The sequence below is a fragment of the Shinella sp. GW835-FHT14H05 genome, from assembly GCF_058793575.1.
In genome coordinates this window covers 721,340-941,550 of sequence record NZ_JBXAFY010000001.1, presented here as the reverse complement: position 1 = coordinate 941,550, position 220,211 = coordinate 721,340, and the positions used below count along the sequence as shown (strand labels likewise).

222 protein-coding genes and 1 tRNA gene (2 of these 223 running past the window's edge) are annotated in these 220,211 nt (G+C 64.5%); 96 read left to right on the top strand and 127 right to left on the bottom strand.

The window, feature by feature from the left end:
- Positions 1-1,995 carry the 5' portion of a GcvT family protein gene (locus AC1Q6Z_RS04700; RefSeq protein WP_492646897.1) on the bottom strand. The gene continues 456 nt to the left of window position 1, outside the view, so only the first 1,995 of its 2,451 coding nucleotides appear in the window; the start codon lies at positions 1,993-1,995; its stop codon lies beyond the left edge, outside the window.
- 128 nt (positions 1,996-2,123) lie between these two features.
- Here AC1Q6Z_RS04700 and AC1Q6Z_RS04695 point away from each other — a divergent pair, with 128 nt between their 5' ends.
- Together AC1Q6Z_RS04695 and AC1Q6Z_RS04690 are read left to right on the top strand one after the other, a co-directional pair.
- Positions 2,124-2,972, top strand: coding sequence for a LysR family transcriptional regulator (locus AC1Q6Z_RS04695; protein WP_492646896.1), 849 nt, complete (start codon positions 2,124-2,126; stop codon positions 2,970-2,972).
- A gap of 78 nt (positions 2,973-3,050) precedes the next feature.
- Complete coding sequence (locus AC1Q6Z_RS04690; protein WP_256117283.1) at positions 3,051-3,308, top strand: hypothetical protein; 258 nt, start codon at positions 3,051-3,053, stop codon at positions 3,306-3,308.
- Between the two features lie 4 nt (positions 3,309-3,312).
- On the opposite strand, the gene AC1Q6Z_RS04685 is transcribed toward AC1Q6Z_RS04690, so the two are convergent.
- The 8 genes from AC1Q6Z_RS04685 to AC1Q6Z_RS04650 form a co-directional block, all read right to left on the bottom strand.
- Positions 3,313-4,089 carry an SDR family oxidoreductase gene (locus AC1Q6Z_RS04685; protein WP_492646895.1) on the bottom strand — a complete coding sequence of 259 codons (777 nt, stop codon included), beginning with the start codon at positions 4,087-4,089 and terminating at the stop codon, positions 3,313-3,315.
- Positions 4,090-4,207: 118 nt separating this feature from the next.
- The gene (locus tag AC1Q6Z_RS04680) at positions 4,208-5,857 is read right to left on the bottom strand and encodes an OFA family MFS transporter (RefSeq protein WP_492646894.1); all 1,650 of its coding nucleotides are present in this window, start codon (positions 5,855-5,857) and stop codon (positions 4,208-4,210) included.
- A gap of 240 nt (positions 5,858-6,097) precedes the next feature.
- Positions 6,098-8,107 (bottom strand): sensor histidine kinase, encoded by a 2,010-nt coding sequence (locus AC1Q6Z_RS04675; protein WP_492646893.1) that lies wholly within the window; start codon positions 8,105-8,107, stop codon positions 6,098-6,100.
- Positions 8,100-9,491 carry a sigma-54-dependent transcriptional regulator gene (locus tag AC1Q6Z_RS04670; protein ID WP_435267879.1) on the bottom strand — a complete coding sequence of 464 codons (1,392 nt, stop codon included), beginning with the start codon at positions 9,489-9,491 and terminating at the stop codon, positions 8,100-8,102. Before AC1Q6Z_RS04670 ends, AC1Q6Z_RS04675 begins: the two co-directional genes overlap by 8 nt.
- A 151-nt stretch (positions 9,492-9,642) precedes the next feature.
- On the bottom strand, positions 9,643-9,864 hold the full coding sequence (locus AC1Q6Z_RS04665) for a hypothetical protein (RefSeq protein WP_435267878.1): 222 nt from the start codon (positions 9,862-9,864) through the stop codon (positions 9,643-9,645).
- Positions 9,865-10,040: 176 nt separating this feature from the next.
- Positions 10,041-11,399: a histidine kinase dimerization/phospho-acceptor domain-containing protein gene (locus AC1Q6Z_RS04660; RefSeq protein WP_492646892.1), complete on the bottom strand. Its 1,359-nt coding sequence runs from the start codon at positions 11,397-11,399 to the stop codon at positions 10,041-10,043.
- Positions 11,396-12,052, bottom strand: a complete 657-nt coding sequence (locus tag AC1Q6Z_RS04655) for a response regulator transcription factor (protein WP_256117293.1) — start codon at positions 12,050-12,052, stop codon at positions 11,396-11,398. The genes AC1Q6Z_RS04660 and AC1Q6Z_RS04655 overlap by 4 nt, the downstream gene beginning before the upstream one ends.
- 113 nt (positions 12,053-12,165) lie before the next feature.
- Positions 12,166-13,812 (bottom strand): phosphoethanolamine transferase, encoded by a 1,647-nt coding sequence (locus AC1Q6Z_RS04650; RefSeq protein WP_492646891.1) that lies wholly within the window; start codon positions 13,810-13,812, stop codon positions 12,166-12,168.
- A 128-nt stretch (positions 13,813-13,940) separates the two neighbouring features.
- Between AC1Q6Z_RS04650 and AC1Q6Z_RS04645 the strand changes: the two genes are divergently transcribed.
- A complete protein-coding gene (locus tag AC1Q6Z_RS04645; protein WP_256117295.1) occupies positions 13,941-14,084 on the top strand; it encodes a hypothetical protein in 144 nt (47 codons plus the stop codon).
- A 66-nt stretch (positions 14,085-14,150) separates the two neighbouring features.
- Entirely contained in the window at positions 14,151-14,810 is a 660-nt protein-coding gene (locus tag AC1Q6Z_RS04640; protein WP_492646890.1) for a glutathione S-transferase family protein, read from the top strand.
- Here the strand turns inward: AC1Q6Z_RS04640 and AC1Q6Z_RS04635 are convergent.
- The 12 genes from AC1Q6Z_RS04635 to AC1Q6Z_RS04580 all read right to left on the bottom strand — a co-directional run bounded on the left by AC1Q6Z_RS04635 (position 14,807) and on the right by AC1Q6Z_RS04580 (position 30,853).
- On the bottom strand, positions 14,807-15,175 hold the full coding sequence (locus tag AC1Q6Z_RS04635) for a hypothetical protein (protein WP_492646889.1): 369 nt from the start codon (positions 15,173-15,175) through the stop codon (positions 14,807-14,809). The genes AC1Q6Z_RS04640 and AC1Q6Z_RS04635 overlap by 4 nt on opposite strands.
- A 37-nt stretch (positions 15,176-15,212) precedes the next feature.
- Entirely contained in the window at positions 15,213-17,381 is a 2,169-nt protein-coding gene (locus tag AC1Q6Z_RS04630; protein ID WP_492646888.1) for a cellulose synthase, read from the bottom strand.
- A 157-nt stretch (positions 17,382-17,538) separates the two neighbouring features.
- On the bottom strand, positions 17,539-19,893 hold the full coding sequence (locus AC1Q6Z_RS04625; protein ID WP_492646887.1) for a cellulose biosynthesis cyclic di-GMP-binding regulatory protein BcsB: 2,355 nt from the start codon (positions 19,891-19,893) through the stop codon (positions 17,539-17,541).
- On the bottom strand, positions 19,890-22,058 hold the full coding sequence (bcsA, locus tag AC1Q6Z_RS04620; RefSeq protein ID WP_435267871.1) for a UDP-forming cellulose synthase catalytic subunit: 2,169 nt from the start codon (positions 22,056-22,058) through the stop codon (positions 19,890-19,892). The genes AC1Q6Z_RS04625 and bcsA overlap by 4 nt, the downstream gene beginning before the upstream one ends.
- An 84-nt stretch (positions 22,059-22,142) precedes the next feature.
- Positions 22,143-23,099, bottom strand: coding sequence for a cellulose biosynthesis protein BcsN (gene bcsN, locus AC1Q6Z_RS04615; protein ID WP_492646886.1), 957 nt, complete (start codon positions 23,097-23,099; stop codon positions 22,143-22,145).
- Positions 23,100-23,242: 143 nt separating this feature from the next.
- On the bottom strand, positions 23,243-23,728 hold the full coding sequence (locus tag AC1Q6Z_RS04610; RefSeq protein WP_492646885.1) for a GlcG/HbpS family heme-binding protein: 486 nt from the start codon (positions 23,726-23,728) through the stop codon (positions 23,243-23,245).
- Positions 23,729-23,836: 108 nt separating this feature from the next.
- A complete protein-coding gene (locus tag AC1Q6Z_RS04605; protein WP_435267869.1) occupies positions 23,837-24,433 on the bottom strand; it encodes a response regulator transcription factor in 597 nt (198 codons plus the stop codon).
- A complete protein-coding gene (locus AC1Q6Z_RS04600) occupies positions 24,430-26,049 on the bottom strand; it encodes a sensor histidine kinase (RefSeq protein ID WP_492646884.1) in 1,620 nt (539 codons plus the stop codon). Before AC1Q6Z_RS04600 ends, AC1Q6Z_RS04605 begins: the two co-directional genes overlap by 4 nt.
- Positions 26,050-26,082: 33 nt before the next feature.
- Positions 26,083-27,525 carry an amidohydrolase family protein gene (locus tag AC1Q6Z_RS04595; protein WP_492646883.1) on the bottom strand — a complete coding sequence of 481 codons (1,443 nt, stop codon included), beginning with the start codon at positions 27,523-27,525 and terminating at the stop codon, positions 26,083-26,085.
- Complete coding sequence (locus AC1Q6Z_RS04590) at positions 27,518-28,612, bottom strand: amino acid ABC transporter permease (RefSeq protein ID WP_492646882.1); 1,095 nt, start codon at positions 28,610-28,612, stop codon at positions 27,518-27,520. The genes AC1Q6Z_RS04595 and AC1Q6Z_RS04590 overlap by 8 nt, the downstream gene beginning before the upstream one ends.
- Before the next feature lies 1 nt (position 28,613).
- Positions 28,614-29,762, bottom strand: a complete 1,149-nt coding sequence (locus tag AC1Q6Z_RS04585) for an amino acid ABC transporter permease (RefSeq protein WP_492646881.1) — start codon at positions 29,760-29,762, stop codon at positions 28,614-28,616.
- A 71-nt stretch (positions 29,763-29,833) separates the two neighbouring features.
- Positions 29,834-30,853, bottom strand: coding sequence for an amino acid ABC transporter substrate-binding protein (locus tag AC1Q6Z_RS04580; protein ID WP_439616411.1), 1,020 nt, complete (start codon positions 30,851-30,853; stop codon positions 29,834-29,836).
- A gap of 571 nt (positions 30,854-31,424) precedes the next feature.
- Between AC1Q6Z_RS04580 and AC1Q6Z_RS04575 the strand changes: the two genes are divergently transcribed.
- Both AC1Q6Z_RS04575 and AC1Q6Z_RS04570 read left to right on the top strand, forming a co-directional pair.
- A complete protein-coding gene (locus tag AC1Q6Z_RS04575; RefSeq protein ID WP_256117311.1) occupies positions 31,425-31,622 on the top strand; it encodes a hypothetical protein in 198 nt (65 codons plus the stop codon).
- 11 nt (positions 31,623-31,633) lie between these two features.
- Entirely contained in the window at positions 31,634-31,792 is a 159-nt protein-coding gene (locus AC1Q6Z_RS04570) for a hypothetical protein (protein WP_492646880.1), read from the top strand.
- A gap of 60 nt (positions 31,793-31,852) precedes the next feature.
- On the opposite strand, the gene AC1Q6Z_RS04565 is transcribed toward AC1Q6Z_RS04570, so the two are convergent.
- Together AC1Q6Z_RS04565 and AC1Q6Z_RS04560 are read right to left on the bottom strand one after the other, a co-directional pair.
- Complete coding sequence (locus AC1Q6Z_RS04565; protein ID WP_492646879.1) at positions 31,853-33,067, bottom strand: MFS transporter; 1,215 nt, start codon at positions 33,065-33,067, stop codon at positions 31,853-31,855.
- Positions 33,068-33,117: 50 nt separating this feature from the next.
- Positions 33,118-33,816: a DUF899 domain-containing protein gene (locus tag AC1Q6Z_RS04560; RefSeq protein ID WP_492646878.1), complete on the bottom strand. Its 699-nt coding sequence runs from the start codon at positions 33,814-33,816 to the stop codon at positions 33,118-33,120.
- Between the two features lie 86 nt (positions 33,817-33,902).
- On the opposite strand from AC1Q6Z_RS04560, the gene AC1Q6Z_RS04555 reads away from it, so the two are divergent.
- A complete protein-coding gene (locus AC1Q6Z_RS04555; protein ID WP_492646877.1) occupies positions 33,903-35,123 on the top strand; it encodes a helix-turn-helix domain-containing protein in 1,221 nt (406 codons plus the stop codon).
- Positions 35,124-35,158: 35 nt separating this feature from the next.
- Positions 35,159-35,791: a Vgb family protein gene (locus AC1Q6Z_RS04550; protein WP_492646876.1), complete on the top strand. Its 633-nt coding sequence runs from the start codon at positions 35,159-35,161 to the stop codon at positions 35,789-35,791.
- A 3-nt stretch (positions 35,792-35,794) separates the two neighbouring features.
- Here the strand turns inward: AC1Q6Z_RS04550 and AC1Q6Z_RS04545 are convergent, their stop codons facing one another.
- A complete protein-coding gene (locus AC1Q6Z_RS04545; protein ID WP_492646875.1) occupies positions 35,795-36,655 on the bottom strand; it encodes an urea carboxylase-associated family protein in 861 nt (286 codons plus the stop codon).
- 315 nt (positions 36,656-36,970) lie between these two features.
- On the opposite strand from AC1Q6Z_RS04545, the gene AC1Q6Z_RS04540 reads away from it, so the two are divergent.
- Complete coding sequence (locus AC1Q6Z_RS04540) at positions 36,971-37,558, top strand: hypothetical protein (RefSeq protein ID WP_256117323.1); 588 nt, start codon at positions 36,971-36,973, stop codon at positions 37,556-37,558.
- Between the two features lie 27 nt (positions 37,559-37,585).
- On the opposite strand, the gene AC1Q6Z_RS04535 is transcribed toward AC1Q6Z_RS04540, so the two are convergent.
- Positions 37,586-38,485 (bottom strand): LysR family transcriptional regulator, encoded by a 900-nt coding sequence (locus tag AC1Q6Z_RS04535; protein WP_492646874.1) that lies wholly within the window; start codon positions 38,483-38,485, stop codon positions 37,586-37,588.
- Between the two features lie 67 nt (positions 38,486-38,552).
- Between AC1Q6Z_RS04535 and AC1Q6Z_RS04530 the strand changes: the two genes are divergently transcribed.
- The gene (locus tag AC1Q6Z_RS04530) at positions 38,553-38,885 is read left to right on the top strand and encodes a cupin domain-containing protein (RefSeq protein WP_492646873.1); all 333 of its coding nucleotides are present in this window, start codon (positions 38,553-38,555) and stop codon (positions 38,883-38,885) included.
- Between the two features lie 69 nt (positions 38,886-38,954).
- A complete protein-coding gene (locus AC1Q6Z_RS04525; RefSeq protein ID WP_492646872.1) occupies positions 38,955-39,374 on the top strand; it encodes a VOC family protein in 420 nt (139 codons plus the stop codon).
- Positions 39,375-39,519: 145 nt separating this feature from the next.
- Here AC1Q6Z_RS04525 and AC1Q6Z_RS04520 read toward each other — a convergent pair.
- A tRNA-Ile gene (locus AC1Q6Z_RS04520) sits at positions 39,520-39,595 on the bottom strand.
- 154 nt (positions 39,596-39,749) lie between these two features.
- On the opposite strand from AC1Q6Z_RS04520, the gene AC1Q6Z_RS04515 reads away from it, so the two are divergent.
- Positions 39,750-40,505: an SIMPL domain-containing protein gene (locus AC1Q6Z_RS04515; protein ID WP_435267685.1), complete on the top strand. Its 756-nt coding sequence runs from the start codon at positions 39,750-39,752 to the stop codon at positions 40,503-40,505.
- A 172-nt stretch (positions 40,506-40,677) separates the two neighbouring features.
- Here AC1Q6Z_RS04515 and AC1Q6Z_RS04510 read toward each other — a convergent pair whose 3' ends face one another.
- The 7 genes from AC1Q6Z_RS04510 to AC1Q6Z_RS04480 all read right to left on the bottom strand — a co-directional run bounded on the left by AC1Q6Z_RS04510 (position 40,678) and on the right by AC1Q6Z_RS04480 (position 43,735).
- Positions 40,678-41,064: a hypothetical protein gene (locus tag AC1Q6Z_RS04510; protein WP_256117397.1), complete on the bottom strand. Its 387-nt coding sequence runs from the start codon at positions 41,062-41,064 to the stop codon at positions 40,678-40,680.
- A 109-nt stretch (positions 41,065-41,173) separates the two neighbouring features.
- Positions 41,174-41,524, bottom strand: coding sequence for a nuclear transport factor 2 family protein (locus AC1Q6Z_RS04505; protein WP_256117399.1), 351 nt, complete (start codon positions 41,522-41,524; stop codon positions 41,174-41,176).
- 56 nt (positions 41,525-41,580) lie between these two features.
- On the bottom strand, positions 41,581-42,003 hold the full coding sequence (locus tag AC1Q6Z_RS04500; protein WP_492646871.1) for a secondary thiamine-phosphate synthase enzyme YjbQ: 423 nt from the start codon (positions 42,001-42,003) through the stop codon (positions 41,581-41,583).
- 10 nt (positions 42,004-42,013) lie between these two features.
- Positions 42,014-42,142 carry a hypothetical protein gene (locus AC1Q6Z_RS04495; RefSeq protein WP_256117405.1) on the bottom strand — a complete coding sequence of 43 codons (129 nt, stop codon included), beginning with the start codon at positions 42,140-42,142 and terminating at the stop codon, positions 42,014-42,016.
- 52 nt (positions 42,143-42,194) lie between these two features.
- Positions 42,195-42,548 (bottom strand): DUF1428 domain-containing protein, encoded by a 354-nt coding sequence (locus AC1Q6Z_RS04490; RefSeq protein WP_492646870.1) that lies wholly within the window; start codon positions 42,546-42,548, stop codon positions 42,195-42,197.
- A gap of 77 nt (positions 42,549-42,625) precedes the next feature.
- A complete protein-coding gene (locus tag AC1Q6Z_RS04485; RefSeq protein ID WP_492646869.1) occupies positions 42,626-43,135 on the bottom strand; it encodes a GrpB family protein in 510 nt (169 codons plus the stop codon).
- Between the two features lie 27 nt (positions 43,136-43,162).
- Entirely contained in the window at positions 43,163-43,735 is a 573-nt protein-coding gene (locus AC1Q6Z_RS04480) for a transglycosylase SLT domain-containing protein (RefSeq protein WP_256117409.1), read from the bottom strand.
- 301 nt (positions 43,736-44,036) lie between these two features.
- Between AC1Q6Z_RS04480 and AC1Q6Z_RS04475 the strand changes: the two genes are divergently transcribed.
- On the top strand, positions 44,037-45,143 hold the full coding sequence (locus AC1Q6Z_RS04475) for a branched-chain amino acid ABC transporter substrate-binding protein (protein ID WP_492646868.1): 1,107 nt from the start codon (positions 44,037-44,039) through the stop codon (positions 45,141-45,143).
- A gap of 72 nt (positions 45,144-45,215) precedes the next feature.
- On the opposite strand, the gene AC1Q6Z_RS04470 is transcribed toward AC1Q6Z_RS04475, so the two are convergent.
- Positions 45,216-46,892, bottom strand: a complete 1,677-nt coding sequence (locus tag AC1Q6Z_RS04470) for an alpha/beta hydrolase (protein WP_492646867.1) — start codon at positions 46,890-46,892, stop codon at positions 45,216-45,218.
- Between the two features lie 91 nt (positions 46,893-46,983).
- On the opposite strand from AC1Q6Z_RS04470, the gene AC1Q6Z_RS04465 reads away from it, so the two are divergent.
- Complete coding sequence (locus tag AC1Q6Z_RS04465) at positions 46,984-47,370, top strand: DUF1801 domain-containing protein (RefSeq protein WP_492646866.1); 387 nt, start codon at positions 46,984-46,986, stop codon at positions 47,368-47,370.
- Positions 47,371-47,427: 57 nt separating this feature from the next.
- Here the strand turns inward: AC1Q6Z_RS04465 and rpoD are convergent, their stop codons facing one another.
- The 6 genes from rpoD to AC1Q6Z_RS04435 form a co-directional block, all read right to left on the bottom strand.
- On the bottom strand, positions 47,428-49,482 hold the full coding sequence (gene rpoD / locus AC1Q6Z_RS04460) for an RNA polymerase sigma factor RpoD (protein WP_492646865.1): 2,055 nt from the start codon (positions 49,480-49,482) through the stop codon (positions 47,428-47,430).
- A gap of 423 nt (positions 49,483-49,905) precedes the next feature.
- Positions 49,906-50,253 carry a GFA family protein gene (locus tag AC1Q6Z_RS04455; RefSeq protein ID WP_492646864.1) on the bottom strand — a complete coding sequence of 116 codons (348 nt, stop codon included), beginning with the start codon at positions 50,251-50,253 and terminating at the stop codon, positions 49,906-49,908.
- 57 nt (positions 50,254-50,310) lie between these two features.
- Positions 50,311-51,348 (bottom strand): L-threonine 3-dehydrogenase, encoded by a 1,038-nt coding sequence (gene tdh / locus AC1Q6Z_RS04450; RefSeq protein WP_439616189.1) that lies wholly within the window; start codon positions 51,346-51,348, stop codon positions 50,311-50,313.
- 33 nt (positions 51,349-51,381) lie between these two features.
- Positions 51,382-52,569: a glycine C-acetyltransferase gene (locus AC1Q6Z_RS04445; RefSeq protein ID WP_492646863.1), complete on the bottom strand. Its 1,188-nt coding sequence runs from the start codon at positions 52,567-52,569 to the stop codon at positions 51,382-51,384.
- Between the two features lie 35 nt (positions 52,570-52,604).
- Positions 52,605-53,060, bottom strand: a complete 456-nt coding sequence (locus tag AC1Q6Z_RS04440) for a GFA family protein (protein WP_492646862.1) — start codon at positions 53,058-53,060, stop codon at positions 52,605-52,607.
- Between the two features lie 125 nt (positions 53,061-53,185).
- On the bottom strand, positions 53,186-53,914 hold the full coding sequence (locus AC1Q6Z_RS04435) for a class I SAM-dependent methyltransferase (RefSeq protein WP_492646861.1): 729 nt from the start codon (positions 53,912-53,914) through the stop codon (positions 53,186-53,188).
- A 129-nt stretch (positions 53,915-54,043) separates the two neighbouring features.
- Here AC1Q6Z_RS04435 and AC1Q6Z_RS04430 point away from each other — a divergent pair, with 129 nt between their 5' ends.
- Positions 54,044-54,814 (top strand): SDR family oxidoreductase, encoded by a 771-nt coding sequence (locus tag AC1Q6Z_RS04430; protein ID WP_492646860.1) that lies wholly within the window; start codon positions 54,044-54,046, stop codon positions 54,812-54,814.
- A 35-nt stretch (positions 54,815-54,849) separates the two neighbouring features.
- Here AC1Q6Z_RS04430 and AC1Q6Z_RS04425 read toward each other — a convergent pair whose 3' ends face one another.
- The 5 genes from AC1Q6Z_RS04425 to AC1Q6Z_RS04405 form a co-directional block, all read right to left on the bottom strand.
- Positions 54,850-55,323: a VOC family protein gene (locus tag AC1Q6Z_RS04425; protein ID WP_256117423.1), complete on the bottom strand. Its 474-nt coding sequence runs from the start codon at positions 55,321-55,323 to the stop codon at positions 54,850-54,852.
- A 71-nt stretch (positions 55,324-55,394) separates the two neighbouring features.
- A complete protein-coding gene (gene recQ / locus AC1Q6Z_RS04420) occupies positions 55,395-57,254 on the bottom strand; it encodes a DNA helicase RecQ (RefSeq protein WP_492646859.1) in 1,860 nt (619 codons plus the stop codon).
- Between the two features lie 244 nt (positions 57,255-57,498).
- Positions 57,499-59,466: a DNA primase gene (gene dnaG / locus AC1Q6Z_RS04415; RefSeq protein ID WP_492646858.1), complete on the bottom strand. Its 1,968-nt coding sequence runs from the start codon at positions 59,464-59,466 to the stop codon at positions 57,499-57,501.
- 87 nt (positions 59,467-59,553) lie between these two features.
- On the bottom strand, positions 59,554-59,895 hold the full coding sequence (locus AC1Q6Z_RS04410; RefSeq protein ID WP_492646857.1) for a hypothetical protein: 342 nt from the start codon (positions 59,893-59,895) through the stop codon (positions 59,554-59,556).
- A 252-nt stretch (positions 59,896-60,147) separates the two neighbouring features.
- Positions 60,148-60,597 carry a GatB/YqeY domain-containing protein gene (locus AC1Q6Z_RS04405; RefSeq protein ID WP_256117427.1) on the bottom strand — a complete coding sequence of 150 codons (450 nt, stop codon included), beginning with the start codon at positions 60,595-60,597 and terminating at the stop codon, positions 60,148-60,150.
- A 322-nt stretch (positions 60,598-60,919) separates the two neighbouring features.
- Here AC1Q6Z_RS04405 and carA point away from each other — a divergent pair, with 322 nt between their 5' ends.
- On the top strand, positions 60,920-62,128 hold the full coding sequence (carA, locus tag AC1Q6Z_RS04400; protein WP_492646856.1) for a glutamine-hydrolyzing carbamoyl-phosphate synthase small subunit: 1,209 nt from the start codon (positions 60,920-60,922) through the stop codon (positions 62,126-62,128).
- A 56-nt stretch (positions 62,129-62,184) separates the two neighbouring features.
- Here the strand turns inward: carA and AC1Q6Z_RS04395 are convergent, their stop codons facing one another.
- The 3 genes from AC1Q6Z_RS04395 to AC1Q6Z_RS04385 form a co-directional block, all read right to left on the bottom strand.
- A complete protein-coding gene (locus AC1Q6Z_RS04395; RefSeq protein WP_492646855.1) occupies positions 62,185-63,570 on the bottom strand; it encodes an MATE family efflux transporter in 1,386 nt (461 codons plus the stop codon).
- Between the two features lie 148 nt (positions 63,571-63,718).
- Positions 63,719-64,972, bottom strand: a complete 1,254-nt coding sequence (locus tag AC1Q6Z_RS04390) for a TCR/Tet family MFS transporter (protein ID WP_492646854.1) — start codon at positions 64,970-64,972, stop codon at positions 63,719-63,721.
- Positions 64,973-65,114: 142 nt separating this feature from the next.
- Complete coding sequence (locus tag AC1Q6Z_RS04385) at positions 65,115-66,017, bottom strand: LysR family transcriptional regulator (RefSeq protein ID WP_492646853.1); 903 nt, start codon at positions 66,015-66,017, stop codon at positions 65,115-65,117.
- Positions 66,018-66,121: 104 nt separating this feature from the next.
- On the opposite strand from AC1Q6Z_RS04385, the gene AC1Q6Z_RS04380 reads away from it, so the two are divergent.
- Complete coding sequence (locus tag AC1Q6Z_RS04380) at positions 66,122-67,120, top strand: aldo/keto reductase (RefSeq protein ID WP_492646852.1); 999 nt, start codon at positions 66,122-66,124, stop codon at positions 67,118-67,120.
- A gap of 152 nt (positions 67,121-67,272) precedes the next feature.
- Positions 67,273-67,965, top strand: a complete 693-nt coding sequence (locus AC1Q6Z_RS04375) for a phosphoethanolamine transferase domain-containing protein (protein ID WP_492646851.1) — start codon at positions 67,273-67,275, stop codon at positions 67,963-67,965.
- Here AC1Q6Z_RS04375 and ypfJ read toward each other — a convergent pair.
- Both ypfJ and AC1Q6Z_RS04365 read right to left on the bottom strand, forming a co-directional pair.
- Positions 67,848-68,774 carry a KPN_02809 family neutral zinc metallopeptidase gene (gene ypfJ / locus AC1Q6Z_RS04370; protein ID WP_256117435.1) on the bottom strand — a complete coding sequence of 309 codons (927 nt, stop codon included), beginning with the start codon at positions 68,772-68,774 and terminating at the stop codon, positions 67,848-67,850. The genes AC1Q6Z_RS04375 and ypfJ overlap by 118 nt on opposite strands.
- A 107-nt stretch (positions 68,775-68,881) precedes the next feature.
- The gene (locus AC1Q6Z_RS04365) at positions 68,882-69,403 is read right to left on the bottom strand and encodes a DUF2306 domain-containing protein (RefSeq protein WP_492646850.1); all 522 of its coding nucleotides are present in this window, start codon (positions 69,401-69,403) and stop codon (positions 68,882-68,884) included.
- 91 nt (positions 69,404-69,494) lie between these two features.
- On the opposite strand from AC1Q6Z_RS04365, the gene AC1Q6Z_RS04360 reads away from it, so the two are divergent.
- The 3 genes from AC1Q6Z_RS04360 to AC1Q6Z_RS04350 all read left to right on the top strand — a co-directional run bounded on the left by AC1Q6Z_RS04360 (position 69,495) and on the right by AC1Q6Z_RS04350 (position 72,109).
- Positions 69,495-70,286 carry a LytTR family DNA-binding domain-containing protein gene (locus AC1Q6Z_RS04360; RefSeq protein ID WP_492646849.1) on the top strand — a complete coding sequence of 264 codons (792 nt, stop codon included), beginning with the start codon at positions 69,495-69,497 and terminating at the stop codon, positions 70,284-70,286.
- Positions 70,287-70,368: 82 nt separating this feature from the next.
- On the top strand, positions 70,369-71,028 hold the full coding sequence (locus AC1Q6Z_RS04355) for a dihydrofolate reductase family protein (RefSeq protein ID WP_492646848.1): 660 nt from the start codon (positions 70,369-70,371) through the stop codon (positions 71,026-71,028).
- Positions 71,029-71,080: 52 nt separating this feature from the next.
- Complete coding sequence (locus AC1Q6Z_RS04350; RefSeq protein ID WP_492646847.1) at positions 71,081-72,109, top strand: zinc-dependent alcohol dehydrogenase family protein; 1,029 nt, start codon at positions 71,081-71,083, stop codon at positions 72,107-72,109.
- A 13-nt stretch (positions 72,110-72,122) separates the two neighbouring features.
- On the opposite strand, the gene AC1Q6Z_RS04345 is transcribed toward AC1Q6Z_RS04350, so the two are convergent.
- Positions 72,123-73,010 (bottom strand): LysR family transcriptional regulator, encoded by an 888-nt coding sequence (locus AC1Q6Z_RS04345; RefSeq protein WP_492647242.1) that lies wholly within the window; start codon positions 73,008-73,010, stop codon positions 72,123-72,125.
- Positions 73,011-73,120: 110 nt separating this feature from the next.
- On the opposite strand from AC1Q6Z_RS04345, the gene blaOXA reads away from it, so the two are divergent.
- A complete protein-coding gene (gene blaOXA, locus AC1Q6Z_RS04340) occupies positions 73,121-73,927 on the top strand; it encodes a class D beta-lactamase (RefSeq protein ID WP_492646846.1) in 807 nt (268 codons plus the stop codon).
- Positions 73,928-73,934: 7 nt separating this feature from the next.
- Here the strand turns inward: blaOXA and AC1Q6Z_RS04335 are convergent, their stop codons facing one another.
- Positions 73,935-75,116: an FAD-dependent monooxygenase gene (locus AC1Q6Z_RS04335; RefSeq protein WP_492646845.1), complete on the bottom strand. Its 1,182-nt coding sequence runs from the start codon at positions 75,114-75,116 to the stop codon at positions 73,935-73,937.
- An 81-nt stretch (positions 75,117-75,197) separates the two neighbouring features.
- Between AC1Q6Z_RS04335 and AC1Q6Z_RS04330 the strand changes: the two genes are divergently transcribed.
- The 4 genes from AC1Q6Z_RS04330 (at position 75,198) to AC1Q6Z_RS04315 (ending at position 79,869) form a co-directional block, all read left to right on the top strand.
- Positions 75,198-75,773 carry a TetR/AcrR family transcriptional regulator gene (locus AC1Q6Z_RS04330; protein WP_435267712.1) on the top strand — a complete coding sequence of 192 codons (576 nt, stop codon included), beginning with the start codon at positions 75,198-75,200 and terminating at the stop codon, positions 75,771-75,773.
- A 154-nt stretch (positions 75,774-75,927) separates the two neighbouring features.
- Positions 75,928-79,410, top strand: coding sequence for a carbamoyl-phosphate synthase large subunit (carB, locus tag AC1Q6Z_RS04325; RefSeq protein ID WP_439616168.1), 3,483 nt, complete (start codon positions 75,928-75,930; stop codon positions 79,408-79,410).
- Positions 79,411-79,420: 10 nt separating this feature from the next.
- The gene (locus AC1Q6Z_RS04320) at positions 79,421-79,678 is read left to right on the top strand and encodes a DUF4258 domain-containing protein (RefSeq protein ID WP_256117450.1); all 258 of its coding nucleotides are present in this window, start codon (positions 79,421-79,423) and stop codon (positions 79,676-79,678) included.
- Complete coding sequence (locus tag AC1Q6Z_RS04315; protein ID WP_256117451.1) at positions 79,675-79,869, top strand: DUF2283 domain-containing protein; 195 nt, start codon at positions 79,675-79,677, stop codon at positions 79,867-79,869. Before AC1Q6Z_RS04320 ends, AC1Q6Z_RS04315 begins: the two co-directional genes overlap by 4 nt.
- Before the next feature lies 1 nt (position 79,870).
- Here AC1Q6Z_RS04315 and AC1Q6Z_RS04310 read toward each other — a convergent pair whose 3' ends face one another.
- From AC1Q6Z_RS04310 to AC1Q6Z_RS04295, 4 genes are read right to left on the bottom strand one after another with little or no spacing between them, the layout of a single operon-like run.
- Complete coding sequence (locus AC1Q6Z_RS04310; RefSeq protein ID WP_492646844.1) at positions 79,871-81,328, bottom strand: UdgX family uracil-DNA binding protein; 1,458 nt, start codon at positions 81,326-81,328, stop codon at positions 79,871-79,873.
- A complete protein-coding gene (locus AC1Q6Z_RS04305; RefSeq protein WP_492646843.1) occupies positions 81,328-82,557 on the bottom strand; it encodes a putative DNA modification/repair radical SAM protein in 1,230 nt (409 codons plus the stop codon). Before AC1Q6Z_RS04305 ends, AC1Q6Z_RS04310 begins: the two co-directional genes overlap by 1 nt.
- Positions 82,558-82,617: 60 nt before the next feature.
- Positions 82,618-83,583 (bottom strand): SDR family oxidoreductase, encoded by a 966-nt coding sequence (locus tag AC1Q6Z_RS04300; protein WP_492646842.1) that lies wholly within the window; start codon positions 83,581-83,583, stop codon positions 82,618-82,620.
- A gap of 10 nt (positions 83,584-83,593) precedes the next feature.
- The gene (locus AC1Q6Z_RS04295; protein WP_492647241.1) at positions 83,594-83,911 is read right to left on the bottom strand and encodes a hypothetical protein; all 318 of its coding nucleotides are present in this window, start codon (positions 83,909-83,911) and stop codon (positions 83,594-83,596) included.
- Positions 83,912-84,612: 701 nt separating this feature from the next.
- On the opposite strand from AC1Q6Z_RS04295, the gene greA reads away from it, so the two are divergent.
- The 4 genes from greA (at position 84,613) to fcl (ending at position 88,293) form a co-directional block, all read left to right on the top strand.
- The gene (greA, locus tag AC1Q6Z_RS04290) at positions 84,613-85,089 is read left to right on the top strand and encodes a transcription elongation factor GreA (RefSeq protein ID WP_256117457.1); all 477 of its coding nucleotides are present in this window, start codon (positions 84,613-84,615) and stop codon (positions 85,087-85,089) included.
- Between the two features lie 81 nt (positions 85,090-85,170).
- Complete coding sequence (locus AC1Q6Z_RS04285) at positions 85,171-86,211, top strand: glycosyltransferase family 10 domain-containing protein (protein WP_492646841.1); 1,041 nt, start codon at positions 85,171-85,173, stop codon at positions 86,209-86,211.
- A gap of 80 nt (positions 86,212-86,291) precedes the next feature.
- A complete protein-coding gene (gmd, locus tag AC1Q6Z_RS04280; protein ID WP_492646840.1) occupies positions 86,292-87,362 on the top strand; it encodes a GDP-mannose 4,6-dehydratase in 1,071 nt (356 codons plus the stop codon).
- A gap of 1 nt (position 87,363) precedes the next feature.
- Positions 87,364-88,293, top strand: a complete 930-nt coding sequence (gene fcl / locus AC1Q6Z_RS04275; RefSeq protein ID WP_492646839.1) for a GDP-L-fucose synthase — start codon at positions 87,364-87,366, stop codon at positions 88,291-88,293.
- Position 88,294: 1 nt separating this feature from the next.
- On the opposite strand, the gene AC1Q6Z_RS04270 is transcribed toward fcl, so the two are convergent.
- Positions 88,295-89,026, bottom strand: a complete 732-nt coding sequence (locus AC1Q6Z_RS04270; RefSeq protein WP_492646838.1) for a hypothetical protein — start codon at positions 89,024-89,026, stop codon at positions 88,295-88,297.
- 129 nt (positions 89,027-89,155) lie between these two features.
- Here AC1Q6Z_RS04270 and AC1Q6Z_RS04265 point away from each other — a divergent pair, with 129 nt between their 5' ends.
- Positions 89,156-91,378: a glycosyltransferase gene (locus AC1Q6Z_RS04265; protein WP_492646837.1), complete on the top strand. Its 2,223-nt coding sequence runs from the start codon at positions 89,156-89,158 to the stop codon at positions 91,376-91,378.
- A gap of 1 nt (position 91,379) precedes the next feature.
- Positions 91,380-92,363: a mitochondrial fission ELM1 family protein gene (locus AC1Q6Z_RS04260; RefSeq protein ID WP_492646836.1), complete on the top strand. Its 984-nt coding sequence runs from the start codon at positions 91,380-91,382 to the stop codon at positions 92,361-92,363.
- Here the strand turns inward: AC1Q6Z_RS04260 and AC1Q6Z_RS04255 are convergent.
- Positions 92,335-92,802: an Lrp/AsnC family transcriptional regulator gene (locus tag AC1Q6Z_RS04255; protein ID WP_256117464.1), complete on the bottom strand. Its 468-nt coding sequence runs from the start codon at positions 92,800-92,802 to the stop codon at positions 92,335-92,337. The genes AC1Q6Z_RS04260 and AC1Q6Z_RS04255 overlap by 29 nt on opposite strands.
- Before the next feature lie 248 nt (positions 92,803-93,050).
- On the opposite strand from AC1Q6Z_RS04255, the gene trxB reads away from it, so the two are divergent.
- The gene (trxB, locus tag AC1Q6Z_RS04250) at positions 93,051-94,040 is read left to right on the top strand and encodes a thioredoxin-disulfide reductase (RefSeq protein WP_439624523.1); all 990 of its coding nucleotides are present in this window, start codon (positions 93,051-93,053) and stop codon (positions 94,038-94,040) included.
- 114 nt (positions 94,041-94,154) lie between these two features.
- The gene (locus tag AC1Q6Z_RS04245) at positions 94,155-95,051 is read left to right on the top strand and encodes a LysR family transcriptional regulator VtlR (protein ID WP_256117466.1); all 897 of its coding nucleotides are present in this window, start codon (positions 94,155-94,157) and stop codon (positions 95,049-95,051) included.
- On the opposite strand, the gene AC1Q6Z_RS04240 is transcribed toward AC1Q6Z_RS04245, so the two are convergent.
- Positions 95,048-95,548, bottom strand: coding sequence for a hypothetical protein (locus tag AC1Q6Z_RS04240; protein WP_492646835.1), 501 nt, complete (start codon positions 95,546-95,548; stop codon positions 95,048-95,050). The genes AC1Q6Z_RS04245 and AC1Q6Z_RS04240 overlap by 4 nt on opposite strands.
- Before the next feature lie 31 nt (positions 95,549-95,579).
- Here AC1Q6Z_RS04240 and AC1Q6Z_RS04235 point away from each other — a divergent pair, with 31 nt between their 5' ends.
- The 3 genes from AC1Q6Z_RS04235 (at position 95,580) to AC1Q6Z_RS04225 (ending at position 98,293) form a co-directional block, all read left to right on the top strand.
- Positions 95,580-95,891, top strand: coding sequence for an ArsR/SmtB family transcription factor (locus AC1Q6Z_RS04235; protein ID WP_435267725.1), 312 nt, complete (start codon positions 95,580-95,582; stop codon positions 95,889-95,891).
- A gap of 29 nt (positions 95,892-95,920) precedes the next feature.
- Positions 95,921-97,042, top strand: a complete 1,122-nt coding sequence (locus AC1Q6Z_RS04230; RefSeq protein ID WP_492646834.1) for an alkene reductase — start codon at positions 95,921-95,923, stop codon at positions 97,040-97,042.
- A 156-nt stretch (positions 97,043-97,198) separates the two neighbouring features.
- Positions 97,199-98,293, top strand: a complete 1,095-nt coding sequence (locus AC1Q6Z_RS04225; protein ID WP_492646833.1) for a calcium:cation antiporter — start codon at positions 97,199-97,201, stop codon at positions 98,291-98,293.
- 18 nt (positions 98,294-98,311) lie between these two features.
- Here AC1Q6Z_RS04225 and AC1Q6Z_RS04220 read toward each other — a convergent pair whose 3' ends face one another.
- Together AC1Q6Z_RS04220 and AC1Q6Z_RS04215 are read right to left on the bottom strand one after the other, a co-directional pair.
- Entirely contained in the window at positions 98,312-98,560 is a 249-nt protein-coding gene (locus tag AC1Q6Z_RS04220) for a hypothetical protein (protein WP_256117471.1), read from the bottom strand.
- 118 nt (positions 98,561-98,678) lie between these two features.
- A complete protein-coding gene (locus AC1Q6Z_RS04215; protein ID WP_256117472.1) occupies positions 98,679-99,881 on the bottom strand; it encodes a pyridoxal phosphate-dependent aminotransferase in 1,203 nt (400 codons plus the stop codon).
- Positions 99,882-100,206: 325 nt separating this feature from the next.
- On the opposite strand from AC1Q6Z_RS04215, the gene AC1Q6Z_RS04210 reads away from it, so the two are divergent.
- The 5 genes from AC1Q6Z_RS04210 to AC1Q6Z_RS04190 all read left to right on the top strand — a co-directional run bounded on the left by AC1Q6Z_RS04210 (position 100,207) and on the right by AC1Q6Z_RS04190 (position 103,988).
- Positions 100,207-101,115, top strand: coding sequence for an EAL domain-containing protein (locus AC1Q6Z_RS04210; protein ID WP_492646832.1), 909 nt, complete (start codon positions 100,207-100,209; stop codon positions 101,113-101,115).
- A gap of 173 nt (positions 101,116-101,288) precedes the next feature.
- The gene (locus tag AC1Q6Z_RS04205) at positions 101,289-101,489 is read left to right on the top strand and encodes a hypothetical protein (RefSeq protein ID WP_256117474.1); all 201 of its coding nucleotides are present in this window, start codon (positions 101,289-101,291) and stop codon (positions 101,487-101,489) included.
- A 74-nt stretch (positions 101,490-101,563) separates the two neighbouring features.
- Positions 101,564-102,733 (top strand): PQQ-dependent sugar dehydrogenase, encoded by a 1,170-nt coding sequence (locus AC1Q6Z_RS04200; protein ID WP_492646831.1) that lies wholly within the window; start codon positions 101,564-101,566, stop codon positions 102,731-102,733.
- A 416-nt stretch (positions 102,734-103,149) separates the two neighbouring features.
- Positions 103,150-103,365 (top strand): cold-shock protein, encoded by a 216-nt coding sequence (locus AC1Q6Z_RS04195; RefSeq protein WP_064330734.1) that lies wholly within the window; start codon positions 103,150-103,152, stop codon positions 103,363-103,365.
- A gap of 137 nt (positions 103,366-103,502) precedes the next feature.
- Positions 103,503-103,988: a BA14K family protein gene (locus tag AC1Q6Z_RS04190; RefSeq protein WP_256117476.1), complete on the top strand. Its 486-nt coding sequence runs from the start codon at positions 103,503-103,505 to the stop codon at positions 103,986-103,988.
- Between the two features lie 57 nt (positions 103,989-104,045).
- On the opposite strand, the gene AC1Q6Z_RS04185 is transcribed toward AC1Q6Z_RS04190, so the two are convergent.
- The 3 genes from AC1Q6Z_RS04185 to AC1Q6Z_RS04175 all read right to left on the bottom strand — a co-directional run bounded on the left by AC1Q6Z_RS04185 (position 104,046) and on the right by AC1Q6Z_RS04175 (position 105,504).
- Positions 104,046-104,687: an MBL fold metallo-hydrolase gene (locus tag AC1Q6Z_RS04185; protein ID WP_256117782.1), complete on the bottom strand. Its 642-nt coding sequence runs from the start codon at positions 104,685-104,687 to the stop codon at positions 104,046-104,048.
- A gap of 75 nt (positions 104,688-104,762) precedes the next feature.
- Positions 104,763-104,927, bottom strand: coding sequence for a hypothetical protein (locus AC1Q6Z_RS04180; protein ID WP_492646830.1), 165 nt, complete (start codon positions 104,925-104,927; stop codon positions 104,763-104,765).
- A gap of 118 nt (positions 104,928-105,045) precedes the next feature.
- Complete coding sequence (locus tag AC1Q6Z_RS04175) at positions 105,046-105,504, bottom strand: Lrp/AsnC family transcriptional regulator (protein ID WP_256117478.1); 459 nt, start codon at positions 105,502-105,504, stop codon at positions 105,046-105,048.
- Positions 105,505-105,633: 129 nt separating this feature from the next.
- On the opposite strand from AC1Q6Z_RS04175, the gene hppD reads away from it, so the two are divergent.
- Both hppD and AC1Q6Z_RS04165 read left to right on the top strand, forming a co-directional pair.
- The gene (gene hppD, locus AC1Q6Z_RS04170; protein WP_492646829.1) at positions 105,634-106,740 is read left to right on the top strand and encodes a 4-hydroxyphenylpyruvate dioxygenase; all 1,107 of its coding nucleotides are present in this window, start codon (positions 105,634-105,636) and stop codon (positions 106,738-106,740) included.
- 255 nt (positions 106,741-106,995) lie between these two features.
- On the top strand, positions 106,996-107,259 hold the full coding sequence (locus AC1Q6Z_RS04165) for a hypothetical protein (protein WP_256117482.1): 264 nt from the start codon (positions 106,996-106,998) through the stop codon (positions 107,257-107,259).
- A 149-nt stretch (positions 107,260-107,408) separates the two neighbouring features.
- On the opposite strand, the gene AC1Q6Z_RS04160 is transcribed toward AC1Q6Z_RS04165, so the two are convergent.
- A complete protein-coding gene (locus AC1Q6Z_RS04160; RefSeq protein ID WP_435267732.1) occupies positions 107,409-108,296 on the bottom strand; it encodes a branched-chain amino acid aminotransferase in 888 nt (295 codons plus the stop codon).
- Between the two features lie 310 nt (positions 108,297-108,606).
- On the opposite strand from AC1Q6Z_RS04160, the gene AC1Q6Z_RS04155 reads away from it, so the two are divergent.
- The 4 genes from AC1Q6Z_RS04155 to AC1Q6Z_RS04140 all read left to right on the top strand — a co-directional run bounded on the left by AC1Q6Z_RS04155 (position 108,607) and on the right by AC1Q6Z_RS04140 (position 111,886).
- A complete protein-coding gene (locus tag AC1Q6Z_RS04155) occupies positions 108,607-109,041 on the top strand; it encodes a MarR family winged helix-turn-helix transcriptional regulator (protein ID WP_256117783.1) in 435 nt (144 codons plus the stop codon).
- Positions 109,042-109,061: 20 nt separating this feature from the next.
- Positions 109,062-109,769 (top strand): response regulator, encoded by a 708-nt coding sequence (locus tag AC1Q6Z_RS04150; protein WP_256117484.1) that lies wholly within the window; start codon positions 109,062-109,064, stop codon positions 109,767-109,769.
- A 133-nt stretch (positions 109,770-109,902) separates the two neighbouring features.
- A complete protein-coding gene (locus AC1Q6Z_RS04145; protein WP_492646828.1) occupies positions 109,903-111,285 on the top strand; it encodes an ATP-binding protein in 1,383 nt (460 codons plus the stop codon).
- 16 nt (positions 111,286-111,301) lie between these two features.
- Entirely contained in the window at positions 111,302-111,886 is a 585-nt protein-coding gene (locus tag AC1Q6Z_RS04140; RefSeq protein WP_492646827.1) for a DUF1349 domain-containing protein, read from the top strand.
- On the opposite strand, the gene AC1Q6Z_RS04135 is transcribed toward AC1Q6Z_RS04140, so the two are convergent.
- From AC1Q6Z_RS04135 to AC1Q6Z_RS04120, 4 genes are all read right to left on the bottom strand, one after another.
- Positions 111,887-112,228, bottom strand: coding sequence for a tRNA-binding protein (locus AC1Q6Z_RS04135; RefSeq protein WP_435267735.1), 342 nt, complete (start codon positions 112,226-112,228; stop codon positions 111,887-111,889).
- Positions 112,229-112,302: 74 nt separating this feature from the next.
- The gene (proC, locus tag AC1Q6Z_RS04130) at positions 112,303-113,121 is read right to left on the bottom strand and encodes a pyrroline-5-carboxylate reductase (protein WP_439624498.1); all 819 of its coding nucleotides are present in this window, start codon (positions 113,119-113,121) and stop codon (positions 112,303-112,305) included.
- Between the two features lie 2 nt (positions 113,122-113,123).
- Positions 113,124-113,624 carry a type III secretion system chaperone family protein gene (locus tag AC1Q6Z_RS04125; protein ID WP_256117491.1) on the bottom strand — a complete coding sequence of 167 codons (501 nt, stop codon included), beginning with the start codon at positions 113,622-113,624 and terminating at the stop codon, positions 113,124-113,126.
- A 391-nt stretch (positions 113,625-114,015) separates the two neighbouring features.
- On the bottom strand, positions 114,016-114,273 hold the full coding sequence (locus AC1Q6Z_RS04120) for an accessory factor UbiK family protein (RefSeq protein WP_117366739.1): 258 nt from the start codon (positions 114,271-114,273) through the stop codon (positions 114,016-114,018).
- A gap of 242 nt (positions 114,274-114,515) precedes the next feature.
- Here AC1Q6Z_RS04120 and lgt point away from each other — a divergent pair, with 242 nt between their 5' ends.
- From lgt to AC1Q6Z_RS04085, 7 genes are all read left to right on the top strand, one after another.
- Positions 114,516-115,328: a prolipoprotein diacylglyceryl transferase gene (gene lgt, locus AC1Q6Z_RS04115; protein WP_492647240.1), complete on the top strand. Its 813-nt coding sequence runs from the start codon at positions 114,516-114,518 to the stop codon at positions 115,326-115,328.
- An 8-nt stretch (positions 115,329-115,336) separates the two neighbouring features.
- Complete coding sequence (locus AC1Q6Z_RS04110) at positions 115,337-116,437, top strand: class I SAM-dependent methyltransferase (RefSeq protein ID WP_492646826.1); 1,101 nt, start codon at positions 115,337-115,339, stop codon at positions 116,435-116,437.
- A 101-nt stretch (positions 116,438-116,538) separates the two neighbouring features.
- A complete protein-coding gene (gene pgeF, locus AC1Q6Z_RS04105) occupies positions 116,539-117,330 on the top strand; it encodes a peptidoglycan editing factor PgeF (RefSeq protein ID WP_492646825.1) in 792 nt (263 codons plus the stop codon).
- 37 nt (positions 117,331-117,367) lie between these two features.
- Entirely contained in the window at positions 117,368-118,519 is a 1,152-nt protein-coding gene (locus AC1Q6Z_RS04100) for a M24 family metallopeptidase (RefSeq protein ID WP_492646824.1), read from the top strand.
- 115 nt (positions 118,520-118,634) lie between these two features.
- Positions 118,635-119,411 carry a hypothetical protein gene (locus tag AC1Q6Z_RS04095; protein ID WP_439624492.1) on the top strand — a complete coding sequence of 259 codons (777 nt, stop codon included), beginning with the start codon at positions 118,635-118,637 and terminating at the stop codon, positions 119,409-119,411.
- A gap of 124 nt (positions 119,412-119,535) precedes the next feature.
- Positions 119,536-120,468, top strand: coding sequence for a ribose-phosphate pyrophosphokinase (locus AC1Q6Z_RS04090; protein ID WP_256117499.1), 933 nt, complete (start codon positions 119,536-119,538; stop codon positions 120,466-120,468).
- A gap of 88 nt (positions 120,469-120,556) precedes the next feature.
- On the top strand, positions 120,557-121,120 hold the full coding sequence (locus AC1Q6Z_RS04085; RefSeq protein ID WP_492646823.1) for a Kazal-type serine protease inhibitor family protein: 564 nt from the start codon (positions 120,557-120,559) through the stop codon (positions 121,118-121,120).
- Between the two features lie 62 nt (positions 121,121-121,182).
- Here AC1Q6Z_RS04085 and AC1Q6Z_RS04080 read toward each other — a convergent pair whose 3' ends face one another.
- From AC1Q6Z_RS04080 to AC1Q6Z_RS04070, 3 genes are all read right to left on the bottom strand, one after another.
- Entirely contained in the window at positions 121,183-121,557 is a 375-nt protein-coding gene (locus AC1Q6Z_RS04080; protein WP_256117501.1) for a DUF779 domain-containing protein, read from the bottom strand.
- Positions 121,558-121,690: 133 nt separating this feature from the next.
- Positions 121,691-123,199 (bottom strand): aldehyde dehydrogenase, encoded by a 1,509-nt coding sequence (gene adh / locus AC1Q6Z_RS04075; protein ID WP_435267741.1) that lies wholly within the window; start codon positions 123,197-123,199, stop codon positions 121,691-121,693.
- Positions 123,200-123,352: 153 nt separating this feature from the next.
- Positions 123,353-124,312 carry a helix-turn-helix domain-containing protein gene (locus AC1Q6Z_RS04070; RefSeq protein WP_256117504.1) on the bottom strand — a complete coding sequence of 320 codons (960 nt, stop codon included), beginning with the start codon at positions 124,310-124,312 and terminating at the stop codon, positions 123,353-123,355.
- A gap of 203 nt (positions 124,313-124,515) precedes the next feature.
- Between AC1Q6Z_RS04070 and AC1Q6Z_RS04065 the strand changes: the two genes are divergently transcribed.
- Positions 124,516-125,700, top strand: a complete 1,185-nt coding sequence (locus AC1Q6Z_RS04065) for a benzoate/H(+) symporter BenE family transporter (RefSeq protein ID WP_492647239.1) — start codon at positions 124,516-124,518, stop codon at positions 125,698-125,700.
- A 4-nt stretch (positions 125,701-125,704) separates the two neighbouring features.
- Here AC1Q6Z_RS04065 and AC1Q6Z_RS04060 read toward each other — a convergent pair whose 3' ends face one another.
- On the bottom strand, positions 125,705-127,159 hold the full coding sequence (locus tag AC1Q6Z_RS04060; RefSeq protein ID WP_492646822.1) for a hypothetical protein: 1,455 nt from the start codon (positions 127,157-127,159) through the stop codon (positions 125,705-125,707).
- Between the two features lie 243 nt (positions 127,160-127,402).
- Here AC1Q6Z_RS04060 and AC1Q6Z_RS04055 point away from each other — a divergent pair, with 243 nt between their 5' ends.
- The 4 genes from AC1Q6Z_RS04055 (at position 127,403) to pth (ending at position 132,201) form a co-directional block, all read left to right on the top strand.
- Entirely contained in the window at positions 127,403-128,014 is a 612-nt protein-coding gene (locus AC1Q6Z_RS04055) for a 50S ribosomal protein L25/general stress protein Ctc (RefSeq protein WP_256117508.1), read from the top strand.
- 237 nt (positions 128,015-128,251) lie between these two features.
- A complete protein-coding gene (locus tag AC1Q6Z_RS04050) occupies positions 128,252-130,642 on the top strand; it encodes a putative bifunctional diguanylate cyclase/phosphodiesterase (RefSeq protein ID WP_492647238.1) in 2,391 nt (796 codons plus the stop codon).
- A 20-nt stretch (positions 130,643-130,662) separates the two neighbouring features.
- Positions 130,663-131,412 carry a substrate-binding periplasmic protein gene (locus AC1Q6Z_RS04045; protein ID WP_435267746.1) on the top strand — a complete coding sequence of 250 codons (750 nt, stop codon included), beginning with the start codon at positions 130,663-130,665 and terminating at the stop codon, positions 131,410-131,412.
- 72 nt (positions 131,413-131,484) lie between these two features.
- Positions 131,485-132,201 carry an aminoacyl-tRNA hydrolase gene (gene pth, locus AC1Q6Z_RS04040; protein ID WP_492646821.1) on the top strand — a complete coding sequence of 239 codons (717 nt, stop codon included), beginning with the start codon at positions 131,485-131,487 and terminating at the stop codon, positions 132,199-132,201.
- Between the two features lie 3 nt (positions 132,202-132,204).
- Here pth and AC1Q6Z_RS04035 read toward each other — a convergent pair whose 3' ends face one another.
- Both AC1Q6Z_RS04035 and clpS read right to left on the bottom strand, forming a co-directional pair.
- Positions 132,205-132,588 carry a hypothetical protein gene (locus AC1Q6Z_RS04035; protein WP_439616143.1) on the bottom strand — a complete coding sequence of 128 codons (384 nt, stop codon included), beginning with the start codon at positions 132,586-132,588 and terminating at the stop codon, positions 132,205-132,207.
- A gap of 39 nt (positions 132,589-132,627) precedes the next feature.
- Positions 132,628-132,939, bottom strand: a complete 312-nt coding sequence (clpS, locus tag AC1Q6Z_RS04030) for an ATP-dependent Clp protease adapter ClpS (protein ID WP_256117514.1) — start codon at positions 132,937-132,939, stop codon at positions 132,628-132,630.
- Positions 132,940-133,098: 159 nt separating this feature from the next.
- Here clpS and ychF point away from each other — a divergent pair, with 159 nt between their 5' ends.
- Entirely contained in the window at positions 133,099-134,202 is a 1,104-nt protein-coding gene (gene ychF / locus AC1Q6Z_RS04025; RefSeq protein WP_435267749.1) for a redox-regulated ATPase YchF, read from the top strand.
- 43 nt (positions 134,203-134,245) lie between these two features.
- Here ychF and AC1Q6Z_RS04020 read toward each other — a convergent pair whose 3' ends face one another.
- Positions 134,246-135,364, bottom strand: coding sequence for a hypothetical protein (locus AC1Q6Z_RS04020; protein WP_492646820.1), 1,119 nt, complete (start codon positions 135,362-135,364; stop codon positions 134,246-134,248).
- Between the two features lie 131 nt (positions 135,365-135,495).
- Here AC1Q6Z_RS04020 and AC1Q6Z_RS04015 point away from each other — a divergent pair, with 131 nt between their 5' ends.
- Positions 135,496-135,975, top strand: coding sequence for a MaoC family dehydratase (locus AC1Q6Z_RS04015; protein ID WP_492647237.1), 480 nt, complete (start codon positions 135,496-135,498; stop codon positions 135,973-135,975).
- Positions 135,962-136,429, top strand: a complete 468-nt coding sequence (locus tag AC1Q6Z_RS04010; RefSeq protein WP_492646819.1) for a MaoC family dehydratase — start codon at positions 135,962-135,964, stop codon at positions 136,427-136,429. Before AC1Q6Z_RS04015 ends, AC1Q6Z_RS04010 begins: the two co-directional genes overlap by 14 nt.
- A 12-nt stretch (positions 136,430-136,441) precedes the next feature.
- Here AC1Q6Z_RS04010 and AC1Q6Z_RS04005 read toward each other — a convergent pair whose 3' ends face one another.
- The 8 genes from AC1Q6Z_RS04005 to AC1Q6Z_RS03970 all read right to left on the bottom strand — a co-directional run bounded on the left by AC1Q6Z_RS04005 (position 136,442) and on the right by AC1Q6Z_RS03970 (position 144,726).
- Complete coding sequence (locus tag AC1Q6Z_RS04005; protein WP_256117518.1) at positions 136,442-136,984, bottom strand: adenine phosphoribosyltransferase; 543 nt, start codon at positions 136,982-136,984, stop codon at positions 136,442-136,444.
- A gap of 110 nt (positions 136,985-137,094) precedes the next feature.
- Positions 137,095-137,973 (bottom strand): cytochrome c1, encoded by an 879-nt coding sequence (locus tag AC1Q6Z_RS04000; RefSeq protein WP_492646818.1) that lies wholly within the window; start codon positions 137,971-137,973, stop codon positions 137,095-137,097.
- A 24-nt stretch (positions 137,974-137,997) separates the two neighbouring features.
- Positions 137,998-139,266, bottom strand: coding sequence for a cytochrome b (locus AC1Q6Z_RS03995; RefSeq protein ID WP_256117521.1), 1,269 nt, complete (start codon positions 139,264-139,266; stop codon positions 137,998-138,000).
- 14 nt (positions 139,267-139,280) lie between these two features.
- On the bottom strand, positions 139,281-139,859 hold the full coding sequence (gene petA / locus AC1Q6Z_RS03990) for a ubiquinol-cytochrome c reductase iron-sulfur subunit (RefSeq protein ID WP_256117523.1): 579 nt from the start codon (positions 139,857-139,859) through the stop codon (positions 139,281-139,283).
- A gap of 263 nt (positions 139,860-140,122) precedes the next feature.
- A complete protein-coding gene (locus tag AC1Q6Z_RS03985; RefSeq protein WP_492646817.1) occupies positions 140,123-141,991 on the bottom strand; it encodes an ABC transporter ATP-binding protein in 1,869 nt (622 codons plus the stop codon).
- Between the two features lie 226 nt (positions 141,992-142,217).
- Entirely contained in the window at positions 142,218-142,574 is a 357-nt protein-coding gene (locus AC1Q6Z_RS03980) for a hypothetical protein (RefSeq protein ID WP_492646816.1), read from the bottom strand.
- Complete coding sequence (locus AC1Q6Z_RS03975) at positions 142,571-142,768, bottom strand: ribbon-helix-helix domain-containing protein (protein WP_492646815.1); 198 nt, start codon at positions 142,766-142,768, stop codon at positions 142,571-142,573. The genes AC1Q6Z_RS03980 and AC1Q6Z_RS03975 overlap by 4 nt, the downstream gene beginning before the upstream one ends.
- Positions 142,769-142,872: 104 nt before the next feature.
- A complete protein-coding gene (locus AC1Q6Z_RS03970; protein WP_492646814.1) occupies positions 142,873-144,726 on the bottom strand; it encodes an ABC transporter ATP-binding protein in 1,854 nt (617 codons plus the stop codon).
- 351 nt (positions 144,727-145,077) lie between these two features.
- On the opposite strand from AC1Q6Z_RS03970, the gene AC1Q6Z_RS03965 reads away from it, so the two are divergent.
- Positions 145,078-145,539: a tRNA (cytidine(34)-2'-O)-methyltransferase gene (locus AC1Q6Z_RS03965; protein WP_492646813.1), complete on the top strand. Its 462-nt coding sequence runs from the start codon at positions 145,078-145,080 to the stop codon at positions 145,537-145,539.
- Between the two features lies 1 nt (position 145,540).
- Here the strand turns inward: AC1Q6Z_RS03965 and AC1Q6Z_RS03960 are convergent, their stop codons facing one another.
- Positions 145,541-146,749 (bottom strand): MFS transporter, encoded by a 1,209-nt coding sequence (locus AC1Q6Z_RS03960; RefSeq protein ID WP_492646812.1) that lies wholly within the window; start codon positions 146,747-146,749, stop codon positions 145,541-145,543.
- Positions 146,746-147,318, bottom strand: a complete 573-nt coding sequence (locus AC1Q6Z_RS03955; RefSeq protein ID WP_492646811.1) for an NADPH-dependent FMN reductase — start codon at positions 147,316-147,318, stop codon at positions 146,746-146,748. Before AC1Q6Z_RS03955 ends, AC1Q6Z_RS03960 begins: the two co-directional genes overlap by 4 nt.
- 73 nt (positions 147,319-147,391) lie before the next feature.
- Between AC1Q6Z_RS03955 and soxR the strand changes: the two genes are divergently transcribed.
- A complete protein-coding gene (soxR, locus tag AC1Q6Z_RS03950) occupies positions 147,392-147,862 on the top strand; it encodes a redox-sensitive transcriptional activator SoxR (RefSeq protein ID WP_492646810.1) in 471 nt (156 codons plus the stop codon).
- Here the strand turns inward: soxR and AC1Q6Z_RS03945 are convergent.
- Both AC1Q6Z_RS03945 and AC1Q6Z_RS03940 read right to left on the bottom strand, forming a co-directional pair.
- Entirely contained in the window at positions 147,859-149,139 is a 1,281-nt protein-coding gene (locus AC1Q6Z_RS03945) for a hemolysin family protein (RefSeq protein WP_435267760.1), read from the bottom strand. The two genes, soxR and AC1Q6Z_RS03945, sit on opposite strands and share 4 nt — an antisense overlap.
- A 112-nt stretch (positions 149,140-149,251) precedes the next feature.
- Positions 149,252-150,124 carry a LysR substrate-binding domain-containing protein gene (locus AC1Q6Z_RS03940; RefSeq protein ID WP_492646809.1) on the bottom strand — a complete coding sequence of 291 codons (873 nt, stop codon included), beginning with the start codon at positions 150,122-150,124 and terminating at the stop codon, positions 149,252-149,254.
- A gap of 94 nt (positions 150,125-150,218) precedes the next feature.
- Between AC1Q6Z_RS03940 and AC1Q6Z_RS03935 the strand changes: the two genes are divergently transcribed.
- The gene (locus AC1Q6Z_RS03935) at positions 150,219-150,611 is read left to right on the top strand and encodes a tautomerase family protein (protein WP_435267762.1); all 393 of its coding nucleotides are present in this window, start codon (positions 150,219-150,221) and stop codon (positions 150,609-150,611) included.
- 148 nt (positions 150,612-150,759) lie between these two features.
- Here the strand turns inward: AC1Q6Z_RS03935 and AC1Q6Z_RS03930 are convergent, their stop codons facing one another.
- Positions 150,760-151,017 carry a hypothetical protein gene (locus AC1Q6Z_RS03930; protein WP_256117534.1) on the bottom strand — a complete coding sequence of 86 codons (258 nt, stop codon included), beginning with the start codon at positions 151,015-151,017 and terminating at the stop codon, positions 150,760-150,762.
- Positions 151,018-151,187: 170 nt separating this feature from the next.
- On the opposite strand from AC1Q6Z_RS03930, the gene hemF reads away from it, so the two are divergent.
- From hemF to AC1Q6Z_RS03915, 3 genes are all read left to right on the top strand, one after another.
- The gene (gene hemF, locus AC1Q6Z_RS03925; protein WP_492646808.1) at positions 151,188-152,099 is read left to right on the top strand and encodes an oxygen-dependent coproporphyrinogen oxidase; all 912 of its coding nucleotides are present in this window, start codon (positions 151,188-151,190) and stop codon (positions 152,097-152,099) included.
- 89 nt (positions 152,100-152,188) lie between these two features.
- The gene (locus tag AC1Q6Z_RS03920) at positions 152,189-152,440 is read left to right on the top strand and encodes a hypothetical protein (RefSeq protein WP_256117536.1); all 252 of its coding nucleotides are present in this window, start codon (positions 152,189-152,191) and stop codon (positions 152,438-152,440) included.
- A gap of 161 nt (positions 152,441-152,601) precedes the next feature.
- Positions 152,602-152,793, top strand: a complete 192-nt coding sequence (locus AC1Q6Z_RS03915) for a DUF1059 domain-containing protein (RefSeq protein ID WP_069058059.1) — start codon at positions 152,602-152,604, stop codon at positions 152,791-152,793.
- A gap of 6 nt (positions 152,794-152,799) precedes the next feature.
- Here the strand turns inward: AC1Q6Z_RS03915 and AC1Q6Z_RS03910 are convergent, their stop codons facing one another.
- From AC1Q6Z_RS03910 to AC1Q6Z_RS03900, 3 genes are read right to left on the bottom strand one after another with little or no spacing between them, the layout of a single operon-like run.
- Positions 152,800-154,059, bottom strand: coding sequence for a CCA tRNA nucleotidyltransferase (locus AC1Q6Z_RS03910; RefSeq protein ID WP_492646807.1), 1,260 nt, complete (start codon positions 154,057-154,059; stop codon positions 152,800-152,802).
- Positions 154,056-154,688, bottom strand: coding sequence for a CoA pyrophosphatase (locus tag AC1Q6Z_RS03905; RefSeq protein WP_256117540.1), 633 nt, complete (start codon positions 154,686-154,688; stop codon positions 154,056-154,058). Before AC1Q6Z_RS03905 ends, AC1Q6Z_RS03910 begins: the two co-directional genes overlap by 4 nt.
- Positions 154,685-155,302: a DUF1285 domain-containing protein gene (locus AC1Q6Z_RS03900; RefSeq protein ID WP_256117541.1), complete on the bottom strand. Its 618-nt coding sequence runs from the start codon at positions 155,300-155,302 to the stop codon at positions 154,685-154,687. Before AC1Q6Z_RS03900 ends, AC1Q6Z_RS03905 begins: the two co-directional genes overlap by 4 nt.
- Before the next feature lie 212 nt (positions 155,303-155,514).
- Between AC1Q6Z_RS03900 and AC1Q6Z_RS03895 the strand changes: the two genes are divergently transcribed.
- From AC1Q6Z_RS03895 to AC1Q6Z_RS03875, 5 genes are all read left to right on the top strand, one after another.
- Positions 155,515-156,528: an AAA family ATPase gene (locus tag AC1Q6Z_RS03895; protein ID WP_435267766.1), complete on the top strand. Its 1,014-nt coding sequence runs from the start codon at positions 155,515-155,517 to the stop codon at positions 156,526-156,528.
- 14 nt (positions 156,529-156,542) lie between these two features.
- Entirely contained in the window at positions 156,543-157,463 is a 921-nt protein-coding gene (locus tag AC1Q6Z_RS03890) for a DUF58 domain-containing protein (RefSeq protein WP_492646806.1), read from the top strand.
- A complete protein-coding gene (locus AC1Q6Z_RS03885; RefSeq protein WP_492646805.1) occupies positions 157,460-160,270 on the top strand; it encodes a DUF4159 domain-containing protein in 2,811 nt (936 codons plus the stop codon). The genes AC1Q6Z_RS03890 and AC1Q6Z_RS03885 overlap by 4 nt, the downstream gene beginning before the upstream one ends.
- Position 160,271: 1 nt before the next feature.
- Positions 160,272-162,344 carry a hypothetical protein gene (locus AC1Q6Z_RS03880; RefSeq protein WP_492646804.1) on the top strand — a complete coding sequence of 691 codons (2,073 nt, stop codon included), beginning with the start codon at positions 160,272-160,274 and terminating at the stop codon, positions 162,342-162,344.
- 191 nt (positions 162,345-162,535) lie between these two features.
- Complete coding sequence (locus AC1Q6Z_RS03875) at positions 162,536-163,072, top strand: glyoxalase superfamily protein (protein WP_492646803.1); 537 nt, start codon at positions 162,536-162,538, stop codon at positions 163,070-163,072.
- On the opposite strand, the gene AC1Q6Z_RS03870 is transcribed toward AC1Q6Z_RS03875, so the two are convergent.
- A complete protein-coding gene (locus AC1Q6Z_RS03870; RefSeq protein ID WP_492647236.1) occupies positions 163,073-163,600 on the bottom strand; it encodes a GNAT family N-acetyltransferase in 528 nt (175 codons plus the stop codon).
- A gap of 276 nt (positions 163,601-163,876) precedes the next feature.
- Here AC1Q6Z_RS03870 and AC1Q6Z_RS03865 point away from each other — a divergent pair, with 276 nt between their 5' ends.
- A complete protein-coding gene (locus AC1Q6Z_RS03865; RefSeq protein ID WP_492646802.1) occupies positions 163,877-164,863 on the top strand; it encodes a glutathione S-transferase family protein in 987 nt (328 codons plus the stop codon).
- A gap of 2 nt (positions 164,864-164,865) precedes the next feature.
- Here AC1Q6Z_RS03865 and AC1Q6Z_RS03860 read toward each other — a convergent pair whose 3' ends face one another.
- Positions 164,866-165,369, bottom strand: coding sequence for an NUDIX domain-containing protein (locus AC1Q6Z_RS03860; RefSeq protein ID WP_492646801.1), 504 nt, complete (start codon positions 165,367-165,369; stop codon positions 164,866-164,868).
- A gap of 110 nt (positions 165,370-165,479) precedes the next feature.
- Here AC1Q6Z_RS03860 and AC1Q6Z_RS03855 point away from each other — a divergent pair, with 110 nt between their 5' ends.
- From AC1Q6Z_RS03855 to AC1Q6Z_RS03840, 4 genes are all read left to right on the top strand, one after another.
- The gene (locus tag AC1Q6Z_RS03855; RefSeq protein WP_492646800.1) at positions 165,480-166,382 is read left to right on the top strand and encodes a metallophosphoesterase family protein; all 903 of its coding nucleotides are present in this window, start codon (positions 165,480-165,482) and stop codon (positions 166,380-166,382) included.
- A gap of 130 nt (positions 166,383-166,512) precedes the next feature.
- Entirely contained in the window at positions 166,513-167,145 is a 633-nt protein-coding gene (locus tag AC1Q6Z_RS03850; RefSeq protein WP_492646799.1) for a tetratricopeptide repeat protein, read from the top strand.
- Between the two features lie 194 nt (positions 167,146-167,339).
- Complete coding sequence (locus AC1Q6Z_RS03845; RefSeq protein WP_256117553.1) at positions 167,340-167,858, top strand: RNA polymerase sigma factor; 519 nt, start codon at positions 167,340-167,342, stop codon at positions 167,856-167,858.
- A 2-nt stretch (positions 167,859-167,860) separates the two neighbouring features.
- Positions 167,861-168,715: an anti-sigma factor family protein gene (locus tag AC1Q6Z_RS03840; RefSeq protein ID WP_492646798.1), complete on the top strand. Its 855-nt coding sequence runs from the start codon at positions 167,861-167,863 to the stop codon at positions 168,713-168,715.
- Between the two features lie 63 nt (positions 168,716-168,778).
- Here the strand turns inward: AC1Q6Z_RS03840 and AC1Q6Z_RS03835 are convergent, their stop codons facing one another.
- From AC1Q6Z_RS03835 to AC1Q6Z_RS03825, 3 genes are all read right to left on the bottom strand, one after another.
- Positions 168,779-170,698 (bottom strand): methyl-accepting chemotaxis protein, encoded by a 1,920-nt coding sequence (locus AC1Q6Z_RS03835; protein WP_492646797.1) that lies wholly within the window; start codon positions 170,696-170,698, stop codon positions 168,779-168,781.
- A 297-nt stretch (positions 170,699-170,995) separates the two neighbouring features.
- A complete protein-coding gene (leuA, locus tag AC1Q6Z_RS03830) occupies positions 170,996-172,705 on the bottom strand; it encodes a 2-isopropylmalate synthase (RefSeq protein WP_492646796.1) in 1,710 nt (569 codons plus the stop codon).
- 389 nt (positions 172,706-173,094) lie between these two features.
- On the bottom strand, positions 173,095-173,673 hold the full coding sequence (locus AC1Q6Z_RS03825) for an ATP-dependent Clp protease proteolytic subunit (protein ID WP_256117556.1): 579 nt from the start codon (positions 173,671-173,673) through the stop codon (positions 173,095-173,097).
- Between the two features lie 243 nt (positions 173,674-173,916).
- On the opposite strand from AC1Q6Z_RS03825, the gene AC1Q6Z_RS03820 reads away from it, so the two are divergent.
- Complete coding sequence (locus tag AC1Q6Z_RS03820; RefSeq protein WP_492646795.1) at positions 173,917-174,495, top strand: HupE/UreJ family protein; 579 nt, start codon at positions 173,917-173,919, stop codon at positions 174,493-174,495.
- A gap of 32 nt (positions 174,496-174,527) precedes the next feature.
- Here AC1Q6Z_RS03820 and queF read toward each other — a convergent pair whose 3' ends face one another.
- From queF to AC1Q6Z_RS03805, 3 genes are all read right to left on the bottom strand, one after another.
- The gene (gene queF, locus AC1Q6Z_RS03815; RefSeq protein ID WP_319322794.1) at positions 174,528-174,992 is read right to left on the bottom strand and encodes a preQ(1) synthase; all 465 of its coding nucleotides are present in this window, start codon (positions 174,990-174,992) and stop codon (positions 174,528-174,530) included.
- Between the two features lie 2 nt (positions 174,993-174,994).
- The gene (locus tag AC1Q6Z_RS03810) at positions 174,995-175,906 is read right to left on the bottom strand and encodes a cation diffusion facilitator family transporter (protein ID WP_435267780.1); all 912 of its coding nucleotides are present in this window, start codon (positions 175,904-175,906) and stop codon (positions 174,995-174,997) included.
- Between the two features lie 133 nt (positions 175,907-176,039).
- Complete coding sequence (locus AC1Q6Z_RS03805) at positions 176,040-178,229, bottom strand: anthranilate synthase (RefSeq protein ID WP_492646794.1); 2,190 nt, start codon at positions 178,227-178,229, stop codon at positions 176,040-176,042.
- Between the two features lie 397 nt (positions 178,230-178,626).
- Here AC1Q6Z_RS03805 and AC1Q6Z_RS03800 point away from each other — a divergent pair, with 397 nt between their 5' ends.
- From AC1Q6Z_RS03800 to AC1Q6Z_RS03790, 3 genes are all read left to right on the top strand, one after another.
- Complete coding sequence (locus AC1Q6Z_RS03800; protein ID WP_256117563.1) at positions 178,627-178,935, top strand: hypothetical protein; 309 nt, start codon at positions 178,627-178,629, stop codon at positions 178,933-178,935.
- A 132-nt stretch (positions 178,936-179,067) separates the two neighbouring features.
- Positions 179,068-179,823, top strand: coding sequence for an extensin-like domain-containing protein (locus AC1Q6Z_RS03795; protein WP_492646793.1), 756 nt, complete (start codon positions 179,068-179,070; stop codon positions 179,821-179,823).
- A 155-nt stretch (positions 179,824-179,978) separates the two neighbouring features.
- The gene (locus tag AC1Q6Z_RS03790; RefSeq protein WP_492646792.1) at positions 179,979-180,431 is read left to right on the top strand and encodes a DUF1993 domain-containing protein; all 453 of its coding nucleotides are present in this window, start codon (positions 179,979-179,981) and stop codon (positions 180,429-180,431) included.
- Positions 180,432-180,469: 38 nt separating this feature from the next.
- Here the strand turns inward: AC1Q6Z_RS03790 and AC1Q6Z_RS03785 are convergent, their stop codons facing one another.
- From AC1Q6Z_RS03785 to AC1Q6Z_RS03740, 10 genes are all read right to left on the bottom strand, one after another.
- Positions 180,470-182,149, bottom strand: coding sequence for a formate--tetrahydrofolate ligase (locus AC1Q6Z_RS03785; RefSeq protein ID WP_492646791.1), 1,680 nt, complete (start codon positions 182,147-182,149; stop codon positions 180,470-180,472).
- Between the two features lie 247 nt (positions 182,150-182,396).
- On the bottom strand, positions 182,397-183,548 hold the full coding sequence (locus AC1Q6Z_RS03780; RefSeq protein ID WP_256117569.1) for a DUF2333 family protein: 1,152 nt from the start codon (positions 183,546-183,548) through the stop codon (positions 182,397-182,399).
- Positions 183,541-184,842 (bottom strand): DUF6638 family protein, encoded by a 1,302-nt coding sequence (locus AC1Q6Z_RS03775; RefSeq protein WP_492646790.1) that lies wholly within the window; start codon positions 184,840-184,842, stop codon positions 183,541-183,543. Before AC1Q6Z_RS03775 ends, AC1Q6Z_RS03780 begins: the two co-directional genes overlap by 8 nt.
- Before the next feature lie 24 nt (positions 184,843-184,866).
- Positions 184,867-185,136: a type II toxin-antitoxin system RelE family toxin gene (locus tag AC1Q6Z_RS03770; RefSeq protein WP_492646789.1), complete on the bottom strand. Its 270-nt coding sequence runs from the start codon at positions 185,134-185,136 to the stop codon at positions 184,867-184,869.
- The gene (gene relB / locus AC1Q6Z_RS03765) at positions 185,120-185,353 is read right to left on the bottom strand and encodes a type II toxin-antitoxin system RelB family antitoxin (protein WP_492646788.1); all 234 of its coding nucleotides are present in this window, start codon (positions 185,351-185,353) and stop codon (positions 185,120-185,122) included. Before relB ends, AC1Q6Z_RS03770 begins: the two co-directional genes overlap by 17 nt.
- Positions 185,354-185,436: 83 nt before the next feature.
- Positions 185,437-187,347 carry an AAA family ATPase gene (locus AC1Q6Z_RS03760; RefSeq protein WP_492646787.1) on the bottom strand — a complete coding sequence of 637 codons (1,911 nt, stop codon included), beginning with the start codon at positions 187,345-187,347 and terminating at the stop codon, positions 185,437-185,439.
- Positions 187,348-187,383: 36 nt separating this feature from the next.
- A complete protein-coding gene (locus tag AC1Q6Z_RS03755; protein WP_492646786.1) occupies positions 187,384-188,532 on the bottom strand; it encodes a hypothetical protein in 1,149 nt (382 codons plus the stop codon).
- 223 nt (positions 188,533-188,755) lie between these two features.
- Positions 188,756-189,844, bottom strand: a complete 1,089-nt coding sequence (locus AC1Q6Z_RS03750) for a hypothetical protein (RefSeq protein WP_256117576.1) — start codon at positions 189,842-189,844, stop codon at positions 188,756-188,758.
- Positions 189,845-190,019: 175 nt separating this feature from the next.
- Positions 190,020-190,397 carry a c-type cytochrome gene (locus tag AC1Q6Z_RS03745; protein ID WP_439624415.1) on the bottom strand — a complete coding sequence of 126 codons (378 nt, stop codon included), beginning with the start codon at positions 190,395-190,397 and terminating at the stop codon, positions 190,020-190,022.
- Positions 190,398-190,423: 26 nt separating this feature from the next.
- Positions 190,424-191,011, bottom strand: coding sequence for a thymidine kinase (locus tag AC1Q6Z_RS03740; protein ID WP_435267790.1), 588 nt, complete (start codon positions 191,009-191,011; stop codon positions 190,424-190,426).
- Positions 191,012-191,239: 228 nt separating this feature from the next.
- Here AC1Q6Z_RS03740 and AC1Q6Z_RS03735 point away from each other — a divergent pair, with 228 nt between their 5' ends.
- From AC1Q6Z_RS03735 to aptA, 6 genes are all read left to right on the top strand, one after another.
- On the top strand, positions 191,240-192,199 hold the full coding sequence (locus AC1Q6Z_RS03735; protein ID WP_492646785.1) for a choline ABC transporter substrate-binding protein: 960 nt from the start codon (positions 191,240-191,242) through the stop codon (positions 192,197-192,199).
- 146 nt (positions 192,200-192,345) lie between these two features.
- Positions 192,346-193,221: a choline ABC transporter permease subunit gene (gene choW, locus AC1Q6Z_RS03730; protein WP_435267791.1), complete on the top strand. Its 876-nt coding sequence runs from the start codon at positions 192,346-192,348 to the stop codon at positions 193,219-193,221.
- The gene (choV, locus tag AC1Q6Z_RS03725) at positions 193,218-194,258 is read left to right on the top strand and encodes a choline ABC transporter ATP-binding protein (protein WP_435267792.1); all 1,041 of its coding nucleotides are present in this window, start codon (positions 193,218-193,220) and stop codon (positions 194,256-194,258) included. The genes choW and choV overlap by 4 nt, the downstream gene beginning before the upstream one ends.
- A gap of 82 nt (positions 194,259-194,340) precedes the next feature.
- Positions 194,341-195,105, top strand: coding sequence for a HugZ family pyridoxamine 5'-phosphate oxidase (locus AC1Q6Z_RS03720; protein ID WP_492646784.1), 765 nt, complete (start codon positions 194,341-194,343; stop codon positions 195,103-195,105).
- A gap of 182 nt (positions 195,106-195,287) precedes the next feature.
- Complete coding sequence (locus AC1Q6Z_RS03715; RefSeq protein ID WP_256117585.1) at positions 195,288-195,626, top strand: ArsR/SmtB family transcription factor; 339 nt, start codon at positions 195,288-195,290, stop codon at positions 195,624-195,626.
- A 167-nt stretch (positions 195,627-195,793) separates the two neighbouring features.
- Positions 195,794-197,119: an omega-aminotransferase AptA gene (aptA, locus tag AC1Q6Z_RS03710; RefSeq protein WP_256117586.1), complete on the top strand. Its 1,326-nt coding sequence runs from the start codon at positions 195,794-195,796 to the stop codon at positions 197,117-197,119.
- Positions 197,120-197,177: 58 nt separating this feature from the next.
- On the opposite strand, the gene AC1Q6Z_RS03705 is transcribed toward aptA, so the two are convergent.
- From AC1Q6Z_RS03705 to AC1Q6Z_RS03695, 3 genes are read right to left on the bottom strand one after another with little or no spacing between them, the layout of a single operon-like run.
- Positions 197,178-198,800 carry a saccharopine dehydrogenase family protein gene (locus AC1Q6Z_RS03705; RefSeq protein WP_492646783.1) on the bottom strand — a complete coding sequence of 541 codons (1,623 nt, stop codon included), beginning with the start codon at positions 198,798-198,800 and terminating at the stop codon, positions 197,178-197,180.
- A complete protein-coding gene (locus AC1Q6Z_RS03700; RefSeq protein WP_492646782.1) occupies positions 198,797-199,207 on the bottom strand; it encodes a thiol-disulfide oxidoreductase DCC family protein in 411 nt (136 codons plus the stop codon). Before AC1Q6Z_RS03700 ends, AC1Q6Z_RS03705 begins: the two co-directional genes overlap by 4 nt.
- Before the next feature lie 38 nt (positions 199,208-199,245).
- On the bottom strand, positions 199,246-199,740 hold the full coding sequence (locus AC1Q6Z_RS03695; RefSeq protein ID WP_492646781.1) for a GNAT family N-acetyltransferase: 495 nt from the start codon (positions 199,738-199,740) through the stop codon (positions 199,246-199,248).
- Between the two features lie 105 nt (positions 199,741-199,845).
- On the opposite strand from AC1Q6Z_RS03695, the gene AC1Q6Z_RS03690 reads away from it, so the two are divergent.
- Together AC1Q6Z_RS03690 and ade are read left to right on the top strand one after the other, a co-directional pair.
- Positions 199,846-200,715, top strand: a complete 870-nt coding sequence (locus tag AC1Q6Z_RS03690; protein ID WP_492646780.1) for an aldose 1-epimerase family protein — start codon at positions 199,846-199,848, stop codon at positions 200,713-200,715.
- Between the two features lie 75 nt (positions 200,716-200,790).
- Complete coding sequence (gene ade, locus AC1Q6Z_RS03685) at positions 200,791-202,485, top strand: adenine deaminase (RefSeq protein ID WP_492646779.1); 1,695 nt, start codon at positions 200,791-200,793, stop codon at positions 202,483-202,485.
- Positions 202,486-202,487: 2 nt separating this feature from the next.
- On the opposite strand, the gene AC1Q6Z_RS03680 is transcribed toward ade, so the two are convergent.
- The 3 genes from AC1Q6Z_RS03680 to bglA are packed head-to-tail and all read right to left on the bottom strand — an operon-like array spanning position 202,488 to position 204,741.
- Positions 202,488-202,787 carry a type II toxin-antitoxin system RelE/ParE family toxin gene (locus AC1Q6Z_RS03680; RefSeq protein WP_492646778.1) on the bottom strand — a complete coding sequence of 100 codons (300 nt, stop codon included), beginning with the start codon at positions 202,785-202,787 and terminating at the stop codon, positions 202,488-202,490.
- Positions 202,745-203,044: a type II toxin-antitoxin system ParD family antitoxin gene (locus AC1Q6Z_RS03675; RefSeq protein ID WP_492646777.1), complete on the bottom strand. Its 300-nt coding sequence runs from the start codon at positions 203,042-203,044 to the stop codon at positions 202,745-202,747. Before AC1Q6Z_RS03675 ends, AC1Q6Z_RS03680 begins: the two co-directional genes overlap by 43 nt.
- Positions 203,045-203,097: 53 nt before the next feature.
- Complete coding sequence (bglA, locus tag AC1Q6Z_RS03670) at positions 203,098-204,741, bottom strand: beta-galactosidase BglA (protein WP_492646776.1); 1,644 nt, start codon at positions 204,739-204,741, stop codon at positions 203,098-203,100.
- A 150-nt stretch (positions 204,742-204,891) separates the two neighbouring features.
- Here bglA and AC1Q6Z_RS03665 point away from each other — a divergent pair, with 150 nt between their 5' ends.
- From AC1Q6Z_RS03665 to AC1Q6Z_RS03650, 4 genes are all read left to right on the top strand, one after another.
- The gene (locus tag AC1Q6Z_RS03665) at positions 204,892-205,896 is read left to right on the top strand and encodes an Ldh family oxidoreductase (protein WP_492646775.1); all 1,005 of its coding nucleotides are present in this window, start codon (positions 204,892-204,894) and stop codon (positions 205,894-205,896) included.
- A gap of 16 nt (positions 205,897-205,912) precedes the next feature.
- Positions 205,913-206,827, top strand: a complete 915-nt coding sequence (locus tag AC1Q6Z_RS03660; RefSeq protein WP_492646774.1) for a sugar kinase — start codon at positions 205,913-205,915, stop codon at positions 206,825-206,827.
- Positions 206,828-206,924: 97 nt separating this feature from the next.
- Positions 206,925-207,476: a YbhB/YbcL family Raf kinase inhibitor-like protein gene (locus AC1Q6Z_RS03655; protein WP_492646773.1), complete on the top strand. Its 552-nt coding sequence runs from the start codon at positions 206,925-206,927 to the stop codon at positions 207,474-207,476.
- A gap of 161 nt (positions 207,477-207,637) precedes the next feature.
- A complete protein-coding gene (locus AC1Q6Z_RS03650) occupies positions 207,638-208,495 on the top strand; it encodes an AraC family transcriptional regulator (RefSeq protein WP_492646772.1) in 858 nt (285 codons plus the stop codon).
- Here the strand turns inward: AC1Q6Z_RS03650 and der are convergent.
- The 3 genes from der to AC1Q6Z_RS03635 all read right to left on the bottom strand — a co-directional run bounded on the left by der (position 208,446) and on the right by AC1Q6Z_RS03635 (position 211,274).
- The gene (gene der / locus AC1Q6Z_RS03645; protein ID WP_492646771.1) at positions 208,446-209,879 is read right to left on the bottom strand and encodes a ribosome biogenesis GTPase Der; all 1,434 of its coding nucleotides are present in this window, start codon (positions 209,877-209,879) and stop codon (positions 208,446-208,448) included. The genes AC1Q6Z_RS03650 and der overlap by 50 nt on opposite strands.
- Positions 209,880-209,915: 36 nt before the next feature.
- A complete protein-coding gene (locus AC1Q6Z_RS03640; protein WP_256117602.1) occupies positions 209,916-210,587 on the bottom strand; it encodes a tetratricopeptide repeat protein in 672 nt (223 codons plus the stop codon).
- 102 nt (positions 210,588-210,689) lie between these two features.
- Positions 210,690-211,274 carry an NnrU family protein gene (locus AC1Q6Z_RS03635; RefSeq protein ID WP_492646770.1) on the bottom strand — a complete coding sequence of 195 codons (585 nt, stop codon included), beginning with the start codon at positions 211,272-211,274 and terminating at the stop codon, positions 210,690-210,692.
- A gap of 139 nt (positions 211,275-211,413) precedes the next feature.
- Between AC1Q6Z_RS03635 and AC1Q6Z_RS03630 the strand changes: the two genes are divergently transcribed.
- Positions 211,414-212,427 (top strand): polysaccharide deacetylase family protein, encoded by a 1,014-nt coding sequence (locus AC1Q6Z_RS03630; protein WP_492646769.1) that lies wholly within the window; start codon positions 211,414-211,416, stop codon positions 212,425-212,427.
- Between the two features lie 26 nt (positions 212,428-212,453).
- On the opposite strand, the gene sbmA is transcribed toward AC1Q6Z_RS03630, so the two are convergent.
- From sbmA to AC1Q6Z_RS03590, 8 genes are all read right to left on the bottom strand, one after another.
- Complete coding sequence (gene sbmA, locus AC1Q6Z_RS03625) at positions 212,454-213,722, bottom strand: peptide antibiotic transporter SbmA (RefSeq protein WP_439616089.1); 1,269 nt, start codon at positions 213,720-213,722, stop codon at positions 212,454-212,456.
- Between the two features lie 95 nt (positions 213,723-213,817).
- Entirely contained in the window at positions 213,818-215,005 is a 1,188-nt protein-coding gene (locus AC1Q6Z_RS03620; RefSeq protein ID WP_492647235.1) for a YbfB/YjiJ family MFS transporter, read from the bottom strand.
- A gap of 83 nt (positions 215,006-215,088) precedes the next feature.
- Positions 215,089-215,841 (bottom strand): type I methionyl aminopeptidase, encoded by a 753-nt coding sequence (gene map / locus AC1Q6Z_RS03615; protein WP_256117608.1) that lies wholly within the window; start codon positions 215,839-215,841, stop codon positions 215,089-215,091.
- A 46-nt stretch (positions 215,842-215,887) separates the two neighbouring features.
- Positions 215,888-216,940 carry an LLM class flavin-dependent oxidoreductase gene (locus tag AC1Q6Z_RS03610; protein WP_492646768.1) on the bottom strand — a complete coding sequence of 351 codons (1,053 nt, stop codon included), beginning with the start codon at positions 216,938-216,940 and terminating at the stop codon, positions 215,888-215,890.
- A gap of 125 nt (positions 216,941-217,065) precedes the next feature.
- On the bottom strand, positions 217,066-217,551 hold the full coding sequence (locus AC1Q6Z_RS03605; protein WP_435267810.1) for an SRPBCC family protein: 486 nt from the start codon (positions 217,549-217,551) through the stop codon (positions 217,066-217,068).
- Between the two features lie 80 nt (positions 217,552-217,631).
- Positions 217,632-218,888: an RNA polymerase sigma factor gene (locus tag AC1Q6Z_RS03600; protein WP_435267811.1), complete on the bottom strand. Its 1,257-nt coding sequence runs from the start codon at positions 218,886-218,888 to the stop codon at positions 217,632-217,634.
- Positions 218,885-219,259 (bottom strand): YciI family protein, encoded by a 375-nt coding sequence (locus tag AC1Q6Z_RS03595; protein WP_256117613.1) that lies wholly within the window; start codon positions 219,257-219,259, stop codon positions 218,885-218,887. Before AC1Q6Z_RS03595 ends, AC1Q6Z_RS03600 begins: the two co-directional genes overlap by 4 nt.
- A 119-nt stretch (positions 219,260-219,378) precedes the next feature.
- Positions 219,379-220,211 carry the 3' portion of a sensor domain-containing diguanylate cyclase gene (locus AC1Q6Z_RS03590; protein WP_492646767.1) on the bottom strand. Its footprint extends 157 nt past the window's final position, so 833 of the gene's 990 nt are visible here — the last part of the coding sequence; the start codon falls outside the window, past its right edge; its stop codon occupies positions 219,379-219,381.

The following is a 220,211-nucleotide window of genomic DNA, read 5'->3' as shown; positions in this document are numbered from 1 at the left end:
CCCGTGCTTCTGCCCCGCCTCCCAGACGGCATCGAAGATCGTGGCCGTGTCCTCGACCTTGGTGTGGATTTCCCAGCCGAGTTCCCCGGCAAACGAGACGCGCACGAGCTGGCACCAGCGGCCGGCGATCTGGCAGCTCTGGTGGGTGAGCCAGCCCTTCTGGAGGTCCGCATCCGTCACTTCCGCGAGGATGGCGCGGGAGTTCGGGCCGGAAAGGATCTGGCAGGAAAAACTCTCCGTCACATCGTCGATAGTGAAGGCGGCGTCCTTGGGCAGGTGCTTTTGCAGCCATTCGAAATCGTGCCACTGCGCGGCCGCGGCCGTGATCAGGAAGAAGAAATCCTCGCCCAGCATCATCACCGACATTTCCGTGACGATGCGGCCCTTGTCGTCGGAGAAATAGGCAAGGCCGATGCGGCCCGGTTTCGGCAGCTTGCCGGTGGTGAGCGTCGAGAGCCACGCCGTCGCCCCCTCGCCCTTCACGCGGAAGCGCGAGAAACCCGGCAGGTCGAGAATGCCGGCGGCCTCGGTGACGGCGCGGCACTCCGCCTCGATGTACGCCCGCCAGGGGCCTTCGCGGTTCCAGGTCTGGGTCGATTCTTCCGAAAGATCGTCGCCGGGCTCAGCATACCAGTTGGCGCGTTCCCAGCCGTTATAGGGCTTGAACTGCGCGCCGAGCGCCTTGGTGCGATCGTGGATCGGCGAGAGTTTCTGGTCGCGCCCGGCCGGCCAGGCGTGTTTCGGGAAATGCATGGCATATTCGTGGCCGTAGATTTCCATGCCCTTGGCGACACAATAATCCTTGTCGGCGGCGAAGTTTGTGTAGCGGCGTGGATCGCAGGACCACATGTCCCACTCCGTCTCGCCTTCGGTCACCCATTCCGCCAGCACCTTGCCCGCACCACCCGCCTGGCAGATGCCGAAGGTGAAGACGCAGGCTTCAAAAGCGTTCGGCACGCCCGGCATCGGCCCCAGCAGCGGGTTGCCGTCCGGCGCATAGGGGATCGGCCCGTTGATCATGCGCGACAGGCCGGCCGTGCCGAGAATCGGCACGCGCTCGACGGCGTCGTTCAGATACCATTCGAGCCGGTCGAGATCGTCCGGAAAAAGCTGGAACGAAAAATCGTCCGGCATCGGATCGTCAGGCGTGATCCAGTGCGCCTTGCAATTGCGCTCGTAGGGGCCGAGGTTCATGCCGGTCTTTTCCTGGCGCAGATAGTAGGAACTATCGACGTCGCGCAGCAGCGGCAGCTTGTGGCCGGCTTCGCGCGACCAGGCGGCGAGTTCCGGAATTTCCTCGAACAGCATGTACTGATGGCTCATCACCATCATCGGCACGTCGCGGCCGAACCATTTGCCGACCTCGCGGGCATAATAGCCGGCGGCGTTGACGGCCTTCTCGCAGCGAATTTCCCCCTGCGGCGTCGAAATCACCCATTCATCCCCCTCCCGGCGTGCGCCGGTGGCGGGACAGAAGCGGAAGATTTTCGCGCCCATGTCGCGCGCGCCCTTCGCCAGCGCCTGCGTCAGCTGCGCCGGGTCGATATCGCCGTCATAAGGGTCGTAGAGCGCGCCGGTCAGGTCATGCGTTTCGAGGAACGGATATTTCCCGCGCATCTCGTCGGGCGAAAGGATGTCGAGATCCATGCCCTGGTAGCGGCCCATGCCGACGACGCGCTTGAACTCCTGCAAGCGCTCCTTCGAATGGCCGAGGCGGATCGAGCCGGTGACGTGGTAGTTCATCGGGTAATCGGTAAGCCGGCCCAGCTCCCGGTAGAGCGAGGCCGAATAGCGCTGCATGTTCATGATCGACCAAGAGGACGAAAAGGTCGGCACGTTGCCGGCGGCATGCCAGGTGGAGCCGGCGGTCAACTCGTTCTTTTCCAGCAGCACGCAATCCGTCCACCCGGCCTTGGCCAGATGATAGAGTGCCGACGCGCCGACGGCGCCTCCGCCGATGATGACGACACGGGCATGGGATGGCAGTGCGGACATTCTCGTTCCCCTTCTTTGCACCGGATTTGTGGCAACCAAAGTGCTGCGCAGCAAGCCGCGGAATTCCCTTTATTAATCGATACCTTCGATTAGACTTGCGCCAAACACTGGGAAAAAATGGCGCATCCATGCAGATTATCCTGATCGAGACATTCCTGGACCTCATGGAAACCCGGAATTTCAACCGCACGGCGGAGCGCCTGAACATCACGCAATCGACTGTCACTCACCGCATCAATGCGCTGGAAGCCACGTTCGCGCGAAAACTCTTCGCGCGCAACAAGGGCGGCACGCAGCCGACCGCCGCGGGCCTGCGCTTTCTCGACCATGCCAAGGCGCTGCAACACCAGTGGCACGAGGCAGCGCGTGCGGTGGAAACGGCCGGCGCCTACGAGCGCTCCATGCGCATCGGCCTGCAGCACGACCTCGCCGCCCACTATGCCGGCGACTGGCTTTCGGCGGTGCGCAAGGAACTGCCGGGCACGTCGATCTATCTGGAGGTCGACTATTCGAACCAGATGAACCGTGACCTCGACGCCGGCGACCTCGACCTCGCCATCCTCTTCACGCCGCACTATCTGCCGGACCTGCATTATGAGCGCATCGGCGACGTGATCTACGAGATGGTGAGCAACAGGGTGGCCGACATCGCGGAGGTGAAGCCGGAGGACTATATCCAGGCCGTCTATTCGCCCGCTTTCGACCGGCTGCACCGCCAGGCCCATCCGGGGCTCTCCACCGCGCCCATCGCCAGCGGGGAAACGACCGCCATCCTGGCGCTGATGCAGAAGCTCGGCGGCTCCGCCTACGTGCCGGCCGCCGATGCCCGGCGGCTCATCGGCACCGGCGCGGCAAGCCGGGTCGTGGGCGCCGAGCCGATCGCGCAGGCCGTCTATGCCGCCGTGAACGTGCGCACGCGCCACGCCCACCAGCACCGGCGCGTCATCGCCATTCTTCAGGCGCTGCTTGCGCCCTGAGCCATTGAAACCACCGGGCACCATGCCTATTAACGGCGAACCAGCATCTGACGCCAGAATCTCACAAAGGAGTCGTCCATGGCCGCCCGTGACCGCTACTCGCGCAAGCTCGAATGCGCCATGTGCGGCAATTCCGGCTATGCCGAAGTCTCCGAAGACGACATGCCGAGCCGGAAGAACCCGGATTTCGCCGTCGATTCGCTGCCGCGCGGCTTCCTTACGGAACGCCCGTCGAAATATCCAGACAAACACATGATCCGCTGCCGCTGCGGCCACGTCTTCAAGTTCCAGCAGAAGACCGTCTACGCCGAAGGTGGCGAGCCGCGGCGGCGGTAGCGCCCTACCCGCGCCCAACAAACGGCATCGCCGTCGCCATCACCGTCATCGTCAGCACATTGGCCTCGAGCGGCAGGCTTGCCATGTAGATCACGGCATCGGCGACGTGCTTGACCGACATGGTCGGCTCGCTTGCGATCTCGCCATTGGCCTGGAGCACGCCGGTGCTCATCCGCGCCGTCATGTCGGTCGCGGCGTTGCCGATGTCGATCTGGCCGCAGGCGATGTCGTATTTGCGGCCGTCGAGCGCGGTCGACTTGGTGAGGCCGGTGATGGCGTGTTTCGTCGCGGTGTAGGGCGCCGAATTCGGCCGCGGCGCGGTGGCGGAAATCGAGCCGTTGTTGATGATACGCCCGCCGCGCGGATTCTGGTCCTTCATCAGCTTGAAGGCCTGCTGCGTGCAAAGGAAGGCGCCCGTCAGGTTGGCCGCAAGGATGTTGCTCCACTCCGCGAAGGGAATGTCTTCCAGGAGCGCCGGCGAGACGTTGGAGCCGGCATTGTTGACCAGCACATCGAGCCGGCTGAACTCCTGCTTCACCTGTTCGAAGGCCGCCGCGACCTGCTCCGGGTCGCCGACGTCGCAGGCGATGGCGCGCACCGGATTGCCCGTTTCAGCGGAAATCTCCGCCGCCGCCGTCTCCAGCACCGCGGCCCGGCGGCCGGTGATGATGACGGCATAACCCTCGGCGCTGAGGCCGCGCGCGACCGCCAGCCCGATGCCCGTGCCGCCCCCTGTGACGAGCGCGATCCTGTCCTTGCCGGTCCTGCCCCATTCGGTCATGCCATCCTCCTCGTGTCTGCAACCCCTCTTCGTTTGGTCGAAATGCAGGACCGTCGCAAGGGCAAAAAAGAAAGCCCCCGGCGCGAACCGGGGGCCTCGAAGCGTTCCTTAAAGGCTCTTAGAACAGCGCCGCGGTGTTCTTGACCGTCACCCAGATGCCCCAGATGAGCGGGATGCCGACAACGGCCCAGGCGAGCGCCGCCTTGCCATCGAAGCCGCCCTTGCCGATGCCGAAGGAGCCGGTCGGACCGGCATTCGCCGCGGCCGTCTTCGCCTGCAACGACGCGACTTCCTCGTCCGACATGAACCATTTCTCCGCAAGCGGCCGCACCAGGGAGTTGGCGACGAGCCCCACCGCCAGCATGCCGGCGAGGATATACATCGTGCCGGTGTAGAGCGACGGCCCCGGCTCGACGCCGGCGGCGATCTGCGCCTCGCGGATATAGTTGACCACGACGGGGCCGACGATGCCGGCCGTCGCCCAGGCCGTCAGCAGGCGGCCGTGGATCGCGCCCACGAACTGCGTGCCGAAGATGTCGGCGAGATAGGCCGGGATGGTGGCGAAACCACCGCCATACATCGACAGGATGATGCCGAAGGCGAGCACGAAGAGGGCCTTGTTGCCCATATCGGCCAAGGTCGGTGCGGCGGCATAGAGCACGATGCCGAGCACGAAGAACGTGTAATAGGTGTTCTTGCGGCCGATCTTGTCGGAGAGCGAGGCCCAGAAGAACCGCCCGCCGATGTTGAAGAGCGACAGGAGGCCGGTGAAGCCCGCCGCGATCGCCGCGATGGCCGCCTTCTGGTCGGTGCCGAGCTGGCTGAAGGTCAGGTCCGGCTGGCCGATGAGGCGGCCGCCGAAGATTTCCTGCAGCATGGGCGAGGCCATGCCGATCACGCCGATGCCGGCCGAGACGTTGAGGCACAGCACCAGCCAGATCAGCCAGAACTGCGTGGTCTTGTGCGCATCACGCAGGTGCACGTGCTTGGTGGTGATCATCGTCGACTTGGAGGCCGGCGGCGTCCAGCCTTCCGGACGCCAGCCGGCCGGCGGGATGCGGTAGCCGAAGGCGCCGCCCATCATGAAGCAGAAATAGATCACCGCCATCACGAGGAAGGTCTGCCACACGCCGGCGGTGACGTCCGTCTTGAAGGCGTTCATCAGCAGGTTGGCGAGCGGCGCACCAATCATCGCGCCGCCGCCGAAGCCCATGATCGCCATGCCGGTCGCCATGCCGCGCCGGTCGGGGAACCACTTGATCAGCGTGGAAACGGGGGAGATATAGCCGAGGCCGAGGCCGACGCCGCCGATGACGCCGGCACCGAGCCACATCAGCCACAATTGGTGGCTCATGACGCCGATCGCTGCGACGACGATGCCGCCGCACCAGCAGCAGGCCGAGACGAAGCCCGCCTTGCGCGGGCCGACACGCTCCAGCCAGCCGCCCCAGATGGCGGCGGAGCAGCCGAGCAGCACGAAGAACAGCGTGTAGATCCAGCCGAGATCGGCGACGCGCCAGTTGCAGCTCGTGGTGAAGAGCGCGGAGATGAGGTTCAGGTCGGCGCAGGCCGGATCCGTTACCGGAATGGCTTTGGACAGCGGCAGCCAGAACACGCTGAAGCCATAGGCCATGCCGATACAGAGATGGATGGCAAGGGCGGCCGGCGGAACGAGCCAGCGGTTGAAGCCGGGTTTCGCGATAATGCGCTCCCGGTCGAGGATGCTGCCGGAATATCCGCCGGCATAGGTCTCGGTCGATGCAGTCATTGGGTCTCCTCCGCGACGCACCCCTCGGTGCGAAGATTTTCGTGATGGGGAGCCGGGCGAAAACCGCCCCTTCGGCACCGCCCGCCCGCATCCTCCGTGCGAAACGCCAGCCACCGAACCTCCCGCGCGAAACCTTGCAAGGCCCGTGCCAAAGAGGATTTCCTGGAAAATCAATGATTTGAGATAAAGAGCGGAATCAGAATGGACAGTTTGTCCAGATGCGACGGACAAACTGTCCGGTCAGTCGGCCTCGGGCAGCCAGACCGTGAAGGTCGCGCCCTCGCCCGGACGGCTGGCGACCGCGATGGCGCCGCCCTGCCGCGTCACCAATGTCTGGCTGATGGAGAGGCCGAGACCGGTCCCCTCCTGCCGCTTGGTGGTGAAGAACGGGTCGAAGACCTTGGCGACGAGGTCCGGGTCCATGCCGACGCCCGTATCGCTGACGACGAGCTCGACGCCCGGCCGCCCCTCGCGATCCCGATCGCGGGTCGCAATCGTCAGCCGTCCGCCATCCGGCATGGCGTGGATGGCGTTGACGACGAGGTTGACGACGACCTGTTGCAGCTCGGTGCGGTTCATCAGCACCAGTCGCTCGGCGGTGTTTTCCAGCCGCACCTCGATGGCCGCTCTCGCCAGCAGGTGCTGGACGAGCGGCATGCAATCCGCCACCGCCAGACCCGGCGCATGGCGGTCGACGAATCCGGCGAATTCCTCGGGCTTCGCGAATTGCAGGAGCTTCGTGACGATCTGGCTGATGCGCTGGATCTGTTCGTCGAGCAGCTGGAACTCCACCTTCGCCAGTTCCGCCCGGTCGCCCACCACGGCGCGCACGACCTCCAGATTGCCCTGCATGACGGCGATCGGGTTGTTGATCTCATGCGCGACGCCGGCGGTGATCTCGCCGATGGCGGCGAGCTTTTCCGAGAGGATGAGCTGCTTGGTCGTCGCCTCCAACTGGCGGTTGGCGAGTTGCAGCTCGCGGGTGCGCTCGTCGACGCGCGCGTTCAACTCCTCGTTCCAGCGCCGCAATTCCTGGTCGCTTCGTTCGAGCTGGTTCAAGAGGTCGTCGAGATGCACGGCGACGCGGCCGATCTCGTCCTGGCTGTCGACCGGGCCGGTGCGCGCGCCGAGATCGCCGCTCTCCACCCGCGCAATCGTGGCATCGACGCGCTCCAGCGGTTCGAAGATGCCGCGTGCCCAGCGCAGGAAAATCGGCACGCTCGCCGCCGTGATGGCAAAGAAGGCGGCGACGATGGTGAGCACGGTCTGATATTTCGCCGCCGTGAAGGGCGCTTCGAGAAAGCCGACATAGAGCATGCCGACGCGCTTGCCGTGGCTGTCCGTGATCGGTTCGTAGGCGGAAATGTACCAGTCGTTGACGACGAAGGCACTGTCGAGCCAGGTGCGCCCCTCGCCGAGGACGGCCGAGCGCACGGCGGCGGAAACGCGCGTGCCCAGAGCGCGCCGCCCCTCGAACAGCCGCACATTGGTGCTGATGCGCACGTCGTCGAGGAACAGCGTCGCCGTGCCCTGGCTGCCTTCCGGCAGGCTCGCCTCGCGGTAGACGAGGTCGTTGATCGTGTCGATGAAGACGAGGTTCTGGTTGAGCAGGATGCCGCCGACAAGCACGGCCTGGCGCCCCTCGCCGAGCGTGACGGGACTGGCGCTCTGTATGACCATGCCGCGCGCCTCCTCCTTGCGCTCGGTCGGCACCGCATTGGGCGTCGAGACGAGCGGCAGCTTGGCGCGGGCGGCGAGATCGGGCGAGAGCTTTTCGAGGTCGGCATTCTCGAAGATATCGACCCCTGTCGCGGGTTTTCCGGCGAGCGCATCGCGAATGACCGGCCAGTCGGTGCGAAGCGCCGCCGCGGTCTCCTCGGTCACCGAGGCGACGAGCGCGCCATCCGGCGCGATCACATAGAGAAAATCGAGCTCCAGCCGCGCCCGGGCGTCGTTCAAAAGGGTTTTCAGCGCCGCGCCGTCATTCGCGACATCGCGGAACCGCGCCGAGGCGCCGAGCGCTGTGACGTGCTCTCCGGTATTGTCGAGGATATGCGCGAGATACTGGTGCGCGATCGTCAGGTCGCCATTGACCTTGGAGATCAGCGTCGCATCGAATTTTTCGTTCCAGCGATAGACCGTGACGCCGAGCAGGAGCGGCAGGATCACCAGCATGGGCAGGAGGGCGATGGCGAGCAGCCGGTAGCGCACCGAGCGCGCCGGCCGGATGGCGTGCCTGCCGTCAGCCATCCCAGGCAGCCAGTTTTCTGTCGATCGTCTTGCGCGAAATGCCGAGCTGGCGCGCCGCCTCGTCGCGCTGGCCGTTGCAGGCGGAGAGCACCGCGAGGATGTGGCGCCGCTCGACATCGGCGAGCGACCCGCCCGCCTCGCCGGCCGGTGCCGGCGCGCCGGAGCCGAACCCCTCGGGGAAACGGCCGAGGATCAGTGTGCGCTCGATGAGGTTGCGAAGTTCCCGCACATTGCCCGGCCAGTCATAGGCCGAAAGCGCCCGGCGCACCGTCGCGTCGATCGGCACGGCCGGCATGGCGAGCTGGGCCGAAAGCTTCTTCATGAAGAGCGTCGCGAGTTCCACCGCGTCACCATCCCGCTCCTTCAGCGGCGGAAGATGGATCTGCATGACATTGATGCGGAAGAACAGGTCGGCGCGGAACCGCCCGGCCTGCACCTCCTTCTCCAGCTCCGCATTGGTGGCGAAGACGAAGCGCAGGTCCACCGGCACCTCGCGCTCGGAGCCGACGGGGCGCACCTTGCGGTCCTCCAGCACGCGCAGGAGCTTGCTCTGCGTCGCCGGCGGCATTTCGCTGATCTCGTCGAGGAACAGCGTGCCGCCCTGCGCATGCAGGAACAGGCCCTCGCGCGCCCGTTCCGCGCCGGTGAATGCGCCCTTGAGATGCCCGAACAGCTCGCTTTCGATCATGTCCGGCGGGATCGCCCCGCAGTTGACCGGCACGAAGGGTTTCGCCTCGCGGTCGGAGAGCGTGTGCAGCGAGCGCGCTGCCACTTCCTTGCCGGTGCCGGACTGGCCGGTGAGCAGCACCGTCGTCGGCAGCGGCGCGACGCGGGCGATGGTGTCGCGCACGCGGGCGATGGCGGAGGATTCGCCGATCAGCCGGTCGCGCAGCAGGATATGGTCGGAGGTCGCCTTCAGCTCGTAGCGCAGCACGTAGTTTTCACGTTGCAGGCGGATGCGGTCGAGGCACCGCGCCACGGCATTGAGGAGCTGGTTGGAGCGGAATGGCTTCAGCACGAAATCGACCGCGCCGGCGCGCAGCGCCTGGATGGCGGTTTCGAGATCGGCATAGGCCGTCATCAGGATGGCGTCGGCGAAGAAGCCGATGGCGCGCTGTTCGGCAAGCCATTCGACGCCGTTCTTGCGCGGCATGATGTTGTCGAGGATCACCACGTCGAAATGGTGCTGGTCGAGCTTGCGCGAGGCCTCGTCCGTATCGGCGGCCAGCTCCAGCCGCTTGCAGCGCGGCGAAAGCGTGCGCATCAGGAAGTTGCGCATGCCCGGCTCGTCGTCGACGACGAGGATCGAGGCCTGCGCCAGCCATGGCCCGAATTCCGGGTCGGCGGACGTATCGCGCACCACGCGCGCGGCTTCAGTCGGCACCTCGTCTCCTCCCGATGGTCAGGCGCGTTTGACGTATCGCGCAATTCCGAACGCAAAACAGCTCAACACGTTTGCTGGAATTGCTAGCACCTACCATAAAAAGCCGCCGCCGCGAGCACAAGCACACACGGCGGCGCAGACTGGAGAGACGTCAGGAATGTAGATGTATGCGTTCGCGGCGTTCGAGCATCGCCGCATGTTCCTGATCTATTTGAATTTTCCGGGCATCTTCCATCGCCGCGGCGATGGTTTCGCTAATCACCCGCACACTGTCTTCAGAGATGAGGGGCGATGCCCCACGGCATTCCGCTGCATGCAACTTGCAAAGCGCGCTGGCGAGCAGCCGCGCGTAGTCTTCCGGTTTGCGACCCATGTTCCCCACCTTTTCTTGATTATGACCACAGAAAACCACAGAATAAGTCAGAAAGCCACATATTTCTCACATGCTAATGGAAAAAATTGTGAGTATCCGCCTGCCCCTGCGGAAGGCGGGAATGCTGGAAAACGAGACTGTTCGGAAATGGCGCAGATGGTGCCGCAATGATGCGGTCAGCGGGCGTCCGGAAACATGACGTCTGCCTGGAATCCATCAACACGCCCGGGAATGGGCGAGGTCAGGACAAGGCTTGCGCGCATCTGCGCAAGCAGCCGGTCGGCGATGGACAGGCCGAGCCCGGAACCGGCAGCAAGCGTCTTGCCGCGGGAGAAGCGTTTGCGCACGGTGGACAGCTCCGCATCGGACAAACGGGCCGCCCCGTTTAGGATCCGTACATTGCCTTCCCCCGTCAGGAGGATCTCGACCGGTTCGTCTACCCGCCCGTGCAGCAGGGCGTTTTCGACGAGGTTGCGCAGCACGATGGCAAAGGCATCGGCGGTGCCCTCGCGTTGCCCCTGCCCGGTGAAATCGTTGCGGAAGCGGATGCGGCCCGCATCTTCCGATGCGCGCTGGAAATCCGTCACCACGACGCCGACGACATCGGCGACGTCGAAGGTGGTTTCGCTGACGCCGATGCCGGCCTCGGCGCGGGCGAGCTGGAGCAGCTTCTCGGTGAGTTTTGTGAGTTTTTGCAGCGATGCCTCGATCTGCTGGGCGCGGGCGCGCACCGGCGCGTCCTTCAGCTCGGAGAGGAGAAGTTGCGTCTGCGCCAGCGCGCCGGCAATGGGCGTGCGCAGTTCGTGCGCGCTGTTCGAAGTGAATTCCCGCTCGGCGGCGAGCACCGAACGCAGGCGCGCCAGCAGCAGATTGACCGAGCGCAGGATCGGTTGCAGTTCCTGCGGCAGGCTGACGGCCTCGATCGCCGCGAGATTGCCGCCGTCCTTCTCGCCGATCGCCGCCCGGAGCGTCTCGACGGGCGACAACACGCGCCGCACGACGAACCAGACGGCGAGCACCGTCACGGGCACGATGAGCAGCACCGGCAGCAACAGCGCAAGCGTGCCTTCGAACATCGCCTCCTGCCGTTCCGCGGCAGAATCCTTCACCTGCACGAAGATGGAACCGTCCGGCGTCGAAGCCGTGTAGAACCGCCCCGTCTCGCCATCGCGGAAACCGACCTTCAGCGGTGCCTCGAAGGGCTGTTCGGATGCCGTGTGCGAATGCAGCAGCACCTGGCCATTCGCGTCGCGCACCTGGTAGGTCAGGTATTCCTCGCCCGGCTGCGACGGCGAGCGCTCGATGCGGCGCGGCTCGTTGATGTCGTTTCGCCGGCGCAGGTCGTCGACCACCAGCGGCACCAGCCGCTCCGCCGTTTCCTGCAACGAGCTGTCGAAGATTTCGCCGAACTCGTCATGCATGACCAGCGCGCCGAAACCCACGGCGACAAGCCACAGCGCCGTGACGCTCGCTGTGATCCACAGCATGAGCTGGCCGGCCAGGCTCTTCGGCGGGAAGGCGAAGGGCTTCCTCATCGGCCGAGCCTGTAGCCGATGCCGCGCAGCGTCTCGACGCAATCCTTGCCGAGCTTCTTGCGCAGCCGGCTGACATAGACTTCCACCGTGTTGCTCTCGATTTCCGAGCCGAAGGCGTAGAGCGCCTCCTCGATCTGTCCCTTGGAGACGATGGCGTCGGGCCGTGCGGCGAGCCGCGCCAGCACTGCCCATTCGCGGCTGGAGAGATCGACCGGGGTGCCCTCGCGCAGCACGCGGCGGTCGGCAAGCTGGATGGTCAGCGGCCCCGCCTCCAGCACGGGAACGGCGGCACCGGCATAGCGCCGCGCGACGGCGAGCATGCGCGCGCCGAGCTCGCCGAGGTTGAACGGCTTGACGAGATAGTCGTCGGCCCCGCTGTTCAGCCCCTCAATGCGGTCGGAAATCTGGTCATGCGCAGTGAGGATGATGACGGGCGTGACGGCGCCAGCGCGGCGCAGGTCCTTGAGCAGGCTCAGCCCGCTGCCATCCGGCAGGCGCAGGTCGAGCAGCACGAGGTCGTAATCGACCGTGCCGGAGGCCGTGCGGCCATCATCGAGCGTCTGCATCCAGTCGACGGCATGGCCGAGCCCGGCGACATAGTCACGCACCGCCTCGCCCAGCACGGCGTCGTCCTCGATCAGCAGAATTCTCAAATGCCCGTCTCTCCGCATCGCTGCGACGGTTTTCGCGGGCGCCCTTCGGCGCCGATCACCGTCCGAAGCGGGAGAATACACGGGACAGCTCCCGTTGCCAGCACCCTTGCCGATCAGGAGAGCGCCCCCGAGCGGCAAGGGGAAACCAGATCGAGCGCCGGGTCGCGCACCTTCGTCTCCACCCGCATCAGGCCGAGCACGGTGTGGAAGAGGTTGTCGTGCGACTGCGGCTTCGTGGTCTCGGCATCGAGGCAGGCGGCCGAATAGGCAGCCTTGGCATCCTTGCCCAGCCACAGCACGAAGGGCACATGGGTCTGCTGGCTCGGCGCGATCATATAGGGCGCGCCGTGCAGGTAGAGGCCGAACTCGCCGAGCGATTCGCCGTGGTCGGACATATAGAGCATGGAGACGTCGAGCCGGCCCTGCTCCTTCTCTAGCCGCTCGATCACGCCGGCGAGAATGTGGTCCGTATAGAGGATCGTGTTGTCATAGGCGTTGACGATTTCCTCGCGCGTGCAGTCGGAAAACTCGGCGGTGCGGCAATCGGGCGTGAAGCGGCGGAATTCCTCCGGGTAACGCTCGAAATAGGCCGGGCCGTGGCTGCCGATCTGGTGTAGAACCAGCACGGTGTCCTTCTGGACGGAGCCAATCCAGCCATCGAGATTGTCGAGCAGCACCTGGTCCCGGCACTCGCCACCCGAACAATAGCGCGGGTCGCCGCCTTCGATCAGCGAGCGTTCCTTGACGCGCGCGGCGATCTTCTTGCTGCCGGTATTGTTGTCCCACCACTCGACGTCCACGCCCGCATGGGAGAGCACGTCGAGCAGGTTCTGCGTCGCCAGCCCCTTGTCATGCGAATAGGCGCTGCGGGTATAGACGGAGAACATGCAGGGCAGCGAGACGGCCGTCGCGGTGCCGCAGCTCGTCGCGTCGGAAAAATAGCGAATGTCCTTCGCCTTCAGTTCCGGATTGGTCTCGCGACCGTAACCGCCGAGCGAAAAATTGTCGGCCCGCGCGGTCTCGCCGGCAACGACGATCATCAGCCGCGGCTTGCGCACGCCAAGCGGTGCGTCGCCGATCCGGGCATCCTCGCCGATGGGCGCGGCGACCACATTGCGGTCCGCCGTCTGGCGGACCGCGAAGCGGGCGGCGGTGACGAGCGGGATGACGGGGTTCAGCGTCTGGAACCAGTCGCGATGCGTGCGCGCGGTGGCGGCGTAGACCCGGGCATGGGAGAAGCCGGCCACCAGCGCGATGATGAGCGCCGGCACGATGACGACGAGATTGGCCCGCAGTTTCCAGAAGAACGTGTAATGCTGAACGTTCACCCAAACGAGAAGCGCCGAGGGCAGCACGCCGAAGACCAGCATGTGGAAGAGAAAGCCCGGCGTGATCAGGTGCCCGGCCTCGGCACTGTTCGTCTCGGCCGCGTTGCGCAGCATCTCCATGTCGATGATCGCGCCGTAGCTGTCCATGAACCAGGCGCCGGACGCGCTCGTCAGGATCAGCAGGATGAAAATCGGCTTCATCACATATTTCACCGATACGGTGACGCAGAGCGCGATGTAGAGGCAGGCGATGCCGATGACGATGGAGGCGAAGGTCGTCGCCCGGCCATCGAGATAGAGCCAGCCCTTTTCCCAGAAACTCCGGTTGGTCAAGGCCAGCAGATAGATCGCCGTCAGGATGCTGACCGCAATGCTGCCGAGTTGCGGCCGCCAGAAAACGGCTCTGCCGGCCGGGCCGGTTCTTTCGCGCATCGGATGTCCTTTCACGTCTTGTGTCCGGCGCTTCCTGGCGGAGCAAACTGACAGCCGGCTGAACGCGACGTTCAGCGCGGCGTCAGGTTCGACGTGGATAGATCGGCCATTCGAGTATGAGGTGACGCGTGAAATCGAGACTCCTGCATCCGGGAATGCTGTTCGTGACGGCGCTGGTCGTCCTAGTCCTGGCAATCCCGGTCGCCCAGATGCAATTTTCCAGGCCGCATGGCGAGAGCCTGCGGCAGGTGCTGCTGCTGCGCGCCGGCTGACCTCAAAATCCGATTGCAATTTGCAAGCAGATTTGCGACAACCGTTCCGCAGACGCGGAGGTTGCCATGAAACCCGTTCTCTACGCCCATCCCTTCTCGAGCTACTGCCAGAAGGCGCTGGTCGCGCTTTATGAAAACGGCACCGATTTCGAATACCGCATGCTTGACCACAACGATCCCGACACGCTTGCCGATTTCGAGGCGCGCTGGCCGATCAAGCGCTTCCCGATCCTCGTCGATGGCGAGCGCACCGTCATGGAGGCGAGCGTGGTCATCGAATATCTCGGGCTCTATTATCCGGGACCGGTCAAACTCGTTCCCGACGATCCGAAGGTGGCACTCGACGTGCGCATGCTCGACCGCTTCTTCGACAATTATGTCTCGACGCCGCAGCAGCGCATCGTCTTCAACGCCATCCGGCAGGAAAAGGACCGAGATCCTCTCGGCGATGCCGAGGCGCGAAAGATGCTGGAATGCGCCTATGCCTGGCTCGACCGGCACATGGAAGGCAGGCTCTGGGCCTGCGGCGATGCCTTCACGCTCGCCGACTGCGCCGCCGCACCCTTCCTGTTCTACGCGGACTGGACGCATGCCATCGACCCGGCTTTCGCTTGCGTGCACGCCTACCGCCGGCGTCTGCTCGCCCGCCCCTCCTTCGCCCGCGCGGTGGATGAAGGGCGTCCGTACCGCGCATATTTCCCGCTGGGTGCACCCGACCGCGATTAGCCGGCGCGGCAGTGCCGCCGCTCGGACGCCGTGGATTCGCGGGCGATACCGGTGATGACGAGGACCGGCAGGCTCTGGCGCTTGCCGGCAATATCCTGCTCGCGGTTTTCCGTGTGCCCGCTCAGCACGAGCCTGCCGTAATAGAGCGCATCCGTTTGGCGGATACGTTGCTGATCGGCTTCCGCAAGACCGGTGATATCGGGAGCAACGCCCCTGAATTCCTCGCCGGTTTCGAGATTACGCATGGTGGAGGACGGGCACGGCGCCTTCACGCAGCGAAGGCCGTTGTCGCAGACGACATAGAGGTTTTCCGCCGCGGCGACCGGCGAGACAAGCAGCACGAAGATGAGAAGTCCGAGACGCATGGCCCACATCCTCCCCGGCGATTGCGGCCAAATCGCGTTACTGACGCCCGTCCCGTTCCCGGCGCATCTCGGCAAGCGCGCGGATGGCGTCCTGCCGGCCGGTCTCGCTGAGCGCCTCGAAGAGCCGCTGTGCATCAATGCGCATCCCGAGGTTCTTGTAGGCATAGGCGCGCAGCACCATCAGGTCCGTCGGCTCGGCGCGGAACTGCGCCCGCTGGTCGAGATAGACCAGCGTTTCGCGAAACCGTTTCGCCCGGAAACTGCTGACGGCGCGGTCGGAGAGGATGGCGGTCTGCAATTCGGCACCGCGGCTCTGGTCGAGCGTCGCCTTGGTGGCCGCCACGGCGGCGTCGCTGGTCAGCCCGGCGCGCAGATAAGCGAGGCTCTGGCCATAGGCGGCGTCGCTACGCGTGCGACCCTCGCCGGACAACGCCGCCTCGAAGGCCTGCGCGGCTTCCAACGGCCGGTTGATTTCCATCAGGCACCAGCCGAGCGACAGCGCACTTGCCGGCGACAGGCTGCGCGGATCGCGCGTGCTGCGGCAATCGACGGCCCCTTCCGCCCGGCGCCCCGTGCGCACGATGCGCTGCGGCTTCAGGGCGACCTCTTCGACCGCCGTCTCACGCGCTGGCAAACGCCGCTGGGTGCGCGCGACGAGCGCCTCGCGCCCGCGCCGCACGGGGGCCGCGTCGTCGCTGGTGTCGCGCTCGCCGAGCAGCGCGATGCGTTCCGAGCGCTCGCCCCAGGCCTGCTTGACCGCGGCAAGACCAGCAAGGTCCTCCAGCCGCAGGCGCGCAACACCGAGGCCATAGGCGGCGGGTTCGTAATCGGCCTTCCACTTCAGCACCTGGGCAAACCACTCCTCGGCCGTCGTCGGCTGGTCCATGGCGAGCGCATACCAGCCGAACTGCTCGCCGGTCTCCGGGTGCTTTTCTTCAAGCGTCACCTGCGCGATGCGGTTCAGCACCTTGGCGTCAAGCTTCGGTGGCGGATCAAGCGCAAGCAGGTTGGCGGTCGCGGCGAGATAGGTCGCCATCGCCTGGTCGGATGTGGTGCGCCAGGCATACATCACGTCTTCCGCCTCGATCGGCATCTTGCGGGCGAGCAGGATGAGCGCCAGCCCCTGTGAGGCCGAGGCCGAATCCTCGACGGCACGCGCCTTGCGGAAGAAGGGTTCGGCGGCGGCGTTCTGCTCGCGGCGCAGGTGATACCAGCCGAGCAGCAGCGCATCGGAGGCGAGCCCCTCGTCCGCCACCAGCTTTTCGACGATCTTCAGATAGGCCGGCGCCACGGTGATCGCGGCATCCTCGTCACCCTCGCCGACGAAACGGCGGGCAAGGTCGCCGCGGATCGTCTCGAATTCCTTGACGCCATCCGTGCCGGTGCGCTCGCGGGCGATGAGGTCCTGCATGTCGCCGTATTTCAGCAGAGTCGAAGCCTTCTGCAAGGTCGCGATGCGCACCGGCCCGTCCGTGCAATTGTCGAGCATGTAGCCATAGGCATCCTTGCCGCGCTGCATGCGGTCGGTCTTCACGAAGGCCTCGGCGACGCGCCAGAGCACGTCCGCATCGCTGCAGGTGAGCAGGCTCGGCGTCTCCGCGCCGAGGCGCACGACATCCTCGCTCTTGCCGGCATTGGAGGCGGCGACGAGGGCCGCGCGCTTCTCCGCCACGTCGAGGCGATCGACGAGGTCGGCGGGCGGCGTCCATTGCGGGTCTTCCTGCTGGCGCTTGGCGATCGCCGCGCGCACGTCGGCATAACGCGACTGGCTGTAGAGCGCCCACATCTCCTCAAGCTGCTTGTCTTCGTTGACCGGCACGGCGAGCGGATTTTCTGGCGGTATCCAGGTGGGGTAGAGCGTGCGCAGCCGGGCGATCTCGGCATTGAGCCGGGCGGTATCGCCGCGTGCCGCGAAGTAGCGCAGCGCGCTTTCATCGACGACCGGCTTGTTCGCGGTGACCGCCGTAACCGGCGTTTGCTCCGTACCCGTCGCCTGCGCCGTCTGCTGGGCTTGCGCGATTTCCACGCGGTCCTGCTTGGCGAGCCGAGGAAGGCTTTCCTGCGTGCTGCTGGTGGCGAAATCGTCCGTTCCCGCGCCAAGGCGCGGCAAGCCCTTCATCAGGTCGTCAGGCACACCGAAGGATACGCCTGCGACGCTTGCCACGCCGGCGGAGACGAGGACGAACGCAAGAAGGATCGACTTCATCCCGAATTTCCTTCGGTACATTACTAACACCAAGCTCCGGCTTGAACCGCGACGACACCATGCGTCATGAACGTGGAACGCGTCGCCGCGCCCCCCAAGAAGAGCCAACCAAGAGTTATAAAACCCTGTTACGGTTAACCGCCGGTAAACGGGCGGTTCAGCCGCCCCGTCCGAAGCGGCGCAGAAGTCCCGAGGTCGCGATGCCGAGCAAAATCGCCAAGGCGCAAAACAGTGCGGCATAGGCGAGGATATTGGAGGACAGCCAGTTCGCCGCGACAAGCCGCATGTTGGCAAAGGTCCAGGGCTGCGTGGCGACGAAGCGGGTGCGGCTCACCGCGCGCGTATCGAGCGCTTGCACGCCCTTGCTGTCGAGGCTGACATAACCGTCGAGCTGCTGCCAGCGATCGTCCTGCGCCATTGCCACCATGCCGGCCTTGAGATCGACGCCGGTGGGCGCGGAAAGCACGGTCCAGGTCGCGGTCTCCTCCGGGCTGTTACCCTGTGCGACGAGGAAGCGCGCGGTGTCGTCCGGCACGACGAGTTCCTCTTCGCCGGGAAGCAGGCGCAGCGAAGAAAGAGAAATGTCAAACGTTTCCTGCAACCAGGTTTCGAGCGCCGAAATCTGCCCGCGCCAGGAGCCGCCGCGCACGCGCGACTGCCATTCGTCGAAGGCTTCCTGCGTCGCGCCGCGTTCGCCGCCGCCATCGGCCGGGCCGCCCCAGGAGGAAGCGCTTTCGGCGGCAATATGCGTCTGGCCGAGCACGAGCGGCGGAAGCTGTGAAATGGTGCCGACGAGAATGGCGTTGCGCTCGCCGATCGCCAGCGCCGAGGATTCCGGCCGCACCAGCAGCGCCCGCCCGCTCGAAACCGCCATCTTGCCAAGGAAGGTCGCGCTCGTCGAAAGCGTGTCCGCGTCGAGACGGTCGAGGTAGAGCGCCGTCGGATCGACCTGGCCGTTATAGGGAAAACCCGTCCCGGACAGAGCGGACAGGTTCGGCAAGCGCGCGACACGGGCAAAGCGCGGCATGCGGAATTCCGACGAATCGAACAGCGCGAACCGCGGCTCCTCGCTGGCGCTGGCGCCCGGCGCGCAGATCTTGTCCGCCTCCGTCATCAGCACGGTCTCGATGTCGACGCGGTTCGGCCCCGGCCGGAAATGCCGCATGGTCACGCGGATCGGCAGATGGCGGAAAATGCCGCCGTTGCGGCTGGTGATCGGCACGGTGGTGGCGATGTTGCCGTTGACATAGATATCGATATGGCTGCCCGGCAGCACTTCCGGCGAATAGGCCGCATCGAGCAGCAGCCTCGCCTCGCCATAGGCATCCGCGTAGAAATCCGACGGGATGCCGATGTCGAAGCCGGTGCGGTAGCGCCGCCCGGTGAACTCGCCGGTGCGCACGCCGAGCGAGGCGAAGGACAGCGACATCTCGCCGGAGACCAGCGGCATTTCGGTGGCATTGCGCTGGCGCACGCTGAGCGCCTCGCGCGTCACGCCGAGCGGCCGGTCGATGGGCGCCAGCATGCCCTCCACCGCCCCCTCGATCGAGGGCCAGTCCGGCCCGCTGACGACGAAGATCTTGCGGTTGCCCGCCGGCGCATCGACGAAGGTGGCGACCGCGGAGGACCGCGCCGTTACCGGCAGGCTCGGCAGCATCGCCGCCAGGTCGTCGGCGGTGCCGACCAGCACCGTCATCTCGCCGGCACCCGTCGTCGCCGGCAGCGCGTCAACGATATCAAATGTCTGGTTCGGCATCTTCGCCATCAGCGCGAGGCCCTGGCTCAGCCGCATCAGCGCATTGGTGGCGACCGGCTGGCCCATGTCCGGCGCCACCATGACGAATTTCGTCTGCCCCGTCGGCCCAAGCCCGATGGCGGCGATGTCGTCGGTGGTCAGAAGCCGGCCGCTGGTATCGGCCGGCACCGTCAGGAAGGTGCGCGCCGGATCGACCGCGGTCCACAGGTCGTAGGTCGAGCGGACCGTGCAGTCGGTGCGGTGGCGGTGCACGGCGTTGAAGGTGACGCGGTTGAGACCCGGCCGGAGCAGGCCCCGCGGCAGGTCGAACCGCATGTCCTTGGTGCCCTCGGCCGACTGCACCGGCAGTTCGCCGACCGAAACGTCGTTGACGACAACGGTCAGCCGCGAGGATTCCGGCGCCACCACGACGGCGTTGGAATAGCCAAGGTTGATCGACGTCGCGCTCTCGGCCTGCTGCGGGGTGAGGAAGACCGGGAAGGACTGGCTCGCCGCCTCCCCTTCGAGAAGCAGCGAGGTCGCGGGAACGATATAGCGCCGGGTCAGCGGATCGGGCGTCGCGGCTTTCTTTTCCGGCTCCTTCGTTTCGGTCGTCGTCACCGGCGTGCCGCCCTCGACGACCGGCTTCTGCTCCGTGCCCGGCGCGCGTTCGCCGGACATGTCGAAGGGCACGGTCGAATCCTGCCCGAACGCCACGGAGGCGGTGAGCGCGAAAACGAGGCCAAGCAGCGCGGCTTTTGCAGGGAGCAGCATCATGGTGCAGCCTCACGCTTGCCGCCGCCGAAGCTGCGCGCGAAATAAACGAGCCCGCGGCTCGTCTGGTAGAGCGCGACGCCCAGGAACCACAGCGATCCGCGGAACAGGCCCGGATTGTAGCGCCGCGACACCTGGAAATCGCTCCACTGGTTGGAGTTGGCGAAGATCAGGTCGGCGACGAGCGAATGATGCCGCGCCTCCTCTGGCAGGAAACGGCAACCGACGGCGACCACGCTGCCCTGGTTTTCCACATTGCGCACATCGACCGGCAGGGCTTCCTCATGGTCGGAGCCATAGGGCGTGAAACGCAGCTCGCCGCGCACACCCGTCGCAAGCTCAGCCTCCAGGCCGAAGACCTGCACGCGCGCGCCATGCGCCGAAACGTTCTCAAGTGTGGCCGGATGGTGCAGGCCGCCGGCGACGAAGGTGCAGCGCCGTTTGACGGTCACGCGCCGGCTCGCCGCCCGCTCGCTGCGCTCCGAAACGACGCCGAGCGCGCAGCCGGCGATGAGGAGGTTCAAGAGGTTCCAGGCGCCGACGACGAGTGTGACGTCCGCCTTGTAGGGTTCGGAATAGAAGCGGTAGATGCTCATCAGGAAAGCGATGAACAGCACGGCAAAGATGACGAAGAACGGCCGGCTGATTTCCGACAGCCGCGCCACCGCGATCGATTCATCCTTCGCCGTCACCTTGAAGGTCGGCTTGGTCGGGTTCAGCATCACCGAGACGACGGCGGGCAGCAGGTGCACGCTCTGCACATATTCGTAGAGTTCGGAAATCCAAGGCCAGCGGAACGAGCCGTAGAGATAGTTCTGCATCATCAGGTTCACGAGCATGTAGGCGAGCGTATAGCCGAGGAACTCGCCACCCGATGCCGTGAAGATTTCGAGATCGAAGAACAGGTAGAACAGCGGCGCGAAGAGGAAGATCGTGCGCGGGAACGGAAAGAGCCAGAACAGCATCGACGACATGTAGCAAAGGCGTTGCGGCACGGTGAGGCCACGCTTGAACAGCGGAAAGCGGAAACGCAGGATCTGCATCATGCCCTGCGCCCAGCGGCTGCGCTGGCCGATGAAGCTGGCGAAGGTGGCGGGCTGCAGGCCGGCGATCAGCGGCTTGTCGACATAGACGCTGTTCCAGCCGCGCGAATGCAGCGCGAGCGCCGTCTCGCAGTCCTCGGTGATCGAAAGGCCGGAAAAGCCGCCGGCCTCGTTGAGCGCCGTGCGCCGGAGCACCGCCGCCGAGCCGCAGAAGAACGAGGCGTTCCACTTGTCGAGGCCGCGCTGGATGATGCCGTAGAACATCTCGTTTTCGCTCGGCATCGTCTCGAAGGTGCGCAGGTTGCGCTCCAGCGGGTCCGGGTTCAGGAAGAAATGCGGCGTCTGGACGAGGAAGAGTTTCTGGTCGTCCGCGAAATAACCCACCGTCTCGCGCAAAAAATCGCGCGCCGGCGCATGGTCCGCATCGAAGATGGCGATGAGTTCGCCCGTCGAATGCTGCATGCCGTTGTTCATGTTGCCGGCCTTGGCATGTTCGTTGCGGGCGCGGGTCAGGTAGTTGACGTTGAGATCGCGGCAGAGCGCCTGGAGTTCGCGGTGGCGGGCTTCCGCCATCTGCGCCTCGATGACGGCGGCCGCATTGCGCTTCTGCTCAGTGCCGCCATCGTCGAGCAGCCAGACGGTCAGCTTTTCCGGCGGATAATCCATCGCCTTGGCGGCCGCGAGCGTGTTGGCGAGAAGGCCGATATCCTCGTTGTAGCTCGGCACGAAGACGTCGACGGAGGGTAATTTGCCCACCTCCGCGACGCGGCTTTTGCGCGGCGGCAGCGGCATGGCGACGACGAAGAGGCTGAGCGCCAGCATCATCACGCTGTACATTTCGGCGAGGTAGAGCAGGAAGCCGGGAATGAAGTTTTCCAGCTGGTTCAGCGGCGGCAGCGTGCTGGTCGAGCGCCAATAGACATAACGCAGCACAACGGCCGTGCCGAAGGCGAGCGCGATCAGGCGCCAGATTCCCTCGGCGCGCAGCACCTTGATCACCGCCATGAAGGTGACGACCGCGATGCTGGCAACAAGCTGGGTCTGGAGGTTGATGGGCAGCGTGATCACGAGGATCACCACGGCGGAAATCATCGCCCACAGGATGACCGTGCCAATATGTCTCATTCGCCGTCCTTCGCCGTCATAGCGCGTTTGGGCAAACCTTACGCACCATTATGTTAACGAAAAATGAGGTTGGCAGCCCCTAAATCAATTGCAGGTTGTCGATCCAGTAGTCGATGTAACACATACGGGCGATGGCACCACGACGGCCTCGCCTTCGGTTTCCCTGCTCGCCCCGCCGGAAGGCGACGGCACGATGACGGCGTCTCCCGTATCGAGAAGCGTAGGCTTCTTCTCCGGCAGGCGGCGGGTCGCGGGCACGCGCGCGTCTGTTTCCACGCGAACGGTCGTCACCGGCACCTTCCGCTCCTCCACCGCGACGCGCAGCGGTTGACCGCCGCCGATCTGGCTGTCGACGGAGGCCGGCGTGCCGTATGGGTTCCAGGTCGTGCCGGAAAAGCCGCCGACGATGGTGTAGCCATACATCATCTCGACCAGCTCCTTTTCGCTGGCCCCCGTCTGGCAGACGCGCAGGCGGATCTGGAGCATGCCGAGGCTGTTCAGGTGGTTGCGATCGGCCTCGTCCGAGCGGATCTGCTGCCAGCCGTACAGGCAGCCGTCGTCGCCGGCGCCCCGTCCATAGGCATAGCCGAATGGCCCATAGTTGTTGCGCACGAAATTCGCCGAGATCGCGAGCGAGCGCCCCGGCAGGTAGGTGCGCATCTCGCTGCGGATCGCGCCGTGCTGCACCGGCTTGAAGGCGAGCGCGCCGGCGGGCAGCGCCACCGTTTCCGCCGGCCCGAAGGCCTGGATGCTGATGAAATTCTGGCCGGAAGTGGCGGCCGACGTGGAAAGAGCGATCTGCTGCTCGATCGCATTGGTATATTGCCGCTGGACCACGCTGATGATCGACAGGGAGCCCGGTGCGGGCAGCACCAGCGCGCTTGACGTCGGCACGGTGGTCGAAAGCGTCGCGATGCCGACGCCCGGCCGCGCTGCACAGCCGGCGACCGTCGCTGCCGCCGCAAAGGTTGCGAGCAGGGAGACCGTCCGGAACGCCCTGCCGCAACGATCGGAAAATCGAATCGCTGCCGAATCATCCATGAATCACTCATATTTCGCCCGGCCGCGAATAGGAATCCCAGAAATGACGGTGGCGACCGTCGTCACCAGCTTGATGCAAGGCACACAAACGCGAAAAGCCCCGATGTCCGCACGACACCGGGGCCTTTTCTCAAGTAAAAGAATTACTTCAGCTTGGCGCTGACCGCTTCGATACCGGCGCGGGCGCATTCGTCGTCGATGTCGCCGCTCGGAGCGCCGCCGACGCCGATGGCGCCGATCGTCTCTTCGCCGGCCTTCACCGGTACGCCGCCGGCAAGCACGAGAAGGTTTTCGATCGAAACGAGCTGGGCTGCGGCCGGGTTCTTGCCGACGTTTTCCGCGATCTTCTGGGTCGGGGTGCGGAAGGACGCGGCGGTGTAGGCCTTGCGGACGGCGCTATCAAGCGTATGCGGGCCGGCGCGGTCGGCGCGCAGCACGACGCGGGTCACGCCGGCGCGGTCGACGACGGCCACCGTCACGTTGAACTTCTTGGCCGCGCAGGCCTTGACCGCCGCATCGGCAGCTTCGACGGCGATGTCGAGCGGCATGTTGCGCTCGGTGAGGATTTCAGCCTGGGCGGCGCCGGCAAGCGTGAGGGCGGCTAAGGCAGCGGCTACGAACGTCTTCATCTTTATCTCCATCTGGGCCGCCCGGATCTCGTTGGCGGCGACGGCCCTCTTTTCGGAGATTTCCGCGCCTAGTGGTATCGGTGGACGGACGGAGCGGGCTCCGTAGGACTACGGAGCCTGGCCAATCAAGGCAAGGCGCGCGAACTCGGCGACCGAGGTCGTGCCGAGTTTCTGGGCGATGTTCGCCCGGTGCGTATCGACCGTGCGGGGAGAGAGTTGCAGGGCTTCCGCGATCTCCCGCGTCGACCAGCCACGACCGACCATGTCCAGCACCTCGCGCTCGCGATCGGTCAGCTGCGCCACGAGCTTCGCCGCCTCCGCCCGCTCCGCATGCACGTCGAGCGCGCCGGATGCCTGTTGCAGGGCCTCGATCAGCACCTGTTCGTCGACCGGCTTCGTCAGGAAATCGACGACGCCGGCCTTGAAGGCGCGGCGGCAGGCATGCACATCGCCATGGCCGGTGCAGATGATGGTCGGCCAGTCGCAGCCGATGGCCGCGAGTTTTTCGTGCAGCTGCAGGCCGGTGATCGCCGGCATGCGCAGGTCAAGCAGCAGCACGCCGGGTTTCAGCTTTGGCGCCCGCGCCAGGAAGGCGGTGGGGTCGCCAAATGTCTCGATGCGGATGCCGTAGGTGCCGAGCAGCAGCGACAGGGCACTGCGCACCCCTTCGTCATCATCGACCAGATAGACCGGCGCCATCGTCATTCCGCTGCTTCCTCTTGTGTCTGCGTCTCGTGCGCGGCAGGCAGGCGCACGGTGAACACCGCCCCACCCCCTGCCCCGCTTGCCGCCGAAATGCTGCCGTCGAAACGCTCGACGATGCTTTCGCACAGGCTGAGCCCAAGCCCCATGCCGTCCGGCTTGCTGGAGAAGAACGGTTCGAACAGGCGCGGCATGACATTGTCGGCAATGCCCGTGCCGTTGTCCGAAACCGTGATTTCGTAGCTCTGCCCCGCCGCCCGCAAGGAGACCACCACCCGCCCATCCGCCCGACCCGCCTGCTCCACCGCATCGGCGGCATTGCGGACGAGGTTGTGAATGACCTGCTCGATCTCCACCGGATCGACGCGTGCCGGCGCCGGGGCATCGGGCAGCTCGAGATCGAGCGCGATGCCGCGCCGGTCGAGATCGATGCACGACAGCGCCACGATATCGGCAACATGGCGGCAGAGGTCGTGCACGCCCGGCGCCTCCGCGCTCTTGCCGACATAGGTGCGCAGCCGCACCAGAATATCCGCAGCGCGCTTGGCCTGGAGCACATTGGCGGCGAGCACGGTGTCGATCGGCGTGTCCTGCAAGCCATTCGCCGCCGCGATGCGCCGTCCGGCCTGGCTCTGGCTGAGAAGCGCCGTCAGCGGCTGGGTCAGCTCATGGGCAATGCCCGACGCCATCTCGCCCATGCTGTTGATACGCAGCGCATGGGCCAGTTTCGTTTCGTGCTGCCGCAGCGCCTCCCGCCGCGATGCCGCCTCCGCGGCCGCCCGTGCCGTGGCCGCGTCTTGCCGGTGCCGCAGCAGCGAGCGCACGAGCACCAGCCCGGCAAGCGAGATCGCCGCGAAGAGCGCGAGCGGCAACACGGGCAGAAGCTCGGCGAGCGTGACATGCCGTTGCAGCAAGAGCCGCAGCGGCTGCGTGGCGCTGGCGATCGGCGCATCGAAGCGGATGGTGCGTTCGAGGAAGGAGGATGCGGCGGGCTGTTTCGCGCCGGTTTCGATCAGCGGCCCCTCGCCGGTCGCCAGCGTCAGCGCGGCCCAGCGCGGCAGTTCCTCGCCCTCGATAAGCCTGGCGCCGTCGATGTCGAGGCTGACGGCCATCGTGTCGTTCATGCGCTTCATCAGGCGGTAATGGCCGTGCCGGGTATCCGCGCCATAGACGGCCTTGCCGGAGGCGAGGCCCTCGACCGCCTTCGCGACCTGTGCGGGATCGACCGTCGAGCCTTCGGCGGATTTCGCCGAGCTCACCACCTCGCCGGCCGGCAGGCGGATGAGGTCGATGGCGACGACGCGCGGATAGAAGCGCAGGATCGATCTGGCGACGAGGTCGAAATCCGCCGAGGGCTGCGCCTGCGCGAGGCCGAGCGCGCTGAGGCTCGTCAGATGGGCATCATGCTGGGCGACACGCTGCGAGATGGCGCGCTGCAACGAGCGCCCGCTTTCCGACACGTCCTGCTCCAGCGCCTGCCGATGGCTCGTCGCCGAATAGAGGCCGAAAGCGGCAAGCATTAGCAGCCAGCCGCCGGCAAGGGCGGCCGAGGTGCGGAGAAAGGTCAGGCGTCGGGGCATGGTGGGCGAAGCTGTTTCAGGGATCGGGAGAAGCATCATAGGGCCTCCCCCGCGCCTTGGCGATCCGCAGCATCACGGATGCGACAGCACCGGCAACGAGAGCGGCGCCAGCTCTGACGCGGGCCGTCCGCGCGGATCGTTCGCTTGCAAACGACGCACGGCAAAGTCCTGCACCGCCTGCAATTCCTGAAGCGCACCGTCATAGTCGACCATCGTCGGCCGGTCGTTCTTCATCACGCAGACGCCGTCGACATAGACCGCAGCGACTGCGCGCTCCGCCGCGCAATGCAGCAGGTTGCGCAGCGGATCATAGACCGGCTGCATGCCGGGATGCTTGAGGTCGATCAGCGAAAAATCCGCCTTGGCGCCCGGGGCGATGCGGCCGATATCGCTGCGTCCGAGAGCCTTGGCGCCGGCCAACGTCGCCGCTTCAAAGACATCAGCCGTCGAAACGTCGAACACCGAGCCGCCGGCGATGCGGGCGCAGATCATCGCCATGCGCATCTCTTCCAGCATGTTGAACGGATAGCTGTCGGTGCCGAGAGCCACGTTGACACCGCTTGTCCGGTAGCGCCCGAGCGACTGCATAACCATGCCGCTGCGCGAAAAGGTGACGGGGCAATGGGCGACGCTCGTACCGCTCTTCGCCAGCCGTTCGAGGTCGAGCGCCGTGCGCTGGCGCGTCCAGGCGTGGCTGTCGATGAAAATGCAATGGCCGAGGATGAGGTCCGGGCCGAGGATGCCGAGCTTTTCGAGATAGTGCACGGCGGTGAGGCCATGGCGGCGCAGCACTTCCTCGTGCTCGGCCATGGTCTGTGCGGCGTGAATGGTGATCGGCACGCCACGCGAGCGCGCCGCCTCGGCCGCCTCCTGCAACAGCTCCGGCGAGCAAGTCTCGACCTGTGCCGGCGCGACCACGCCGCCGAGCCGGCCCGAGGGATGGGCTTGGGCGGCATCGACCGTCTCCAGGGCGCGGGCAAAGGCTTCGCGTCCGCGCGCCTCGTTCCAGCGGAAATCGAGCCGGTGGCTGTCCTCCACATGCCAGGCCGCCTCGCGGAAGCCGGGGGCGACGTAGGCGCGCGCGCCGCTCTGCGCCAGCGTCGGCAGCCAGCAATCGTGCGGGCCGGCAATGTCGACAAACGTGGTGACGCCGCTGCGCAGCAGGTCGCCGAGCATGACGGTCAGCGCCGCCTGCACCGCATCGTCGCCGATCTCGATGAGGGTGGAATATTCGTACATCGCCTGGCCCCAAAGCGCCGCTGTGCCGGCATCCTCGAACAGGCTCTTGGAGATCGGCTCCTCGCCGGAATGGCAATGCACGTTGACGAGGCCCGGCAGGACCATGCGGTCGCGGCCAGAGATTTCGCGCTCGAACGGCCCGTCGTACCGGCCGCCGACCGCGACGAAACCGTTCGCGTCGAAGACGGCGTCCGCATCGTGCATATAGGCATGCCCGCCGCGGGCCGAGTCATAGGCGACGATCGTGTGGGCGTTGCGGATGACGGTTCTAGGCATGGGTCGTCCTGAAATGCTGTTCGAGGAAGCGGCTATAGGCTCCCATCAGGGCGCTGAACGTGAAATAAACGGCGGCGGCGACGAGATAGCCTTCAAGCACCGCGATGCCCTGCCATTCCGGATCGCGGATGGCGGAGCGCATCGTATCGAGGAAATCGACGAGGCCGACGATGGTGACGAGCGTCGTATCCTGGAAGAAGCCGATGAACAGGCCCACCATCGGCGGGATGACCTTTTTCAAGGCCTGCGGCAGCACGATCTTGCGCATGACCTGCCAGTAATGCAGCCCGAGCGATTTTCCCGCCTCGAATTGGCCGACCGGCACATCCTGCAAGCCGCCGCGCACGATCTCGGCAATATAGGCCGACGCGAAGAGGATGATCGCCACCTGCGCGCGCACCAGCTTGTCGATGGTCACGCCGTCCGGCATGAACAGCGGCAGCATCACCGTCGCCATGAAGAGGATGCTGATCAGCGGCACGCCGCGCACGATCTCGATGAAACCGACGGCCAGCACCCGGATCGCCGGCAGGTTGGAGGCACGCGCTAAGGCGAGCACGATGCCGAGCGGCATGGCGAGCGTCAGCCCGATGAAGGAGAGCAGGAAGGACAGCGGCAGGCCACCCCAGCTCGTGGTCGGCACTGGCGTCAGCCCGAAGAGACCGCCCGCCATCAGGATATAGAGCACGGGCAGGATGACGACGATCCAGGCGGCGAGCAGGGCTCGGCTCCAGAAGCGCGGGATCATCGAGACGCCGCAGGCGCCGAACAGCAGGAGAAGCGCCGTGAGCGGCCGCCATTGCTCCTCGTAAGGGTAGAAGCCGAACAGCATGTAGCGCAGTTTTTGCGCGACGAACGGCCAGCAGGCGCCGCCCGATACCTTGCAGGTCTCGCCATTGCCGGAAAACACCGCATCGACGACCAGCCAGCCGAAGGCGAGCTTGATGACGAACAGGATGATGGCGATCGATGCCACGCTGATGATCGTATTGCCCGGCGTTCCGAAATAGGCGGAGAGCTTGCCGAGGCGTTGGGTGGTGGGTGCCGGCTGCGGCGGGGCCAGTGCGAGCATTTGAACATCGGCCATGTCAGCGCTCCTTCAGCGCGACATGCGCATTGTACCAGTTCATGATCAGCGAGATGGTGATCGACAGCGCGAGATAGACGCCCATGAAGATCGCGATGGTCTCGATCGCCTGGCCGGTCTGGTTCATCACGGTGTTGGAGACCATGACGAGGTCCGGGTAACCGATCGCAATCGCCAGCGAACTGTTCTTGAAGACGGTAAGATAGGTGTTGGTGAGCGGCGGGATGATGATGCGCAGCGCCTGCGGCAGCACGACGAGCCGCATGGTTTTCCCACGAGAAAGCCCAAGCGCCGCGGATGCCTCCCACTGCCCCTTGCCGACCGCCTGGATGCCGGCGCGCACGATTTCCGCGACATTGGCCGAGGCGCTGAGCGCCAGCCCGAAGAGTAAAGCCACGAATTCCGGCCGCACATGCAGCCCGCCCGTCAGGCGGAACTTTCCGGCCGTCGGGAAATCCCAATCGACGCTGAACCCGCCAGCAAGCCAGAGAAGAAAGACAGGTGCGAGGAAAGCGGCAATCGCAAGCAAGCCGCCCTGGTTCGGCTGGCCGGTCGCAATACGCCTGCGGGTCGCCACCGTGCGGATGAAGAACGCCGCCGCCGCGCCGCCGACGAGGCAGGCGAGAAGCGCCACGCCGCCGCTTTGCAGCAGGGCCGCCGGCACGACGAGGCCGCTGTTGGAGAGGTACACGCCGGGCAGAAGGTTCAGCGCCTGCTTGACCGGCGGCAGCACGAGGATGATCAGCGAATACCAGAGGAAGAGATAGAGCAGCAGCGGCACATTGCGCAAAAGCTCGACATAGGTGAGCGCAAGGCGGGCCAGCAGCGGATTGCGCGACATGCGCGCGATGCCGACGGCAAGGCCGAGCAGCGTGCCGAAGATGGCGGCGAGAAGCGACACCTTCACCGTATTGGCGATGCCGACGAGGATCGCCCGGCCGACCGTATCCGTCGCCTCGAAGGCGATGGCGGCCTCGGTGATGACGAAACCCGCCGGCCGCGTCAGGAAGTCGAAGCCGGTGGCGATGTTCTGCTTGGCGAGGTTGCCGCTGGCTGTCGAAAACATCGTCCAGCCGGCCAGCACCACGAAGCCGATCGCGACGACCTGATAAAAATAGGCGCGAAAGCGCATGTCATGCAGGAAAGCCATGAAACCTCGCCGCCGGATGTAAGGGAAAGGGGACGCGCGCGAAAAAATGCGCGCGTCCAGCTATGGCGCGATCAGCGGATCGGCGGCGAGTAGATCAGGCCGCCCGCATTCCACAGCGCGTTCGGGCCGCGCGTCAGGCCGAGCTTGGTGCCCTCGCCGAGATTGCGCTCGAACACTTCGCCGTAATTGCCGACGCTCTTGATGACGTTGTAGCCCCACTTGTTATCGAGGCCGAGCATCTTGCCGAGTTCCTCGGTGGCGCCCAGCATGCGCTGCACATCCGGGTCCTCGCTCTTCAGCTTTTCGTCGACATTCGCCTGGGTGATGCCCTTCTCTTCCGCCGCCATCAGCAGCCAGACCGACCAGGAAACGATGTCGCCCCAGTTGGAATCGTTCTGGCGGAAGGCCGGCGCCAGCGGCTCCTTGGAGATGGTCTCCGGCAGCACGATGTAGTCGTCCGGATTGTTGGCGACGGCGCGGATCGAGGCGAGGTCCGAGCGGTCCGAGGTGATCGCCTCGCAGCGGCCGGAATAGAAGGCGGCGCGGTTCTCGTCCGGGCTTTCGAACACGACGAGTTCGAACTTGCCGTTGATGGCGCGGAAGAAGTCGGAAATGTTCTGCGCGGTCGTGGTGCCCGGCAGAGTGCAGATCGCCGCTTCCGTCAGTTCCTTGGCGCTCGTCACGCCGAGCGACTTGGCGACCATCAGGCCCTGGCCGTCGTAAAACACCGTCGGGCCGAAATCGAGACCGAGCGAGGCGTCGCGCGAGAAGGTGTGGGTGGTCTGGCGCGACAGAACGTCGATCTCGCCGGATTGCAGCGCCTGGAAGCGCGTGTTGATGTTGGTCGGGACGAAATCGACCTTGTCGCCATCGCCGAACACCGCAGCCGCAATGGAGCGGCAGATATCGGCATCGAAGCCCTGCATGCGGCCCTTGTCATCCGGCGCCGCAAAACCCGGCGTTGCCAGCGATACGCCGCAGACGAGCTTGCCGCGCGCCTTGACGGTTTCAAGCGTGCCCGCCGCCGATGCCGCCCCGGCAACCGAAAGCCCGAGCGCAGCCGCGCAGATCGTCAGAAGTGCCTGTTTCATGCTTCCCCTCCCAATCGGGTGTTGTTGGGTGCGGCCGGCGGCACCGCCCTCCAGCAGCCCCGCCCCCACACCGCGACCATTTGGATCGCAATTATTGTGTACGATGCAAAAAGATTATCATCAACACTTTCAGACATGAAATGTCGACAATCCGCGCGGACTTCCCATGTACAATGATCATCAAGCTATGTACGTCCGACATGAACAGGTTGGATGCGCCGTATAAAAAGCCATTTCGCCATATGAAAAGGCTTGCCGGCGAGCTGAAACGACGACAAAATACAATCGATCGGGTCTCACGGTATGCAATTTACGTGTGACGAATTTGAGATGCGCGCGCCGGTAGCAGGCTCCTGAAAAGTTTCTCCCGGACGGCGGGGTCGGATCGTGAATGCTCCGGCCCCGTCTCTGTTTCGCCCGGTTCGCGCGCGCAGTTTTCCCACCAGACCTCGCGTTATGCAGCACGGCACGGACGGCCGGCGCTCCGCCCGAATTTTTCCCCGCACCCATCGGAACAATCGCCCGCCTTTCCGGTTGAAGGACCGTCGAAGACCATTAGGCGTGATCGCATATGCCGGACCAATCCAAGCTCTTTCCCGACCATCGAAGGCTCTCGGGAGAACGCTACACGGTGGAAACCTTTCGCGCGGCCTATGACCTGCCCGCGCAGGAGGCCAGGCGCCTGTTCGAGAAGTTCGGTCCCTCCAAGCGGGAGCTGGACCTTCTCATGCGCGCCCGCCGTGACCCCGAGCAGTTCCTGAACTTTTGAGGAGACGCACCATGACGAACCCAAAAAATCCTTCTCCCGAGAAACGCAATCCCGAGGACGGCGCTCCCGTCGAGGGCAGCGAGATGGAAACGGAAGAAGAGAAGATCAAGCGCGAGCAGGCTACCAAGCCCGCTTTGATGCCGATCGGCGATCCCGCCGGCGCGGCGTAACAATGACGATCGCGAACAAAACCCGCCGTCCTTCGACGGCGGGTTTTTCGTGCGTCGCGATCAAGCTGCCGCAAGCGCTTCGCGCGCCTTCGGCACCGGCTTGAAGGTCATGGCGATCAGGAAGGCGCCGATGCCGATTCCCCAGGAGCCGACATAGAGCCAGGTGTAGCTGGCGAAGGTATCGTAGATCAGCCCGCCGGCGACCGGCCCGAGCGCCATGCCGAGGCTGCCGGCCATGGCAGTCCCCCCGATGACCGTACCCATCATGCGCAGCGGAAAGTTTTCCCGCGCGATCACCGCATAAAGCGGCATGACGCCCGCATAGATGAAGCCGAACAGGCCGGCGACGATGTAGAACGAGGCGAGCCCGCCGGTGAAGACGTAAGCCAGCGCGCCAAAAGCCTGCGCGAGCAGCCCGAGCACGAGGATGTGCTTGGCGCCGAACCGGTCACCCAGGATGCCGAAGGCCACACGGCCGCCGAGGCCGGCGAGCCCCTCGATGCTGTAGATCGAGACGGCCGCGATCATCGGGATGCCGCAGGTGATGGCATAGCTCACCGTGTGGAAGATCGGCCCCGAATGGGTGGCGCAGCAGAAGAAGTTCGTCAGGCAGAGAATGACGAATTGCGGCGATTTCAGCACGTCGCCCGTGCTCATGCCGCCCTGCGGCTCATCGGCCTCCACCAGGTCGGCGCCGCCCGCCTCCAGCGCCGGCGCACGCCGCACCAGGAGCGAGACCGGGATCATCACCACCGCGACGACGACGGCGATGATCTGCATCGACGTGCGCCAGTCATAACCGGAGACCAGCCAGGCGGCAAAGGGCGACATGGTCATCGGCGCCATGCCCATGCCCGCCGAAACCAGCGAGACGGCAAGGCTGCGATGCGTGTCGAACCAGCCCGTCACGCAGGCCATCATCGGCGCGAAGACCGCGGCGGCGGCGATACCGACGAGCAGGCCGAAGACGAACTGGAAGGCGACGAGCGACGTCGCAATGCTGGCAAGCCCCAGGCTTGCGGCGAGCAGCACCGAGCCGGTGAGCACCACCGGTCGCGGCCCCCAGCGGTCCGAAAGGCCGCCCCAGACCATGCTGGCGAAGGCCATGGCGAGGAAGCCGATGGTCATGGCGGTGGAAACGCCCGTCACCGACCAGCCCGTGTCCTTGGATATGGGCAGCAGGAAGACCGGCAGCGAGAACATGGCGCCGATGGCGATGCAGCCGAGCAGGCCGCCCGCAGCGACGATCACCCAGCGATAATGCGTATGGATCATTGTCATCTCCTTCGCGGCCGGCCGGATTTTTGGCCGGAGCCGCCCCAAAATCAATACTCGTCGTGCCGCTTCACCCATTCCATCGGATAGCGCAGGCCGCCTTCGTCGCGGCCCTTCGGCACGAGGTCGAGGTAGTGATAGGCACCGTTCAGCATCTCGACCCCGCGCGCGTAGCAGGAATAGGTGTGGTACACCTCGCCCGGTCCGCTCCTGTAAAAGACGCTGACGCCGACCATTTCCGACACCGTGACCGGACGAATCGTAAAATTGTAGACGGCGCGGCCCGCAGCGATTTCCTCGGGCGTTGCCGAGGCCTGGTAATCGAAGTTGAAATCGCTGGCGCCGGACGACACCCAGGGGAAATGCCAGCCCATGCGCTGCCGATAGGCGTCGATCTGCGGCAGCGGCGCGCGCGAGATCGCCGTGAAGGTCACGTCGCGCTGAGCCAGATGGACCGGAATGCCGTCGAAATTGTCAGCCCAGAAGGAGCAGTGCTTGCAACCCTCCTGCCAGTCCGGCCCGAGCATGAAATGATAGACGAGGAGCTGCGAACGGCCATCGAAAAGATCCTCCAACGTGGCCACGCCCTTTGGTCCTTCGAAACGATAGGATTTCTCCACGCGTTCCCAGGGCATGGCCATGCGGCGGCGCGTCAGCGCCTCGCGCTGGCGGGAAAATTTCTTCTCGGCGGCGAGCAATTCCAGGCGGGCCGCCAACCAGTCCTCGTGCGACACGACTTGATTGCGCATCGGGAAACTCCATTCTCCTGTTTCGGTGCGCCCAAAATAGGCGGGCAACACCGGAACGCGGGAGTTACAAGTGTGACGGGAAAACCATGGACTCGATGATCACGGCCGCCGCCCGGGCGCTCGCCACCGGCGATCCGCTCGGCGCGTTGAACCGCGTGGCGCTGCGCGACGATGCGCCGGCGCTGGCGCTTCGCGGCATCGCCATGGCGCAGCTCGGCGATCTCGACCGCGCGAAAACCCTGCTGAAAAGTGCCGCCCGCGCCTTCGGCCCGCGCGAGGCCGTGGCGCGGGCGCGCTGCATCGTCGCCGAGGCGGAAATCGCCCTCGTCTCGCGCGATCTCACCTGGCCGGTGAAGGCGCTCGCCGCGGCCGGCGCGACGCTCGCAGCCCATGGCGACCGCCTCAATGCCGCCCATGCCAGAACGCTCGCAATACGCCGCCTGCTGCTGATCGGCCGGCTGGACGATGCCGCGGCCCTGCTCGCCGAGGTCGATCCGGCGACGCTTCCCCCGCCGCTGCGCGCCGCGCACGAGCTGGCCGCCGCCGGCATCGCGATCCGCCGGCTGCACACCACGATCGCGCGCAAGGCTTTCGCCCGCGCGGCAGACGCCGCCCGGCAGGCCCGCATCCCGGCCCTAATGGTGGAGGTGGAAGACGCCGCCGCCATCCTGCAAAAACCGGCAGCCCGCCTGATAACCCGCGGCGAGGAACGCCCGCTGCTTCCCGACGCCGTGGAAGCGCTGCTTGCGACGCCAACCCTCGTCGTCGACGCCTGCCGCCACGTCGTCCGCTGCGGAGAGCGGTCGATTTCGCTCGCCACCCGGCCGATCCTGTTTTCCCTGCTCAGAACACTGGCCGAGGCCTGGCCCGGCGAAGCCGGCCGAAAAACGCTGCTCTTCAACGCCTTCCGCGCCAGGCATGCCGACGAATCCCACCGCGCCCGGCTGCGCGTGGAAATGGGCCGGCTGCGCGCAGAGCTGGAGCCGCTGGCGGACATCACCGCCACCAAGGATGGTTTCCTGCTGGCGCCGCGCGAGGGCCGGCCTGTCGCCGTGCTCGCCCCGCCGCTCGACGAACCGCATGCCGAGGTACTGGCGCTCTTCGCCGATGGCGAGGCCTGGTCGAGCTCCGCGCTTTCGATCGCGCTCGGCACCAGCGCGCGCACGGTGCAGCGCGCGCTCGAACAGCTTTCGGCCGCCGGCAAGGTACAGGCGATCGGCGGCGGGCGCACCCGCCGCTGGCTCACGCCCACGGCCGGCGCTTTCTCGACACTCTTGTTACTCCCGGGTCCGCTGCCGGGCGACTAGGATCGCATCATTCAACGATCCAAAGGAGACAGACGATGACCACTTCCCAGGCAGATATCATCCGCGAATACGGCCCGTTCCCCGGCGTGGAGCAGGTCCATGGCGTCACCTATGACGGCAAGAACGTCTGGTTCGCCTCCGGCGACAAGGTCAATGCGGTCGACCCGGACGAGGGCACCGTGCTGCGCTCGATCGATGTCGCCGCCCATGCCGGCACCGCCTATGACGGCCACCACCTCTTCCAGATTGCGGAAGACCGCATCCGCAAGATCGATCCCACCTCCGGCGCGGTGCTCGCCACCATCCCCGCCCCCGGCGAGGGCGGCGATTCCGGCCTCACCTGGGCGGAAGGCTCGCTCTGGGTCGGGCAGTATCGCAGCAAGCAGATCCACCAGATCGACCCTGAGACCGGCGCCGTCATCCGCGTCATCCAGAGCAACCGCATGGTGACGGGCGTCACCTGGGTGGACGGCGAATTGTGGCACGGCACCTGGGAGGGCGAGGAAAGCGACCTGCGACGCCTGGACCCGAAGACGGGCGCCGTGCTCGACACAATCGTCATGCCCGAGGGAACCGGTGTATCCGGCCTCGAATCCGATGGCGGCGACCGCTTCTTCTGCGGCGGCGGCCGAAGCGGAAAGATCCGCGCCGTCCGCCGGCCGCGCTGACGCTTAAAGTCCGTGGGTGCCGTCGTAGCCGTTCACGGCCGGCGGCGCCCAGCCCTCCGGCAGGCCGGCGGGCTTGTAGATCTCGACGACCATCGGATAACATTTCGCCGTGTCGGAGGAATGCTGCGCCGAGCAATCCCCACCCGGGCAGGCCGACATGCAGCCAAGCAGATCGATCTCCGCGAAGAACTCCAGATAGTCCCCCGGCCGCACCGGGCTCGCCTTCATGAAATACTGTCCCGTATCGCGCGTGAAGCCCGTGCACATGAAGACGTTCAGCACGTCATGCACATAGCTCTCCGCCTCGCGCAGTGCCATGCCGGTCTTCGCCGCGAAGGCGCGCGTCAGGTTCGAATGGCAGCAATGATGATACTGCCCGCCATGGCTCAGGAGATTATGCGTATAGGGATCGCAGCGCGTGCCGATCACATCATGCACCGCCCCGCCGAACTCATCGAAACCGTACCAGTCCAGCGTGTCATGCGTAATGGTGGCGATCGGCCGAAGATAGGGGAAATTGGAGAAGAGCTGATCCCCAAGCCCGACATGCGTGCCGTTCAGCGCCCGCGTCTTGCCCGTATAAAGCCGCTCCTTCAGATCCTTCGCATTGAACAAGTTGAGGTCGCCCACTTGCGCGCCTTCGCTGCAGACGATCCGGCAAAAATACCCCGCCGGCACCGCCCACGTCGCCGCCTCGCGCGGCGGCACCACGACGGTCTCGACCAGAGTCAATTCATCCCTCAGCGCCCGATAGCTTGCAAGATCGGGCCGCGGCAACGTCTCCACCGGATAACAGACCACCGGAGCGATTGCCTTGCGCGCCACGGCATCGGCGGGCTGCGCGGTTATCGGATTAGGCTTCATGAAACTCCCTCCCCCTTACGGCGGCGCAAAACGCCGATCGCAATCTTGTTGAATAACATTACTACGATTGTTCAACAGAATGCAATATGAGCCTGCGCGCCATCTGGCTGCACCGGAGAGCGGCAGCACCGTTATTGTCTGGCGCCGAAATCGGCTTTTAACGGCTGGATATCATTGGTGATTATCCGATTTTCTATTGACCCAAATTTGGCTGGATTCGCCCGAAGGTTTTCGCCACCAACTGATTGCCAAAGCACCGGAAGAACCCGAAGACGGAGGTTCACGGACGATAACGCCGCTAAAAGAGACCGCGCCTTGGCGGCAACGAAGGGAGACGGGCAGTTGGCTAAGCATGAAATCGCGCAGGTGATCAGGGGCATGGTCGATACCAAGACACGCCGGTCCAACCTTTTCCATTACTCAACGACAGCATATTCCGCCAATGAAACGGGCTTTTACCTGCTTGTCGAAGAATATCGCAAAACGGGAAGCAAAGGACAGGCGAGCTTCCTCCGTGACACCTACCTCAAAGGCGTTGTTGTGAAAGGCCTGGAAAAGGTCACCGGGCAGATAAACCTTGACCGCCGCGACAAGACCGATGATCTCATAAACAAGATATCGTCCCAAGTGGATGGCGTCGGCCTATCGATGATGGACAAGATCAGGGACAACGGCCTCCTCAAAGCGATAGAACTTAAGATGGGCAATACTGCGATCGATACAACATTGTTCGACGACGCCCAGGAAGAGGCAGCGGCAAACATCTACAGAAGCCTTGAAAATTACAGCTTCCAACTGGACAAGAAATACCAGCCAAAGCCGGACTGCCAGGCGCAAGTCGCGAAATTTCGCCAAAAGCTCATTCTCCTGAAATTCGACATGTTCGCGCTGGGAATGTGGTAGTCGGCCGGCCCAGAAATATTCCTGCCGTCAAGCAGGTCGATCGCCGTGAAACAGCGGCCGTAGCGCCTGGAATTCCTTTGCAAGAAATTCGGATAGAACCCTGATGCGCCTCGTGTGGCGCAGTTCACTATGCGTCAGGAACCAAAGATCACTCGAGAGTTCGTCGATAGGTTCGCCCACCCGGGTAAGCCGCGGATCGAGATCCGCCAGATAGCAGGGCAGAATGCCGTGGCCAATGCCGCTGGCGACAGCTTCGGTGAGTGTATAGAGACTGTTGACCTGAAGTGCGGCGCCGGAATACCGGCCGGTGTCCTTCAGCCATCGCGCCGAGGCCAGATGGGCAAGCTCGGCGTTGGGGACAACCCAGGCCTTGTCGTCGGCAATGCCATCGCCTTCTCCAGTGCTGCGGTAAACCGAAACGGCGATCCGGCAGAGCTTGCGACCGACAAGGCTTTCGGGCGGTTCGCCGCCGGCGCGTAGCGCGGCATCGACTTCCCGCTGGCGCAGATCCGACATGCTGACGCTTGAGCGCAAATCAAGCAGGATGGCAGGATGTTCCGACCCGAAGCGCCGGATCAAGGGCATCAAGGGGCCTGCCACAAGGGTGTCCACGGTCGCCAACCGGACTGTCCCGGCCGCGTCGGAATTCTCGTTGCCGACACGCGCCTCGAGCGCACCGATATCCTCATCGATACGTTCGGCCAAGGCGGCAGCCTCTCTCCCGGCGGCGGTGAGAGACACACCGGTCGTGTCACGATGAAAGACCAGGGTTCCCAGCCGCTCCTCCACCGCCTTGGCGTGGCGAAACACTGTGGGCGTGCTCACCCCGAGCCGCACGGCGGCACCCGCGAATGAGCCCGACCGCGCCACAGCCAGGATCAGGCTCAGATCATTCCATTGAAGTCGCTGCTGCACGAAATCCGGCATTTCATTTTTGCCACTACCCGAATTCCACTTTTAGAGGCAAACCTCCTTTCAAGCAATGGAGACTGTCATGGCGACCAACAGCATCAAATGGACGGACGGTGCGACATCCTGGGACGGTGAATTTCAGGGCGGCGGCTTTGGATCCGGCGTGTCGATCATTTTCACCCGGCTCGACAGGCCGGGCGGAGGGCCGGCGCTCCACCGTCATCCCTATTCGGAGACTTTTCTCGTCCGGAAGGGAGTGGTGCGTTTCACGGTCGGCACGCAGAGCCTCGACGCTGCAGCGGGGGAGATCGTAGTGGTCGCCCCGGATACGCCTCACCGGTTTACAGGCGTCAGTGACGAAGTCGAGATGATCGACATCCACGCCAGCCGCCGGTTCATCACGGAGTGGCTGTAGCCACGGCCGACAAGCAACCCGCGCCGCCACTTCAGCGCGCACAAAAATTCAACCAAAGGAGAACAGGCAATGCCAAAGATGATTTTCGTCAACCTGCCGGTAAAGGATCTGGCTGCTGCGACCCGCTTTTACGAGGCGATCGGTTGCCGGAAAAACGCCCAGTTCAGTGATGAACAGGCGTCCAGCATGGTCTGGTCAGACGACATCACGTTTCAGTTGTTGTCGCGCGACTATTTTTCGACCTTCACCCCGAAACCGGTCGCTGATGCGCATGCTAGCTGCCAAGTGCTGATCGCTCTCAGTCATGACAGCAGGGAACATGTCGATGCTATCGCTGATGCGGGCGCGGCAGCGGGCGGCAAGGCCGATATTCGCGAGCCATTGGACATGGGCTTCCTCTACAACCGCGCCGTCGAAGATCCCGATGGCCACGTCTTGGAGCTCGCCTGGATGGATATGAGCCAAGCCGGCGAAATGGCGGTCGCATAGATTAGCAAGCGCGCCTCCCAATAAGGCCGGATGTCACCGCTCGACCGAGAGCCGTATTGGATAAATAGGTAGCGCGAACACGTTGAAAAGCCGTGATTATCCTGCATCCCCTCGCCCAAGCTGGACTTTACTGGACGAAGGGGAATGGTGGGCCCGGAGGGACTCGAACCCCCAACCAAGCGGTTATGAGCCGCCGGCTCTAACCATTGAGCTACAGGCCCTTCCCAGCCTTGACCAGGTACCGTCGGTCAATGGCGGCCGACGGTTAGAGATCGTCTAGACGAATTCGGCGGGCCTCACAAGCACCGCCGTATTCTCTACACAATCCCGGGCGAAGAACGGCGCGAGGGACACAACCATCAGGAGATAGTCTTCATGTTCTACGGAACACTGGGCCGCCGCACGGGTGCCGGCCTCTTCGCGCTTTCGCTCGCTCTCGCCGCTGCCGTTCCGATGGCCGCCCGCGCGCAGGACGCCGCAAAGCCGCGCGAGGCAACCATCGTCGTTACCGGCGAAGGCAGCGCGGAAATCGCGCCCGACATGGCGCTGATCGACCTCGGCGTCGTCAAGGATGCCAAGACCGCCCGCGAGGCGCTCGACGCCAATAACAAGGCGATGGCCGAGATTCTCGCTGCCCTCAAGGACGCCGGCATCGCGGAACGCGACCTGCAGACCTCCGGCTTCATGATCAACCCGCAATACCAGTATCCGCAGAGCTCGACGGGAGAAAATCCGCCGCCGATTTTGACGGGCTTCCAGGTCACCAACACGGTAACGCTGCGCGTGCGCGATCTTTCCAAGCTCGGCGAGATCCTCGACAAGGCCGTGACGCTCGGCGCCAACCAGGGCGGCGGCATCCGCTTCACCAACGACAAGCCGGACACGGCCGTCAGTGCGGCGCGTAAGAAGGCCGTCGAGAACGCCATCGCCAAGGCCAAGGAACTGACGGAAGCCGCCGGCGTCGGCCTCGGCCGCGTGCTGGAAATCTCCGAAACAAACTACCGCGCGGAACCTGTGCCGATGATGCGCGCCATGGCCAAGGACTATGCCGAAGGGGCCTCCGTGCCGCTCGCGACCGGCGAGAACAGCTATTCCGTCGTCGTCAACGTAACCTTCGCGCTCGGCAACTGAGACGCGCGAAAGCCATGAACGAAAGGGCCGGGAAACCGGCCCTTTTTTCGTTTGTGAGGTCAGGACGCGCGCGCCAAAAACGCAAAGAACCCTCCCGGCCGAAACCGGGAGGGTAACCGTTCACCGGCCGGGGGTGACGAGGCGAACGACGTCCGTTGGGCAGGCCTCTGCCTTAACGCCAGAGAACCGGGCAATGACGGTCGTTTGCGAAAACCATGCGGCTGTAGCCCTGGTAGCGGAAGCCTTCGACGACGACCTTGCGCGGCGTCACATCGGCGACGCGGGCGCGGCGCAGGCCGAAATCGCGCGCCTTGGCGACGGCAAGCCCGATATCGCAGCGGCCGCGGCCACCGCCCCAGTTGCCATGGCGACGGTCGTGGCGGCGATCCCAGCGGTCGCGGCCGCGGTCGTGATCGCGCACTTCGAGGAAGCCGTTGCGGTAGCCGACTGTCTCGACCGACAGCTCGATATTGGCGGCGGAAGCGGCCGGGGCGAAAGCGGTCAGGGCACCGAGGCCGAGCACGGCGGCAAGAAGGGTGTTTTTCAGAAAGCTGGTCATCGGGATCTCCTGTTCGCTTGCACCGGACCGTCGTGTCCGGCGATTGAGGAGACCTTAGCGGGGGGAGGCTGAACGCAGGCCGAAGCCGCCGTTCAGCCTCCGTTCAACTTCATGAACCGGAAAAGAAGGCGATGCGGGTGATGGATCCCTCCTCGAGCTCGAGCAGCAGGATCTTCTCCTTCGAATAGGTGGCGCCGGCGGCGGATTTGCCGTGCGCCGTCAGGCGGATCGCGACGTTGTGGCCGAGCGCATCGCTCATCACCAGCGCATCGCCATAGTTTTCATCAAACGCTTCGAAATGCCGGGCGAGACGATCGCGCAGCGCGTCGCGGCCGTTGTCCATTCCCTCGCCGATGCCGGAGATCGAGACGTCCTCATGGACCTTTGCGGCAAGTGCGGCAAAATCCCGGGCATTCAGCGCCTCGATGACGGCGTGGTTGATGCTTTCCGTGTCTGACATGGATCTCTCCTCTCGTGAGCCACGCCAGGAACGTTCCTCCGTGTGAACGGGTTCCGTCAAGGGCCGAGATGCAGCACGATTTCGCGCCGGTGCGGCCGGTCGCGGTGCTCGAAGAGGTAGAGGCCCTGCCAGGTGCCAAGCGCCAGGCGCCCGCCGATGACAGGAATGCCGACCGAGACCTGGGTCAGCGCCGCCTTGATATGGGCCGGCATGTCGTCCGGCCCCTCCATCGTGTGCACGATCCAGCGCATGGAGGGATCGTCGGAGGGCGGAACGAGGCGGCGGAAGAACTGGTCGAGGTCGCGCCGGACATCCGGATCGGCATTTTCCTGGATGAGCAGCGAGCAGGAGGTGTGGCGGACGAAGACCGTCAGCAACCCCTCCTCCCCGCCGGCCTCCTGCACAAAGGCGGCGGCCTCGCGGGTGAACTCGTAGAGCCCCTGCCCGCGGCTCGCGACCGTCAGGATCTTTTGCGGCACGGCGCCTGCCTCAGCCGCCGATCGCCCAGAACAGGGTGCCGACGACCGCGATGAAGACGATGATCACGCCCATGAAGCGCGCGAGACCCATATTCGTATCCGTGGTGGTGCCGACTATCGCGTAATAGAGGTCCTTCATGGCGCATCCCTTTCATCGTGTTGGATGCGGTGATAGCGCACCCGCGCGCGGCTCACAACTCGACGAAGGCGCGGAAGCCGCCATAGATCATGCGCTTGCCGTCGAAGACGTTCTTCCACTCGTCGCCCATCAGGCGCTCGTCCGCCATCACCTTGGCCATGATTTCGTCGCGCTTCTCGCGCGATTCATAGGTGATCCAGGAAAAGATGACGATCTCGTCCTCCTTCGCCTGCACGGCGCGCGGAAACGAGGTGAGTTCGCCATAGGGCACGTCGTCGCCGATGCATTCGACATAATCGATCGCGCCATATTCCTTCCACACCTCGCCCCCCAGGCGCGCCATATCCTTATAAGCCTCCAGATTGGCCTTCGGCACGGCCACCAGGAATCCATCGACATAGGTCATGATCGTCTCCTCCTTTGGGTTGGACATGCCAAGGACGTGTGTCGCGGGACGGATCCGACAAGAGGTGGTGAAAAAACCTATGGCTGACCAATAAACGGCGTAGGACCGATTGCAGCGTCGATAAAGCCGCGCTTTGCGGCGGTGTAGGCATCGCCGTCCAGAGGAAACTGACCGGAGAGCCGCCGTTTCAGTGCGGCGTAAGCAGCGGAGAGCGAATCGTCACCACGAAGCCGCTCACGAAAGGCCAGCCGCTTATGATGCGTTTCGTTGCCGGGCGGGCACAGATAAACGCGGCAGGCTGGCGCCACCTTTCTCGAAAAGGCCCACATGCCGTCGTCATATCGATTTCCACGCGCCTCGTAGCCTGCGGAAACCATCCGCTCACAGGCGATCGCGATCTCCTCCGCCGGTAGCGTTACGTCGATGTCGATGATCGGTTTGGCGGCAAGGCCAGGCACCGCCGTGCTGCCGACATGGTCGATTTCGCGAACGGCGCCGCCGAGCAGCACTCGGAGGGAGGACGCGATCTGCGCGAACCGGTCCGGCCATGCCATATCGTAGTCCACCACGACAACGGGTGTGGGCAAAGCCGGTCTCCTTTGTCCCTACCGCACCTACCACGACCCGCAGTCACGCAACTGGCGCGAATAGCTGGACGCCATGTTGGCTGCACGCTTGGCGCCGGCTTTCGCCGTGCCGCTCCAGTTGCCGCGTTTGTAGCCGGCATGGCCGTGGTAATAGGCGATGTAGAGGCGGTAGGTGTCGTTGAGCGCGATGCCGTTCTTGCGGTTGCTCTCGCTGTGATACCAGCCGATGAAGCGGATCGCGTCGGAGAAGTCCGTGCGGTTTGCCGTCCAGCGCCCCGTCACGCGCTTGTAGCGCGCCCAGGTGCCGTCAAGCGCCTGGGAGAAGCCGAGCGCCGTCGACTGGCGCTTCCACGGAATGAAGCCCAGGAGTTTGGTGCGCGGCGGGCGGGCATTATGGCGGAAGCCGGACTCCGTGTAGATCGTCGCCATCAGCACGGGCACGGGCACGCCATATTCCCGCTCGGCGCGGTAGGCGGCTCTCCGCCAGTTATCGAACATGCCGTCACGTTGCTCGAAGATGGCACAGGCGTTCTGCGTCTGTCGGGGGACGGACGCGCAGCCGGCAAGCAACAGGAGGACGACGACCAAGACGCAACGCATCGCAGTTCCTCAGAATTTCCGGATATTTATAAATCGTAAATCTTAACAATCCGTTTTGATTCAAATGCCGGGAACAGCGCTTCCATTCACGGGTGTGATCCGCCCATCAAATATGCAAATGCATTATTTTGTTGCGCTTTTTGGCCTTCCGGCCTAATCAATCTGCAGCACGCCGGCCCTTCGCGCACGATTGTTCCGGACCGTGAAAGAACCCGCTCTGCCATCGGATCTGGACCTCGCCATCCGGGCGCGTGAGCGTTTGCGACCGGGCCTTCCCAAGGCCCCAGCCAGGAGAAAAATCATGAAGAAGCCAATTTTCGCCGGAGCCCTGCTCGCGGCTTCCGTCGCCTTTGCGCCGCTCGCCCATGCCGATATCGTCATCGGCCTCGTCGCGCCGCTGACCGGCCCGGTCGCAGCCTACGGCGACCAGGTCAAGAACGGTGCGGAAGCGGCCGTTGCCGAGATCAACAAGAACGGCGGCATTCTGGGCGAACAGGTCGTGCTGAAGCTGGCGGACGATGCCGGCGAGCCCAAGCAGGGCGTTTCGGCCGCCAACCAGATCGTCGGCGAAGGCATCCGCTTCGTCGTCGGCCCGGTGACCTCGGGCGTCGCCATCCCGGCCTCGGACGTTTTCGCTGAAAACGGCGTGCTGATGGTGACGCCCACGGCAACCGCGCCGGACCTGACGGCCCGCGGCCTTACCAACGTGCTGCGCACCTGCGGCCGTGACGACCAGCAGGCGGAAGTCGCCGCCGCCTATGTCATCAACACGCTCAAGGACAAGAAGGTCGCCATCGTCCACGACAAGGGCGCCTACGGCAAGGGCCTGGCGGATGCCTTCAAGGCCGCGCTCAACAAGGGCGGCATCACCGAGGCGCTGTACGATTCCGTCACGCCCGGCGACAAGGATTTCAGCGCGCTGATCACCCGCCTCAAGGCTGACGGCGTCGAGGTCATCTATTTCGGCGGCTACCATCCGGAAGGCGGCCTGCTCGCCCGCCAGCTGAAGGATCTTGCCGTTAACGCCACGATCATCGGCGGCGAAGGCCTGTCGAACAGCGAATATTGGGCGATCGGCAACGAAGCCGCTGGCGGCACGCTGTTCACCAACGCCTCGGACGCGCTGAAGAGCGCCGATTCGCAGGCAGCCGTCGCCGTGCTCAAGGAAAAGGGCATCCCGCCGGAAGCCTTCACGCTCAACGCCTATGCCGCTGTCGAAGTGCTGAAGGCCGGCATCGAGAAGGCCGGCAGCGCGGAAGACTCCGCCGCCGTCGCAGCAGCCCTGAAGTCCGGCGAAGCCATCCCCACCGCCATCGGAAAGCTCACCTACGGCGAAACGGGCGACCTAACCTCGCAGAGCTTCTCGCTCTTCAAGTGGGAAGACGGCAAGATCGTCGCTGCCGAGTAAGGTTTGCAATTTGGAATGTGAAACGCCGGGGTGAAAACCCCGGCGTTTTTGTTTGTGGATGGAAATTGCCCCTCACCGCCCCGCGCGAAACTTCTCCTTGAGCCGCGCAACATCCGCCTCGCTCCAGTCCGCCACCCCCGTCACCGCGATCCACGGATCGATATAGTGCTCTCCCGCATAGACATGGCCGAGCCCCATCGGCGTGGTCGTCGCCATCGCCATGTCGAGCGTCAGTTGCAGGAAGGTGACGACGGGATACCAGGCAAAATCCGGCGAGACATCCGGACCGCGCGGCACCGTCATCCATTCCGGCTGGCGATAGAAGGAATAGGGATCGTAGAAGACGATCGGGTCGCTGGCATATTGCAGGTAGACGATGCGCATCGGCCCCCAATGGTCGCCCGCCTCCGGCAGCACATTGCGCTGGCTGGTGAAGCGCACATAGGAGCCGTCGCGAAAACGCGGCAGCCAGGCGGGCGTGCCGGGATTGCGATCCGCCGTCATCTTGCGCCAGATGCGGCTGGGGAACGGCGGACCGGCCCAGAGCGCACCCTGATAGGGATCGCCGATCACCTCGAAGAGCTCGGCCGATTGTTCCGAGGAGAGCGCGCCGAGGCTGAGGCCATAGAGATAGAGTTTCGGGCGGCTCTCCTTCGGCAGCGTGGTCCAGTGGCCGTAGACGGCGCGGAACAGCGCGCGGGCGGCCTCCGCGCCGTAATCCGGCTCGGCAAGCAGCGAGAGCCAGCTCGCAAGATAGGAATACTGGATGGCGACGCTCGCGATATCGCCGTGGTGCAGGTACTCGACCGTGTCGATCCCCTCCGGATCGATCCAGCCGGTGCCGGTCGGCATGACGACGAGCAGCGTCGAGCGCTCGAAACCGCCGACACGGATCAGCTCGTCGAGCGCGATTTTTGCGCGCGCCTCCGGCGTCTCGGCCGCGTTGAGGCCGGCATAGACACGCAGCGGCTCCAAGGCCGGCTTGCCGGTGAAGGCGGCGATATCCTTGGCCGCCGGCCCCGTGGCGACGAAGGAACGGCCCATGCGGCCGAGGTCGTCCCAGCGCACCAGCGAGGTGGCGCTGCCGGATTTCAACGGATCGGAGGGCTCGGCCGTATCCGGCTCGATCACCTGGTCGAGCCGTCGGAAGGACGAATCGGCCGTGTGCAGCACGAAGCGCACGAGAAGCCCGTCGGCGAGCGTCCAGAACAGGGTCGCGGCAAGCACCGTGCCGATGACATAGGAGAGCCGCCGCGGGGCCGCGCGGCGCGAGGTGCTGGCGAAAAGCCGGACGAGAAACGCAAAAAGACGCCCGAGGCCGAACAGCACGAGAAACAGGGCAAGCGCGATGAGGCCGACATAGAAGGGATGCGCCGTCTCGATCGGCGGCAGGTCCATCAGCGCGCGAATGGAATTCTGCCATTCGGCGGTGCGCCACAGGAACACCAGCACCACCACGCCGCACACACCGCCCGCCGCCGCCTTCAGCCACAGCCGCACACGATCCTTCGGCTCCGGCAGTTCGAGCCAGAACCAGAGCGCGGCCAGGAGCACGCCGAGGCCATAACCACAGGCCATGGCAACGCCGGAAAGCAGGCCCTGCGTGACATAGGTGCGCGGCAACAAGCTCGGCGTCAGCGATGCGGCAAAGAGCAACGTGCCGAGCACGAGGCCTGTGGCCGAGAAAGACCGAGCGAGGCGCCAGAACCAATCCCGCACGACCATCCCTTCTTCCGCTGCCTGTGTCATGGCCGCAAACCTTGCATGCCGCTCGAGCCGGTGCAACCGCTGGCACGGCGACGGCTTTTCGCGATATGATCGCTGAGCAGGAGGAAAGCCCATGATGCGCAAGGAAAAGCCCGCGGAGAGCCCCGAAGCCTATGTCGCCGCCCAGAGCGGCTGGCATCGGGAGATCTTGGAGGCCCTGCGCGCCGCGGTTCTTGCCGCGGGCGACCTCGACGAACGCATCAAATGGAGCCACCTCGTCTATTTCTCCAACGGCCCTGCCCTCTTGATCCGCACCGAAGAAACCCGCGTGCTCTTCGGCTTCTGGCGCGGCCAGCGGCTGCGCGGCAGCGAATCACGCCTGAAACCCGGCGGCAAATACGAGATGGCGACGATGACTTTTGTCGAGGGTGACAGCGTCGATGCGGAAAGTGCAAGCCGGCTCGTGCGCGAAGCGATACGGCTGAATGCCGAGTTCGGCGATCCGACAAAGCTGGCCTAGATACAAAAAGCCCCGCGACCTTTTGGGTAACGGGGCTTTCTTTGTCTGTCTATCGCCTTAGCTATCCAGGAACGAGCGCAGCTTCCTGGAGCGGCTCGGGTGCTTCAGCTTGCGCAGCGCCTTCGCTTCGATCTGGCGGATACGTTCGCGGGTGACCGAGAACTGCTGGCCGACTTCTTCGAGCGTGTGGTCAGTGTTCATGCCGATGCCGAAGCGCATGCGCAGGACGCGCTCTTCGCGCGGCGTGAGCGAGGCCAGCACGCGGGTCGTCGTTTCGCGCAGGTTCGCCTGGATGGCGGCGTCGATCGGCAGCAGCGCGTTCTTGTCCTCGATGAAATCGCCGAGATGCGAATCCTCTTCGTCACCCACCGGGGTTTCGAGCGAGATCGGCTCCTTGGCGATCTTCAGGACCTTGCGGACCTTTTCGAGCGGCATGGCGAGCTTTTCGGCCAGTTCTTCCGGCGTCGGCTCGCGGCCGATCTCGTGCAGCATCTGGCGCGAGGTGCGCACGATCTTGTTGATCGTCTCGATCATGTGCACGGGAATGCGGATCGTGCGGGCCTGGTCGGCGATAGACCGGGTGATCGCCTGCCGGATCCACCACGTCGCGTAGGTGGAGAACTTGTAGCCGCGGCGATACTCGAACTTGTCGACCGCCTTCATCAGGCCGATATTGCCTTCCTGGATGAGATCGAGGAACTGCAGGCCGCGGTTCGTGTACTTCTTGGCGATCGAGATCACCAGGCGGAGGTTGGCTTCCACCATCTCCTTCTTGGCGATGCGCGCCTCGCGCTCGCCCTTCTGCACCATGTGCACGATACGGCGGAATTCCGAGATGGAAATGCCGGTCTCGGTGGCAAGGTTCTGGATCTCCTGGCGGATGTCGCGGATCGTCGTGTTTTCGCTTTTCGCGAATTCCTTCCAACCGCGGGCGGCCAGGTTGGCGATCGACTTCATCCAGTTCGGATCGAGTTCCGCGCCGGAATACTGTTCGAGGAACGAATCGCGCTTGACGCCGTAGCTTTCGGCCAGACGCAGCAAACGGCCCTCGTTCTGCACGAGGCGCTTGTTGATGTCGTAGAGCTGCTCGACGAGCGAATCGACGCGGTTCTGGTTCAGCGAAAGCGATTTTACGGCGGTGATCAGCTCGTCCTTGAGCTCCTTGTAGCGGCGCTCCTGGGCGGGCGAGAGCGTGCCGGTCGCCTGCAGGCGGGCTTCCACCTGCTGGTCCTGCAGCTTGCGCAGCTTCTTGTAGGTCTCGGCGATCGTGTCGAGCGTTTCCATGACCTGCGGGCGCAGTTCCGCTTCCATGGCGGCGAGCGAGAGGTTCGACTCGTCGTCGTCCTCTTCCTCCTCCTCCGGCGGCATGCCGTCGCCGCCGACATTGGTGATGTCGTCGTCGTTGGCAGCGCGCGGGCGGCGGTTCTTTTCCTTCTCTTCGGCCGCCTTGCGGTCGGCCTCGATCTTTTCCGGGCTCTGGAACTGGGGAGCAGCCTTCGCCTCGGGACCCGAATAGGTCGTCTCGAGGTCGATGATCTCGCGCAGCAGCGTCTGGCCTTCGTTGAGTTCATCCCGCCAGATGATGATGGCCTGGAACGTCAGCGGGCTCTCACAGAGGCCGGCGATCATCGTCTCGCGGCCGGCTTCGATACGCTTGGCGATGGCGATTTCGCCTTCGCGCGACAACAGCTCGACGGACCCCATTTCGCGCAGGTACATGCGCACCGGGTCGTCCGTGCGGTCGGTCGGCTCCTTCTTCTTGGCGGTCGCAAGCGCGGTCCCGCTCGAAGAAGCGATTTCGCCGCCTTCGCTCTCGTTGTCGTCGTCGCTCGACTCGTCGTCGCCGCCCTGGCTCGCCTCTTCGGCGTCCTCGTCCTCGATGACGTTGATGCCCATGTCGGAGAGCATGGCCATCGTGTCCTCGATCTGCTCCGAGGTCACTTCCTCGGAAGGCAGGACCGAATTCAGCTCGTCCATGGTGACATAGCCGCGCTTCTTGGCGGCCTTGATCATCTTCTTGACTGCATCATCGGAAAGATCGAGAAGTGGGCCGTCGGATGCGCCTTCGCGTTCGTTTTCGACTTCCTCGTTCTCTTTGACCTTTGTCGCCATTTATTTCGTCGCTTTCCTGAGCATCCAGTTTTCAAGCGGTCAGGGTTTCCGCAGCCGATCGCCCTTCGGCATGCGCAATCGCCTCACGGCATCCCTCACCTAACGGATTGACAATTAAATCCCGATTAACCACATCCCGGCCCGCGGGACTGTGGACATGTTGCCAAGGCAACACAATTGACATGACTTCCCGATCCGCCGTACCCATTCCTTGCTCGCCAACAATGGTGATTCCCAGAATTTTCGGTTACGTCAAGCTTTTCCGGCAAAAAAGCCGCAAAAGGTTCCGATTCGGGTTCGCGGACAGGAAAGTCGGCGGATCCGGGCGATTGAGCCTTCATGTAGGCGCAAATCCCGAAAAGACAAGAGCCGCATTCCCCGCGCCCCCACGCGTCTCACGACAGCGATTCGCACGCCAGGGTTTCAAAACGACTTTCCGTCCACCTTGGTGATCGCCAGTGTCGCAAGATCGATCGCCGGAATGCAGCGCAGATTGACCGCCGCCATGCCGTTTCCCTTCGGGTCCTTGCCCTCGCCATAGGGCGCAATGCCGCATTTGGCACAGAAATGATGCTCGATCATGTGGCGGTTGAACTGGTAGGTCGAGACGTTCTCCTCCGGCGTCGTCAGCACCAGGCTTTCCCGCGGCACGAAGGCGAGCAGGCCGCCGCGCCGGCGGCACAGCGAACAGTTGCAGTCGAGCCCCGTATCGAATTCGCCCTCCACCTCGAAGGCGATGGCGCCGCAATGACAGCTTCCCTCGTATTTCATTTCCAAAACTCCTCCCGATTCTTATATCGCACCGCTGCATGCGTTCGCGCGGCCTGCTCAGTGCCAGTCCATGACGACCTTGCCGGAATTGCCCGAGCGCATCGCCTCGAACCCGTCGCGGAATTCGTCGATCCCGATGCGGTGGGTGATGATCGGCGAAAGATCCAGCCCGCCCTGCACGAAAGCGATCATCTTGTACCAGGTCTCGAACATCTCGCGGCCGTAGATGCCCTTCAGCGTCAGCATCTTGAAGATCACCTTGTTCCAGTCGATGCCGAAGCCGTCCGGCGCGATGCCGAGAATGGCGATCTTGCCGCCATTGTTCATCGTGTCGATCATCGAGCGGAAGGCCGGCGGGGCGCCGGACATTTCAAGGCCGACGTCGAACCCCTCGGTCATGCCGATCTCGGTCATCACCTCGGCGAGATCCTGCTTGGAGGCATCGACGACATAGTCGATGCCGACCTTGCGGGCGAGGTCCAGCCGGACAGGGTTGATATCGGTAATCACGACCTTTCGCGCGCCGGAGCGTTTCGCGACCATCGCACCCATAATGCCGATCGGCCCCGCGCCGGTCACCAGCACGTCCTCGCCCACCAGATCGAAGGAGAGCGCGGTGTGCACGGCATTGCCGAACGGATCGAAGATCGCGGCGACCTCATCGGGAACATCGTCCGGGATCGGCACGACATTGTGCTCCGGAATACAGACATATTCGCCGAAGGAACCGGGGCGGTTGACGCCGACGCCCTTGGTATAGTGGCAGAGGTGCCCGCGGCCGGCGCGGCAGTTGCGGCACTTGCCGCAGACGATGTGCCCCTCGCCCGAGACCCGCTCGCCGACATGGTACTTCGTGACGGAGGAGCCGATCTCGGCGATCTCGCCGACGAATTCATGGCCCACGACCATCGGCACCGGAATGGTCTTCTGCGCCCAATGGTCCCAGTTCCAGATATGCACGTCCGTGCCGCAGATCGCCGATTTCTTGACCCGGATCAGCACGTCGTTCGGCCCGACCTCCGGCACCGGGACATTCTCCATCCAGAGGCCGACTTCAGGTTTCGCTTTAACCAGCGCACGCATCATGTTCGACATGACGAAATCTCCGCAAGGGATTCAGAGGATTCTTTAAATCACACCCAGTTCGCGCCCGACCTCGGCGAAGACGGCGATCGCCTTGCGGACATCCGCCTCGCTATGCGCCGCCGACATCTGGGTGCGGATGCGCGCCTGGCCGCGCGGCACGACCGGGAAGGAAAAGCCGATGACATAGACCCCCTTCTTCAGCATGCGCGACGCCATGTCCTGTGCCAGTGCCGCATCGCCCAGCATGACCGGAATGATCGCATGCCCCTCGCCGGCAAGCGTGAAGCCGAGCTTCGTCATCTCGCTGCGAAAGAGATCCGCATTCGCATAAAGCCGCTGGCGCAGCGCATCGCCATTGTCGATGAGGTCGAAGACCTTCAGCGAGGCGCTCGCGATGACGGGGGCGAGCGTGTTGGAGAACAGATAGGGCCGCGAGCGCTGGCGCAGCCACTCAACCACTTCCCGCTTACCCGACGTGTAGCCGCCCGAAGCCCCGCCCAGCGCCTTGCCGAGCGTGCCGGTGATGATATCGACGCGGCCCTCGACGCCGCAATGTTCCGCCGAGCCGCGGCCATGTTTGCCGACGAAGCCGACCGCATGGCTGTCGTCCACCATGACCATCGCGCGGTATTTTTCCGCGAGATCGCAGACGCCGCCGAGATTGGCGATGATGCCGTCCATCGAGAAGACGCCATCGGTGGCGATCAGCTTGAAGCGCGCGCCTTCCGCCTTCTTCAACTCCTCTTCGAGCGCTACCATGTCATTATTGGCATACCGGAAGCGCTTCGCCTTGGAGAGCCGTACGCCATCGATGATCGAGGCGTGGTTCAGCGCATCGGAAATGATGGCGTCCTCCTCGCCGAGCAGCGTCTCGAACAGCCCGCCATTCGCATCGAAACAGGAGGAATAAAGGATCGTGTCTTCGAGCCCGAGGAAGGCGGAGATGCGCGCTTCGAGCTGCTTGTGCTCCTCCTGCGTGCCGCAGATGAAGCGCACCGAGGCCATGCCATAGCCATAGCGATCGAGCGCCGCCTTGCCGGCTTCCGCCAGTTCCGCATTGTCGGCGAGGCCGAGATAGTTGTTGGCGCAGAAATTCAGCACGCGCTCGCCGGAGGTCACGGTGATCTCACCGGCCTGCTTGGAGGTGATGACGCGCTCGGCCTTGTAGAGGCCGCCGGCCTTGAGGCCGTCGATTTCGGATTGCAGATGGGCGATGAAGGCGGAGGTCATGGGCACGCACTCACGGCTTTGAGAAAGGGGGCGGCTCAGGCGATGCTCGCGGCATAACCGGCCATCAGCGGCTGAAAATCCTCCATCGGGGGGAATTTTTCATAGCTGTGCTTGGCGGGCGTCGTCGCCCAGGCGAGCTTTTCGCTCACATAGGTCTCGACGAACGGGCTGTACCAGCTCACATCGTCGAGCATGGTCGGGCGCACGTTGACGAAGAAATCGAGCCCCTGCGGCCGCGTGAACATCCATGTCATGCAATCCGGGCAGAAATGATGGCCGGCTTCGGGGTTGGCGCCGGCGATGACCGGCTCGCCCTCGACGACGGCAAAACCCTCCGTCGGGATCGCCGCGCTCAGGGAATAGGCGCTGCCCGACATGCGCTGGCAGCCGGTGCAATGACAGGCCATGGCGATGAGCGGCGGCGCGCTGATGCGGATCTTGACGCGCCCGCAGCGGCAGGCGCCGTCGAGCGGCAATTTCAGTTTTCCCATCGCTTGGCTCCCCTTCCGATTGAACGCGGGCTGTCTTTTTGATCGTGATGCCGGCGATTTCCACGGGGATAGTTCTAGCGCAGCCGCAAGCCGCGTAAAGGGCTCTCGTCGCCCTTTCGCTGTTTTCAACCGCGCTCGCAGGCGATCAGCAGGAACATCGGCCGGTTCAGTTCCACCTGCCATTCCGGATGCTCGGCAAGCTGCGCCGCACTCGGCCGCCACTCCTCGACATGGCGGATCGTGAAGCCGGCCGCGATCAGCGCATTCAGCGTCGTGCCGAGCGTGCGGTGATATTTGACGACGCCTTTGGCGAGCCAATCCGTCGTGCGCGGGCCTTCCACCAGATAGCCATCGACCGGCCAGACCGTCCGCCCGCCGACCTCCGCCCAGTCCGGTGCCGATGGCGCCATGTAGATCGGATGTTCGACGGTGAAAACGAAGGACGCACCCGGTGTGAGCGCGGCATGGACCGTGCGCACCAGCCGGTCGAAATCCGCGACATAATGGAAGGCGAGCGACGAATAGGCGAAATCGAAGGCGCCCTGCGGTAGATCGAGCGTGTCGAGGTCGGCGATCTCGTAGCGCACGGCCGGCGAGGCCGTTTCCGCCCGGGCGCGCGCAATCATGTTTTCCGAAAGGTCGAGGCCGAGCACGCTTTCCGCCCCCTCCGCCGCCGCATGCCGCGCGAACCAGCCGAAGCCGCAGCCGAGATCGACGATGCGACGGCCCTTGAGATCGGGCAGCAGCGCGCGCACGGAACCCCATTCCGCCGCGCCCGCAAGCCCATGCACCGAGCGCGGAAGGCTGCTGTAGCCTTCGAAAAAGGCGGGCTGGTCGTAGATGTTCTGGGCCATGGCAAAGTCCTTTTCCTGCCGGACATAGCCGTTTTTTCCCGGCAGGCAAAGCCGTGCCCGGATTGACGGAAGGGATTGACAGAACCGGCCTGCGCCTGTCCGGTGGCGGCCGGAAAAATGGGTGCGACGATGACGATACTGGACAGGTTTTCCCAGAAGGGCCGCGTGGCGCTGGTCACCGGTGCCGCCCGCGGCCTCGGCTTCGAGATCGCCAAGGCGCTTGCCGAGGCCGGCGCCCATGTCGTGCTGACGGGCCGGACGGCGGCGACGCTGGAGGCGGCCGTAGCCGCGATCACCGAAGCAGGCGGCAGCGCGTCCGCGAGCGCCTTCGACATCGCCGACCGCGCCGCCCAGCGCGACACGCTCGCCACGATCGACCGCACGCACGGCCGGCTCGATGTGCTCGTCAACAATGTCGGCGCCCGCGACCGCCGGCCGCTTTCCGAGATGGACGACGAGGCCATCGACGAGCTGATCCGCACCGATCTTCTCGCCGCCGCCAGCCTCGCCCGCGACGCCGCCGCCCTGATGAAACGCCACAGCCACGGCCGCCTCATCTCCATCACCTCGATCGGCGGCCATGTCGCCATGCCGAACGACGGCATCTACCCGGCCGCAAAACACGGCCTGACCGGCCTGATGCGCAGCATGGCTGTCGAATACGGCCCGCACGGCATCACCAGCAACGCTATCGCGCCCGGCTGGTTCGCCACGGAAACAAACGCCGTGCTCGCCGCCGACGAGGATCTGATGCCCTTCGTGCGCCAGCGCATCCCCGTCCAGCGCTGGGCGCGCGCAGACGAAATCGCCGGCGCCGCCCTGTTCCTCGCCAGCGACGCCGCCTCCTTCGTCAACGGCCACGTGCTGGTGGTGGACGGCGGGATGACGGTCCGGATGTAAAGGCGCCCCTCAGCCAACGCCGGAACAACGGTCCATCAACGCGCCGCAGCGGCGGCCTCCAGGCCGGCAATGTCCAGTTTCACCATCGTCAGCATCGCCTCGGTGACGCGCTTGACCTTCGCCTGGTCCGGGTCGCTCATCAACTCGCCGAGCCGCGCCGGCGCGATCTGCCAGGAGAGGCCCCAGCGATCCTTCAGCCAGCCGCATTGTTCCACCGAACCGCCCTCCCTCAGCGCATCCCACAGCCGATCGAGATCGCCCTGCGTCTCGCATTCGACCATGATGGAAAAGCTGTGGTTGAACGGATCGAGCGGTCCGGCCTCGATCGCCATGTAGCGCTGGTCGCCCAGCGTGAAGCTCGCGATCTTGACGCTGCCCGGCGGGCCGCTCGGCGTTTCCGCAAGCAGCGGCGAAACCCAGTGAACCGAAGAGCCCGGGATCAGCGACGTATAGAGGCCGATGGCGGCCTCCATGTCCTTTTCGAACCAGAGATGCTGCGTGACTTTCATCGTGACGTCCTCCTTGGTGAACTACAGCAAGGACGAACGAGCCACGAACGTTCCGACAGGCTTATAAAAAACTAGCCGGCAAATTCCTCTATGACGGCCAGGAAGGCATCGCCGAACCGGTCGCGCTTGGAAACGCCGATGCCAGGAATGTCCAGAAGCTCCTCCCGGTCACGCGGCCGCTCCTTGGCGAGCGCGATCAGCGTGGTATCCGGGAACACGACATAGGGCGGCACGTCGAGGTCCTTGGCGATGGCGAGGCGCTCGGCGCGCAGAAGCTCGAAAAGCTCGCGTTCCGAGCCGGCGAGGTTGGAGCGCTCGCGGGCGGCGGGCGAGTTGCCGGCCTTGCCTTTGCGGCCCGCCTGCGGCCGGTCCTTGCGGAAAAACACTTCCCGCTCGCGGCGAAAGACGGCGCGCGCCTCCTCCTCCAGCTTCAGCGCACCGAAGGCGGCATGGTCGACACTGATCATGCCGGACGCCAGCAACTGCCGGAAGATCGATTGCCATATGCGCGGCGCGATATCCTTGCCCGCGCCGAAGACCGGCATTTCGGTATGGCCGAAGCGCTCGGTCTTCTCGTTGACCGACCCCATCAGCACGTCGATGACATGCGCCGCGCCAAAACGCTCACCGGTGCGGTAGACGGCGGCAAGCGCCTTGATGGCGGCTTCGGTGCCATCCCAGGTCTCGACCGGGTTGCGGCAGGTATCGCAATTGCCGCACTGGCCGGCATGCGATTCGCCAAAATGCGCCAGGATCGCCTTGCGCCGGCAGCCGGACGTCTCGCAGATGGCGAGCAGCGCCATCAGCTTGGCGCGCTCGATGCGTTTGATCTCGTCGGCCGCATTGCCCTCGTCGATCATCCTGCGGCGCTGCACGACGTCGGCCATGCCATAGGCCATCCAGGCGTCCGACGGCAGGCCGTCGCGACCGGCACGTCCCGTCTCCTGGTAATAGGCCTCCACCGAGCCCGGCAGGTCGAGATGGGCGACATAGCGCACATCCGGCTTGTCGATGCCCATGCCGAAGGCGACGGTCGCGACAAGGCAGAGGTTTTCCTCCTTCAGGAAGGCATCCTGATTGGCATCGCGCACGGCGCGGTCGAAGCCCGCATGATAGGGCAGTGCGCGAACGCCCTGCGTGTTCAGCCATTCGGCGGTGTCCTCCACCTTGGCGCGCGAGAGGCAATAGACGATGCCGCTCTCGCCCTGGTGGCGCCCCAGGAAGCGCAATAGCTGCTGGCGCGCCTGGTCGCGCTCGGCGATCTCGTAGGAAATGTTCGGCCGGTCGAAGCTGGTGGTGAAAACCTCGGCATCCTGCAAGCCGAGCCGCTCGATGATATCGCCGCGGGTATGCGGGTCGGCGGTCGCCGTCAGCGCGATGCGCGGCACGCCGGGATAGCGCTCGCCGAGCATGCCGAGCGTGCGGTATTCCGGCCGGAAATCGTGCCCCCATTGCGAGACGCAATGCGCCTCGTCGATGGCGAAGAGCGCGATGCGGGCATCGGCCACCAGCTCGGCGAACCCCTCCGTGACGATGCGCTCCGGCGTGACATAGAGCAGGTCGAGCGTGCCCGCGCGCATCGCATCGCGCACGGCGAAGAACTCGTCGCGCGTCAGCGAGGAATTGAGCGCCGCCGCGCTGACGCCAAGCTGCTTCAACGCCTCCACCTGGTCGCGCATCAAGGCGATCAGCGGAGAGATGACGATGCCGACACCTTCGCGGCACAGTGCCGGGATCTGGAAGCACAGCGATTTGCCCGCGCCCGTCGGAAACAGCACGACCGCATCGCCGCCCACCGCCACATGTTCCACCACCGCCTGCTGCTTGCCGCGGAAGGCGTCGTAGCCGTAGACGCGCTTCAGCACGTCGAGCGGCGCCGACGGCGCGTCGAACAGCGCGGAGAGAGAACGGGACGATTTGGTCTGGGTCATCAATGGCACCTTCCTCCTTTCATTCTGGCCAAGTGCACCACCATGGGCAACCGCCCGACCACCAGCTTTTGCCTTCACACACAATGTTCTTGATTTGTTCTTATTTCAAGGCTAAGTTGCAAATAAAGTGAAAGAGGGGAGAAAAACGGTGGGCATCGACGCGACACTTGCCCTGTTGGGCGCCGTCCTCTGCGAATTCTTCCGACAGGAAGGACTTGATCCCACCGGGGTCGCAAGAGCACTCCTATTTCCCCGCCGGCCCCTTCACCCTGCCGGACAGCACGCCAAAACCCTCGATGATGGCTTCCTGGTTTTCCATGCGCACCGTCTCCAGTTGCACCTCCTGGAGGGCGCGCAGGATTTGCGGCACGCGTTCGCCGTCGCCCTCTTCGGTCGAGACAGCGAGTTCGCGCTCCAGTTCGCGGCGCTGCCAGAGCAGCGCGCGGGTGCGCTTGTGCAGCGCGAGCGCCTGGAGAAAACCTTCGCGGGCATCCTCGGGGGCGGCCTCCGCTGTCGCGGTCCAGAGGCGGGAGTTGCGGACCTGCTGGTCGAGGCCCTTGAGCAGCCCATCGAAACCCGCCGTCTCCAGCTCCTCGATCAGCCGGTCGCGCGCAAGCCGTGCGCCGACGGAGCCGGCTATGCCGAGCAGCGACGACCAGAGCCGCTGCAGGTCGCGGTGCTCGTATTCGATGATGGCGATCTCGTCGTAATCGCTGAAGAACAGGCCGGGATGGTTGACGACGGTGAGCGCCAGCACGCTTTCGCGCAAGGGCGGCAACCCTTCGGCGCCGCGCACCAGCGACGATCGCGCCAGCCGATCGGATATACCAGACGAGACCGCATTGCCCTGCGGCGCATTGCGGCCGCCCCGGCCCTGCCGGTTGCCGGAAAAGTTGCCGCCACCCTGCCGCTGCTGGGCGGGGCGGAAGAAGGCGTTGAGCCGGTCGCGCATGTTCTGCTGGTAATGGCGCCGCACGTCCTCGTCGACGATCGCGGCCGTGACCTGGCGCAGGCGCGCTTCGAGCGCCGCGCGGCTTTCCGGCGTGTCGAAGGAGGCGCCTTGCACTTCCCGGTTCCAGATCATCTCGGCGAGCGGGCGCGCGGCCGCCATCACCTTGTCGAAGGGCGCGCGGCCCTCGTTGCGCACCAGGTCGTCCGGGTCCTTGCCATCCGGCAGCAGCGCGAAGCGTATGGTGCGTTCCGGCTTGATGAAAGGCAGCGCGAGCTCGGCGGCACGGTTTGCCGCGCGGATGCCGGCACCATCGCCATCGAAGCACAGCACCGGTTCCGGCGTCATCTTCCAAAGCAGGTCGAGCTGGTTTTCGGTGAGCGCCGTGCCGAGCGGCGCCACGGCATTCTCGATGCCCGCCTGGTAAAGCGCAATCACGTCCATATAGCCTTCGACGGCGATGATCGTGCCGGCGCCGTCAACCCCTTGAGCACCCTTCCGGGCGCGGGCGTGATTATAGAGCACGCTGCCCTTGTGAAAGAGCTCGGTCTCGTTGGAGTTGAGGTATTTCGCTTGGGCATCTGGCGACATGGCGCGGCCGCCGAAGGCGATGACCTTTTCGCGCACGGAGAGGATGGGGAACATGATGCGGTCGCGGAACCGGTCGTAGGAAACCGGGCGATCCGGCCCGTGCACGACGAGGCCGCAGGCCTCGATCGATTCCTTCGGCACGCCCTTGCCGGCCAGGAATTCCTTGAGAGCATTGCGGCTTTCCGGCGCGTAGCCGAGGCGGAAGGTCTCGATGGTGCGGCCCGTCAGCCCGCGGTCGCGCAGATAGGCGCGCGCCTTGGCGCCCGCTGGCGTCTGGAGCTGGTCCTCGAAGAAGCGCGCCGCCATTTCCATGACCTCGACGAGGCCGGTGCGCTCCTTCTCCCGCTGCTCCGCCTCGCGGTCCGGCTGGGGCATGGCCACACCCGCCAGGTCGGCGATCTGCTGCACGGCCTCCGGAAAAGACAGCCCGTCGAGATCGGTGAGAAAGCGGAAATGGTCGCCGGAGACGCCGCAGCCGAAACAATGGTAGCGACCCTTGCGGTCCTCGCAGTGGAAGCTCGGCGACTTTTCGCCGTGGAACGGGCAGCAGGCCCAATAGTCGCCGCGCGACACATTGGTCTTGCGGCGATCCCAGGTCACGCGCTTGCCGATCACGTCGGAAATGGAGACGCGGTCGCGGATCTCGTCTAGGAAGGCGTTGGAAAAGCGCATGGATACCTCGATCAGGCTCCATATAACCATGCGGGGGAGCTATCGCCAGCACTACTCGGCTGCCCACAGCAATTCACAGGCTGCCCGTCAAAAGCCCATGTCCGGCGCGTAGAAACAGCGCGGCGTGTCCTCGGTCGGGTAGAGGCAGAGATGATATTCGCCATCCGGCGAGTGGCGGGTCGTATCCTGCGGCAGGCGGAAGATATGGGCGCGCGTGGCAAGCCGGTGGTCGCCGGGCGCGAGCGTCACCTGGTAGCCGCCCTTGATGATGCGCACGGTCGTCGCCGGGATCATCTGGCAGTCGCCATTGTGGCTGTTGCCGTTGCAGCAGAACTGCTCGTATTGCCAGCCGCTCGCCGCGTCATGCGCAAGGGCGGGGCCGGCAAGGGCGAACATGCCAAAGGGGAAAAGAAGAAAGGTCACGCGCATCGGCTCGGTCTCCGTTAACGAGAACGGCCACCGGGACGTTTACGCATGAACAAAACCGGCGGCACAGCATGCACTTCGCCGGGGCGGGCCGATGCGCGCACGCATCGTCAGGCTCCTGTTTCGCGGTGTTTAACTGTGCGCGGCGTTTTTGGTTCCCGTCAAGAGCGCTGGCATCGTGCCGCGGCACGAAACCCCTGCCAACAAAAAGGGCGGCTGACGCCGCCCTTGCCTGTAGACCCGGTCGCTGCCGGATTATTTCAGCAGTTCCTTCACCACGCCGGAGGCTTTGGCGAAGTCCATCTGGCCCGGATAGCGCTCTTTCAGCGCATTCATGCACTTGCCCATGTCGCGCAGGCCGTGCGCGCCGGTTTCACTGACCAGCGAGGCACAGAGTTCCTTCATCTTCTCTTCCGGAATCTGCGCCGGCATGAAGCTTTCGATCACGACGATTTCCTGGCGCTCCTGGGCGGCAAGCTCCGGGCGGCCGTTTTCGCCGAAGATCTTGGCGGATTCCTCGCGCTGCTTGATCATCTTGGCGAGGATCTGCATGATCTCGTCGTCGGCGACCGGGCCCTTGCCCACGCCGCGATTGGCGATATCGCGATCCTTGATCGTTGCCTGAATCAACCTGAGCGTCGAAACGCGGCAGGAATCCTTGGCCTTCAGCGCATCCTTCAGCGCATTTGCGAATTGCTCGCGCATCATTTTCTCCATAGGAAGCCGCCCGGCGCCGGATGCGCGAGCGGTCTTCGATAGTGCTTTCTCGTGCATGCTCATAGACCGGCAAAGGGGCCGCGGGCAAACGGATTACATAAGCGTTTGAATTTCAACGCTTTATAATTCCACGCAATCCACAGGCGGCGGTTGACCCCGTCATCCGCTTTGTCTATTTTCCGGCACCTGCACGAAATTTGGCAATCAGGGCGAACCAACGCGGGTTTCCGCGCGCCCTTGCCTGCGAGATAAATGGTGCGCGGCCGCCCGGCTTTCAAGCCTTACGCCCGGCACCGGAAACGGGATACTCATGACCTCGACCCCCGCATGGACCACCGACAAGCCGACCGCCCTGCTCGTCCTCGCCGACGGCACGGTGATCGAAGGCAAGGGCATCGGCGCCACCGGCAAGGTGACCGCCGAAGTCTGCTTCAACACGGCGCTGACGGGCTACCAGGAAATCCTGACCGACCCCTCCTATCTCGGCCAGATCGTCACCTTCACCTTCCCGCATATCGGCAATATCGGCGCCAATGACGAGGACATCGAAGACCTGACACCGGCCGCCCGCCACGGCGCCGTCGGCACGATCTTCAAGGCCGACATCACCGACCCTTCGAGCTACCGCTCTGCAAAACATCTCGATGGCTGGCTGAAGGCCCGCGGCATCATCGGCCTCTCGGGCATCGACACGCGGGCGCTGACCGCCTGGATCCGCGAGAATGGCGCACCGAACGCGGTCATCGCGCATGACCCGAACGGCGTCTTCGACATCGAGACGCTGAAGGCGGAAGCCAGGGCCTGGAGCGGCCTCGTCGGCCTCGACCTCGCCAAGGTCGCCTCCTCCGGCCAGTCCTCGCGCTGGAGCCAGGAGCCCTGGGTGTGGAACGAAGGCTACGCGGACCTCGCGGACGCGGACGTGAAATACCACATCGTGGCACTCGACTACGGCGTGAAGCGCAACATCCTGCGCCTCTTCGCCGGTCTCGGCTGCAAGGTCACCGTCATGCCGGCAACCTCCACCGCGGACGAAGTGCTGGCGCAGAAGCCGGACGGCATCTTCCTGTCGAACGGCCCGGGCGACCCGGCGGCGACCGGCGAATATGCCGTGCCGGTCATCAGGACGCTGATCGAGACGGGCATTCCGGTCTTCGGCATCTGCCTCGGCCACCAGATGCTCGGCCTTGCCGTCGGCGCCACGACCGAAAAGATGCATCAGGGCCACCACGGCGCCAACCATCCGGTGAAGGACCACACGACCGGCAAGGTCGAGATCGTCTCGATGAACCACGGTTTTGCCGTCGCCTCGGCCTCGCTGCCGGAAGGCGTGGAAGAAACCCACGTCTCGCTGTTCGACGGTTCGAACTGCGGCCTGCGCCTCGTCGGCAAGCCGGTCTTCTCCGTGCAGCACCATCCCGAGGCCTCGCCCGGCCCGCAGGACAGCCACTACCTCTTCCGCCGCTTCATCAACCTGGTGCGCGAGAAGAAGGGCGAAGAGGCCATTCCGGAACGGGCGTAAGCTTCACCTTCCGCAAAACAAAAGGCCCCGGACGTCGCGTCCGGGGCCTTTTTGATTCAGGCGGGTCGGGCCGCGCCCTGGGTCACCAGGCGATAAAAGCGCCAGTTGAGCAGGATGGCGGCGGCGGCAAGGCCGCTGACGAAGCCGAACCAGACGCCGACGCCGCCGAAACCGGCCGGGAAGGCGAAGAACCAGGCGCAAAGGAAGCCGATCGGCCAATAGGAGATCAGCGCCAGGATCATCGGGATGCGCGTGTCCTTCAGCCCGCGCAGCAGGCCGGCAGCAATCGCCTGGAGACCGTCGACGAGCTGGAAAATGCCGGCGATCACCACGAAAGGACCGGCAATCGCCAGAACGGCGGCCGAATCCTTACCCGCCGTGTCGAGGAAGATCGAGGCGAGCGTGGTGGGCGCGAGGGCGAAGAGGATGCCGCCGGCAACCGCAATGGCCGCCGCAACGGCCAGCACCGTCCAGGAGGCCCGGACCACGCCGAGGCGATCACCCCGGCCATGCGCCACGCCGACACGCACCGTGCCGGCCTGCGCCAGGCCGAGCGGGATCATGAAGGCGATCGAGGCGAGCTGGAGCGCGATGCCGTGGGCTGCCAGTTCCAGCGTTCCGATATTGCCCATCAGCAGCGAGGCGCCGGTGAAGAGGGTCACTTCGGCAAGCATGGTGAAGCCGATCGGCAGGCCGAGCTGCACGACCTCGCGGAAGGCGGGCCAGTCCGGCCGCCAGAAGCGCACGAAGAGCTCGTAGCGCCGCAGCTCCGGCCGAAGCTGGATATAGGCGGTGAGCAGCACGAAGCTCAGCACATTGACGCCGACGGAAACGATCGCCGCCCCTTCGATGCCGAGTGCGGGAAAGCCGAAATGGCCGAGCACCAGCGCATAGGCGAAGAACGCGTTGACCGACAGGATGACGATCGTGACATAGAGCACGACGCCCGCCCGGCCATGCGCGCTGACGAGGCCGCGCAGCGTCATGAAGAGCAGCGCCGGCGCCATGCCCCATTGCGCGATCTTCAGGTAGCTGCCGGCGAGCGCCGCCACCTCCGGCTTCTGGCCGGCATAGAGCAGGATGCCCTCGACATTGTAGAAGACCGGGATCATCAGCGCCGCATAGATCAGCACCACCCACATGCCCATGCGCACCGAGCGGCGCACGGAGACGGCGTCGCCCCGGCCATAGGCCTGCGCCACCATGGGCATCACGGCATTGGCGAAGCCGGAACCAAGGATGAAGATGGTGAAGAAGAACTGGCTCGCCAGCACGATCGCCGCCAGATGCGCAGCCCCCAGGCGGCCGAGGATGACCACGTCCGTCGTGTGAATGCCGAGCTGGGCGAGCTGCGCGCCGATCAACGGCACGCCAAGGGTGAAGGTCGCCCGGAAATGGGCGCCCCAGCTATTGTCCGCGCGCTGCGTGGCCATGTGCATCATAATTCTCACTTTCGTGACGCTTCGGATCACAAAGTCCCGCCGCGATCAATCAAGTAGCTGTGATCTTTTCATCAAAAATGCGCTGAATCGGGTTTCTCGCGCAGGTTTTGCGCGAAAATTTCGTCAAAACGTCACGGTTGAAAGCGCTTCAGGGCGATTGCGCGGCCAGAGTCTCGCTTGGCCCCGCATCGGCGCCGCGCAGCTTCACGATGAAAATCACGAGGCCGATGAAAAGGATCACCGCCGCCAGCGCATAGGGCGCACCGGCAAAGACCACCGGCGCCGCCGGCCCCGTGAAGTGGCTGAACACCTGCGTGAAGATGAGCGGTCCGATGATCGTCGTGATACTGGAGACGCTGGTGAGCGCGCCCTGCAACTCGCCCTGGGCCGATGGCGGCACGCGCACCGATGCGATCGAGCGCAGCGGCGGGTCGGCAAGGCTTTCCAGCGCCGTCAGCGCGATCACCGCATAGACCATCCAGCCCTGCCAGGCTGCGGCATAGCCGGAGAGGCCGAGTGCGGCGAAGGCGAGGCCGACGATCGCGGTGCGATATTCGCCGAGCCGCGGCACGACGCGCGGCAGCACGAAGGCCATGACGACCGCCCCGCCGATGCCGAAAACGCCGAGCGACAGCCCGATCTGCCCTTCGCTCCAGCCATAACGCAGCGCCGCGACGAAGGGCCAGACGGAGGGATAGACGGCATGCGCCAGCCAGTAACAGAAGAAGACGAGCCCGACCCACAGCACGCCCGGATATTGCCGCATCTGCAACAGCGCGCCGAGCGGATTGGCGCGGGAAAACTCGAAGCGGCGGCGGTTGGCGGGCTCCAGGCTTTCCGGCAGCAGGACCCAGGCCGCGACGAAATTGAGGAAGGCGAGCGCCGCCGCGCCATAGAAAGGAATGCGCGGCCCGAATTCGCCGAGCAGGCCGCCGATGACCGGGCCGAGCGCGAAGCCCGTGCCGAAGGCGATGCCCATCAGTCCGAAATTTTTCGCGCGCGTCTCGTCGGTGGAGACGTCGGCGATATAGGCGGCGGCGGTGCCGAAGCTCGCGCCGCTGATGCCGGCCAGCACGCGGCCGATGAAGAGCATCCAGTAGCTGGTGGCGAGCGCGCAGATGAGGTTGTCGATGGCGAAGGTGAGGATACAGGCGAGCAGCACCGGCCGCCGGCCGAACCGATCCGACAGGTTGCCGATGAAGGGCGCGAACAGGAACTGCATGCCGGCGTAGACGAGCAGCAGCCAGCCGCCGTCGATCGCCGCCTGGCTGATGTTGTCACCGGTCAGTTCGCGCAGATAGGTCGGCAGCACCGGCATGATGATGGCGATGCCGATCACGTCGAGAAACATGATCATGAAGACGAGAAAGAGCCCCCGCCGGGTAGACCTGGCATCGATCATGGTGTCACCTCTGGAATGATCGGCGCCCATCGCGGCGGGCAAAACGTCAGGCGGGGAGTTGTATTTCACTTTTTCCTGCGAAACAATCCGTGAACATCGCAAAATTTTTGATGATGCGGATGTGGCACACTGATGCTTCGCCTCATTCGGGCCAGGGATTGGCCTTCACGAAATCGACGAAGGCGCGCAGCGGCGCCGGCATCAAGATGCGGCTCGGATAGTAGAGGAAGGGGCCGGAAAAGGTCTGGATCCAGTCCGGCATGACGATCCGGAGCGCGCCGGTGGCAAGCGCCGGCGCGAGGAACTCCTCGAAGGTGCAGACGAGGCCGAGGCCGGCCGTGGCGGCGTGCAACTCCACCTCGTTCAATCCGGAGATGAGGCAGGCGGGCGGCATCAGGGACATCTTCTCCTCGCCGCGCTCGAAGGCCCAGGGCAGCACGCGGCCGTTGGCGAAGCGGTGCAGGATGCAGCGATGCTGCATCAGGTCGCGCGGATGGTCCGGCGCGCCGTGCTCGGCGATGTAGGATGGCGCGGCCGCGACGACGAAACGCTGGCGGCGCGGGCCGATCGGCACGGCGATCATGTCCTGGTGCAGCGCCTCCTCGTAGCGGATGCCGGCGTCGAAACCTTCCGCGAGCACGTCGACCAAAGCGTCGTTGGAGGCGACCTCAAGCGTGATGCCGGGATAGGCCTGGAGGAAGGGCGTCGCGATCGGCGGCAGCACGAAGCGGGCGACGACGCCCGGCACGTTGAGCCGCAGCCGGCCGACCGGGCGGTTGCGCAGGCTGTTGACGCCATCGATCGCCGCCTCGACTTCGGCAAGCGCCGGCGCCAGGCGCTCCAGCAGGCGCTCGCCGGCATCCGTCAGCGTCACGCTGCGCGTCGTGCGGTTGAACAGGCGCAGGTCCAGCCGCCCTTCCAGCCGCCGCATCGCCTCCGACAGCGCCGAGGCGGAAACGCCTCGGAGCTTGGCGGCCGCGCGAAAACTCTTCACCCGGGCGATGGCCACGAAGGCATCGAGATCGGCAAGGGGGATCTGGCTCATTGTTTGGAAAACCGCACAAGCTGTTCAGGAGAGGACGGATTATCGCACAAAGGCCAGCGCGGTAAAAGACTGTCGACCGAACGGCAGATCACAGGAGAGACGCCATGAAGACCACCCACCTCGGCAAGACCGGCCCCGCCGTTTCCACCATCGGGCTCGGCTGCATGGGCATGTCCGGCATGTATGGCCCGGCCGACCGGGCCGAAAGCATCGCCACCATCCACGCCGCCCTCGACGCCGGCATCAACCTGCTCGATACCGGCGATTTCTACGGCATGGGCCACAACGAGATGCTGATCGCCGAAGCGCTCAGGGACCGCCGGCGCGAGGACGTGGTGATCAGCGTGAAGTTCGGGGCGCTGCGCGGGCCGGACGGGGCGTGGAGCGGCTACGATTCGCGCCCGGCGGCAATCCGGAACTTCCTCGCCTATTCGCTGCAACGGCTCGGCACCGACCATATCGACATCTACCGCCCCTCCCGCCTCGACCCGGTCGTGCCGATCGAGGAGACCATCGGCGCGCTCGCCGACCTCGTGAAGGCCGGATACATCCGCCATATCGGGCTGTCGGAAGTGGGGTCGGAAACCATCCGCCGCGCCGCCGCCGTTCACCCGATCGCGGATTTGCAGATCGAATATTCGCTGATCTCGCGCGGCATCGAGGAGGACATCCTGCCGACTTGCCGGGAGCTCGGCATCCCGATCACCGCCTATGGCGTGCTGTCGCGCGGCCTGATCAGCGGCCATTGGCAGAAGGGCGCGACTGCCGGTGGTGACTTCCGCAGCATCAGCCCGCGCTTCCAGGAGGGCAATGTCGAGCAGAACCTCGCCCTCGTCGAGGCGCTGCGCCGCGTCGCCGAGGAGAAGGGTGCGAGCGTCGCCCAGCTCGCCATCGCCTGGGTCGCCGCGAAGGGTGCGGATATCGTCCCCCTCATCGGCGCCCGCCGCCGCGACCGGCTGGCGGAAGCGCTGGGCGCGCAGGCGGTCTCGCTGAGCGAGGCCGATCTTGCGGCCATCGAAGCCGCCATGCCGAAGGATGCGGCGGCCGGCGAGCGTTACCCCGCCGCGCAGCTCGCCCATATGGACAGCGAAAAGCGCGCCTGATCCGCCTGACGACGGGCCGCGTTGCGCGGCCCGTCGTCAGCGACCTGTCAGGTTCCTCGTGAGAGAAATGCGCGGATACACACGGATTGTCATGCGCCGGTAACGGTGCGCGCCGAGATGTGTGCCTGCGCATCAGTTCTTGAGGACCGGCAATGTCGACCCGCTCTGCCCCGAGCCAACTTTCCGCCAGACCCAGCTTCGCGAGCCTGACCGTCAGCCTTGCGACCGGCCTCTATCTCTTCCTGATCACCAGCCGCGATTTCTGGATGGAGACCTGGGCGCTGCTCGGTGCGCGGCCGGACACGCTGGTGCTGGTGACGGGCGGCTTCTTCTGCCTGTTCATCGCCGCCTGCGTCATCTTCTCATGGAAAAACGTGATGAAGCCGCTCTTCATCCTGCTGCTGCTCATCGCCGCGGCCGCCGCCTGGTTCATGGACGATGACGGCGTGTTTCGCGCCACGGAGCAGGGCGAAGGTGCTCCCTTCCAGCCGCTGCGCTTCGCCTTTCACATGCTGGCCTTCGCCGGCATTCCGGTGGCCTTCCTGCTGTGGGTAAAGGTCGTGCACCGGCCGTTCTTCTGGCAGCTGCGTGGCAATCTCGCGATCGCCGTGCCGACGCTCGTCGTGGCGCTGGCGGTTGCGCTCACCCATTCCGGCAAATATGCCTCGATCGTCGAGGAAGACCTGAAGGTCGCCGACGGCGGCAGTGCCGCCGGCGCGTCCCTCATTTACACATCGCCCTTGAACGTATCGCAGGCATCGACCCGGCCGGTATCGAAGCCGCGCTTGAACCAGCGGCGGCGCTGCTCGGATGTGCCGTGGTTGAAGCTTTCCGGCACGACGTAACCCTGCGTGCGCTTCTGCAGCGTGTCGTCGCCGATCTGGGTTGCGGCGTTCAGCGCCTCCTCCAGGTCGCCGCGCTCCAGAAGACCCTTCTGCTCGGTATATTTGCCCCAGATGCCGGCGTAGCAATCGGCCTGCAGCTCGACGCGGATCGACATCTGGTTGGCCTCGACCTCGCTCATGCGCTGGCGCTGCTGGTTGAAGCGCGGCAGCACGCCGGTGAGGTTCTGCACATGGTGGCCGACCTCGTGGGCGACGACATAGGCCTGCGCGAAATCGCCCGACGCGTCGAACTTGTTGGCGAGTTCGTCGAAGAAGCTCATGTCGAGATAGAGCTTGCGGTCGCCCGGGCAATAGAACGGGCCGGACGCCGCCGAGGCAAAGCCGCAGGCGGACTGAACGGAGCCCGAGAAGAGCACCATCTTGGGCTCCTCGTAGCGTTCGCCGGCCGTCTGGAAGATGCCGTTCCAGGTGTCTTCGGTCTCGGCGAGCACCGTTGCCATGAAGGCCTTGCGTTCCTCTTCCTGCGGCGAGGAGCGCTGGCTGGCGCTTTCGGTCTGCTCGAAGCCCGGCACGCTGACCTGCCCGCCGCCCTCGCCCATCACCTGCAACAGGTCGATCCCCATCGCCTTGAAGATGAAGTAGATGACGACGAGGAAGATGATCGTGCCGATGCTCATGCCGCCGCCGGCGCGACGTCCGCCGCCCATCGGAATACGAAACCCGCCATTGCCGCGGCCGAGCGAAGGGCCGCCCCCGGCCCCGCGCTGGTCCTCGACATTGCTCGACTGACGGCGACCTTTCCATTCCATGGCGCATTTCCCCGAATTGATTGCCGACGAACGCCCACAAGGTGAATTCGTTCCTCAGCACCAGCTTATAGGGCCTGGCGGGCGCCTTGCAAAATGAAAAGCAGCCGTCAGCGCCGCCGGAAAACCGCCGGCAGGCGATCGAGCCAACCGGCCTCGCGAACGGCCAGTCCGCCCGCCGCGACGAGCAGCACGCTGACGATGGCGGCCGCCAGCCCGCTTGCCAGACCGGAGGCGCCATCGAAGATCATCGCGCCCATCACGCGGTGCGGCACCAGCGTGAAAAGCCCCGCCACGACGATGCCGCCGAAATACATGCCCGCGACATGCGCACGGTGCGCGCGGATATCGCGGCGGCGCGCAGCGCGGATCGCCGGCACGCTGCCGACGATGACGTAGACGGAGAGCAGATGGATCGGGCTGAAGTCGCCGACCACTTTCAAGTCGTGGATGAAGAAGGTCGAAAAACTCGTCGCAACCATCAGCAACAACCAGATTTTTCCAAGGAGACGATGGGCCGGCGTGCCCTTCGGCCGGGCGAGCAGGACGGCGCCGAGCACGGCCGCCGGCAGCACGGTCGCCACATGGAACTGGACAGCGAAAGGGGCACTGAGAAGCGGCTCGAAGGTCATGGCGGGCTCCGGATGCGGTTGAAATCGCTCCGGTCTTCAGACATTGATCGGTTCGCCTCAAACGCTTTGGCCCGAATGGACGGAAAACTTCGTGGAACGCCCCTTCCTGCAATCCGCGCTTCGTGAACTGCAGGTCTTCCTGCGCTCGCCCCGCTTCTGGGCGACCTTCGGCGCCGTCGTTCTGATTTTCTGGGTGACCGGCCCCTATGGCACGTCGCAGCGGCTTGCCGCCGTGCCGCGCCTCGGCTTCTGGCTCGTGCTGCACGCCGTCGCTTGGGGCATCGCCATCGTCACCATCGTCGTCGTCAACACACTGTTTGCGCACAGAATCCGGAGCCTTTTCGGCCGCATGGCGCTCGGCACGCTGCTAGCCGGCGTGCCCGTCGGGCTCGCGACGGAAGCGATCAGCCTGCTGACCTTCGGCGGCACGATCACTCGTTCGGTCCTCGCCGAAAGCATCGCGACCGGCCTCCTGCTCTCCGCCCTGTTCTGCAGCCTGACCTTCATGACGATGAGCAGCAAGCAGGCGCAGGCATTGTCTCCGGCGCCCGCCCGGGAGGAACGGGCCGAGGTCCCGCTGCTGCGCCGGCTGAAGCCGGAAAATCGCGGCGCGATCCTGCATCTCACCGTCGCCGACCACTATACCGAGGTGACGACGAGCCGCGGCCGGGAACTGATCCTGCTGCGCTTTTCCGATGCGCTGGAAGAACTCGGCCCCACGCCCGGCCTCTCGGTGCATCGCTCGCATTTCGTCGCCGACGCCCATGTCGAAAAACTTCAGCGCGGCGATGGCCGGCTGACGATCCTGCTCAAGGACGGGCGGGAAATACCGGTGAGCCGCAGCCGCGCCGAGGCGGTGCGCGCCCGCTGGGGCCGCGGCTAATCATTTTTCAGCCCCGTGTCGGATCGCCCTTTCGCCGCACGTCTCTAGATATCAGTCAAGCGATCACGCGAGGAGAAGACCCATGAGAAAGATCAAAGTCGGCGCATTCGTCAGCCTCGACGGCGTCATGCAGGCGCCGGGCGGGCCGCTGGAGGACCCGATCGGCGGCTTCAAGTTCGGCGGCTGGGTGGCCCCGCTTTTCGACGAGAAGGGCGGTGCTGCGGTCGGCGAGATGTTTGCAAAACCCTTCGACTTGCTGCTCGGCCGCAAGACCTACGACATCTTCGCCGCCCATTGGCCCTATGTCGAGAAGGATGACCCGATCGGCCCGCTCTTCGACCGCATCAATAAATATGTCGCGACCCGAAACCCGGCCTTCAGGGCCACCTGGCAGAACAGCCACGTTCTCGGCGCAGACGCGATCGCCGCCGTGAAGGCGCTGAAGAACGAGGATGGACCGGACCTGCTGACGCAGGGCTCGACGGAATTCCTGAAGGCGCTGTTCGAAAACGACCTCGTCGACGAGATCAACGTCTTCACCTTCCCGGTCATCCTGGGCAAGGGCAAGCGGCTGTTCGGCGACACCGCCTTCCCGCGCGCGCTGACGCTCGTCGATTCGCGCACCAGCGATACCGGCGTCGTCATCAGCAAATATGCCCGCGCCGGCGAGGTCACCACCGGCTCCTTCGAGTTCGACACGCCGACCGATGCCGAACTGGAGCGTCGCCGCAACCTGACTTGACCGCGCCTGCCGTTCCCGCTCCTATTCCGCCCGAGGAAAACGGGAGGACGGCATGAAGGCGGCGCGGCTTGAGGCGATCGGCGGATTTTTCGTGCGCGAGGTGGAAAAGCCGGTGCCCGGCCCGGACGACCTGCTCGTGCGCATCGAGGCGGCCGGCATCTGCGGCACGGACCGCCACCTCTTTCACGGCGAATTCCCCTGCAAGCCGCCGGTGACGCTCGGCCATGAATTTTCCGGCATCGTCGAGGCGGTCGGCGATGCCGTCATCCATTTTCGCCCCGGCATGCGCATCACCGGCGATCCGAACATCCATTGCGGCCGCTGCGCGCAATGCCAGCGCGGCCGCGTCAACCTCTGCGAAAACCTGCAGGCGATCGGCATTCACCGCGACGGTGGTTTTGCCGAATATGTTCTGGTGCCGCAGAAGCAGGCCTATGAACTGCCGCTCTCGCTGCCGCCGGAACACGGCGCTTTCTGCGAGCCGCTCGCCTGCTGCCTACACGGCATCGACATGGCGGGCATAGAGCCCGGCAGTTCCGTCGTGGTGCTCGGCGGCGGGGTGATCGGCATGCTGGTGGTGCAGCTCGCCCGCCTTGCCGGTGCCGCCTCCGTCATCCTCGTTACCCGCCAGGCCATGCGCCGAACGCTCGCCGAGGAGATCGGCGCGACCGGGTCCTTCGACCCCACCGCCCGTGACGTCATCCAGGGCATCGCCGGGAAGGCCGGCCTGCTGCCGGGCGGGGCGGACGTGGTCATCGAATGCGCCGGCGTGGCCGAAACGGTAGAGCAGGCGCCAAGACTGGCGCGCAATGGCGGCACTTTGGTCATTCTCGGCGTGATGCCGCAGGGGGAAACCGTGGCCTTCGAGCCCTTCGACCTGCTCTTCCGCGAGGTGAAAATCCTCACCTCCTTCGTCAATCCCTTCACGCACGGCCGCGCCGCCGCTCTCATCGCCGCCGGCACGATCAAGGTCGATCGCCTGGTCTCCCGCCGCATCGGCCTTGATGAACTGCCGGATGCGGTGACCAACCCGCCACGGCCGGGCGAGGTGAAGGTGCTGGTCATGCCGGGGCTGGCATAGGACCAATCGACATTCAGTCCAGCCCTTCCTCCGCCACCGCCTGTTCCAGCCAGGCCGCGAAGGCGGACATGGCGGGGCTGACGCTGCGCGACTGCAGTCGGGTCAGCCAATAGCTGCCGAGCGTCACGCTGGTCTTGAACGGCTGCACGACGGCCCCCGCCCCCAGCAGCCGCGAGAACATCAGCGGCGGCGCGAGGCCGACGCCCGCCCCTTGCAGCACCACCTCCATCATGGCGAGCGAGGTGTCGAAGACGATGGCGTTCTGCGGCGGCGGCGTGCGCGGCAGGCCGGCGGCCTCGAACCAGCGCGTCCACTCGTCGCGGCGGTAGGAGCGCAGCAGCGTCATGCCGAGCAGGTCTGCGGGCTCCTTCAGGTCGCGCGCCACGGTGGGGATGGCGAGCACCGAGAGCGGCGCATCGAACAGGCGGACCGCATCCGTGCCATGCCAGGCGCCGGCGCCGAAGCGGATAGCGAAATCGAGGCCCTCGGCGGCGAGGTCCACGCGGTTGTTGTTGGTGGAAAGCCGCACTTCGACAAAAGGGTGGCGCTCGCGAAAACTCGCCAGCCGCGGCAACAGCCAGCCGACCGCAAAGGTGCCGACGGCGCCGATCGTCAGGATTTCCCGCACATGCCCGCCGCGAAAGCGCTCCACCACGTCAGCCATGCGGTCGAAACTGTCGCGAAGCACCGGCAGCAGGCTTTCGCCCTCCGCCGTGATCATCAGCCCGCGCGGCAGGCGCTTGAACAGCACGACGCCCAGCTGGTCCTCCAGGCTCTTCACCTGATGGCTGACGGCCGCCTGCGTGACGTTCAGCTCGATCGCCGCGCGCGTAAAACTCAGGTGCCGGGCGGAGGCTTCGAAAGCGCGAAACGCATTCAGCGGCAGATATGGCCGAACCATGGCAATGCCCCAGTTTTCCTCATGGCTGAGACCAGTATTGATCTTTTGCCAGACCATCAAAGCATTGCTATCCAGAATGCGCAAGCCATTCAAAATTCGAGGAAAACGTGATGGACATCCGTCTTTTCGCGGCCGGCGCCCTGCTGGCTGCGGGCATGAGCGTGCCGGCGCAAGCCCGCATTATTTGTACCATCGTCGCCGATGCGGGAAGCGACGAGATCTTTCTGGAAAAGGGCGACTGCGCGACCCGCGTGACGCCCGCCTCCACCTTCAAGGTGCCGCTCGCGGTGATGGGCTACGATTCGGGCTATCTCGAAGATGCCGAGGAACCGGTACTGCCCTTCATGAAGGGTTATCCGGACTGGGGCGGCGACGCCTGGCGGCAGCCGACCAGCCCGAAGCGCTGGATGGAACTGTCCGTCGTCTGGTATTCGCAGCGCATCACCGAATTTCTCGGCTACGAGCAGTTGCGCGACTATGCCGATGCCTTCGGCTATGGCAATGCCGACATGGCGGGCGATCCCGGCAAGGACAATGGCCTGGAACGCGCCTGGATCGCCTCCTCGCTGAAAATCTCGCCGCGCGAACAGGTGGAATTCCTGAAGAAGATGGTGAACCACGAACTGCCGGTCGCGGCCGACGCGATGGACAGGGCGATGGAGATCGTCGAGCGGCGCGATATCGAGGACGGCTGGGGCGTGCAGGGCAAGACCGGCATGGCCTATTCCCGCAAGACCGACGGCACGCCGGAATACGGCCGCCCCTATGGCTGGTATGTCGGCTGGGCGCGCCGCGACGAGCGCACTGTCGTCTTCGCCCGGCTTATACAGGACGAGAAAAAGCAGGAGCCGCGCACCAGTCTCAGGGCACGCGACAGCATCCTGAAGGAACTGCCCGGCATTCTCGCGACGGACTGACCGGCGCTCACCGCCTCGGGACCATTCCAAGCCCCTTGCGGGCGAGGCCCGAGACATTGAGGGCGAGCTTGCGGCAGAAGACCGGCGAGGTGCCGAGAAGCCGTAGGGCGACATTGCGCAAGGTCCGGCCGATGCGGCTGCGGACCGTCGCGATTTTCGTCAGGCGGCCTGCCAGTTCCAGCACCTCGGCCGCCGCCGGCCGGCGCTTCTCCTCGTAGAGGTCCAGCGTCGCCTCCGGCGCCTTGCCGGTGAGCACGTCGGCCAGCAGCCGGCCAAGCACGACGGCGTCGACGAGCCCCGTGTTCATGCCCTGCCCGCCGGCCGGGCTGTGCACATGCGCGGCATCGCCCATGAGGAAGAACGGGCCGGAGCGGTAGCGCGAGGCGACCCGGTGGTGCACGCGGAACCGCGAGCTCCAGATCACGTCGCGCACGCGGCTGACGCCCTTGCCCAGCCCGCGCGCGTCGAGGATCGCCTGAACCAAGGCCACATCCGGCGCCTCCGGCGCGTCCTCGACGGGGGCCACGATGCGATAGCGCCCGCCCGGCAGCGGCGCGACGACGGCCATGCCCTCCGGCGAAAAGAACAGCGACACCTCGTCGCTCAGTGCCCAGTCCATATGCACGTCGGCGAGCACGAAGGATTCGCTGTAGGTCTCGCCATCGAAGGTGATGCCGGCAGCGCTTCGCACCACACTGTGCATGCCGTCGCCGCCGACGACATAGCGGGCGCGGATGCTCTGCACACCCTCCGGCGTATCGAGGTGGACGACCGCACCCGTCGCGTCCGGCTCGATCGTCGTCGCCGAAGCGCCGCGATATATCGTGCCGCCCAGGCTCGACAGCCGCTCGGCAAGGATCGCCTCCGTCTCGTCCTGCGGGATCATCAGGATCTGTGCGTAGCGCGATGGCAGCATGGAGAAGTCGAGCTCCAGCAGCGCCTTGTCGTGCTCGCGCAGCGCAAAGCGCGTGAGCGGCAGGCCACGCTGCTCCAGCACGTCGGTGACACCGATATGCTCCAGCACCTCCAGCGTGTGGGCATGGATGACGGCCGCTCGCGAGGTGTTCTGGCCGGCGGCCAGCCGGTCGACGATGACATGGGCGACACCGGCCTGTTGCAGGGTGACGGCCAAAGCAAGGCCGGTCGGCCCCGCCCCGACGATCAGGACATCGGTCTCGTGCGGCAGCATGGTTGCTCTCCAAATATCAACATGTGTTGACTTTTATGCTCAACGCTTGAATTTGTCAACACGCGTTGGCATTTTCTTCGCATGCGTGATTCTCGACCCCGGAAAAGCAAATCGGACCGCACGCGCGAGACCATACTCGAAGCGGCGCGCACCCTCTTCGCCGAAAAAGGCTATGACGGCACGACCGTGCGCGACATTGCCACCGCTGCCAATATCGACCCCGCCATGGTTATCCGCTATTTCGGCGGCAAGGAAACGCTCTTTGCCCGCGCGGCGGATATCGACCTGCGGCTGCCCGATCTCTCCGACCTCCCCGCCCCGTCGATGGGCGAGGCGTTGGTGCGCCATTTCCTTTCTGTCTGGGAAGGCGACGGCGGCGGAAGCGCGCTACCGATCGCGCTGCGCTCCGCCGCCGTCAACGAGCTTGCCGCCGAGCGGCTGCGCGAGATTTTCGCGACACAGGTGGCCCCCGCCATCGCGCGGATCGCAGGGCCGGATACGCCGGCCGTTGCCGGTCTCGTCGCCACGCAGATCCTCGGTCTCGCCTTCACCCGATACGTGCTGAAACTGCCGCCCGTCGTGGCGCTGCCGCGCGAGCGCCTCGTCACGGATGTCGGCCGCGCGATCCAGGGCTACATCGACGGCGCACGGCGCTGACTTTTCCTGTCGATTGCTCCATTTTCGGGGTTCCGCTCGCCGCCGCATTTGCCTATAAGCCGCTTCTAGCCTTGACAGACCATTTTTGCGCGCCCGGCCGGTGAACCCATCACCTTGGCCGGATTTTCGCGCACGCGGAAGAACGGATAGAGACATGCCCAAGCGCCAAGATTTGAAATCGATCCTCATCATCGGCGCGGGGCCGATCGTCATCGGCCAGGCCTGCGAATTCGATTATTCCGGCACACAGGCCTGCAAGGCGCTGAAGGAGGAAGGCTACCGCGTCATCCTCGTCAACTCCAACCCGGCAACGATCATGACCGACCCGGGCCTGGCGGACGCCACCTATGTTGAGCCCATCACGCCGGAAGTCGTCGCCAAGATCATCGCCAAGGAACGCCCGGACGCGCTGCTGCCGACCATGGGCGGCCAGACCGCGCTCAACACGGCGCTCTCCCTGAAGCGCATGGGCGTGCTGGAGCGCTACAATGTCGAGATGATCGGCGCTAAGCCCGCCGCCATCGACATGGCCGAAGACCGCGCGCTCTTCCGCGAGGCGATGGCCCGCATCGGCCTCGAAACGCCGAAATCGCTGCTCGCCAACGCCACCGAGATCAAGGACCTCGACCGCAAGGTGCACGAGGCCGAGCGCGCCAAGGTGAAGGCCGAGCTTTCCGGCGATGCGCTGGACAAGGCGCTGGACGAGCTGGAAAACCAGTGGAACCTGGGCGAGACCGACCGCAAGCAGCGCTACATGAGCCACGCCATGGCGATCGGCGCGCAGGCGCTGGACGTGATCGGCCTTCCCGCCATCATCCGCCCGTCGTTCACGCTCGGCGGCACCGGCGGCGGCATCGCCTACAACCGCTCGGAATTCTTCGAAATCGTCAATTCCGGCCTCGACGCCTCGCCGACCACGGAAGTGCTGATCGAGGAATCGGTGCTCGGCTGGAAGGAATACGAGATGGAGGTCGTCCGCGACACGGCGGACAACTGCATCATCATCTGCTCGATCGAGAACATCGATCCTATGGGTGTACATACGGGCGACTCGATCACCGTCGCCCCTGCCTTGACCTTGACGGACAAGGAATACCAGATCATGCGCAACGCCTCGATCGCGGTGCTGCGCGAGATCGGGGTGGAGACCGGCGGCTCGAACGTGCAGTTCGCCGTCAACCCGGCAAACGGCCGCCTCGTCGTCATCGAGATGAACCCGCGCGTTTCGCGCTCCTCCGCGCTCGCCTCCAAGGCGACCGGCTTCCCGATCGCCAAGATCGCGGCAAAACTCGCCATCGGCTACACGCTCGACGAGTTGGAAAACGACATCACCGGCGGCGCGACCCCGGCCTCCTTCGAACCGTCGATCGACTACGTCGTGACGAAGATCCCGCGTTTCGCCTTCGAAAAATTCCCCGGCGCCGAGCCGACGCTGACCACCGCGATGAAATCGGTCGGTGAAGTGATGGCGATCGGCCGCACCTTCGCCGAATCCTTGCAGAAGGCGCTGCGCGGCCTCGAAACCGGCCTGACGGGCCTCGACGAGATCGAAATCCCGGGCCTTGGCGACGGCAACGACCGCAACGCCATCCGCGCCGCGATCTCCCGCCCGACCCCGGATCGCCTGCGCATGGTCGCCCAGGCGCTGCGCCTCGGCCTTACGCCTGAAGAGGTGCATGACGGGTCCAAGATCGACCCTTGGTTCATTGAGCAGTTCAAGGCGATCGTCGATATGGAGGCCCGCATCCGCGAGCATGGCCTGCCGGAAGACGCCGAAAACCTGCGCATGCTGAAGGCCATGGGCTTCTCCGACGCGCGCCTCGCCACCCTTTCGGCCAAGCGCCCGAAGGAAGTGGCCGAACTGCGCAACCGCCTCGATGTGCGCCCGGTCTTCAAGCGCATCGACACCTGTGCGGCCGAATTCGCTTCGCCGACCGCCTATATGTACTCGACCTACGAGACGCCCTTTGCGGGTGCTGCGCGCTCCGAGGCCGGCATTTCCGATCGCAAGAAGGTCGTCATCCTCGGCGGCGGCCCGAACCGCATCGGCCAGGGCATCGAGTTCGATTATTGCTGCTGCCACGCCGCCTTCGCGCTGAAGGATGCCGGCTATGAAGCGATCATGATCAACTGCAACCCGGAAACGGTCTCGACCGACTACGACACCTCCGACCGTCTCTATTTCGAGCCGCTGACGGCCGAAGACGTCATCGAGATCCTGAAGGCCGAGCAGACCAGAGGCGAACTTGTCGGCGTCATCGTGCAGTTCGGCGGCCAGACGCCGCTGAAGCTCGCCGAGGCGCTCGAAAAGAACGGCATCCCGATCCTCGGCACCGCGCCGGACATGATCGACCTGGCCGAAGACCGCGACCGCTTCCAGAAGCTGCTGCAGAAGCTCGACCTCGCCCAGCCGAACAACGGCATCGCCTATTCGGTCGAGCAGTCGCGCCTCGTCGCGGCCGAGATCGGCTTCCCGCTCGTCGTGCGCCCGTCCTACGTGCTCGGCGGCCGCGCCATGCAGATCATCCATTCGGAATCGATGCTGCAGACCTACCTGCTCGACACCGTGCCGGAACTGGTGCCAGAAGACATCAAGCAGCGCTACCCGAACGACAAGACCGGCCAGATCAACACGCTGCTCGGCAAGAACCCGCTGCTCTTCGACAGCTACCTGTCGAACGCGGTGGAAGTCGACGTCGACGCCATCTCGGACGGCAAGGACGTCTTCGTCTCCGGCATCATGGAGCATATCGAGGAGGCCGGCATCCATTCGGGCGACTCGGCCTGCTCGCTGCCGGTCCACACGCTCTCCAGCGAGACCGTCGACGAACTGGAACGCCAGACCAAGGCGCTCGCCAAGGCGCTGAATGTCGGCGGCCTGATGAACGTGCAATATGCGATCAAGGACGGCACGATCTACGTGCTGGAAGTTAACCCGCGCGCCTCGCGTACGGTGCCTTTCGTCGCGAAAACCATCGGCGCGCCGATCGCCAAGATCGCCGCCCGCATCATGGCCGGCGAGAGCCTCGACGCCGCGATCGCCGCCTATGGCGAAAAGCCGGACCCGCGCAACCTCAAGCACATCGCCGTCAAGGAAGCCGTGTTCCCCTTCGCCCGCTTCCCGGGCGTCGATACGCTGCTCGGCCCGGAAATGCGCTCGACCGGCGAGGTCATCGGCCTCGACACCGACTTCGCACTGGCCTTCGCCAAGTCGCAGCTCGGCGCCGGCGTCGACCTGCCGCGCGAAGGCACGGTCTTCGTCTCAGTGCGCGACGAGGACAAGGACCGCGTGCTGCCGGCGATCAACATCCTGACCGGCATCGGCTTCAAGGTGATGGCGACCTCCGGCACCGCCCGCTTCCTCGCCGAAAAGGGCATCGAGGCGGTCAAGATCAACAAGGTTCAGGAAGGCCGCCCGCATATCGAGGACGCCATCCGCAACCGCCAGGTCCAGCTTGTCATCAACACGACCGACGGCAACAAGGCGATCTCCGACTCCAAGTCGCTGCGCCGCGCCGCCCTGATGCAGAAGGTGCCCTACTACACCACCATGGCCGGCGCCCTCGCCGCCGCCCAGGCGATCCGGGCGCTCAAGCAGGGCCAGCTCGAAGTGCGACCGTTGCAGTCGTATTTCTGAGAGGTGGTCGATGGACAAGCCCTTGCGCTACTCGCTTCACGCCGAAACCGTGATGCGGGAGCGCAAGCTTGATCCAGCCTGGATCGAGGCTACCGTTCGTGCGCCTGAATGGCGTTTGAGTGACCCGTCCGGACCCGAGGTAGAGCGACGCTATCGCGCGATAGAGGCACTCGACGGGCGCATATTGCGCGTTGTTTGTGTTGAAGCGAGCGATGAGGTACGAATAATATCCGCATTTATCGACAGAGGCGCCAGGAAGCCGGCATGACCGTGAAAGTCGAATACGACCCCGTCGTGGACGCGGCCTATATCCGCTTCTCGCATGAGGACATCATCGAGACGGAAGAGGTGTCGCAGGGCATCATGCTCGATTTCGACAAGGACGGCCGCATCGTCGGCCTCGAAGTGCTCGACGCGCGCGCGCATCTGCCCAAGGACCTGCTTTCGCAGGCCGCATAACCTATCCCATCGTCTCCTTCAGATGCCCGACCAGCCGCATGTCCTCGACGAACAGCGCGTGCTGGCGTTGGCGTTCGGCTTCGTCCGGCAGGCGGAGCAGGTAGGAGGGGTGGATGGTGGGGTATAGGACCATGTCGCCCTGCATGGCGATCGGCTTGCCGCGGACCTGGTTGAGCGGCCTCTGTTCGCCGCTCAGCGCATAAAGCGCGGTGGCGCCGAGTGCCACGATCAGGCGTGGCTTGACGAGTTCGACCTCCTTTGCCAGCCACCAGCGGCAATGGTCGATTTCGCCGCGGTCCGGTTTCTGGTGGATGCGGCGTTTGCCGCGCGGCTCGTATTTGAAGTGTTTCACCGCATTGGTGAGGTAGAGGGACGGCCGGGGGATGCCGGCCTCCTTCAGCACGGCGTCAAAAACCTTGCCCGCCGGGCCGACGAAGGGGCGGCCGGCGAGGTCTTCCTGGTCGCCCGGCTGCTCGCCGACCATCATCACGCTTGCATCCTGCGGCCCCTCGCCGAAAACGGTCTGCGTCGCCGTGCAATGCAGCGGGCAGCGCGTGCAGTGGCGCGCCTCCTCGCGCACCGCCTCGATCGTGCCGGCGCCGGCAGGCACGATCTGCGACAGGGGCTGCGCGGCCTCCTGGAGGCGATAGTGGAAGAGCGGCGGGTCGCTCGCGGCGCGCTCGGCCATGGCGCGCACATTCGCCTCGGCATTGGCGATCATCTCGGGAATGAGATCGGCTTCCGGCAGGTTGCGCCAGTATTTCTTCGGCATCTCGGCCTGCATGGCCTTCAGCTTCAGGCGGGCCGGATTGAAGATGCTCGCATAGTAGGTGCGCCAGAGTTCATCGGTCGGGTCGCCATGGCCGGGATTTTCGCCGGGGCGCGTGTCAAAGATCAGGGTCTCGCCATCCCAGCTTGCCGTGCCGTTCGGCGTCGCGATGATCCAGTCCATGTCGGCAAAGCGCCGGCGGAAGAACGGTGCGGTGCGCGCCACGACGAAATGCGACGGCTCGAACCAGGCAAAGAACCGCCGGCGCCCCGCCGTCTCGCCGGCAATCTCCTTGAAGCGCACGAAGGCCGTCATCTTGTGGCTGTCGCGGTGGACGTTCTTGGCGAGAAGCCGCGCCCAGGCGACATCCTTGTCCGCCGTCAGCTCCAAGAGGCGACGATCCGATTGCAGGCGCCAGAGCAGCCGGTAGAGCATGTGAAACCGGCCGGGCTCCGTATGGCAGACGACAGCCTCGGCCAGGGGCAGGAAGGCGGGGGGCACGGTAAGCGGCGGGGCGGCAGCGTCCGGCTTCGGCAATTGCGGCGGCGCGACGGCGTCGAAAAGCTCGTCCTCCACCCCGCAAATACGCCAATCCGCCTCGCGCGGCGAAATGCCGGCGGCAGCGAGTGCGCGGGCGGCGTCGCGCCACTCGGAAAAATCGCCCCGTCCGACAAGAGGGATCGTGTGCATTAGAGCAACGAAAGCTGTTCCGGTTTGCGCGCAAAAAGCGTCTTCAGGTCGGCGCGATCGGCCAGCCGCCGCGGCGTCCAGCCCTCCGCCTCGATGAAGGCGCGCACCTTGCGCAGCGACACGCCGAGCCGCGCCAGATCCTCCAGCCGCAGGCGACGGAAGCGGCGGCTGGAGAGGATGGCATCCACCGTCTTCGTGCCGAGGCCCGGCACGCGCAACAGCCGTTCGCGCTCCGCCCGGTTGACGTTCATCGGAAAGGCGTCGCGGTTGGCAAGCGCCCAGGCGAGCTTGGGGTCCATGTCGAGATCCAGCATGCCGCCGGTTCCGGAAGTGATCTCATCCACGCCGAAGCCGTAGAAGCGGTAGAGCCAGTCGGCCTGGTAGAGCCTGTGCTCGCGCACCAGCGGCGGCTTGATCAGCGGCAGCGCGCGGGACGCATCGGGAATGGGGCTGAAGGCGGAATAATAGACGCGCTTCAGGCCGTAGCTGCCGTAAAGCCGGGCGCTCGTCTTCAGGATCGTCGCGTCATCCGCGCCATCGGCGCCGACGATCATTTGCGTGCTCTGGCCGCCGGGCACGAAGCGCTTGCGCCGCTTGGTCTGGAGGGTGGGATCGTCCGCCGCCTCGATCTTGCGGCGCAGGTCGCCCATCGCGCGGCGAATGCCCTCGGGGCGCTTTTCCGGCGCGAACCGGCCGATGCCGGCATCCGTCGGCAGCTCGATGTTGAGCGAGAGGCGATCGGCATAAAGCCCCGCCTCCTCGATCAATTCCGGTGCCGCGTCGGGAATGGATTTCAGGTGAATGTAGCCGCGAAAGCCGTGCACGGTGCGCAGTTCGCGGGCCACCCGCACCATCTCGCCCATCGTATGATCCGGCGAGCGGATGATGCCGGAGGAGAGGAACAGCCCCTCTATATAGTTGCGCCGGTAGAATTCCAGCGTCAGCCAGACCACCTCCTCCGGCGTGAAGCGGGCGCGCTCGACATTGCTGGAGGAGCGGTTGATGCAATAGGCGCAATCGAAGATGCAGAAATTGGTGAGCAGGATCTTCAAGAGCGAGATGCAGCGTCCGTCCGGCGCGTACGCATGGCAGATCCCCGCCCCTTCCGTCGAGCCGAGCCCGCCGGACGCGACGGAATCGCGCTTGACCGTTCCGCTGGAGGCGCATGAGGCATCGTATTTGGCGGCATCCGACAGGATGGCCAAGCGTTGTTGCAGCGATTTCTTCATGCTTGTTCACTATATGTTCCTGAGAGCGCCGTCAATGAAAAAGCAATTGTCATCGGCGGCTCAATAGCCGCCGATGATGGGAAGGACTTCGCCGGTGATGTAGCTCGAGCACTGCGGCGAGGCGAGGAAGACATAGGCGGGCGCCAGTTCCTCCGGCTGGGCGGGGCGCTTCATCGGCGTGTCGGCGCCGAATTTGGCGACGTCTTCCGCCTCCTTGTCCGAGGGGTTGAGCGGCGTCCAGACCGGGCCCGGCGCCACCGCATTGACGCGGATGCCGCGCGGCACGAGCTGGCTTGCCAGCGAGCGTGTGAAGGCATGGATGCCGCCCTTAGTCATTGAATAGTCGAGCAGGGCCTTGGAGCCTTCGAGGCCGGTGACGGAGCCGGTATTGATGATGGCGGAACCCGCCTCCATGTGCGGCACCGCCGCCTGCGCCATGAAAAAATAGCCGTAGAGATTGGTCTTCAGCGTCTCATCGAAATGCGCTTCCGAGAGGTCCAGAATATCCTTGGCATGGACCTGGAAGGCGGCGTTGTTGACGAGGACATCGAGCCGGCCGAGTTCCTTCACCGTGCGCTTGACCGCATCGCGGCAAAAAGCCTTGTCCTTGACGTCTCCGGCAAGCGCGATGCAGCGTCGGCCCTCCGCCTCCACGGCGGCGATCGTGTCCTTCGCATCGCCGCCTTCGGCAAGATGGGCGATCGCCACATCCGCACCCTCGCGGGCGAAGAGCACGGCGACCGCCCGCCCGATGCCGGAATCGCCACCGGTGATGAGCGCCACCTTGCCCTTCAGCTTTTCCGAGCCCTTGTAGAAGGGCGCATCATACATCGGTGCAGGATCGAGCTTGGCCTCGTTGCCGGGTTTCGGCTGGTGCTGTTCGGGAAAGGGCGGCACTGGATAGAGGCGCGCGCCGGCCTGCATGGCCTTCGGCTTATCCTCCCCGGCCTTGCGGTCGGCCGCCGCCACCTCGTCCTGGATGTCGCGCTGTTTGGCCGCCGTGCGGGCGGATTGGCTGCGGGTCATGGCGACCTCCTCAAAGCTCGGTTGGGCGAATGTTGTCGACACGCACCGTGCCGGCAACGACTTCCCGCGGGCCATCCAGCGGATAGGCCGGATCGGTCTCATCGACAACGGTGTAGAGTTTCTCGTTGCGGAAGGCGCTGGACGAGGTGGTGGAATTGCCATCCGCCGGCAGCGCATCGATTTCCAGATAATCGAGCTCCGCTTCAGCCGCGACCACGCGCGCATCGCCCGAGGAGCGGGCACGCACCACCACTTCACCCTGGTTGGGCGCGAGATCCCAGTTGGTGTCCGTGGCGGACGCGATCGGAAAGAGGCGGTAGAGCTTCATCTGCTCGGGATCGGAATAGTCGGTAATGCCGGTCTCGGTATCCTGCCGCGGTGCGGTCTCGTCGAAGCCGGCGGACCAGTCGCGGGTGGGCTCCGCCATGCCGGGCAGCGCGCGCTGCACCGTGGCATCGTCGCTGCCGGTGATGACACGTGGCTTGGCGCTCGAAACGCCGTCATTGCTGCGGCCGGCCTGCGAAACCTCGAACTGCGGCACGGCATCGGCATGGATGACCTTTTCGCGGCCGGTCTCAGCCGACACAACGCTTTCGGCGCCCAGCACCGTGCGCGGCTCGACAGGCACCACCTGCTCGTGTTTTTCCTGGTAGCCGGTCTCCGCCGCCTCGCGGCGTCCTTCGTCGTGCATGGCCTGGTTGCCCGACACTTCGCCGGCGAGCTGTTTGAAATAACCGGAAATCTTCTGCATCACGCTCATGGTCTGCTCCTCATGTCCGTGTCCGAATTGTCGATCGTCATGCACGCCTCCCGCGATATTCGGCTAACTGGAAGACGCGGCCGATTGTTCCGGGCGCTGTGGGCGGATGCTGCACCTGCGGCGAAAAAACTGGCTTTCGCCCGACGCAATCTGCTATAAGGATCGTTCAAATGCTTTCGACGGTTCCGGGGAATCTTCTCCGGAGACCGTTTTCTTTTGCGTTCATGCGGGCGGGAGCCCGCGCGACGCGGGCTGAAGGACGGGATAAAATGGTTGAAAAAGTACCGATGACTCACGGCGGTTTCGTCAAGCTGCAGGAAGAACTGCGCTGGCGCCAGCAGGAAGAGCGTCCGAGAATCATCGAAGCGATCGCCGAAGCACGCGCCCATGGCGACCTGTCCGAAAACGCCGAATACCACGCTGCCAAGGAAGCCCAGAGCCACAATGAAGGCCGCATCGCCGAGGTCGAGGACTACGTCGCGCGCGCCGAGGTCATCGACCTTTCCAAGATGTCCGGCGCCAAGATCAAGTTCGGCGCCAAGGTGAAGCTCGTCGACGAGGACACCGAGGAAGAGAAGGTCTACCAGATCGTCGGCGACCAGGAAGCCGACGTGAAGCAGGGCCGCATCTCCATCTCCTCGCCGATCGCCCGCGCGCTGATCGGCAAGGAAGTCGGCGATTCGATCGAAGTGAACGCACCCGGCGGCGCCAAGGCCTACGAGATCCTCGCCGTCACCTGGGGCTGATCGCGAGCGGCCGTTCGAAGGAGAACCGCCATTCTTTCCGAAGACGACAATAGCCCAGCCGGTGGCGGCAGCACTGCCACCGTGGTCAAGGTCATGGGCCCGATCAACCGGGCGCATGGCATAAGCCCGCTTGCCCGGCAGCTTTCTGCAGGCTTTGCGCAACGCCACGGCGTGACATTCACCTTCGATCCGGACGCGCGCGACTATGACTGGCTCGCGGTCTACGAGAACATGCCGCCTGCCGGTGGCGAACGCCGCCCGATGCGGGTGGAAACGCTCGTCTGCGCGCCGCAAAACACCATCCTCTTCACGACGGAACCCTCCGGCATCAAGATCTACAGCCGCGCCTATACGCGGCAGTTCGGCCATGTGGTGACCAGCCAGGAGCCCTTTGCGCTGCGCCATCCCGGCCGCATCTACAGCCAGGCGGGCCTGCGCTGGTTCTACGGCAACGGCAGCCAGCACCTGATGACCGCCGATGAAATTGCCGGGCACTTTCCGGAGAAGACAAAAGTCATCGGCACGGTCTGCTCGACGAAGCGGCAGGGCCACACCCTGCACCGGCTGCGCTACGACTTCACGCAGGCCATGGCCGCGCGCATGCCCGACCTCGACGTTTTCGGCCGCGGCCACCGGCCGGTCGACGACAAGGCGGAGTCGATCGATCCCTACAAGTATCATCTCGCGATCGAGAACCACCTCGCCCCGCACCATTTCACCGAAAAGCTCGCCGACCCCTTCCTCGGCCTGTCGCTGCCCTTCTATTTCGGCGCGCCGAACGCCGCCGATTATTTCCCGGCCGAGAGCTTCATCGCGATCGATATCCGCAAGCCCGACGAGGCCTTCGCCATCATGCGCGCGGCAATCGACAACGGCGAATACGAGAAGCGCCTGCCCGCCATCATCGAGGCGCGCCGCCGCGTGCTGGAAGACCAAAACATCCTGACGCTGATCGCCAATGTCGTCGCCAAGAACGGCACCGCGGCGCGCGGCAACGGCACGGCCGTGCTGAAGAGCCAGCGCGCCTCCCGCAAGGGTCATCCGCTGCTGACGGCAGGTGATTTTGCCTTCCGCGAGGCGCTTCACCTGAAGAACCGCATCGCCGGCCTGCTGGCGCGATAAGATCGGCCGCCCGGATTCGGCGGTTGATCGCCCGGGCGTTCGGGTTTAAGCCGCTTGCACCTTCACCCTGGAGAACAGACTTGTCCAAGAAACCGGTGGCTTTGATTACGGGCGTAACGGGTCAGGATGGCGCCTATCTCGCGCAATTGCTGCTCGACAAGGGCTACATCGTGCACGGCATCAAGCGCCGCTCCTCCTCGTTCAACACCGGGCGCATCGAGCACATATACGAGGACCCGCACGAGCCCGATCCGCAATTCTTCCTGCATTACGGCGACATGACGGATGCGACGAACCTCGTGCGCATCGTGCAGCAGACCCAGCCCGACGAGATCTACAACCTCGCCGCCCAGAGCCATGTGCAGGTAAGCTTCGAGACGCCGGAATATACCGCCAACGCCGATGCGATCGGGACGCTGCGCATGCTGGAGGCGATCCGCATCCTGGGGCTGGAAAAGAAGACGCGCTTCTACCAGGCCTCCACCTCCGAACTCTACGGCAAGGCGCAGGAGGTTCCCCAGAGCGAGACGACGCCGTTTTATCCGCGCTCGCCCTATGCGGCGGCAAAACTCTACGCCTACTGGATCGTCGTGAACTACCGCGAGGCCTATGGCCTGCACGCCTCGAACGGTATCCTCTTCAACCACGAAAGCCCGCTGCGCGGCGAAACCTTCGTGACGCGAAAGATCACCCGCGCGGTCGCCGCCATCAAGCTCGGCCAGCAGGACCAGCTCTTCCTCGGCAATCTCGATGCCAAGCGCGACTGGGGCCACGCCAAGGAATATGTGCGCGGCATGTGGCTGATGCTGCAACAGCCGCAGGGCGACGACTACGTGCTGGCGACCGGCACCACGACGACCGTGCGCCAGTTCGCCGAATGGTGCTTTGCCGAGGTGGGCATGACCATCCGCTGGGAAGGCCAGGGCATCGACGAGAAGGGTTTTGACGCCGCGACCGGCAAATGCCTGATCAGCATCGACCCGCGCTACTTCCGCCCGACGGAGGTCGATCTCCTGCTCGGCGACCCCAAAAAGGCCGAGACGGTGCTCGGCTGGCGCCACGAGACAAGCGCGCACGAGCTGGCCCGCGAAATGGTCCGCGAGGACCTGAAGCTCATGCAGAAAGAGTTCTCCGACAAGGGTCGCCTCTGACATGTATGACCTCACGGGAAAACGCGTCTGGGTCGCCGGTCATCGCGGCATGGTCGGCAGCGCCGTCGCGAGGCGGCTCGAAGCGGAGAATTGCGAAATCCTTTTCGCCCAGCGCGACGCGGTCGATCTCGAAGAACGCGCCGATGTCGAGCGCTTCCTCGCGGAGCACCGGCCGCACGCCGTGGTCATGGCGGCCGCCAAGGTCGGCGGCATCCTCGCCAATGACCGCAACCCGGTGGAATTCCTCCAGCGCAACCTGACGATGGAGCTGAACGTCATCAAATCCGCCCACGAGGCGGGTGTCGAGAAGCTGCTCTTCCTCGGGTCGAGCTGCATCTACCCGAAATTCGCGCCGCAGCCGATCAAGGAAAACGCGCTGCTCACCGGCGATCTGGAGCCGACCAACGAGTGGTACGCGATCGCCAAGATCGCCGGCATCAAGCTGTGCCAGGCCTATATGAAGCAGCATGGCGCGCGCTTCATCTCCGCCATGCCGACCAACCTTTATGGCCCGCACGACAATTTCGACCTCCAGACCAGTCACGTCGTGCCGGCGCTCATCCGCAAGGCGCACGAGGCGAAGCTTGCCGGCCTCGACCATGTGACGATCTGGGGTTCCGGCACACCGCGCCGCGAATTCCTGTTCAGCGAAGACTGCGCCGATGCGCTGGTATTCATCCTGAAGAACTATGAGGACTATGAGCACATCAATGTCGGCTCGGGCGAAGACATCCCGATTCTCGACCTGATGAAGCTCGTCGCAGAGGTCGTCGGCTTCGAAGGCCGGATCGAGACCGACCCGTCGAAACCGGACGGCACGCCGCGCAAGCTGATGTCGAACGAAAAGCTGGCGCGCCTCGGCTGGAGACCATCCACGGACCTGCGCGAAGGTCTTTCCCGCGCCTATCGTTGGTATCTGGACACGCTGTGAACTAGCGCCAGTTCTCGTCGATCCATTTCGTCGGCCGCACATATTTGTAGGCCTTCTTCCACCAGGCTTTGACGGGCCATTCGCCGATCACCGCCTCGTCCGGATCCGGCTTGCCGGTGAAGGCAACGATGCGGGTCGCCGGCGGCAGCGGCACGTCCTTGAAGAAATTCATCGGCCAGCGCGGCAAAAGCGTGTGCTTGAAGCTGACGCACCATTCGGCAGGCCAATAGGTCATGCCCTCGGCAGCCGAAGAGACGTAACGCTGCGAAATGGTGTGCTTGTCGATCTTGGTGTCCGGGTCTCGAATGAAATCGTCGAAGATGTGCGTGTTGGTGCCGACGGTCCAGCGATAGACCGAGGTGTTGCCGATGCCCTTGCCGAGTTGCGTCCAGTTTTCCGCGATGCAGAAGCGGCCCGGCGCATAATCGAAGAAATCGTCAAGCGGCCCGGTGATGACAACGTCGAGATCGACGAACAACACATCGCCTTCGAGATCGGCGAGCGGTGCCTGCCACAGCGAAATCTTGCGCCACGGCTTCCAGGCGACGCGCTCGGGAATATTGATCGGCGGCAGCGGGAAGACATCGACGGCTGGGTCGATGCCTGTGGCATCTTCCGTAAAACAAACGAGCCGGGTCGGGCGAACCGTGTTGCGCTTGATCATGGACCACAGGCGGTTGACATAATCCGCCGGATATCGCGTGCCCCATTTCATGCATGCTATCGTCTGCATTCGTCATCGTCTCCTGTCGCGCGCGCCTCCATAGACCATATCGGCCCGCGGTGATAGGAGTTCTGCGAAACATGCCGCCGCCTCCCGCGCGCGGGCAGCCCTATAGAGCCCTGACAGCCTGTCATCACAATGAATATCCTTATACTGACGCAATGTTTTCCGCCTGACGTCGGCGGGATCGAAAACATGATGGGATCGATGGCGCTTGCGCTTCAGGAAAGCGGGCACACGGTGACGGTTCTCGCCGATGGCAAAGCGGACGCGGCGGACCTGAAACGGCCCTACCGCATCACACGTTTTTCCGGCTGGAAACCGCTGCGGCGCTGGCGCAAGGCGCGTGCGGCGGAGAAGTTGACCCGCTCTGGTGCCTTCGACCAGATCATTGCCGACACCTGGAAAAGCGTCGAAAACCTCGGCACCGTCGCCGTGCCGATCACCGTGCTCGCCCACGGCATGGAGTTCCCGGCAGCACCCTCCCCGCGCAAGGCCGAGCGCATCCGCGCCGCCATGGCCAAGGCGGCGGACGTCATCGCCAATTCCTCCTTCACCGCCGGCCTTGCAGCGCCTTACGTGAAGGCCGAACGGCTGCGCGTCGTCACCCCAACCGTTCCCACGCAGTTGGAGGCCACTCCCGAAAGGCTTAAAGAGCTGCGCACCCTCCATGGCGACGGGTTGCAGATCATGACGCTCTGCCGGCTGGAGCCGCGCAAGGGCGTCGACAAGCTTGTTGAAGCGGTCGCGAAGCTCGGCCCCGCCTATCCCGGCCTGAAGCTGCATGTCGCCGGTGACGGCGCGGATCGCGCGCGGCTGGAAAGCCTCGCCCGGGAGGCCGGCGTCGCGGATGCCGTGGTCTTCCACGGCCGCGTCTCGGAGGACGATAAGGCCGCTCTTCTCCAGCTGGCGGATGTCTTCGCCATGCCCGCCCGCCGCGAGGGCAACTCCGTCGAAGGCTTCGGCCTCGTCTATCTGGAAGCCGCCTGGTTTGGCGTGCTGAGCCTCGCCGGCCGCGACGGCGGCGCCTCCGACGCCGTGCTCGACGGCGAGACCGGCCTGCTCTGTGACGGCGCCGACGGCGCCTCCGTGACAGCAGCGCTGGACAGGCTGCTCGGCGACCGTGCGCTTCGCGAGCGGCTCGGCGAAAACGCCGCCCGGCACGCGCGCGAACAGACCTGGCGGCGCAAGATCAAGGATTTTGCCGTGCGCGGCGGAGAGGCCGCGGCACCGCGCATCATCCAGCTCCTGCCGGCGCTGGGCGATGGCGGGGTGGAGCGCAGCGCGGTGGAAATGGCCGGCCATCTCGGCACCCTCGGCGTGGCGAACTGGATCGCCAGCGCCGGTGGCCCGCTGGTGGCCGCGGCCGAGGCCGCCGGCGCCCGGCATGTGACAATCCCGGTCGGCAAGAAATCGCCCTTCGCCGCCGTTTCGGCCGCGCGCGCCATCGCGCGGCTGGTCGATGCGGAAGGCATCGACATCGTCCATGCCCGAAGCCGCGTGCCGGCCTGGGTCGGCCTGCTGGCGCGGCGTCTCGCGAAACGGCCGGTGCATTTCGTGACGACCTTTCACGGCGTCTACAGCCACGGCAATGCCCTGAAACGCTTCTACAACAGCGCCATGTTGCGCGCGCCGCTTGTCATCGCGAACTCGCAGTTCATCCGCCGCCACATCACCGAGGTCTATGGTTTTCCGGAGGCCCGCGTGGTCGTCGCCCCCCGCGGCGTCGAGCCGGCGCTCTTCGACCCCGCAAGCATTTCCGCCGAGACCCGCGCTGCGTTGCGCGCCGAACTCGGAGCGACAGCAGACGGGCCGCTGGTGGTGATGGTCGGCCGCGTCACGCGGTGGAAGGGCCATGCCGTGCTCGTAGAGGCCGCCGCCCGCCTTGCCCGGCCCGACCTGCGCCTCGCCTTCATCGGCGGCGGTTCGGATGCACTGGTTGCCGAGTTGCAGCGCGACAGCGCCCGCCTCGGCCTCGAAGGCCGCCTGCATTTCACCGGCAGCCGGCGCGACGTGCCCGCCGTCCTCGCCGCCGCCGACCTCGCCGTCTCCGCCTCGACCGACCCGGAAGCCTTCGGCCGCGCGGCGATCGAGGCCCAGGCGATGGGAACGCCCGTCATCGCCACGAACCATGGCGGCAGCCTCGAAACGGTGCTTCCGGGCGAGACCGGCTGGCTCGTCCCGCCCGGCGATGTCGCGGCCCTTGCCGCCGCGCTGGAAGACGCCCTTTCCGACTCCGAGCGCCTCGCCGCCATGGGCGAAAACGGCCGGCGGCACGTCCTGGCGAATTTCACCACCCGGCAGATGCTCGAAAAGGAGTTTTCCGTCTACGAAAAGCTCCTGACGGGACCGCGGTCCTGAGATGGCGGAAAGCGGCGCCCCCGTCGTCTGGGTCCTGACGGACGGCAAGGCCGGCGACGAACAGCCGCTGATCGGCCTTGCGGAAGCGCTCGGCGCGACACCGATCCTGCGCCGCGTCGCCCCGCGCCGCGCCTTCACCTGGCTGATGCCCTGGGGGCCGATCGACCCGAAGGACGCACCGTCGAAACCGGGTTCGCCACTCGCGCCAGCCTGGCCCGACATCTGCCTCGCCACCGGCCGGCGCGCGGTGCCTTATCTGCGAAAACTGAAAGCCCTTTCACCGGCGACCTTTTGCGTGCTCTTCAAGGACCCGCGCACGCGCCGGCACGGCGCGGACCTGATGATCGTGCAGCAACACGACGCACCGCGCGGCGACGATGTCCTCGTCGTCACCACCGCCCCCAACCGGCTCTCGCCGCAACGGCTGGCAGAGGCGCACGCCGCCTTCGAGGCAGCGCTGGCATCCCTGCCCCAACCGCGCATCGCCGTGCTCGTCGGCGGCAACGGCCGGCACCATAAATTCACGCAAGGCGATATCGATCGCCTGCTCGGCGGGCTGCGCGCGAAACTCGATGAGGGAGGTGGGCTGATGATCACGGCCTCGCGCCGCACGCCGCCGACACTCGTCACGGCCCTTGCCGATCTGGCAACGGCGCCGCATGCCCGCTTCTGGGACGGCACCGGCGAAAACCCGCTGCTCGCCTATCTCGCCTGGGCCGACGAGATCGTCGTGACCGGCGATTCGACCAACATGGTGGGCGAGGCAGCCGCCCTGGGCGTGCCGGTGCAGATCTTCCAGCCCTCCGGCCGGCACGACAAGATAGACCGCTTCATCGCAGCACTTTCCCGGGAAGCCACCATCGGCCGGTTTCCCGAGGCGCCTGCCAGCGGCAGCCACGCGCCGGTGAATTCCACGCCGGCGCTTGCGGAAAAAATCCTGTCGCGTTTTCGGGATTTCAGAGCTCGACCAGCCCGACCTTCTTGACCTGGCGGATGGTCAGCATGGTGCGCACGGTATCGACCTGCGCATTGGCCGTCAGCACCTCGATGACGAAATCCTGGAAGCGGGTGAGGTTTTCGGCAACGCAGTGCAGCAGGAAATCGCTGTCGCCGGAGACCATCCACGCCTGGCGCACCATCGACCATTCGCCGGTGGCGGCGGCAAAGGCCTTGAGGTTCGCCTCCGACTGGTGCTTCAGCCCGACCATGCAGAAGGCGACGAGATCGTAGCCGAGCGACGGCGCGTTCAGGAGCGCCGTATAGCCCTCGATGATGCCCGCCTCCTCCAGCTTGCGCACGCGGCGCAGGCAGGGCGGCGCGGAAATTCCGGCACGGGCGGCCAGCTCCACATTGGTCATCCGGCCGTCGGCCTGAAGCTCTTTCAGGATACGCATGTCGATAGCGTCGAGTTCGGCACGGAACATGGGACTTTTCGAAACCTTTCAGGATGACGACCGGATGTGACCCGAATCGCCGCATCAGCGCAACATTGTTAGTGCAAGAGGCACAAATATGTCACGCGCCTTCGCTTGTCTGTTGGCAAAGCCGCGCGCGCACTTGAAACTCACGGCACTCCCTTCATAAATGAAGGTCGATCAACGACACGCTGGCCGATGCCTGCGCGCAACCGCGCGGATCGGCGATTGGGGCAAGAACCCCGAAAGGAACGACCATGCCCGGCCCTTCTGTTTCTAGCCGTCATGTAAAGGTGCTCATCATCGGGTCCGGCCCCGCCGGCTACACCGCCGCCATCTACACCGCCCGCGCCATGCTGGAGCCCGTGCTGATCGCCGGCATGGAACAGGGCGGCCAGCTGATGATCACCACCGACGTGGAAAACTATCCGGGTTATGCCGACCCGGTCCAGGGCCCCTGGATGATGGAGCAGATGCTGAAGCAGGCGCAACATGTCGGCGCCGAGATCGTCAACGACCTCGTCACCAATGTCGACATGAACGTGCGCCCCTTCCGCATTTCCACCGACAGCGGCACCGAATGGACCGCCGACGCGCTGATCATCGCCACCGGCGCCAAGGCGAAGTGGCTCGGCATCGAGACCGAACACAAGTTCATGGGCTTTGGCGTATCGGCCTGCGCCACCTGCGACGGCTTCTTCTACCGCAACAAGGACGTCATCGTCGTTGGCGGCGGCAACTCGGCCGTCGAGGAGGCGCTTTACCTTTCGAACCTTGCCAAGACCGTGACGGTCGTTCACCGCCGCGACGGTTTCCGCGCGGAAAAGATCCTTCAGGAGCGCCTGTTCGCCAAGGAGAACGTCAAGATCGTCTGGGACCATGAGGTCGTCGAATATCTGGGCGCCGACCCCAAGCCGCCGATGCCGGCCTCCGTCAACGGCGTGAAGCTGCGCAACGTCAAGACCGGCGAGACGCGCGACGTCGCCATCGACGGCGTCTTCGTGGCGATCGGGCACGCGCCAGCGGTCGAACTGTTCAAGGGCAAGCTGCGCCAGAAGCCGAACGGCTATCTGTGGACGGCGGCCGATTCCACGGCGACGGACGTGCCGGGCGTTTTTGCCGCAGGCGACGTCACCGACGACATCTATCGCCAGGCGGTGACGGCCGCCGGCATGGGCTGCATGGCGGCTCTGGAAACCGAAAAATACCTTGCAGGTCATATGCCTGTCGCAATTGCGGCCGAGTAGAAGCCGCCAACTAAGGGAGGCGGATACGATCCGACCTCCCACGTGGGAACAGTTGAATCAGCGACCAGGCGGGAAACCTATGGTTCCCCGCCATAAAGACATATGGGGGATAGAATGCCGCTGGATTGGGACAAGCTGCGGATTTTTCATGCCGCGGCCGAGGCCGGCTCGTTCACGCATGCGGCAGACAAGCTGCACCTCTCGCAGTCGGCCATCAGCCGTCAGGTGAGTGCGCTGGAGCAGGATGTCGGCATCAAGCTCTTCCACCGCCATGCCCGTGGCCTGATCCTCACCGAGCAGGGCGAAATCCTCTATCGCACCGCCCACGACGTGCTGATGAAGCTCGAAAGCGTGCGCGTTCAGCTCACCGAAAACACCGAGAAGCCGAGCGGCAAGCTGCGCATCACCACCACGGTCGGCCTCGGCCAGGGCTGGCTGACCGACAAGGTGCAGGAATTCCTCGCCCTCTACCCGGACATGCAGGTGCAGCTCATCCTCGACAACGAGGAGCTGGACGTGAACATGCGCCACGCCGACTGCGCCATTCGGCTCCGCGAACCCCAGCAGTCGGACCTCATCCAGCGCAAGCTCTTCACCGTGCACATGCACGTCTATGCCGCACCCTCCTACATCAACCGCTACGGCGAGCCGCAGTCGATCGACGATCTCGACAACCACAAGATCATCACCTTCGGCGAGCCTGCGCCGAACTACCTGCTCGACGTCAACTGGCTGGAGATCGCGGGCCGCGATTCGGACAATCCCCGCCCCTCCATCCTGCAAATCAACAGCCAGACCTCGATCAAGCGCGCCTGCCTGCTCGGCATCGGCGTCGCGATGCTGCCGGACTATATTGTCGGGCGCGATCCCGGCCTCCTGCAGTTGCCGGTGAGCGCCGACATCCCGTCCTTCGATACCTATTTCTGCTATCCGAGCGAGATGAAGAACTCCGCGAAACTCAAGGTTTTCAGGGATTTCATCGTCGCCAAAGCACGCAACTGGAACTTCTAAAAAGGGTGATCGGCAAGGCCTGCGCCCAATGCATGGCTGGCATGCACATTAAATGATTGATGTATGCCCAAAAAACCACCATATCGCACCCAGCTGATGCACTTTGGTGGCTTTTTCCTCCCAGTGCCACCGCAGCAGCTGTTCCCCTCTGGAGGTTTTATTACCTTCAAAACTATAAAGGGCCCAAGTTGATCTTGCGGCCCTCTTTTTTTGCCTTTCATTAACCAAGGCAAAATTTTCAACATTGTTAGAAAACTTGGCACGTCCTTCTCTTGAAGAAGCGGCTCCCCTTCTCCATATTTATGACAGCCAACGCACTTGCGGTCTTTCTCCTCCCAGTGCCGCGCGTTGGCTGTTCCCCTCTGGAGGTTATAAACCTTCACAACTGTAGGGCCCAGGCTTCGCTTGCGGCCCTCTTTTTTTGCCGATTTTTTTTGGCCCGTTTTTTTGGGGCGGCCCCTTGTATCGGCAAGCGGCGAACACAATATCGGGAACATCCGATATAATCATCGACAGATCACGATAGAGATGACCACGCCCGACACCGACGAAATCGAAATCCTGAAGGCGCTTGCCCATCCCAAGCGGCTGGAGATCCTTGCCTGGCTGAAGGAGCCGGGCGAGCATTTCGCCGGGCAGGAGCATCCTTTGGACTTCGGCGTCTGCGCCGGCCAGATCGAAAAGCGCTGCGAGCTCTCGCAGTCCACGGTTTCCGCCCACCTTGCCACCCTGCAGCGCGCCGGTCTCGTCACCACGCGCAAGGTCGGCCAGTGGGTGTTCTTCAAACGCGACGACGAAAAGATCGCGGCCTTTCTCCACCACATCAACCGCGCACTCTGAGCGCTTCCCAAGCCAGAATAGGACCCTTCATGACCTCGCTCTTCGACCCCCTCAAGATCGGTGATATCCAGCTCGCCAACCGCATCGTCATGGCTCCGCTGACGCGCAACCGCTCGCCGGGCGCCGTGCCGAACACGCTGAACGCCGCCTATTACGAGCAGCGCGCCACGGCCGGCCTGCTGATCACCGAGGCGACCGCCATCACCCACCAGGGCCAGGGCTATGCCGATGTGCCGGGCCTCTACAAGCCGGAAGCGCTCGAAGGCTGGAAGCAGGTGACCGACGCCGTGCACAAGGCCGGCGGCAAGATCGTCGTGCAGATGTGGCATGTCGGCCGCATCTCGCATGACACGCTCCAGCCGAACGGCGGCAAGCCGGTCGCCCCGTCGGCGATCCGCGCCAAGTCCAAGACCTACCTCATCAACGAGGACGGCACCGGCACCTTCGCCGAAACCTCCGAGCCGCGTGCCCTTGAGCTTAACGAGCTTCCGGGCATCATCGAGGATTACCGCCGCGCCGCCCGCGCCGCGATCGATGCCGGCTTCGACGGCGTCGAGATCCACGCCGCCAATGGCTACCTCATCGACCAGTTCCTCCGCTCCGGCAGCAATGTCCGCACGGATGAATATGGCGGCTCGATCGAAAACCGCGCCCGACTGCTCTTCCAGGTCGTCGATGCGATCACCGCGGAAATCGGCGCCGGCCGCACGGCCATCCGCATCTCGCCGGTAACGCCCGCCAACGATTCCTCCGATCCGAACCCGCAGCCGCTCTTCACCTATGTCGTCGAAGGCCTCGCCAAGTACGGCCTCGCCTATATCCACGTCATCGAAGGCGCCACGGGCGGCCCGCGCGATCACCAGCAGGGCGACACGCCGTTCGATTATGCGGCGCTGCGCGCAGCCTACCAGGCGGCCGGCGGCAAGGCGGCCTGGATGGTCAACAACGGCTACAACCGCGAACTCGCGATCGACGCCATCGAAGAAAACAAGGCCGACCTCGTCGCCTTCGGCAAGCTCTTCATCGCCAACCCCGATCTCGTGGACCGTCTGAAGAACGACACCGTGCTGAACGCCCCGGACCAGGGCACGTTCTACGGCGGCGGCGCCAAGGGCTACACGGATTACCCGATCCTCGAAAACGTCGCCTGACATCCCGTGCGGGCACGTCGCCGCAATCCGGCGCGCCCGCACCCGCCTCCCCCGTGGAGGTAAAACGCCCGCGGTTTCCTCCACCGCGGGCGTTTCCTTTTGGCGCGGCTCGGCTACATCTAGGGCAAGCGCATCTGCCGAGGAGCCCGCCCGCCCATGCTCTCCAGCCTTATGAAGGAACGTGTCCTGTTCGTCGGCTTCGCGGCCGCCATCCTCGCCTATGCAACGGAACACAGCCTCCTGGAGATGGGGCGCCTGCCGCTGCTCGTCGCGGCCTTCGCGCTGGTCGTCGCGATCATCCTGGTTTCGACGCGTATCGCGCACCACGCGGAAATCCTCGCGTCCAAGGTCGGCGATCCCTATGGCACGATGATCCTGACGCTCGCGGCGGTGCTGGTGGAGGTAGTCGTGCTGGCGATCATGATGCAGGGCGAAACCTCGCCGACGCTGGTGCGTGACACGATCTATGCCGCGGTGATGCTCGACATCAACGGCATCCTCGGGCTCGCCGCCCTGCTCGGCGGCATCCGCCATGGCGAACAGCCCTATAACGACGATTCGGGAAAGACCTATGGCGTGATGATCCTGACGGCCATGGGCATTTCCATGGTCGTGCCGGAATTCGTGCCGCGCGAAAGCTGGCATCTCTATTCCGCCTTCACCATCGGCGCGATGATCGCGCTCTACGGCGTCTTCCTGCGCATGCAGGTCGGCCCGCACTCTTATTTCTTCAGCTACGCCTATCCGCGCGCAGAGCGGAAGGAAGGACTGCCGAGCAAGGCGCCGGACGAGAACGAACCGGCGACCTTCTCAATCGTCGTGATCGTTCTCGGCGTCGTGCTGATCGGTGCGCTTGCCGAAGTCATGTCCGTGCTGCTTGGCGTGGGCTTAAAAGGCTCCGGCGCCCCGCCGGCGTTGATGGCGGTGGTCGTGGCGGCGATCTCGGCAGCACCCGAAATCCTGACGGCCCTGCGCGCGGCGCTTGCCAACCGCATGCAATCCGTCGTCAACATCGCCATGGGCGCTTCACTCTCCACCGTCATCCTGACGGTGCCGGTGATGGAGGCGATCGCGCTTTACACAGGCCAGCCCTTCGTCATGGCGATGACGCCCGTTCAGACGGTGATGGTGATGATCACGCTGATCGCCGCCGCCATCAACCTCAATGACGGCGAGACGAACGCCATCGAGGGCATGACGCACTTCATCCTCTTCGCCACCTTCATCATGCTGACGATGATCGGCTTATAGGCCGATGGGGATCGGCCTTTAGCGGTCGTACTCGCGGGTCAGGCCCTTGTAATATTCGCCCGGATCGAAGCGCACGGTGCGGGACTTGCCCGGATTGTTCAGGAAATAATCGTAGATCGACATCGCCTCGGCGCGGTCGTTGACCACGATCCTGCCATGCGGCGCTGCCTCGCCCCGCTCGGCATTGCCATAGCCGTCCGCGGCAAGCGCGGATGTGGCGGCGAGAAGGGTCACCAGGCCGGCGATGGGGAGTGACTTGGCTTTCATGGTCCTGCTCCGATGTTCGTCTTCTCCCTATATCGGAAGCGAAAGCGGAAATGTCACGGCCCGAAAACAAAAAACCCGCCGTCTCCGGCGGGTTTCGATTGTGGTGGCAAAGGCCGTGTTACTTGCAGGCCGCGCAGAAGCGCTGGATGCGCTTGCAGGCCTCTTCGAGCTGCTCTTCCGAGGTGGCGTAGGAAATGCGGAAGTTCGGGCCGAGGCCGAAGGCCGAGCCGTGAACGACGGCGACACCTTCCGATTCCAGCAGTTCCGACACGAAATCCTCGTCCGTCTCAATGACCTTGCCCGACGGCGCGGTCTTGCCGATCAGCCCCTTGCAGGACGGATAGACGTAGAAAGCACCCTCAGGAGAGGGGCACTCGATGCCCTTGGCCTGGTTCAGCATGGAGACGACGAGGTCGCGGCGGCCTTCGAAGATCTTCTTGTTTTCCGGAATGAAGGCCTGGGTGCCGTTCAGCGCCTCGACGGCCGCCCACTGGGCGATCGAGCACGCACCGGAGGTCTGCTGGCCCTGGATCATGTCCATCGCCTTGATCAGCGAAAGCGGGCCGGCCGCATAGCCGATACGCCAGCCGGTCATAGCATAGGCCTTCGAGACGCCGTTCATCGTCAGTGTGCGATCGTAGAGGCCGGGCTCGACCTCGACCGGGGTCGCGAACTTGAAGTCGCCATAGGTCAGGTGCTCGTACATGTCGTCGGTCAGCACCCAGACCTGCGGGTGGCGCATCAGCACGTCCGTCAGCGCCTTCAGCTCGTCATGGCTATAGGCAGCGCCGGACGGGTTGGAGGGCGAGTTGAAGATGAACCACTTGGTCTTCGGCGTGATCGCCTTTTCGAGATCTTCGGCCTTCAGCTTGAAATTGTTTTCCTGCGTCGTCGCGACGAAGACCGGCGTGCCGCCGCACAGCGACACCATTTCCGGGTAGGACACCCAGTAAGGTGTCGGGATAACGACTTCATCGCCCGCATTCATCGTGGCCATGAAAGCGTTGAAAAGAATCTGCTTTCCGCCGGTGCCGACGATCGTCTGCGCCGCCGTGTAGTCGAGGTTGTTCTCGCGCTTGAACTTCTTGGCGATCGCCTCGCGCAGCTCCGGAATGCCGGAGACCGGCGTGTACTTCGTCTCGCCGCGGTTGATCGCGTCGATGGCCGCCTGCTTGATATTGTCCGGTGTGTCGAAGTCGGGTTCGCCTGCACCCAGCCCGATGACGTCACGGCCTTTGGCTTTCAGCTCGCGCGCTTTCTGGGAAACGGCGATGGTGGCGGAAGGCTTCACACGGGAAAGGGCGTCGGCAAGAAAGGCCATGATGGAGATGTCCTCATCGGGTTCAAAGACGGCTTGACGCCATGGACCCGGAGCGCCGGGCTCCATAGCGGTTAGGTCTATGTCGAATGTGCGCCGGTCTTGCAAGCGCGAAGGGCGAAAAAAGCGGAAAAGCCGGGCGTGCACGCAAAATTTCATGAACGCCATCAACGACGCGAATGAATTGGGGCGACGTCGTGAAATCATCACACTAATTGGTTGAAACGACTTTTAACAATGAAGATTTTTACGCGAAAGATTAAGGTGCCGTTAAGGGGTGCCGCCTATGCTGGGCCCGTCGTGATCGTTCCGGCGGATGGTGCGCTGCATGAGCGAAAGAAGCATATTTTCCAATCTCGTCCGTCAACCGGACGGCGCCCTCAGCGCGCTCTATGGCCCCTATCTGCTGCAATCCGCCCTCCAGCCGATCTTTTCGGAACGGGCGGACGGCCGGTTGCAGATTGCGGCGTTCAAGGGCCTGATCCGCGCCAGCATGGGCGACATGCCCTGCTCTCCCGCCGATTTCTTCCAGCGCGTGCCGCCGGAGGAGCGCGCCGCGGTGGACGGTCTTTGCCGCAGCCTGCATATCCTGAATGCCGGGGCGCTCGGCCGCCGCGATGCGGCGCTCATCATCAATTTCCAGGCGGGCCTCTATCTGACCCAGCCGGCGATCCGCCAGGAGGTGGAATGGCTGCGGCTTGCCGCCCATGAGGCCGGCCTGCCGCCGGCGCGCATCGCCTGCGAGATCCGCGAACATCCCTACGACGACCCGGACGTGCTGTCGCGTTTCGCCACGCGGCTGCACGAAAGCGGCTTCGCCATCGCCATCGACGACTATACCGGCGAAGACCGCGACCTCGAACGCCTGCAACGCCTGCAGCCGCAATTCGTGACCTTCGACACGGCCTGGCTCGGCAGCTTCGCCGAAAACTCCGCCGGCCTTGCGCTGCTGCGCGTCGTCATCGGCCGGTTCGCCCAGAAGGGCATCACCGCCATCGTGGCCGGCATCGAGGAGCCGGAGATGATCGAGATGTGCCGCGAGATGGGCGGGCCGCTGATGCAGGGCTACCTGCTCGCCCGTCCGGAACTGGCGCCGACGAGCTTCAACCTCACCTACCCCGAGCTTGACGACGAACCGGTGCAGGCGCTGGCCGAACTCACCGCGGCGGCAAGCGCCGCACCCGCCGAAACGCGTGTCGTCCGCCCCCTCCGCCAGTTCGGCCGAAGAGGTATCTAGAACGGCGGAACCGGGCGGTCTATTCGGCCGAACACACTGAAAATCCGGCTTTTTTACCCTGCCATCTTTTCGCCACAATAAATGCCGTGCCTTGCCGCAATTCGGTCCTTCAAGCGCCGACTTCGGCGGGCTTTTTCGATGGCACAGCGAAGCGGAAGACGAAGGGGAAAACGATGTTTCTGGACGAGGACAAGGTCGGCAACAAGCCGAAAGTGCGCGAGGCCCGCGCCATGTTCCTGATCGCCATGACGGCACTCGCCGCCTGCGTCGCGATGGTCATCAGCCTGATGTCGCCGCCGGCCGTGGCACTGGACACGATCAAGACGTCCGGCATCGAGAAGACCGCCACCGATCTTCAGCCCACGCAAAAGTGACACGACCGCGCCGACTGCGCTCTTGAAAGCCGCCCCGCTCTGGGCCAGTTAACGGCGAAGGACGGGAGACGGTGATGCGACAAGACATTCGGCGCGTGCAAGCCATTGTAAAGAGCGCGACCGCGGCATTCCTCCTCGCCGCCATGCTCGCCACCTCCCCCGCCGCCGCCGAAACCCGCGAATTCCCCAGCAAGAAGGCCCCGCTCGTCGTCGAGACGCTGGCGACCGGCCTGAAACAGCCCTGGTCCGTCGAAGTGCTGCCGGATGGCGGCTACCTCGTCTCGGAAAAGCAGGGCACGCTGCGCCTCGTGAAGAACGGCCGGATTTCCGCCCCGATCAGCGGCGTGCCCGCCGTCGCCACGAACGGCCAGGGCGGCCTGCTCGATATCGCGCTCGCACCCGATTTCGCGACAAGCCGCACGCTCTACCTGACCTACAGCGCCAGGGGCGATGGCGGCGCCGGCACGGCGGTCGCGAAGGCCAAACTCTCGGCCGACGACACCGCGCTCGAAGACACGACGCGCATCTTCCTGATGAGCCGGCTTACGCCGCGCGGCCAGCATTTCGGCTCGCGCATCGCGGTTGCCAAGGACGGCAGCCTGTTCTTCGGCATCGGCGACCGCGGCGAGGACGAACGCGCGCAGGACCCGCGCGACCATGCCGGCGCCATCCTGCACATCAACCCGGACGGCAGCCCGCATGCCGACAATCCCTTCCTCGGCACCTCCGACGGGCTTGCCGAAATCTGGTCGAAGGGCCACCGCAACCCGCAGGGCCTGGCGATCGACCCGAAGGACGGCACGCTGCTGTCGGCCGAGCACGGTGCGCGCGGCGGCGACGAGATCAACAACCCGCAGCCCGGCCGCAACTACGGCTGGCCGCTCGTCTCCTATGGCCGTCACTATTCCGGCGCCGAATTCGACCTCGGCTCATCGGCCAAGGGTTTCGAGGACCCGCTTTATTATTGGGACCCGTCCATTGCGCCGGGCGCGATTGCCGTCTACCGCGGCGCGATGTTCCCGGAATGGGACGGCAACCTGCTCGTCGCGGCGCTCAAATACCAGCTCCTCGCCCGCCTGGAACGCGACGAGAGCGGGGCGATCGTCTCGGAAGAGCGGCTGTTCGACGGCGAGTTCGGCCGTATCCGCGACGTAGTCGTCGCCCCCGACGGAGCCCTGCTTCTCCTGACCGACGATGCCAGCGGCACACTACTGCGCGTGTCCCGCGCGAGCGCGACGGAGTGACGGCGGCGCCCGCCGCGCACGTTGCTTTGAGCCTCACAATATAAGTCATACCAGACAGTGCGACGCGCCTGTAACCTGCGCCATTTTTCGGCAATCGCCCGGAATTTGACCAAAGTGAGGCACATCAAACACACCCCAAAACTTTTGCTTGCCAATTTCACACAAACGCATCACTCTTGCGCCGTTCGGGCAATTTGCGAACACGGGAAGACCTTGAATAAAAGCGCGCCGGAGACGCGAAATAATTCCGGGCAGCCAAGATCCGCACAGTCCATAAGATTGTCTGGGGATGGCTGGCTGCGGTGAAAACAGGACCCTTTCCTCAACCTCGAGAACTGCCTGCCTAACGCCCCTTGGGGCAAAACTATATGCTGCCCGCCGCCAAATATACGGGCAGAGAGAAAAGGACCTGACGCATGGCCGAGACTGGCACCGTAAAATTCTTCAACACCGAGAAGGGCTTTGGCTTCATCAAGCCCGACAACGGTGGTGCGGATATCTTCGTACACATTTCCGCTGTGCAGGCTTCCGGCCTGAACGGCCTTTCCGAGAACCAGAAGGTAAGCTTCGACACGGAACCTGATCGTCGCGGCAAGGGGCCGAAGGCGGTCAACCTGCAGATCGCCGGCTGAACCGGCTTTCACTCAGGATTTTCAAGTTGGAGCCCGGCAGAGATGCCGGGTTTTTTCGTTCAGCCACCGTTCAGCCGTACTCTTTTAGTTTGTTCCCGTCATCACCGGCAAAGGCCGGCGTCCAAAGGAACGGCACTATGAACAAATTCATCAAGACACTCGTGTTGTCCGCTGCCGTCGCCGCGACGACGCTCACCGCAACCGCGGGCGTCGTTGAAGCACGCGACCGCAATCGTGACGGCTACTGGCGCGAAGGCGACCCCTACGAATATCGCAAGCCGCGCCGCCATAACCGCGACCGCGACTATGGCCGCAATCACGGTCGCAACCATGGCCGCGATGCCGTCATCGGTGGCGCTTTGGGCCTGGCCACCGGCGTCATCATCGGCAACGCGATCGCCAACCAGCCGCGTTATGAAGAACGCCGCGTCTATGTGGAGCCGGATTATTACCCGGAGCCCGAGCCGCGCGTGATCTACCGCCAGCCGGTCGTCGTGCCGACCTACGAGCCGTGGACCCAGTCCTGGTATAACTACTGCTCGCAGCGCTACCGGTCGTTCAACCCGAACACCGGCACCTTCGTGGGCTACGACGGCCTGGAGCACTTCTGCACCGCGGGCTGAAGCAGCAGCGGTCTCACATCAAAAGGCGGGCGCCACATGGCGCCCGCCTTTTCGTTTCTAGAGACCCCGCAGGAACGGGTTGGTGCGGCGCTCCTCGCCGATCTTGCCGCCGGGGCCGTGGCCGCAGAGGAAGCCGACTTCGTCGCCGAGCGGAAACACCTTGTCGCGGATCGAGTCCAGCAGCTGCTGGTGGTTGCCGCCCGGCAGGTCCGTGCGGCCGATTGAGCCCTGGAACAGCACGTCGCCGAGATGGGCGAAACCCTGGCCGCGGTTGAAGTAGATGACATGGCCTGGTGCATGGCCCGGCGTGTGATAGACCTCGAACTCGTGGTCGCCGAAGGAGACCTTGTCGCCATCTTCGAGCCAGCGGTCGGGCACGACATTGCTGACCTTCATCGGCACGCCGAACATCGAGGCCTGCGCCTCCAGCCGCTGCAACAGGGAGAGGTCGTCCTTGTGCGGGCCGACGATGTCGATGCCGAGCGCTTCCTTCAGTTCCTTGGCGCCGCCGGCATGGTCGATATGGCCGTGGGTCAGCCAGATTTCCTTCACCGTGATGCCGTTGTCCTTCACCGTCTGCAGGATCACCTCGACGTCGCCGCCGGGGTCGACGACCACGCCTTCCTTCGTCTCGTTGTCGAAGAGAATGGTGCAGTTCTGCTGGAAGGGGGTGACGGGAATGATGCCCGCCTGAAGCATGCCCATGGGGTCCTCGCTCGGTTGCCGCTTTGCGCCTGATATAGCCGCAAGGCAGAGCGAAGACCAAGCGCCAACTCAGCGAAGGCTCGCCAGTTCCTGCGCGGGGCCGGTCGCAAGCGTCGGCGAGACGGTGGAGAAGAGCAGCGCGACGACGGCGATATTGACCGCGGCATGGAGATAGACGACGGGGCGCAGGCGCGTCGCGACCGGGTTCTGCTGGCTGGTGAAGTTCGACTGCATTGTCCTGTTCCCTGACATCTTGTCCGTGTGTGCTTGGTTTCTACAACGGCACCGGACTCCAACGTGTTCCGCCGGGAACAGGGCAATGCGGACGGCTGTTGCCAAAGGGCAACAATCCTCAGAGCGGCAAGGCGGTCGTTTCCTTCAAGGTGTCGAGCACGATCGCCGTCTTCACATGGGAGACGGATTCGTGCGGCAGCAGCACGTCGTTGACGAAGGCGGAGAGCGCCTTGAGGTTCGGCACGACCACCTTGATGATGTAGTCCATCTCGCCCGTCAGCGAAAACGCCTCCAGCACTTCCGGCAGGTTGGAGATCAGCCGCGCGAAGCGCACCGCATTGTCGCGGTTGTGCGTGGAGAGCGTTACCGTGACGACGATGACGATGCCGAGGCCGAGCTTTTCCCGGTCGAGCTCCGCCCGGTAGGCGCGGATGACGCCCTCCTCCTCCAGCCGGATGCGCCGACGCGAACATTGCGAGGGCGACAGGTTGATGCGCTCCGACAGCTCGTTGTTCGTCAGGCGCGCATCCTGCTGCAAATGCATCAGCAGCTTTCGGTCGAAGTCGTCGAGCTGCATGGATTGCCCTCCTTTACTCATATTCATGCACGAACATCGCATCGATTTGCCAAAAGGCAAGTACTATGCACGCACATTGCATGGAAGACGCGCCATACTCCTCCCACATCCAATCGAGGAGGACGAACCATGGGCCCTTTCCCGCATGACGCACCGCCGGCCGTGATCACGGCCGACAACCCGGCCGGCACCGACGGGTTCGAGTTCGTCGAGTTCGCCCATCCCGAGCCGGAAAAGCTGGAAGAGCTTTTTGCCCGCATGGGCTACAGCAAGGTCGCGACCCACCGCGAAAAGGCGATCTCCGTCTGGCGCCAGGGCGACATCAACTATGTCATCAATGCCGAGCCCGGCTCGCATGCCATGAAGTTCGCCGACGTGCACGGCCCCTGCGCCGCCTCGATGGCCTGGCGCGTGGTCGATGCGCAACACGCCTTCGAGCATGCCGTCTCCAAGGGTGCCACGCCCTATGACGGCGACGACAAGGCGCTCGACGTGCCGGCCATCGTCGGTATCGGCGGCTCGTTGCTTTACTTCATCGAGAAATACGGCGCCAAGGGTTCCGCCTATGACGCGGAATTCGACTGGACGAGCGAACGCGACCCGAAGCCGGAAGGTGTCGGCTTCTATTTCCTCGACCACCTGACCCACAATGTCTATCGCGGCAACATGGACAAGTGGTGGGATTTCTACCGCGAACTGTTCAACTTCAAGCAGATCCACTTCTTCGACATTGATGGCCGCATCACCGGCCTGGTCTCGCGCGCCATCACGTCCGCCTGCGGCAAGATCCGCATTCCGCTGAACGAATCGAAGGACGAGACGAGCCAGATCGTCGAATACCTGAAGAAATACAAGGGCGAAGGCATCCAGCACATCGCCGTCGGCACGGACGGGATCTACGACGCCACCGACAAGCTCGCGGCAAACGGCGTAAAATTCATGCCCGGCCCGCCGGAGACCTATTACGACCGCTCCTATGTGCGCGTCGTCGGCCATGAAGAGCCGGTGGAACGCATGAAGAAACACGGCATCCTCATCGACGGCGAAGGCGTCGTCGATGGCGGCATGACGAAGATCCTCCTCCAGATCTTCTCGAAAACCGTGATCGGCCCGATCTTCTTCGAGTTCATCCAGCGCAAGGGCGACGAAGGTTTCGGCGAAGGCAACTTCCGCGCCCTCTTCGAATCGATCGAGGAAGACCAGATCCGCCGCGGCGTCATCGCGGCAGCAGAATAACAACCGCGGCACCAAGCCATGCGGGGAAGGAGGAGGCGGTCGCGTAAGCGGCCGCCTCTTTTCATTTGCAAATCTCTAGGGCAAATCTCCGGTGCAGGACGCACACGGGTAAATTGACTTATCCCAAAATTGTTCGCACGTTGCAGCTGCCGAATTTTTCGGCAACGGCGCGCGGGCTCCAGACCGCGCCCGGCAGCGAGGCAAGCGTCCGGCTCGGGCACTCTCATTCCGGGCGGACCTTTCGGAGGGGAAGTCATGGAAGCATTGGTACCCATCATCACGCAGCTCATCGCCGGCGCCATCGGCGGCAATGTGGCCGGTGCCGCGTTGAAACAGGCAGCCGTGAGCGCGATCGTGCGCACCGTCGTCGGCGCCATCGGCGGGGTCGGGGGCGGCCTTCTCTTGCAGATGCTGGGCGGTGAAGCCGGTCTCAGCGGCCTGGTCGCCGACGGCATCGGCGGCCTCGTCGGCGGCGGCGTGCTGACGGCGATCGTCGGCGCCGTGCTCGGCAAGCGGTAAGCTGCGGGTCTTAAACGAAAAAGGCGGCCCGAAGGGGCCGCCGATTTTTTGATGGGGCTCGTCTCCCTCCTCCGTCATCCTCGGGCTCGACCCGAGGATCCACGCGGCATGGATGGTCGGGTCAAGCCCGACCATGACAAAAGAAAGGTTTATTCCGCAGCGGCCGCGACCGGGTAGACTTCCTTCATGTAGTCGTTCATCAGCGTTTCCGAGATCGTGCCCGGCGTAAAGCGGTAAGGGCCGATTTCCGAGACCGGCGTCACTTCGGCGGCCGAACCGGTGAGGAAGCATTCGGAGAAGTCCGACAGCTCTTCCGGCATGATCACCCGCTCGACGACCTCATAGCCGCGGCGCTTGGCGAGACCGATGACCGTGCGGCGCGTGATGCCGTCGAGGAAGCAGTCCGGCACCGGCGTGTGGATGACGCCGTCCTTGACGAAGAAGACGTTGGCGCCGGTCGCTTCCGCCACCTGGCCGCGATAGTCGAGCATCAGCGCATCCGCATAGCCCTTGGCTTCGGCGGCGTGCTTGGAGATCGTGCAGATCATGTAGAGGCCGGCAGCCTTCGACTTCGACGGCGCGGTCTTCGGGTCCGGGCGGCGGTACTCGGCAATATCGAGGCGGATGCCCTTCAGCTTTTCGGCCGGGTTGAAGTAGCTGCCCCACTGCCAGATGGCGATCGCCACATTGATGCGGTTGTTCTGCGCCGAAACGCCCATCATCTCTGAACCGCGCCAGGCGATCGGCCGCGCATAGGCTTCCGAAAAGCCCTGGCGCTTCAGGAGTTCGGTGGTGGCCGCATCCAGCTCTTCCACGGAATAGGGAATCTTGAAGCCGAGGATTTCGGCCGAGGCATGCAGGCGCTGGTTATGCTCGGTGAGCTTGAAGATGCGTCCGCCATAGGCGCGCTCGCCCTCGAACACCGCGCTTGCATAATGCAGGCCGTGCGTCAGCACGTGAATCTTTGCGTCCTTCCAGTCGACGAATTCGCCGTTGAACCAGATTTGTCCGTCCAGTTGGTCAAAGGGAACTGCCATCGTGTCATCCTCCGGCGCTGCCGCGCCATTCTTTCAAGTTGATTGTTTCGCCCGTTACGGTCTAACCAGAAACGGGCAGGATTACCTGATTGAGAGCGTAATCCGGATTGGGGATCGGCAAAACACCGGAATTCTTCGGCGCCCGGGGACCGCAATGCGCGCGGACCCTATCAAGGGCGGAAAAATATGTCAATAAAACTGACGTATTTTGCTATAAATTACGCGGGGACGGCAAGGCATGAAAGGAAATGACAACGTGGCCCGGCAGGTGGCGGACAAGAGCGGCGAAGACGAGCTGCACGAGGATGCCATGACAGGCGGCGGACGCATCGATTTCGAGATCATCGAAGGCTTCTTCTTCGCCTATCGCGACTTCATTTCCGATCCTGACGCGATCCTGGAAAAGAGCGGCTTCGGCCGCGCGCACCACCGCGTCGTGCACTTCGTCAACCGCGAGCCCGGCATGACGGTCGCCGACCTGCTCGACACGCTGAAGATCACCAAGCAGAGCCTGGCGCGCGTCTTGAAGCAGCTGATCGATTCCGGCTATATCCAGCAGGTGGCCGGCCCCGAGGATCGCCGCCAGCGAAAACTCTACCCGACACGGGCCGGACGGGACCTGGCGCTGGCGCTCGCCGAGCCGCAATCCCGCCGCATCGCCCGTGCATTTGAGGCGATGAACGCGGACGACCGCCGGGTGGTGATCCAGTTCCTCACCGGCATGCAGAACGCCAAGACCGAATGAATGACTAAAGGAGGAAGACGATGACCGCTGCCGGCGCACCCTCCGACGACGCATCCCATCTTCTCGTCGTCGACGACGACACCCGCATCCGCGAGCTGCTCAACCGCTACCTGATGGAGCAGGGTTTTCGCGTGACCGTGGCGGGCGATGCCGACGAGGCCCGGCGCAAGCTGCGCGGCCTCGACTTCGACCTCATCATCATGGACGTGATGATGCCCGGCGAAAGCGGCCTGTCGCTGACGAAAAGCCTGCGCGACATCCGCCCCGTGCCGATCCTGATGCTGACGGCGCTCGCCGAATCCAAGGCCCGCATCGAGGGCCTGGAGGCCGGTGCGGACGACTACCTCTCCAAACCCTTCGAGCCGCGCGAACTGGTGCTGCGCATCAACAACATCCTCAAGCGCAACGCCCCGCCGACGACGCCGAAGATCGAGCAGGTCATGTTCGGCCCCTACACCTTCTCCATCGTGCGCAAGGAACTGAAGCGCGGCAGCGACGCCATCCGGCTGACCGACCGCGAGCAGGAGATCATGCTGCTCTTCTCGCTGCGCGCCGGCGAAACCATTCCGCGCCACGAGCTGATCGGCGAAGAAACAGAAGTGGGAGAACGCACAATCGACGTGCAGATCAATCGCTTGAGGCGTAAGATCGAGGACGATCCGTCCAACCCGGTGTGGCTGCAAACCGTGCGCGGCATCGGCTATCGATTGAGCGTGGAGCAAGGCTGACCGTGCGCTGCCGAGGTCACTTCAACAAAAGCTTTAACGCGGTTTTCCGTGCGCCTTTGCATGAAAACCCGAAGGCAAGCTCTTGGCGCGACTCGCAGAAACGCCGCCGCCCTCACAGGGAAATACCGGTCCGATGACCACGTTCGAGACCTTCAAGCGGGATATCGAGCGCGCGCCGGCCGCCGGCTGGAAGCGTCTCGGCCGCTGGCTGCGCCGCCAGTTGCCGACAGGTCTTTATGCGCGCTCGCTGCTCATCATCATCATCCCGATGGTGCTGCTGCAATCGGTCGTCGCCTTCGTCTTCATGGAGCGCCACTGGCAGCTGGTAACGCAGCGCCTCTCCACCGCCGTCACCCGCGACATCGCCGCCATCATCGATCTCATCGACACCTATCCGCAGGATTCGAACTATACCGAGATCATCCGCATCGCGCGCGAGCGGCTGGAGCTGAACGTCGCCATCGAACCCGGCACCGAGTTGCCGGCGCCACGCACCAAGCCGTTCTTCAATATCCTGGACGAAATCCTGAGCGAAGAGATCGTGCGCCAGATCCGCCGCCCGTTCTGGATCGACACCGTCGGCGAAAGCAATCTCGTCGAGATCCGCATCCTGCTCGACAACAAGATCCTGCGCGTCTACGCCCGGCGCAACCAGGCCTATGCCTCCAATACCCATATCTTCCTGCTCTGGATGGTCGGCACCTCGCTGGTGCTGATCACCATCTCCATCCTCTTCCTGCGCGGCCAGATCCGGCCAATCCTGGCGCTGGCGCAGGCGGCGGAAAGCTTTGGCAAGGGCCAGAAGATGCCGGAGGATTTCGCGCCCCGCGGCGCCGACGAGGTGCGCCGCGCCGGTCTCGCCTTCATCCTCATGCGCGAGCGCATCGAGCGGCAGATGGAACAGCGCACCGCCATGCTGACCGGCGTCAGCCACGACCTGCGCACCATCCTCACCCGCTTCAAGCTGCAGCTGGCACTCGCCGGCGACAATCCGGATCTGCAGGGCCTGCACAAGGACGTCGCGGACATGCAGACCATGCTCGAAGGTTACCTCTCCTTTGCACGCGGCGATGTGGAAGAGGACGTCGGGCAATTGCGGCTCTCCGACCTCTTCGACAAGTTCGCCATGGAAGCCGAGCTGCACGAGCGTGCCTTCTCCAGCGAGATCGACGGCGAAGAGGACGTCATGGTGCGCCCGAACGCCTTCAGCCGGCTCGTCGGCAACCTCGTCTCAAATTCGATGCGCTATGCAAAGACCGTGCATGTCGAGGCCCGCCATCGCGCCAAATGGCTGACGATCACCGTCGACGACGACGGCCCGGGCATTCCGGAGCGCTCGCGCGACGACGTCTTCAAGCCGTTCTTCCGCCTTGACGAGGCGCGCAATCTCGATGCATCCGGCACCGGCCTAGGCCTTGCCATCGCCCGCGACATCGCGCGCAGCCACGGCGGCAATGTCACGCTGTCGGACAGCCCGATGGGCGGCCTGCGCGCGACGATCCGCATTCCTGCATGATCGACAGGAGGAACCGATGAGCGATTTTCCCTTCGACGGCATGGCCTGGTTCAATCCGCCGCCGGCAGGTGCCGTCCGCGACGGCCACCTCCATATCAAGACCGGCCTCAAGACCGATTTCTGGCAGCGCACCTATTACGGCTTCCAACCCGACAGCGGCCATTTCCTGCACCGATCATGGACCGGCGACTTCACGCTGGAGACGACGTTTCGCGGGCATTACGAAACGCTCTACGACCAGGCCGGCCTGATGATCCGCCACGACGAAACCCTGTGGGTGAAATGCGGCATCGAATTCACCGACGGCGCGAAACATTTCAGCGTGGTGGTGACGCGCGGCCATTCCGACTGGTCCGCCTTCCGCATCGATCACGAATTCGACCTGATCTCGGTGCGGGTGACACGCAACGGCGACGCGCTTTTCATCCAGTACCGGACGGACGCCCTGACGGAATGGCGGGTGGCCCGTCTCGCCTATTTCCCGCCGGAGGTTCCGGCCCTCTCGGTCGGCGTCACGGCCTGCTCGCCGCAGCGCGAAGGCTTTGAAGCCGAGTTCACCGATTTCCGGCTAGGACCGCCGGTGTCGCGGGATATTCACTAGTCAGCACATCTTCTTCCCATTCGGCACCGGCTGGCCGACGCCGGCGAGAACGATCGCACCCGCCTCGTCCTCGAAGCCGAGCGTGAGCACTTCCGAACGCACGGGGCCGATCTGGCGCGGCGGGAAGTTGACGACGGCCAGCACCTGGCGGCCGACGAGTTCTTCCAGCGTGTAGTGCACGGTGATCTGCGCGGAGGATTTCTTGGTGCCGATCTCGGGGCCGAAATCGATCGTCAGCTTGTAGGCCGGCTTGCGTGCTTCCGGAAAGGGCAGCGCCTCGATGATCGTCCCGACACGAATGTCGACGCGCTCGAAATCGGCATAGGTAATGGTGTCGCTCATGGGAAATCCTTGGAAGCAATTCCAGGAAAAGTGTGAAGCGGTTTTCCGTCAGGAATTGCGTAAAAACAACGAGCTCAGCCCGCCAGTTCCTCGGCGCGCGTGCGGGCGGCGGCGATGGCCTTGTCGAAGAGCGGCTGCATGCCGTCCTCCGCCATCAGGACCGAGAGGGCCGCGGCCGTGGTGCCGCCGGGCGAGGTGACGTTCTGGCGCAGGCGGCCGGCGTCGTCGGGGGACTGATGAAGCAATTCACCAGCCCCCGCGACGGTTTCCCGTGCGAGCCGCATGGCGAGGTCCGCCGGCAGGCCCAATTTGCGCCCTGCCTCCGCCATGCACTCGACGAGATAGAAAACATAAGCCGGGCCGCTGCCCGAGACTGCCGTGACGGCGTCGATATCGCCCTCGGTCGCGACCCATTCGACGGGTCCGCTGACCTTGAGCAGCGAATGCACGAAATCGCGCTGCGTTTCGGAAACTCGGGCATTGGCAAAGGCGCCGGTGACGCCGCGGCCGATCATCGCCGGCGTGTTCGGCATGGCGCGCACGGTGGCGGCCTCGCCGAGATGGCCTTCGAGATTGGCGATCGTCTTGCCGGCGGCAACCGAAACCACGACGGTCTCCGGCCCGACCAGCCCCTTCAGGCCCGGCAGGACCTGATCGATAAGCTGCGGCTTGAGCGCGACGAAAAGGATGCCGGCCTTCACGCCCTCGGGGGCTGCGGTTTCATGGCGCGCACCATTATCCGCGATCAGCTTGGCCATGGCCGGCTGCGGGCCGGGATCGATCACGATCACCGAGGAGCCGGCAATGCCGCTCTTCAGCCAGCCGGCCAGCATCGCGCCGCCCATATTGCCGGCACCGATGAGAACGATAGGCCCTGAACCTGCAACTGCCATTTTTACGCTTCTCCGACGGTCTCGAAGAGAACCGCATCAACGGCGGCTTCAGCCGCCATGCCGGACCAGACGACGAACTGGAAGGCCTGGAAATAGGCTTCGCAGGCTTCAAGCGCGCTGGAAAGCAGCACCTCGACCTGCTTGTTGGTGGGCTCGGCACCGCCGGCAAGCAGCAGCGACTGGCGGAAGATCACCACGTCCTCGCGGCGCCACAGGTCGAAATGGCCCATCAGCACCTGGCCGTTCACATGCGAGAGCAGGCAGTGCACCTCGGCGACGCGGCTTTCGGGAACCTTGATGTCGAAGGCGCAGGCAAGGTGCAGCGCCTCGAACTCTTCCATCCACGAGAAGGAGACGTGGTAGTCCGTCCACTTGCCCTCGACGGTCATCGCGATCTCGTCTTCGCCCGAGCGTTCGAAGGTCCAATCATTGTTGGCCGCGACGAACTCGATCATGTCGACCGGGTTGGACTGACGCCCGATATCCAATTCCATAAGGCTCATGCATCACCTTCTCGACCGGCAGGCGTGCAAAATCGCGCTCACACCGCGACGCTGCAAACCATACTCGGAGATACAACACTGAATGATTGCTCGGCACTAAACGCAATCTGGACGACTTACCCTGTCCGAACCTTGCGCTGCCCGTCTCGAATCATCATTTAAAATCAGTGTATAACGGCGGAGTCACGACGCCAGCCCCCGCCCCGCCATTTTCTCCGCCCGGTTGTGGACAGAGGTTGTGAAAAAGATTCAGGTCGGACGCTTAAGAGACTCTGCGAAAAGGGCTTTTCGGATGTGTCCACAGGGGTAAAAATTTTATTAAAAAAAACGGTTGGCGCGATGTGAATCACGCCAACCGGCTCTCGTCTCGCAAAACCTGTCCTGAAACGGCTCAGTTGCCCGTGTTGAGGCGGGCTTCGAGGGCCTCGATACGCTTCAGGAGCGCGTCGTTTTCGTCCCGCGCCTTGATCGCCATTTCGCGCACCGCCTCGAACTCCTCGCGCTTGACGAGGTCCATGCCGTTGATGAAGCGCTCGGCCTGCGCACGGAACACCGTCTCGGCCTCCTTGCGCACGCCCTGGGCGGCGCCGGCGGCATCGGTCATCAGCTTGGCGAAGTCGTCGAGAATGCGGTTGGCACCGGTGGTCATGGTCTGCCCTCCTCGGGTGTCGATGGTGGTCCCGCGGGCAATCCTCGCCCGCGCCTTGGCACTGAGGTAGGGTCTGGAACCGTTCCTTGCAAGCGGATTCCGGTGGATCGCCGGCCGTTCGGGCCACTCGGCGGCGCCCTATCACGATTTATCGCCTTGACCCTGCCGTAAGGCGCCTCCATCTTCCGCGCGAAAACCGGAAGACATTAGCCTTGACGAACATAGCCCAACTCTTCGCCATCATGCCCTACCCGGAGATCGATCCGATCGCCTTCTCCATCGGCCCCGTGGCCGTGCACTGGTACGGCATCGCCTATGTCGTGGGCATCCTGCTCGGCTGGCTCTATGCGCGCCGGCTGATCGAGACGCCGCGGCTGTGGGCGGGCGACGCGCCGCTGAGCCGCACCCAGCTCGACGACTTCCTCGTCTGGGCCGCCGTCGGCATCATTCTGGGTGGCCGCATCGGCTATATCCTGTTCTACGATTTCCCCAATGTCGCGGCCGACCCGCTACGCGCCCTCCAGGTCTGGAACGGCGGCATGTCCTTCCACGGCGGCCTTGCCGGCACAACGCTCGCCATGATCCTGTTTGCGCGGCGCAACGGCATCGCGATGTGGAGCCTGTTCGACATCGTCGCCGCCGTCGTGCCGATCGGCCTGTTCTTCGGCCGCATCGCCAATTTCGTCAACGGCGAGCTGTGGGGTCGCCTGTCCGACGCGCCCTGGGCCGTCATCTTCCCGGAAGCCGGCCCCTTCGCCCGCCATCCGAGCCAGCTCTATGAGGCCGGCCTCGAAGGCATCGTCCTTCTCGCCGTGCTCGCCATCGCCATCTACCGGTTCGGCGCTCTGAAGCGCCCCGGCATCGTCACCGGCATCTTCGTCGCCGGCTATGCGCTGTCGCGCATCACGGTGGAATTCTTCCGCGAGCCGGACCCGCAGCTCGGTTATCTCGTCGGCGGCTGGCTCACCATGGGCATGCTGCTCTCGCTGCCCATGCTCGCCCTCGGTCTCTGGGCGATCGTTCGTGCCCGCGCGGCCCGGCCGGCAAGCGCCTGAGCACGCCCATGCCGACACCCCTCGCCCGCAAGATCAAGGCGCTGATCCGCACCAACGGCCCGATCAGCGTCACCGACTATTTCGCGCTCTGCCTCGCCGATCCCGAACACGGCTATTACCGCACTCGAGACCCCTTCGGCCGCGCCGGCGATTTCGTCACGGCACCGGAGGTGAGCCAGCTGTTCGGCGAGATGCTCGGCATCTTTCTCGTGCATGCCTGGCAGAAACACGGCGGGCCTTCCGAGGTGCGCATCGCCGAAATCGGCCCCGGCCGCGGCACGATGATGGCCGACATGCTGCGCGTCATCGCCAAGCTTGCGCCGCAGCTCTATGACAGCGCGACGATCCACCTGATCGAGACGAGCCCGAAGCTGCGCACCATCCAGCACGAGACACTCGGCACGCACGCCTCCCGCGTCACCTGGCACGACAGTTTCGAGGAACTGCCGGACGGTTTCGTGCTGCTCGCCGCCAACGAGCTGTTCGACGCGATCCCGATCCGCCAGTTCATCAAGACCACGGCCGGTTTTCGCGAGCGCCTGGTCGGCCTCGATGCCGAGGACGAGCTGACCTTCGCCGCCGGTGTCGCCAGCCTCGACCCGGCGCTCATGCCTGAACACCACAAGTCCGTTCCCAACGGCACGATCTTCGAGATCGCACCGGCCCGCGAAGCCGTGATGGCGACGATCGGCGAGCGCATCGCCCGCTTCGGCGGCACGGCGCTGGTGATCGACTACGGCCATTTCGTCACCGGCTTCGGCGATACGCTGCAGGCAGTGCTGAAACACGATTTCGACCCGCCGCTCGCCCATCCCGGCGAGGCGGACCTGACGAGCCATGTCGACTTCGAACGCCTGGCCGGTGCCGCGCTTAGTGCGGGCCTGCATGTGCACGGCATGCTGCACCAGGGCGATTTCCTCGTCGGCCTCGGCATCGGCGAACGCGCCTCCGCGCTCGGCCGCCACCGCGACGAGGCGACGCAGCAATCGATTCTTGCCGATGTCGACCGGCTGACTGGGTCGGGCGCGGGTAAAATGGGCGATCTTTTCAAGGTGTTAGCGGTCAGCAGCACGCAGCTCGCGCTGTTTCCCTTCCGCCAGCCGGATTGACACCGGGCCTCGGGCCGGACAACATCCGGCCCGATTTGCACCCCGAATGCCCCGGCGGAATCCTTGCCCGGCAGCCCGTTCCCAAGCCCAGCCGAGAGACCATGCAGGACCAAGCGCTTCCCTCCCCGATCGAAAGCCCGCTGCTGGCGAAAGGCGCCGGCGACGTCGCGCGCCACGGCTTCTTCACGCGGGCCGGCGGCGTGTCGGACGGCATCTATCGCGGCCTCAATGTCGGCCTCGGCTCGAAGGACGAGCGTGGCAATGTTGAGGAGAATCGCGCCCGCGTCGCCCGCTGGTTCGCAGCCGCGCCGGAGCGGCTTGCCACGGTGCACCAGATCCATTCGCCCGACGTGGTCGTGGTCGACGACAGCTATGACGGCGCGCGCCCGCAGGCCGACGCGCTGGTCAGCGCCACGCCCGGCATCGTGCTCGGCGTGCTGGCGGCCGATTGCGGCCCGATCCTGTTCTGCGACCCGCAGGCGCGCGTCGTCGGCGCGGCGCACGCCGGCTGGAAGGGCGCGCTCTATGGCGTGCTCGAAAACACCATCGCCGCGATGGAAAAGCTTGGCGCGAAACGCGAAAACATCCTCGCCAGCCTCGGCCCGTCGATCGGGCGCGAAAACTACGAGGTCGGCCCGGAATTCGTCGAACGCTTCATCGCCGTCGACGGCGCCTACGCGCGCTATTTCACGCCCTCGCAAAAGGCCGAACATGCCATGTTCGACCTGCCGGGACTGACCACGCGGCGGCTGAGCGATGCCGGGGTGACGGCAGAAAACCTCGATATCTGCACCTATCCCGACGAGGATCGCTTCTACTCCTACCGGCGCACGACCCACCGGCAGGAGCCCGATTACGGACGCCAGATTTCGGCGATCATGATAAGGGCGTAAGCCCACAGATTAGATGAGGACGGGGGAGAACACCGCCATGGCCCTTCACTTCGACACCGAGGAATACGCCAACCGGCTCCAGCGCCTGACGTCGCGCATGCGCGAGGAGAAGATCGAGGCCATGCTGCTGTTTTCGCAGGAGAGCATGTACTGGCTGACCGGCTACGACACGTTCGGCTACTGCTTCTTCCAGACGCTCATCGTCAAGGCGAACGGCCAGATGGTGCTGCTGACGCGTTCCGCAGATCTGCGCCAGGCCCGCCACACCTCCAACATCGAGAAAATCGAGATCTGGGTCGACCGCGTCAATGCGGACCCGACGATGGACCTGAAGAACCTGCTCTCCGACCTCGACCTTCTCGGCTGCCGCATCGGCATCGAATATGACACGCACGGCCTGACCGGCCGCAATGCGCGCATGCTCGACAACCAGCTCCAGAGCTTTGGCCAGATCGTCGACGCCTCGGCGATCGTCAGCCGCCTGCGTCTCATCAAGAGCCCGGCCGAGATCGCCTATGTCGAGCGTGCCGCCGCCCTTTCCGACGACGCGCTGGCGGCGGCCCTGCCGCTGATCGTTCCCGGCGGCGACGAGGCGGCGATCCTGGCGGCGCTCCAGGGCGCGGTGCTGGCCGGCGGCGGCGATTATCCTGCCAACGAGTTCGTCATCGGCTCGGGCGCCGACGCGCTGCTCTGCCGTTCCAAGTCCGGCCGGCGCAAGCTCGATGCCGAGGACCAGCTGACCCTCGAATGGGCCGGCGTCAGCGCCCGTTACCATGCGCCGATGATGCGCACCGCCCTCATCGGCACGCCGTCCAATCGCCACCGCGAGCTCTACAGCGCCTGCCGCGAGGCGATCCAGGCGATGGAAATGGTGCTGCGCCCCGGCAATACCTTCGGCACCGTCTTCGAGACCTTCGCCCGCCTCATCGACGAGCGCGGCCTTGCCCGCCACCGGCTGAACACCTGCGGCTATTCCGTCGGCGCGCGCTTTGCGCCCTCCTGGATGGACCAGCAGATGTTCCTGCTCGGCAATCCGCAGGAGATCGAGCCGAACATGTCGCTCTTCGTGCACACGATCATTCTGGACTCCGACACCGGCACCGCGATGACGCTCGGCCAGACCTATCTGACGACGACGGACACGCCGAAACCGCTGTCGCGCTATGGGCTGGATTTCATCGAAGTCTGACGGGCCGGTGACGGCTCACAAGATCCCGCAATTGACAGGCAATGGAGCGCCACCCATAAATCGTTGCGGGGACGGAGGAGGCAAAAAGGCCTCCCACAGGACACGGACGAAAACGATGCAGGAGCTGATGAAGCGGCTGGCACTGATCGGCCTCATTGCCACCCTTGCCGGCTGCAACAGCACGGATGCGCTGACGCCGCAGGTCGATGTCGGCGGCGGCAGCTTCAACTCGCCGCCCGTCACCCAGAACGATCTCGACCAGATGAGCGCGCAATCGACGCCGGTCACCACGACCACACAGGAAACCGCCTTTACGCCCTCGAACGGCAACGGCACCTCGACCGGCGCGGACACCGCCGGCACGCTCGAAGCGCAGGCCGATGCGCTCGCCCGCAACAGCGGCACGCGGCGCGACACGACGCAATCCGACGCCGCCCTTGCCCGCACCACGGCGCAGCGCTCGCTGGCAGCGGAAACCTCGGTCGGCGCCGAAGAGATCGCGGCCGTCCCGACCGCTGCCGAGGCCGGCGAGACGATCCGCTTCCTGCCGATCATCGGCGCGCCGGTCGAGGCGGTCACGCCGCTCTCCAAGCGCCTCGGCGCAGAAGCGCGCACCAACGGCCTGACGATCCGCAGCGCCTCCGACAATTCCAGCAAATACATCCTGAAGGGCTATTTTTCCGCGATGAACGACAACGGCAAGACCACCGTCGTCTATGTCTGGGACGTGCTCGACGGCAGCGGCGCACGGCTTCACCGCATCCAGGGGCAAGAAAGCGTGTCGGGCACGGCATCCGATCCGTGGGCCGCCGTGCCGGCGCGCACGATGGAGGGCATCGCCCAGAAGACGATCCGCCAGTATCTCGACTGGCGCGGCGCCACGCGCGGTTAAGCACGTCCGGGGTTTAATCACAGGCAAATGCGAAGAAACGCTTTTCCCATACGGCAAAGCCCTTGCATTCGCAGGCATTGCCGGTAAAAGGCCCCCCATCAGCATAAGCACAGGCGGACCATAGATGAAGGTTTTCGCGGGCAATTCGAACCGGCTTCTGGCCGAAGCGATCTGCAATTATCTGAATGTCCCGCTCGGCCGTGCCACGGTCAGACGCTTCGCAGACCAGGAGATCTTCGTCGAAATCCAGGAAAACGTGCGCGGCGAAGACGTGTTCGTCGTGCAGTCGACCTCGTTCCCGACCAACGACCACCTGATGGAACTGCTGATCATGATCGATGCCATGCGCCGCTCCTCGGCGCGCCGCATCACGGCTGTGATCCCCTATTTCGGTTACGCCCGCCAGGACCGCAAGCCGGGTCCGCGCACGCCGATCTCGGCAAAGCTCGTCGCCAACCTCATCACCGAGGCGGGTGCCGACCGCGTGCTGACGCTCGACCTGCATGCCGGCCAGATCCAGGGCTTCTTCGATATCCCGACCGACAACCTCTACGCCGTGCCGATCCTCGCGCGTGACGTGAAGGAAAACTACAATCTCGAAAACGTCATGGTCGTCTCGCCGGACGTCGGCGGCGTGGTGCGCGCCCGTGCGCTCGCCAAGCGCCTCGATTGCCAACTGGCGATCGTCGACAAGCGCCGCGAACGCGCAGGCGAGTCCGAAGTGATGAACGTCATCGGCGATGTCACCGGCAAGGACTGTCTGCTGATCGACGACATCGTCGATTCGGGCGGCACGCTCTGCAATGCGGCCGAGGCGCTCCTGAAGAACGGCGCGACCAGCGTCACCGCCTACATCACGCACGGCGTGCTCTCCGGTGGTGCCGTGGCCCGCGTGACGTCCTCCAAGCTCAAGGAGCTTGTGATCACCGACTCGATCCAGCCGACCACCTCCGTCCAGTCCGCGCACAACATCCGCGTCATCTCGACGGCGAACCTGCTCGGCGAGGCGATCAACCGCACCAGCGCGGAAGAGTCGGTATCGAGCCTGTTCGACTGATTTTCCGCGGTTTCGATTTCTGCCCGCGGCCGATACCGGCTCGGCACTTTATGCGATAAGTTCCCCATAGATTCGTTAGGGGAAATCCATGATTTCGACGTCGCCATTCTTCCGCCGGCTGGCGGGCCGCCTCGCCATCCTTCTTGCCGCCGGCACGCTTGCCGCCTGCTCGGTCGAGGTCGACCAGGGCGGCAGCGGCTACAATCCACGCCCGCCGCAAATGTGCACGCGCGAATATGCGCCGGTCTGCGGCGAGCGCGGCCGTGACCGCCAGACCTTCGCGAATGCCTGCGAAGCGCGCGCCAGCGGCTACGGCATCGTCGGCCGCGGCGAATGCCAGTTCCGCCGCCCGGATCGCGACAATGTCGGCTGGCAGGACCAGGATCAGGATCGCGACGGCTGGAGCCGCCCCGACCGCGACAGGGACCAGAACCGCGATCGCAATCGCAACGACAGGGACCGCCGGGATCGCGATCGTGAGGGCGACAATCGGGGCGACCGCGAGCGGCCGCGCGACCAGCGCGCCTGCACGATGGACTTCAACCCGGTCTGCGGCCGCCGCGGCGACGACCTGAAGGAATTCGGCAATGCCTGCTCGGCCGAAGCCGCCGGCTTCCGCGTCTTCAAGCCCGGCCAATGCCCGGTGCGGTGAAGAAACCATCGCATGAAGAAAACCCCGCCTTCACGGCGGGGTTTTTCTTTTAGGACAATGTTTTAGCGTCCCGGCAGCGGGCAGGCCTCGCCACCGCCGAACAGGCGCGAGCGGGTGAGGAAGCGTTTCTCCCGGCCATTGTCGAGCGAGAACATGCCGCCCCGGCCGGGAACGACGTCGATGATCAGCTGTGTGTGCTGCCACACGCCGAACTGGCTCTCGCTGATATAGACCGGCACCCCGCCGATCTCGCCGAGCTTCACGTCGCGGTCGCCCACAATGTAATCGTCCGTCGGGTAACACATCGGCGAGGACCCGTCGCAGCACCCGCCGGACTGGTGGAACAGGATTTTCGGATAATCCGCCTGGATTTCCCGGATCAGCGCGAGCGCTGCATCGGTCGCCACCACGCGCGGCTCGCCAGTCGTCTCGGTCATGCGGCTCTCCTCCAAAAGCGTACCCTCTCCCCGCTGGGGGAGAGGGTCGGGCGGTTGGGCAAGGTGGGGGTCACGCCCCGGTCCGCCCCTCTGTTGCCTTCACCCCGCAAGCGGGGAGAAGGAAGGCGGTCGCTCAGAAGAAGCCGAGCGCCTTGGGAGAGTAGCTGACCAGCATGTTTTTGGTCTGCTGGTAGTGGTCCAGCATCATCTTGTGCGTTTCGCGGCCGATGCCCGACTGCTTGTAACCGCCGAAGGCGGCGTGGGCCGGATAGGCATGGTAGCAATTGGTCCAGACACGGCCGGCCTGGATGTCGCGGCCGAAATGGTAGCAGCGGTTGGCATCGCGGCTCCACACGCCGGCACCGAGGCCATAAAGCGTGTCGTTGGCGATTTCGAGCGCTTCCGCATCGTCCTTGAAGGTCGTGACCGAGACGACCGGGCCGAAGATTTCCTCCTGGAAGACGCGCATCTTGTTGTGACCGCGGAAGATGGTCGGCTTGACGTAATAACCGCCGGCAAGGTCACCTTCGAGCTCGTTGCGCCCGCCGCCGGTCAGCACTTCCGCACCTTCCTGCCGGCCGATATCCATGTAGGACAGGATCTTTTCGAGCTGCTCGGAAGATGCCTGCGCGCCGATCATCGTCGCCATGTCAAGCGGGTTGCCCTGCACGATCTTCTCGACGCGCTTGACGGCCTTTTCCATGAAACGATCATAGATCTTCTCATGCACCAGCGCGCGGCTCGGGCATGTGCAGACCTCGCCCTGGTTCAGCGCGAACATCGCAAAACCTTCGAGCGCCTTGTCGAGATAGTCGTCGTCCTCGTTCATCACGTCGGCAAAGAAGATGTTCGGCGACTTGCCGCCGAGTTCCAGCGTGACGGGAATGAGGTTCTGGCTGGCATATTGCATGATCAGGCGGCCGGTCGTCGTCTCGCCGGTGAACGCGATCTTGGCGATGCGCGGGTTGGAGGCGAGCGGCTTGCCGGCTTCGAGACCAAAGCCGTTGACAATGTTGAGCACGCCGGCCGGCAACAGGTCGCCGACGAGTTCGGCCCAGAGCAGGATCGACGACGGCGTCTGTTCGGCGGGCTTCAGCACGACGCAGTTGCCGGCGGCAAGTGCGGGAGCGAGCTTCCAGGTGGCCATCAGGATCGGGAAGTTCCAGGGGATGATCTGGCCGACGACGCCGAGCGGCTCGTGGAAGTGGTAGGCGATGGTCTCATGGTCGACCTCGCCGATCGAGCCTTCCTGCGCGCGAACGCACGAGGCGAAATAGCGGAAATGGTCGATGGCGAGCGGAATGTCGGCCGCCATGGTTTCACGCAGCGGCTTGCCGTTGTCCCAGGTTTCCGCACGGGCGAGAAGGTCGAGATTGTCCTCCATGCGCTGGGCGATCTTCATGAGGATGTTGGAGCGCTCGGTGGCGGAGGTGCGGCCCCACTTGTCCTTGGCGGCATGTGCGGCGTCCAGCGCAAGCTCGATGTCGGCAGCATCTGAGCGCGCGATCTCGCACAGCTTGCCGCCGGTGATCGGCGTGATGTTGTCGAAGTAGCGGCCGGCGACCGGCTCCTTCCACTCGCCACCGATGAAGTTGCCGTACTTCGTCTTGTACGGGTTTTCGACGATCTTCTGATGCAGCATGGTCTTTCCTCCCACGAAAAGGCCCCGGATGGGCCGTCGAAGAGGATGGTGCTGCGCTTCGCGCGTTCATGATAGGGGCGTGCCGGCGATGGCGGCGGGGACTGTTTCAGAATTGAGACAGAGCGATGCGACAGGCTGTGCTGCGGCGCAGCATCAGTTGATCGAGAGCTTTTTCATCTTCCGGTAAAGCGTCGCGCGGCTGATGCCGAGCTGGTCGGCCGCCTGGCTGACATTGCCGCCGGCGCGCGAAAGCACGCGGCGAAGCGCTGCACGCTCGGCGTCGTCGAGGTCGCCACCCTCCTCCGCCCGGTTCTCATGCAGGAGATCGGACGCGGGAACGCCAGCGGCGATGCGCCGGTCGTCGAGGCCCAGGAACTGGCGCGCGGCGCGGGTGGCGCCGAGCACGAGATCATCGCGGTCGACGGCAAGAAGCGCCGGCGCCGCGCGGCCATCGACGGGCACGAGCAGGATGCGGGCGGCGGCGAAGGCGCGACGGAACAGCCCCGCCTCGATGCGCGCAGCCGCATCGCGCACCGCCTGCGAGAGGATCGACATGGTCATCTCGTTGGCATCGTCGCGGCAGGTGGAGATGTCGATCGCGGCAGCGATGCGGCCGGTATGATCGCGGATCGGCGCCGTCGTGCAGGAAAGCCCGGTATTCTGCGAAAGGAAATGCTGGTCGCGGAGGATCAGCACCGGCCGCTCGTCGGCAAGCGCGGTGCCAATGCCGTTGGTGCCGACGCTCGCCTCGCTCCAGACCGTGCCGGACCAGAGCCCGACGCCGCGGAAATCGCGATCGTCGCCGGCCGCACCCCGGCGCTCCAGCGCGATACCGTTCTCGTCCGTCAGGAGCAGGCAGCAGCCCGCCTTGCCGACGGTGGCAAACAGCCGGTCGATCTCGCCGGATGCTTCCTCGATGAGGGCGCTGGAGCGGGCGCGGGCCTGGCGGAATTCCGATTCGGTGAGCCGCCAGGGCACACGCGCCTCTTCCGGCGAAAGGCCGTGAAGGGTGAGGCAGCGCCGCCAGGAGGCGGCAACGGGCGAACTCGCCGCAGCCGAGGCATGGGCTGCAACGGTCTGAACATGATCCGCGTGATCGAAACGCGCAGGCATCCGCTCTCCTCCCCGAAAGCTTCCGACCGATCGTCGCATTAGAATACAACGCTCAACGACTATAGCCACGTTTCTGCCAGCTGGTCCAGCAGCACCAAGGTCGAAGCCTCCATGTGGTAACGGCGCCCTGCCCCGACAAGGCTGTTTCCAAGCCCGACGCCGCCTGTTACGACTGCGCCTCCCTTTCCATGACCGATTTCATCATGCTTCGTGACTTTTCCGCCCAGGCCCTTTTCATGGGCATCCTCACCGCCTTCGTCGGCTTTGCCAGTTCCTTCGCGGTCGTGCTGCACGGCCTCACCGGCGTCGGCGCCACGGAGGCGCAGGCCACGTCCGGCCTCATGGCCGTCTGCGTGGCGCTTGGCGTCAGCATGATCCTGCTCAGCGCCGTGACCAGGCTTCCAATCGCCATCGCCTGGTCGACGCCGGGTGCCGCACTCCTTGCCAATTCCGGCCCCATTGAGGGCGGTTTCCAGACGGCGGTCGGCGGGTTTCTCGTCTGTGGGGTGCTGATCGTCATTGCCGGCCTCTGGAAGCCGCTCGGGCGCATGGTCGCCGCCATTCCCACATCGCTCGCCAACGCCATGCTTGCCGGCGTGCTGATCGGCCTTTGTTTCGCCCCGGCCAAGGCGATCGCCTTCAATCCGTTGCTCGGCCTGCCGATCGTGCTCGCCTGGGCAATCGTCGGCGCCTTCAACCGGCTCTATGCGGTGCCGGCAGCGCTTGCCGCCTTCATCGCCGTGCTCGCCTTCGGCGTCGAGGTGCCGCCGGGCGCGCTGGCCGGCCTCGCCGATTCGCTGGCGCCGAACCCGGAATTCGTGACGCCGATCTTCACCGTGGCGGGTTTCGTCGGCATCGCCTTGCCGCTGTTCATCGTCACCATGGCCTCGCAGAACATTCCGGGCATCGCCGTGCTGAAGGTCAACGGCTACGAACCCGCTCCGGCACCGCTCTTCGCCACGACCGGCGTCTTTTCCCTGCTGTCGGCCCCCTTCGGCAGCCACGCGGTCAACCTCGCGGCCATCACCGCCGCCATGTGCGCCGGCAGCGATGCCCATCCGGACCCGAAAAAACGCTATTGGGCACCGATCGTCGCGGGTGTCTGCTATGTGGTCTTCGGCCCCTTCGTCGGCGCGGTCACGGCCTTCGTCGCCCTCGCCCCGCCGATCCTCATCCAAGCCGTCGCCGGCCTCGCGCTGATCAGCGCCTTCGCCAATTCCGCGCTCAATGCCTTCAAGGAAATCGAGGGACGCGAAGCGGCCGCGGTGACTTTCCTCGTCACTGCCTCGGGTGTCTCGTTCGCCGGCATTTCCGGCGCGTTCTGGGGGCTGGTCGCCGGCGGCCTGATGCTGGCGCTCGCCCGGCTCACCGCCAGGCGCCGGAGCTGAACCCTTACTGCTGGAACGGCAGCGGCTGGCCGTTGATCAGCACCTTGCCGTCCTCGCCGACCTTGAGGTCCCAGACCTGCGCGCCGCCGCCGGCATCGCGCGCAAGGCCCTTCATCATCAGGAGCCCGAAGGCCGCCTGGCCGAACTCCGGCACGGTCGCGGCATTCTTCTGGAGATAGGCGACCGTCTTGTCGAACTCGCGCATGGTGATCTTCACGTCGGCGCTGTGGCGATCCTTCTGTTCGGGATAGACGAGCATCGTGCCGGACAGGTGCACGTCATAGATCGGCGAGACCGCCGAGACATCCTCGAACTGTACCGTCATCGAGCCGTCGGGCAGGATGATGCGGCCGATCTCCTTGTTCTGCGCTTCGGTCAGCGGTTCCGTCTTGGTGAAATCCGCATTGTCGAGCAGATAGGTGACGGCGCCGGCAAGGTCGAGATTGGTGACGGCCGCCTTGAAGGTCGCCCGCTCCGGCAGCGCGCCCTCGAAGGCGACGGGCAGCACGCCGGCCGGCGGCTTCGGCCCCTCGACGTCGAAGCCGAACCCGAAACGCGTCGAATGCGCGATGCCGTTCATGTCGAGATTGTAGCTGACGGCCGCCGCACCGAACGTGCCCTTGTCGGTCCCGACCGTGACGTTCGAAGCCTTGATCGTCTCCGTCAGGTTGTCGAAGATCGGCATGGAGGCGCGCAGCAGCTCCTTCAGCCGCGCCGCATCCGGCGCTTCGAGCTTGTCCTTGTGCATGTTGTCGAGCACGAAGAAGACGAGCTCCTGCATCACCTTGTAGCGCGCGCCATCCAGGCTGACATCGATATCGACCGTGTCCGCCCCGATATCGACGCGGCCGCTCGGGCCTCCGGTGATCGTCTCGGCAAAGGCCTTCATCACGCCGGTGCTGGTGATGTCGAGCGTGCCGGCATCCTTCTTTTCGGCCGCGACGCGCATCGCCGTTTCGCCGACGCTGGCCGTCACGCTCTCCTGCGAGGAGGTGCTGGTGAAGGCGAGCCGCTTTGCCGTCCAGTCGGCGGAGGTAAAGTAGAGGATTTCGGGATCGTAGACGCCGTCGAGCTTCATCGACTCGACGAGATAGGTGAAGGAGTTCTTGCCGGGTGCGGCGTCGATCGTGCCCTTGATGTCGAGACTGTCGTTCGCTTCGATGCGATAGGTGCCCTCCGGCATCGGCCGCAGATAGGCCGTCAGCGGCTTCAGGCCCTCGACCTTCACCGCGCCGGTCTTCGCCTTGTCGATGAGCACCGTCGGGTTGAAGCGCAGCTCGTAGAAGGAGCTTGCGGCCTTCACCGTCACGAGGCCGGCGTCGATCATATCCTGCGGCAGGTAGCGCGTCAGCTTCTGCTGCATGCTCTCGGCCCCGGATGCCGAGACCTCCTGTGCCAGAGCAGGGCTTGCGCAGATGAGCGCAAGGGCGGCCGAGGCCATCAGGATCTGTCGTCGCATCGTGGTCTCCTTCGCCGATCTGGTCTATACCCAACATCCAATCGTGACCGCACCATGTCAATGCTGGGGTCAATCGGGGCGCGGGCCTTGCATTTCCGGGCATTCTCGTTTATCGAGCCCCCGTCCGCGTAGACACCCTTGGAGGCAATGCGGATGAGGCTTTCAAAAAATCCTCAAGTTTTACGCAGCCGCGGTTCACTCCGCCTGCGCAAAGCTCTCCAGTAACACACGAAAGGTTAAGCCATGAGCCACGACACTTACGAGCTCAAGGCCGAAACGCGCGAACGGGTTGGTAAGGGGTCCTCCCGTGAACTTCGCCGCAACGGTCTTATTCCTGCAGTTATCTATGGCGACAAGCAGTCCCCGCTTTCGATCGCCATCTCGACCAAGGACGTCACCCAGCGTATCCACGCCGGCGGCTTCAAGACGACAGTCGCCACGATCGACGTCAACGGCGAGAAGATCAAGGTGCTCCCGAAGGACTACCAGCTTGATCCGGTCCGCGATTTCACCATGCATGTCGACTTCCTCCGCGTTTCGGGCGACACCCACGTCGTCGTCGAAGTGCCGGTTCACTTCGTCAACGAAGAGAAGTCCCCGGGCATCAAGGCCGGCGGCGTTCTGAACATCGTTCGCCACGCTGTCGAGCTGCATGCTTCGGCCGGCGACATTCCGGAATTCCTGACGGCTGACCTCGCTGGCCTCAAGGTCGGCGACGGCATCCACATTTCCAACATCAAGCTGCCCAAGGGCACGAGCCCGGTCATCACCGACCGCGACTTCACGATCGCCACGATTGCCGTTCCGGCTGCTGGCGTGAAGGAAGAAGAAGAAGTGGCTGCTACGGAAGAATAATCCCCCCCAACGGGATCTTTCTCGAAAACCTCGCATCCGCCCGGATGCGGGGTTTTTCTTTGTCAAAATGCCAGCGCTACCGTCGCGGGAAGTCTGAATTATCAGCACTTTTCCGGATCGGCATTTCAGCAACCTTTAAGACTTTGGTGAAAGGCTAAGCCCCGGAAGAACGACAAAGCCTAAGAGGGGCACTATGGGCTGGCTTCGCATCATGGCAGGGGGGCAACCGGCATGAAAATGCATTCGGTGGAGAGCCGCTTCATTGCCATCGTCATCGGCGCCCTGCTCGTCTTCGTGGCACCGCTTTTCGTGCTCTTCCTCATCCTGTCGTCCGACCGCGTGGCGCGCGAGCGCCTGGAAAACACCGAGGTGCTGCTGAAGGCCAATGTGCAGGCGCTGGGTAAACCGCTGTGGGATTTCGACAAGGACAGCATCGACCAGATCGTCGCCGCGCTCCAGGCGGATGCCGATATCAGCTTCGTGCGCGTGCGCGATACGTCGGATGTGATTGACATCCGCAAGCCCGAACTCAGCCCCGATCCGAACGACGCGCGCTCCATCGTCAAGACCGATATCCTCTACCGCGCCAGCGACGGCATCAAGAAGGTCGGCTCGGCGGAGATCTGGATCCGCAAGGAGGGCCTGTTCTCGCGCTTCACCAAGGACGAGGTGGGCATCTTCGCCATCTTCTTCTTCGCCGTGGCAACGCTCTTCACCGCCGCCATCATCGGCAACCGCATCACCATCATCCGCCCGCTGATGCGCCTGACGGCGGCGATCGAAGCGACCCGGCGGCTCGGCTCGCGCCACCACGTCGACTGGACCTCGAACGACGAGATGGGCGCGCTCGCCCATAATTTCAACGAGATGCAGAGCAAGCTGGAGCGCGAGGAGAACGAGCTGAAGCTGGCGCATACGCGCGCCACCGACATCTACAACCTCACCCCCGCCATGCTCTTCTCCATCGATGTGACGAACCACATCACCGCCGTCAGCGACTACTGGCTGACCGCCACCGGCTATCGCCGCGAGCGTGTGATCGGCCAGGAATTCACCGAATTCGTTGCCGAGGAGTGCCGCGAAACCTACCGCAAGCGCCACGCGACCAGCAAGTCGGAGGCCGGCATCTGCGAGGTGACCGTGCGCTTCCGCTGCGCCGATGGCAGCGTGATCGACGTGCTGATCCTCGAAACCGGTGCGGAAGCGAGCAGCGGCCGCCAGGCACTGTCGCTCTCGGTCATGACCGATGTCACCGACCTCAAGGAGGCGGAAAACCGCAACCACCGCCAGGCGATCACCGATCACCTGACGGGCCTGCTCAACCGCCAGGGCTTCGAGGGCGTGCTCGACGAGCTGATCGGCGAGGTCGACACGCTCGGCCACCAGCTCGCCTGCCTCTTCGTCGACCTCGACCGCTTCAAGTGGATCAACGACAATCTCGGCCATGCCGCCGGCGACGACGTGCTTTGCCAGGTGGCGATGCGCCTGCGCCGGCAGTTGCGCGCCAATGACCGCATCGCGCGGCTCGGCGGCGACGAATTCGCCATCCTGCTTTCCGCGCCGAACGCCCGCCAGCTCGCCCTGGATGTCAGCGAGCGCCTGGTTTCAAGCCTGCGCGCGCCGCTCGTCGTCAACGGCGCGGAACTCAATGTCAGCGCCAGCATCGGCGTCGCGATCTATCCCGACCATGCCGCCACCGCCGCCTGCCTGCTGCAGAAGTCGGACATGGCCATGTATGCCCGCAAGCGCGATGGCAAGAACGGCGTGCAGCTCTTCGACAACAACATGGTCGACATCGCTCGCAAGCGCCTGGAAACCGAGCAATTCATCGACCAGGGCCTGCGCGACGACTGGTTCACCGCCTATCTCCAGCCGATCGTCTGCCTGTCCGATGGGCGCGTGGCCGGCTTCGAGGCGCTGATGCGCCTGAACCACCCCGATCGCGGCCTGCTGCCGCCGGCCGAGATCATCGGCATTGCCGAGGAGAACGGTTCGATCGGCCGCATCGGCGATTGCATCCTGTCGAAATCCATCGCCAGCCTCGCCGTCATCTCCCAGCTGGACGGGCTGTCCGACACCTATCTCGCAGTCAATTTCTCGCCCTTGCAGTTCGAACCGGTCCTGCCGAACCGCCTTGCCGCCCTGCTGCTCGAAAACGGCATCACGCCCTCGCGCATCGTCGTGGAAATCACCGAGGCCGTGCTGATGCTCGACAATCCGGTGGTACGCGACGTGCTCGATGCGCTCTCCGAACTCGGCTGCCGTATCGCGCTCGACGATTTCGGCACCGGCTATTCGTCGCTTTCCTACCTCAACCGCTTCCCCGTCGATATCGTCAAGGTCGACCAGTCCTTCACCCGCTCGCTGTCCTCCGACCAGCCGGACGTGCGCCGCAAGAGCCGCATGCTGGTCGAGGGCATCCGCACCATCTCGCACCAGATGGGCTGCGCGGTCGTGGCCGAGGGCATCGAGACGGAGGAACAGTGGGACATCCTCCAGGCGATGAACATCGAGTTCGGCCAGGGCTACCTGCTGAGCCGGCCGCTGCCGCTTGACGCGCTGCTTCAAAAGCTGGACGAATTCACAATGCCGGCCAGGCCGCCCGAGCGCCTGGCCGCCGCCTCCTGACGAGGAACGAGGACGAGACGATGAAGACGCTGTTTTTGACGCTCAGCCTGTCGCTCGCCCCCCTCTCCGCACCGCTTGCCGAAACCCTGCATTTCGTCACCGAGGAATACGCCCCGTTCAACTATACGAAGGACGGCAAGATCACCGGCATCGCGGTCGACCAGGTCGAGGCGATCGCCAAGGCGGCCGGCATCGACTACAAGCTGGAGATCATGCCCTGGGCGCGCGCCTTCGCCATGGCCGAAAACCAGCCGATGCATTGCGTCTTCACGACGGGCTACAACCGCGAGCGCGCCGAACGCTTCGTCTGGGTCAATCCGCTCCTCAAGGACCAGATGGTTCTCCTGAAGCGCAAGGGCGAAAAATACGATGGTCTGACAATAGTCAAGGCGCGCGAACTGAGGGTCGGCTCCCAGCGCGGCGACTTCGCCGTCGAGGCGCTCGAACTGATCGGCTTCAAGGACATCGATCTCGCAAGCGATATCGACATCACCGTGCGCAAGCTCCTGAGCGGCCGCATCGACCTGATGCCGACCTCCATCAAGACCTACGAGAAAATGGTGAAGGACGGCCAGCCGGTCGAAAAGGCGATGATGTTGGCCGGCCAGGTCTACGGCATCGCCTGCCACAAGGACACGCCGCCGGACCTCATCAAAAGCCTGCAGGCCGAACTCGACAAGCTGATCATGAGCGGCGAGCAGGACCGCATCTTCACCGCCTACGGCCTGCCGCCGAGCACCCGCACCGCGGAGAACGGCGCGAAGAAATAATCTTCAACGGTTGACTTTAGGCCGCTTTCGCGGTGGTGAAAGCGGCAACAGATCGTTTTGACGGATCCTTCCATGCTGATCATCGCCGGGCTCGGCAATCCGGGCGCAAAATATGCGGGCAACCGCCACAATATCGGTTTCATGGCGGTGGATGCGATCCATCGCAAGAACCCGTTCTCGCCCTGGTCTAAAAAGTTCAAGGCGGAAATCTCCGAAGGCGAGATTGCCGGCGAGAGGGTGCTGCTCGTCAAGCCGCAGACCTTCATGAATCTGTCGGGCGAATCCGTCGGCGAGGCGATGCGTTTCTACAAGCTCGAACCGAAGGATATCGTCGCGATCTACGACGAACTGGACCTCGCCCCCGGCAAGGCGCGCATCAAGACCGGCGGCGGGCATGGCGGGCACAACGGCATCAAGTCGATCGACGCCCATTGCGGCCGGGAATATCGCCGCCTGCGCCTCGGAATCGGCCATCCCGGCGTCAAGGAACTCGTCACCAACCATGTGCTCGGCGATTTCTCCAAAGCCGACCACGTCTGGCTCGACCCGCTGCTCGACGAATTGGCCCTCAATGCCGAGATGCTGATGCGCGGCGAAGATTCGCAGCTGATGAACAAGCTGGCGCTCGCCACCGGCAGCAAGCCGGACGGCGAAAAAGCGCCCGCACAGAAACCCGCCGCCCAGTCCCACATCCGCGCAGCCCGCAACCACGCCCAGCCCAAGATCCTCCCGACGACGGGTCCGATGGCGGAAATGCTGAAGAAGCTGCTCGGCAACAAGGGCGAGTGATCGCTACAGCCAGCGCAGCGTCTGGAGGCGATAGAGGAACAGGTCCCACAGCCAGGCAAAGCCGGTCTCGATGCCGTGCGCGATAACGCCGGAAGCACCCTCGGAGCACAGCATCACGGCGATGCCGGTAAAACCGCAGCCGAGGGTGGAGTTGCGGAAATTCCGCCAGGAGTCGAGCCGGTAATAGCCGGCATCGTCATATTCTGTGCCGAGGATATGGTCATCCATATTGTAACCGTCGCTGATCATGAGATCGAGCATCGGCTTGTCCGACAGGCGATCCGGCAGGACGTTGAAGACCGCGCGGCAGACATGCCCCACCGCCCCCAGAATGAGGAAGAGCACGAAGGCAACGGCATAATGCCAGGTGGAGGCTTCTTCGAACATGGCTTCATGTTAGACAGAAACCGCTAATATCGGGTGAAACTATTCTTCCGGTTCCGTCTGGAACATCAGCGGGAAGCCCGCCTCCTTGGCGAGATCGGTCGCCTCCTTCGCCTTGGTCTCGGCGATGTCGCGGGCGCAGACGACGACCACGCAGGTGCCGAGCTTGTGCGCGGTGATCATCACGCGCTGGCTCGCATCCGCGTTCATGCGGAAGACGGCCTTCAGCACCAGCACGACGAATTCGCGCGGCGTATAATCGTCGTTGACGAGGATGACCTTGTAGAGCTTCGGCCGTTCGAGCTTGGGCTTCGTGTCGATCTTCGGGGTGAGGGTAACATCACCATTGCTCATCGAAAGTCTCCTCGCGATTTGCCTTCGAGCGGTGTCAGAAACCTATTGTGCACCGCACGAAGCGCGACTTCAAGGCCTTGCGTGCCGCAAACACTTGACCCTGCCCCGTCCTTCGCCCATAGCGATGGCAACGAATTTCGAGACGAATGGACCACCTCAATGGGTTTCAAATGCGGTATCGTCGGTCTGCCGAATGTCGGCAAGTCGACCCTCTTCAACGCGCTGACCAAGACGGCGGCGGCGCAGGCGGCAAACTATCCCTTCTGCACCATCGAGCCGAACACCGGCGAAGTGGCGGTGCCGGACCCGCGCATGAAGGCGCTCGCGTCCATCGCCGGCTCCAAGGAGATCATCCCGACGCGCATCTCCTTCGTCGACATCGCCGGCCTCGTGCGCGGCGCGTCGAAGGGTGAAGGCCTCGGCAACAAGTTCCTCGCCAACATCCGCGAAGTCGACGCGGTGGTGCATGTGCTGCGCTGCTTCGAGGACGACGACATCACCCATGTCGAGGGCCGCATCAACCCGGTCGGCGATGCCGACACGATCGAGACCGAGCTGATGCTCGCCGACCTCGAAAGCCTGGAGCGCCGCGTCGAGCAGACCCGCAAGCGCGCGGCCAGCAAGGACAAGGATTCGCTCGCGCAGCTGCCGATCATGGAAGCCGTGGTCAAGCTGTTGAACGAGGGCAAGCCGGCCCGTCTTCTCCTGAAGACGCTGGCGCCGGAAGAGATCGAGGTCCTGAAGGGCCTGAACCTGCTGACCTCGCATCCGGTCCTCTACGTCTGCAACGTTTCGGAAGCCGACGCCTCGACCGGCAACGCGCATACCGAAGCCGTCGCCGCCATGGCGAAGGAACAGGGTGCGGAATGCGTCATCATCTCGGCCGCGATCGAATCCGAGGTCGCCCAGCTTCCGGAAGAGGAATCGGTCGAATTCCTCTCGGCGCTCGGCCTTGAAGAAGCGGGCCTCGACCGGCTGATCCGCGCCGGTTACCACCTGCTCGACCTCATCACCTACTTCACCGTCGGCCCCAAGGAAACCCGCGCCTGGACCATCGTGCGCGGCACCAAGGCCCCGCAGGCAGCCGGCGTCATCCACACGGATTTCGAACGCGGCTTCATCCGCGCCTTCACCATCGCCTATGACGACTACATCGCCTACAAGGGCGAAGTGGGCGCCAAGGAGGCCGGCAAAGGCCGCGACGAAGGCAAGGAATATGTCGTCCAGGACGGCGACGTCATCCACTTCCGCTTCAACACCTGAAGCAACAGCCCGACATTCCCGATGCCGTTCAAGCTGCCGCCCTTCACCGAAGGGGCGGCAGTTTTTCTTTGAGCGTTGCGGGCAGCGGCGTCATCGTCCAGCGCCGGAAATGCGGCCAGCCGATGCCGATGGTCAGCACCACCAGCCCGACGATCAGCAGCGTCAGGAAGACATAGCTCTCAGGCGCCGCCTCCACGCCCTGGAGCAGGCTTGCGACCGCCAGGCCGAGCGACACCAGCCCGGAGGTGACGAATGCCCGCCGGTCGAGGACCAGTCCGATTGCCATGAGCACGACGACGACGCCGACGATGATGAGCGCATCCGGCAGGCCCTTGCTGCCGCTGAACAGCCGCTCATTGGCGAAATCGCCGAGGAAGACGAAGGCCAGTGTCGAATAGAGCAGCGCCGGCGCCGTGATCAGGTGCAGCCAGAAGGCGACATCGGAGCGGCGCGTGACGCGGAACCGGTCCGACAGATCATAGACCATCGCCACGGCAAACAGCACCAGTGCGGCCGCCAGGAAGATGGCCGACGAGACGATGGGATGATCGGCGATCACCTCCGCGCTTCCGGTGAGGCGCGAAAGCGCGAGGAAAATCAAGGCGAGAACGACGGCGGCGACCGACAGGAAGCACAGGCTGAGCGACAGCGGAATGCGGTAGCGCCAGTAGAAGGGCGGCAGCAGGACGGCGAACGGCACGAGGACGAGCAGGAAATGCAGCACCGGTTCCGGCTCCGGCTGCCCCATGAAGCTGTCCAGCGCGATGATCGTCGTGACGAACACCCAGTGCACATAGAGCAGCGTCAGCAGCACGGCCGGCAGCGCCAGCCGCTGCCGCTTCACCAGGATTTCCGCCAGAATGATGATGGCCGGCAGTGCGGCGAAGAAGGCGCCCACGCCCCACACACCCGCCATGACGATGGCGACGCCGATGGTGATCAGCACGTCATGGAAACCGCGCACGAAACGCGGTGCCTCGGTATCCTCGATCGGCGCAATGGCGCGCTCCTCCGCCGCGCCGGCAATATCTACTGCCGCCGTGCGCGGCGGCTGCAAAAGCACGCCGCGCGCCTCCATATAGGGCAGCAGGCTGCCGGCCTGATCGGCGGAGATGATGCCCTCGCCGGCTGCGCCCTCCAGCACGGATTTCAAGGTCTGCATGGATCGTCGTCTCCTGGTGTCCGCAACCGGCGCCACCTTACGCACGGGGGGCCTGCTGGCAAGCGATCGGCCCGTCAGGACCTTGCAAAACCCTGCCGCGCTCGCCATTGTTCGCCCGCAACAAGACGGATCTGGATGTGACGAGCTACACTTTTGAAGATTTTATACCGGGCCGCCGCTTCGACTTTGCCGAGCGGACCCTGACGGCGGACGAGATCATCGCTTTCGCGAAGGAATTCGATCCGCAGCCGATGCATCTCGACGAGGAGGCCGGCCGCGCGAGCATTCTCGGTGGGCTCGCCGCCTCCGGCTGGCACACCAGCGCGGTGATGATGCGCATGCTCTACGAGGCCTATATCGATGGCTCGACCTCGGAAGGCTCACCCGGCGTGGACCTCATGGAATGGAAGCGGCCGGTGCTGGCCGGCGACACGCTCGGCGGCCATTGCGTGGTGCTCGACGCCCGCGCCTCGCGCTCGCGCCCGGAGATCGGCATCGTGCGCTTTCGCGCCGAGGTGACGAACCAGCGCGGCGAGATCGTCGCCGTCAGCGAATATATCAACATGATGCGCCTGGCGCCGAGCGAAGGAGCCGCCCATGCGCATGGTTGAACTCTATGCCCTCGGCCAGACGGTCGAGATTGGCAGCCTCACCTTCACCGCGGAAGACATCATCCGCTTCGCGAAGAACTTCGACCCGCAGCCCTTCCACCTCGACGAGGAACTGGCGAAAGAGGCCCTGTTCGGCGGGCTTTGCGCCTCGGGCTGGCATTCCAGCGCCGGCTGGATGAAGTGTTTCGTGCCGTTCTGGCTCGGCGAATGCAAGCGGCTCGCCCGCGAAGGCATCACGCCGCCGAACCTCGGCCCCTCCCCGGGCTTTACGAAGCTAAGTTGGCTGAAGCCGGTCTTCGCCGGCGACACGATCACCTATTCGGTGACGCTACTAGCCTCCCGCGAGCTCACCTCGCGCGCCGGCCGCCTGGTCAACACGATCCTGTGTGCGGGCAAGAACCAGAACGGCGAGCCGGTCATCCGCTTCGAAAGCACGGTGCTGGAATTCGTTTGACCTTTGAGGGGCTCAGTGCCCCTCGAACGCCACCAGCGTGCGCACTTCCACGTTCAGCGCTTCGAGCTTCTTGCGCCCGCCGAGATCCGGCAGGTCGATGACGAAGCAGGCGGCGACGATGTCGGCGCCGATCTGGCGCAGAAGCTTCACCGCCGCCTCGGCCGTGCCGCCGGTGGCAATGAGGTCGTCTACGAGGATCACCTTCTCGCCCGGCTTGATGGCGTCCTTGTGCATTTCCATCTCGTCCACGCCGTATTCCAGACTGTAGGCGATGCGCACGGTCTCGTGCGGCAGCTTGCCTTTCTTGCGGATCGGAACGAAGCCGGTCGACAGCTGGTGCGCCATGGCGCCGCCGAGGATGAAGCCGCGCGCCTCGATGCCCGCCACCTTGGCGATGCCGATGCCCGCATAGGGATGCACCAACTCGTCCACCGCACGGCGGAAGGCCCGCGGATTGCCGAGCAGCGTGGTGATGTCGCGGAACATGATGCCGGGCTTGGGATAATCCGGAATGTTGCGGATCGCGGCGACGAGTTCGTTTTCGAGCGTGGACATGGGGATTCCCGACTGCGGAGGGCTTTCCTCCGGTTATTGCAGGTGAGGCGCTGGCCCTCAACAAAAAAGGCGGCCCGAAGGCCGCCTTTGCTGCCGAGCGGTGTAGCCGCTCAGTGTTCCTTGTTCGCGTAGACCGACTTCTTCGTCAGGTAGATCAGGCCGGTGAAGATCACCAGGAAGACCATGACCATGAAGCCGGTGCGCTTGCGCTCTTCGAGATGCGGCTCTGCGGCCCACATCAGGAAGGCGGCAACGTCGTGCGCGTACTGGTCGACCGTCTGCGGCGAACCGTCGTCATAGGTGACCTGGTCGTCGGAGAGCGGCTTGGCCATGGCGAGTGCGGCGGCGTTGGCGAAGTACGGGTTGAAGTGCGTGCCTTCGGCGACTTCGAGATGCGCCGGCTTCTCTTCGTCGTAGCCGGTCAGCAGCGAGTAGATGTAGTCCGGTCCACCGGACTGGTACTGCGTGAAGATGTCGAAGACGAACTGCGGGAAGCCGCGGGTGATGCCGCGCGCCTTGGCGATCAGCGAGAAGTCCGGCGGGGCCGCGCCATTGTTCGAAGCGGCAGCCGCCTCGTGGTTGGCGTAGGGCGACGGGAAATAATCGGACGGTACGGCCTTGCGGGTGAACATCTCACCGTCGCTGTTCGGGCCGTCCTGCACTTCGTAGTTCGCCGCGAACGCCTTGACCTGCGCCTCCGAGTAACCAAGGCCTTCCAGCGTGCGGAAGGAGACGAGGCTCATCGAATGGCAGGCCGAACAGACTTCTGTGTAGACCTTCAGGCCGCGCTGGAGCTGGCCCTTGTCATACTTGCCGAACGGGCCGGCAAAGGACCATTCCTGCTCCTTCGGCTTATGCATCGGATAGTGCGGCGTGGCGTGTTCCGCCTCTGCACCGGCGGCAGGCGCTGCCTCTTCCGCCGTGGCGAAGGAGACGCCGAGACCGACGACGAGTGCGAGCGACAGAAGGCCTGCAACAAGCTTTTTCATTGACATGGTTCCTAGTCCTCGCTCTCAGGCCTTGGCCAGCTTGGCGTTCTTCTTTTCCAGAACCGCTTCCGTAATCGAATTCGGAATGCGCTTCGGGGTCTCGATCAGGCCGAGGATCGGCATGATGACGAGGAAGAAGCCGAAGTAGTAGAGCGTGCCGAGCTGCGAGAGGATGACGTAGATGCCTTCTGCCGGCATGGCGCCGAGCCAGCCGAGCAAGATGGCGTTGGCCACGAAGATCCAGAAGAACAGCTTGTACCACGGGCGGTAGACGGCGGAGCGAACCTTGGACGTATCGAGCCACGGCAGGAAGAACAGCACGATGATCGCGCCGAACATCACGAGGACGCCGCCGAGCTTCGAGTCGATCGGGCCGACGTTGAAGGTGATGGCGCGCAGCATCGCGTAGAACGGCAGGTAGTACCATTCCGGAACGATGTGGGCGGGGGTCTTCAGCGGGTCAGCCGGAATGTAGTTGTCCGGGTGGCCGAGATAGTTCGGCATGTAGAAGACGAACCAGGCGAAGATGATCAGGAAGACCGAGACGCCGAGAGCGTCCTTCAGCGTCGCATAGGGCGTGAAGGCAACCGTGTCGGTCTTGGACTTCACCTCGACGCCGGTCGGGTTGGTCTGGCCGGTGACGTGCAGCGCCCAGACGTGCAGGACGACGACGCCAGCGATCATGAAGGGCAGCAGGTAGTGCAGCGCGAAGAAGCGGTTCAGCGTCGGATTGTCGACCGCGAAGCCGCCGAGCAGGAACTGCTGGATCCACTCGCCGACCCACGGGAAGGCCGAGAAGAAGCCAGTGATAACCGTCGCACCCCAGAAGGACATCTGGCCCCAGGGCAGAACGTAGCCCATGAAGCCCGTCGCCATCATCAAGAGGTAGATGACCACGCCGAGGATCCAGAGGATTTCGCGCGGCGCCTTGTAGGAGCCGTAGTAGAGGCCGCGGGCAATGTGCAGGTAGACCGCGATGAAGAAGAACGACGCGCCGTTGGCGTGCATGTAGCGCAGCAGCCAGCCGTGGTTCACGTCGCGCATGATCTTCTCGACCGAGTTGAACGCGACGGTGGTTTCGGCCGCATAGTGCATGGCCAAAACGATACCGGTCAGGATCTGCACGATCAGCATCACCGACAGCATGGCGCCGAAGGTGTAGGCATAGTTCAGGTTGCGCGGAACCGGGTAGGAGACGAAGCTGTCATGGATCATGCGCGGCAGAGGCAGGCGCGAGTCGACCCATTTTTCGATGCCAGTCGTCGGCTGGTAGGTGGAATGATCAGCACTCATTATCAGGTGTCCCCTCAACCGATCTTGATAACTGTGTCGGTAACGAACGCGAAGGTCGGCACGGCGAGGTTCTCGGGGGCCGGACCCTTACGAATACGACCAGCGGTATCGTAGTGAGAACCATGACAGGGACAGAACCACCCGCCGAAATCGCCGGCCTGGCCGAGCGGAATACAGCCGAGATGGGTACAGACACCGACCATGATGATCCAGTTTTCCTTGCCCGCGCCCGCCGAACGGTCGAGGTCCGTCGCCTGGGCGTCGGTCGCGATATTGGCGTTGCGTGCGACCGGGTCCTTGAGGTCGCCAAGCTCGACAGCCTTGGCTTCCGCAACTTCCTGGTCCGTCCGGTTACGGATGAACACCGGCTTGCCGCGCCACTTGACGGTCAGGGACATGCCGGGCGTCAGGCTGGAGACGTCGACATCGATGGCGCCGAGCGCCAGCGTCGACGCATCCGGACGCATCTGGTCGATGAACGGCCAGGCAACTGCCACGCCGCCCACGACGCCAGCCATCCCGGTGGTCAGGTAAAGGAAATCGCGGCGAGTGGGCTCGCCCAGGGATTCGCTTGATGTCTCGTGTTCGCTCACGGCTAAACCATCCTCTCACGCAAAGTCTGCGGAAACCCGCCACGCCCCTTGGAAACCGGTCAGATCCGGACACAATACGGCCATAGATTCCCCGTCAATCCGGCGCGTTCTATGCTTGATCGCAAATTATGTCCAGCCTTGGCAAGGGGAGGTGGGCACATTGTCGCGGGAAAAACGGGGCATCTTGACAAGCCACCCCCATCACCTTGAACATCCAGCGCTTCCCGTCTGAAAAAGAAGTCGCGAAACGACGCTTTGCGGCCCTATTGCGCCGCTTCCTCATGGCCGAGGAACCCGCCGGACTGGCGCGACCAGAGATCCGCATAGAGCCCGCCGTGCGAGACGAGCCCGGCATGCGTGCCCTCCTCCACGATGGAACCGCGGTCCATGACGATCAGGCGATCGAGGGCGGCGATGGTGGAGAGCCGATGGGCGATGGCGAGCACCGTCTTGCCGCGCATCAGGCGTTCGAGATTGGACTGGATCGCCGCCTCGACTTCACTATCGAGCGCCGAGGTCGCCTCGTCGAGCACGAGGATCGGTGCATCCTTCAGCATGACGCGGGCGATCGCGATGCGCTGGCGCTGGCCGCCCGAAAGCTTGACCCCGCGTTCGCCGACATGGGCGTCGTAGCCGGTGCGGCCGCGCTGGTCTTCGAGCGACAGGATGAAATCGTGCGCCTCGGCCTTCTTCGCCGCCTCGATCACCTCGGCCTCGGTGGCATCCGGATTGCCGAACAGGATATTGTCGCGGATCGAGCGGTGCAAAAGCGCGGTATCCTGGCTGACCATGCCGATATTGGCGCGCAGGCTCTCCTGCGTCACGCGCGCAATGTCCTCGCCGCCGACGAGGATGCGGCCGCCTTCCAGATCGTAGAAGCGCAACAGCAGGTTGACCAGCGTCGACTTGCCGGCGCCCGAGCGGCCGACGATGCCGACCTTTTCGCCCGGCCGGATCGACAGCGTCAGGTCGTCGATGACGCCGGACTGGCGGCCGTAATGGAAGCGGACGTTCTCGAAGCGGATTTCCGGTCGCGTGACCTTCATCTCCGTCGCATCCGGCGTGTCGACGAGGCCGATCGGCTGAGAGATCAGATCGGCGGAATTCTGGATGGTGCCGATATTGCGCATGATGCTGTTCAACTGCGTCATCAGCCGGTTGAGCAAAAAGTTCAGCCGCAGCACCAGCGCCATGGTGAAGGCGACGGCGCCGGAGCTGGCGATGCCACCGAGCCAGAGATGGATGGACAGCACCGCCATGGCGACGATCATCAGGCCGGAGACGAGCGCCATCGAGGCCCGCACGCCGGTGAGGAACCGCGTGAAGTTCAGCGTGGTCGTCTGGAAGATGTCGAAACCGTTGCGCATGTAGCGGTCGTTCGCGTCGTCGCGCCCGAACAGTTTTAGCGTCTGGATATTGGAATAGGCATCGACCATGCGGCCGCTGAGCATGGAGGCGGCTTCGGCGGTCTGGCGCGAATGTTCGCGGATGCGCGGCACGAAATAGCGCGCGAGCACCGAGAAGACCAGGAGCCACACGGCCAGCACGGCGGCCAGCCGCCAGTCGAGCCCGCCGAGCAGCACCAGCGTCGAGGCCGTGTAGATCGTCACGAACCAGATGCTTTCCATGAACGACGTGATGACGTCGCCGGTCGCCTGCCCCGCCGACCAGACCTTGGTGACGATTCGGCCGGAGAAATCGTTCTGGAAGAAGGAGAGCGACTGGCGCGCGACATGCACATAGGACTGCCAGCGCACCAGATTGTAGAAGCCCGGCGTGATGACCTGCTGGTCGACCAGCGCCGTCAGGAAGGTGATGACGAATCGCACGAGGCCGATGAGGCCGAGCATCAGGAGCAGTTCCGGCCCGTGCGCCGCAATCAGCCCGCTCCACCCGTCACCGGGCTTGACCGTTGCCAGAATATCGACCAGCCGCCCGACGAACCAGAACGTCGCCGCCTCGATGCCTGCCGTAATGCCGCCCAGCACCAGCATTGCAGCAAACGGCGCCTTGGCCTGGCTGACATAGAACCAGATGAAGGCGAGCAGCCCCTGCGGCGGCCGAAGGTCATCCCGCCGCGCAAAGGGCTGAATCCAGTTCTCGAACCAGGAGAAGAGCGTGCGGAAGATCATGCCTCCGATATAGGCGGTTTTGGGCGGGGGACAAATTAAAGATTGGAAAGGTGGGGACGATCTTGAGCCGACAGTCTGCTACCGCTCCGGAGACGTTCGGGATACTCCGCGCCGTGAGTTTTTTGGCCGAGAATAGGCAATAGATCTTCAGATCGATGAAACCAGCAAGCTGCCGATTTTTCCATATGCGCGACGCCGGGGGAACTCAACCTCGGAGAACGCTTATTCAAGAAAATTCATAATCTTCATAAAACGCCACTATTCCAATTTTGCTGTCTTCGGTCGTGTTTTCGCTCCTCAAAAGTAAAATAACGGGTTGATTGCCTTTCTTGTTTGACAACACTTGCACGCGGATCATTCTCCACCCAGACGGATCTGGGAGTGCATTTATCTCAAGAGTCCAATTGTAGTTCATGTCGACAACAATTTTTGAGGTCGTAATGAACTGAGAGCGCATATTTTCCATATTGGAAAATTCTTCTTCGGACAGGGACTTGAACAAATCCCATGATCCTGTCTGAGCAGCCGTGAGGATTTTGGCGACCCTCTCCGACTCGGTATCTGTCAGGGCGATGGTTTTCAACGGTCACTATCCTTGCGCGGACCCGCGGCATGGAGATAGGCGGCTTCCGTTTTCAGTTCCCCCCAGAAGGCGGCGTCGGCAACGTCACCCTTGCCGGAGGCGAGGCCCTCAAGCAAAAACGCTTCGAGCTGGGCTTCGTTCTCCTTTTCCTGCTCGTCGCGCAGCAGGTTGCTAAAATATTCGCTAGCATTCATCGGAAGCTCCTTACGCACCGTCGCATAGCGCGTGGAAAAATCCCAATAGATAAGAACTATTATGAAGACACCCCTTCTGCTGGAAAGGGGTGTCTTCTGTCCGGCTACTCCGCCGCCACTTCCGCTTCGGCGTCGTCGGCGATGAAGCCGCCGGACTGGCGGGCCCAGAGGTCGGCGTAGATGCCGCCCCTGGCGACGAGCTCGGCATGGGTGCCGGTCTCGTGCAGATGGCCCTTTTCGAGCACGACGACACGGTCCATCTCCGTCAGCGTCGAGAGGCGGTGGGCAATCGCGATCACCGTCTTGCCCTGCATGAGGGCGAAGAGGTTTTCCTGGATCGCGGCCTCGACTTCCGAATCGAGCGCCGAGGTTGCCTCGTCCAGCACGAGGATCGGCGCGTCCTTCAGGAAGACGCGGGCAATCGCGATGCGCTGGCGCTGGCCGCCGGAGAGTTTGACGCCGCGTTCGCCGACCTGGGCATCGAGGCCAGCACGGCCCTGCTGGTCGACGAGGCTTTCGATGAACTCCCAGGCATTCGCGCGCTTGGCCGCCTCGACGATCTCCGCGTCCGTCGCTTCCGGCTTGCCGTAGGCAATGTTGTCGCGGATCGAGCGGTGCAGCAGCGAAGTATCCTGCGTCACCACGCCGATCTGCGAGCGCAGGCTGTCCTGCGTGACCGTCGCGATGTCCTTGCCGTCGATCGTGATCTTGCCGGATTCGAGATCGTAGAACCGCAAGAGCACGTTCATCAGCGTCGTCTTGCCGGCACCGGAGCGGCCGACGAGGCCGACCTTTTCGCCGGCACCGATCGACAGCGACAGGTCCTCGATCACGCCCTTGTTCTTGCCGTAGTGGAAGCGGACGTGATCGAAGCTGATCGCACCCTTGGAAACCGGCAGCGGCGGCGCTTCGGGACCATCCTTGATGTCGTGCGGCTTGGTCATCATACCCATGCCGTCATAGACCGTGCCGATATTCTCGAACAGCGCGGTCACTTCCCACATCACCCACTGCGACATGCCGTTGATGCGCATGGCGAGACCGACGGCCACGGCCACGGCGCCGACCGACACATCGCCCGCCATCCAGAAGTAGATGCCGACCGCCGCGGTGAAGAACATCGTCACGACATTGTTGATGTCGATCGTGATGTTGAACAGCGTGATGAGGCGCATCTGCTTGTGCACGGTCTGCAGGAAGCCATCCATGCCTTCGCGGGCATAGGTTTCCTCCCGGCCGGCATGCGAGAACAGCTTGACCGTCGCGATGTTCGTGTAGCTGTCGACGATCCGGCCCGTCATCATCGAGCGCGCATCCGCCTGCTCGCGCGAGATCACCATGAGCTTCGGCACGAAGTAGCGCAGGATGCAGACATAGACGACGAACCACACGAGCAGCGGCACGACGAGACGCAGGTCCGCCGAGGCGATGATCGCGATCATCGAGATGAAATAGCTGACGACATAGATGAAGACGTCGATGATCTTCATCACGGTCTCGCGCACGGCAAGCGCCGTCTGCATCACCTTCGTCGAGACGCGTCCGGCGAACTCGTTGGAGAAGAAGGTCATGCTCTGGCGGATCAGGTAGCGGTGCATCTGCCAGCGGGCGATCATCGGGAAATTGCCCGCAAGCGCCTGGTGCATGGTCATGGTGTGCAGCGCGCCCACGCCCGGAATGACGATGAGCAGCAGCGCCGCCATCCAGATCAGCGTGCCGCCTTCACGAGACAGGAACGTGTTCGGATCGCTGTTCGACAGCCAGTCGATGATGTTGCCGAGGAACTGGAACAGCAGCACTTCCGCGATGCCAAGCACCATGGAGCAGAAGCCGAGCACGAAGAGCCACAGGCCCGCCGGCCTGGTATAGTGCCACAGGAAGGCGAAAAGGCCCTTCGGCGGCAGCGAGGGCGCCTCGGAAGGATAGGGATTCAAACGTCTTTCGAACCAGCCGAACATGGCTTTCTCCGTAATACATAAAGACGGAACCGAGACGGACGACGCAAAACGGCGCGGTCAGGAACGGAGTTCCGGCAGGACTGCCGCGCGGCGATGAAAAACGTCACACAGCGAATTGAATAAGGTATGCGATGGGATTTTGTGCGGCGAGGCGCCTAAGCGAGAAGAGGCGTGATTCCAGCCGGGAGGCGCAATCGATGCGTGGTATCCATCATGATCCTCCCTCTTCTCGCATTGTAGATGCGCCTTGGTTAGCCTGAAACGACGCAATTTGCCAGTGACTTTGTCGCAATTTCATCGCTCCGGCCAATTCTGTTGCCTTGTCGCCACATCTGGATTAGGCGACAGCCCATGTCCGCGCTCCACATCGCCCTCTATCAGCCCGATATTGCCGGCAATACCGGCACGATCCTGCGTTTCGCCGCCTGCCTCGGCCTGTCGGTCGACATTATAGAGCCTGCCGGCTTCGACATCTCCGACCGCAGCCTGAAACGCGCCGGCATGGACTACCTCGCCGCCGTGACGCTGACGCGACATGTGAGTTGGGAGCATTTCGAGGCGTGGCGCGCGGAAAGCGGCCGCCGGCTCGTGCTTGCCTCCACCAAGGCGGCGGAGCGCTACACGGATTTCACCTACCGGCCGGACGACATTCTGCTCTTCGGCCGCGAAAGTGCGGGCGTGCCGGACCGCGTGCACGACACGGCGGATGGCCGGGTGCTCATTCCGATGGTCGAGGGACAGCGATCCATCAATGTCGCGCTCTCCGCCGCGATGATCTGCGGCGAGGCGCTGCGCCAGACGGGTTTCGTCTGACCTAACCATGACCCGGCCGCGCCAGCCGCACCGCCGCGGCCGCGATGCCGAAGACCAGCACCACCGAGCCGACGATCATATAGGCGCCGTCATAACCCGTGGCGGTGATCAGCGGCTGCGAGACGATCGGCGACAGGAACTGGCCGGCAAAGATGCTCGACACCAGGAGGCCCGAGATGCGGCCGCGCAGTGCCGGCGGCGCCAGCAGCATGGCGGCGGCGGCGAAATTCGGCATGATCGTGCCCATGCAGATGCCCGACACCGCCATGGCGGCCAGCACGCTACCGTAGCTTTCCGCGCCCGAAAGCAGCAGGAACGACAGCCCGGCCGAGACGAAGCCGAGGCCGAAGACGCCCATGATGCCGAGCACGCGGCGGAACGGCGCGAAGGCGAGCGCGCTCACCACGCCGACGAGCTGTCCAGCGCCGATCGCCGTGCCCGCAAGGCTTGGCGCGGCAAAGCCAAGGGATTCGAGATAGAAGGGAAGCTGCGTCGGGATCATGTAGAAGGCGATCATGTTGACGGCGGCGGCGAGAAACAGCAGGGCAAGCAGCGCCGTCGTGCGCCCGTCGAGCCTGCCCTCCCCCGTGGCGGGACCGGCCGGGCGAACCCGGCGCGGCTCCGGCAGGAAGACGAGTGCTGCCGGCACCAACAGGATCGCCACCGTGTAGATGAAGAACGGCCCGCGCCAGTGCACTTCCGCCAGGAACCCGCCGCCCGTGAGAAAAATCGTGCCGCCGATGCCGACGAACGCCTGTTGCAGGCCCATGTAGCGATCACGCGCCGGTCCCTGGAAGAAATCGCCGACCAGCGCCGTGGTCGCCGTCATGATGCCGCCGACGGCAAGGCCGAGCACGGCGCGCCCTGTGAGCAGGCCGGGCAGCGTGTCGAGGACGAGGCCGGAGGCACCCGCGACGGCGAACAGCCCGAGCGAGGCAAGCAGCAGCGGCTTCCGCCCGAAACGGTCGACGAGAAAACCCGCTGCCGGGGAAAACAGCGCGATGAACATCGCCGGCAGCGTCAGCACCAGCCGGCTCAGCAGCGCGACATTCTCCACATCGGCAAACCGCGCGGCGATGCCCGGCAGCGAGGCGGAGATCGTCGCACCCGACATGATGGTCAGCGTGCTGATGAAGAGCAGCGTCGCATTGCGCCGGCGTTCGTCGCGGGAACGGGCGACTTCCGCCGTCGCATAAAAGTCCGGCTTCATGCCGCCACCTCGTCATAGCGCGTCGCGATGCGCGCCGTCTTCAACGCATGCGCCCACCAGGAAAGCCGCTTCATCAGCACGGCAAGCTGGCCGTTGAGCTGGCCGGGGCGGAAGGGATTGCCGACCGGGTCGAACTGCGTCCAGGCATGCGCCAGGCTCACCGTCTCGCGGATCGCCACGGCGTGCAGTTCGGCAAAGACCAGGCGGAGCTGTTCGACGGCGCGCAGGCCGCCGGAAACGCCGCCATAGGAGACGAAGGCGATGGGCTTGGCATGCCAGGGCCGGAAGCAGCAATCGATGATCGCCTTCAGCGCGGCCGGATAGGCGTGGTTGTATTCCGGCGTGACGATGAGGAAGGCATCCGCCTGCGAGATCCGGCTTTCGACGAGCTGTGCCGAGGCCTCGTCGAGGCCGCCGGGCGTGAAGGTCAGCTCCACCGGATCGATGCGGATGATGGTGTATTGCCCAAAGCCGGCCAGCGCCGGCTCCAGCCATCCCGCGATCGTATCGGCGAAACGCCCTTCGCGGCCGCTGCCATAGATGAGGGCGATGGTCAGTCTGTCTGTCATGCGGTTCAGCTCCATGTTGGAAAAGCAGGGAGCCGCTGGTATAAAACCTCAAGCAAAGTTGAGGTCAACAGCCATGACGGAAAAAAGCGCGCGCGACGCCATCCCCCGGGAACTCAGCGTCGGCGAGGTCGCCGAACGCAGCGGGGTGGCGGTGTCCACGTTACATTTCTACGAGACGAAAGGGCTGATCCGCAGCCAGCGCAACCGCGGCAACCAGCGGCGCTATCCGCGCAGCATCCTGCGCCGCGTCGCGGTCATCAAGGTGGCGCAGCGCACCGGCATTCCCCTGTCGGAAATCGCGGACGCGCTGTCCGTGCTGCCGCACGACCGACCGCTGACGGCGCAGGACTGGCGCAAGCTCTCGCAGACCTGGCGCAGCCTGCTCGACGAGCGCATCGCGCGGCTTACCAAGCTGCGCAACCAGCTTGACGGCTGCATCGGCTGCGGGTGTCTTTCCATGCAGGAATGTCCGCTGCGCAATCCGTGGGACACGCTTGCCGCGGAAGGGCCGGGTCCGAGATTGCTCGAACCCGATCCGGCTTAATCGAGGCGCGTGGCGAGCAGCTTGTCGACGCGGCGGCCGTCCATGTCGACGACCTCGAAGCGCCAGCCCTGGGTTTCCGTGACCTCGCCGGTCTTCGGCAGCTTCTGCAGCGATTCGATAACCATGCCGGCGGCGGTCTGGTAGCTGCGTCGGGCCGGCAGCAGCAGGCCAAGGCGGTCGGCCATCTCGTCGATCGGCATGGAACCGGCGATGAGCCAGGAGCCATCCTCGCGCTGCACGGCATGTTCGTCGTCGCCTTCCTCGATATCGGCGCGGAAGACGCCGGCAATCGCTTCCAGCACGTCGGCGGGCGTGATCACCCCTTCGAAGTGGCCGTATTCGTCATGCACGAGCATCATCGGCACTTCGGAATTGCGCAGCTTCTCAAGCACGCGCATGGCATCCATCGTATCCGGCACGATCGGCGCGGGGCGGATGAAGGTGCGGATGTCGAGCGGCTGGCCGGTGAGGAGTGCCGAGAGCAGCTCGCGCTTCTGCACGATGCCGACGATGGTCTCCGGCCCGCCATCGGCGACCGGCAGGCGGCCATGCTGGCTGTCGACGAGCTGCTGGTGAATTTCCTCCACCGTATCGCCGAGGTCGATCCAGTCGACGTCGTTGCGTGGCGTCATGAGACCGCGGGCCTCGCGGTCGGAAAAGCGCATGACGCCGGCGATCATCAGTTTCTCGCCGCCCTCGATGACGCCGGCGGCTTCGGCTTCGGCGACGATCGTCTTGATCTCCTCGTCGGTAACGATGCTTTCGGCGACCTGGTGCTGGCCGAGCAGGCGGAAGATCAGCCGCGTCGAGGCGTCAAGGATCCAGACGGCCGGCGCACCGACCTTGGAAAGCAGCGACATGGCGGGCGCCACCAGCGTTGCGAAACGCTCCGGGTTCTTCAGCGCGATCTGCTTGGGCACCAGTTCGCCGACGACCACCGAGAGATAGGTGATGAGGAAGATGACGATACCGTAGCCGAGCGGATCGGCCAGCCAGTCCGGCACGCCCTCGGCAAAGAGGATGTCACGCAGACGGCTACCGAGCGCCGCACCCGAAAAGGCACCCGCGAGGACGCCGATCAGCGTGATGCCGATCTGGACGGTGGAGAGGAATTTTCCGGGGTTTTCCGCCAGCCGCAGCGCGGCGGCGGCACCGCGCGAGCCCTGCGCGGCCATGGTCTTCAGGCGCGGTTTGCGCGCGGAAACGATGGAAAGTTCGGAAAGGGCAAAGACCCCGTTGAGGAGGATGAGGAAGACGGCAATCGCGAGTTCGAACAAGGACTGTGAGCCGTGCTTTAGAACCGCAACGGCGCCTTTCTGTTGATGATGATGGCGGCAAGATAGGGGTGCGGCGGTCCGGCGTCAATCGAACTTCCCGCGGTTGGTGCCATCAGGACGGGACAACAAGCATTTCGAGCAGGATATCCCGCAGCCGCGACACCGGTGCCGCCGGCACGGCTTCAGCCGTGTGCAGCATCAGGTCGACGCTTCCGAGCGCCGGCAAACCGGCCCGTTCGGGGTCGAGAACGCGCAGATGCGGAGGCACCGCCGTCGTGGTGCGGATCGTCACGCCAAGTCCGGCCGTCACCGCCGCCCAGAGCCCGGCAAGGCCGGGGCTGGCAAAGACCTGCCGCCACTCGCGCCCTGCGGCCGACAGCGCATCGACGGCGGCGGCGCGGAAGGAACAGGGCGGGTCGAAGGCAATGAGCGGCACCGGCTCGCCCGGCGGCAGGTCATAATCCGCCGCCGCGATCCAGACGATCGGATGCGTGGCGATATGCCGGCAATGGGCGCTGCGCTGCCCGCCCCAGGTGACCGCCATGTCGAGGTCGCCGCGCTCGACGGCCGCCACCAGCTTGGCGCCGCGATCGACCCGCGCCTCCACCCGGAGCTTGGGGTGCGCCCGCGAAAAGCGGCCGAGCACCGGCGGCAGCGAGGTCTCGGCAAAATCCTGCGGGATACCGATGCGCAGCCAGCCGTCGAGCGAGCGGCTGGAGCCGAGCATCATCATCGCCTCGTCGTTCAGTTCCAGAATGCGCACCGCATAATCATAAAGCGCCTCGCCGGCATCGGTGAGCGCCAGCCCCCTGCCCTGTTTGGTGAACAGCGTCTGCCCGCTCATATCCGAGAGCTTTTTCAGCTGCAGGCTCACGGCCGGCGGCGTGCGTCCCAGCGCCTCAGCGGCCTTGGCGAAACTGCCGAAGCGCACCCCGGTGACGAAGGTGCGCAGCACGTCCATGTCGAAATTGCGCGACGAAACCATTCATTTTTCCAAAACTATTATGCCAACACTTCTCAATTTTAAAAACGATAGTCGCGCAATAGGCTCATCCCGTCAACAGCGACAGGAGACGACCATGCCCTTCCTTCATATCCGCATCGCCGGCCGCAGCCTCACGGATGCCGAGCGCCTGCATCTCCAGGACGAGGCCACCCGCCTTGCCGTCACCCTGCTCAACAAGCGCGCCGAGGCGACCGCCGTCTTCATCGAGGAAACGAACGCCGAGGCCTGGACGGTCGGCGTGCGCCGGCAGCCGGCCGCGGGCTATCTCGAAGTCACTGTCAGCGAGGGCACCAACACCGCCGAGGAAAAGGAGCGCTTCATCGCCGCCGCCTATGCGCTGCTGGAAGAGGCCGTCGGCGCGCCGCTCCACCCGGTCACCTACGTGATCGTGCGCGAAGTCCCGATGGAAAGCTGGGGGTATGGCGGGCGCACGCAGGAGAGCCGGCGCATCGCGATGGCGGCGTAGGACCCATCGACATTCAGCACAGGCCGTGGCGAAAATGGTGGTTTTGCGTGACCCGGAGCGCAGTGTAATCAATGTACGTGAGCACCGGAAGCACGCAAAAGCGCCATTTGCAGACCGGCATGGGCTGAATGTCGATCGGTCCTAGGCCTCAGTCGGCGCTGGGCAGGCGGCGCATGGTGAATTCGATGCGGTCGCCTTCCATGGCGCGCCAGCTCTCGACCTCCGTCCAGTAGGCGGCTTTCGGCCATTGATCGAACCATTCGCGCGCCTTTTCCCGCGCCGCCTGCCGCTCGAGGCAGAAGGTCTCGCGCACGAAATGGCCGTCGCCCGCGGGGTTTTCGCGGCGGCGGCGCTCGATCTGGCGCCGGAGCCCCTGCATCGGGGGCGGACCGGGAACACGCGCCATGCAGATTTCCTCCGGCAGCACATTCAACGTGAGGAAGATAAGCCGCTACGGCACGTTTTGCGAGTCCTGCCGCCCCGGCCGATCGCGCTGCGCGGTTGCCAAATGGCGCAAAGTTGGGAACTGTGGCGAAAATGCGATTCGGCGGCGCTCCGCCGGCAGCGGGAAGCACCATGGAACGACCAGATCTGCCGAAAGGCCTGCCCGAGGATATCGAAGAGAAGAAGGCCGACGCCCGCGCCTGGTTCGAACATCTTCGCGACGCGATCTGCGCCAGCTTCGAGGCGTTGGAGGACGAGCTGGAAGGCCCGCTGTCCGACCTGCCGCCCGGCCGCTTCGTTGCCAAGGACTGGCAGCGCGACAATGGTGAAGGCGGCGGCGGCCGCATGTCGATGATGGACGGCCGCGTCTTCGAGAAGGTCGGCGTGCACACCTCCACCGTCCACGGCGAGTTCTCGCCGGAATTTCGCGGCCAGATCCCCGGCGCCGACGAGGACCCGCGCTTCTGGGCCTCCGGCATCTCGCTGATCGCCCATCCGGTGAACCCCAACGTGCCGGCCGTGCACATGAACACCCGCATGGTCGTAACCACCAGCCGCTGGTTCGGCGGCGGCGCGGACCTGACGCCGGTGCTCGACCGCCGCCGCGTGATGGACGATCCCGATACCCAGCTCTTCCACAAGGCGATGGAGATCACCTGCAACCGCCACCCGGTCGCAGACCACGCGAAGTTCAAGGACTGGTGCGACGACTACTTCTTCCTGAAGCACCGCAACGAGCCGCGCGGCACCGGCGGCATCTTCTACGACTGGCTGCATTCGTCGGAAGAGCTCGGCGGCTGGGAGGCGGATTTCGCCTTCACGCAGGATGTCGGCCGCGCCTTCGCCATGGTCTATCCGCGCATCGTGCGCTCTAACTTCAACAAGGGCTGGACGGAAAAGGACCGCGACGAACAGCTCGTGCGCCGCGGCCGCTACGTCGAGTTCAACCTGCTCTACGACCGTGGCACGATCTTCGGCCTGAAGACCGGCGGCAATGTCGATTCGATCCTCTCGTCGCTGCCCCCGGTGGTGCGCTGGCCGTGAAATAACGGTGGGCAATACGGCCTTGTGATTAACGGCCCTACCCCTTTCGTGGTACCATGTTCCGGCATGATCTCATGGAGGAGGTTATCATGACAGTCGCGACACAGCATGCGGCAACGTCGGGCATCGACCCGCAATCCGCCGATTTTCTCGATCGTTTTGCAGAAACCATGCGCGTCGAAAGCGGCATGGACCTTCCACATTCCTATTTCGTCGAAGAAGCCCGGCGGCGCATTGCCGGCGGCACGGTCCACCACCTCGCCGACCACCATACACGGCCGGAACAGTTGCAGTCGTCCGCCTGCTTCGACGCCTGGGCAAAGGACGAAGACGCCGCCTGACGGCTGTCTGGTAGCGCCTCGAATATTCCTAAGCCGGAGCGGAACTCCGGGCGGGTTTTGCCGTTTCTGACGACGGCTTTTCAGCCGCGGGCCCGGTCCCGGTTTGGCCGATCGGGCCTCATCTGCTACACTGGTCCCGTTGAAACGACAGGAGATAGGTCATGAGACTTTTTGAATGCGGTTCACTCGTCCCCGGATGCGACTGGCATACGCGGGCCAATGACGACGCCGAAGTCGTGCGCCGCGCCGTGGAGCACATGCGCACCGCGCATGGCGAGACGATGATCCGGGAAAGCACCGTCGACCACATCAAGGAACGCATCGTCGACGAAAAAGCCGCCGACGCCGCGTGACATTTCTCAGCCTTCCCTGACGAGGGCTTCCAGCCGGGCAAGCAACTTTGCCCGGCCCTCATGGAAATTGCCCGCCACCCATTCCTCTTCGATCGCGCCCAGCAGCGTGCCGACCTTCGGCCCCGCCGGAAGACCGGCTGCGAGCACATCCGCGCCGTTCAACGGGAAGGATGGCTTCTGCCATTTCTGCACCCGCGCCAGCAGCCGCTGGCACAGGCCGGCGAAAGCCAGCGCATCGGCATCGCCGAGGCCGCGCGCCCGGGCACCGGCGAGCGCCAGCTTCAGCCGCATCGTCAGCCCCTGCGGGCCGTTGTGATAGAGCAGCCGGTCAAAGGCCGTTTCCGCCAGTTTTGGCGCGATCTCAGGGGCGGACGCCCAATAATCGAGCATCGCCGCCTCCGCCTTGGACAGGCGCAACCGCTCGGCAAGCGCCTTCAGCCGCTCGCGGTCAGCCGGCACCATGGCGGCAAGCCGCAGCAGCGCATCCGGCGTCCAGCCGAAGGCCTTTTCGGCGTCGATCAGGCCGGGAATGGCATCGATGCCCCACTTTTCCGTCTCGGGCAGAATTTCGGTGAGCACGCCGGCCTGGCGCATCCAGAGCAGTGCGCGGCCGGGATCGGGCGCGGCCAGCAGCTTCTTCGTCTCCGACCAGACCCGCTCGGCCGAGAGCTTTCCGAGCTTGTCCTTCGCCCGTGCGCAGGCCTTCAGGCCTTCGGCATCCGGCCGGCCGCTGCCATAGAGCGCGAAAAAGCGGAAGAAGCGCAGGATGCGCAGGTGATCCTCCGCGATGCGCGTCGCGGCATCGCCGATGAACCGCACCGTGCGGCTCTCGATATCGGCCAACCCGTTCACGAGATCGACGACCATGCCTTCGGCGGTGGCGTAGAGCGCGTTGATGGTGAGGTCGCGGCGCTCGGCATCCATCTGCCAGTCCGCGCCGAAGGCGACCTCGGCGTGCCGCCCGTCGGTCGCAACGTCGCGGCGCAGCGTCGTCACCTCGAAGGGTTTTCCATCGATCACCAGTGTCACCGTGCCATGCTCGATGCCGGTCGGCACCGCCTTGATGCCGGCGACATTCGCCCGCTCGACCACCACTTCCGGCTTCAACGTCGTGGCGATGTCCACATCGGCGACCGGTAGGCCCATCAGGCTGTTGCGCACGGCACCGCCCGCCACGCGCCCCTCGCCGCCGTCGCTGTTGAGCAGCGCCAGCACGCGCACGAGCGCCGGATCAGTAAACCACGCCTCGCCCGAAACAGAGGTCATGCATAAAGCCTTTCATAGATCATCCGCACGATGCCGGCGGTGATGCCCCAGATGTTCCGCCCCTCATAGGGCAGACGATAATAGTGCCGCTCGGCGCCGAGCCAGACGCCGCTGCCGCGCTCGTGGTTGCGCGGGTCCATCAGGAAGGAGAGCGGCACGTCGAAGACCGCCTCGACCTCGTCCGGGTTGGCAATCAGCTCGAAGCCCGGCTGCACCACCGCCAGCACCGGCGTGATGGAAAAGCCGGACAGCGCCTTGTACTGCGGCAGGCGGCCGACCGGTTCGACGAAACGGCGATCGAGGCTGATTTCCTCCTCCGCCTCGCGCATCGCCGCCGCCTCCACGTCCGCATCTTCGTCATCCACCGCCCCGCCCGGAAAGGCGACCTGGCCGGAATGTTTGCGCATGGTGGTGGTGCGCTGCGTGAAGATCACGCGCGCCTCCTCGCCATCATCGACGACGGGGATCAACACGGCGGCGTCACGCAGGTGCATGCCTTCGAGATGGGGAATGACTGACGGATTGAGCAGGCTGTCGCCGTGGTCGCGCCAGCTCTCGTCACCGAGCGTCAAGGTCTGCTGCATGGCCCGGCGGCGGAATTCCGCAGCACTGTAGGGTGGAAAACTCATCGGGAAAGCTGATCCAGCTCGGCCGCCGGCATGACCGGGAAGACCACGCCGCCGGAGCGCAGCGCAAACATCTCCACGCCGTCGATCTCGATCGTCTCGCCGAGCTCGACCAGCTCGTACATCACCGCCCGCGAGACCAGCGCCTCCAGCCGGCCGCGAACGAGAAGATACGGCTTCAACTCGTTGTTTTCACCGGCAATCACGAAACGCAGCGGATGCTCCGCCCCCGCTTCCACGACATCGCCGACATTGGTGCGAAAGGTCAGCGTCTGCGCCTCCCCCTCGCCTGCCGCGTTCATCTCGACCGCCAGGAACGGCGCATCGACGACGCGGATGCCGACCCGCTCGACCGGCGTCACCAGGTAAGTGTTGCCGTCTTCGTCCTTGCGCAGCACCGTCGAGAACAGCCGCACCAGCGGCGCGCGGCCGATCGGCGTTCCCATGTAGAACCAGGTGCCGTCGGCGCGGATCTCCATGTCGATATCGCCGCAGAACGGCGGGTTCCAGCGCTCGACCGGCGGCAGGCCGCGCCCGCCGGTTTCCGCGGCTGCCCGCGAGATCAAGGCGGCCAGTCCCGCCGCGTCGCTGCTTTCGCGAATTTCGCCCGTTGCCATTGTTCCGTCCCGGTTGAACCCTATCTCCGCGAGAGGGTCCTCTTGATTGAGGCCCTCTTGATCGAGGAAAGGGTGGATACACCTCTTTCTCACGAGATAGTCATTTCGTGGCCGCTTGTCAGCCACGGGTGAGCTAATAAGCTCTCTATGAAGCATGCGAACATGGCAAAGCCACGATTCGTGTTACGTTGGAACCGACACTGGAGACGACCATGGGCGTTCAGAATTCCCCCGAGGCAGGCCTGGACGAAAAAGCGGTCATCGCCGCCGCCGAGCGCGCGCTCTCCGACATCGCCATCATCCGCCAGGAAGTGGGCAAGGTCATCTTCGGCCAGGAAAGCGTGGTCGAGCAGACCATGCTCGCCGTGCTCTCCGGGGGCCATGCGCTGCTGGTCGGCGTGCCGGGTCTTGCCAAGACCAAGCTGGTCGCCACGCTCGGCACCGTGCTCGGCCTCGCCTCCAGCCGCATCCAGTTCACGCCCGACCTGATGCCCTCCGATATCCTCGGCTCCGAAGTGATGGACCAGGACGAGAACGGCAAGCGCTCCTTCCGCTTCGTGCCCGGCCCGATCTTCACGCAGCTCCTGATGGCCGACGAGATCAACCGCGCCTCGCCGCGCACCCAGTCCGCCCTGCTCCAGGCCATGCAGGAATATCACGTGACGGTCGCCGGCCAGACCAACGACCTGCCGAAACCCTTCCACGTGCTCGCGACGCAGAACCCGCTGGAGCAGGAAGGCACCTATCCGCTGCCGGAAGCCCAGCTCGACCGCTTCCTGCTGCAGGTCGACGTCGATTATCCGGAACTCGCCGCCGAGCGGCAGATCCTGCTGGAAACCACCGGCGTGCACGAGGCGCATGCCAGTGCGGCAATCTCCGCCGAACGGCTCATCGAAATCCAGACCCTCATCCGCCAGATGCCGGTCAGCGAAAAGGTGCTCGACGCGATCCTCTCGCTGGTGCGCTCCGCCCGCCCCGGCAACGGCGTCGCCGGCACCGACAAACACGTCGCCTGGGGTCCAGGCCCCCGCGCCGGCCAGGCGCTGATGCTCTGTGCCCGCGCTCGCGCGCTCTACGAAGGCCGCCTCGCGCCCTCCGTCGACGACGTGCTGGCGCTGGCCGAACCCGTCCTGCAGCACCGCATGGCGCTGACTTTTGGCGCACGCGCGGAAGGCATGTCTGTGCGTGACGTCATTGCAGGCCTTGTCCGGCAGGCGGGCGGCTGAGCGGAGCAAAGAGCATGGCGTCCGTCGGCCAGATCGTCCAACCGACCCCGACCCGCGAGGTGCTCTCGCGGGCACAGGCCCGGGCTGCCCTCATTCCCGATTGCATGGTCGAGGCGCAGCGCCTCGCCAACACCGTCATCGCCGGTTGGCACGGCCGCCGCAAGCGCGGCATCGGCGAGAATTTCTGGCAGTTCCGCCCCTATGTCGATGGCGAAAGCCTGTCGCGCATCGACTGGCGCCGCTCGGCGCGCGACGACCACACCTATGTGCGCGACCGCGAATGGGAGGCCGCCCACACCGTCTGGATCTGGGCCGATCTCTCGCCGTCGATGATGTACAAATCCACCTTCGGCAGCGTTTCGAAGGAGAGCCGCGCGCTCGTGCTGCTGCTGGCGCTCGCCGAAATCCTCGCCCGCTCCGGCGAGCGCATCGGCTGCCCCGGCATCATGGAGCCGATCGCCGCGCGCAACGCCGCCGAACGCCTCGCCACCGCCCTCATGCACAACGGCACGACCGGCGGCCTGCCGGATACCAGCATGATCCGCGGCAACAGCGACATCGTGCTGATCGGCGACTTTCTCGATCCCGTCGAGGACGTGATGGACCGGCTCGGGCCGCTTGCCCGCCGCGGCCTGCGCGGCCATGTCGTCGAGATCGCGGATCCTGCGGAAGAAGTGTTCCCCTATGTCGGCCGCACCGAATTCACCGATCCGGAATCCGGCCAGAGGCTCACCGCCGGCCGCGCCGAGACGCTGAAGGACGAGTACGCCCGCGCCTATGTCGCGCGCCGCGAGGCGCTGGCCGACAATCTGCGCCATCTCGGCTGGAGCTTCGTGCCCCACCGCACCGACCGGCTCGCCTCCGAGGCGCTAGTCGCCGTGCACATGTACCTCTCCGGCATGCCGGCGATGAAGGCGGAGGGCCGCGGCCGATGAGCGCTTTCGCCTTCGCCTTTCCCGCCGTGCTGACAACGCTCGTGCTGCTGCCCGTCATCTGGTGGCTGCTGCGCCTGACGCCGCCAAAACCGCTCGTCGAGGTCTTCCCGCCCTTCGCCATCCTTGCTTCCATCATGAAGCGCGAGGAAACGCCGGCGCAAAGCCCCTGGTGGCTGACGCTACTGCGCATGCTGATGGCGGCCGCCATCATCTTCGCCATCGCCGACCCGGTCTTCAACCCGCGCACCAACACGCTGGCGAGCAGCGGGCCGCTGGTGCTCGTAGTCGACAATAGCTGGGCCTCCGCCACCGACTGGCAGCGCCGCGTCGATACCGCATCGACGCTCATCGACGATGCAGAAAGCCGCGACGTGCCGATCTCGCTGGTGCTGACCGCCGACCGCCAGCACGACGCCGTGCCGGTCGATGCCGCGACCGCCCGCAACCGCCTCGCCGCCGCCGAACCCCGGCCGCTGCCCGCCGACCGCGCCGCCGCCGTCGCATCGCTCGGCACCGCGCTCGATGGCACCGCACCGGGCACCATCGCCTTCATCAGCGACGGCATGGCCACCGGCGAGACCGACGAGACGGTCGCCGCGCTGCAAGCGCTCTCGCCCGCCGAGTTCCGCATGATCCAGGGCGACGGTGCCTCCGCTGTCGCCATCACCGCCGCCACGAACGGCGCGGACGCGCTGTCCCTGACGCTCACCCGCTTGGAGGGCGGCACGGCGCAAAGCCTGCCGCTGACGGCGCATGATTCCCGCGGCCGGCCGATCGCCACTGGCACGGCCGATTTCGCAGCCCGCAGCACGACGACGACGGGCACGATCACCGCCCCCTTCGAACTGCGCAACGATTTCGCCCGCGTGACGATCGACGGGCTCGCCAATGCCGGCGGCACCTACCTGCTCGACGACGGTTTCCGCCGCCGCCGCGTCGCCTTCCTGTCCGGCGAGGTGGTGGATGCCAGCCAGCCGCTGCTCTCGCCGCTGCACTACATCAACCGCGCGCTTGCGCCCTATGCCGACCTTCTGGAGCCGAGCGTCGCCGACCTTTCGGTGGCCATCCCCGAACTGCTCGAACAGAACCCCTCCGTGCTGATCATGGCCGATATCGGCCGCCTGCCGGAGGATGCACAGGGCGAGGTTCGCCGCTGGATCGAGGCGGGCGGCATGCTGATCCGCTTTGCCGGCCCGCGCCTCGCCGCCGCCCCGGCCGACGATCCGCTGGTGCCGGTGCTGCTGCGCAAGGGCGAACGCGCGCTCGGCGGCGCGCTGTCCTGGTCCGAGCCGCAGCCGCTTTCCGCCTATCCGCAAAACAGCCCCTTCTTCGGCATGCGTGCGCCCGACAACATCCTCATCAAGCGCCAGGTGCTGGCCGAACCCACGCCGGACCTTGCCGAGCGCACCTGGGCAAGCCTTGCCGACGGCACGCCACTGGTGACGACCGGCCCGCTCGGCTCCGGCCGCCTCGTGCTGTTCCACATCAGCGCGGAAACCGGCTGGTCCAACCTGCCGCTGTCGGGCGATTTCGTCGAAATGCTCCGCCGCACCGTGCAGCTTTCGCGCGGCGGCGGCGTCTCGACCAGCGATGGCGAACAAAGCCCGGGCCTGCCGCCCTACCGCCTGATGACCGCGAACGGCACGCTCGCCGCCGCCACCGGCGAGGCCAAGCCGCTCGCCACCGGCGACGGCACGCGCCGGATCGCAAGCTTCGACAATCCACCCGGCCTCTATGGTACGGAGGATGGTTATGTCGCGCACAACCTCTTCCCGCCAGGCCACGAAATCCGCCCGCTCATGGTCGCCGAGGGCACGTCGGTCCTGCGCGAGCCGCTGGCAGGCAGGGAGACCTGGTCGCTGAAACCGCATCTCTTCACGCTCGCAGCCCTGTTGCTTCTGGCCGACTGCGCCATCGTGCTCTTCATCGGCGGCGCCTTCGCGGCCGCCGTCCGCCGCCGGCCGGCGCGCGGCGCCGCCGCCGCCCTGCTGCTGGCGCTTTTTGCCGGTGCACTGCTGGCGCTTCCCTCGGAAAGCCGGGCGGACGATGCCAAGCCCGGCGACGAGGCGATCCTGTCGCGGCTCGACACGACGCATCTCGCCTATGTCGTCACCGGCGAGGGCGAGGTGGACCGGATTTCCGAACGCGGCCTCGCCGGCCTCACGGAATTCCTCACCTACCGCACGACGCTGGAGCCCGGCCAGCCGGTCGGCGTCGACATTTCCAAGGATGAGCTCTCGCTCTACCCGATCATCTACTGGCCGGTGAGCGCCACGGCCGCCATGCCTTCGAGCGCCGCGATCAGCCGCATCGACGCCTATATGCGCAATGGCGGAACGGTGCTCTTCGATACGCGCGACCAGTTCGTCTCGCTCAACGACACGGCGACGAGCCCCAACACCGAGCGCCTGCAGGCGATCCTCGCCAATCTCGACATTCCGCCGCTGGAGCCGGTGCCGGCTGATCATGTGCTGACCAAGGCCTTCTACCTGCTTGCGAATTTCCCGGGCCGTTATGCCGGAAGCCCGCTGTGGATCGAGGCGGAGCTCGACCGCGCCGAAGACCCGACCCGCCCGGCACGCGCCGGCGACGGCGTGTCGCCGATCATGATCACCGGCAACGACTTTGCTGGCGCCTGGGCGATCGACGCCAATGGCATGGCGCTGCTGCCGACGGTGCCGCCGGACGAGGTTCAGCGCGACCACGCGTTCCGCTCCGGCGTCAACATCATGATGTACATGCTCACCGGCAACTACAAGGCGGACCAGGTGCACGTGCCCGCCCTCCTCGAACGGCTGGGACAATGACATGACCATCCAGTTCTCCCCCTTCCTGCCCTGGATCGCCATCGCCTTGATCGCGCTGGCCGGCGTGGCGCTGGCCGCGCTCGGCTTCTGGCGGGGCCTGCGCGGTTCCTTCGTGCGCGCGGTCGCGCTGGCACTGCTGGTTCTGGCGCTCGCCAATCCGGTCTTCCTGCAGGAGGACCGCGAGGCGCTGTCGACCGTCGTGCCCGTCATCGTCGACCGCAGCCAGAGCCAGGACAGCGAGGCGCGCACCGCCGCGACCAATGCCGCGCTGGAAGGCCTCAAGGAACGCTTTGCGCGCTATCCCCGCATCGAGCCGCGCATCGTGGAGGCGGGCGACGACGGCACGTCCGACACGCCCTCGACGCGCCTGTTCGACGCCCTCAACGCGGCCATCGCCGACGTGCCGCGCTCGCGCGTCGGCGGCGCGATCCTGATTACCGACGGCCAGGTGCACGACATTCCGGAGGCCTCCGCCTTTTCCGGCTTCGACGCGCCGATCCACGGGCTGATCACCGGCCGGCCGGACGAATTCGACCGCCGCATCGAGGTGGTCAGCGCCCCGCGCTTCGGCATTGTCGGCGAGCCGCAGGAGCTGAAATTCCGCGTGGTGGACAATGGCGCCGGCACGGATGCGGCCGCCCGCGTGACCGTGCGCCTCAACGGCAACGAGATCGCCTCGGAGATCGCCGAGCCGGGCACCGAGCAGCCGCTGGGCTTCACCGTGCCGCGCGGCGGCAACAATATCCTGGAATTCGAGGTCGCCCCCGTCGAGGGCGAGATCACCACGGCCAACAACCGCGCGGTCCATGTCATCGAGGGCATCCGCGAGAACCTGCGCGTGCTGCTGGTCTCCGGCGAGCCGCATGCCGGTGAACGCGCCTGGCGCAACCTGTTGAAGTCCGACACCGCCATCGATCTCGTTCACTTCACGATTTTGCGGCCACCGGAAAAGCAGGACGGCACGCCGATCAACGAACTGTCGCTGATCGCCTTCCCGACCCGCGAACTCTTCGTCGACAAGATCAACGAGTTCGACCTCATCATCTTCGACCGCTACCAGCACCGCGGCGTGCTGCCGATCCTCTACTACGACAACATCGCGCAATATGTCGAAAACGGCGGCGCGCTGCTGATCGCGGCGGGGCCGGAACATGCGGGCAATGATTCGATCGCCAGCACGCCGCTGTCCGTCGTGCTGCCGGCCAACCCGACCGGCTCGATGAACGAGGCCGCCTTCTATCCGCGCCTGTCCGAACAGGGCCGCAAGCATCCCGTCACCCGCGGGCTCGAAGGGGCCGGCGAAGAGCCGCCGCGCTGGGGCCGCTGGTTCCGCACCGTCGACGTGCAGCGCCCGGAGGGCAATGTCGTGATGGAGGCGAACGAGGGCAAGCCGCTGCTCGTGCTCAACCGCGCCGGCAAGGGCCGCGTCGCCATGCTGCTCTCCGACCAGGGCTGGCTCTGGGCGCGCGGCTTCGAAGGCGGCGGCCCGCATGTCTCGCTCTATCGCCGCACCGCCCATTGGCTGATGCAGGAGCCGGCGCTGGAGGAAGAGGCGCTGACCGCGCGCACCTTCGGCCGCACCTTGCAGATCAACCGCCAGACGATCGGCGATGCGCCCGGCGAAGCGACGCTGAAGCTGCCATCCGGCGCCACGCAACAGGTGGCGCTCACCGAAGCCGAACCCGGCCTCTACCGCGCCGAAGTGCCGACCACCGAGACGGGCCTCTACGAGATCACCAACGACGACCTGAGCGCACTCGTGCATGTCGGCGCGGTCGATGCGCCGGAATTCAAGGCGACGATCTCGACGACGGAGACGCTGAAGCCGCTCGCCGATGCCACGAAGGGCACCGTCCGCCGCCTTGTCGACGAGAATGGCGACGCCATCTCGCTGCCGCCGCTCTTGCCGGTCACCGGCCAGGTGCGCACGGCGGATGCAAACCGCCTGTCGTTGCGCATGACGGACGAGACGGTGCTGAAGGGCATCAACTCGCTGCCGCTCTTTGCCGGTTTTGCCGGCGTCGGCCTGCTGCTGCTCGCCTTCTCTGCCACCTGGTATCGCGAAGGGCGCTGACGAAATCCCGCTGGCGCCGCCGCGATCGTTCGGCTAGTCTCGGCCCCACGGCCGGAGGCGGCCGGCAGACCCGCGCCCTTTCAGGGCATGGCGAACGCCTCCCTCAAAACCTTTCACCACCGTTCATCGTTGGGCGAAGGCGTCGGCAATGCGGGCACTGACGAAGACTTCGCCGGAGATGAGGAACGGATATGCGCGACTATCGCGATGCCAAGACCATGGCAAAAACCCTGCGGGAGGCGCTTGCCGCCCGCACGATCGAGATCACCCACAGCGAAGCGCTCGAAATCGTCGCCCGCCAGTTCGGCGCGGAGACCTGGAACATTCTGTCCGCGAAGATCGAGACCAAACCGCCGGCCGGCGGCCCGCAATTCGAACAGGCCGTGCCGATCGTGCGCATCTTCGACGTGGCGAAGGCGCATGAATTCTATCTCGGCTTCCTCGGTTTTTCCGTCGATTGGGAGCATCGCTACGGCGACAATTTCCCGCTCTATACGCAGGTGTCACGCGCCGGCCTGCGGCTGCACCTTTCCGAACATGCGGGCGACGCCACGCCGGGCGGCAACATGGTCGTCTACATGAAGGGCATCCGCGGCTTCCAGAAGGAGCTGATCGGCAAGGATTACCGCTACATGAAGCCGGGGCTGGAGGATGAAGGCTCGCGGTGGGAGGTGACGGTGACCGACCCCTTCCAGAACCGCATCCGCTTCATGGAATTGAAGGACTGATCAATCCCGGCGGGGGGCTTGCCCCTCCTCGCACCGCCAGGCGATGACGCCCTTCAGCCGTTCATGCGTATCCGCCGCAAAGGGCATGACCAGCACCCGCGCCGGATCGACCGGCCCCGGAAATGTCAGCGCGTTCCACGCGACCTTCTCGAAGCCGAGCGGGCCGTAATAAGGCGGATCGCCGACGAGCACGACGGCTTCCGAGCCCTTGCGCTTGGCGGCGGCGCAGGCGATGCGCAGCAATTCGCGGCCAATGCCCTGGTTCTTGTGCGAGGGGCGCACGGCGAGCGGGCCGAGCAGGTGACCCTTCACGCCGCCGGCCAGCACCGGCGTCATGCGCACGGAGGCGATCGTCTCGCCGTCATCGGTGCAGATGAAGGAGAGCGACAGGTCGTGCGGGCCTTGCTCGCGGATGCGGGCGGCGGCACGCACATGCCGGCCGGGGCCGAAGGCTTCTTCGTTGATGTGTTCGATGGCCGCGTCGTGGGACGCATCTTCCGTCAGGTAGACGAGATCGTGCTTGAGCATGTTCATGGGAAGCGAGAAACCGTATGCGAAGCTGTGGATGCGGGTGATCGCGCACCGTCGAAGGGTGCGTGCGGGGGCATCAGCGTCGTCGTGGGCTTCCCGGGTAGAACATTCGTTCGTCTTCCTCGCCGGCCAATCGCGCCGGTCCTGATCAGCGCGGATAGCAGAAAATCGCCGCTTGTCAAAGAGCAAAACGCACTGTTCATCGAAATGCGCCTATCCACGCCCCGCCCATGCGCTATCTAAAAGCGCAGTGACAAAGCGGAAGGAACGATCATGGGCATGCTGGTGGACGGCGTCTGGCACGACGTCTGGTACGATACAAAGGCGACGAAGGGCCGTTTCGAGCGCGCCGCCTCGCAGTTCCGCAACTGGATCACGCCGGATGGCGCGCCCGGCCCCTCGGGAGAAGGCGGCTTTGCGGCCGAAGCCGGGCGCTACCACCTCTACGTCTCCTATGCCTGCCCCTGGGCGCACCGCACGCTGATCTTCCGCAAGCTGAAAAAGCTGGAGGACCTGATCACCGTCTCCGTTGTCGATCCGCTGATGCTGGCCAAGGGTTGGGAATTCAAGGACGAGAATGGCGGCACGCTCGACCCGCTGTTCGGTGCGTCCGCGCTCTACGAGGTCTACCAGAAGGCAGATCCGCGCTATTCCGGCCGCGTTACCGTGCCGGTCCTCTGGGACAAGAAACAGAGCCGTATGGTCTCCAACGAATCGGCCGAGATCATCCGCATGTTCAACACCGCCTTCGACGGCCTCACCGGCTCGCGCGACGATTTTTATCCGCAAGAGCTGCGCGCCGAGATCGATGCGCTGAACGACACGATCTACGACAGCGTCAACAACGGCGTCTACAAAGCCGGCTTTGCCACGACGCAGGCCGCCTATGACGACGCTGTCGTAAAGATTTTCGAGACGCTGGACGGGCTGGAGACGCGGCTTTCCAAAAACCGCTACCTCACCGGCGACCGCATCACCGAGGCCGACTGGCGGCTCTTCACCACGCTGGTGCGCTTCGATCCGGTCTATGTCGGCCACTTCAAGTGTAACATTCGCCGCATCGCCGATTACCCGAACCTTTCCGGCTATTTGCGCGAGCTTTATCAGGTGCCCGACATCGCCGAGACGGTGAACATGCGCCACATCAAAGAGCACTATTACAGCTCCCACACGACGATCAACCCGACGGGCATCGTCCCGGTCGGCCCGGAGCTCGACCTCGACGCGCCGCATGGCCGGGAACAGCTGAAGGCGGCCTGAGCCTACCAGAAATCCGCGAAAGGTGCGCGGCCGGCGAGCTCCTCCAACCGCCGGCTCGTGGCGAGCGTGGTGGCGACCGGCAGCGCGTCCAGCGCAAAGAAGCCTGCCTCGATGATCTCGCGGTCCTTGAGGCGCGGCGCGGTCTGCGTGACGCTGTCGCAGCGGTAGAGCAGCACATGGTCGCGCCGGCTGGTCTGCCGGTTGAAATAGACATGCACGAGCGCTGGCGGCGCGCCGAGGGCGAGGTTGCCCTCCTCCCGCATTTCCTTCTCCAGCGCCTCCAGCGCTGTCTCACCGCGCTCGATGCCGCCTCCCGGCAGATGCCAGCCGGGCACGTAGCTGTGGCGCACCAGGAAGACGCGGCCGGCCTCGTCGAAACAGGCCGCGCGCACGCCCATCGTCATGCCGCGGGCAAGCGCGAAGTAACCATGCGCCATGCGCGTCACCAGCCGCGCCAGCAGGCGGCGGGTCGGCGGCGTGGTGCTCGTCGGTGTGTCGTGTTCCATTCTGGCACTTCGCCGGAACCTTTGGGCCAAATCAAGTCTTGCAGCGTCAAAGCGTCGCGAATATCCACGCCTTGCGTTTCCCTTAACGGCCTTATGCTCTAAGGAAAGGTATGTTCAGACTTGCCCATATATCGGACGTCCATCTTGGGCCTCTGCCCGCCCTGACGTTCCTGGAGCTGTTTTCCAAGCGCATCACCGGCTTCGTCAACTGGCATCGTAACCGCCGCCGGCACCTGTTCACCAACACGCTCGACCTAGTGCTCGACGATATCGAGCGGCGCGATCCGGACCATCTGGCAATCACCGGCGACCTGGTGAACCTCGCCTCCTCGCTGGAAATCGCGGCCGTGAAGAAGTGGCTGCCGGAAGCGGGTACGCCGGAACACGTTTCGGTCGTGCCGGGCAACCACGACGCCTATGTGCGCGGCGCCTACGAGAAGTCGACGCGTGCCTGGTATCCCTACATGCGCGGCGACGCGGCCCCCGCCGAATGGGAAGAGGACGTGCATGTCTTCCCCTATCTGCGCGTGCGCGGCCAGGTGGCGATCATCGGCTGCTCGACGGCGGTGGCGACGCCGCCCTTTTCCGCATCGGGCTATTTCGGCAGCCGGCAGGCGCGCGAGGCGGTCAACATGCTGCGCGCGGCGGGTGAAGCGGGCCTCTTCCGCGTCGTGACGATCCACCATCCGCCGATCCGCGGCGCGACCTCCTTCCACAAGCGCATGATCGGCATCCGGCGCTTTGCCGCCACCATCTCCACCGGCGGCGCGGAGCTCGTGCTGCACGGCCACACCCATCTCAACACCGTGCACTGGCTGCCCGGCCAGACGAAGCAGGTGCCGGTCGTTGGCATCGCATCGGCCTCGCAGGGGCCGGGTGGGCACAAGCCGCCGGCCGGCTACAATCTCTTCTCGATCTCCGGCGCACCGGGGAACTGGAACGTCATGCGCGAGCGCTACGCGCTGACTCAGGACGGCCTTGCGCTGACGCTCGCCGAGACGACGCGTTTCTAAAGCGAGGCCGAATAAATCCCTCCCGCCATCCGTAACAACTCCTCAGAGAGACCTGCCTGCGATATGCAGCAAGGCAGGTCAAAACGAGACGGCCAGCGCCCGGCAGACGATCCGATAGAGAGGGGAACCCATGACAATGCTCCGCCACACCATGCTGCTTTCATTCTGCGCCGCCGTCTCGCTGACGGCGTTTTCAGCCGCTCGCGCGGCGGATTCCGACACCACGACGCCGCCGGTCGCCACCGAAACGACGACCACCTGCACGGACGGCAAGATCTGGAACGAGGAAAAGAAGGAATGCGTCGCGCCCGAGGACCTGAAGCCGGCGGAAGTGACGCCGACGGAAGGCACGCCGGCCGAGGAAAAGCCGCCGGAAGGCGAAGAGAAGAAGAGCCAGATCGATATCGACAACAAGCTCTATGAGGCGGCCCGCGAATTCGCCTATGCCGGCCAGTACGAGAACGCGCTTCGCGCGCTGCGCGCCGCTTCCGACCAGGAAGACCCGCGCATTCTCAACTACATGGGCTACAACACCCGCAAGCTCGGCGACATGCAGCTCGGCATGACCTATTACAAGCGGGCGCTGCAGAAGGACGAGAACTACATTCTCGCCCGCTCCTATATGGGCCAGGCCCTGATCGAGCAGGGCGACATCGAGGGTGCCCGCGTCCAGCTCGTCGAAATCCGCGATCGCGGCGGCGAGAACACCTGGGCTTACCGCGCCCTGCTCCAGTCGCTCGGTGGCGAGCGCACCACTTACTGACATCGCTGGCCGCGCCGTCCGAAAACGGGACGGCGCCGGCCAACAAAAGATCAATCGTTGAGGGAACGCAGGAAACTGCGCTCCGGGTTGCCGTTCATGCTTGCAGAGCTTAGGAAGAATGTTTCATATCAGACACTCGCTGCCCACCCGGGGGCGAATAGAGTTTTGATCCCGAACGTTTCCTTGGAAAAGCAATGCGTCCGACGGCAGAATCGAATGAGTTCCGACGAGAATTGGTCAATTTGCTGCCGAAGCTGCGTCGTTTCGCCATGACACTGACGCGAAACGGCAGCGATGCCGACGACCTCGTACAGGAGGCATGCGAGCGAGCCATCACGCGAAGCCATCTCTGGAACGGGGAAGGCCGGCTGGAAAGCTGGGTTTATGCCATGACGCGCAATCTCTGGGTGGACGAAATCCGCAAGCGAAAGGTCCGCACAGGGTCCGGCACGGTAGATGTTGCCGAGCAGGATAACCTGCATGTCGAGGCATCAGCGGACAAGGCGGTCTATGCCAAGCAGTTGCACAAGTTGATCATGACCATGCCGGAAGGCCTTTCGAGCGTCTTCCTCCTGGTGAATGTGGAAGGCCATAGCTACCGGGAGGCGGCGGATATCCTGGGGATACCGATCGGCACCGTGATGAGCCGGCTTTCGGCGGCCCGCATCAGGCTTGCGGCCATGATCTCCGAACAGATGGAAAGGAGGGCCTGATCGTGGAAAGCACACAGGGTCTCCCGCTCGAAGTACGCTTGTCGGCCTATCTCGATGGCCAGCTTCCGGATTCGGAAGTGGACGAAATCAACGCCATCCTCGCCGAGGACGACGACGCGCGCGGCGTCTACGAGAAATTGAAGCTCGGCAGCGAATTCGGTGCGCGCGCCTTCGACAGGCTGTTGCAGGAACCGATCCCGCTCGATCTGGTGCGCAACATCAAGGACGCCGGCAAGACCGAGGACGAACCGCCGAAATCGGGTTTCGCCGCCATTCCGGTCGCCACCGCCGCCCCGCGCAGAAAATCGCCGTTCTGGCCGAAGGCGCTTGCCGCCTCGATGGCGCTGTTCATTGCAGGCGGTGCCGCCGGCTACCTCGTCTCCGAGCAGCGGGATGCCGCGCAGGAACTCGCCTCCACCCAGTTCGCCCCTGCCCGCACCTGGCTCGACGACATCGCCGACTATCACCGCATCTATTCGCGCCAGACGCGCCATCTCGTGGAAGTGCCGGCGAGCGAGCAGGACCATATCGTCGAATGGCTTTCGGCCAGCACCGGCGTGAATTTTGCCCTGCCCGACCTGTCCGGCCAGAACCTCACGTTCGAAGGCGCACGCCTGCTGGTCGCCGGCGGCAAGCCGACAGCGCAGCTTCTCTACCGCAACGCCGAAAACGAAATCTTCGCCATCTGCTTCCTGCAGAGCGACCCGGTCGGAAGCGCAACTGCTCTCTCAGAGAGCATGCGCAACGATATCGGCCTCGTCTCCTGGCAGAAGGGCAACGCCTCCTATGTGGTGGTCGGCCCCTCGGCAGATCCGGGGCTGGAGCGGCTCGCGGAAACCGTGTCCGCGTCTATCTGACGGCAAAACGAAACCGGCCGGATTCGTTGGAATCCAGCCGGTTTGATCAAATTACCGCAACGATCAGAAGTCTTCCCATTCGCTCGCCTTGAGGGCCGCATTGCCATGCGACGCCGGTGCGGGACGTCGTGCCGGGGCGGACCGCGCCTGCGACGACGCGACCGCCGCCGGGCGGCGCTGCCCGCCGTCGCGGAACTGCGCAAGCAAGCCCGAAAGCGAGACCGATTCGCTTGCAAGCGTCTGGCTCGCGGCGGACGTCTCTTCCACCATCGCCGCGTTCTGCTGGATCGACTGGTCCATGCTGTTGACGGCGGCGTTGATCTCCTTCAGCGCGGTCGCCTGCTCACGGGCGGCCTCCACGATCGAGACGACGTGACGGTTGATCTCCTGCACGCCGGAGACGATGCCCGTCAGCGCCGTGCCGGTCTGCCCGACGAGGGACACGCCGGCGCGCACCTGCTCGCCGGAACTGTTGATCAATTGCTTGATCTCCTTTGCCGCCGTGGCGGAGCGCTGGGCCAGTTCGCGGACCTCCTGTGCGACGACGGCAAAACCCTTGCCCGCCTCGCCGGCGCGCGCCGCCTCGACACCTGCATTGAGCGCCAGCAGGTTGGTCTGGAAGGCGATGTCGTCGATCACGCTGATGATGTTGTTGATCTCGGTGGACGAGCGCTCGATCTCGCCCATTGCGGCAACGGCCTGGGCGACGACGTCGCCGGATTTTTCCGCGTTGCGGCGGGTTTCGGCAACGAGCGAGCCCGCCTCTTCCGCCCGCTTGGTCGAGTCGGCGACCGTCGTCGAGATTTCGTCCAGCGCCGCCGCCGTCTCCTCGACGGACGCCGCCTGCTGCTCCGTGCGGCGGGCGAGGTCGTTGGTGGCGCCGCTGATCTCGCGGGCGCCGGCATCGATGGAGCCGGCAATGCGGCCGATCGCCTCGACGGTCTCCTGCAACTTGCCGATCGAGGCGTTGAAGTTGACGCGCAGCGTATCGAGTTCGGCGTCGAAGCCCTGCGTGATGCGGTAGTCGAGGCGGCCGTTTGCCATCTCTTCGAGGGCGAGCCCGATCTCGCCGACGGCGGTCGCCGTGCGCGAGGCCTGGATAGAGCGGGCATCCGCGTCGGCGCTCATGCGGGCATGTTCGGCGGCGGCGCGATCCGCATCGACACGCGAGCGTTCGTCAGCCCGGGCGCGGGTCGCATCGCGAACCTCGGCAACGGCGCGCGCCAGGTCGCCGATCTCGTCCTTGCGGCCGTCGGTCACCGACTGGCTGTCGAGTTCGCCGCGGGCCATGGCGGCAAGCGTCGCGCGCAGCTGGCCAACCGGACGTGTGATCGAGCGGCTCGCCAGGAAGGCGGCGACAAGCGCCAGCACGACGGCGACCGAAAGCTCGATCATCGCCAGGTTCCCGAAGCCGCTCGCCGACGTGCGCACATCGCCGCCAATCGTCTTGTTGAGGTTCTCCTGGTAGTCGATGAACTTGTTGATGGCGCCGAGCCACGAAACGAAGAGCGGACGGGCCTTTTCAAGCAGCACAGTATGTGCGTTTGCCGCGTCGCCCTTGGCGGTCAGATCGATGATCTCGGCCACGAGCGGATTGGTCTTCGCCTGGATGTCGGCGATTTCCGCGAGAATCGCGCGTTCCTCGGCGGTTGCACCATCGGGCGGCGTCACCATGTCCGCCATCTTCTTTTCGTTTTCGGCATAGGTGGCGGCGAGCTTGTCGATCAGCGCGATCGCCTCCTTGCGCTCGTCGTCCGAACTGACGAGAACCACGTCACGAATGGCGATGGCGCGGTCGTGAACGCTGCCGCGATAGTTGATCGCGAAGCGCTGCTTGACGCTGTTGATGTCGTTGATGCGGCCGAGGTCGTGGTTGATGCTGTTGACCTGCGAGACCGATGTCCACGTCAATACCATCATTAAAACGACGAGAAAGCCGAAGCCTAGCCCGAGACGGGCGGATATTCCGAAGCGCATGCCCATAGTCACATCTCCCCCGATGAGTAGCCACGCGACATGGCCAGCCATAAGCCGGGTCGCGACTGGCATTCCGTAATGTCCTGAAAAGCAGAAATTTGCGGCTTTTCGCGCCGCGCACGCATTGGGTATCGGCCGCCAAAGGCGGCTCCGCGATCAAGCAATCATTGCCGCCACCTCATCGATCGAGGCAGCCTTTCGCTATGAACTATAATATTTCACAGGATAGTTAAGAATGTACTGATACAAAAAACCCCGGCCGCGAGGCGACCGGGGCGCATTCGATTGTGACACGCAAGCGGCTCAGTCGCGGATCGCGAGCACGCGGTTGGCGGCGGACACGATGGCTTCGAGCGAGGCCGTCACGATGTTGGTGTTGATGCCGACGCCGAACAGTTTTCCGCCCGGATGCTCCACTTCCACATAGGCGATGGCGGCGGCGTTCGAGCCGTGCTGGAGCGAGTGCTCGGAATAATCCGCCACCGACATCGGGATGCCGAGATAGATCGACAGCGCATTGATGAAGCCGTCGATCGGGCCGGTGCCCTTGCCCTCGATGCGCTTCGTCTCGCCGCCGTCGGTGACCTCGGCCGCAACGATGCGCGTGCCCTTCTGGCCGGCATCGTCCGGATAGGTGTGGTGATCGACGAAGCGCAGGCGGGTGCCGGGCTGCGTGACATACCGGTCCATGAAGCTCTGGTGGATGCGCTTCGAGGGGAGCTCGACGCCCTCCTCGTCGGTGATGCGCTGGATCTCCTCGCGGAACTCCACCTGCAGGTTGCGCGGCAGGTTGATGCCGTAGTCTTCCTGGAGGATATAGGCGATGCCGCCCTTGCCGGACTGCGAGTTGATGCGGATGATCGCCTCGTAGGAACGGCCGACATCCTGCGGGTCTATCGGCAGGTAGGGCACTTCCCACAACGGCTTGTTGGCCTTCTTGATGGCCTTCATGCCCTTGTTGATGGCGTCCTGGTGCGAGCCGGAGAAGGCCGTGTAGACCAGTTCGCCGACATAGGGGTGGCGCTCCGGAATGGCCATCTCGTTGGAATATTCGTAGACCGCCTTGATGCGCTCGATGTCGGAGCAGTCGAGCTTGGGATCGACGCCCTGCGTATACATGTTGAGCGCCAGCGTGACGACGTCGACATTGCCGGTGCGCTCGCCATTGCCGAACAGGGTGCCTTCGACGCGGTCCGCACCCGCCATCAAGGCGAGTTCGGTGGCGGCGATGCCGGTGCCGCGGTCGTTGTGCGGGTGCAGCGAGATGATGACGTTCTCGCGGTTGTCGATGTTGCGGCACATCCATTCGATCTGATCGGCATAGATGTTGGGCGTCGCCATCTCGACGGTGGACGGCAGGTTGAGGATCAGCTTGTTGTCGGCCGTCGGCTTGACGATCTCGACGACCGCGTTGCAGATCTCCAGCGCCACTTCCAGCTCGGTGCCGGTGAAGCTTTCCGGCGAATATTCGAAGCGGTAACCGCCGCCGGCCTTGGCGGCCATGTCGGTGATCATCTTGGCCGCATCGGTGGCGATCTGCTTGATGCCGGAAACATCCTTGGCGAACACCACGCGGCGCTGCAATTCGCTGGTGGAGTTGTAGAAGTGGATGATCGGGTTATGCGCGCCTTCCAGCGCCTCGAAGGTGCGGGTGATCAGCTCCGGCCGGCACTGCACGAGCACCTGCAACGAGACGTCCTTCGGCACATTGCCCTGCTCGACACACCAGCGGGCGAAGTCGAAATCGGTCTGCGAGGCGGAGGGGAAGCCGATCTCGATTTCCTTGAAACCCATGTCGAGCAAGAGCTGGAACATGCGGGCCTTGCGGTCGTGGCCCATCGGGTTGATCAGCGACTGGTTGCCGTCGCGCAGGTCCACCGAACACCAGATCGGCGCCTCGGTGATCACCTTGCCGGGCCAGGTGCGGTCCGGAATGTTGATGGTCGGGTAGGCCTGGTACTTGACGGCGGCCTCGGGCATGCCCTGCTTGGGCGTATGGGTCTTCAAAATCATCGTCTTCGTCTCTTCGTCGTCCCGGCATTCGCGAAAGCGTCTTAGCGCAAGCGTGCGCATTTTGCGACGGCGAATGCTGGCCGTGGGCGGCCAAACCGGAATTAATGCGTAGGGTGAAACGAGGAGCTATGGCCTGGGCGGGCTTTTCGGCCGCCGGGCGCTCCTCAACGAACCCGGCAACCGCGCGTAAGGCCGAGAAGAAGAAGCGAGGAGAAGCCGCGCGAACGCTCGCGAACAGCTGCGCTGCCGCGGGAAACTCGTTCGATGATCTGTGCGCTGGTCTTCAACATGAGGCCGTCTATACCGGCGGGTGGCGCAAAGCGCAAGCGCCCAAAAGAAAAAGCCCTCCACGACGGGAGGGCTTCGTCAATTCCGAAAGGCAGAAAGCCTCAGATATCGCCCTGCGAGGTGACGATACGCGAGACCAAGCCGTAGCCCTTGGCCTCTTCGGCCGAGAGCCAGTAGTCGCGGTCCGTATCCTTGGCGATCTTCTCGATCGGCTGGCCGGTGGCCTCGGCGAAGATCCGGTTCAGGCGCTCGTTCATCTTGATGATCTCGCGGGCCTGGATCTCGATGTCGGATGCCATGCCGCGGGTGCCGCCCGACGGTTGGTGCAGCAGGAAGCGGGTGTTCGGCAGGCAAAGCCGGCGTTCCTTCGGCGTCGCGACATAGATCAGCGCACCGGCGGAGGCGACCCAGCCCGTGCCGATCATCCAGACCTTCGGCTTGATGAACTTGATCATGTCATGGATCGAATCGCCCGATTCGACATGGCCGCCCGGCGAATTCACGTAGATGCGGATGTCCTCGTCGCTGGCGGCGGCGAGCGCCACGAGCTGCGAGCAGACCTTCTGCGCCAGTTCCTGGTTGATCGGCCCATAGATGAAGATCGAACGCGACTTGAAAAGGTTCGCCTCCGTTTCCTTGCCCAGGGGCAGTTCCGTCTTCTTGTCGTCCTCGTCGCTCATGCAAAATCTCCGATTGCTCGTCAGAATAGTCCTGTCGCTGTCAGATAATGCGACTCACCGGCCAAGACAATGCAACAAAACCGATAGCGCGCGATAGAGCACGTCCGCGCCACCGGAAAACAGGGTAAATGCCGCCGCCCGCAGTTACGCAATTTGCGTATGGACTTGCCCGGAGCCTAGCTCCTAGGATGCGGTTCTCATTGACGAAACGCCGGGGCTCCCACCGGCGCAACAGGGGACATCATGATCAGACGCATCACGCTGGCGCTTGCAGCGCTCGCCGCCACGACGGCACCGGCCTTTGCCCATCTCAACCCGCAAGAGCACGGCTCCTTCATGGCCGGCTTCTCGCATCCGCTGTTCGGCCTAGACCATATCCTCGTCATGGTCGCCGTCGGCCTGTGGGCGGCACAGATCGGTGGCAAGGCGCTGTGGGCCGTGCCGGCCGCCTTCGTTGCGACCATGGCACTCGGCTTCGGCCTCGCGCTCGCCGGCATCGCCCTGCCCTTCGTCGAGCCTGCCATCCTCGCCTCGGTCGTCGCACTCGGCCTGCTCGTCGCCATGGCGGTGAAGCTCGACACGGTCGTGTCGGCCGCGATCGTCGCCGTCTTCGCGCTCTTCCACGGCCATGCCCATGGCGGCGAGCTCGGCTCGGCCGGTGCGCTGTCCTTCGGCATCGGCTTCGTCATCGCGACGGCGCTGCTGCATCTCGCCGGCATCGGCCTTGGCCTCGGCATCGCGCGGCTTTCCGGCGGCGCGATCGCGGCCCGTATCATCGGCGGCGCGACGGCGCTCGCCGGCCTCGCCCTCGCCTTCGGTTGATTTTTAGGAGGCGGCGGGCGACCGCCGCCGCCTTATCCGCGTCCGCGATAGGGCTGCACGCCCTGGTCGGGCAGCCAGACGCCCTGCGGCGCCTCCCCCGTCTGCCAGAACACATCGATCGGAATGCCGCCGCGCGGATACCAGTAGGCGCCGATCCTCAGCCATTTCGGCTGCAAGAGATCGACGAGCCGCTTGGCGATGTCGATGGTGCAATCCTCGTGGAAGGCGCCATGGTTGCGGAAGGAATGCAGGTAGAGTTTTAGCGACTTCGATTCGACCAGCCAGCCATCCGGAATGTAGTCGATGACGATATGCGCGAAGTCCGGCTGGCCGGTCATCGGGCAGAGCGAGGTGAATTCCGGCGCCGTGAAGCGCACGACGAAATCCGTGCCGGCATGGTTGCTCGGCACCTTTTCCAGCACCGCGGTTTCCGGATTGACGGGAAGCTCCACCGCCTGCCCTAGTTGCGACAGTCCCGATACGTCCGTCTTGCTCATCGTCATGCCTCCTCGATCTTGACCCTGATACCATGCGCCTTTTCCGTCTCGGGCTCGACATGGATGGCGATCTGCGCGCCGGGCTGGACGGTGCGGATGGCATCCTCCATCCGGTCGCAGATATCATGCGCCTGCCCCACCGGCATGGATGCCGGCACGACGAGGTGGAAATCGACGAAGGTCGCCGACCCTGCCCGCCGGGTCTTCAGGTCATGCACGCCGAGCGAGCCCGCGCCATGGGCGGCGATGGCCGCCTGGATGGCATCGGCCTCCTCCGGCTCCACCGCATGGTCCATCAGCCCGTCGACAGAATGTGCGATGACCTTCCAGCCCTGATAAAGAATGTTGAGCGCAACAAGCACCGCCAGCAGCGGATCGAGCACCGCATATCCCGTCGCGATCGCCAGCACGAGGCCGACGAGCACGCCGATCGAGGTGACGACGTCCGACAGGATATGCTGGCCATCCGCCGAGAGCGCCGGCGAGCGATAGCGCCGGCCGGCGCGGATGAGCACGAAGGCCCAGATCGCATTGATGACGCCGGCCAGGAAGTTGATGGCAAGGCCGAGCGCCGGCGCTTCGATCGGCGTCGGCGCCATGACCGCAGGCAGCGCTTCCGCCACGATCAGCAGCGCCGCGACGACGATCAGCACGCCTTCCAGAACCGCCGAAAGATATTCCGCCTTGTGGTGGCCGAAGGGATGCGTCTTGTCGGCGGGCTTTGCCGCATAGGTGATGGCCGCGAAGGCGACGATGGCGGCAACCACGTTGACGCTCGATTCCATGCCGTCTGACAGCAGCGCCACCGAACCCGTCACCCACCAGGCGACGAGCTTCAGCCCCATCACGCCGAGCGACAGCGGAATGCCCCAGAGCGCCAGCCGCTTGACCGTCTTGCTATCCGTGTTTTCCATGGCCGTTCTTTCCATGCAGATGCAACCGAGTTGCAAAAGCCGTGCCCATCAACGCAAAACCGCGCGCACGGGGACGTGCACGCGGTTTTCTCTTGGGCCTGCTATCGGCCAGTTCGGCCGTTTTGTCAAAGCCTCAGGCGGCTTTTACCTTGGCTTTTTTGGACAGGTGCGCCACCACGTTCTCGATCATGCGCATGCCGGCATCCTGGCCGAGCGTCATGATCGATTCCGGATGGAACTGCACCGCGGCGACCGGCTCACTGGCATGTTCGATGCCCATGATCGTGCCGTCCTCGCTCTCCGCCGTGATGATGAAATCGCGCGGCAGGGTCGAGGGATCGGCGAAGATCGAATGGTAGCGGCCGACCGTCACCTCGCGGCCGAGGCCGGAGAAAACGATGCCGGGCTCCAGCACGCGGATGCGCGAGGGCTTGCCGTGCATGGGAATGGCGAGCTGGCGCAGATCCCCGCCATAGGCCTCGGCAAGCGCCTGAAGACCGAGGCAGACGCCGAAGATCGGGAGGTTGCGGGCGCGCGCCTTCTTGATCGTCGCCTTGCAATCGAAATCCTTCGGCGAGCCCGGACCCGGCGACAAAACGACGAGATCGGGCTTCAGTCGGTCGAACACCTCTTCCGGCACCGGGGTGCGCACTGTCGTCACGTTCGCGCCGGTCTGGCGGAAGTAGTTGGCGAGCGTGTGCACGAAGCTGTCCTCGTGGTCGACGAGCAGGATATTCACCCCTGCCCCGACGGAGGCGACGTCGCGCTGGACCTTTGCGGCATTGCCGGCCTTGGCGTCACGAATGGCTGCAATCATGGCAGATGCCTTCAGTTCGGTTTCGGCTTCTTCTTCTTCCGGGTTCGAATCGTAGAGCAGCGTCGCGCCGGCCCGCACTTCGGCGATACCGTCCTTGATGCGGATGGTGCGCAGCGTCAGGCCGGTATTCATGTCGCCGTTGAAGCCGACCATGCCGATCGCCCCACCATACCACGCGCGCGGGCTCTTCTCATGTGCCTCGATGAAGCGCATCGCCCACAGCTTCGGCGCTCCGGTAACGGTGACGGCCCAGGCATGCGACAGGAATCCGTCGAAGGCGTCCATGTCGTCGCGAAGGCGGCCTTCAATATGATCAACAGTGTGAATGAGGCGCGAATACATCTCGATCTGCCGGCGGCCGATGACCTTGACAGAGCCCGGCTCGCAGACGCGGCTCTTGTCGTTGCGGTCGACGTCCGAGCACATGGTGAGTTCGGATTCGTCCTTCTTCGAATTGAGCAGCTTCAGGATCTGTTCCGAATCGGCGATCGGGTCTTCGCCGCGCTTGATCGTGCCGGAGATCGGGCAGGTCTCGATACGCCGGCCGGACACGCGCACGAACATTTCCGGCGAGGCGCCGACGAGATATTCCTGGTTGCCGAGATTGATGAAGAACGAATAGGGCGACGGGTTGATCGCCTTGAGCCGCTTGGAGATTTCCGATGGCTTGCTCTCGCAGCGCTCGAAGAATTTCTGGCCGGGCACCACCTCGAACAGATCGCCGCGGCGAAAACTCTCCTTCGCCTTGACGACGAGCTCGGCATATTCACCGGGCCGGTGGTCGCCGTGCGGCGGAATGACGTCGACCGTCTGGAACGGCTCGGGCTCGATCGCCTCCCCCTTGCCTTCCGTCGAAAGCCCGTCCTTGGCGAAATCGTAGCGGTCGATCCAGGCCTTGGCGGCATAGTGGTCGACGACGAGGATTTCGTCCGGCAGGAAGAGCACCATGTCGCGTTGGTCGTCCGGGCGCTTCAGCTTCAGCTCGATCGCATCGAACTGGAAGGCGAGGTCGTAGCCGAAGGCGCCGTAGAGGCCGAGGCTTGCATCCTGATCCGAATGGAAGAGGTCGGTGACGGCGCGCAGCACCGTGAAGACCGTCGGCATCTTGGAGCGCTCTTCCTCGGTGAAGACCCGGTCGGGCAGCTTCACGTCGAGATCGAGACGCGTCGCCGTGCGGGTGCCGAGCGCCAGTTCCGGCACCGCGGCCAGGCGATCGGCGATCAGGGAAAGCAGCACCTCGCCGCGCGCGTTGTAAGCCTCGATCCAGACGGCGCGGCCGAAGGAGGAGATGCCGAGCGGCGGGTCGACGACTGCGGTATCCCAGCGCGTGTAGCGGCCGGGATATTCGTAGTTCGACGAGAAGACCGCGCCGCGCCGTTCATCGAGCTTGTCGACATAGGCGGAAATCGAGTTCGCATAATCTGTTGCGCGCCGGCGACGCGTGACGGTCACGCCACCCTTCGTCTCGTAGGCTTCCGCGCCGTCTTCCAGAATTTTCGTGGCCATTCCCCAACTCCGTTTCAGGCCCGCTCCCTTGAAGGCGGCTTAAAAAAGCAAAAGCCGCCTCGAAGGTTTCGGGCGGCTTGTCGTCTCAATCACGCATGACTGGTCAAGGCCGCCTCAGCGAGCCCACCACCAACCAGCAATGATGATCATCTTTTCCATGGCGACGAGTGTTAGCCTGAAGTTTTGCGGCGCGCAAGACCGATTGCGGCCGTTTACCGCTGGCTTTCCAGATGTTGCGCCGGCGCACCACCGGCCGTTACACACCGTACGCGACGGCTTAGTGCAGCGAAACAATCTGTCAATATGGCGAATTTTCACCATGCCGCGGCATTTGCTCCTTTCTTGAGCATGTGCTAATGGCGGCCATAGAAGAGCATTGATATCAAGGCAAATACCCATGGTTTCCGTCATGGTGGAACAGTTCCGCGAAATGCAGCTCCTGCTGGCGGATACGATCGAGCAATACGAGTCCCCCGAATTCAAGGCGCTGGACGGCCGGATCGCCAGTGTCTTCGATGCGATCTATCGCCATGAGCCGCGCACGGTTGACGAGGCGCACGCCATGGTGCGCCTGTTCCTCGAACTCATCGAGAACAACGATGCCGGCGACAGCATCCACCTCATCGAGCGCGTGCGCACGATCATCGACGACTGTGCCGGCTCCTGCCCCCCCTCCATGGAAATCGTGTACGGCGCCGGTATCTAACGAAGACCCGGCAACCAAATCCATTCCCCGGCGTTTCCCCGCTGATACGATCAGCCTGTCGGCTGATATAATCAGCCGGGGGACGGACCCATCGCAACGCTCCATCGCATAGTTCTGCTTGCCGCCACGCTGGTGCTCACCGGCGCTGCCGACCTGCCGAAGGAAGGCCCGCTTCCCGCTGCCCGGCCGGAACAGCAGGCCAAGGAGGACGCCAAGGAGACGCCCGATCAAGCCGTACCCGATCCGGCCGTGAAGGACGACGCCGCGAAGACCGAGGCCGCGCGCAAGGCGAAAGAAGAGGAAGACAAGGCCAAGGAGCGCCCGCAGGAAGACGGCCAGGAACAGGCGGCCTGCCGGGCGGAGCTCAAAACCATCGGCGCGAACTTCGAGGAGGCGCCCGCCGTCGAGGATGGCAAGGCCTGCGGTATCGACAAGCCGGTGCTGCTCAAGAGCCTGCCGGGCGGCATCAAGGTCGAGCCCGAGGCGACGGTGCGCTGCGACACCGCGCTCCAGCTTTCGCGCTGGATGGAGGGATCGGTCAAACCCTCGCTCGAAGCCGCCATGCCGGGCGAGACGATCACGGTCCTCGCCCAGGCCTCCGCCTATGTCTGCAAGAACCGCAACGGCGCCGAAGAAGGCAGGATTTCCGAGCACGCCTTCGGCAATGCGGTGGATGTCGCGGGCTTCACGCTGAAGAGCGGCAAGACCCTCACCATCCGCCCGGCCGACAAGGATTCCACCATGGAGGGCGCCTTCCAGCGCGCCATAACCGAGGCCGCCTGCCTCTATTTCACGACCGTGCTCGACCCCGGTAGCGACGCCGCCCACCAGAACCACCTGCATCTCGACGTGAAGGAACGGCGCGGCGGCTACCGCTATTGCTGGTAGGCACCGTTTATTTCCTGGCGCTTCTCAAAAGGCGGCACGGCGGCACCTATCTGTAGGGCGGCCGGCTGCGGCCCAATCATTCCACCTCAAAGGTCCCCCACCATGTCGATCTCCCCTACGAAATCTCGATCCCCACCTTCCAGCGCGGCTTCACCGTGCTGACGAAACTGCTGGACAAGGCCGAGGCCTTTGCGGAAGAAAAGAAGATCAAGACGGACGTGCTGGTGAACGCCCGCCTCTCGCCCGACATGCTCTCGCTCGCCGGCCAGATCCAGCGCCTGAGCGACACGGCAAAGGGCGCTGCCTCCCGCCTCACCGGCACGGACGCCCCGAGCTTCCCCGATGACGAGACGACGCTGGCCGACCTGCGCACCCGCATCGCAAAGACCGTCTCCTATCTCGCCACCGTGCCGGAATCGGGCTTCGAGGGTGCCGCGGAACGCACGGTCGTCATAAAGTCGCGTGGCCAGGATGTGACCTACACCGGCAAAAACTATCTGCTGACCTTCGCGCTGCCGAATTTTTACTTCCACCTCACGACCGCCTACGCGATCCTGCGCCACAACGGCGTGCCCGTCGGCAAGCTCGACTTCCTCGGCCGCACGTAAGCCCAAAGCGAGAGGGGCGCCGAAGCGCCCCTCTTTTGTCAGAACAGGCCCTCGATAAAGCCTTCTTCGTTCAAAAAGATCTTCTCCGACGACGGCACCTTGGGCAGGCCCGGCATGGTCATGATCTCGCCGGTGATGACGACGACGAAGCCCGCACCGGCCGATAGCCGCACCTCGCGCACCGGCACCGTATGCCCGGAGGGCGCGCCGCGGAGGTTCGGGTCGGTCGAGAAGGAATATTGCGTCTTGGCCATGCACACCGGCAGGTGGCCGTAACCCTGGTCCTCCCAGACACGCAACTGGTCGCGCACCGACTTGTCGGCGATCACCTCGCCGGCATGATAGATGTCCTTGGCGATCGTCTCGATCTTCTGGAACAGCGGCATCTCATCCGGATAAAGCGGCGAGAACTGCGAAAGGCCGGATTCCGCGAGTTCGACGATCCGGTGCGCCAGCGCCTCGATGCCGGCAGAGCCCTGCGCCCAATGCTTGCAGAGAATGGCCTCGGCACCGAGCGTCGCCACATAATCCTTCACCGCCTGGATTTCAGCATCCGTATCGGAGATGAAGTGGTTGATGGCGACGACGACGGGCACGCCGAACTTCTTGACGTTCTGCACATGCCGGCCAAGGTTCGCGCAGCCCTTCTTGACCGCTTCGATATTCTCCTTGCCCAGTTCGTCCTTCTTGATGCCGCCGTTCATCTTCATGGCGCGCACGGTCGCGACGATGACCGCCGCATCCGGCTTCAGCCCGGCCTTGCGGCACTTGATGTCGAAGAACTTTTCCGCTCCGAGATCGGCCCCGAAACCGGCTTCCGTCACCACGTAATCGGCAAGCTTCAGCGCCGTGGTCGTCGCGATCACAGAGTTGCAGCCATGCGCGATATTGGCGAAGGGGCCGCCATGCACGAAGGCCGGGTTATTCTCCAGCGTCTGCACGAGGTTCGGCTGCATGGCGTCCTTGAGCAGCACCGTCATCGCCCCATCCGCCTTGATATCGCGGGCGAAAACCGGCGACTTGTCGCGCCGATAGCCGATGATGATGTTGCCGAGGCGCTTTTCGAGGTCCTTGAGATCCATGGAAAGACACAGGATCGCCATGACTTCGGAGGCCACCGTGATGTCGAAGCCCGTCTCGCGCGGATAACCGTTGGCAACGCCGCCGAGCGAGCCGACGATATGGCGCAGCGCCCGGTCGTTCATGTCCATCACGCGCCGCCAGGCGATGCGGCGGATGTCGATATTCTGCTCGTTGCCCCAGTAGATATGGTTGTCGATCAGCGCGGAGAGCAGGTTGTGCGCCGAGGTGATGGCGTGGAAATCACCGGTGAAGTGGAGGTTCATGTCCTCCATTGGCACGACCTGCGCATAACCGCCGCCGGCGGCCCCGCCCTTCACGCCGAAGCACGGGCCGAGCGAGGCCTCGCGGATGCAGGTGATGGCCTTCTTGCCAATGCGGTTGAGGCCGTCGCCAAGCCCGACCGTCGTCGTCGTCTTGCCCTCGCCTGCCGGCGTCGGGTTGATGGCGGTGACGAGGATCAGCTTGCCGTTCTTCTTGCCCTTCTGCGCGGCGATGAACTCGGCGCTGATCTTCGCCTTGTCATGGCCATAGGGCAGCAGGTGCTCGGGCGGAATGCCGAGCTTGCCGCCGATCTCGATGATCGGCTTCTTCTTTGCAGCGCGGGCAATTTCGATGTCGGATTTCACGTCGGCCATGCAGTGTCGCTCCCTTTTGGCAAAACGTCCGCAGCCGGGTCTCCTCTCCCGAAGGCGGCGTTTTCCCTTGTTATTTGCCCCGCCATTTCAGCGTGAAGCCGCCCGCCGCGCCACGCCGGAATTTGCCGCTTGCTGGGTTAAAAACGACACGGAGCGATAAATTTGCGGCGGAAGCGAATAGCGAATAGCGAATAGCGAATAGCGAATAGAATTTAGCCCTGCTCGCTATTCGCAACTCCCTATTCGCTCATCGTGCCAGCACGTCGCGCATTTCGACGAGGTTCGAGCGCACCCGCAGGATATAGAAGCCCATCGTCGCCAGATGGGTCGGCATGATCCAGCCGTCCTCGCGACCGTTCGAGATGATGGCCGGCTGGATGCTGAGTGCGGAGCGCAGCTGCTTGATGCTTTCCGCCCAGATCGGCTCGATGCCACGCGCCTTGATGACCGCGTCGAAATCCGCGCCGGCCGCAGACAGGATGCCGTAATAGCCGTAGAGCTGGCCATAGGCGAACCAGAAGCGGTCGTCCGCGCGCGTATCGAACCAGCCGCCATTGTGGAATTCCGAGCGCTCGCGGATGATCGCCGAGGTCGAACCGATATCGTTGGCGATGCGATCGAGGAACTCGATCAGGTTGTCCGAGCGGCCGTCGAAGATCGCCTCGCAGGATTCGAGCGAGGTGTTGAACTTGCGCAGGTCCGCCATCGCCGTGCGGTAATAGTTCGGCGTCGGCGTCTTCGGCAGCAGCGAATCCGAGCCGAAATACCAGGTCTCCTCATCGAACTGGATATTGCCGCGGGCGCGCTGAAGATCGGCATTGATGCCGGACGTGCCGCGCACACGGCCGAGCGAATCGACGAGCTCGACGGAGGTACGGCGCACCGCCTGGTTGATGCCGCGCTGGAACGAGGCCTTGTTGTCGAACCACGGCGTCTTGTCCCAGTCGAGCCCGAACAGCCCGAGCTTGTAGAGCAGCATCGAGGAGATCCAGGCATTCTGGTTGACATTATAGTCGATCAGGTCCGCCGTGACGTCGACGATCGCCGAGCGCACGCAGGTTTTCGGCTCCGGCTCCGCCACTTCGCCCGCGGCCGGCGTGGTCGCGGCCGCACCCGTCGAGGCGACGCCGGCATCCTGCTTGCGCTGGGCGAGATTGTAATTGTTCACATAATCCGGATTGAAGCCGCTCCACACCTGGGCCTGCCAGATGAAATAGGCATAGAGGCCGAAGAGGACCAGCAAGCCGATGCCGATCGGCCCCTTGATGATCCAGCCGCGCGCCCGATACCAGTTCGCCGCCGCCATGAACGGCCAGAGGATCCAGGCGATCACCAGGCCGATGCCCCGGCCGATGGCCGCGAAGATGCGCTGGAAAAACGCCACGATCGGGTCAAGCATTGGTATCGTCCTCTCTGATGCCGTACAGCTTTCGGCGGAAGCCAGCCTTGTCTTGCAGATAGGTCCGCGTCAACGTCGCAACAACGTACTCGCGGAACTTTTCGCTATATTGCTCGTAGGCCGCGTAGAAACCCTGCTTGTCGAAGACGAAGCGCGACACGAAGTCATAAGGAACCATCTGTGAAATCAGGCGGTTGACCAGCCACTGGTCGGGATGTTCGGGCGCTGCGCGCACCACGAGGAAACGCCGTTCCGGCGGCACCTCGTTGATCTTGATCTCGCCCGTCGCCGCCACCGTGCGGATCGCCTCCTGCAGGAACGGATAGGTGCCGTCGCGCGCCACAAGCTCGGAATTGCGGTGCATCCAGGTCTGCAGCCATATCCTGTCGGCCTTCTCAAGATCGCTCGTCGGATCGCCCTGGTTGACGAGGTTGACGACCGTCATGTCCGCCCGGTGCTGGAAGAGGCCGGATTGCTCGACCCACGAGGCGCGCGGCAGTTCCAGCCGCTTGGTCGAGGAGAGGAATTCGAAGATGCGCTTGTGATCATTCAGCGCGATATAGCTCACCTGCCATGGCCGCGAGCGGCGGAAACCCGGCACGGTCGGATCGCAGATCACCGTCGTCGTCTTGTCGTCGAGGAAGACGTAGACGCCGCCGAAATGGTTCGCCCAATAGGCTTCGTGGCGGAAGACGAGCTGGTCGGGCACCAGCGCGTTCTGGCGGATATCGCCGGTCTGCTTGGCAAGCTCCACCATACGGTTGAGCATGGCATCGTCCGACCAGGCATTCGGCACCGTCTTCAGCCGGTCGACCAGCCCGCGCAACTCCCCTGCCTTGCCGAGCATGTCCTCGGCCGAAAGCACCTTGAAGCGCACCTCGTTGATCGACAGCAGGTCGTCGATATCGTTGACGACCGAGACCGAGTCCTCAATCTCGCCATAGAGCGCATCGCGGATGGTGATCGCGTTGATCGCCCGCGCATTGGCCGAAAAGAACTCGTGCATCAGCGCCGCGGTGTTCGAAAAGCTCGTATGCACCACCGGCAGGTTCACCTGCTCCGGCGTCATGATGACGAAGCGCCGGTTGACCCGGTTCGGATCGAGATAATCCCGGTCGCCGAGCTCATCGGCAATCTCCGGCGAAAACCCCGTCATGTCGATTCGGAAACTGCTGAGCGCCGTGCGCCGCATGCCAAACCCGTCCAGCGCCTTGTTGTAGCGCTCGACCAGATGCGGCTCATCGACCGGCAAAAGCCGCCCATAGATCAATTCGGCTTCGAGGAGGCGTTTCATGTGGGTACGGCTGCCATCCAAATTTTATCTATACACTTCACGGCGGTGACCGATCTCGACGACCAGGACGACGAGCGTGCCATCACGCAACTGGCAGAGAATGCGATAATCGCCCACCCTATAGCGCCAAAGATGCCCAAATTCGTTTCCCTTCAAGGCCCCGCCGAGCAGACGTGGACTTTCAAGAACAGCCACTCTTTTGTAGAGATATTCACGAATACGTTTCGCATCGGGCCGGCCCATCTTCTGAAGCTGGCGGATTGCATCGTCCGTAAGCTCAATCGTCCAGGCCAAGTTCCCGCGAGACCTCCTCAAGCGGATGGGTTCTGGTCTCGCCGCGGTTCAGCCGTTCGAGCGCCCGCTCCGCTAGATAGACATCTTCAAGGTCGTCAAGGTGCTGCTCGATCGCCTCGCGGATATAGTATGTCGCGGTCCTGCCCGTCCGTTGGGCAAGCAACTGCAACCGCTCATACGTTTCATCAGGAAGCCGAATTGCCGTCTGGCGGGTCATTAAAGACCTCCTTGGTATATGTGCATCCCACCTATTAGCACGAGCAGCGGCATGTTTCCATGCGAGAACTGTGACATGCAATCCTACCACCGCCCCTCCGCCTTCATCGTCTCCATCTCGCGGATCGCCTTTTCGCGCTGGCGTTCGCGGCGGATGATGTCGGTGACGGCGGCATCGTCGGATTTGTCGGTGTAGCGAAATTCGGAATCGGCGTAGCGGTTGATCTCCTGGAGCACCATTTCCATCGAGATGGGGCCGCGCAGTTCCTCGATCATCGCCTTCTTCTCGTCGTAGCCCTTGTGCATGAAGGCGTCGGCGGTGGTGAACCAGTCGTCGGGCAATTCAACATCCATTGCGCGCATCTTGATCGCATCGGTGATGTTCTTGATGGCGCGGCCGGTGAAGCGCGGTTCGGCGATCTTGATGCGGTGCAGGTAGGCGCCGACATCGGCGAGCGACTTGACCGCGCCATGCTCCTTCTCATGCGCCTCCCAGACGGCGAGCAGGCCGTCTTCCTGCGGCCTGGCATGCTGCTCGTAGGAGGTCGAGACGGCGCGCTTGATCTCCTGGCCTTCGAAGAGCTTGTGTTCGCCGAGCGGGATCGAATGGTTCTTGCCGACGAGCATCGCAAAGATGTCGATATAGTCGTCTTCGGTCTGCGGCCCGTCGACCAGCCAGCGGGCGCCGGCGCGCTGGCGCAGAGCGTCGTCGACATTTTCCGGATAGTTGGAGAACATGCCAAAGGTGCAGTTGCCGCGGATGACCGTCGAGGCGCCGGCGAAACTTTCCATCAGCACCGCCGTCACTTCGTGCTGGCCGGCAGACGCCCGGTCGTCAGAGCGTTTGGCCGCGACCTGGTCGACATCGTCGATCGTGCCGAAGCCGATTGCCTTCGGGTTGATGACGTTGTTGACGAATTCCTTGCAGTTCTGGCCGGATTTGCCCTGGTAGGAGGAAATCTGGTCGACGCCGAAATTCTCGTAATGGAAGGCGTAACCGGCGGTCTGGCAGTAATCGTTGACGAGGCCGGCGAGCATCTGGATGAGGATCGTCTTGCCGGTGCCCGGCATGCCGTCACCGATGAAGGTGAAGAGGAAGCCGCCGAGTTCGACGAAGGGGTTGAGCTGCCGCTCGAAATCATAGGCGACCAGCATCTTTGCGAGCTTCATCGCCTGGTATTTGGCAATGTGGTTGCCGATGATCTCCTCGGGCTTCTTGAAGGTCATGGTCAGAGGCTTGCGCTTCTGGCCGGGCGCCACGTCGAAGCCGGAAAGCGTGAAATCGTCCTGCTCGATGCGGATATGCGCATTCTCGAAGCCGGCAAGGCCGGTGAAGCGCGCACGGCGGCCGATCAGCCCCTCGATGGCGACGCGCGAAAAGGCGCGGGCGCGGCTGATCAGTGCTGCATCGTCCGGCGCACCGGCGATCGTGTGCTCAAGGCCGGCGATCATGCTTTTCAGCGCATCCTGCGGCGTGTCGAAGAGGTAGTCGGGCTCGCCGCCGTCTTCCACCGGCTCCCCCTCGCCCGGAAGGGTCGAGCCGAGATAGGCGGCGAAGGTGAAGGCGGCGATATAGGCGGAGGCGGCGAGCAGCGCCTTGAACTGGTTTGCCTCGTCGCCGGCCAGGGGCGAGGCGAGATTGCGCGATTGCAGGCCTTCGAGATTGGTCTGGCGGGAGAAGGCATCGGTGACGGCGAGCGCCACTTGCAAACCGCGCCGTGAGCGGAACAGCACGGCATGCTGCTGCGGCGAGAGCAGCGGATCGGCGGCGCGCACGGACTGGATGGTCTTTGCCAGCTCTACCTCGCGGGTGCGCCGCGTGCCCGCCGTCGAAACGGTGGAGACGAAACGCCGGCCTGTGCCGGCGAGCGTCGTGCCGCTTTTGCCGTCTTCGCTTTCGAGGATGACGAGCTTGGTGACGAGGCTCTGCGCCGCCGCCTGATGTTTGGCGATGTCGTCTTCGTGGATCGTCGTCAGTCCGGCATTGAGGCTCATGGCGGAGTCCTTTTGAAAATTCGGCGGGAAGGGTTTCTACCCCTCGCTGATCACCTGGTTTCCGGAAATCACATGCACCTTATAGGCGCCGAAGATGCCAGCGGTCTCGCCTGCGGCGTAGAGCGCCTGGTAGGCATCGTGCGGCACGAGCGCATGTTTTTCGTATGTGCTGACGCCCATGCGGGCGGCTTCGAGATCGTTGGTCTCGATGTGGAATTCCTCCTGCGCCGGGGTGGAACTCCAGAAACCCTTCTGCGCCGGACGCTCGGCTTTGGAGAACACCTCCTGCACCGTCCAGGTCAGCAGCCAGGCGTTTTCGGGCTTGCGCACCTTGGAGAGGATCTCGTTGACCCGCGCATTGTTCTCGGTGATGCCGGCCGAATAGAACGGCCCGAGCACGATGCGGCGCAGCTGCTTGGGGTGCAGCGTCGGGAAATCCTTGTCGAGATTGGTGGCGATCGTCGCAGGCGTCAGCGAATAGGCGCTGTTCTTCAACGTGAAATCGTCAAAGCGGCTGGCAAGTTCCGGATTGAGCAGGCCGCCGACGGGTAGCGGGATGTCCACGTCCGGATTGAGCTTGCCGTCCTGCCCCACCAGCATCTTCACGACGTTCTCGCTCGAATCCTCGATCGTCGCCATGTAGACCATCGGCAGCGTCGCCGTGCCGTCGAAGGCGCCCCAGCAGACGATGTAATAGGGCCGCATGGTCTTGGGGTTGACTGCGACGCGGATCGTCTCCGGCAGCACGAAGGGCGAGAAGATGTCGCCCTTGCCGATCTGTTCCAGATAGAGCCGCTCGGCCATGCGGCCCTGAAGATCGGTCGGGAAGGCCTTCTGGCGCAGGATGAAATCCGCCATCTCGCCGCGCAGCTGGTCGGCATTCGGAATGGCGGCAAGCCGCTTTTCCGCTGTCTGCCGGTCGTTTTCCAGTTCCAGCACGTTCTGGAACACCGGAAAGCCGCTTTCGGCGCGCGAGACGCGGAACTGGTCGATGAAGCCGATGCGGTTCTCCCAGCAGGCGAAGGAGGCCTGCAGCCGGGCGAGATAGGGCACGACGATCTCGCCCACCACGGAGTTGCGGTAGAGCGGCGAGTTGCGGTCGGCCAGGAAGATTTCGAGGCCGCCGAGGGCGGAGCGGATGGTGGAGAAATATTGCGCGACGGCGCTGTCGGCGGGGGCGTTCATTGGGGGTGTACCCCGTTACTCATGGATGCGGAGAATACCCCCCTCTGCCCTGCCGGGCATCTCCCCCTTAAGGGGGGAGATTGGAGGAGGCTAGGCTTTCGCCAATCCTGAACGCCGCGATATGAGGGATGCCCACGCCTCTTGCCGATCTCCCCCCTTGAGGGGGAGATGCCCGGCAGGGCAGAGGGGGGTGACACGATACGCGACATCGGCATTCAGGCTATCACTGCTTCACGTAATTCGCAGTGTTGTGCTTGTCCATGACAGCCTGGAACCGCCGCGCAAACGCATCGTCGGCGAGTTTCTTGCGGCGCTGGATGTCCTGGGTCGACAGCATGTTCTTCTCGTGCATTTCGAGAAGGTCGCCGATATGGCGCTGGGCGGCCGAGCCGATGCCGGCCATGGTCTCTTCCGCTGCGGTATCGACCTGCGAACCGAGCGTGTTGATCTTATGCGCCACGTCCTGCTGGGCGGCCGTCTTCAACGAATCTTCCAGCGCCTTGTAGAGCACGATGCGCTGCTCGGTATCGATCGTCAGCTTGTTGATCAGCGTGTTCTGCGCGGCGATCTGGTTGTTGAGCGAATCGACGAAGGTCTGGAACATCGAGGTGTAGCGTTCCAGCGTCTGGCTTTCGGCGAGCAGTTCCTGCTCCTTCGCCTGCATCATGTTGTACTCGGTCGCCAGCGCCGAGCGCTCACCTTCGAGTTCCGTGCGGCTCTTCTGGTCGGTCGAGGCGGCGATGCGGTTTTCGAGGTCCATGAGCAGCGGGTTCAGCTCCTCGATGCGCTTCTGGGTCGCTTCGAGGTTGACCATCGTGCCCTTGCGGCGCTCGATCACCTGCACGAGGCTCGCTTCGGACGTCTTGTAGCGCTGGTCGAGGATCGATTTCTGTTCCTTCAGGATGCCGACGATCGTGTCGGACTTGGAGAGCAGTTCCTGGAGGTTGCCGGCGAGCGACATGTTGCGCACGCGGTCGGTGCGCATGCGCTGCATCTTCTGCTTGGAGAAGATGCCGATGAACTTTTCATAGCCCGTATAGCTCTTCATGCTCTCGAATTCGGTGCCGAAGATGTTGGTCGCATCCTCCAGCCCGATGATGAGATCGGCGATATTGCCCTCCATCACCTTCTGCTGGTTGATGACATCCGAGATACGGGCGTTCTCGATGTCGAAATTGACGTCGCCGAGCTTGGTGTCCGCCTTGGCGAACTGGTCGAGCACGACGCCCGACTGCTCCATCTTGCTGCGCATCTGGCTGACGACGCTGCGGGTCTTCTCGATTTCCGCATCGAAATTCTGAAGTGTGGCCATGCCTTGTCCCCTTGAAACTCTCCACGGCAGACGTCTTCGCCGCCCGATTTATTCCGTTGCGGCAACACTATACGATTTCAGACGGATAGGAACCTGCCCGACGGCGTTACCGGAACAAGATGTGGGACAGTACGGGACGCCCGCAAGGCCGGCGGGCAAAAATTCTTGGGCACGCCTACTCTTGCGCCGGGCTCTTCAAGTAGGCAATGAGATTTGCGATGTCCTCGATCTTCTTGAGCCCGGCGAAGGTCATGCGCGTGCCCGGCACCATCGCCTTGGGCGCCATCAGATATTCGGCGATCAGCCCCTCGTTCCATTGCTTGCCGCCCTCGGCAAAGGCCGTCATGGCCGGGGAATAGCTGTAATCCGCAATGGAGGCGACCGGCCGGCCGATAATACCGGACAAGGTCGGCCCGACCTTGTTGACCGGCTCCGTCGAGTGGCAGGCCATGCATTTCTTGAACACCGCCTTGCCGGCGATTGGATCACCCTCCGCCAGCGCGGAGGTGGTAAGACAGAGGAATGCGGCTGCACCTGCAAGAAGATGTTTCATCGTCCGTCCTTCGCCGCTCGATGCCGTCAATCGGCGTTCATGATGTCGTCCCAGTGGCGGCGGCAGTAGGAAACGTACTTGTCGTTACCGCCGATTTCCACCTGTGCGCCCTCGCGTGCCACCTTGCCGTCTGCGCCGAGCCGCACGACCATCGTCGCCTTGCGGCCGCAATGGCAGATGGTGCGCACCTCGCGCAGCTCGTCGGCGATGGCAAGCAGCGCCTGGGAGCCCGGAAAGAGCTTGCCCTGGAAATCGGTGCGCAGGCCATAGGCCATGATGGGGATGTGCAGGCGGTCGGCGGCGCGGGCGAGCTGCCAGACCTGCTCTTCCGACAGGAACTGCGCCTCGTCGACGAAGACGCAGGCGATCTCGCCTTCGCCGTCGCCGTTCAGCTGCTCGATATGGCGGTAGAGATCGTCCGTATGGTCGAAGGCGATGGCATCCGAGGTCAGCCCGATGCGCGACGAGATGCGGCCCTGGCCGGCGCGGTCGTCGAAGGAGGCGATGAAGATCGCCGTGCGCATGCCGCGTTCACGGTAGTTGTAGGACGCCTGCAGGAGCAGCGTCGACTTGCCCGCGTTCATCGTCGCGTAACTGAAATAGAGCTTGGCCATGATTTTCTCCGTCCCCGCGTCATGGCGCGGGAGCACGCGATTTTCCAGCCGCAAAGGGCGGAAAACCACAGAAAACAGCACGGCCCATCCGTTGCGACATTCATGGGCGCAATTGCGAACAGGCGCGAAATTTATTGGACGTTTCAGTGGCTTCGGGCTACGCCAAGGTGCTTGAAAGCATGTCGTTTTGATGATTGGCTATACCACCAATTATAAGGGGAGCAAAAAATGAAGACTGCATCACCATTCAAAACCATTCTTGCCGCAGCCTTGTCCGTCCTCGCCCTCGGCGTCGCCCATGTTTCGGCCGCCGAAGCCGAAAGCTGTGGCAAGGTTCGGTTCTCGGATGTGGGCTGGACGGACATTACCGCCACGACCGCGACGGCCGCCACCATCCTGAAGGGCCTCGGCTACGAGACGGAAACCACCGTTCTCTCCGTGCCGGTCACCTACACTTCGCTGAAGAACAAGGACATCGACGTCTTCCTCGGCAACTGGATGCCGACCATGGAAGCCGACATCAAGCCGTTCCGCGAGGACGGCTCGGTCGAGACCGTGCGCGAGAACCTCGAGGGCGCGAAATACACGCTCGCGACCAACGCCAAGGGCGCCGAACTCGGCATCAAGGATTTCAAGGACATCGCCGCGCAGAAGGATGCGCTCGGCGCCAAGATCTACGGCATCGAGCCGGGCAATGACGGCAACCGCCTGATCATCGACATGGTCTCCGGCGACAAATTCGGCCTCACCGGCTTCGAAGTGGTCGAATCCTCCGAGCAGGGCATGCTGGCGGAAGTCGCCCGCGCCGAGCAGGATGGCACCCCGGTCGTCTTCCTCGGCTGGGAACCGCACCCGATGAACGCCAACTTCAAGCTGACGTACCTGACCGGCGGCGACGACGTCTTCGGCCCCAACCTCGGCGGCGCGACCATCTACACCAATGTGCGCCAGGGCTATGTCGCAGAATGCCCGAATGTCGGCAAGTTCCTGCAGAACCTCAAGTTCTCGCTGGAAATGGAAAACCAGATCATGGGCAAGATCCTGAACGACGGCAAGGACCCGGAAGCGGCCGCGACCGAATGGATCAAGGCCAACCCGGCGGCCATCGAGCCGTGGCTTGCCGGCGTCACGACCAAGGACGGCAGCGGCGAGGCCCTGCCGGCCGTAAAAATGGCACTCGGTCTCTAACAGGCCAGAATAGGGCGGGAAGGAAACTTTCCCGCCCTTCCTGCCTCTGGATACTGCAATTCCAGCAAAAGTGTGCGACGGTTTTGCACCCGGAATTGCGCGGGCATTTCTGCTCATCCTCAACCTCCAGAACGGGGCTTGCTGCCGTGGATTGGCTTACCGTTTCTAAAATTCCGATCGGCCCGATTGCCAAGGAAGCCGTCAACTGGCTGACGACGAATGGCAAAGGCCTGTTCGACTTCCTGAAGGTCTTCCTGCAGGCCGGCATCGATGCCGTGCTCTTCCTGCTGCAAGGGCCGTTCATCACCAGCGCCGGCGGCAAGCTCGCCTATGCGTTCTTCTTCATCGCGCTGGTGACGGGGCTGAGCTGGTATTTCCGCCGCTCGCTCGGCGTGGCGATCTTCACCTTCCTCGGCCTGCTGCTCATCGTGAACCAGGGCTACTGGAAGGAGACGACGGAGACGCTGGCGCTCGTCCTGGCCGCGACCGGCGTCAGCATGGTCGTGGGCGTGCCGCTCGGCATCGCCGCCGCGCGCCGGCCCTGGTTCTACTCGATCCTGCGGCCGATCCTCGATCTCATGCAGACGATCCCGACCTTCGTCTACCTGATCCCGGCGCTCATCCTCTTCGGTCTCGGCATGGTGCCGGGCCTCATCGCCACGGTCATCTTCGCCATTCCCGCACCGATCCGCCTCACCCGCCTCGGCATCATCTCCACGCCGCCCTCGCTGGTGGAAGCCGCCCAGGCGTTTGGCGCGACGCCGAGCCAGGTGCTGCGCAAGGTGGAACTGCCCTATGCGACGCCGCAGATCATGGCGGGTCTCACGCAGACCATCATGCTGTCGCTGTCGATGGTGGTCATCGCGGCCCTCGTCGGCGCCAAGGGGCTTGGCGTTCCGGTGGTGCGCGCGCTCAACACCGTGAACATCTCCATGGGCTTCGAGGCCGGCCTCTGTATCGTCATCCTGGCGATCATCCTCGACCGCCTCTTCCGCTCCTCCGATGACGGAGACGCCCAATGACCGACACCGTCATCTTCCAGAACGTCTCGATCATCTTCGGCGACAGCCCGCAAAAGGCGCTCGCCATGGTCGATGCGGGCAAGACCCGCGACGAGATCGGCGCGGAAACCGGGCTGGTTCTCGGTGTCGCCGATGCGACCCTGTCGATCACCGAGGGCGAGATCCTCGTGCTGATGGGCCTGTCCGGTTCCGGCAAATCGACGCTGCTGCGCGCCGTCAATGGGCTTGCCCCGGTGGTGCGCGGCGATGTGCAGGTGAAGGCCGGCAACGGCTCGGTGAACCCGTACAAATCGACGCCCAAGGCGTTGCGCGATTTCCGCATGCACACGGTCTCGATGGTGTTCCAGCAGTTCGCGCTCCTGCCCTGGCGCACCGTCGCCGACAATGTCGGCTTCGGCCTCGAACTCGCCAACGTGCCGGACAACGAGCGCAAGGCGCGCGTCGCCGAACAGCTCGAACTCGTCAACCTCACCAAATGGGCGAGCCGCAAGGTGAACGAGCTGTCCGGCGGCATGCAGCAGCGCGTAGGCCTCGCCCGGGCGTTCGCCACCGGCGCACCGATCCTGCTGATGGACGAGCCCTTCTCCGCGCTCGACCCGCTGATCCGCACGCGTTTGCAGGACGAGCTTCTGGAGTTCCAGCGCCGGCTGAAGAAGACGATCCTCTTCGTCAGCCACGACCTCGACGAAGCCTTCCGCATCGGCAACCGCATCGCCATCATGGAAGGCGGGCGGATCATCCAGTGCGGCACGCCGCAGGACATCGTGAAGAACCCGGCCAACCAGTATGTCGCGGATTTCGTGCAGAACATGAACCCGATCAACATGCTGACGGCGCAGGACGTCATGCAGCACGGCGCCTCCAGCAATGGCGGCGTCACCGCGACAGCGACGCCGCAGACGCCGCTCGTCGACATCCTCGACGCCATGTCGCGCACGCCCGGCAATGTCGGCGTCGTCGACAACGGCACGGTGATCGGCACGATCAGCGCGCAGGATGTCGTGAACGGTTTGACGCGGCACCGCCGCCGCGGCTGACAGCCGCGCCCAATCGGACTAGAAAAGGCAGCGCTCCGCACGGGCGCTGCCTTTTGCATTCGCGATACGGGGAGCAAGCACCATGGCCGAGAAGGACAAACCCAGCGTTCTGCGCGAAACGGACGACGACGCCCGCCGCCTCGCCCGCACGCTGCTGCGCTCGGCGCGAAGCTGCGCGCTCGCCGTCATCGAGCCGGAAAGCGGCGCGCCCTTCGCCAGCCGAACGCTGACCGGCACCGATACGGACGGCACGCCGGTCATCCTCGTCTCGGCGCTGTCCGTCCACACCCAGGCGTTGCGGCGCGACCCGCGCGCCTCGCTGCTCGCCGGCGAGCCCGGCAAGGGCGATCCGCTCGCCCATCCGCGCCTCACCGTCATCTGCGAGGCCGAGGAGGTGGCGCGCGAAAGCGATTCGCACGCGGCCCTGCGCGAACGCTTCATCCGCCGCCATCCGAAGGCCAAACTCTATGTCGATTTCCCGGATTTCGCCTTCTTCCGTCTCGTGCCGCTGCGCGCCCATCTCAACGGCGGCTTCGGCAAGGCCTTCGTGCTCACCGCAGACGACCTGCTGATTCGCTCGCCCGCCCGCGGCGCGCTTGCCGAGATGGAAACCGGCGCCGTCGAGCACATGAACAGCGATCATGCGGAGGCCGCCGGCATTTACGCCCGCCATTATTGCGGCGCAAAGGACGGCGAATGGATCATCGTCGGCCTCGATGCGGCCGGCGTGGACCTTGCGAGCGGCGATAAATTGAAGCGATTGGAATTTTCACGCGAACTTGATCAGGCCTCGGAACTCAGGGGCGAGCTTGCGCGTTTGCTTCGCGAAGCACGGGCGGCTGGCTGAAAAGCGGCGTTTCCGCGTCCGTCCGCTTTGGCGTGTTCCGGGTTTTCGGCCTGCGCCTATCGCTATGCGTGCAGCATACCCCCATTTCTGGCTCTTGATGAGGGGTATTTTGTTTATATGCTAACAAGCGGATTCACATAAAATCATATGATTTGAAGCGGAAACGCCCAAAGGAGTTTCAGATGGACAAGATTTCAGACGCAGAACACGCGCAGGCCGAAGTTGCATCGGACTTTCTTTCCGCCATGGCGAACCCGAAACGCCTGCTCATCCTGAAAGTGCTGGTCGAAGGCGAGATCGCGGTCGGCGCCCTGGCAAACCAGGTCGGCCTCAGCCAGTCGGCGCTGTCCCAGCACCTTTCGAAGCTGCGCGCACAGAACCTGGTGACCACGCGCCGCGATGCCCAGACCATCTATTATTCCAGCAAGTCGGATGCCGTGCTGACCATTCTCGATGCGCTTGAGCGCATCTACCGGGCTTCCGGCAGCGGCGCCGCCGAAAAGAAGCTGCGCATCGCCTGAACAGCCTAAAATCACCCGGCATAGGCCGCCCCGGATGTCCGTCCGGGGCGTTTTGCATGGCTGCGCGCCCAAGGCTGCTTGACGCCCCGGGGCGCCTTGATACTTTGACCGCCGGGTAAAATTTGCCATCCGCATGGCCCCGCATTCAGAAGCACCGGAGAGACCGCATGTCCAACCGCCTCAACACCCCCAACGATCTGCGCGCCTTCTGGATGCCGTTCACGGCGAACCGGCAGTTCAAGAAGGAACCGCGCCTCTTCGTCGGCGCCAAGGACATGCACTACACGACCCATGACGGCCGGCAGGTGCTCGACGGCACGGCGGGCCTCTGGTGCGTCAACGCCGGCCACTGCCGCCCGAAGATCACCGAGGCGATCCGCGAACAGGCCGGCGAACTTGACTATGCGCCCGCCTTCCAGCTCGGCCACCCCAAGGCCTTCGAACTCGCCAATCGCCTGGTGGACATCGCGCCCGAGGGCATGAACCACGTTCTCTACACGAATTCCGGCTCCGAATCGGTCGAGACCGCGCTGAAGGTGGCCCTCGCCTATCACCGCGCCAAGGGCGACGGCTCGCGCTTCCGCCTGGTCGGCCGCGAGCGCGGCTATCACGGCGTCAATTTCGGCGGCATCTCCGTCGGCGGCATCGTCTCGAACCGCAAGATGTTCGGCACGCTGCTCACCGGCGTCGACCACATGCCGCACACCCATTTCCCGGACAAAAACGCGTTTTCGCGCGGCGAGCCGGAGCATGGTGGCGACATTGCCAGCGAGCTCCAGCGCATCATCACCCTGCACGATGCCTCGACCATCGCCGCCGTCATCGTCGAGCCGGTCGCCGGCTCCACCGGCGTGCTCATCCCGCCGAAAGGCTACCTCCAGAAGCTGCGCGAGATCTGCACGCAGCACGGCATCCTGCTGATCTTCGACGAGGTCATCACCGGCTTCGGCCGCCTCGGCGCACCCTTCGCCGCGCAGTATTTCGACGTGAAGCCGGACATCATCACCACCGCCAAGGGCCTCACCAACGGCGTGATCCCGATGGGCGCCGTCTTCGTGACCTCCGAGATCCATGATGCCTTCATGAACGGCCCGGAGCACATGATCGAGTTCTTCCACGGCTACACCTATTCCGGCAATCCACTGGCCTGCGCCGCCGCACTCGGCACGCTCGACACCTACAAGGAAGAAGGCCTGCTCACCCGCGCCGCCGAACTCGCCTCCTACTGGGAAGACGGCCTGCATTCGCTGAAGGATTGCCCGAACGTCATCGACATCAGAAATGTCGGCCTGATCGGCGCCGTCGAACTCGCGCCCATCGCCGGCGAGCCGACCAAACGCGCCTTCAACGCCTTCCTGAAGGCCTATGAAAAGGGCCTGCTCATCCGCACGACGGGCGACATCATCGCACTCTCCCCGCCGCTGATCATCGAGAAGCACCATATCGACGACCTATTCGGCAAGCTGCGCGAGGTCTTGCAGAACAACATCTAAGCCCGTCCACCGGGCGGACGCGCAATGGCGCCCTCGGTCGCCATTTTCGTTTGCGGGGTCAAGTTCGCCGCAGGCGGCCGGAATAGTGCACGATGGTGCCGATGCCCGGCAGCGCGATCGGCACGTCGAAGCAGAAGTCCTCGCCCTCAGCCCATTCCCGCGCCTCGCTGCGCGGCGCAAACCATAGCGGCATGGGGATGCCGAAAACGGACCAGCCGCGCATCACCATCGCAAGACCGGAGGCATCCGAAGGCAGGTCGAAGAAGAAGCGCATCGGGCCGAACCGTTCCGTGAGACGATCGCCTCGCTGGCTGAGTTCGCTCATGAAGGCATGGCCGGCAAAATCGCGCGTCCAGCGCTCGGCGCCATTACACTCCTCGAAGGCGACATGCAGCTCGTGTTCGCCTTCCGGCGGAAAGCGCATCACGGCGCCGACGATACGCGCGGGCAGCGAGGTTCCACGCCGCACCCTCGCCCGCCCGGCGGCACCGGCATCGCCGACCAGGTCGTGCATGGCGCGAACAGGTTGCGGCAGGGTCGCATAGGCCGGGCCGATGACGCGGCGGTAAAGCGGCTGATAAGGTCGGCTTTCGATTGCCCGGAAGATGGCGAGCCTGTCGAAATGAGGTGCGAAATCCTCGAGCGCCACCGCACCCGCCGCATGGCGCGCGCCGGGCTCCAATCGCCCCGCCGCCACGGCATTCGCCAGCACATGCGCGGCTATGGTCGGAATCTCCGGTCCGTCACCGTCCTCGGCAATCAGCGTCCAGCGGCGCACCGCCGCCTCGCCACCGGCAAACCCTTTGACCTCGACCGCCATGGCGGAGCGCTCCGTGCCGAAACGGGCGCTCAGCTTCTGCAGCGGCAGCAGCCATCCGGCGAAGGGTGAAAGCGAGCGGACCCAGCCCCATTTCACCGGCCAGCTCAGAAGCCAGAGCGTCAGGAGCTGGAAGGCGAATTCAGGCCCCGCGCGAAAAACCGTCGCCGGCCTTCCGGGGATGGTGGCCGGCACGATATCGTGGTCCGGCACATCCGCGAGCGCCACCAGCCGGCGGATCGGCGCCCGGCCGGCAATGCTGTAGTGTGCGACATGCAGCCGGTGCCAGCCGGTCTCCTGCCGAAAGCGCCGTCCGCGCCACAGCCGCACCGGCTTTCCGACATAACTCAGGATCGCCGCCGCCACCGAGGCGCCCGCCGTTGCGCGGTTGGAGGCGCTGATCGAGGTTTCGACCGAGCACACAGCCTCCATGCCCCGCGACAATTCCGCGATCACCGCTCCGGAGAGCGCCGGCACGCTGGAGCCGCCGGAAACCACCGAGACGCCCGCCGCCCGCGCCGTATCATCCAGCCGCCCGATGCCGCAGACGAAATCCCGTGCATCCGCAAGGTCGAGATAGTGCACGCCGCTGGCGATGCAGGCTTCCGCGACCTGGTAGCCGCTCCCCTGGAACGGCCCCGCCGCATCGACCAGCAGGAAGGGGCGATGGGCTTCGAGAAGCGGGCGGAGGTCGGCATTGCGATCCGCCACCAGCGCGCGGGCATTGGGCAGGTTCGCGGCAAGGCGCTCTGCCGCGGAACCATTGCGCCCAGTGACCAGCACCGCCCAGCCATCCGCCGCCAGCCGTTTTGAAAGCCGTGCACCAAAACCACCATAGCCGCCGAGCACGATGACGCTTTTCACAGCACCCGATCCGCATCATCCGACGATGGCACCCAGCAGGCTTCGCGCCGCCCGAAAATGCGATAGCGGTTGCGCGCGAGCCAGCGATAGGCCGGGTCGCGCAGGAAACGGGGAATGAAGCGCAGCGCGGCAAAAGCCTTCCACGGCCAGCCGAGGCCGGCATAGATCGCCAGCACCGCATCGCTGTCCTTGAAGAGCCGGTCGCCTTCGACGACGATCATCGATTCGGGATCGGCCGGATCGATGCCGAAGCGGCGGTAGAGGGCTGCACCCACCGCATTCTGCATGGAGGCGAGGCGGAAACGGCGGGCGTGATCGTGCCGGAGCACGAATTGCGCATTGGCCGAGCAGAGAATGCACTCCGCATCGAAGACGATGATCGGGCCTGCCGCGTCGTTCCGGTTCATGACCTGAACATATGGTGCCGGCCTCGCGCCATCAACCACTATGCGGCCGGGACAAGCGTCTTTTCATAGCGCCAGACGCCGAGATCGAACGGCCCTTCGATCGTGTCCGTCCTGATGGTGACGGTGCCTGTCAGCATCCAGCCGCATTTTTCATAAAAGCGCGCGGCCCTGTCATTGCCGATCGCGCAGGCAAGCCAGGCGGTTGTTACGCCATCGGCGGCAAGCCGCTCTTCGGCATCGGCGACGAGGGCTGCGGCGATGCCCGCACCGCGCCCTTCGGGGGCCACGAAAAGCTGGTCCAACTCGTCGTGCTTGATGTAGCAGAAACCGAGTAGCGCGCCATGCTCGCCGATGACGCGCACATCGTCCAGCATGGCCGGCAGGCGGTCTTCGAAACTCCTCAGCGTGCGCAGGCGGGTCAGTTCGACCGGCAGCACCGCCGCATGCCCATCCTGCCAGCCGGCATGCCAGAGCCGCGCAAGCGCGGGGATCTCCGAGGTCTCGGCCGGACGTATGGTATGTGCCGTCTGCATATCGTTCTCCATGCGGGGCCGAAGGTTAGCCGTGCCCTGATAGCGCTTGCAAGCCCGCCCGGTTTCGGGGCTATTGTGCCGACGATAAAACCAGGGGAGAGCCTCATGCCGACCATCACCCGCATAGAGAACGACCACCTCTCGATCGATGTCTCCTCGCTCGGTGCCGAAATGCAGGCGATCACCGCGCGCAACGGGGCGAACTGGCTGTGGAACGGCGACGCCGCCTTCTGGACCGGGCGCTCGCCGGTGCTCTTCCCGATCGTCGGCAAGGCGCCGGACGATACGCTGCTGATCGACGGCAAGCCCTATCCCATGGCGCAGCACGGCCTTGCCCGGCGGCGGGAATTTTCGCCTTCCGGCGCCAGCGCGACCGCCTGCCGCTTCACGCTGGACGCCTCGGACGACACCCGCGCCATCTACCCGTTCGATTTCCGGTTTTCCGTCGAGCACAGCCTTGATGGCCCCACGCTGACAGTCGCCGCCGAGGTGGAGAACCGCGGGCAGGACCCGATGCCCTTCGGCTTCGGCTTCCACCCCGCCTTCGCCTGGCCCCTACCCGGCGCGGAAGGCAGGACGCACAGCGTCATCCTCGACGATGGCGGCGAGCCGGACCGCCAGCCGCTGGAAAACGGCCTGCTAGCCCCGGAGCGCCAAGCCTCACCCTTCGAGAAGGGCCGCCTCGTCCTTGCCCACGGCCTATTCGAGAACGACGCGCTGGTCTTCCCCGAAGGCGCGGGCGATGGCCTGACCTATGAGGCGGAAGGCGGGCCGGCGCTGAAATTCCGCTTCGAAAACCTGCCGAACCTCGCACTCTGGACAAAACCCGGCGCACCTTTCCTCTGCGTCGAGCCGTGGCACGGCACCGCGGCGGAATTGGGCGGATCGCGCGAGTTGAGAGATCGGCCCTCCACCACGGTGCTTTCCGGCGGCGAAACGAAGCGCTTCGCTTTTTCCGTCACCTTCCCGGTCTAGCAATTCGGCGCGCCGGCCCTTCCCTCTCGCCGCCGCGCCGCTAGAGTCTCTGCAAAAGGATTCGGAGACTTTGCCATGACCGACTTGGAACGCTTCATCGACCAGGGGACCGGCCGCGAACCGGCCGACATCGTGCTGAAGGGCGGGCAGTTCTTCGATCTCGTGACGGGCGAGCTCGTCGCCTCCGACATCGCGATTTCCGGCGACCGCATCGTCGGCACCTGCGGCAACTATACGGGTCGCACCGAGATCGACATTTCCGGCCGCATCGTCGTGCCGGGCTTCATCGATACGCATCTGCACATCGAATCCTCGCTGGTCACACCGCATGAATTCGACCGCTGCGTGCTGCCCTATGGTGTCACGACGGTGATCTGCGATCCGCATGAAATCGCCAATGTGCTCGGCACGGAGGGCATCCAGTTCTTCCTCGACAGCGCGCTGGAAACCATCATGGACATCCGCGTGCAGCTTTCGAGCTGCGTGCCGGCGACGCATCTGGAGACCTCCGGCGCCGACCTGCCGATCGAGCGCCTGCTGCCCTTCCGCGACCATCCGAAGGTCATAGGCTTGGCCGAATTCATGAATTTCCCGGGCGTCATCCACAAGGACCCGATCTGTCTCGCAAAGCTCGAAGCTTTCCAGGGCGGCCATATCGATGGCCATGCGCCGCTTTTGCGCGGCAACGATCTCAACGGCTACCTGTCCGCCGGCATCCGCACCGAGCATGAATGCACGACCGCTGAGGAAGCGCTGGAAAAGATCCGCAAGGGCATGCACATCCTCGTGCGCGAGGGCTCGGTCTCCAAGGACCTGTTGGCGCTGCTGCCTGTTATCACCGAGCGGCTGTCGCCCTTCATCGCGCTCTGCACGGACGACCGCAACCCGCTCGACATCGCCGAGCAGGGCCATCTCGACTATATGATCCGCACCGCGATCGGCCATGGCCGCGCGCCGCTCGCGGTCTATCGCGCCGCCTCGATTTCCGCCGCCAAGGCCTTCGGGCTTAGCGATCGCGGCCTCGTCGCGCCCGGCTGGCGCGCCGACCTCGTCGTCGTCGATACGCTGGAAAACTGCAAAGCGGAGATCGTGTTCTCCGCCGGCCGCAGGGTCGACAACGCGCTGTTTGCGACGCGCCAGTCCGTCGCCCCGGTCGGCCTCGACAGCGTCAAGGCGCGGCCGGTCAATGCGGCGCATTTCGCCGTGCCGGTCACGGATGGCGAGACGCCGGTCATCGGCGTGCTGCCGGGAAAGATCATCACCGAGCACCGGCGCTACCGGCTGCCCGCGAAGGGCAACCAGGCGACCGTCGATCTCGCGCAGGACATTATCAAGGTCGCCGTCATCGAGCGCCACGGCAAGAACGGCAACCATGCCAACGGCTTCGTGCAGGGGTTCGGCCTGAAGAAGGGCGCGATCGCCTCGACGGTCGGCCATGACAGCCACAATATCTGCGTCGTCGGCGTCGACGAGGACGACATGGCGCTCGCCGCCAATCGTCTCGGCGAAATCAAGGGCGGCTTCGTCGTGGTGGAGGACGGCAAAGTGACCGGCGAGATCGCGCTTCCCGTCGCCGGCCTGATGAGCCTCGAACCCTACGAAAGCGTGCGCGACACGCTGCACCACCTGCGCCAGGCCGCCTTCGCGCTCGGCGCGACTTTGCAGGAACCCTTCCTCCAGCTCGCCTTCCTGCCGCTGCCCGTGATCCCGCATTTGAAGATCTCGGACAGGGGGATGGTGGATGTGGACAGGTTTGCGCTGATCGGGTGAGATCACTCCGCCCTGAAATCGTCCTCGTCGATATCGAGGTATCGGCTGAGGATACGCACGATGACGAGCTGCGACCGGCTGGCCAGGTAGAACAGGACGTAGTTCCCGACGACGAAGCTGCGCAAACCACCCGCAAGTTCAGAGCGGGAGCGGCCGGCCTCGGGATGCGCCGCCAGTTTTTGTGCGACATCCGCAAAGCGGTCGAGAAGGCGATCGGCCGCCTGTTCGTTGTCGTCGGCGATGTATCGCCAAATCTGGATCAAATCCTCTTCTGCCTGTGGAAGACGAACGACCTCAAGCACGTTTGGCCGTTGCCCCCCCCCGCGCGTGCGCGTGCCTTCACCGCGTCCATGTCAAGCGGTGCTGCGGGTCCGCTTTCAAGGCCGTCCCGAATGGTGTCCCTCAATGCGGCAAGCTTAGCTTCGCGCTGCTTCTCGCGGTCTTCGAGCAGGCGTAGCCCATCCCGCAAGACTTCGCTCGCACTGGCATATCGGCCAGTCGCAAGCAGGTCGCGGACGAATGTCTCGTAGTGATTTCCGAGCGTGTAATTTGAGGCCATGAGGAGCTCCCGAATATCACTTTATGATATCGCGCGTCGGCCGCAGCCGCAACTCATAGCCGCACACACGCCATATCCAGCCCATCCAGCTCGATCGTCCCGTCCTTCAGCTTCGCGCCAAAGCCGGGCACGGGCAGCGGCTCGCCGAGCTTCAGCGATTTCGCCGGCACGAACTCGGCCTTTTCACGCGTCAGGTTGAAGACGAAGAGCAGTTTTTCGCCGCCCTTCTCGCGGGTGAAGGCGAGGATATCCTGGTTGGAATGGAGGAAGGACATGTCGCCGTCGTGCAGCGTCTCGTGTTCCTTGCGGAACGCGAGCGTGGCGCGATAGTGGTTGAGCACGGAGCCGGAGACCTTTTCCTGCGCATCGACGGAGAGGCGCGAATGTTCCTCCGGCACCGGCAGCCAGGGTTTTCCCGTGCTGAAGCCGGAATGGGCCTCGCTGCGCTTCCAGGGCATCGGCGTGCGGCATCCGTCGCGGCCCTTGAAGGCCGGCCAGAAGCGGATGCCGTAGGGGTCGCGCAGGTCCTCGAAGGCGAGGTCCGCCTCGGTAAGGCCGAGCTCTTCGCCCTGGTAGAGGCAGATCGAGCCGCGCAGCGTCGAAAGCAGGGTGACCGCGAGTTTGGCGACGCGCTCGCGTTCCTCCGGGGTCTTGATGAAACGGCTGACATGCCGGTTGACGTCGTGGTTGGAAAAGGCCCAGCATACCCAGCCGTCCGTCACCGCGCGCTGAAAACTCTGCACGCATTTGCGCACGTGCTCTGCCGTGAAGTCCGGCCCCAGCAGGTCGAACGTGTAGCACATGTTGAGCTTGTCGCCGCCGCTCGTATACTCGGCAACCGTTTTCAGCGAACGTGCGCCATCGCCCACCTCGCCAACCGTCATGCGGCCCTCATATTCATCGAGCAAAGCGCGAAACCGCCGGAGGAACTCGACATTCTCCGGCTGCGTCTTATCGTAGCGGTGCGTCTGCATGCCATAGGGATTGACGTCCGGCGCATCGAGGCCGACGCCGTCGGGGTCGGGTTCATGGGGTGGGTTGTCGCGCAGCTTCTTGTCGTGGAAGTAGAAATTCACCGTATCGAGACGGAAACCGTCCACGCCACGGTCGAGCCAGAAGCGCACGGTTTTGAGCAACGCCTCCTGCACATCCGGATTGTGGAAGTTGAGGTCCGGCTGCGACATGAGGAAATTATGCATGTAATATTGCTTGCGCACGCCGTCCCATTCCCAGCCCGGCCCGCCGAAGATCGACAGCCAGTTGTTGGGCGCCGTGCCATCCGGCTTCGGATCGGCCCAGACATACCAGTCGGCCTTGGTGTTCGTGCGGCTGGAGCGACTTTCGACGAACCAAGGATGCTGGTCGGAGGTGTGCGAAATCACCTGGTCGATGACGACCTTGAGGCCGAGGCGGTGGGCTTCGGAAAGCATCGCATCGAAATCGGCAAGCGTGCCGAACATCGGGTCGACGTCGCAGTAATCCGAAACGTCATAACCCATATCCGCCATCGGCGACTTGAAGAAGGGCGACAGCCAGATCGCATCGACACCGAGCGAGGCGATGTGCCCGAGCCGCTTGGTGACACCCCGAAGGTCCCCCATGCCGTCGCCGGTCGTGTCTTGGAACGAGCGGGGATAGACTTGGTAGATGACCGCGCCGCGCCACCAGTCGTCGGCCTTCTTACGGGGCTTTGCCATGCGTTCTCGCTCCGGTTTCCAATTGCGTTCAACAAGATGTAACGCGCGTACCCTAGGGCGTAAACGGCACAACCCGCGATTTTTCGAAGGTTGACGAAGAGCGGATCGGTCGGGATGATGCCGGCGATTTCCAGAGAGAAGGCTGACCGCATGACCGATGACGTCACCCTTTCCCCGGCGGAAGCCATCGAGCTTGCGAAAACGGCGCTGATGCGCGTCGGCATGGTCGAGGCGGGGGCCGCAGCCCTTGCCGGCGCCACGGTGGATGCCGAAATGGCGGGCAAACGGGCGGTCGGCTTCGCCCACCTGATGGACTATCTCAGGAGCCTGGTCGACGGGCGGATCGTCGCGCGTGCCGAACCCCTCCTCACCTCGCCGGTGCCGGCGATCCTCAAATGCGATGCGATGGGCGGCGTGGCGCAGCACGGGTTTTCCGTCGCGCATGAGGAACTGGTGACGAAGGCGAAGGCGCTCGGCATCGCGATCTTCACCGCGCACAACAGCTACACGACGGGTGAACTCGGCTGGTACGCCGCCCGGCTGGCGCAGGAAGGCCTTGTCGCCATCGCCGCGACCAACGGTCCGGCGCTGCTTGCCGGGTCGGGCAGCCGCCTGCCGGTCTATTGCACCAATCCGCTGGCCTTCGCGGCCCCCCTCCACGACGGTCGCTTCCTGCTGATCGACCAGGCCTCCAGCGCCACCGCCTTCGTGAAAATCCGTGAGGCGGCGGCGCGCGGCGAGGCTATCCCCGAGGGCTGGGCGCTCGACCAGGACGGCGAGCCGACCAGCGATCCCTTCGCGGCCATGCAAGGCGCGCTGCTCGCCTTCGGCGGAGAGCGCGGAGCCAATATCGCGCTGATGGTGGAGGTGCTCGCCGCCGGCCTTACCGGAGCGAACTGGTCGGTCGACGCACCGGATTTCCAGGCGGGCGAGACCTCGCCCGGCGCCGGCCTCTTCGTGCTGGCAATGGCGCCGCAGCTTCTCGCCGATGGTTTTTCCGCCCGCCTCGCCGCGCATGTGGAGCGGCTTTCGGCCGAATATGGTGTGCATATTCCCGGCATCGGCCGCGTGGAGCGGCAACGGCAGGCGGAAAGCGCCGGCATCGTCTTGCCCCGCCAACTCTTTGACAGTATTTCCTCTTTCCGGCGGATTTAGCCGGGAGGATTTCGACATGGCGGGACGGCTGCTCTCGATCGGCGAGTGCATGGTGGAACTGATGCAGGCGGACGGCGGCCTGATGCGCAAGAGTTTCGCCGGCGACACCTTCAACACCGCCTATTACGCTCGCCAATTCCTGCCGGCCGACTGGAGCGTCGACTATTTCTCCGCCGTCGGCACCGACATGATTTCAGACGAAATGCTCGCCTTCGTGGCCGGCCACGGCATCGGCACCGACCATGTCGCACGCATCGAGGGCCGCTCGCCCGGCCTCTACATGATCCACCTGAAGGATGGCGAACGCAGCTTCTCCTACTGGCGCTCCGTCTCCGCGGCAAAGCTGCTCGCCCGCGACGGCGACCGGCTGCGTGCCGCAATTGAGGCCTCCGAAGTGGTCGTCTTTTCCGGCATCACGCTGGCGATCCTGCCCGCCGAGGATATCGAAACCCTGCTCGCCGAGCTTCGCCGCGGCAAGGCCGCCGGCAAGCGCATCGTCTTCGACCCCAACATCCGCCCGCGCCTGTGGGATGACACGGAGCGCATGCGCGCGACCATCACCGAAGGCGCGCGCGCCGCGACGCTGGTCATGCCGAGCCTCGACGACGAAACCACCCATTTCGGCGATGCCGGGCTGGAAGAGACGATCGCCCGCTACCGCGCGCTCGGTGTCAGCGAGATCGTCGTGAAGGACGGCAGCGAGGGCGCAACGCTGGTCTTCGACGGCGCGCGCAGCCACGCGCCCTCCGCAAAAGTCGAAAAAATCGTCGATACGACAAGCGCCGGTGACAGCTTCAACGGCGCCTTCCTCGCCCGCCTGGCGACGGGTGTAAGCCCGGACGACGCGGCCCGGTTCGCCGCCGATGTCGCGGCCAGCGTCATCCAACACCACGGCGCGCTGGTGGCAAAGGACAAGCTGCCCGACTGCTGATTGATCGGATCGGTGCCAAAATCGATCGATCTCGCACCGACCGTTACAATGAATGGTCCTAGTTTCTCCCCGTTGCCCCCCAAGACGGAAAGAAACCATGACGACATCACGTTTCATGGCGGCCTTCGCCGCCGCGCTCTCCCTTTGCCCGCAGGCCGGCCTGTCGGCCGATTTCACCGTTGCCAGCGCTGCCTTCGCCTCCGGCGCCGTGCAGAAGGAACAGTTTGCCGACAGCATGGGCTGCACCGGCGGCAACATCTCGCCGGATATCCGCTGGTCGAACGCACCGGTGGGGACCAAAAGCTTCGTCGTGACGATCTACGACAAGGACGCGCCGACCGGCTCAGGCTGGTGGCACTGGGTTGTCATCGACCTGCCTGCCGACGCAAACTCGCTTGCTGCGGGTGCTGGCAACGGCAAGGCTGCGCTGCCGCACAGCACGCGCATGACGCCAACGGACCTGGGCATACCCGGCTTTCTCGGAGCCTGCCCGCCGGACGGGCCGGAGCATGACTACACGATCACGGTCAAGGCGCTCGGCATCGAGAGGCTGCCGGTGCCGGACGACGCCACGCCCGCCATGGTCGGCTTCGTCAGCAACATGAACACGCTTGCCACCGCAACAATCTCCGCCAAGGGCAAGCGCTGATAGGTCAGCCTGGTTCACACTGAACCAGGCTGACCTAGTACCTTTTGTTTTCGTTTGTCTTTTCGGGAAAACCGGTTCCCACTTTTCCCTGACAAACTCCATGTCCTTGCCCGGGCCTAGCCAACGGGGATAGGCTCGGGCGGGACGACAGGATGGACCGGATGAACATCGCCATACGCCCGGAAATCGGCGCTTCCGCCCGCATCGTGCAGTATAATCGGCTGCGTTATGCCAACATCCTGATCACCCGCCCTCTTCTCATCCTCGTCGAACACGGCACCAAGATCCTGCGCGCCGGCGAAGAGGAATGGGATGTTCCGGCCGGCGGCTGCATCGCGCTCGCCCAGGGCGAGACGTTCGACGTGATCAATGCCGCGGATGGTGCGAGCGCCTATGTCGCGCGCTGGATCGCCTTCGAACCGGAAACCGTGGCGGCCTTTGCCGCAACACCGGGCAAAGGCCGCCCTTTCGAGCGCGCCTTCACGATCGACCACCCGCATCGCGGCTTTCAGGACGCCTTTGCGGATTGCGCGCAGGCAATCACGGAACCCGCCAGCATCCCCGTCGAAATTGCCCGCCACCGGCTTTCAGAACTGCTGCTTTGGCTCGATCTCGCGGGTGGGCGTTTCGTTGCGCCGAAGCCCGCGGGCGTCAGCGACCGTGTGCGCGCTATCCTCTCCGCGGAACCGCACGCGAATTGGGCAAGCGTCGATCTGTGCCGGGCGCTGAATGTCAGCGAGGCGACGCTACGGCGAAAGCTTGCCGCCGAAAGATGGTCTTTTCAGTCGCTGCTGATCGATGTGCGCATGTCGCTCGCCATGCAGCTCCTGCAATCGACGGAGTTTTCCGTCCTCAGCATTGCGCAAACCGTCGGCTACGAATCGCAATCGCGGTTTGCCACGCGCTTCCGCGCCCGCTTCGGCTTCCCGCCGAGCGCGATCCGCGGGCACATGAGGCCCGACCCGAAAGTCAGCGCCGCTTCTTCGCCTTGCTGGCGAACGGATTGTCCGACGCCTTGAAGTGGATGCGGATCGGCACGCCGGGCAGGTTGAAATCGCTGCGCAGGCCGTTCGTCAGGTAGCGGATATAGGATTCCGGCAGCGCATCGGGGCGCGTGCAGGAGATCATGAAGCCCGGCGGGCGGGCTTTGACCTGTGTCATGTATTTCAGCTTCAGGCGGCGGCCGGAGACGGCCGGTGGCGGATGCTGGATCTGCTGCGCATCGAGCCAGCGGTTGAGCTTGGCGGTGGAGATGCGGCGGTTCCAGATGCGGTCCGTATCGATGACGGCCTGCATCAGCTTGTCGAGGCCGCGGCCGGTCTGGCCGGAGACCGGCACGGCGCGGATGCCGCGTGCCTGCGGCAGCAGCCGGTCCGTCTTTTCACGCAGTTCCGCGAGCACGGCCTGCGGATCGTCGATCAGGTCCCACTTGTTGAAGGCCAGCACGGCGGCGCGGCCCTCGCGCAGCACGAAATCGACGATCTGCAAATCCTGCTTTTCGAAGGGGATCGTCGCATCGAACATGATGACCACGGTCTCGGCAAAGCGGATGGCGCGCAGGCCATCGGCGACGGAGAGTTTTTCCAGCTTCTCCTGCACGCGCGCCTTGCGCCGCATGCCGGCCGTGTCGAACATCTTGATCGTGCGGCCTTTCCAGTCCCACTCCACGGAAATCGAATCACGCGTGATGCCGGCTTCCGGGCCGGTCAGCAGCCGGTCCTCGCCGAGGAAGCGGTTGATCAGCGTCGACTTGCCGGCGTTCGGGCGGCCGACGATGGCGACGCGCAGCGGCTTCGTCTCGTCATATTCCGGCTCGAAATCCTCGTCCTGCTCCGCGCCTTCGGCAGCGGCTTCCGCGCGCACGTCGACATCGGTTTCGGCCTCGTCGTCCTCGGGATAGGCGCGCTCCTCGCCGATCGCGGCGACGATCGCGTCGCGCAGGTCCAGCATGCCCTGGCCGTGTTCGGCAGAGATCGGCGTCGGCTCGCCGAGGCCGAGTGTGTAGGAATCGTAGAAGCCGCCGTCGGAGCCGCGGGCTTCCGACTTGTTGGCGACGAGCACGACCGGCTTGCCCTTGCGGCGCAGCATGTCGGCAAGCGCCGTGTCGACGGGCGTGAGGCCCGTCTTGGCATCGACGACGAAGAGCGACAAATCGGCCTCGTCGATCGCCGCTTCCGTCTGGGCACGCATGCGGCCCTGCAACGTCTCGGGTGCTGCCTCTTCCAAGCCGGCGGTGTCGATGATGCGGAACTTCAGGTCGATGAGGCGCGCATCGCCGGGGCGGCGGTCACGAGTGACGCCGGGCGTGTCGTCGACGAGCGCGAGCTTCTTGCCGACGAGCCTGTTGAACAGGGTGGACTTGCCGACATTGGGGCGTCCGACAATGGCGACGGTAAAGCTCATGATGTGTTCCGTTCAGGTGAACCGGCGAAGGCCGGTTTAAGAGGACAGCTTGCCGCTTGCAGCAATCAGGTCAAGCAGCATCTGCGCGCGGTTGGCGACGTTGCGCGGGCTTTCGCTGTCGGCGAGGATCGCGTCGAACCATTCCTTGGCGCGGGCATAGTCCTCGTGTTTGTAAGCGGAGAGGCCGAGAACCTCGCGGGCCGAGTGGCGCAGCGCGCTCTGCGGCGTGGCGAGCTGTTCGGCCTCGGCGGAAACCTGGTCATAGGTGCCGGTATCGACGAGCAGGTAGGCGGCGCGCAGGCGGGCTGCATCGCGCAGCGCCTGCGGCACCGAGGTGTCCTTGGAAATCGCGGTGAAGGCGCTGACGGCGCCTGCGGCATCCGTCGTCGCCAGAAGCGAGGCGGAGCGCATGCGGGCAAGCACCGGATAGGAGCCGAAACCGTCCTTTTCCAGCGCGGTCAGCGCGGCAAGCGCTTCCTCGTTCTTGCCTTCGCGGGCAAGCGTGAGGGCGGCGAGGAAGCTGTCGCCGGCGGCGGATGCCTCGCTGTCACGCCAGTAATCGTAGCTCACCTTGCCGATCGTACCGAGAACGACCAGCACGGCGATGCCGATGAGGATACGACCAAAACGCCTCCAGACCAGACGCATCTGGTCGGAGCGGAGTTCATCGTTGACCTCGCGGATAAAGCTGTCGTCCTGATTTACCATTCCCTGCCCGGCTCTTGCTGACGATTGGAGTTTGCGCCTTCTACTCCATTTTGGCCGCAAAGTAAGGGGGCAGGCGCGAAAAGCCCTGGATCAGCGCGCCGATCACGCCATCGGCGCGACGCCGATCACCCACTCGTGAAGCCAGAAGACGACGACGACGTAAAGCGCGAGGCCGACGACGACGGCAATCAGGTCGTTTTTCGCCGAGACGAAGACCGGCAGTTTCGTCTCGCCGGCGGCAATGCGCTTCTTCAGCGATATGCGCAGGATGACCGCCCAGGCGAGGATCGTCACGAAGAGCAGGACCGAATAGCTTTCGCCATTCGCCAAGAGATGGGCGAGCGCCCAGATCTTGATGGCGACGAGGATCGGGAATTTCAGCTTCGTGCGGATATGGCCGGCTGGCAGGAAGCCGGCGACGAGACAGATCGAGGCGATCAGCATCAAGGTGAGCGCGATATGCGCCATGAAGGTCGGCGGATAATAGAGCATCGCGCCGCCATTCGCCCGCGCCTCGACAAAGCCGTAGGCGATGAGGACGAGGCTCGCGAGCGACACGATGCCGTGCAGCGCCATCCAGGCGGGCTTGCCGAGTGCTGCGATGCCGGCATTGCGCAGGCCGGGCGCGAAGGGGCGGATGAGATGGGTGACGATGAAGAGAACGAGACCGGCGATGAGCAACGTCATGGAAATGTCCCTGGAAAAAAGGCGGCGCGTGGCCGATCCCGTCTGGAATAGCCGTCAAGGCCGGACAATTCCAGCCCGATCAAAGGATTGCCGCATTCGGAAACCATGACAGACCCTTTGCAAATTGCCGCAGGTGCCCATGTCTTTCGCAATATCGTCCCGAATCCTCCCTTCCCTTCTCGCCGCCGGCCTTATTGCAGGCCCGGCGCTTGCCAAGGACGACACGATCGGGACGACCAAGCGCAAGCAGCTCGTCATCGTCTCCTTCGATGGCGCGCATGACAATCTTCTGTGGGAGAAGAGCCGCGCCATGGCAAAACGCACCGGCGCGCATTTCACCTATTTCCTCTCCTGCACCTTCCTCTTCCCAAAGGACGAGCGCGCAAAATACCAGGCGCCGCATGAAAAACGCGGCCGCTCCAATGTCGGCTTTGCGCCGGACCGGGAAGACACGATCCTGCGGCTCGGCGAAATCTGGCTGGCGAAGCTGGAAGGCCACGACATCGGCAGCCACGGCTGCGGCCATTTCGACGGCGGCAAGTGGAGCGCGGACGACTGGAAGGCCGAGTTCGCCTTCTTTCACGAGGCGCTGAAGAACGGCTGGCAGAATGCCGGCGTCGGCGAGCGCGAACCTGCCGACTGGCAGCGCTTCGTGAAGGAAGACATCAAGGGGTTTCGCGCGCCCTATCTTTCCGCCGGCAACGGGTTGGTCAAGGCGCTGGAAGCCAACGGCTTCACCTACGACGCCAGCCTCGTCTCGAAGGGGCCGGCCATGCCGGTGGCAAGCGGCACGCTCGCCCGTTTCGCCCTGCCGCTCGTCCCGGAAGGCGACGCACAGCGTCCGGTCATCGCCATGGACTACAATCTCTATGTCCGCCATTCCAAGGGCAAGGAGAAGCCGGAGAAAAGCGCCGCCTTCGAGGAAAGCACGCTAAAGGCCTATCGCGACGCCTTCGCCAAACAATATGACGGCGAGCGCATCCCCCTCCAGCTCGGCTTCCACTTCGTCGAGATGAATGCCGGCGCCTATTGGCGCGCACTGGACCGCTTCCTGACGGAGACCTGCGGAGAAAGGGACGTCGCCTGCGTCAGCTATGTCGAGGCGATGGACATTCTCGCAAAAGAAAAGAGGGCGACTGGCGCCGCCCTCTAGATCTCGATTATCCGGGCAGACGCCGGTCAGGCGGGCTCGGCGTCTTCTTCCGTCTGGCGGGCCAGGTAACGCTGGTCGATCTCCGGCAGCGGCTTGTCGTCGATCGCTGCCTCGAAGGCCTTCAGACGTTTGTGGATCGACAGCAGCTCGACGATCGTCGACCAGTAGTTCACGAGATACTGGAAGGAGTTGCTGACCTCGCCGAAAGCGGTGGCGATCTGCTGCCAGCTGCCCATGGTGATACGGCCAGCCACAATGGTCGGGATGAGGATGACGTTGAGGAAAATCGCGTCGAGCTGGCCATAACCGAAGCGTGCGATGTTGAAGTAGCAATAGTGCCAGTACATGCGGAAATAATTCCGCCGCACGTTCGCGAAGAGCTCGCGCGCAGTGACGGGGTCGGCGCGGTCCGCATTGTCCTCGCCATAGACGAGTTCCTTGCGGTAGGCGGCCTCGACGCGCTGGTTGCGGAACTGCAGGCCCGGCAGCTTGATGCCAGCAACAGCCAGCAGCACCGTGCCGAACAGCGACCAGCCGATCGCCAGCCAGAACAGCGAATGCGGAACCGCACCGAGCAGCGGCAGGTCGCCGACGAGTTCCGACATGCGGAAGAGCAGCGGCAGGAACACCACCAGCGTCATGATGGAATTGATGAAGGTGACGCCCAGCCCTTCGAGAATGTTGGCAAAGCGCATCGTGTCTTCCTGCACACGCTGCGAGGCGCCCTCGATGTGGCGCAGCTTCGGCCACATGGACATGTAGTAGTCGTTCATGGCGGTACGCCAGCGGAAGACATAGTGATTGGTGAAGAACGCCGTCACCACGTTGATCACGACGCCGACGATGCCGATTTCGAGGAAGTAGAGCTGCATCGTATAGAGCTGCTCCACAGTTACATTGCCCTGCTTGGACAGAGCCTGCTGAAACAGGTCGAAAAACGGCCCACGCCAATTGTTCAGCGCCACCGATACCTGAACGGAGAAATAGGCGATGAAGATGATGAAGGCGGAGCCCCAGATCGACCAGTTCGTCCAGGGATGGTCGCGCGCGATCACCTTCCAGGCGAGGCCGAAAATCAGCACGAAGATCGTGAAATAGAGGTAGAACCAAAGGTTATCCGGCGAAATGAAATAGGCGAGGCCGATCGCGGCCTTCTCGTTCGGGCCGAGCGGCGGCAGGCCGACCATGGCGCCCAGTTGAGGCCCTACCGTATACCAGACGGCGATGCACACGGCCGCCCAAAGGATTGCGGAGGTAAAGAACAACTTCGGCTGCGGGAAGAAGGAGTGGAACAAGGTGCGAAACTCTCGTTTGCATAGGGCGGCAGCGCCACCGGTTCGGGCAGAACCTAGAGGAGTTTGCGCATCGCAACAATCGTTCGCGACTTGTATTACCGAGATTTAATGGAAAGCGCCCCACCGGCGACGGTGATGGCGGCGGCCAGAAGCAGCGTGCCGGCGGCGGCAAGGCTCGGCAGCACGTAGCTTCCCGTGCGCGCCGCGAGAAAGCCCGCGCCGAGCGGCCCGAGGATCTGCCCCACGCCGAACGCCGCCGTCATCAGCGCCAGCACGCGGCGCGGGCTTTCGCTGGCGAGAACCCGGCCGAGCTGCAAGCCATAGGCGGTGATGACGATGAAGGTGAGGCCGAGCAGCGCCCCGCCGATGAGCGCCGAAGCGGGAAACGGCAGCGTGACCGTGACGGCGACGCCCACCATCTCCACGAGGAGCGCCGCGAGATAGGCACTCGCCACGCCGTAACGCCGCTCCATCGGCTTCCAGGCGATGAGGGAAATCGCCGCGCAGGCGCCGGTGACGAGCCAGGTGAGGCATTCGAGCAGCGGGCTTTGCGCGCCCTCCCGCGCGATGGCGACGATGAAGGTGGCCGTCACGACATAGCCGATGCCGAACAGTCCATAGCTTACCGTCAGCGCCACCATGGGCCGGCTCCAGACGATCGGCGGCTCGCGCACCGCAACCGCACCGCCTGCCGGACGCGGCAGCAGCAGCATGACGACGGCGAGGCCGATGGCACCGAGCACGGCGCCTGCAAGCCAGTCGACGCGCCAGGGCGCAATCGTCGAGACGTGGACGAGCGACAGCAGGTAGACGAGCACCGCCGACACCGCGATGCCAATGCCGACGCCGGAAAAATGCGCCATTTGCACGCGCGGATCCCGATGCGCGAGGCCGACGGAAAGCACGATGCCGGTGGTGAAGATCAAGGCGAAGGCGCTGGCGAGACCCGCGAGGAAGCGCACGACGGAGAGCGCGGCCACACCGGAAAGGAGGCTCATGGCGAGAAGCAGCAGCACCGTGGCGACAAGCGAGCCGAGCGCCAGGCGCCGCTCAAGGCCGGCCGCCCAACCATAGGCGGCGAGCACCGCGCCGAGCAGGTAACCCGCAAAATTCGCCGCCGCGATGATGCCGGCATCGGCGGCGTTGAGCCCGAGGCCGGCCATCATGCCGGGCAGCACGGGCGTATAGAAGAAGCGGCCGAGCCCCATGGCGACGGCCATGGCGAGCGCGCCGGCAATGGCCGCTCGGAGGGGTTCGCGCGACAGGACGGGCGTGCTTTGCATCATGGTCATGCCACGACCTTCGCACTGCAACATGAGACCGGCAAACGACAATTATTGATCGACGGATCAGCGCCGGTGAAGGCTTAACCCGGCAGCGTCACGACGATCGGCCCGCTGCGGGTGGCAACAACCGTATGCTCGAACTGCACCGTCGGCGCGCTCGGCTCGCTGTAGAGCGTCCACTCGTCCTTCGTGCCGCTTTCCGCCCAGTTGGCGCCGAGCGACAGGAACGGCTCGACGGTGAAGACGAGGCCGTCCGTCATGCGGCGCTTTTCCTGTGGATCGGGCCAGGTGGCGATTTCCGTCGGCTCCTCGTGCAGCGAGCGGCCGACGCCGTGGCTGGCGAGGTTGGCGATCAGCGTATAGCGGTTCTTTCGCGCGAATTCGCCGATGGCCTTGCCGACTTCGGCGAGCGGCTTGCCGGCCTTCACTTCCTTGAGGCCGACCCAGAGCGCCCGCTTGCCATCGCGGCAGAGGCGCTCCACGGCCGGCGTCGAGCGCCCGACGGTGAAGGAGGCGCCGGTATCTGCGAAATAGCCGTCGAGCTCGGCGGAGACGTCGATGTTGATGAGGTCGCCCTGCTTGATCACCCGGTCGCCCGGAATGCCGTGCGCCACCTCTTCATTGATGCTGATGCAGGTGGCGCCCGGAAACTTGTAGCAGCTCTCCGGCGCCGAAACTGCCCCCGCCGCCTCCAGCATGCGCCGGCCGATGAGGTCCAGCTCGGCGGTGGTCATGCCCGGCTGGATGGAGGTCGACATGTGCTGGAGCACATTGGCGCAAATCCGCCCGATCGCCTTCAGGCCGTTGAGGTCTTCATCGTTTTCCAGGGTCATCGCATCTCTCTTTCGCGGGCGGTCTTATCACGCCCGCGGGTGCTTGTCAGGCCGAAGCGGCCGCCGGCGCCTCCGCCTGCATCTCGCGCACAAGCGGAGCGACCTTCGTGCCGTAAAGCTCGATGCCGCGCATGATCTTGTCATGCGGCATCTGGCCGATGGCCATCTGGAGCAGGAAGCGGTCGTTCTTGAAAATCCGCTGGTGTGCCGCGATCTTCGTCGCCACCGTCTCCGGATCGCCGAGGAAGAGATGCCCCGTCGGGCCGGTCGACTGGTCAAACTGCGCCCGGCTGGTCGGCCCCCAGCCGCGTTCGCGGCCGATACGGTTCATCACCTCGGCCTGCGGCCCGTAGAAGGCATCGGCCGCAGCCTCCGTCGTATCGGCGATGAAGCCGTGCACGTTGATGCTGGTCTTCAGCTTCGCCTCGTCCTGCCCGGCGCGGCGCGCGGCCTCGCGGTAGAGATCGAAAAGCGGCGCATAACGCGACGGCGTGCCGCCGATGATGGCGAGCGCCAGCGGCAGGCCATAGGCCCCCGCGCGGGCAACCGATTGCGGCGTGCCGCCGACGGCAATCCAGATCGGCAACCTGCCATGCGCCGGGCGCGGATAGACGCCAAGCCCCGGCAACGGCGGCCGCATCGTGCCGTTCCAGGAGACTTTTTCGCTCTCGTTCAGCGCCAGCAGCAGGTCCAGCTTCTCCTCGAAGAGCTGGTCGTAATCATCGAGCGCATAGCCGAAGAGCGGGAAAGATTCTATGAAGGAGCCGCGCCCCGCCATGAGCTCCGCCCGGCCGCCGGAAATGAGATCGACGGTCGAATATTGCTGGAACACACGCACCGGATCGTCCGACGACAGCACCGTCACGGCGCTCGTCAGCCGGATGTTCTTGGTCCGCGCGGCGGCAGCCGCCAGCACGACGGCGGGTGCCGAGGCGGCATAATCCGGCCGGTGATGTTCGCCCAACCCGAACACATCGAGCCCCACCTGATCGGCAAGCTCGATCTCTTCCAAAAGATTCTTCAGCCGCCGCTCCCCTTCCCGCCCCTTGTCGGCGGCATTGGGATCGACGTCGGCGAATGTATAGAGGCCAAGTTCCATGGGATGTTCCGCGCAGGAGGGATTTGACCCGAGATATGTCCCGCGGCGGCGGTTTGAAAGGGCGGATGGGGAAACAGTGTGTTTACCGAAAGGGAACGGGGCGGTTTCCCGCCCCGTTCGTCCGTTCAGAGCTTCGAGGCAACCTCTTCGAGCTGGGTCGCCACCTGCCCCCAGCCCTCGTGAAAGCCCATCTTTTCATGCGCCTCGGCATCCTCGACATTCCAGTGGCGCGCGATGGCCGTGTAGCGGGTCTGGCCGTTGCCGAGGTCGTCGAACAGGATTTCCGCGCTGAAGAAGGCCTTTTCCGTCGGCTTCCAGTCCGGGCCGAAGGCATCCGTGGTGATGATGCGCTTGTCCTTCTCCACCTTCAGGAACACGCCGGTACTATCCATGTGAAAGCCGTCCGGGCCGGTCATCACCGTGCGGAACTTGCCGCCATCGCGCGGCTCCATGTCGACGAGCGCCAGCGCATAGGGCTTCGGCATGAACCACTCCTTCAGGATTTCCGGCGTCGTCCAGGCCTTGAAGAGCTGGGCCGGCGTGGCGTTCAGCACGCGGGTCAGCACCAGTTCGCGGTTGTTGGCGGGCTTGATTTCGTTGGTCTCGGTCATGGTCCGTTTCCTCTTTGGTGTGATCGGTTGGTTCGTATCAAGGACGGCCGGCGGGCGGCAGAACCGACAGCTACGCCGGATTATTTTTCCGCATTCACCATCTCGCGCTGCACGCTGTCGAGGTGCTGGCGGATATGGGCCGCCTCGGCCGGCGTGGTGGCGAGCGCAATGGCGCGGTCGAAGGCCTCATGCGCCTCTCGGTAGCGGCCGAGCTGCTTCAGAAGGCCGCCGCGCAGGCCATGGAAATAGAAATAGCCGTTTAGTTTCTCCGCCAGCGGCTCGACCAGCGCCAGCGCCGCCTCCGGCCCCTCGCGCTTCGAAACGGCGACCGCCCGGTTGAGCCGCACCACCGGCGACGGCTGGAGGCGTTCGAGCGTCTGGTAGAGCAGGTCGATCTGCAACCAGTCCGTCTCCGCCGCCGTTTTGGCGCGGGCATGCAGAGCCGCAATTGCCGCCTGGATCTGGAAGGCGCCCGGCGTGCGATGCCGGATCGCCTTGTCGATCAGCACCAGCGCCTCGTCTATCAGCCCGCGGTCCCAGAGCGAACGGTCCTGGTCTTCCAGCAGCACGATCTGGCCCTGCTTGTCGAAACGCGCCTCAAGCCGCGAATGCTGGATGAGGATCAGCGCCGTCAGCCCCATGATCTCCGGTTCGGAGGGGAAGAGCGTGAGCAGCAGCCGGCAAAGCCGGATCGCCTCCGCGCAGAACGGCGCATCCGCCCGCTCCGGCACGCCGGCCGAATAGCCCTCGTTGAAGACGAGGTAGATCATCGCCGCGACGATGCCGAGCCGCTCGGCCCGCGCCACCGCATCCGGCGTCTCGAAGGGAATACCCGCCGCCCCCACCTTCGCCTTCGCCCGGGTGATGCGCTGCTCCATCGCCGCTTCCGAGACGAGGAAGGCGCGCGCGATCTGCTTCACCGAAAGCCCGGAGACGATGCGCAGCGCCAGCGCGATCTGCTGTGTCGCCGGTAGATCCGGATGGCAGCAGACGAAGAGCAGGCGCAAAATATCGTCGCGGTAATGCGCGCCGTCCAGCCGGTCCGCAAGGTCGCTCTCCGTATCCTCCAGATCGGACAGCACCTCTTCGGGCGGAAGCGGCTGGTGCTTGGCGCGTTTGCGCACCTGGTCGATGCCGCTGTTGCGGCCGACGAAGATCAGCCATGCTGCCGGATCGCGCGGCGGACCTTTTTCGGGCCAGTTTTTCAGCGCGCGAAGGCAGGCCTCCTGAAAAGCCTCCTCCGCAAGGTCGAGGTTGCGGAAGTAGCGCAGAAGCGCCCCCATGGCCTGCGGCCGTGCCGACGTCAGCGCCAGATCGATCCAGGCAAGCTCTGTCATTTTATGGGACCTCCCGGATTGAAGAACTGCAACGGCCGGATTTCATAGGTGCCGTTGGCCGGATTGGCGGCGGAAAGCTCGCGCGCAAAAGTGATCGCCTCCTCCAGCGTTTCCACCTGGATGACGAAGAAGCCGAGGAACTGTTCCTTGGTTTCGGCAAAAGGCCCGTCCATGACGATATCGTCCGTCGCACCCTTGCGTACCGTGACCGCCGCCGTCGTCGGCATCAGCCGCGCGACGGGACCGAGCTTGCCCGCCTCCGCATAGCGCTGGTTGACGGCGCCGAGATCGGCCATGACCTTGTCGTCCAGCTCCTTGCTCCAGGCGCTGACTTCACTTTCGCTATCATAACAAAGAACGGCATACAGCATGGTGAACTCCCGTTGGTTGGAAGACGTAGAAGTAGCGTCTCAGCCGACAGGGCGGAACGGAATATTTTTGATTTTTGGACGGAATGGTGCCGCGCAACGCGCGACCTTGGCGAAGAACCTCAGTTCAACCGCGGCCCGAGAGCGACCGGCCGCTGGGTTTTCTTCATGAGTGCCTTGAAGACATGGTAGCGGCGGCGGCCCGCCTCCTTGGCTTGGTAGAGAGCAAGATCCGACTGCTCCAGCAGCTGCTCGAACGGCGCCTTTCCGTAAGCGACGCCCACGGAAGCACCGATATTGATGCCGCCGATATTCACGTCCTGCTTGGTCGCCTCCGCCGCCTCCACGACCACTTCGGCGAAGTTCTGCGCATGGCCGAGCGACGTGTTGTCGAGGATGACGATGAATTCGTCGCCGCCGGTACGCGCCGCAAAACCGCTGACGGAAACGACGGCTGTCATCAGCCGCGCGGAAAACGCCCGCAGCACCTGATCGCCCACCTCGTGGCCAAGGCGATCGTTGACGTCCTTGAAATGGTCGAGGTCGATATGCAGCACAGCGATCGGCACCGTCCGGGCCGATCCACGCGCGGCCAGAAACCGCTCCAGGCCGCGACGGTTCGGCAGGCCGGACAGGAAATCGTGCAGGGCGGAATGCTCCAGCAGCCGGTGGCTCTCCTCCAGCTGCTCGGCGCGGCGCATCAATTCTTCCTGCATCATCACATCGGCGGTGACATCCCATTCCGCGCCGATGAAGAAGGGCGTTCCCTCCTGGTTTTCGTAATAATGGGCGCGCGAACGCACATGGCGCATCTGGCCGTCCGGCAGCAGGATGCGGAATTGCGAGGAATAGCCGCTCTTGTTTTCTATGGCCCGGTCGAAATCGGCGCAGGCGCGCTCGCGGTCGCCGGGATGGACATGATCGATCCAGGTGACGACCGAACCGAATTCAACGC

Bases quoted from the DNA above. Each gene is read 5' to 3' on its own strand.
- AC1Q6Z_RS04695 (WP_492646896.1), top strand. From the start codon at position 2,124: ATGCAGATTATCCTGATCGAGACATTCCTGGACCTCATGGAAACCCGG.
- AC1Q6Z_RS04690 (WP_256117283.1), top strand. From the start codon at position 3,051: ATGGCCGCCCGTGACCGCTACTCGCGCAAGCTCGAATGCGCCATGTGC.
- AC1Q6Z_RS04685 (WP_492646895.1), bottom strand. From the start codon at position 4,089: ATGACCGAATGGGGCAGGACCGGCAAGGACAGGATCGCGCTCGTCACA.
- AC1Q6Z_RS04680 (WP_492646894.1), bottom strand. From the start codon at position 5,857: ATGACTGCATCGACCGAGACCTATGCCGGCGGATATTCCGGCAGCATC.
- AC1Q6Z_RS04675 (WP_492646893.1), bottom strand. From the start codon at position 8,107: ATGGCTGACGGCAGGCACGCCATCCGGCCGGCGCGCTCGGTGCGCTAC.
- AC1Q6Z_RS04665 (WP_435267878.1), bottom strand. From the start codon at position 9,864: ATGGGTCGCAAACCGGAAGACTACGCGCGGCTGCTCGCCAGCGCGCTT.
- AC1Q6Z_RS04660 (WP_492646892.1), bottom strand. From the start codon at position 11,399: ATGAGGAAGCCCTTCGCCTTCCCGCCGAAGAGCCTGGCCGGCCAGCTC.
- AC1Q6Z_RS04650 (WP_492646891.1), bottom strand. From the start codon at position 13,812: ATGCGCGAAAGAACCGGCCCGGCCGGCAGAGCCGTTTTCTGGCGGCCG.
- AC1Q6Z_RS04640 (WP_492646890.1), top strand. From the start codon at position 14,151: ATGAAACCCGTTCTCTACGCCCATCCCTTCTCGAGCTACTGCCAGAAG.
- AC1Q6Z_RS04635 (WP_492646889.1), bottom strand. From the start codon at position 15,175: ATGCGTCTCGGACTTCTCATCTTCGTGCTGCTTGTCTCGCCGGTCGCC.
- AC1Q6Z_RS04630 (WP_492646888.1), bottom strand. From the start codon at position 17,381: ATGAAGTCGATCCTTCTTGCGTTCGTCCTCGTCTCCGCCGGCGTGGCA.
- AC1Q6Z_RS04625 (WP_492646887.1), bottom strand. From the start codon at position 19,893: ATGATGCTGCTCCCTGCAAAAGCCGCGCTGCTTGGCCTCGTTTTCGCG.
- bcsA (WP_435267871.1), bottom strand. From the start codon at position 22,058: ATGAGACATATTGGCACGGTCATCCTGTGGGCGATGATTTCCGCCGTG.
- bcsN (WP_492646886.1), bottom strand. From the start codon at position 23,099: ATGGATGATTCGGCAGCGATTCGATTTTCCGATCGTTGCGGCAGGGCG.
- AC1Q6Z_RS04610 (WP_492646885.1), bottom strand. From the start codon at position 23,728: ATGAAGACGTTCGTAGCCGCTGCCTTAGCCGCCCTCACGCTTGCCGGC.
- AC1Q6Z_RS04605 (WP_435267869.1), bottom strand. From the start codon at position 24,433: ATGACGATGGCGCCGGTCTATCTGGTCGATGATGACGAAGGGGTGCGC.
- AC1Q6Z_RS04600 (WP_492646884.1), bottom strand. From the start codon at position 26,049: ATGATGCTTCTCCCGATCCCTGAAACAGCTTCGCCCACCATGCCCCGA.
- AC1Q6Z_RS04595 (WP_492646883.1), bottom strand. From the start codon at position 27,525: ATGCCTAGAACCGTCATCCGCAACGCCCACACGATCGTCGCCTATGAC.
- AC1Q6Z_RS04590 (WP_492646882.1), bottom strand. From the start codon at position 28,612: ATGGCCGATGTTCAAATGCTCGCACTGGCCCCGCCGCAGCCGGCACCC.
- AC1Q6Z_RS04585 (WP_492646881.1), bottom strand. From the start codon at position 29,762: ATGGCTTTCCTGCATGACATGCGCTTTCGCGCCTATTTTTATCAGGTC.
- AC1Q6Z_RS04580 (WP_439616411.1), bottom strand. From the start codon at position 30,853: ATGAAACAGGCACTTCTGACGATCTGCGCGGCTGCGCTCGGGCTTTCG.
- AC1Q6Z_RS04575 (WP_256117311.1), top strand. From the start codon at position 31,425: ATGCCGGACCAATCCAAGCTCTTTCCCGACCATCGAAGGCTCTCGGGA.
- AC1Q6Z_RS04570 (WP_492646880.1), top strand. From the start codon at position 31,634: ATGACGAACCCAAAAAATCCTTCTCCCGAGAAACGCAATCCCGAGGAC.
- AC1Q6Z_RS04565 (WP_492646879.1), bottom strand. From the start codon at position 33,067: ATGATCCATACGCATTATCGCTGGGTGATCGTCGCTGCGGGCGGCCTG.
- AC1Q6Z_RS04560 (WP_492646878.1), bottom strand. From the start codon at position 33,816: ATGCGCAATCAAGTCGTGTCGCACGAGGACTGGTTGGCGGCCCGCCTG.
- AC1Q6Z_RS04555 (WP_492646877.1), top strand. From the start codon at position 33,903: ATGGACTCGATGATCACGGCCGCCGCCCGGGCGCTCGCCACCGGCGAT.
- AC1Q6Z_RS04550 (WP_492646876.1), top strand. From the start codon at position 35,159: ATGACCACTTCCCAGGCAGATATCATCCGCGAATACGGCCCGTTCCCC.
- AC1Q6Z_RS04545 (WP_492646875.1), bottom strand. From the start codon at position 36,655: ATGAAGCCTAATCCGATAACCGCGCAGCCCGCCGATGCCGTGGCGCGC.
- AC1Q6Z_RS04535 (WP_492646874.1), bottom strand. From the start codon at position 38,485: ATGCCGGATTTCGTGCAGCAGCGACTTCAATGGAATGATCTGAGCCTG.
- AC1Q6Z_RS04530 (WP_492646873.1), top strand. From the start codon at position 38,553: ATGGCGACCAACAGCATCAAATGGACGGACGGTGCGACATCCTGGGAC.
- AC1Q6Z_RS04525 (WP_492646872.1), top strand. From the start codon at position 38,955: ATGCCAAAGATGATTTTCGTCAACCTGCCGGTAAAGGATCTGGCTGCT.
- AC1Q6Z_RS04515 (WP_435267685.1), top strand. From the start codon at position 39,750: ATGTTCTACGGAACACTGGGCCGCCGCACGGGTGCCGGCCTCTTCGCG.
- AC1Q6Z_RS04510 (WP_256117397.1), bottom strand. From the start codon at position 41,064: ATGACCAGCTTTCTGAAAAACACCCTTCTTGCCGCCGTGCTCGGCCTC.
- AC1Q6Z_RS04505 (WP_256117399.1), bottom strand. From the start codon at position 41,524: ATGTCAGACACGGAAAGCATCAACCACGCCGTCATCGAGGCGCTGAAT.
- AC1Q6Z_RS04495 (WP_256117405.1), bottom strand. From the start codon at position 42,142: ATGAAGGACCTCTATTACGCGATAGTCGGCACCACCACGGATACGAAT.
- AC1Q6Z_RS04490 (WP_492646870.1), bottom strand. From the start codon at position 42,548: ATGACCTATGTCGATGGATTCCTGGTGGCCGTGCCGAAGGCCAATCTG.
- AC1Q6Z_RS04480 (WP_256117409.1), bottom strand. From the start codon at position 43,735: ATGCGTTGCGTCTTGGTCGTCGTCCTCCTGTTGCTTGCCGGCTGCGCG.
- AC1Q6Z_RS04475 (WP_492646868.1), top strand. From the start codon at position 44,037: ATGAAGAAGCCAATTTTCGCCGGAGCCCTGCTCGCGGCTTCCGTCGCC.
- AC1Q6Z_RS04470 (WP_492646867.1), bottom strand. From the start codon at position 46,892: ATGACACAGGCAGCGGAAGAAGGGATGGTCGTGCGGGATTGGTTCTGG.
- AC1Q6Z_RS04465 (WP_492646866.1), top strand. From the start codon at position 46,984: ATGATGCGCAAGGAAAAGCCCGCGGAGAGCCCCGAAGCCTATGTCGCC.
- rpoD (WP_492646865.1), bottom strand. From the start codon at position 49,482: ATGGCGACAAAGGTCAAAGAGAACGAGGAAGTCGAAAACGAACGCGAA.
- AC1Q6Z_RS04455 (WP_492646864.1), bottom strand. From the start codon at position 50,253: ATGAAATACGAGGGAAGCTGTCATTGCGGCGCCATCGCCTTCGAGGTG.
- tdh (WP_439616189.1), bottom strand. From the start codon at position 51,348: ATGTCGAACATGATGCGTGCGCTGGTTAAAGCGAAACCTGAAGTCGGC.
- AC1Q6Z_RS04445 (WP_492646863.1), bottom strand. From the start codon at position 52,569: ATGACCTCCGCCTTCATCGCCCATCTGCAATCCGAAATCGACGGCCTC.
- AC1Q6Z_RS04440 (WP_492646862.1), bottom strand. From the start codon at position 53,060: ATGGGAAAACTGAAATTGCCGCTCGACGGCGCCTGCCGCTGCGGGCGC.
- AC1Q6Z_RS04435 (WP_492646861.1), bottom strand. From the start codon at position 53,914: ATGGCCCAGAACATCTACGACCAGCCCGCCTTTTTCGAAGGCTACAGC.
- AC1Q6Z_RS04430 (WP_492646860.1), top strand. From the start codon at position 54,044: ATGACGATACTGGACAGGTTTTCCCAGAAGGGCCGCGTGGCGCTGGTC.
- AC1Q6Z_RS04425 (WP_256117423.1), bottom strand. From the start codon at position 55,323: ATGAAAGTCACGCAGCATCTCTGGTTCGAAAAGGACATGGAGGCCGCC.
- recQ (WP_492646859.1), bottom strand. From the start codon at position 57,254: ATGACCCAGACCAAATCGTCCCGTTCTCTCTCCGCGCTGTTCGACGCG.
- dnaG (WP_492646858.1), bottom strand. From the start codon at position 59,466: ATGCGCTTTTCCAACGCCTTCCTAGACGAGATCCGCGACCGCGTCTCC.
- AC1Q6Z_RS04410 (WP_492646857.1), bottom strand. From the start codon at position 59,895: ATGCGCGTGACCTTTCTTCTTTTCCCCTTTGGCATGTTCGCCCTTGCC.
- AC1Q6Z_RS04405 (WP_256117427.1), bottom strand. From the start codon at position 60,597: ATGCGCGAGCAATTCGCAAATGCGCTGAAGGATGCGCTGAAGGCCAAG.
- carA (WP_492646856.1), top strand. From the start codon at position 60,920: ATGACCTCGACCCCCGCATGGACCACCGACAAGCCGACCGCCCTGCTC.
- AC1Q6Z_RS04395 (WP_492646855.1), bottom strand. From the start codon at position 63,570: ATGATGCACATGGCCACGCAGCGCGCGGACAATAGCTGGGGCGCCCAT.
- AC1Q6Z_RS04390 (WP_492646854.1), bottom strand. From the start codon at position 64,972: ATGATCGATGCCAGGTCTACCCGGCGGGGGCTCTTTCTCGTCTTCATG.
- AC1Q6Z_RS04385 (WP_492646853.1), bottom strand. From the start codon at position 66,017: ATGAGCCAGATCCCCCTTGCCGATCTCGATGCCTTCGTGGCCATCGCC.
- AC1Q6Z_RS04380 (WP_492646852.1), top strand. From the start codon at position 66,122: ATGAAGACCACCCACCTCGGCAAGACCGGCCCCGCCGTTTCCACCATC.
- AC1Q6Z_RS04375 (WP_492646851.1), top strand. From the start codon at position 67,273: ATGTCGACCCGCTCTGCCCCGAGCCAACTTTCCGCCAGACCCAGCTTC.
- ypfJ (WP_256117435.1), bottom strand. From the start codon at position 68,774: ATGGAATGGAAAGGTCGCCGTCAGTCGAGCAATGTCGAGGACCAGCGC.
- AC1Q6Z_RS04365 (WP_492646850.1), bottom strand. From the start codon at position 69,403: ATGACCTTCGAGCCGCTTCTCAGTGCCCCTTTCGCTGTCCAGTTCCAT.
- AC1Q6Z_RS04355 (WP_492646848.1), top strand. From the start codon at position 70,369: ATGAGAAAGATCAAAGTCGGCGCATTCGTCAGCCTCGACGGCGTCATG.
- AC1Q6Z_RS04350 (WP_492646847.1), top strand. From the start codon at position 71,081: ATGAAGGCGGCGCGGCTTGAGGCGATCGGCGGATTTTTCGTGCGCGAG.
- AC1Q6Z_RS04345 (WP_492647242.1), bottom strand. From the start codon at position 73,010: ATGGTTCGGCCATATCTGCCGCTGAATGCGTTTCGCGCTTTCGAAGCC.
- blaOXA (WP_492646846.1), top strand. From the start codon at position 73,121: ATGGACATCCGTCTTTTCGCGGCCGGCGCCCTGCTGGCTGCGGGCATG.
- AC1Q6Z_RS04335 (WP_492646845.1), bottom strand. From the start codon at position 75,116: ATGCTGCCGCACGAGACCGATGTCCTGATCGTCGGGGCGGGGCCGACC.
- AC1Q6Z_RS04330 (WP_435267712.1), top strand. From the start codon at position 75,198: ATGCGTGATTCTCGACCCCGGAAAAGCAAATCGGACCGCACGCGCGAG.
- carB (WP_439616168.1), top strand. From the start codon at position 75,928: ATGCCCAAGCGCCAAGATTTGAAATCGATCCTCATCATCGGCGCGGGG.
- AC1Q6Z_RS04320 (WP_256117450.1), top strand. From the start codon at position 79,421: ATGGACAAGCCCTTGCGCTACTCGCTTCACGCCGAAACCGTGATGCGG.
- AC1Q6Z_RS04315 (WP_256117451.1), top strand. From the start codon at position 79,675: ATGACCGTGAAAGTCGAATACGACCCCGTCGTGGACGCGGCCTATATC.
- AC1Q6Z_RS04310 (WP_492646844.1), bottom strand. From the start codon at position 81,328: ATGCACACGATCCCTCTTGTCGGACGGGGCGATTTTTCCGAGTGGCGC.
- AC1Q6Z_RS04305 (WP_492646843.1), bottom strand. From the start codon at position 82,557: ATGAAGAAATCGCTGCAACAACGCTTGGCCATCCTGTCGGATGCCGCC.
- AC1Q6Z_RS04300 (WP_492646842.1), bottom strand. From the start codon at position 83,583: ATGACCCGCAGCCAATCCGCCCGCACGGCGGCCAAACAGCGCGACATC.
- AC1Q6Z_RS04295 (WP_492647241.1), bottom strand. From the start codon at position 83,911: ATGAAGCTCTACCGCCTCTTTCCGATCGCGTCCGCCACGGACACCAAC.
- greA (WP_256117457.1), top strand. From the start codon at position 84,613: ATGGTTGAAAAAGTACCGATGACTCACGGCGGTTTCGTCAAGCTGCAG.
- fcl (WP_492646839.1), top strand. From the start codon at position 87,364: ATGTATGACCTCACGGGAAAACGCGTCTGGGTCGCCGGTCATCGCGGC.
- AC1Q6Z_RS04270 (WP_492646838.1), bottom strand. From the start codon at position 89,026: ATGCAGACGATAGCATGCATGAAATGGGGCACGCGATATCCGGCGGAT.
- AC1Q6Z_RS04265 (WP_492646837.1), top strand. From the start codon at position 89,156: ATGAATATCCTTATACTGACGCAATGTTTTCCGCCTGACGTCGGCGGG.
- AC1Q6Z_RS04260 (WP_492646836.1), top strand. From the start codon at position 91,380: ATGGCGGAAAGCGGCGCCCCCGTCGTCTGGGTCCTGACGGACGGCAAG.
- AC1Q6Z_RS04255 (WP_256117464.1), bottom strand. From the start codon at position 92,802: ATGTTCCGTGCCGAACTCGACGCTATCGACATGCGTATCCTGAAAGAG.
- trxB (WP_439624523.1), top strand. From the start codon at position 93,051: ATGCCCGGCCCTTCTGTTTCTAGCCGTCATGTAAAGGTGCTCATCATC.
- AC1Q6Z_RS04245 (WP_256117466.1), top strand. From the start codon at position 94,155: ATGCCGCTGGATTGGGACAAGCTGCGGATTTTTCATGCCGCGGCCGAG.
- AC1Q6Z_RS04240 (WP_492646835.1), bottom strand. From the start codon at position 95,548: ATGTTCCCGATATTGTGTTCGCCGCTTGCCGATACAAGGGGCCGCCCC.
- AC1Q6Z_RS04235 (WP_435267725.1), top strand. From the start codon at position 95,580: ATGACCACGCCCGACACCGACGAAATCGAAATCCTGAAGGCGCTTGCC.
- AC1Q6Z_RS04230 (WP_492646834.1), top strand. From the start codon at position 95,921: ATGACCTCGCTCTTCGACCCCCTCAAGATCGGTGATATCCAGCTCGCC.
- AC1Q6Z_RS04225 (WP_492646833.1), top strand. From the start codon at position 97,199: ATGCTCTCCAGCCTTATGAAGGAACGTGTCCTGTTCGTCGGCTTCGCG.
- AC1Q6Z_RS04220 (WP_256117471.1), bottom strand. From the start codon at position 98,560: ATGAAAGCCAAGTCACTCCCCATCGCCGGCCTGGTGACCCTTCTCGCC.
- AC1Q6Z_RS04215 (WP_256117472.1), bottom strand. From the start codon at position 99,881: ATGGCCTTTCTTGCCGACGCCCTTTCCCGTGTGAAGCCTTCCGCCACC.
- AC1Q6Z_RS04210 (WP_492646832.1), top strand. From the start codon at position 100,207: ATGAGCGAAAGAAGCATATTTTCCAATCTCGTCCGTCAACCGGACGGC.
- AC1Q6Z_RS04205 (WP_256117474.1), top strand. From the start codon at position 101,289: ATGTTTCTGGACGAGGACAAGGTCGGCAACAAGCCGAAAGTGCGCGAG.
- AC1Q6Z_RS04200 (WP_492646831.1), top strand. From the start codon at position 101,564: ATGCGACAAGACATTCGGCGCGTGCAAGCCATTGTAAAGAGCGCGACC.
- AC1Q6Z_RS04195 (WP_064330734.1), top strand. From the start codon at position 103,150: ATGGCCGAGACTGGCACCGTAAAATTCTTCAACACCGAGAAGGGCTTT.
- AC1Q6Z_RS04190 (WP_256117476.1), top strand. From the start codon at position 103,503: ATGAACAAATTCATCAAGACACTCGTGTTGTCCGCTGCCGTCGCCGCG.
- AC1Q6Z_RS04185 (WP_256117782.1), bottom strand. From the start codon at position 104,687: ATGCTTCAGGCGGGCATCATTCCCGTCACCCCCTTCCAGCAGAACTGC.
- AC1Q6Z_RS04180 (WP_492646830.1), bottom strand. From the start codon at position 104,927: ATGCAGTCGAACTTCACCAGCCAGCAGAACCCGGTCGCGACGCGCCTG.
- AC1Q6Z_RS04175 (WP_256117478.1), bottom strand. From the start codon at position 105,504: ATGCAGCTCGACGACTTCGACCGAAAGCTGCTGATGCATTTGCAGCAG.
- hppD (WP_492646829.1), top strand. From the start codon at position 105,634: ATGGGCCCTTTCCCGCATGACGCACCGCCGGCCGTGATCACGGCCGAC.
- AC1Q6Z_RS04165 (WP_256117482.1), top strand. From the start codon at position 106,996: ATGGAAGCATTGGTACCCATCATCACGCAGCTCATCGCCGGCGCCATC.
- AC1Q6Z_RS04160 (WP_435267732.1), bottom strand. From the start codon at position 108,296: ATGGCAGTTCCCTTTGACCAACTGGACGGACAAATCTGGTTCAACGGC.
- AC1Q6Z_RS04155 (WP_256117783.1), top strand. From the start codon at position 108,607: ATGACAGGCGGCGGACGCATCGATTTCGAGATCATCGAAGGCTTCTTC.
- AC1Q6Z_RS04150 (WP_256117484.1), top strand. From the start codon at position 109,062: ATGACCGCTGCCGGCGCACCCTCCGACGACGCATCCCATCTTCTCGTC.
- AC1Q6Z_RS04145 (WP_492646828.1), top strand. From the start codon at position 109,903: ATGACCACGTTCGAGACCTTCAAGCGGGATATCGAGCGCGCGCCGGCC.
- AC1Q6Z_RS04140 (WP_492646827.1), top strand. From the start codon at position 111,302: ATGAGCGATTTTCCCTTCGACGGCATGGCCTGGTTCAATCCGCCGCCG.
- AC1Q6Z_RS04135 (WP_435267735.1), bottom strand. From the start codon at position 112,228: ATGAGCGACACCATTACCTATGCCGATTTCGAGCGCGTCGACATTCGT.
- proC (WP_439624498.1), bottom strand. From the start codon at position 113,121: ATGGCAGTTGCAGGTTCAGGGCCTATCGTTCTCATCGGTGCCGGCAAT.
- AC1Q6Z_RS04125 (WP_256117491.1), bottom strand. From the start codon at position 113,624: ATGAGCCTTATGGAATTGGATATCGGGCGTCAGTCCAACCCGGTCGAC.
- AC1Q6Z_RS04120 (WP_117366739.1), bottom strand. From the start codon at position 114,273: ATGACCACCGGTGCCAACCGCATTCTCGACGACTTCGCCAAGCTGATG.
- lgt (WP_492647240.1), top strand. From the start codon at position 114,516: ATGCCCTACCCGGAGATCGATCCGATCGCCTTCTCCATCGGCCCCGTG.
- AC1Q6Z_RS04110 (WP_492646826.1), top strand. From the start codon at position 115,337: ATGCCGACACCCCTCGCCCGCAAGATCAAGGCGCTGATCCGCACCAAC.
- pgeF (WP_492646825.1), top strand. From the start codon at position 116,539: ATGCAGGACCAAGCGCTTCCCTCCCCGATCGAAAGCCCGCTGCTGGCG.
- AC1Q6Z_RS04100 (WP_492646824.1), top strand. From the start codon at position 117,368: ATGGCCCTTCACTTCGACACCGAGGAATACGCCAACCGGCTCCAGCGC.
- AC1Q6Z_RS04095 (WP_439624492.1), top strand. From the start codon at position 118,635: ATGCAGGAGCTGATGAAGCGGCTGGCACTGATCGGCCTCATTGCCACC.
- AC1Q6Z_RS04090 (WP_256117499.1), top strand. From the start codon at position 119,536: ATGAAGGTTTTCGCGGGCAATTCGAACCGGCTTCTGGCCGAAGCGATC.
- AC1Q6Z_RS04085 (WP_492646823.1), top strand. From the start codon at position 120,557: ATGATTTCGACGTCGCCATTCTTCCGCCGGCTGGCGGGCCGCCTCGCC.
- AC1Q6Z_RS04080 (WP_256117501.1), bottom strand. From the start codon at position 121,557: ATGACCGAGACGACTGGCGAGCCGCGCGTGGTGGCGACCGATGCAGCG.
- adh (WP_435267741.1), bottom strand. From the start codon at position 123,199: ATGCTGCATCAGAAGATCGTCGAAAACCCGTACAAGACGAAGTACGGC.
- AC1Q6Z_RS04070 (WP_256117504.1), bottom strand. From the start codon at position 124,312: ATGCCTGCGCGTTTCGATCACGCGGATCATGTTCAGACCGTTGCAGCC.
- AC1Q6Z_RS04065 (WP_492647239.1), top strand. From the start codon at position 124,516: ATGCTTCGTGACTTTTCCGCCCAGGCCCTTTTCATGGGCATCCTCACC.
- AC1Q6Z_RS04060 (WP_492646822.1), bottom strand. From the start codon at position 127,159: ATGCGACGACAGATCCTGATGGCCTCGGCCGCCCTTGCGCTCATCTGC.
- AC1Q6Z_RS04055 (WP_256117508.1), top strand. From the start codon at position 127,403: ATGAGCCACGACACTTACGAGCTCAAGGCCGAAACGCGCGAACGGGTT.
- AC1Q6Z_RS04050 (WP_492647238.1), top strand. From the start codon at position 128,252: ATGCATTCGGTGGAGAGCCGCTTCATTGCCATCGTCATCGGCGCCCTG.
- AC1Q6Z_RS04045 (WP_435267746.1), top strand. From the start codon at position 130,663: ATGAAGACGCTGTTTTTGACGCTCAGCCTGTCGCTCGCCCCCCTCTCC.
- pth (WP_492646821.1), top strand. From the start codon at position 131,485: ATGCTGATCATCGCCGGGCTCGGCAATCCGGGCGCAAAATATGCGGGC.
- AC1Q6Z_RS04035 (WP_439616143.1), bottom strand. From the start codon at position 132,588: ATGTTCGAAGAAGCCTCCACCTGGCATTATGCCGTTGCCTTCGTGCTC.
- clpS (WP_256117514.1), bottom strand. From the start codon at position 132,939: ATGAGCAATGGTGATGTTACCCTCACCCCGAAGATCGACACGAAGCCC.
- ychF (WP_435267749.1), top strand. From the start codon at position 133,099: ATGGGTTTCAAATGCGGTATCGTCGGTCTGCCGAATGTCGGCAAGTCG.
- AC1Q6Z_RS04020 (WP_492646820.1), bottom strand. From the start codon at position 135,364: ATGCAGACCTTGAAATCCGTGCTGGAGGGCGCAGCCGGCGAGGGCATC.
- AC1Q6Z_RS04010 (WP_492646819.1), top strand. From the start codon at position 135,962: ATGCGCATGGTTGAACTCTATGCCCTCGGCCAGACGGTCGAGATTGGC.
- AC1Q6Z_RS04005 (WP_256117518.1), bottom strand. From the start codon at position 136,984: ATGTCCACGCTCGAAAACGAACTCGTCGCCGCGATCCGCAACATTCCG.
- AC1Q6Z_RS04000 (WP_492646818.1), bottom strand. From the start codon at position 137,973: ATGAAAAAGCTTGTTGCAGGCCTTCTGTCGCTCGCACTCGTCGTCGGT.
- AC1Q6Z_RS03995 (WP_256117521.1), bottom strand. From the start codon at position 139,266: ATGAGTGCTGATCATTCCACCTACCAGCCGACGACTGGCATCGAAAAA.
- AC1Q6Z_RS03985 (WP_492646817.1), bottom strand. From the start codon at position 141,991: ATGATCTTCCGCACGCTCTTCTCCTGGTTCGAGAACTGGATTCAGCCC.
- AC1Q6Z_RS03975 (WP_492646815.1), bottom strand. From the start codon at position 142,768: ATGAATGCTAGCGAATATTTTAGCAACCTGCTGCGCGACGAGCAGGAA.
- AC1Q6Z_RS03970 (WP_492646814.1), bottom strand. From the start codon at position 144,726: ATGTTCGGCTGGTTCGAAAGACGTTTGAATCCCTATCCTTCCGAGGCG.
- AC1Q6Z_RS03965 (WP_492646813.1), top strand. From the start codon at position 145,078: ATGTCCGCGCTCCACATCGCCCTCTATCAGCCCGATATTGCCGGCAAT.
- AC1Q6Z_RS03960 (WP_492646812.1), bottom strand. From the start codon at position 146,749: ATGAAGCCGGACTTTTATGCGACGGCGGAAGTCGCCCGTTCCCGCGAC.
- AC1Q6Z_RS03955 (WP_492646811.1), bottom strand. From the start codon at position 147,318: ATGACAGACAGACTGACCATCGCCCTCATCTATGGCAGCGGCCGCGAA.
- soxR (WP_492646810.1), top strand. From the start codon at position 147,392: ATGACGGAAAAAAGCGCGCGCGACGCCATCCCCCGGGAACTCAGCGTC.
- AC1Q6Z_RS03940 (WP_492646809.1), bottom strand. From the start codon at position 150,124: ATGGTTTCGTCGCGCAATTTCGACATGGACGTGCTGCGCACCTTCGTC.
- AC1Q6Z_RS03935 (WP_435267762.1), top strand. From the start codon at position 150,219: ATGCCCTTCCTTCATATCCGCATCGCCGGCCGCAGCCTCACGGATGCC.
- AC1Q6Z_RS03930 (WP_256117534.1), bottom strand. From the start codon at position 151,017: ATGGCGCGTGTTCCCGGTCCGCCCCCGATGCAGGGGCTCCGGCGCCAG.
- hemF (WP_492646808.1), top strand. From the start codon at position 151,188: ATGGAACGACCAGATCTGCCGAAAGGCCTGCCCGAGGATATCGAAGAG.
- AC1Q6Z_RS03920 (WP_256117536.1), top strand. From the start codon at position 152,189: ATGACAGTCGCGACACAGCATGCGGCAACGTCGGGCATCGACCCGCAA.
- AC1Q6Z_RS03915 (WP_069058059.1), top strand. From the start codon at position 152,602: ATGAGACTTTTTGAATGCGGTTCACTCGTCCCCGGATGCGACTGGCAT.
- AC1Q6Z_RS03910 (WP_492646807.1), bottom strand. From the start codon at position 154,059: ATGACCTCTGTTTCGGGCGAGGCGTGGTTTACTGATCCGGCGCTCGTG.
- AC1Q6Z_RS03905 (WP_256117540.1), bottom strand. From the start codon at position 154,688: ATGAGTTTTCCACCCTACAGTGCTGCGGAATTCCGCCGCCGGGCCATG.
- AC1Q6Z_RS03900 (WP_256117541.1), bottom strand. From the start codon at position 155,302: ATGGCAACGGGCGAAATTCGCGAAAGCAGCGACGCGGCGGGACTGGCC.
- AC1Q6Z_RS03895 (WP_435267766.1), top strand. From the start codon at position 155,515: ATGGGCGTTCAGAATTCCCCCGAGGCAGGCCTGGACGAAAAAGCGGTC.
- AC1Q6Z_RS03890 (WP_492646806.1), top strand. From the start codon at position 156,543: ATGGCGTCCGTCGGCCAGATCGTCCAACCGACCCCGACCCGCGAGGTG.
- AC1Q6Z_RS03885 (WP_492646805.1), top strand. From the start codon at position 157,460: ATGAGCGCTTTCGCCTTCGCCTTTCCCGCCGTGCTGACAACGCTCGTG.
- AC1Q6Z_RS03880 (WP_492646804.1), top strand. From the start codon at position 160,272: ATGACCATCCAGTTCTCCCCCTTCCTGCCCTGGATCGCCATCGCCTTG.
- AC1Q6Z_RS03875 (WP_492646803.1), top strand. From the start codon at position 162,536: ATGCGCGACTATCGCGATGCCAAGACCATGGCAAAAACCCTGCGGGAG.
- AC1Q6Z_RS03870 (WP_492647236.1), bottom strand. From the start codon at position 163,600: ATGCTCAAGCACGATCTCGTCTACCTGACGGAAGATGCGTCCCACGAC.
- AC1Q6Z_RS03865 (WP_492646802.1), top strand. From the start codon at position 163,877: ATGGGCATGCTGGTGGACGGCGTCTGGCACGACGTCTGGTACGATACA.
- AC1Q6Z_RS03860 (WP_492646801.1), bottom strand. From the start codon at position 165,369: ATGGAACACGACACACCGACGAGCACCACGCCGCCGACCCGCCGCCTG.
- AC1Q6Z_RS03855 (WP_492646800.1), top strand. From the start codon at position 165,480: ATGTTCAGACTTGCCCATATATCGGACGTCCATCTTGGGCCTCTGCCC.
- AC1Q6Z_RS03850 (WP_492646799.1), top strand. From the start codon at position 166,513: ATGACAATGCTCCGCCACACCATGCTGCTTTCATTCTGCGCCGCCGTC.
- AC1Q6Z_RS03845 (WP_256117553.1), top strand. From the start codon at position 167,340: ATGCGTCCGACGGCAGAATCGAATGAGTTCCGACGAGAATTGGTCAAT.
- AC1Q6Z_RS03835 (WP_492646797.1), bottom strand. From the start codon at position 170,698: ATGGGCATGCGCTTCGGAATATCCGCCCGTCTCGGGCTAGGCTTCGGC.
- leuA (WP_492646796.1), bottom strand. From the start codon at position 172,705: ATGATTTTGAAGACCCATACGCCCAAGCAGGGCATGCCCGAGGCCGCC.
- AC1Q6Z_RS03825 (WP_256117556.1), bottom strand. From the start codon at position 173,673: ATGAGCGACGAGGACGACAAGAAGACGGAACTGCCCCTGGGCAAGGAA.
- AC1Q6Z_RS03820 (WP_492646795.1), top strand. From the start codon at position 173,917: ATGATCAGACGCATCACGCTGGCGCTTGCAGCGCTCGCCGCCACGACG.
- queF (WP_319322794.1), bottom strand. From the start codon at position 174,992: ATGAGCAAGACGGACGTATCGGGACTGTCGCAACTAGGGCAGGCGGTG.
- AC1Q6Z_RS03810 (WP_435267780.1), bottom strand. From the start codon at position 175,906: ATGGAAAACACGGATAGCAAGACGGTCAAGCGGCTGGCGCTCTGGGGC.
- AC1Q6Z_RS03805 (WP_492646794.1), bottom strand. From the start codon at position 178,229: ATGGCCACGAAAATTCTGGAAGACGGCGCGGAAGCCTACGAGACGAAG.
- AC1Q6Z_RS03800 (WP_256117563.1), top strand. From the start codon at position 178,627: ATGGTTTCCGTCATGGTGGAACAGTTCCGCGAAATGCAGCTCCTGCTG.
- AC1Q6Z_RS03785 (WP_492646791.1), bottom strand. From the start codon at position 182,149: ATGGCCGACGTGAAATCCGACATCGAAATTGCCCGCGCTGCAAAGAAG.
- AC1Q6Z_RS03780 (WP_256117569.1), bottom strand. From the start codon at position 183,548: ATGCTTGACCCGATCGTGGCGTTTTTCCAGCGCATCTTCGCGGCCATC.
- AC1Q6Z_RS03775 (WP_492646790.1), bottom strand. From the start codon at position 184,842: ATGAAACGCCTCCTCGAAGCCGAATTGATCTATGGGCGGCTTTTGCCG.
- relB (WP_492646788.1), bottom strand. From the start codon at position 185,353: ATGACCCGCCAGACGGCAATTCGGCTTCCTGATGAAACGTATGAGCGG.
- AC1Q6Z_RS03760 (WP_492646787.1), bottom strand. From the start codon at position 187,347: ATGAGCCTCAATGCCGGACTGACGACGATCCACGAAGACGACATCGCC.
- AC1Q6Z_RS03755 (WP_492646786.1), bottom strand. From the start codon at position 188,532: ATGAACGCCCCCGCCGACAGCGCCGTCGCGCAATATTTCTCCACCATC.
- AC1Q6Z_RS03750 (WP_256117576.1), bottom strand. From the start codon at position 189,844: ATGGCCACACTTCAGAATTTCGATGCGGAAATCGAGAAGACCCGCAGC.
- AC1Q6Z_RS03745 (WP_439624415.1), bottom strand. From the start codon at position 190,397: ATGAAACATCTTCTTGCAGGTGCAGCCGCATTCCTCTGTCTTACCACC.
- AC1Q6Z_RS03740 (WP_435267790.1), bottom strand. From the start codon at position 191,011: ATGGCCAAGCTCTATTTCAGTTACGCGACGATGAACGCGGGCAAGTCG.
- AC1Q6Z_RS03735 (WP_492646785.1), top strand. From the start codon at position 191,240: ATGAAGACTGCATCACCATTCAAAACCATTCTTGCCGCAGCCTTGTCC.
- choV (WP_435267792.1), top strand. From the start codon at position 193,218: ATGACCGACACCGTCATCTTCCAGAACGTCTCGATCATCTTCGGCGAC.
- AC1Q6Z_RS03720 (WP_492646784.1), top strand. From the start codon at position 194,341: ATGGCCGAGAAGGACAAACCCAGCGTTCTGCGCGAAACGGACGACGAC.
- AC1Q6Z_RS03715 (WP_256117585.1), top strand. From the start codon at position 195,288: ATGGACAAGATTTCAGACGCAGAACACGCGCAGGCCGAAGTTGCATCG.
- aptA (WP_256117586.1), top strand. From the start codon at position 195,794: ATGTCCAACCGCCTCAACACCCCCAACGATCTGCGCGCCTTCTGGATG.
- AC1Q6Z_RS03700 (WP_492646782.1), bottom strand. From the start codon at position 199,207: ATGAACCGGAACGACGCGGCAGGCCCGATCATCGTCTTCGATGCGGAG.
- AC1Q6Z_RS03695 (WP_492646781.1), bottom strand. From the start codon at position 199,740: ATGCAGACGGCACATACCATACGTCCGGCCGAGACCTCGGAGATCCCC.
- AC1Q6Z_RS03690 (WP_492646780.1), top strand. From the start codon at position 199,846: ATGCCGACCATCACCCGCATAGAGAACGACCACCTCTCGATCGATGTC.
- ade (WP_492646779.1), top strand. From the start codon at position 200,791: ATGACCGACTTGGAACGCTTCATCGACCAGGGGACCGGCCGCGAACCG.
- AC1Q6Z_RS03675 (WP_492646777.1), bottom strand. From the start codon at position 203,044: ATGGCCTCAAATTACACGCTCGGAAATCACTACGAGACATTCGTCCGC.
- bglA (WP_492646776.1), bottom strand. From the start codon at position 204,741: ATGGCAAAGCCCCGTAAGAAGGCCGACGACTGGTGGCGCGGCGCGGTC.
- AC1Q6Z_RS03665 (WP_492646775.1), top strand. From the start codon at position 204,892: ATGACCGATGACGTCACCCTTTCCCCGGCGGAAGCCATCGAGCTTGCG.
- AC1Q6Z_RS03660 (WP_492646774.1), top strand. From the start codon at position 205,913: ATGGCGGGACGGCTGCTCTCGATCGGCGAGTGCATGGTGGAACTGATG.
- AC1Q6Z_RS03655 (WP_492646773.1), top strand. From the start codon at position 206,925: ATGACGACATCACGTTTCATGGCGGCCTTCGCCGCCGCGCTCTCCCTT.
- AC1Q6Z_RS03650 (WP_492646772.1), top strand. From the start codon at position 207,638: ATGAACATCGCCATACGCCCGGAAATCGGCGCTTCCGCCCGCATCGTG.
- der (WP_492646771.1), bottom strand. From the start codon at position 209,879: ATGAGCTTTACCGTCGCCATTGTCGGACGCCCCAATGTCGGCAAGTCC.
- AC1Q6Z_RS03640 (WP_256117602.1), bottom strand. From the start codon at position 210,587: ATGGTAAATCAGGACGACAGCTTTATCCGCGAGGTCAACGATGAACTC.
- AC1Q6Z_RS03635 (WP_492646770.1), bottom strand. From the start codon at position 211,274: ATGACGTTGCTCATCGCCGGTCTCGTTCTCTTCATCGTCACCCATCTC.
- AC1Q6Z_RS03630 (WP_492646769.1), top strand. From the start codon at position 211,414: ATGTCTTTCGCAATATCGTCCCGAATCCTCCCTTCCCTTCTCGCCGCC.
- AC1Q6Z_RS03620 (WP_492647235.1), bottom strand. From the start codon at position 215,005: ATGCAAAGCACGCCCGTCCTGTCGCGCGAACCCCTCCGAGCGGCCATT.
- map (WP_256117608.1), bottom strand. From the start codon at position 215,841: ATGACCCTGGAAAACGATGAAGACCTCAACGGCCTGAAGGCGATCGGG.
- AC1Q6Z_RS03610 (WP_492646768.1), bottom strand. From the start codon at position 216,940: ATGGAACTTGGCCTCTATACATTCGCCGACGTCGATCCCAATGCCGCC.
- AC1Q6Z_RS03605 (WP_435267810.1), bottom strand. From the start codon at position 217,551: ATGACCGAGACCAACGAAATCAAGCCCGCCAACAACCGCGAACTGGTG.
- AC1Q6Z_RS03600 (WP_435267811.1), bottom strand. From the start codon at position 218,888: ATGACAGAGCTTGCCTGGATCGATCTGGCGCTGACGTCGGCACGGCCG.
- AC1Q6Z_RS03595 (WP_256117613.1), bottom strand. From the start codon at position 219,259: ATGCTGTATGCCGTTCTTTGTTATGATAGCGAAAGTGAAGTCAGCGCC.